This is a genomic window from Streptomyces sp. NPDC044984 (assembly GCF_040646935.1).
Taxonomy (GTDB): domain Bacteria; phylum Actinomycetota; class Actinomycetes; order Streptomycetales; family Streptomycetaceae; genus Streptomyces.
Genome location: NZ_JBEZBE010000010.1, coordinates 57,672 through 233,599, shown reverse-complemented (window position 1 = coordinate 233,599; position 175,928 = coordinate 57,672). Strand labels below are relative to the sequence as shown.

At 73.0% G+C, this 175,928-nt stretch carries 139 protein-coding genes and 8 pseudogenes (1 of these 147 only partly in view); 83 read left to right on the top strand and 64 right to left on the bottom strand.

Features of this window, described 5'->3' with window-relative positions:
• Window positions 1-119 precede the first annotated feature (119 nt).
• The 6 genes from pabB to AB0A94_RS14050 form a co-directional block, all read right to left on the bottom strand.
• Window positions 120-2,405 carry an aminodeoxychorismate synthase component I gene (gene pabB, locus AB0A94_RS14075; protein ID WP_361743698.1) on the bottom strand — a complete coding sequence of 762 codons (2,286 nt, stop codon included), beginning with the start codon at window positions 2,403-2,405 and terminating at the stop codon, window positions 120-122.
• A 160-nt stretch (window positions 2,406-2,565) separates the two neighbouring features.
• The gene (locus tag AB0A94_RS14070; protein WP_361743695.1) at window positions 2,566-3,336 is read right to left on the bottom strand and encodes an alpha/beta fold hydrolase; all 771 of its coding nucleotides are present in this window, start codon (window positions 3,334-3,336) and stop codon (window positions 2,566-2,568) included.
• 377 nt (window positions 3,337-3,713) lie between these two features.
• Window positions 3,714-3,908, bottom strand: coding sequence for a ferredoxin (locus tag AB0A94_RS14065; protein ID WP_361743692.1), 195 nt, complete (start codon window positions 3,906-3,908; stop codon window positions 3,714-3,716).
• 89 nt (window positions 3,909-3,997) lie between these two features.
• On the bottom strand, window positions 3,998-5,179 hold the full coding sequence (locus AB0A94_RS14060; RefSeq protein WP_361743689.1) for a cytochrome P450: 1,182 nt from the start codon (window positions 5,177-5,179) through the stop codon (window positions 3,998-4,000).
• 109 nt (window positions 5,180-5,288) lie between these two features.
• Window positions 5,289-6,347 carry a DegT/DnrJ/EryC1/StrS family aminotransferase gene (locus tag AB0A94_RS14055; RefSeq protein ID WP_361743686.1) on the bottom strand — a complete coding sequence of 353 codons (1,059 nt, stop codon included), beginning with the start codon at window positions 6,345-6,347 and terminating at the stop codon, window positions 5,289-5,291.
• Between the two features lie 79 nt (window positions 6,348-6,426).
• The gene (locus AB0A94_RS14050; RefSeq protein WP_361743683.1) at window positions 6,427-7,803 is read right to left on the bottom strand and encodes a glycosyltransferase; all 1,377 of its coding nucleotides are present in this window, start codon (window positions 7,801-7,803) and stop codon (window positions 6,427-6,429) included.
• A 333-nt stretch (window positions 7,804-8,136) separates the two neighbouring features.
• On the opposite strand from AB0A94_RS14050, the gene AB0A94_RS14045 reads away from it, so the two are divergent.
• From AB0A94_RS14045 to AB0A94_RS14020, 6 genes are all read left to right on the top strand, one after another.
• Window positions 8,137-11,040, top strand: coding sequence for an AAA family ATPase (locus AB0A94_RS14045; RefSeq protein WP_361743680.1), 2,904 nt, complete (start codon window positions 8,137-8,139; stop codon window positions 11,038-11,040).
• 25 nt (window positions 11,041-11,065) lie between these two features.
• Window positions 11,066-13,915 carry an AAA family ATPase gene (locus AB0A94_RS14040; RefSeq protein WP_361743677.1) on the top strand — a complete coding sequence of 950 codons (2,850 nt, stop codon included), beginning with the start codon at window positions 11,066-11,068 and terminating at the stop codon, window positions 13,913-13,915.
• A gap of 4 nt (window positions 13,916-13,919) precedes the next feature.
• Window positions 13,920-16,727 (top strand): AAA family ATPase, encoded by a 2,808-nt coding sequence (locus AB0A94_RS14035; protein ID WP_361743674.1) that lies wholly within the window; start codon window positions 13,920-13,922, stop codon window positions 16,725-16,727.
• 506 nt (window positions 16,728-17,233) lie between these two features.
• Window positions 17,234-17,917 (top strand): PAS domain-containing protein, encoded by a 684-nt coding sequence (locus AB0A94_RS14030; protein WP_361743671.1) that lies wholly within the window; start codon window positions 17,234-17,236, stop codon window positions 17,915-17,917.
• Window positions 17,918-18,002: 85 nt separating this feature from the next.
• Window positions 18,003-18,776 carry an aminotransferase class IV gene (locus AB0A94_RS14025; protein WP_361743668.1) on the top strand — a complete coding sequence of 258 codons (774 nt, stop codon included), beginning with the start codon at window positions 18,003-18,005 and terminating at the stop codon, window positions 18,774-18,776.
• Window positions 18,777-18,900: 124 nt separating this feature from the next.
• The gene (locus tag AB0A94_RS14020) at window positions 18,901-20,106 is read left to right on the top strand and encodes a glycoside hydrolase family 64 protein (RefSeq protein WP_361743665.1); all 1,206 of its coding nucleotides are present in this window, start codon (window positions 18,901-18,903) and stop codon (window positions 20,104-20,106) included.
• 76 nt (window positions 20,107-20,182) lie between these two features.
• Here AB0A94_RS14020 and AB0A94_RS14015 read toward each other — a convergent pair whose 3' ends face one another.
• Window positions 20,183-22,807, bottom strand: a complete 2,625-nt coding sequence (locus AB0A94_RS14015; RefSeq protein WP_361743732.1) for a SpoIIE family protein phosphatase — start codon at window positions 22,805-22,807, stop codon at window positions 20,183-20,185.
• A gap of 123 nt (window positions 22,808-22,930) precedes the next feature.
• Between AB0A94_RS14015 and AB0A94_RS14010 the strand changes: the two genes are divergently transcribed.
• Genes AB0A94_RS14010 through AB0A94_RS14000 form a run of 3 tightly spaced genes read left to right on the top strand, consistent with a single transcriptional unit; the run spans window position 22,931 to window position 25,874 of the window.
• Window positions 22,931-24,028, top strand: a complete 1,098-nt coding sequence (locus AB0A94_RS14010; RefSeq protein WP_361743662.1) for an AI-2E family transporter — start codon at window positions 22,931-22,933, stop codon at window positions 24,026-24,028.
• Between the two features lie 36 nt (window positions 24,029-24,064).
• Window positions 24,065-25,288: a cysteine desulfurase-like protein gene (locus AB0A94_RS14005; RefSeq protein WP_361743659.1), complete on the top strand. Its 1,224-nt coding sequence runs from the start codon at window positions 24,065-24,067 to the stop codon at window positions 25,286-25,288.
• The gene (locus AB0A94_RS14000) at window positions 25,281-25,874 is read left to right on the top strand and encodes a DUF1990 family protein (RefSeq protein ID WP_361743656.1); all 594 of its coding nucleotides are present in this window, start codon (window positions 25,281-25,283) and stop codon (window positions 25,872-25,874) included. The genes AB0A94_RS14005 and AB0A94_RS14000 overlap by 8 nt, the downstream gene beginning before the upstream one ends.
• Here the strand turns inward: AB0A94_RS14000 and AB0A94_RS13995 are convergent.
• Window positions 25,816-27,732, bottom strand: a complete 1,917-nt coding sequence (locus AB0A94_RS13995; protein ID WP_361743653.1) for an AMP-dependent synthetase/ligase — start codon at window positions 27,730-27,732, stop codon at window positions 25,816-25,818. The genes AB0A94_RS14000 and AB0A94_RS13995 overlap by 59 nt on opposite strands.
• Window positions 27,733-27,816: 84 nt before the next feature.
• The gene (locus AB0A94_RS13990) at window positions 27,817-29,391 is read right to left on the bottom strand and encodes a von Willebrand factor type A domain-containing protein (protein ID WP_361743650.1); all 1,575 of its coding nucleotides are present in this window, start codon (window positions 29,389-29,391) and stop codon (window positions 27,817-27,819) included.
• A 334-nt stretch (window positions 29,392-29,725) separates the two neighbouring features.
• Between AB0A94_RS13990 and AB0A94_RS13985 the strand changes: the two genes are divergently transcribed.
• The 4 genes from AB0A94_RS13985 to AB0A94_RS13970 all read left to right on the top strand — a co-directional run bounded on the left by AB0A94_RS13985 (window position 29,726) and on the right by AB0A94_RS13970 (window position 35,069).
• A complete protein-coding gene (locus AB0A94_RS13985; RefSeq protein WP_361743647.1) occupies window positions 29,726-30,490 on the top strand; it encodes an ABC transporter ATP-binding protein in 765 nt (254 codons plus the stop codon).
• 3 nt (window positions 30,491-30,493) lie between these two features.
• The gene (locus tag AB0A94_RS13980; protein ID WP_361743644.1) at window positions 30,494-33,019 is read left to right on the top strand and encodes an FtsX-like permease family protein; all 2,526 of its coding nucleotides are present in this window, start codon (window positions 30,494-30,496) and stop codon (window positions 33,017-33,019) included.
• A 185-nt stretch (window positions 33,020-33,204) separates the two neighbouring features.
• Window positions 33,205-34,422, top strand: a complete 1,218-nt coding sequence (locus AB0A94_RS13975; protein ID WP_361743729.1) for a sensor domain-containing protein — start codon at window positions 33,205-33,207, stop codon at window positions 34,420-34,422.
• Entirely contained in the window at window positions 34,410-35,069 is a 660-nt protein-coding gene (locus tag AB0A94_RS13970) for a response regulator transcription factor (protein WP_361743641.1), read from the top strand. The genes AB0A94_RS13975 and AB0A94_RS13970 overlap by 13 nt, the downstream gene beginning before the upstream one ends.
• A 48-nt stretch (window positions 35,070-35,117) precedes the next feature.
• On the opposite strand, the gene AB0A94_RS13965 is transcribed toward AB0A94_RS13970, so the two are convergent.
• Window positions 35,118-35,768, bottom strand: coding sequence for an NAD(P)H-dependent oxidoreductase (locus AB0A94_RS13965; protein WP_361743638.1), 651 nt, complete (start codon window positions 35,766-35,768; stop codon window positions 35,118-35,120).
• A 130-nt stretch (window positions 35,769-35,898) separates the two neighbouring features.
• Here AB0A94_RS13965 and AB0A94_RS13960 point away from each other — a divergent pair, with 130 nt between their 5' ends.
• Window positions 35,899-36,270, top strand: coding sequence for a helix-turn-helix domain-containing protein (locus tag AB0A94_RS13960; protein WP_361743635.1), 372 nt, complete (start codon window positions 35,899-35,901; stop codon window positions 36,268-36,270).
• 30 nt (window positions 36,271-36,300) lie between these two features.
• Here AB0A94_RS13960 and AB0A94_RS13955 read toward each other — a convergent pair whose 3' ends face one another.
• Window positions 36,301-36,846 (bottom strand): DoxX family membrane protein, encoded by a 546-nt coding sequence (locus AB0A94_RS13955; protein ID WP_361743632.1) that lies wholly within the window; start codon window positions 36,844-36,846, stop codon window positions 36,301-36,303.
• Window positions 36,847-36,973: 127 nt separating this feature from the next.
• Between AB0A94_RS13955 and AB0A94_RS13950 the strand changes: the two genes are divergently transcribed.
• The 9 genes from AB0A94_RS13950 (at window position 36,974) to AB0A94_RS13910 (ending at window position 49,928) form a co-directional block, all read left to right on the top strand.
• On the top strand, window positions 36,974-37,300 hold the full coding sequence (locus tag AB0A94_RS13950; protein ID WP_361743630.1) for a nuclear transport factor 2 family protein: 327 nt from the start codon (window positions 36,974-36,976) through the stop codon (window positions 37,298-37,300).
• A 686-nt stretch (window positions 37,301-37,986) separates the two neighbouring features.
• Window positions 37,987-41,361, top strand: coding sequence for a pyruvate carboxylase (locus AB0A94_RS13945; protein ID WP_361743727.1), 3,375 nt, complete (start codon window positions 37,987-37,989; stop codon window positions 41,359-41,361).
• A gap of 538 nt (window positions 41,362-41,899) precedes the next feature.
• Window positions 41,900-42,712, top strand: a complete 813-nt coding sequence (locus AB0A94_RS13940) for an SAM-dependent methyltransferase (RefSeq protein ID WP_361743627.1) — start codon at window positions 41,900-41,902, stop codon at window positions 42,710-42,712.
• 46 nt (window positions 42,713-42,758) lie between these two features.
• Complete coding sequence (locus AB0A94_RS13935; protein WP_361743624.1) at window positions 42,759-43,502, top strand: class I SAM-dependent methyltransferase; 744 nt, start codon at window positions 42,759-42,761, stop codon at window positions 43,500-43,502.
• Window positions 43,503-43,692: 190 nt separating this feature from the next.
• Window positions 43,693-46,704, top strand: a complete 3,012-nt coding sequence (locus AB0A94_RS13930; protein WP_361743621.1) for a family 16 glycoside hydrolase — start codon at window positions 43,693-43,695, stop codon at window positions 46,702-46,704.
• A 321-nt stretch (window positions 46,705-47,025) separates the two neighbouring features.
• Window positions 47,026-47,175 carry a hypothetical protein gene (locus tag AB0A94_RS13925; protein ID WP_361743618.1) on the top strand — a complete coding sequence of 50 codons (150 nt, stop codon included), beginning with the start codon at window positions 47,026-47,028 and terminating at the stop codon, window positions 47,173-47,175.
• A 117-nt stretch (window positions 47,176-47,292) separates the two neighbouring features.
• A complete protein-coding gene (locus tag AB0A94_RS13920) occupies window positions 47,293-47,700 on the top strand; it encodes a YciI family protein (protein WP_361743724.1) in 408 nt (135 codons plus the stop codon).
• A gap of 8 nt (window positions 47,701-47,708) precedes the next feature.
• On the top strand, window positions 47,709-48,854 hold the full coding sequence (locus AB0A94_RS13915; RefSeq protein WP_361743721.1) for a DUF6596 domain-containing protein: 1,146 nt from the start codon (window positions 47,709-47,711) through the stop codon (window positions 48,852-48,854).
• Between the two features lie 273 nt (window positions 48,855-49,127).
• Window positions 49,128-49,928 carry a VOC family protein gene (locus AB0A94_RS13910; RefSeq protein ID WP_361743615.1) on the top strand — a complete coding sequence of 267 codons (801 nt, stop codon included), beginning with the start codon at window positions 49,128-49,130 and terminating at the stop codon, window positions 49,926-49,928.
• A 24-nt stretch (window positions 49,929-49,952) separates the two neighbouring features.
• On the opposite strand, the gene AB0A94_RS13905 is transcribed toward AB0A94_RS13910, so the two are convergent.
• The gene (locus AB0A94_RS13905; RefSeq protein WP_361743612.1) at window positions 49,953-50,342 is read right to left on the bottom strand and encodes a RidA family protein; all 390 of its coding nucleotides are present in this window, start codon (window positions 50,340-50,342) and stop codon (window positions 49,953-49,955) included.
• A 72-nt stretch (window positions 50,343-50,414) separates the two neighbouring features.
• Here AB0A94_RS13905 and AB0A94_RS13900 point away from each other — a divergent pair, with 72 nt between their 5' ends.
• Entirely contained in the window at window positions 50,415-51,323 is a 909-nt protein-coding gene (locus AB0A94_RS13900) for a LysR family transcriptional regulator (protein WP_361743609.1), read from the top strand.
• Here the strand turns inward: AB0A94_RS13900 and AB0A94_RS13895 are convergent.
• The 3 genes from AB0A94_RS13895 to AB0A94_RS13885 form a co-directional block, all read right to left on the bottom strand.
• The gene (locus AB0A94_RS13895) at window positions 51,320-51,973 is read right to left on the bottom strand and encodes a phosphoribosyltransferase family protein (protein ID WP_361743606.1); all 654 of its coding nucleotides are present in this window, start codon (window positions 51,971-51,973) and stop codon (window positions 51,320-51,322) included. The two genes, AB0A94_RS13900 and AB0A94_RS13895, sit on opposite strands and share 4 nt — an antisense overlap.
• Before the next feature lie 128 nt (window positions 51,974-52,101).
• Window positions 52,102-53,976, bottom strand: a complete 1,875-nt coding sequence (locus tag AB0A94_RS13890) for an ATP-binding cassette domain-containing protein (protein WP_361743603.1) — start codon at window positions 53,974-53,976, stop codon at window positions 52,102-52,104.
• 133 nt (window positions 53,977-54,109) lie between these two features.
• Window positions 54,110-55,018 carry an SMP-30/gluconolactonase/LRE family protein gene (locus tag AB0A94_RS13885; protein ID WP_361743600.1) on the bottom strand — a complete coding sequence of 303 codons (909 nt, stop codon included), beginning with the start codon at window positions 55,016-55,018 and terminating at the stop codon, window positions 54,110-54,112.
• 327 nt (window positions 55,019-55,345) lie between these two features.
• On the opposite strand from AB0A94_RS13885, the gene AB0A94_RS13880 reads away from it, so the two are divergent.
• Window positions 55,346-55,795: a nuclear transport factor 2 family protein gene (locus AB0A94_RS13880; protein ID WP_361743597.1), complete on the top strand. Its 450-nt coding sequence runs from the start codon at window positions 55,346-55,348 to the stop codon at window positions 55,793-55,795.
• A gap of 44 nt (window positions 55,796-55,839) precedes the next feature.
• Here AB0A94_RS13880 and ligA read toward each other — a convergent pair whose 3' ends face one another.
• Window positions 55,840-57,912: an NAD-dependent DNA ligase LigA gene (gene ligA, locus AB0A94_RS13875; RefSeq protein WP_361743594.1), complete on the bottom strand. Its 2,073-nt coding sequence runs from the start codon at window positions 57,910-57,912 to the stop codon at window positions 55,840-55,842.
• 118 nt (window positions 57,913-58,030) lie between these two features.
• Between ligA and AB0A94_RS13870 the strand changes: the two genes are divergently transcribed.
• The gene (locus AB0A94_RS13870) at window positions 58,031-58,603 is read left to right on the top strand and encodes a TetR-like C-terminal domain-containing protein (RefSeq protein ID WP_361743591.1); all 573 of its coding nucleotides are present in this window, start codon (window positions 58,031-58,033) and stop codon (window positions 58,601-58,603) included.
• Window positions 58,604-58,663: 60 nt separating this feature from the next.
• Window positions 58,664-59,869 carry a GDSL-type esterase/lipase family protein gene (locus AB0A94_RS13865; RefSeq protein ID WP_361743588.1) on the top strand — a complete coding sequence of 402 codons (1,206 nt, stop codon included), beginning with the start codon at window positions 58,664-58,666 and terminating at the stop codon, window positions 59,867-59,869.
• Here the strand turns inward: AB0A94_RS13865 and AB0A94_RS13860 are convergent.
• Window positions 59,853-60,923: a glycoside hydrolase family 43 protein gene (locus AB0A94_RS13860; protein ID WP_361743585.1), complete on the bottom strand. Its 1,071-nt coding sequence runs from the start codon at window positions 60,921-60,923 to the stop codon at window positions 59,853-59,855. The genes AB0A94_RS13865 and AB0A94_RS13860 overlap by 17 nt on opposite strands.
• A 329-nt stretch (window positions 60,924-61,252) precedes the next feature.
• On the opposite strand from AB0A94_RS13860, the gene AB0A94_RS13855 reads away from it, so the two are divergent.
• On the top strand, window positions 61,253-64,528 hold the full coding sequence (locus tag AB0A94_RS13855; RefSeq protein WP_361743582.1) for a LamG-like jellyroll fold domain-containing protein: 3,276 nt from the start codon (window positions 61,253-61,255) through the stop codon (window positions 64,526-64,528).
• Between the two features lie 60 nt (window positions 64,529-64,588).
• Here AB0A94_RS13855 and AB0A94_RS13850 read toward each other — a convergent pair whose 3' ends face one another.
• The 8 genes from AB0A94_RS13850 to AB0A94_RS13815 all read right to left on the bottom strand — a co-directional run bounded on the left by AB0A94_RS13850 (window position 64,589) and on the right by AB0A94_RS13815 (window position 76,755).
• The gene (locus AB0A94_RS13850) at window positions 64,589-66,091 is read right to left on the bottom strand and encodes a glycoside hydrolase family 43 protein (protein ID WP_361743579.1); all 1,503 of its coding nucleotides are present in this window, start codon (window positions 66,089-66,091) and stop codon (window positions 64,589-64,591) included.
• Window positions 66,092-66,178: 87 nt separating this feature from the next.
• Window positions 66,179-68,539, bottom strand: a complete 2,361-nt coding sequence (locus AB0A94_RS13845) for an AbfB domain-containing protein (protein WP_361743576.1) — start codon at window positions 68,537-68,539, stop codon at window positions 66,179-66,181.
• 136 nt (window positions 68,540-68,675) lie between these two features.
• Entirely contained in the window at window positions 68,676-69,713 is a 1,038-nt protein-coding gene (locus AB0A94_RS13840; RefSeq protein WP_361743573.1) for an ABC transporter permease, read from the bottom strand.
• Window positions 69,710-70,672 carry an ABC transporter permease gene (locus tag AB0A94_RS13835; RefSeq protein ID WP_361743570.1) on the bottom strand — a complete coding sequence of 321 codons (963 nt, stop codon included), beginning with the start codon at window positions 70,670-70,672 and terminating at the stop codon, window positions 69,710-69,712. Before AB0A94_RS13835 ends, AB0A94_RS13840 begins: the two co-directional genes overlap by 4 nt.
• Entirely contained in the window at window positions 70,665-72,224 is a 1,560-nt protein-coding gene (locus AB0A94_RS13830) for a sugar ABC transporter ATP-binding protein (RefSeq protein WP_361743567.1), read from the bottom strand. The genes AB0A94_RS13835 and AB0A94_RS13830 overlap by 8 nt, the downstream gene beginning before the upstream one ends.
• A gap of 68 nt (window positions 72,225-72,292) precedes the next feature.
• Window positions 72,293-73,390, bottom strand: a complete 1,098-nt coding sequence (locus AB0A94_RS13825) for an ABC transporter substrate-binding protein (protein ID WP_361743564.1) — start codon at window positions 73,388-73,390, stop codon at window positions 72,293-72,295.
• Window positions 73,391-74,398: 1,008 nt separating this feature from the next.
• Window positions 74,399-75,430, bottom strand: a complete 1,032-nt coding sequence (locus AB0A94_RS13820; RefSeq protein ID WP_361743561.1) for a LacI family DNA-binding transcriptional regulator — start codon at window positions 75,428-75,430, stop codon at window positions 74,399-74,401.
• 311 nt (window positions 75,431-75,741) lie between these two features.
• Window positions 75,742-76,755, bottom strand: a complete 1,014-nt coding sequence (locus tag AB0A94_RS13815; protein WP_361743558.1) for a LacI family DNA-binding transcriptional regulator — start codon at window positions 76,753-76,755, stop codon at window positions 75,742-75,744.
• A gap of 176 nt (window positions 76,756-76,931) precedes the next feature.
• On the opposite strand from AB0A94_RS13815, the gene AB0A94_RS13810 reads away from it, so the two are divergent.
• The 5 genes from AB0A94_RS13810 to AB0A94_RS13790 all read left to right on the top strand — a co-directional run bounded on the left by AB0A94_RS13810 (window position 76,932) and on the right by AB0A94_RS13790 (window position 83,389).
• Window positions 76,932-78,758, top strand: a complete 1,827-nt coding sequence (locus AB0A94_RS13810; protein ID WP_361743555.1) for a sugar-binding domain-containing protein — start codon at window positions 76,932-76,934, stop codon at window positions 78,756-78,758.
• Between the two features lie 112 nt (window positions 78,759-78,870).
• The gene (locus tag AB0A94_RS13805; RefSeq protein WP_361743552.1) at window positions 78,871-80,241 is read left to right on the top strand and encodes an extracellular solute-binding protein; all 1,371 of its coding nucleotides are present in this window, start codon (window positions 78,871-78,873) and stop codon (window positions 80,239-80,241) included.
• Window positions 80,242-80,263: 22 nt separating this feature from the next.
• Window positions 80,264-81,196, top strand: a complete 933-nt coding sequence (locus AB0A94_RS13800; protein ID WP_361743549.1) for a sugar ABC transporter permease — start codon at window positions 80,264-80,266, stop codon at window positions 81,194-81,196.
• Between the two features lies 1 nt (window position 81,197).
• A complete protein-coding gene (locus AB0A94_RS13795) occupies window positions 81,198-82,142 on the top strand; it encodes a carbohydrate ABC transporter permease (RefSeq protein WP_361743546.1) in 945 nt (314 codons plus the stop codon).
• A 56-nt stretch (window positions 82,143-82,198) separates the two neighbouring features.
• Entirely contained in the window at window positions 82,199-83,389 is a 1,191-nt protein-coding gene (locus AB0A94_RS13790; protein WP_361743543.1) for an MFS transporter, read from the top strand.
• 62 nt (window positions 83,390-83,451) lie between these two features.
• Here AB0A94_RS13790 and AB0A94_RS13785 read toward each other — a convergent pair whose 3' ends face one another.
• Window positions 83,452-84,282 (bottom strand): alpha/beta hydrolase, encoded by an 831-nt coding sequence (locus AB0A94_RS13785; RefSeq protein WP_361743541.1) that lies wholly within the window; start codon window positions 84,280-84,282, stop codon window positions 83,452-83,454.
• A 114-nt stretch (window positions 84,283-84,396) separates the two neighbouring features.
• Here AB0A94_RS13785 and AB0A94_RS13780 point away from each other — a divergent pair.
• Window positions 84,397-84,962, top strand: a pseudogene (locus tag AB0A94_RS13780) (DUF998 domain-containing protein).
• Window positions 84,963-85,100: 138 nt separating this feature from the next.
• On the opposite strand, the gene AB0A94_RS13775 reads toward AB0A94_RS13780, so the two are convergent.
• Entirely contained in the window at window positions 85,101-85,271 is a 171-nt protein-coding gene (locus tag AB0A94_RS13775) for a hypothetical protein (protein WP_361743538.1), read from the bottom strand.
• Between AB0A94_RS13775 and AB0A94_RS13770 the strand changes: the two genes are divergently transcribed.
• Window positions 85,252-86,196 (top strand): PP2C family protein-serine/threonine phosphatase, encoded by a 945-nt coding sequence (locus AB0A94_RS13770; protein ID WP_361743535.1) that lies wholly within the window; start codon window positions 85,252-85,254, stop codon window positions 86,194-86,196. The two genes, AB0A94_RS13775 and AB0A94_RS13770, sit on opposite strands and share 20 nt — an antisense overlap.
• Window positions 86,096-86,566, top strand: a complete 471-nt coding sequence (locus AB0A94_RS13765) for a DUF4396 domain-containing protein (RefSeq protein ID WP_361743532.1) — start codon at window positions 86,096-86,098, stop codon at window positions 86,564-86,566. Before AB0A94_RS13770 ends, AB0A94_RS13765 begins: the two co-directional genes overlap by 101 nt.
• 12 nt (window positions 86,567-86,578) lie before the next feature.
• Here AB0A94_RS13765 and AB0A94_RS13760 read toward each other — a convergent pair whose 3' ends face one another.
• Window positions 86,579-86,791 (bottom strand): hypothetical protein, encoded by a 213-nt coding sequence (locus AB0A94_RS13760; RefSeq protein ID WP_361743529.1) that lies wholly within the window; start codon window positions 86,789-86,791, stop codon window positions 86,579-86,581.
• A gap of 310 nt (window positions 86,792-87,101) precedes the next feature.
• On the opposite strand from AB0A94_RS13760, the gene AB0A94_RS13755 reads away from it, so the two are divergent.
• The 9 genes and pseudogenes from AB0A94_RS13755 to AB0A94_RS13715 all read left to right on the top strand — a co-directional run.
• Window positions 87,102-87,956, top strand: a complete 855-nt coding sequence (locus AB0A94_RS13755; RefSeq protein WP_217133906.1) for a DUF4132 domain-containing protein — start codon at window positions 87,102-87,104, stop codon at window positions 87,954-87,956.
• Window positions 87,953-93,001, top strand: a complete 5,049-nt coding sequence (locus AB0A94_RS13750; protein WP_361743525.1) for a hypothetical protein — start codon at window positions 87,953-87,955, stop codon at window positions 92,999-93,001. Before AB0A94_RS13755 ends, AB0A94_RS13750 begins: the two co-directional genes overlap by 4 nt.
• A 35-nt stretch (window positions 93,002-93,036) precedes the next feature.
• A complete protein-coding gene (locus tag AB0A94_RS13745) occupies window positions 93,037-94,206 on the top strand; it encodes an AAA family ATPase (protein WP_361743522.1) in 1,170 nt (389 codons plus the stop codon).
• Between the two features lie 5 nt (window positions 94,207-94,211).
• On the top strand, window positions 94,212-97,754 hold the full coding sequence (locus AB0A94_RS13740) for a DUF5682 family protein (RefSeq protein ID WP_361743519.1): 3,543 nt from the start codon (window positions 94,212-94,214) through the stop codon (window positions 97,752-97,754).
• Window positions 97,751-99,505, top strand: coding sequence for a hypothetical protein (locus tag AB0A94_RS13735; RefSeq protein ID WP_361743516.1), 1,755 nt, complete (start codon window positions 97,751-97,753; stop codon window positions 99,503-99,505). The genes AB0A94_RS13740 and AB0A94_RS13735 overlap by 4 nt, the downstream gene beginning before the upstream one ends.
• 116 nt (window positions 99,506-99,621) lie before the next feature.
• The gene (locus AB0A94_RS13730; RefSeq protein WP_361743513.1) at window positions 99,622-100,590 is read left to right on the top strand and encodes a TIGR01777 family oxidoreductase; all 969 of its coding nucleotides are present in this window, start codon (window positions 99,622-99,624) and stop codon (window positions 100,588-100,590) included.
• 142 nt (window positions 100,591-100,732) lie between these two features.
• The gene (locus tag AB0A94_RS13725; RefSeq protein ID WP_361743510.1) at window positions 100,733-101,578 is read left to right on the top strand and encodes an ATP-binding cassette domain-containing protein; all 846 of its coding nucleotides are present in this window, start codon (window positions 100,733-100,735) and stop codon (window positions 101,576-101,578) included.
• A 281-nt stretch (window positions 101,579-101,859) separates the two neighbouring features.
• Complete coding sequence (locus tag AB0A94_RS13720) at window positions 101,860-103,200, top strand: MFS transporter (RefSeq protein ID WP_361743507.1); 1,341 nt, start codon at window positions 101,860-101,862, stop codon at window positions 103,198-103,200.
• A gap of 109 nt (window positions 103,201-103,309) precedes the next feature.
• Window positions 103,310-103,515 (top strand): annotated as a pseudogene (locus AB0A94_RS13715) (pyridoxamine 5'-phosphate oxidase family protein); the annotation flags it as partial.
• Here AB0A94_RS13715 and AB0A94_RS13710 read toward each other — a convergent pair.
• The 3 genes from AB0A94_RS13710 to AB0A94_RS13700 all read right to left on the bottom strand — a co-directional run bounded on the left by AB0A94_RS13710 (window position 103,487) and on the right by AB0A94_RS13700 (window position 106,376).
• Window positions 103,487-103,996 carry a hypothetical protein gene (locus AB0A94_RS13710; RefSeq protein ID WP_361743504.1) on the bottom strand — a complete coding sequence of 170 codons (510 nt, stop codon included), beginning with the start codon at window positions 103,994-103,996 and terminating at the stop codon, window positions 103,487-103,489. The pseudogene AB0A94_RS13715 and the gene AB0A94_RS13710 overlap by 29 nt on opposite strands.
• A 186-nt stretch (window positions 103,997-104,182) precedes the next feature.
• The gene (locus AB0A94_RS13705; protein ID WP_361743501.1) at window positions 104,183-105,274 is read right to left on the bottom strand and encodes a DUF475 domain-containing protein; all 1,092 of its coding nucleotides are present in this window, start codon (window positions 105,272-105,274) and stop codon (window positions 104,183-104,185) included.
• Between the two features lie 139 nt (window positions 105,275-105,413).
• Entirely contained in the window at window positions 105,414-106,376 is a 963-nt protein-coding gene (locus AB0A94_RS13700) for an NADP-dependent oxidoreductase (protein ID WP_361743498.1), read from the bottom strand.
• A gap of 125 nt (window positions 106,377-106,501) precedes the next feature.
• On the opposite strand from AB0A94_RS13700, the gene AB0A94_RS13695 reads away from it, so the two are divergent.
• Window positions 106,502-107,482, top strand: a complete 981-nt coding sequence (locus AB0A94_RS13695) for a helix-turn-helix domain-containing protein (RefSeq protein WP_361743495.1) — start codon at window positions 106,502-106,504, stop codon at window positions 107,480-107,482.
• A gap of 146 nt (window positions 107,483-107,628) precedes the next feature.
• Here AB0A94_RS13695 and AB0A94_RS13690 read toward each other — a convergent pair whose 3' ends face one another.
• From AB0A94_RS13690 to AB0A94_RS13675, 4 genes are all read right to left on the bottom strand, one after another.
• Entirely contained in the window at window positions 107,629-109,155 is a 1,527-nt protein-coding gene (locus tag AB0A94_RS13690) for an FAD-dependent oxidoreductase (protein WP_361743492.1), read from the bottom strand.
• A 47-nt stretch (window positions 109,156-109,202) separates the two neighbouring features.
• A complete protein-coding gene (locus AB0A94_RS13685) occupies window positions 109,203-110,120 on the bottom strand; it encodes a diiron oxygenase (protein ID WP_361743489.1) in 918 nt (305 codons plus the stop codon).
• 131 nt (window positions 110,121-110,251) lie between these two features.
• On the bottom strand, window positions 110,252-110,395 hold the full coding sequence (locus tag AB0A94_RS13680) for a hypothetical protein (RefSeq protein ID WP_361743486.1): 144 nt from the start codon (window positions 110,393-110,395) through the stop codon (window positions 110,252-110,254).
• A gap of 191 nt (window positions 110,396-110,586) precedes the next feature.
• Window positions 110,587-111,483 (bottom strand): hypothetical protein, encoded by an 897-nt coding sequence (locus AB0A94_RS13675; protein ID WP_361743483.1) that lies wholly within the window; start codon window positions 111,481-111,483, stop codon window positions 110,587-110,589.
• 318 nt (window positions 111,484-111,801) lie between these two features.
• On the opposite strand from AB0A94_RS13675, the pseudogene AB0A94_RS13670 reads away from it, so the two are divergent.
• Window positions 111,802-112,506: pseudogene (locus AB0A94_RS13670) on the top strand (MFS transporter); the annotation flags it as partial.
• A gap of 99 nt (window positions 112,507-112,605) precedes the next feature.
• Here the strand turns inward: AB0A94_RS13670 and AB0A94_RS13665 are convergent.
• From AB0A94_RS13665 to AB0A94_RS13655, 3 genes are all read right to left on the bottom strand, one after another.
• Window positions 112,606-114,165 carry a mucoidy inhibitor MuiA family protein gene (locus tag AB0A94_RS13665; RefSeq protein ID WP_361743480.1) on the bottom strand — a complete coding sequence of 520 codons (1,560 nt, stop codon included), beginning with the start codon at window positions 114,163-114,165 and terminating at the stop codon, window positions 112,606-112,608.
• 6 nt (window positions 114,166-114,171) lie between these two features.
• The gene (locus tag AB0A94_RS13660; protein ID WP_361743477.1) at window positions 114,172-116,226 is read right to left on the bottom strand and encodes a DUF4139 domain-containing protein; all 2,055 of its coding nucleotides are present in this window, start codon (window positions 116,224-116,226) and stop codon (window positions 114,172-114,174) included.
• Window positions 116,227-116,409: 183 nt separating this feature from the next.
• The gene (locus AB0A94_RS13655) at window positions 116,410-116,595 is read right to left on the bottom strand and encodes a hypothetical protein (RefSeq protein ID WP_361743474.1); all 186 of its coding nucleotides are present in this window, start codon (window positions 116,593-116,595) and stop codon (window positions 116,410-116,412) included.
• On the opposite strand from AB0A94_RS13655, the gene AB0A94_RS13650 reads away from it, so the two are divergent.
• From AB0A94_RS13650 to AB0A94_RS13635, 4 genes and pseudogenes are all read left to right on the top strand, one after another.
• The gene (locus AB0A94_RS13650) at window positions 116,585-117,175 is read left to right on the top strand and encodes a hypothetical protein (protein WP_361743471.1); all 591 of its coding nucleotides are present in this window, start codon (window positions 116,585-116,587) and stop codon (window positions 117,173-117,175) included. The genes AB0A94_RS13655 and AB0A94_RS13650 overlap by 11 nt on opposite strands.
• Before the next feature lie 1,082 nt (window positions 117,176-118,257).
• Window positions 118,258-118,443 carry a hypothetical protein gene (locus AB0A94_RS13645; protein WP_361743468.1) on the top strand — a complete coding sequence of 62 codons (186 nt, stop codon included), beginning with the start codon at window positions 118,258-118,260 and terminating at the stop codon, window positions 118,441-118,443.
• Window positions 118,444-118,796: 353 nt separating this feature from the next.
• Window positions 118,797-119,027: pseudogene (locus AB0A94_RS13640) on the top strand (peptidoglycan-binding protein); the annotation flags it as partial.
• Between the two features lie 90 nt (window positions 119,028-119,117).
• A complete protein-coding gene (locus AB0A94_RS13635; RefSeq protein ID WP_361743718.1) occupies window positions 119,118-119,429 on the top strand; it encodes a M23 family metallopeptidase in 312 nt (103 codons plus the stop codon).
• Window positions 119,430-119,529: 100 nt separating this feature from the next.
• Here the strand turns inward: AB0A94_RS13635 and AB0A94_RS13630 are convergent, their stop codons facing one another.
• Together AB0A94_RS13630 and AB0A94_RS13625 are read right to left on the bottom strand one after the other, a co-directional pair.
• A complete protein-coding gene (locus AB0A94_RS13630) occupies window positions 119,530-120,087 on the bottom strand; it encodes a DUF2087 domain-containing protein (RefSeq protein WP_361743465.1) in 558 nt (185 codons plus the stop codon).
• Window positions 120,088-120,200: 113 nt separating this feature from the next.
• Complete coding sequence (locus AB0A94_RS13625; RefSeq protein WP_361743462.1) at window positions 120,201-120,593, bottom strand: VOC family protein; 393 nt, start codon at window positions 120,591-120,593, stop codon at window positions 120,201-120,203.
• A 219-nt stretch (window positions 120,594-120,812) separates the two neighbouring features.
• Between AB0A94_RS13625 and AB0A94_RS13620 the strand changes: the two genes are divergently transcribed.
• Window positions 120,813-122,516, top strand: a complete 1,704-nt coding sequence (locus AB0A94_RS13620; RefSeq protein WP_361743459.1) for a SpoIIE family protein phosphatase — start codon at window positions 120,813-120,815, stop codon at window positions 122,514-122,516.
• Window positions 122,517-122,656: 140 nt separating this feature from the next.
• Here the strand turns inward: AB0A94_RS13620 and AB0A94_RS13615 are convergent, their stop codons facing one another.
• Window positions 122,657-123,259, bottom strand: coding sequence for a sugar O-acetyltransferase (locus AB0A94_RS13615; RefSeq protein WP_361743456.1), 603 nt, complete (start codon window positions 123,257-123,259; stop codon window positions 122,657-122,659).
• Window positions 123,260-123,353: 94 nt separating this feature from the next.
• On the opposite strand from AB0A94_RS13615, the gene AB0A94_RS13610 reads away from it, so the two are divergent.
• The 3 genes from AB0A94_RS13610 (at window position 123,354) to AB0A94_RS13600 (ending at window position 128,452) form a co-directional block, all read left to right on the top strand.
• Window positions 123,354-123,548 (top strand): hypothetical protein, encoded by a 195-nt coding sequence (locus tag AB0A94_RS13610; RefSeq protein ID WP_361743735.1) that lies wholly within the window; start codon window positions 123,354-123,356, stop codon window positions 123,546-123,548.
• A 294-nt stretch (window positions 123,549-123,842) separates the two neighbouring features.
• A complete protein-coding gene (locus AB0A94_RS13605) occupies window positions 123,843-126,668 on the top strand; it encodes a lectin (protein WP_361743715.1) in 2,826 nt (941 codons plus the stop codon).
• A 17-nt stretch (window positions 126,669-126,685) separates the two neighbouring features.
• Window positions 126,686-128,452: a lectin gene (locus AB0A94_RS13600; protein WP_361743453.1), complete on the top strand. Its 1,767-nt coding sequence runs from the start codon at window positions 126,686-126,688 to the stop codon at window positions 128,450-128,452.
• A 165-nt stretch (window positions 128,453-128,617) separates the two neighbouring features.
• Here AB0A94_RS13600 and AB0A94_RS13595 read toward each other — a convergent pair whose 3' ends face one another.
• From AB0A94_RS13595 to AB0A94_RS13585, 3 genes are all read right to left on the bottom strand, one after another.
• The gene (locus AB0A94_RS13595; RefSeq protein WP_361743712.1) at window positions 128,618-129,388 is read right to left on the bottom strand and encodes a GNAT family N-acetyltransferase; all 771 of its coding nucleotides are present in this window, start codon (window positions 129,386-129,388) and stop codon (window positions 128,618-128,620) included.
• A 194-nt stretch (window positions 129,389-129,582) separates the two neighbouring features.
• On the bottom strand, window positions 129,583-130,083 hold the full coding sequence (locus tag AB0A94_RS13590; protein ID WP_361743450.1) for an N-acetyltransferase: 501 nt from the start codon (window positions 130,081-130,083) through the stop codon (window positions 129,583-129,585).
• A 62-nt stretch (window positions 130,084-130,145) separates the two neighbouring features.
• On the bottom strand, window positions 130,146-131,354 hold the full coding sequence (locus AB0A94_RS13585) for a DUF2235 domain-containing protein (protein WP_361743447.1): 1,209 nt from the start codon (window positions 131,352-131,354) through the stop codon (window positions 130,146-130,148).
• A 130-nt stretch (window positions 131,355-131,484) separates the two neighbouring features.
• Here AB0A94_RS13585 and AB0A94_RS13580 point away from each other — a divergent pair.
• Window positions 131,485-132,306, top strand: a pseudogene (locus AB0A94_RS13580) (family 43 glycosylhydrolase); the annotation flags it as partial.
• Between the two features lie 56 nt (window positions 132,307-132,362).
• Here AB0A94_RS13580 and AB0A94_RS13575 read toward each other — a convergent pair.
• The 3 genes from AB0A94_RS13575 to AB0A94_RS13565 form a co-directional block, all read right to left on the bottom strand.
• Window positions 132,363-132,971, bottom strand: a complete 609-nt coding sequence (locus AB0A94_RS13575; RefSeq protein ID WP_361743444.1) for a dihydrofolate reductase family protein — start codon at window positions 132,969-132,971, stop codon at window positions 132,363-132,365.
• Window positions 132,972-132,994: 23 nt separating this feature from the next.
• On the bottom strand, window positions 132,995-133,777 hold the full coding sequence (locus tag AB0A94_RS13570) for a DUF899 domain-containing protein (protein ID WP_361743441.1): 783 nt from the start codon (window positions 133,775-133,777) through the stop codon (window positions 132,995-132,997).
• A gap of 278 nt (window positions 133,778-134,055) precedes the next feature.
• Window positions 134,056-134,904: a helix-turn-helix transcriptional regulator gene (locus AB0A94_RS13565; RefSeq protein WP_361743439.1), complete on the bottom strand. Its 849-nt coding sequence runs from the start codon at window positions 134,902-134,904 to the stop codon at window positions 134,056-134,058.
• Between the two features lie 101 nt (window positions 134,905-135,005).
• On the opposite strand from AB0A94_RS13565, the gene AB0A94_RS13560 reads away from it, so the two are divergent.
• Window positions 135,006-135,770 carry an SDR family NAD(P)-dependent oxidoreductase gene (locus AB0A94_RS13560; protein WP_361743436.1) on the top strand — a complete coding sequence of 255 codons (765 nt, stop codon included), beginning with the start codon at window positions 135,006-135,008 and terminating at the stop codon, window positions 135,768-135,770.
• Window positions 135,771-135,966: 196 nt separating this feature from the next.
• On the opposite strand, the gene AB0A94_RS13555 is transcribed toward AB0A94_RS13560, so the two are convergent.
• The gene (locus tag AB0A94_RS13555) at window positions 135,967-136,143 is read right to left on the bottom strand and encodes a hypothetical protein (RefSeq protein WP_361743433.1); all 177 of its coding nucleotides are present in this window, start codon (window positions 136,141-136,143) and stop codon (window positions 135,967-135,969) included.
• A 391-nt stretch (window positions 136,144-136,534) separates the two neighbouring features.
• Between AB0A94_RS13555 and AB0A94_RS13550 the strand changes: the two are divergent.
• Window positions 136,535-136,741: pseudogene (locus AB0A94_RS13550) on the top strand (transposase); the annotation flags it as partial.
• Window positions 136,742-136,871: 130 nt separating this feature from the next.
• Here AB0A94_RS13550 and AB0A94_RS13545 read toward each other — a convergent pair.
• Both AB0A94_RS13545 and AB0A94_RS13540 read right to left on the bottom strand, forming a co-directional pair.
• On the bottom strand, window positions 136,872-138,764 hold the full coding sequence (locus tag AB0A94_RS13545; protein WP_361743430.1) for an SMI1/KNR4 family protein: 1,893 nt from the start codon (window positions 138,762-138,764) through the stop codon (window positions 136,872-136,874).
• A gap of 64 nt (window positions 138,765-138,828) precedes the next feature.
• On the bottom strand, window positions 138,829-139,251 hold the full coding sequence (locus AB0A94_RS13540) for a MerR family transcriptional regulator (protein ID WP_361743427.1): 423 nt from the start codon (window positions 139,249-139,251) through the stop codon (window positions 138,829-138,831).
• Between the two features lie 390 nt (window positions 139,252-139,641).
• Between AB0A94_RS13540 and AB0A94_RS13535 the strand changes: the two genes are divergently transcribed.
• The gene (locus AB0A94_RS13535) at window positions 139,642-141,153 is read left to right on the top strand and encodes a SulP family inorganic anion transporter (protein ID WP_361743424.1); all 1,512 of its coding nucleotides are present in this window, start codon (window positions 139,642-139,644) and stop codon (window positions 141,151-141,153) included.
• Window positions 141,154-141,520: 367 nt separating this feature from the next.
• Here AB0A94_RS13535 and AB0A94_RS13530 read toward each other — a convergent pair whose 3' ends face one another.
• Window positions 141,521-141,694 (bottom strand): hypothetical protein, encoded by a 174-nt coding sequence (locus AB0A94_RS13530; RefSeq protein WP_361743421.1) that lies wholly within the window; start codon window positions 141,692-141,694, stop codon window positions 141,521-141,523.
• A gap of 330 nt (window positions 141,695-142,024) precedes the next feature.
• Here AB0A94_RS13530 and AB0A94_RS13525 point away from each other — a divergent pair, with 330 nt between their 5' ends.
• Entirely contained in the window at window positions 142,025-142,267 is a 243-nt protein-coding gene (locus AB0A94_RS13525; RefSeq protein ID WP_361743418.1) for a hypothetical protein, read from the top strand.
• Between the two features lie 205 nt (window positions 142,268-142,472).
• On the top strand, window positions 142,473-142,640 hold the full coding sequence (locus AB0A94_RS13520; RefSeq protein WP_167353471.1) for a hypothetical protein: 168 nt from the start codon (window positions 142,473-142,475) through the stop codon (window positions 142,638-142,640).
• Window positions 142,641-142,886: 246 nt separating this feature from the next.
• On the opposite strand, the pseudogene AB0A94_RS13515 reads toward AB0A94_RS13520, so the two are convergent.
• Both AB0A94_RS13515 and AB0A94_RS13510 read right to left on the bottom strand, forming a co-directional pair.
• Window positions 142,887-143,615: pseudogene (locus tag AB0A94_RS13515) on the bottom strand (hypothetical protein); the annotation flags it as partial.
• 199 nt (window positions 143,616-143,814) lie between these two features.
• Window positions 143,815-144,690, bottom strand: a complete 876-nt coding sequence (locus tag AB0A94_RS13510; RefSeq protein WP_361743415.1) for a PhzF family phenazine biosynthesis isomerase — start codon at window positions 144,688-144,690, stop codon at window positions 143,815-143,817.
• Window positions 144,691-144,938: 248 nt separating this feature from the next.
• Here AB0A94_RS13510 and AB0A94_RS13505 point away from each other — a divergent pair, with 248 nt between their 5' ends.
• Window positions 144,939-146,042 carry an ABC transporter substrate-binding protein gene (locus AB0A94_RS13505; RefSeq protein ID WP_361743412.1) on the top strand — a complete coding sequence of 368 codons (1,104 nt, stop codon included), beginning with the start codon at window positions 144,939-144,941 and terminating at the stop codon, window positions 146,040-146,042.
• 13 nt (window positions 146,043-146,055) lie between these two features.
• On the opposite strand, the gene AB0A94_RS13500 is transcribed toward AB0A94_RS13505, so the two are convergent.
• Complete coding sequence (locus tag AB0A94_RS13500) at window positions 146,056-146,634, bottom strand: hypothetical protein (RefSeq protein ID WP_361743410.1); 579 nt, start codon at window positions 146,632-146,634, stop codon at window positions 146,056-146,058.
• A 203-nt stretch (window positions 146,635-146,837) separates the two neighbouring features.
• On the opposite strand from AB0A94_RS13500, the gene AB0A94_RS13495 reads away from it, so the two are divergent.
• From AB0A94_RS13495 to AB0A94_RS13485, 3 genes are all read left to right on the top strand, one after another.
• Window positions 146,838-147,635, top strand: coding sequence for an endonuclease/exonuclease/phosphatase family protein (locus AB0A94_RS13495; RefSeq protein WP_361743709.1), 798 nt, complete (start codon window positions 146,838-146,840; stop codon window positions 147,633-147,635).
• Between the two features lie 173 nt (window positions 147,636-147,808).
• Window positions 147,809-149,266, top strand: coding sequence for a cytochrome P450 (locus AB0A94_RS13490; RefSeq protein ID WP_361743407.1), 1,458 nt, complete (start codon window positions 147,809-147,811; stop codon window positions 149,264-149,266).
• 167 nt (window positions 149,267-149,433) lie between these two features.
• Entirely contained in the window at window positions 149,434-150,213 is a 780-nt protein-coding gene (locus AB0A94_RS13485; protein WP_361743404.1) for a class I SAM-dependent methyltransferase, read from the top strand.
• Window positions 150,214-150,360: 147 nt separating this feature from the next.
• Here AB0A94_RS13485 and AB0A94_RS13480 read toward each other — a convergent pair.
• A pseudogene (locus AB0A94_RS13480) lies at window positions 150,361-150,723 on the bottom strand (N-acetyltransferase); the annotation flags it as partial.
• A gap of 112 nt (window positions 150,724-150,835) precedes the next feature.
• Window positions 150,836-151,432 carry an ABATE domain-containing protein gene (locus AB0A94_RS13475; protein ID WP_361743401.1) on the bottom strand — a complete coding sequence of 199 codons (597 nt, stop codon included), beginning with the start codon at window positions 151,430-151,432 and terminating at the stop codon, window positions 150,836-150,838.
• A gap of 96 nt (window positions 151,433-151,528) precedes the next feature.
• Between AB0A94_RS13475 and AB0A94_RS13470 the strand changes: the two genes are divergently transcribed.
• Entirely contained in the window at window positions 151,529-152,317 is a 789-nt protein-coding gene (locus AB0A94_RS13470; RefSeq protein WP_361743398.1) for an MBL fold metallo-hydrolase, read from the top strand.
• A 135-nt stretch (window positions 152,318-152,452) separates the two neighbouring features.
• Here AB0A94_RS13470 and AB0A94_RS13465 read toward each other — a convergent pair whose 3' ends face one another.
• Window positions 152,453-152,749 (bottom strand): GlsB/YeaQ/YmgE family stress response membrane protein, encoded by a 297-nt coding sequence (locus AB0A94_RS13465; RefSeq protein ID WP_361743395.1) that lies wholly within the window; start codon window positions 152,747-152,749, stop codon window positions 152,453-152,455.
• 342 nt (window positions 152,750-153,091) lie between these two features.
• Between AB0A94_RS13465 and AB0A94_RS13460 the strand changes: the two genes are divergently transcribed.
• The 7 genes from AB0A94_RS13460 (at window position 153,092) to AB0A94_RS13430 (ending at window position 158,581) form a co-directional block, all read left to right on the top strand.
• Entirely contained in the window at window positions 153,092-153,214 is a 123-nt protein-coding gene (locus tag AB0A94_RS13460) for a hypothetical protein (protein ID WP_361743392.1), read from the top strand.
• Between the two features lie 190 nt (window positions 153,215-153,404).
• Window positions 153,405-154,346, top strand: coding sequence for a Rieske (2Fe-2S) protein (locus tag AB0A94_RS13455; RefSeq protein ID WP_361743706.1), 942 nt, complete (start codon window positions 153,405-153,407; stop codon window positions 154,344-154,346).
• Window positions 154,330-154,872: a DUF1360 domain-containing protein gene (locus tag AB0A94_RS13450; RefSeq protein WP_361743390.1), complete on the top strand. Its 543-nt coding sequence runs from the start codon at window positions 154,330-154,332 to the stop codon at window positions 154,870-154,872. The genes AB0A94_RS13455 and AB0A94_RS13450 overlap by 17 nt, the downstream gene beginning before the upstream one ends.
• A 490-nt stretch (window positions 154,873-155,362) precedes the next feature.
• Entirely contained in the window at window positions 155,363-156,562 is a 1,200-nt protein-coding gene (locus AB0A94_RS13445) for a hypothetical protein (RefSeq protein WP_361743387.1), read from the top strand.
• Window positions 156,563-156,573: 11 nt separating this feature from the next.
• Complete coding sequence (locus tag AB0A94_RS13440) at window positions 156,574-157,164, top strand: hemerythrin domain-containing protein (protein ID WP_361743384.1); 591 nt, start codon at window positions 156,574-156,576, stop codon at window positions 157,162-157,164.
• A gap of 122 nt (window positions 157,165-157,286) precedes the next feature.
• Window positions 157,287-157,775, top strand: coding sequence for a DUF2243 domain-containing protein (locus AB0A94_RS13435; protein ID WP_361743381.1), 489 nt, complete (start codon window positions 157,287-157,289; stop codon window positions 157,773-157,775).
• On the top strand, window positions 157,772-158,581 hold the full coding sequence (locus AB0A94_RS13430; RefSeq protein WP_361743378.1) for a cytochrome c oxidase assembly protein: 810 nt from the start codon (window positions 157,772-157,774) through the stop codon (window positions 158,579-158,581). Before AB0A94_RS13435 ends, AB0A94_RS13430 begins: the two co-directional genes overlap by 4 nt.
• 16 nt (window positions 158,582-158,597) lie before the next feature.
• Here AB0A94_RS13430 and AB0A94_RS13425 read toward each other — a convergent pair whose 3' ends face one another.
• A complete protein-coding gene (locus AB0A94_RS13425) occupies window positions 158,598-159,131 on the bottom strand; it encodes a hypothetical protein (protein ID WP_361743375.1) in 534 nt (177 codons plus the stop codon).
• Window positions 159,132-159,267: 136 nt separating this feature from the next.
• Here AB0A94_RS13425 and AB0A94_RS13420 point away from each other — a divergent pair, with 136 nt between their 5' ends.
• From AB0A94_RS13420 to AB0A94_RS13410, 3 genes are read left to right on the top strand one after another with little or no spacing between them, the layout of a single operon-like run.
• Window positions 159,268-159,732, top strand: a complete 465-nt coding sequence (locus tag AB0A94_RS13420) for a hypothetical protein (RefSeq protein ID WP_361743373.1) — start codon at window positions 159,268-159,270, stop codon at window positions 159,730-159,732.
• Window positions 159,729-160,904 carry a zinc-dependent alcohol dehydrogenase gene (locus AB0A94_RS13415; protein ID WP_361743370.1) on the top strand — a complete coding sequence of 392 codons (1,176 nt, stop codon included), beginning with the start codon at window positions 159,729-159,731 and terminating at the stop codon, window positions 160,902-160,904. Before AB0A94_RS13420 ends, AB0A94_RS13415 begins: the two co-directional genes overlap by 4 nt.
• A 10-nt stretch (window positions 160,905-160,914) precedes the next feature.
• Window positions 160,915-161,670 (top strand): phosphodiesterase, encoded by a 756-nt coding sequence (locus AB0A94_RS13410; RefSeq protein ID WP_361743367.1) that lies wholly within the window; start codon window positions 160,915-160,917, stop codon window positions 161,668-161,670.
• A gap of 94 nt (window positions 161,671-161,764) precedes the next feature.
• Here AB0A94_RS13410 and AB0A94_RS13405 read toward each other — a convergent pair whose 3' ends face one another.
• A complete protein-coding gene (locus AB0A94_RS13405) occupies window positions 161,765-162,451 on the bottom strand; it encodes a hemerythrin domain-containing protein (protein WP_361743364.1) in 687 nt (228 codons plus the stop codon).
• Window positions 162,452-162,731: 280 nt separating this feature from the next.
• Window positions 162,732-163,334, bottom strand: a complete 603-nt coding sequence (locus AB0A94_RS13400) for a TetR/AcrR family transcriptional regulator (protein WP_361743361.1) — start codon at window positions 163,332-163,334, stop codon at window positions 162,732-162,734.
• Between the two features lie 111 nt (window positions 163,335-163,445).
• On the opposite strand from AB0A94_RS13400, the gene AB0A94_RS13395 reads away from it, so the two are divergent.
• Window positions 163,446-164,357 carry a carbon-nitrogen hydrolase family protein gene (locus tag AB0A94_RS13395; RefSeq protein ID WP_361743358.1) on the top strand — a complete coding sequence of 304 codons (912 nt, stop codon included), beginning with the start codon at window positions 163,446-163,448 and terminating at the stop codon, window positions 164,355-164,357.
• A complete protein-coding gene (locus tag AB0A94_RS13390) occupies window positions 164,354-165,706 on the top strand; it encodes an APC family permease (protein ID WP_361743355.1) in 1,353 nt (450 codons plus the stop codon). Before AB0A94_RS13395 ends, AB0A94_RS13390 begins: the two co-directional genes overlap by 4 nt.
• A gap of 198 nt (window positions 165,707-165,904) precedes the next feature.
• Here AB0A94_RS13390 and AB0A94_RS13385 read toward each other — a convergent pair whose 3' ends face one another.
• Entirely contained in the window at window positions 165,905-166,135 is a 231-nt protein-coding gene (locus AB0A94_RS13385) for a hypothetical protein (RefSeq protein ID WP_361743352.1), read from the bottom strand.
• A gap of 200 nt (window positions 166,136-166,335) precedes the next feature.
• Here AB0A94_RS13385 and AB0A94_RS13380 point away from each other — a divergent pair, with 200 nt between their 5' ends.
• A complete protein-coding gene (locus tag AB0A94_RS13380; protein WP_361743349.1) occupies window positions 166,336-167,304 on the top strand; it encodes a DUF1152 domain-containing protein in 969 nt (322 codons plus the stop codon).
• A gap of 50 nt (window positions 167,305-167,354) precedes the next feature.
• Here the strand turns inward: AB0A94_RS13380 and AB0A94_RS13375 are convergent, their stop codons facing one another.
• The gene (locus tag AB0A94_RS13375; protein WP_361743346.1) at window positions 167,355-168,077 is read right to left on the bottom strand and encodes a hypothetical protein; all 723 of its coding nucleotides are present in this window, start codon (window positions 168,075-168,077) and stop codon (window positions 167,355-167,357) included.
• 440 nt (window positions 168,078-168,517) lie between these two features.
• Between AB0A94_RS13375 and AB0A94_RS13370 the strand changes: the two genes are divergently transcribed.
• Window positions 168,518-169,309, top strand: coding sequence for a hypothetical protein (locus AB0A94_RS13370; protein WP_361743344.1), 792 nt, complete (start codon window positions 168,518-168,520; stop codon window positions 169,307-169,309).
• A 301-nt stretch (window positions 169,310-169,610) separates the two neighbouring features.
• Here AB0A94_RS13370 and AB0A94_RS13365 read toward each other — a convergent pair whose 3' ends face one another.
• The gene (locus AB0A94_RS13365; protein WP_361743341.1) at window positions 169,611-170,333 is read right to left on the bottom strand and encodes an FCD domain-containing protein; all 723 of its coding nucleotides are present in this window, start codon (window positions 170,331-170,333) and stop codon (window positions 169,611-169,613) included.
• A gap of 151 nt (window positions 170,334-170,484) precedes the next feature.
• Between AB0A94_RS13365 and AB0A94_RS13360 the strand changes: the two genes are divergently transcribed.
• The 3 genes from AB0A94_RS13360 (at window position 170,485) to AB0A94_RS13350 (ending at window position 175,777) form a co-directional block, all read left to right on the top strand.
• The gene (locus AB0A94_RS13360; protein WP_361743338.1) at window positions 170,485-172,860 is read left to right on the top strand and encodes a beta-galactosidase; all 2,376 of its coding nucleotides are present in this window, start codon (window positions 170,485-170,487) and stop codon (window positions 172,858-172,860) included.
• A 683-nt stretch (window positions 172,861-173,543) separates the two neighbouring features.
• Window positions 173,544-174,923, top strand: a complete 1,380-nt coding sequence (locus AB0A94_RS13355) for a DEAD/DEAH box helicase (RefSeq protein ID WP_361743703.1) — start codon at window positions 173,544-173,546, stop codon at window positions 174,921-174,923.
• Window positions 174,924-175,441: 518 nt separating this feature from the next.
• The gene (locus AB0A94_RS13350) at window positions 175,442-175,777 is read left to right on the top strand and encodes a hypothetical protein (RefSeq protein ID WP_361743335.1); all 336 of its coding nucleotides are present in this window, start codon (window positions 175,442-175,444) and stop codon (window positions 175,775-175,777) included.
• Here AB0A94_RS13350 and AB0A94_RS13345 read toward each other — a convergent pair.
• Window positions 175,687-175,928: the final stretch of a membrane-associated oxidoreductase gene (locus tag AB0A94_RS13345; RefSeq protein WP_361743332.1), read on the bottom strand. It continues 1,225 nt past the right edge of the window; the window shows 242 of its 1,467 coding nt (coding positions 1,226-1,467); the start codon falls outside the window, past its right edge; its stop codon occupies window positions 175,687-175,689. The two genes, AB0A94_RS13350 and AB0A94_RS13345, sit on opposite strands and share 91 nt — an antisense overlap.

Below are 175,928 nucleotides of genomic sequence, written 5' to 3'. Positions count from 1 at the left end.
GCCCGCCTGCCCGCCTGCCCGCCTGCCCGCCTGCCCGCCTGCCCGCCTGCCCGCCTGCCCGCAGGCACGGCAGCGGCCCGGCGGGGCCACGGGGCTCCGCCGGGCCGCTCGGTCGCGGGTCAGCCGGTCCGGGGGGCCTCCCGTCCGTCCCGCGACGCCCCTCGGACGGTCGGGTCCGTCGGAGCGGACCCGACCGCCGTGCCGTCCGCGTCGTCGTCCGCGAGGTCCACGCGTCCGGGGAACGCGGTGCCGAGCAGCCGCAGCAGCGGCGCCGCCTTCACCGCCGTCTCCTCGAACTCCGCCGCGGGGTCCGACAGCGCGATGACGGCGCCGCCGACCCCGTAGCGCAGCCGGTTCCCGCTGAGCACCACCGTGCGGATGACGATGCTCAGATCCACCGCCCCGGTGAGCGAGAAGTAGCCGATGGCGCCCGAGTACACGCCGCGCGGACCGCCTTCCAGCCGGTCGATGATCTGCATGGTGCGGATCTTCGGCGCCCCCGTCATCGAACCGCCGGGGAAGGCGGCGCGCACGGCGGCGACCGGGCTGAGGTGCGGGCGCAGCCGTGCCCGCACCGTGCTCACCAGTTGGTGCACCGTCTCGTACGTCTCCACCTGGAACACCGGGTCCGCGACGACCGAGCCGACCTCCGCGCAGCGGCCGAGGTCGTGCCGGACCAGGTCGACGATCATCAGGTTCTCGGCGCGGTCCTTCTCGCAGGACGCCAGGTCCTTTGCGAACCACGCGTCCTCCTGCGGGGTGGCGCCGCGCGGCCGGGTGCCCTTGATGGGCTTGGACTCCATCACGCCGTGCCGGTCGATGCGCAGGAACCGCTCGGGCGAAGTGCTGAGCACGGCCATCGGCCCGAAGTGCAGGAACGCGGCGAACGGCGCCCGGCTCACCCGGCGCAGACGACGGTACGCCTGCCACGGGTCCAGGTCGGTGTCCGCCTCGGCCATGTTGGTCAGGCACACCTCGTACGTCTCACCGGCCGCGATCTCCTGCTGGCAGGCGTCGATCAGCTTGAGGTAGGCGTCGCGGTCGTGGCGCAGCACCACCGGCCCGGTGTCGCCGGCCGCGGGGGGGTCGCAGGGCTCCGGTTCCCAGCCCGCGACCGTCTCCAGGGCGGCGGCGGACGAGACGAGCCAGGACCGCGCGGCCTCCTCGTCGCCGTCCTCGGCCAGGGCCAGCAGATAGGTGGTGTCGGTACGGTGGTCGAGCACCAGGGCGCGGTCGGCGAAGACGAGGACGGCGTCGGGGTCGGGGGAACGGTGCGCCGCCTCCCCGTCGCACTCCGCCTTCAGTTCGTAGCCGAGGCAGCCGACCCAGCCGAGGGCGAAGTCGAAGGGCAGCTCGGGCACGTCGGTGCTCAGTCCGGCGAGGTCCCGCTCCAGCCAGGACAGGAAGGCCGACCGTTCGACGCGGGTGGTGCCGCCCCCGGTGACGGTCACGGTGCCGGCCTCCACGTCCGCCGTGGCGACCCGGGCCAGCGGACCGGAGGCGTCCCCCATCACGGACAGCTGTCCGAGGCGTCCGCCCGGGCGGCTGCTGTCCAGCCAGAACGGGTGGTCGCCGGTGCGGAACAGCCAGTCGAAGGCGACCTCCGCGTCCCAGCGGGTGCGCAGCCGCTCGACGAGGACCCGCAGCCGCCGGGGCGAACCGCCGTCTGCGGCCCGGTCACCGGCCTCGGTCCCGGCCGTCACCGCCGCCCGCCCGCCGCCCGCGCCCGTCGTCGTGCGTCCGGCCGCCCCCGTGGCGTCGGGGGACCGCCGCGGTTCCGGAACGCTCCGCGTGACGGTCGGCCCGCTCCCGCCGGGGCGGGAGCGGCCGTGCCGCTCGGTCAGCCGGCGGAAGTTCTCCAGCAGCCGGTGGCCCTCCCGGGTGCCGATGGACTCCGGGTGGAACTGAACACCCCACAGCGGCAGCGTCCGGTGGCGCAACGCCATCAGCACCCCGTCCGGCGACCACGCCGTGGCCTCGAGTTCCGGCGGCAGCTCCGTCACGGCGAGGGAGTGGTAGCGGACCACCTCCAGCGGCTGCGGCAGCCCTTCGAACAGTCCGGTGCCGTCGTGCCGCACGGCGGAGGTCCGGCCGTGACGAGGCTCGGGCGCGCGCCCCACCGAGGCGCCGTGGGCCAGCGCCATGCCCTGGTGGCCCAGGCACACCCCGAGCACGGGCAGCCGGCCCTCCTCGGCGATGCCCGCGCACAGCCCGAAGTCGGCGGGCCGGTGCGGTGTGCCGGGGCCGGGGGAGAGCACCACGTTGTCGAAGGAGTCGAGGAGTCCCCGCCGCCACGCCGGGTCGTCGTTGCGGATCACCTCGGGCTCCCGCCCGTTGACCCGGGACAGGTAGTGGAACAGGTTGTAGGTGAACGAGTCGTAGTTGTCGACGAGCAGTGTGCGCATGAGCGTTTCCTTGTCCAGGAGGCGCGTGAGCGGAAAGTGACGGGGAACGTGACGGACGCGGGTGACGGTCCGGCCGTGTGCGGGCTCTCCGGTGGTGGGTCCACCACGACTCCTGCGCCGGCCCGGGTGGCGCCGTCCGGCGGCACCACCCGGGCGGACGTCAGGACGCCGGGGCGGACCGCGCCAGGTCGAGGGCGTCGGCGATCTCGCCGTTGACCGCGGTCAGGTGCTGGGTGAGGAAGAAGTGGCCGCCGGTGAACACCCGCAGCCGGAACGGACCTTCGGTGTGGTCCTGCCAGCGCTCGGCCTCCTCGACCGTGGTGAGCGGGTCGCCGTCGCCGGTGAGCACGGTGATCCCGCAGCGCACCGTGCGGTCCGGCGGACAGGAGTACGTCTCGATGGCGCGGTAGTCGCCGCGCAGCGCCGGCAGGGCCATGCGCAGGATCTCCTCGTCGCCGAGGACACCCGCCGCGGTGCCGTTCAGCCGCTTCATCTCGGCGACGATCCCGTCGTCGTCCCGCAGGTGCACCTCCTCGGCACGCGTGGTCGACGGGCCGCGCCGGCCGGAGGCGAGGACGGTGAGCGGTCCGGCGTCCTTCTGCTCCAGCCGCCACGCCGTCTCGAAGGCCAGCGCCGCGCCCATGCTGTGTCCGAAGAACACGCAGGGCCGGTCGTCCAGCGCCAGCAACTGCTCGGCGACCAGGTCGGCCAGCCGGCCGAGGTCCTCCACGCAGGGCTCCCTGCGCCGGTCCTGACGGCCGGGGTACTGCAGCGACAGGACCTCGGCGGCCGGGGCGAACCGAGCCGAGACCGGGTGGTAGAAGCTGGCCGAACCGCCCGCGTGCGGGAAGCAGACCAGCCGTACCGCGTCGGCGTCGGCCGGGTGGTAGCGCCGCAGCCACAGGGCCCCGGTGTCGTCAGCGGTGGTCACGGTGTGAGTCCCTTCGGTGATGCCGTGGCCGGCGGTGTTCCGCCGGCCGGGCGGGTCCGCGGCGGTCCGCACGGGCGCACCTCCCGTTCGTGGACCGCCGCGGCCCGCTGTGCCCCCGGCGGGAGGTCCGGGCCTCTGGCCCCGGGCCTCCCGCCGGGAGACCCGTGCAGGGGCCGGCCCCGGGGGCCCGTCCCAGCACGGAAGTCCTTCCGTCCGCCACCGCCGCACGTGTGTCTGCCCCATGCGTGTCTGCCGTACGTGCGGCTGTCACATGTGGGTCCGTCACACGTGCGGCAGACACATGCCGAGCCGTTCGCGCGGCTCGGACCACGGACACCGCGTGTCCCGCCGGGTCGTGCGTGCCCGTCCGGGGGCGGTCAGTCCTCATGGACGGTGATCGAGCCGGACGGACACAGGTCGCCCGCGGCCCGGACCCCGTCCGCGTCCGCCTCCTCGGGCTCCTTCACCAGCAGGGTGACGATCCCGTCCTCGTCCTGGTCGAAGACCTCCGGCGCGTTCAGCGCGCACTGGCCCGCTCCGACGCACCGCTCGCTGTCGACGGTGACGCGCATGCTCGTTGCTCCTCGTGGGGGTGGGTACTCGGGCGACGGTGGGACCGGGTGCCGCCGGGACCGTCCGGCGGCACCCGGGAGCCGGTGGCCTACCAGCGCACCGGCAGCTCGTGGAGTCCGAACAGGATCCCGTCGTACTTGAAGGCCAGCTCGTCCGGCGGAACGGCCAGCTCGAGCGTCGGGATGCGTTCGAACAGCTTGCGGTAGGCGATCTCCATCTCGACCCGGACCAGGTTCTGGCCGAGGCACTGGTGGACGCCGTAGCCGAACGCCACGTGCCGGCGCTCGGAGCGGTCCGGGTTGAAGGCGTGCGGGCAGCCGAACACCTCGGTGTCGTGGTTGGCGGCCGCCAGCAGCGGAACGATGCCCTCGCCCTTGCGGATGAGCTGCCCGGCGATCTCCACGTCGTCGACGGCGACCCGCAGCGCCACCATGTCGGCCACCGAGTGCAGCCGCAGCAGCTCCTCCACCAGCCGCTCGTTGCCGATCCACTGCGGGTTCGTGAGCAGGGTGACCACACCGAGGCCGATGTTGTTGGCGGTGGTCTCGTGCCCCGCGATCAGCAGGAGCAGCAGCACGCCCGACAGCTCCACGCTGGTGAGCTGCCCGGTGGCCAGCAGCCGGCTGATCAGGTCGTCGCCGGGCCACTTCTCCTTGATGGCGATCAACCGGTTGATGTAGCGCAGCAGTTCCCGGGTGGCGGTGGCCCGCTCCTCGTCGGTGGAGGTGCGGATGGCGACCAGGGTGCGGGTGCGGGACTCGAAGAAGTCACGGTCCGCCGACGGCACTCCGAGCAGCGAGGAGATCACCAGGGACGGCACCGGCAGCGCGAAGTCGCCGATCAGGTCGGCACGGTCGCCCGCGGCGAGCATCGCGTCGATGCGCTCGTCCACGGTGCGCTCGATCGCCGGGCGCAACTCGCGGACGCGCCGCACGGTGAACTCCGGGATGAGGACCTTGCGGAACCGGTCGTGCTCGGGGGAGTCCAGCCCGACGAACCAGCCCGGGATCTGGTCCTGCTTGGGCACCCCCATCGTCTCGCCGACGTCGGGGAAGCCCTCGTTCTCCGGGTTGGCGCTGATCTTCGGGTGGGTCAGCACCGCGCGCACGTCCTCGTGCCGCGTCACCAGCCAGATCGGCACCCCGTTCGGCAGGTGGGACCGCACCAGACCGTTCTGCTCGCGGTGGCTCGCGTACTGGGACAGGGGCAGCGGTTCCTCCGGTGTGCGCCGGGGGAAGGCGACCACCGTGGGGCCGGTGCTGGTCGTCATGTCCGTTCCTTCTTCCTCTTCCTGAGGTGTCCAGGTGTCCAGGTGTCCGGGGGTGCCGCGCGATGCCGCGACCCGTAGGGGCGGCCGGTCCGCGGACGCGCCCGGGCGGTCAGTCCGCGGAGTAGAACTCCCGGACGGCACCGGTCACGTACTCCTGGTCGGCGGCGGTCAGTCCGGTGTGGGTGGGCAGGTACAGGCCGTCCTCGCTGAAGCGGTGCGCGTTCAGGGACGGCCACACCGGATCGAGGTAACCGGGCTGCCTGCTCATGGGCTTGAAGAACAGCCGGGTCTCGATGCCCCGTCCGGACAGATGCGCCCGGAGCTCCTCGCGCCGCTCGGCCCGCAGGTCGTACATCCACAGCACGTCCCGCGGCGGCATCAGTGTGATGCCGGGGATGTCCTCGAGCCCCGCGTCGTAGCGTGCCTCGATCTCCCGGCGGGCGGCCAGGATCTCGTCCAGCCGCTCCACCTGGGCCAGTGCCACGGCCGCCTGCATGGCCGTCATGCGGAAGTTGTAGGCCAGCTTCTTGTGCAGGAAGCTGTGGTCGCGGGTGAACGCCATGGCCCGCAGGTGCGCGAGCTGTTCGGCCAGCCGCGGGTCGTCGGTGAGGCAGACGCCGCCCTCGCCCGAGGTGATGATCTTGTTGGCGAAGAGCGAGAAGCACGCGATGTCCCCGACCGGCCGCACCCCGTGCGCCTCCGCCGAGTCCTCGACCACCCGCAGGTTGTACTGGTGCGCGATGTCCATCACCGCGTCCATGTCGCAGCGGCGCCCGTAGACGTGCACCGGCATCAGCGCCTTGGTGCGCGGGGTGATCTTCTCCTCGATGAGGGAGACGTCGATGTTCAGATCGTTCCCGCAGTCCACGAAGACGGGCGTCGCCCCGGTGTACGTCACCGCCCAGGCGGAGGCCACCATGGTGAACTCCGGCACGATCACCTCGTCGCCGGGACCGATGCCCAGCGCGCGCAGCGCCAGGGTCAGCGCGGCCGTGCCGGAGGAACAGGCGACGCCGTGCGCCACGCCGTTCCACTCGGCGAACGCCTCCTCGAAGCGCCGCACGTAGGGGCCCTGAGAGGAGATCCAGCCGCCGGTGACGGCGTCGGTGACGTACTCCAGTTCGCGCCCGTCCAGAGTGGGCCGGGAGACGGGATGGGTGAAAGACATGCGTCCTCGCTGCGGTGGTGCGTGCGATGGCTGGAAGAAGGGGCGGACGGTCCGGCACCGGCCGGCGGGCGGTCCGGCGTCATGGCTTCGGCAGCAGGCCCAGGATCAGGTCGGCCGCCGCCTTGCGCCCGCCGGCCGCCCGCTGGAGCGCGCCCAACCGCTCCGCCCGCTCGCGGAAGGACGGGTCCTCGACGACCCGGGTGAGCTTGTCGACGACGTCGTCCGGGTCGACGGTCTCCGGCCGGTCCAGGGTCAGGCTGATGCCGAAGTCACGGCCGCGCACCGCCTGGTCGAAGCAGTCCACCCACAGCGGCCGCACCACCTGCGGCTTACCGAAGTAGACGCCCTCGTGGTAGGCGTTGCCGCCGCCGTGCGAGAAGAACACCGACACCTTCGGGTGGGCCAGCACGTCCAGTTGGGACGGCACCCAGCTCTCCACCCGCAGATTGCCGGGCAGCGAGCCGGCCGGCGGCAGCAGGTGCTGCTGCTCCTTCGGCAGCTTCCACAGGAACTGGTGGCGGTCCGACATCCGGCGGGCCACCTCCACCAGCGCCGCGACCTCCTCGCGGGTCAGTCGGGTGATGGTGCCGAAGCCCATGTAGACCACCGACGACTGCCGCTCCAGCCAGCCGCTGAGATCCTCGTCCTCCGGGCACTCCGGCAGCGGCGGCAGCAGGGCGCCCACCAGGCGGAGCTTCTCCGGGACGTCGAAGGGGTAGTCCAGCTCCGGGATGGAGGAGCACAGCACCATCTCGGCCGCGTCCACCCGGGTCAGGGCGTTGGGCGGGGCGATGCCGAGCTCCTTGCGGATCGCGGCGTCCTCCTTGAGCACCTTGCCCATCGACGGATGCAGGAACATGAGGAGCGTCCGCCACCTGAACAGTGTGTTCGCCAGCTTCTGCCGGGGGGTCATCTCCAGCGGCAGACCGGAGTTGGGGACCGGGAAGTTCTTCGGGGTGTAGGACGCGCCGAACGGATTGTGCGAGGTCAGCACGTTGCTCGGGACGAACGGTACCGACAGCACGTACGGAATGCGGTGGGTGAGCGCCAGGTCGACACCGAAGCCGCTCACGCAGTCGATCACCATCAGCGCCGGCCTCACCTCCTCGACCACCTTCTCCAGGGCGCGGTACTTGCGCGCCTGGAGCGCCGGCTTGTACGACTGCCGGACCACGGCGCGGTGCGCCTTGAACCGCGAGGACTGCGTGACCTCCCGGTACACGGCGTCGTCCCAGGTCACCGCCGACAGCTCGGACACCACCTCGCCCAGCGAGGCGAACGACACCGCGGAGTCGGCGGCCAGCGCCGCCACGTCGTCCCGCCGGTGCTCGTCGGTGGCGAACCACAGGTCGGGCACACCACGCCGGGCCAGTTCCCCGGCCAGCACCAGCAACGGGTTGAGCAGCCCGCTCTCGGGGAGACCGACGAAGAGGATCGGCCGTGCGGCGGAGTCCATGAGGGCCCTTTCACGAGGTGACTGCCGAAGTCGCCGGCCGGCCGCGCGGGCACGGCCGGCAGACGGACAGGCAGGACGGAGTTGTCCGTGTGCGGCCCGTCGGCCGGGGCCCGAGTCGGGCGGCGCCGACCGCACCCCATCTTGATCTCACGGCCGTAACCAGGAAATCCTTAGACTTGCCCCGCGGGGCCGGGCGGGGGCACGGGTCGCACCTGCGCCGGGGGAGCCGGAGTTACCTGTACGGTGGGCGCACCGAGCGTTCCGTATCTGCCGACCACGGAGGGCTGCCCATCGGAGCGTTGTCCCGGCTCAGCACGACGCAAGGGAGACCACGTGACGAACCGGGCACGGGCCACCGGCCCGTCCCATCCCCTGGTCGGCCGTGAGGCCCACCTGGGGAAGCTCGCCGCCGGAGCCGCCGCCGCCTGTGCCGGGCAGCCCCAGCTGATCGTCCTCGACGGACCGGCGGGAGTCGGCAAGACCTCACTGCTGCGGGCCGCGCTCGACGGCGGGCCCTGCGACGGCATGACCGTGTTGTACGGGGCCTGCAGGGCGATCGACTCCGGCAGCGGGTACAGCGGTGTGCGCGCCCTGTTCGGACCGCTCAACCTCACCACCCGCCGCGGCCGTGCCTCGTCGCTGCTGGCGGGGAACGCCCGCCACGCCCTGCCCGCCCTCGCCCCCGACCGCGTCGACGGGGACACCGCGCCCGGCGCCACCTATCCCGCGCTGAACGGCCTGTACTGGCTCGCCGCCGGTCTCATGGCGGACCGACCCCTGGCGCTGGCCCTCGACGACGTCCACTGGTGCGACGAGCGGTCCCTGCGCTGGCTCGACTTCCTCCTGCGCCGTGCCGACGGGATGCCGCTGCTCGTCGTGCTCGCCCAGCGCACCGCCGCCGAGCGCACGGCCGGCCCGGCGCTGACCGACCTGGTGGCCCACCACCGGTCCCTGGCGCTGCACGTGCCGGTGCTCTCGGCCCGCGACGTCGAGACACTCGTCCGCCGGACCTTCCCCGGGGCTCCGCCGCAGCCGTCGTTCGTCGACGCCCTCACCGCCGTGACCGGTGGCAGCCCCCTGGAACTCCAGCGGATCCTGCACAAGTTGCGCACCACCGGGGTGAGTCCCGACGACACGGGCGCCCGGCGGGTCACCGAGCTCGGCGGGCGGGCCGTCGCCACCGCCGTGCGCGAGGCACTGGACGGCCAGCCGGCCGGAGTGCGCGAGGTGGCCCGGGCCCTGGCCGTGCTCGGTCCGGAACGGCCCGAACACCTCGCCGCCCTCGCCGGGGTGTCCGCCGTGCAGGCCGAGGAGGCCGTGGACGTCCTGCGCCGCTTCGCCCTCGTCCAGCCCGACCGGATCGAACCGGTGCACGACCTGGTGCGTGCCGCGGTGCTCTCCACGGTCGGCCCCGCGGCCCTCGCCGATCTGCGTACCCGGGCCGCCCAACTGCTCAGCGACGTCGGACGGCCCCCCGAGCAGATAGCGGGCCAGCTGCTGCTCCTCCCGCGGGCCGACCAGCCGTGGATGACCGCCGTCCTCCTGGACGCCGCCGCACAGGCGGAGCAGCGAGGGGCCCCGGAGGCCGCCGCGCGCTACCTGGAGCGCGTCATGGAGACCGGGTCCGACACACCGGAGATCCGGATGCGGCTCGCCGGAGTCCTCTGCGAGACGGACCCGGCCCGCTCCCTGACCCTGCTGCACGAGACACTGGCCCTCACCGGCGACGTCCGCATCCGCGCGACGATCGCGGTCCGGCTCGCCCTGATTTGTCTGCGCGTCCAGCGGTCACCCGAAGGCGCCCGCGTACTGACCGAGGCCCTGGACGCCCTCCACGCCGCGCTCGGCACCGATCCCGAACCCGCCGACCGCGAACTCCTCACCCTGGCCGAAGCCACCCTCCTGATCGTCGGCGCCGACGAGAAGAGCACCCTGCCCGCGGTGCGCGAGCGGGCCGCTCTGCTGCCCCCGCCGCCCGGGGACACGCCCGCCCAGCGCCAGCAGCTCGCCATGCTCACTGTGCTCACCGCGACGGACGGTCGCTCCGCCGCCGAGTCGGTCCGCCAGGCCCGGCGTGCCCTGCGCTCCCCGGGCACGGAACTCGGCGCGTGGTCGCTGCTGCCCGCCTCCCTCGCGCTCTCCCTCGCCGACGAGACCGGTGAGGCACTCGACGCGCTGGAGACGGTGCTGCGCGACAGCCGGCGGACCGCGGCGGTGTGGACGTACGTCCTCGCGCTCTCCACCCGCGCCTTCGTCCACCTCGACCAGGGCGGCGTCCCCCAGGCCCTGGCGGACGCCCAGAGCGCCCTCGACCTGCTCGGGGAGGGGAACTGGAGCGAGGGCGCCGTCCTGCCGCAGATCGCCTGCGCGCTCGCCCTCACCGAACACGGTGAGCCCGACCGTGCCGAGGAGGTGCTCGGCACCATCAAACGCCCGCGCATCGAGGACTTCGCGTGGGAGTACCACTGGTACCTCATGGCGCGGGCCCGGGCACGGTACGAGTGCGGCGACCCGGAGAGCGCTCTCGGACTGCTGCGCACCTGCGGGGACTCCCTGGACCGGGCGGGACTCGTCAACCCGGTCCTGGCCCCCTGGTGGCTGGACGCCGCCTGTCTGCTGGCGGAGTCGGGCCGCTTCGACGAGGCCCGGGCGGCGGCCGGCCACGGCGCCGGACCCGCCGAACGCTGGGGAACCCCGCGTGCCCTGGGCTACGCCGCCCTGGCCCGCGGCGTCGCCACGCCCGGCCCGGAGGGAACCGCCGCGCTCCGGGAGGCGGTGCGCCGACTGGCGGCCTCGCCGGCCCGCGCCGACCACGCCCGTTCGCTGCTGCTGCTGGGCCGGGCCCTGCTGGCCGACGGCGCGCCGGGCGAGGCGCGCGAACACCTGCGGGACGCGGTCGCGCTCGCCCGCCGCTGCGGCTGCGTGGCGCTCGCCCGGCGGGCCCGCGAGGAACTGGTCGGGGCCGGCGGCAGGATGCGCGAGGTCACGGTGTCACTGCTGGACATGCTGACCGGTACCGAACGCACGGTGGCCACGCTGGCCGCTTCGGGAATGACCAACAGGGAGGCCGCGGAGTCCTTGTTCGTGACGGTGCGCACGGTGGAGCTCCACCTCACGAGCGTCTACCGCAAACTCGGGATCACCCGCCGTGCCGAACTCGCGGGCGCCCTGCACGTGGACACCCCGCCCGCCCCCGGTCTCCGCGAGGGGCACACCGGACCCGATGCGCTCCGGTGAGGCCACGCCGGCACAAGGCGATCCGATGAACGTCCCGGACCGGGCGGGCGGGGAAGAGCGTGGGCGTCCCCACCGCGGCGGGCCGGCGCTCGCCGACCTCCCCCTCCTGGAACGCGACCGCGAGCAGGCCGTGCTGTCCGCCGTGATCGGAGAGCTGCGGTCGGGCCGCCCGGCCGTGGTCACGGTGACGGGCGAACCCGGTGCCGGGCAGGGCGAGTTGCTGCGATGGGCGGCCCGGCACGCCACCGAGCGGGGACTGCGCGTCCTCACGGCCCGCGCGACACCCGCGGAACGGGATCTGCGCTACGGCGTGGTCGGCCAACTACTGGCAGGGCAGGAGGAGTTCGCCGGCCACCTGCCGCATCTCCTCCTCGGCCAGGACGGGCCCGGCCGGTTCCCGGGACTCACCCGTCTGCTCACCGTGGCCCGCGACCGGCCCGTCCTCCTGGTGGTGGAGGACATCCACCAGCTCGACCCCGACTCGCTGCGCTGGCTGGAGGCCCTGATACGCCGGCTGCCCCGTACGCCGCTGGCCGTGCTCACGAGCAGCATCCGCACGGCGGACCTCGGCCTCGACTGGTGCGCGGGAAGCCCGCTCACCGGCTCGGCCACCACCGTCGAACTGGCACTGCCCGGCCTCACCCGGGCCGGGACGGCCGACGCCGTGCGGGCCGTCTGCGGCACCCTCGGCGACCGCTCCTTCGTCGCCGCCGTCGCCGACGCGACCGGAGGCAACCCTACCGTCGTACGCGACACCCTGCGCCGCTTCGCCCGAGCGGGGTACCCGCCGGACACCGATCACGTGGAGCACGTCCGTGCCATCGCGGCCCACGTGATCGGCGAGCACGCCGCCGCGGCGCTCGACGGGGTGCGGGACCCCGTCGCCCTCGACGTCCTGCGCGCCCTCGCGGTCTGCGACGACCTCCTCGACTTCCCGCTGGTCCTGGCCCTGGCCGGGCCTGGCGCCCTGCCCGAGACCCGGCTCCGCGCCGCCCTGCTGGACAGCGGTCTGGTCACCGCGTGCGACGGCCGGTTCCGGGTGCGCGGTCCGGTGGCGCGCGCCCGCGTCATCGAGGAGATGCCCGCCGCCGAGCGTGCCGACCTGTACGCACGCGCCGCCGAACTGGCCCACCGGGCGGCCGCGGACGACCAGGGCATCGGCGACCTGCTGCTGCCGGCCCGCCCGGTCGGCGCCCCGTGGGCGGTGGACACGCTGTGCCGGGCGGCCGCCGCCGCGCTCCGCGGTGGCCGCCGCGACCGTGCCGCCGCCTATCTCTCCCGGGCCCTGACCGAACCGCTGTCCGAGGAGGCCCGCATCCGTGTCCTGCTCCGACTGGCCCGGGTCGAGCTGGTGATCGCGCCCGTCGCCGCCGGGCGCCGCATGGGCGGCATCATCCGCGAACCCGGAGAGGTGGCCGCGGCCTTCCGGGCACGGGCCGGCGACCTGTGTCTCCTCGGCGGTGACACGGACACCACCTGGCGCGCCCTCGCCGAGTTCCTCGTCGACGGCCGCCCGGACGGGGGCCGGGGGGCACCGTCCGAGCCGGGGCCGGCGGAGGCGGCCACCACCCGGTACGAGGAGATCACCGCCCTGTTCCGGGCGGCGCAGCCGTTGCGCCGGGCGTCCGCCGAGATCTCCTTCCCGCCCGCACCGGACCTGCCCCGCGCGTCGCGGAACCCGGCCGTGAACGGCGTGCTGGCGTGGGAGGCCGTCGTGCGGGGCGCCGATCGCGAGGAGGCCCGCGGACAGGCCCGTGCGGCCCTGGCCCCCGACCCCTCCGGCCGGCCCCCGCTCACCGTGCCCAGGCTGCTGGCCTGCCGCACGCTCCTGCTCACCGAGGACGGGGAGGAGGCCGAGGCACACCTGTGCGCCCTGCTGGCCGAGGCCCACCGCGAACGCTGCTCCGTGACCGTCGCCCAAGTGCTCGGCCTCCGCGCCGAACTCCACCTGAGGCACGGCCGTCCCGACTCCGCCGCCCGCGACCTGGCCGCCGCCGACCTCGAACTGCCCCCGGACAGCAGACACCCGCTGTCCTACCCCTACTGGACGACGCTCGGCATCCTCACCGACCTCGCCAACGGCCGGCCGGACCGGGCCCGCGCCGCCGCCGGACGCCCCGTGCCGTCTCCCGCCGAGGAGTCCGTGAGCGGTGCGCAACTGCTTTTCGCCCGTGGCCTGCTGGCCCGGGCCGACGACGACCCCCACCGGGCCCGGTCGCTCTTCCGGGCCTGCGGGCGCTGGTTCCTGCAGCACGGCTGGACCAATCCGGCGCTCCTTCCCTGGCGCTCCCAGGCCGCCGAGGCGGCCCACGCCCTCGGCGACGCCGCACAGGCCCTGAGGCTGGCGCGCGAGGAACTCGAACTCGCCGAGCGCTGGGGCGCGCCCGGTGCGATCGGCGCGGCCCAGCTCTGCCTCGCCACGATGAACGGTGAGGACCGCCTCCAGCGGCTCCGGTCGGCCGTCGACAGCCTCGGTCGGGCTCCCTCCCGGATCGCCTACACGCGGGCGATCGTGACCCTGGCCTCCGTCAAGAGCGGCGAGCCCGACCGCGCGACGGCCGTCGCCGCACCGGTGACCGGCTGGGCCGGCACCGAAAGCGCGGGACTGCCCGGCGCCGCGGTACGGCGGCCACGCGTTCCCGCGCCCCCGCAGGCCCTCGCCGACATACCGGCGCCCGCGTGGCGGACCCTCTCACCGGGGGAGCGGGCCGCCGCCGCGCTCGCCGCCCGGGGTTTCGCCAACCGTGAGATAGCCGCCGCGCTGTCGGTGACCACCCGCACCGTGGAGCTGCGCCTCAGCGGTGTCTACCGCAAGCTTCGCATCCGGGGGCGCGACGACCTGCGCGCCCTGGTCCAAGGCACGGAGGACGACTGACCGCATGTTGCTGGAGCGCACCACCGAAACGTCCCTGGTCGACGCGGCGCTGGCCGCCGCCGGCCGGGGCAGGCCCTCCCTGATCCTGGTCACCGGCCCGCTCGGCATCGGGAGGTCGGCCCTGCTGCGGTCCCTGCCCGCGCTCGCCGACGGCCACGACGACATCCGGGTGCTGCGGGCCAACGCGGCGCCCATGGAACAGGACTTCGCCTTCGGAGTCGTGAGGCAGCTCTTCGAGAGCCTGCTGTCCGAGTCGTCCGAGGACACCCGCGCCCGCTGGATGGACGCCCACGCCTCCTTCGCCCGGCACGTCTTCGCCGACGACAGCGCCTCACCCGGAGCGGACCAGGCCGCCGCGGCCACCGAGGCGGTCCTGCACGGCCTGTTGTCCCTGCTGGCCAACGTCAGCGCCGACGGCAGGCTCCTCGTCCTCGTCGACGACCTCCAGTGGTCCGACGTGCCTTCCCTGCGCTGGCTCACCTACCTCGCCAAACGGCTGCACGGCCTGCGGGCCGTCGTCGTGTGCGCCCTGCGCGACGGGGACCCCCGCACCCACCACACCCTGGTGCGGGAGGTCAGGGAGGCCGCCACCCAGTCCCTCCGGCCCGCGTCGCTCAGCCTCGACGCCACCCGCGAGCTGGTGCGCGGGCACTTCGGTGAGCCCGGCGACGACACCTTCGTCCGCGCCTGTCACGAGACGGCCGTCGGCAACCCCCTGTTCCTGATGTCCATCCTGCTCGGCATGGAGCACGCCGGCCTGCGGCCGCTCGCCGAGCACGCCGACCGGGCGCGGTCGCTGCGCCCCTCGCAGTTGCGCAAGCGCCTCGCCGGCATCCTGCGCACCCAGGCCCAGCCGGTCCGTGACCTCGCGGCCGCCATCGCGGTGCTCGGCGACCACGTCGACCCTGACAACGTTGCCCATCTGGCGCGCCTGGACTCCGTGGGCTACCCGGCGGCGCTGCGCACCCTGGCGGATCTCGGACTCGTCGCCGCGGACGGCGAGCCGCGCTTCGTCCACCGGGTCGTACGGGACGCCGTCGAGTCGACCCTGACCATGGTCCAGCGCGAGCAGCTCCACGACGAGGCGGCCGCGCTGCTCTACACCTCCGGCCGCCCCGCCGAGCAGGTCGCCGCACAGCTCACGGCCGTCGTCACCCGCCACCAGCCCTGGACCGTGGACGTCCTGCGGTCCGCCGCCGACACCGCCCTGCGCCGGGGCGCCCCCGACGCCGCGGCCCGCTACCTGCGGCGCGCCCTTCTCGACAGCGCCGCGCAGGGCACCGACCGGGCCCGCCTGCTCGTCGAACTCGGCACCGCCGAACGTGTCTTCGACCCACCGGCCTGCGAACGGCACATCGCTCAGGCGATCAGCCTGCTGCCCGAGGCGCGGGACCGTGCCGCGGCGGTGCTGCGCATCGCACCCACCCCCCTCGGCCCCGCCCCGTCCGGTGTGGTCGACCTGCTGCGCCAGGCCGCGGAGGGACTCGGGCCGGCCGCCGCGCTCACCGGAACCGATCGCGACCTCGCCCTGCGCCTGGAGGCCAGGCTGCGCCACTGCGCCTACGAGGATCCCTACGAACTCGCCGACGCCGCCGAACGCCTGCGGCGCCTCGGCCCCCAGCCGCCGTTGGACACCGGCGGCGAGCGTGAACTGACGATCGCCCTGCTCCTCGCGGCCACCTTCGGCGTCGGCCTGCCGGCCGCGGACGTGGTCCGTCTGGCGGAACGCGTCCTGGACCGGGAACCGGCGACCTCCGCCCGCGTCCAGTCCACCCTTCCCCTGGTGGTCATCACCATGGTCGCCGCCGACTCCGTGGAGGCGCTCGACTCCTGGCTCGCCGTCGAGTACCGGGCCCGGGAACAGCACACCACGCCGACCGACGCCCTGGTGCACATCGAACGGGCCCTGATCCACATCGCCCGGGGCCGGCTCGACCAGGCCCGCGAACAGTCCGAGACCGCCCTGCGCATGACCGAGGCCGACCGGCACAGTCTCGGCACGGTCGCCACCCTCGCGCACGCCATGGTGGCGCTGGAGACCCGGGATCCCGCACTGGCCCGACGCGTGGTCCGGCGCGCCGAACGGATCCGTGGCGAGGGTCTGACCGTCACCGCGATGCTGCGTCTGCTGCAGGCCGCCGGTGACGTGGCGGCCGGCGACCTCACCGGAGCGCTGGACTCCCTCCAGTCCTGCGGCCGCCGCCTGGACGCCGCCGGCTGGCAGAACCCGGTGCTGTTCCCCTGGCGTCCCTGGGCCATCGGGGTCCATCGCCGCCTCGGAGACCTCCGTGCCGCGCGTTCCCTCGCGGAGGAGGAGCACGCCCGGGCCGAACGGTGGGGGGCGCCGGTGGGTCTGGGCCGGGCGCTGCGCCTGCTGGGCCGGCTGGAGGAGGGCGGCCGGGGAACGGCTCTGCTGCGTCAGGCGGTCACCGTACTGCGCGGCTCCGCCCATCAGCTGGAACTCGCCCGCGCCCTGCTCGCACTCGCCGAACGTCTGGGCGGGGGAGTGGAGGCGGAGGCCATGGCGCGGGAGGCCGCCACGCTGGCCACCGCGTGCGGTGCGCCGTGGCTGGTGGAGCGCGCAGCCGTCGGCGGCGGGCCGTCGCTCTCCGCCGTCCCCGCCCCGCAGTCCGTCCTCACCCGCACCGAACGCCGGGTCGCCGCCTTCGCGTGCAGGGGTCTGACGAACCAGGAGATCGCCGAGACCATGGGAGTCAGCTCCCGGGCGGTGGAGAAGCACCTCACCCATTCCTATCGGAAACTCGGTATCGCCGGCCGACGAGAACTGATCGCCCTGATTTCCGGCACATAAAAGGTATTCGACCCCGGAGGGTGAGCCCTTCCCGAACGCCCGGAAACGGTGTGCGGAATTCAATCACCGTGCCCGGGCGTTTCCGTGTGCCGGGCCCGCGGTGTGGCGAGGTCCCCGCCCGCGGGCCGCCCGGCCGCCCGCGGCGGGCCCTGCCGCCCCCGCCGGGCCGCTCCCGTCGACCCAGCGTGCCGACCGCACTCCTCTGCGTGTTCCCGCCAGGGGTTTTGTCGTGGTGCGAGCAGTCTGCCCGCTCGCGGTCGCCATGGGCGCACCGAACCCCCGGGCACCGAACCCCTTCGGTACGGGACCGTACCTGCCGAAGGGCCGACCACAGTATTGGCGGGCCGGCCCCGCTTCACATTGACCTGCGGATACCCGTCTCCGTAATCTCCGCATCATTCACTCACCAGCACGGCCTTTCAGAGGCATCGGGCACTTCCGCGTCCTCTCCGAAAGGCGTCCGTGTTCTTGGTTCCCTTGCCACCACGCAGAAGGGTCTGAGTCCCTTGACGCTCTCCCCCCACGACCTCGTCATGGATCGTCCGCACGCCGCCGACGGGCCCGAGGCGCTGGACGCCGCGGCCGCCGGCGTGCACGGGTCCCCCGCCTCGGTGGCCTGTCTGGACCCCACCCTGACCATCCAGCAGGTCAATCAGGAGTTCGACCGCCGGTTCGGCGGTCCCGCGGAGGACCTCTGCGGCCGGCCCTTCTGCGACCTGGTGCACCCCAGCGTCCGTCAGCCCCTGATGCGGCAGTTCTCGCGCGTACTGGAGGGCAAGGGGCACCGGTTCGCCACCGAGGTCATCACCGTGGGCCAGGACACCGCGCACACGCTTCCGATGACCGCGATGGCGGTGCGCGGCGGCCACATCCCGGACGTCGCCGCGATTTTGGTGATGCTGCCCGCGGCGGACGGCGAGAGCGCGGACTCCGGGGTCGTGGTGCCCCGGAAGAAGCTTCTCAGCGAGGTGGACGCCCGCATCCTCGAAGGCATAGCCGCCGGTGTCTCCACCGTGCCGCTCGCCTCCCGCCTCTACCTCAGCCGCCAGGGAGTCGAGTACCACGTCTCCGGTCTGCTCCGAAAGCTCAAGGTGCCGAACCGGGCCGCCCTGGTGTCCCGGGCCTACTCCATGGGCGTGCTCAAGGTCGGCACCTGGCCGCCGAAGGTCGTCGAGGACTTCGTCAAGTGACTCCGGTACCCGCCGGCCGGCGCGCGCTCCGCCGGGGCGGCGACCGGTGCCCCCTCTCTCCCCGGCGGGTGGCACGGTGGACTCCATGACCGAACTGAACGGCTCGCCCGCCGACCCGGAGGCGCTGCGGACCCTGGCCCTGACCAACTACGGTCACTTCACCACCATGGTGGTCGAGGACGGCCGGGTCCGCGGACCGGAACTGCACCTCGACCGTCTGGCCCGCGACTGCCGTGTCCTCTTCGACGCGCCGCTCGACCTCGGACGGGTGCGGGCCTGGGCGCGCCGGGTGGTGCCGGTGACGGGTCGGTGCACCGTGCGGATCACCGTCTTCGATCCGGCCCTCCACCTCGGCGACATCGCCCGGGACGCGGACCCGCAGGTGCTGGTGACGGCCAGGCCCGCGCCCGCCGCCGGGGCGGAGCCACTGCGGGTGAGGTCCGCCGTTCACCTCCGGGACCTGCCGGAGGTGAAGGGTGTCGGTCTGTTCGGCGTGCTGCGGCTGCGGCGCGAGGCACGCAGGGCCGGCTTCGACGACGCCCTGTTCACGGACGGGGACTCGACGGTGCTGGAGGGCAGCACCTGGAACGTCGGCGTGGTCCGCGAGGGTCGGGTGGTCTGGCCCGACGGCCCGGTCCTGGCGGGCACCGCCCGTGAGCTCCTGCGCCGCGCCGGGGCCGGGACGACCGCCCGCGTCGCATTGCCGGAACTGGCCGCGTGCGAGGCCGTGTTCGCGACCAACGCCGCCGTCGGGGTGGTCCCCGTCACCAGGGTGGACGACCTCGTGTTCCCCGCCGATCATCCGGTGGTGACCGGCCTCGCCGAACGCTACGCGTCGCTCCCGGCCGAGAGGCTGTAGTCCGCACGCGCCCCGGCCCGGGGCGCGTGCGCGCCAAACCGTTGACATGTGTACATCAAAGCGAAACGCTTGAGAGCGCTCTCACTTCCTTCCCCCCACCGACGAAGTCGAACGGAGGCAGAGCATGCTCCGATTGCTCGGACGCCGCGTCCTGACCGTGGGGACGGCCATCGCCTCGGTGATCGCCGGCTCACTGCTCACCGCGGGGGCCGCCGCCCCCGCCCACGCCGCGGTCCCGGACACCATCCCCCTGCAGATCACCAACAACTCCGGCCGCGACGAGCCGGTGTACGTCTACAACCTCGGCACCCAGCTGTCGACCGGCAGACAGGGCTGGGCCGACGCGAGCGGCACCTTCCACCCCTGGCCCGCGGGCGGCAACCCGCCCACCCCCGCGCCCGACGCCTCGATGACGGGCCCGGCGGCAGGACGGTCCACGACCATCCGCGTCCCCAAGTTCTCCGGCCGCATCTACTTCTCCTACGGCCAGAAGCTCGTGTTCAAGCTGACCACCGGCGGCCTGGTGCAGCCGGCCGTGCAGAACCCGTCGGACCCCAACCGCGACATCCTGTTCAACTGGTCGGAGTACACGCTCGACGACTCGGGCCTGTGGCTCAACAGCACCCAGGTCGACATGTTCTCCGCGCCCTACTCGGTGGGGGTGCGGCGCGCCGACGGCAGCACGGCGAGCACCGGCCGGCTCAAGTCCGGCGGCTACCACGCGGTCCTCGACACCCTCAGGGGACAGTCCGGAGGCTGGGGCAACCTGATCCAGACCCGCTCCGACGGCACCGTGCTGCGCGCCCTGTCCCCGCTGTACGGACTGGAGACGGGCGCCCTGCCGGCGTCGGTCATGGACGGCTACATCAACCGGGTCTGGCAGAAGTACGCCGGCTCCACCCTGACCGTCACGCCCTTCGCCGACCGGCCGGGCGTCAAGTACTACGGCCGGGTCTCGGGTGACGTCATGAACTTCACCGACAGCGCGGGAGCCGTCGTCACCAGCTTCCAGAAGCCGGACGCCTCCTCCGTCTTCGGCTGCCACCGGAGGCTCGACGCCCCCAACGACCAGGTGCGCGGCCCGATCTCCCGCACCCTGTGTGCCGGATTCAACCGTTCCACGCTCCTGACCAACCCCAGCCAGCCCGACTCCGGCTCCGGCGGCTTCTACCAGGACCCCGTCACCAACCACTACGCCCGCGCCGTCCACGCGCAGATGGCCGACGGCAAGGCGTACGCCTTCGCCTTCGACGACGTGGGCCACCACGAGTCGCTCGTCCACGACGGCAACCCGAGCCAGGCCTCCCTCACCCTCGACTCCTTCAGCTGACCGCCCCCGTGCGGGGACACCGGGCCGGTGGCGGAGCGCGGACGGGCGACGCCACCGGTACGGAGGGGGACGGCGGTCAGCGCGGCGGTACGGGCCGCACGGCCAGGACGGCGATGTCGTCGTCGCTGTCGGCGCCCAGCCCGATCAGCAGCTCGTCGCAGAGCACCTCGAGCGGCTCCCGGGCCAGCGCGGAGGCATGCCGGCGAAGTCGCTCCATGGCGTCGTCCAGGTGCTCCGCGCGGCGCTCGATGAGGCCGTCGGTGTACAGCAGCACCGTCGAGTGCGCCGGGACGGCGTTGCTGCCCTGAGGGCGGACCATGCCGGGTTCCACCCCGAGCAGCAGCCCCGCGCCGTCCTCCAGGTAACGGGTGCGGCCGTCCGGGTGGATGAGCAGCGGCGGCAGATGCCCGGCGGAGGAGTGCACCAGCTCCCAGGGCCCGTCCTCGGGGCCCTTGACCAGCGCGTAGATACAGGTGGCGGTGGACTCGCGGTACAGACCGTGGTTCGCCAGGTCCAGGCGGCGCAGCACGGTCTCGGGCGGCTCCTGACGGTCCATGGCGATGCCCCGCAGCATGCTGCGCAGCTGGCTCATGGCGATGGCCGCGTCCAGGTTGTGTCCGGTGACGTCACCGATGACCAGCGCCGTGTGGCCGTCCGGCAGGACGAAGCTGTCGTACCAGTCGCCGCCGACCTGCGCGGTGGCCGAGGAGGCCGCGTACCGGGCGGCCAGCCGCAGATGGCCGACCTCCGGCAGCCTGGGCAGCAGCGAGCGCTGGAGACGTTCGGCGATGTTGCGCGTCTCCTGGTAGAGGCGGAGGTTGTCCACGCCCAGGGCGAGACTGCGCACCAGGTCGTGGATCAGCGGCAGGTCCTCCTCCGTGAACGGCGTGTCCCGTCCGCGGCGGGCCACCGTCAGGGCACCGATGATCTGCCGGCGGGCCCGGAGCGGGGCGACGACCGCGCTGTCCGCTCCCATGGTCCGGAACAGCCCCAGGTAGTGGGCGTCCAGAGGACTCGCGACCTGACTGGGCGACAGCGGCTCGGTGAGCAGCAGCGGGCCCGCCCCGCGCAGCGCACGGGCCAGGGGCCCCCGGGCGGCGTCGGACACCGGCGGAAGCCGGCCCTCGTACTCCTCGGGCCAGGGGCCACGGGAGGAGCGGTGGGCGATCGACATCCGCTCCACCTGGGCGTTCTCCGTGAACAGGTCCACCGCGCACCAGTCGGCGAGCCGCTGGGTGAGGATCCGGCCCACCTGCTCCAGGCCCTCGTTCAGGTTCGGCGCGTTGCTCAGCGCGGCCGCGGTGTCGGCCAGCAGCGACAACCGCTCCAGCGCGGACCGGTCCGCGTCCCGGCCGGGGGCTCCGGCGGCCGGGACGGGCGGCCGCTCCGGTTCCCGCCGTGCCGTGGACCGGACGCGGCCGGGCGGGTGCGCGGAGGAACCGGAAACCGCCGCCCGCGGGGCGAGCTGGGCGACGAAGACGGTGCGGCCGTCGGCCGTCTCCTGCGGCTGGATGAACAGCCGTACGGGAACCAGGCGGCCGTCGCGGTGCAGCGCGGGGAGCGGCACCGAGCGGCCCAGGATCCGGGGCTGCCCGCTGAGCAGCAGGGACGTGAACGCCGCGATGTGCCGCCTCCGCAGGTGCTCGGGGACCAGCGTGGTGAGCGGCCGCCCGACGAGATCGTCCGCGTGCCAGCCGAGCATGTCCGCCGCCGGCCCGTTCGCCGCGATGATCAGGTTCCGCTCGTCGGCGGCGAGCGTCGGGACCGTGCTGGCCCGCACCTGCCCGGCGTCCCACGCCACCAGTTCCGAGGGACTGGTGGCGGGGTCCCCGGGCACCACCGTCCACGCCGTGGGAAGCGCCCCGGCCAGCTGGCCGACGATCTGGTCGAACAGCCACTGGTGGAAGAGGCGCTGGCGCGGCAGCGCCGGGAGGATCAGCAGGCGCTCCTCCCGGGCGCTCTCCTCGGCCAGGTCGAGCACCGCGCGCAGGATCTGCACCGACGGCTCGGCGTCCGGCGGCACCGTCAGGGGCAGCGAGCGGATGGCCTGCTCGGAGGGCTGCTGCCGCAGCGCGGCCGTCACGGCCGCGGTGATCAGATGGCTCATGTCCAGCGCGACGGCGAGGTCTTCCGGGGGGACGCCGGGATCGTGACCGGTGTGCACGGCCAGGGCGACCTCGCGCAGCAGGGCGTGCCGGTGCTGCTGGGCCGCGGTGTAGAGCGCCGCCGGCACGTCGAGCAGCGTCACCGTGGCTCCCGGGCCGGAGGGCGCCACGACGGGCTCCCAGTCCCCCGGATGCCGGGGCGGTCCCCCGGGCCGCAGCTCGAACCACACCGTCTTGCCGTCGGCGTCCGTCTCGACGCCCCGCCGCGACGACAGCTTCGCCACCAGGGGCAGACCCTGTCCCGAACCGGCGTACGGCGGGCATCCGTGCGGCACGAGCCCGCGGTCCGGCCGGCGGTCGCGGACCCGCACACGGACCGTGCCGCCGTCGACGCGGGCGGCCACCTCGACCTCGGTGCGGGCGTGCAGGACGGCGTTGGTCACCAGCTCACTGACCAGCAGCTGAGCCGTGTCCACCAGGTCCGGCGCGGCGTCGCCGAGGGCGGCCCGCACGAACCGCCGGGCCTCCGCCACACTCTCCGGAGCCTGGGGGAAGCGGCGCGATGACGTCCCGCGGGCCTTGAGGTGGTCGCCCATGACCTCAGTCTGCCTCACCGGACCGGTCGTTCCTCGGCCGACACGGTGCGACCCCCGCCGGACGTCCCGCCCGAGCGGGTACCTGACGATCATCCTGAACGGCGGGCCCCATAAGGTGCCTCCATGTCTGCCACGTTGAACGCGGGGAGAACCCGCGCCGCGCTGCGTACGTCGGCGCGTGTCTCCGGTGAGCTGCTGCTGGTCCTGGTGGGGGCGGCGGTGGTGCTGTGGGTCCTGGGCCGGATGTGGTCGGTGGCCTGGCCGCTGATAGTCGCCCTCCTCCTCACCACGCTCACCTGGCCCCCGACCCGTTTCCTGCGCCGTCGCGGTCTGCCCGCCGCGCTCGCCGCGGCCCTGGTGACCGTGCTGTTCCTGCTGGTGGCCGCGGGCACCGTGGCGCTGATCGCGGTGCCCGTGGCGTCGGAGTCCGGCGAGCTGGCCGACGGCGTCGTCGAGGGCGTCGAGAGGCTGCGCGAATGGGCCGCCGGGCCGCCGCTGAACATCGACGACGCCCAGATCGCCGGTGCCTTCGACACCGCGACCGCTCGCATCCAGGACAGCGCCGGTGCCATCGCCACCACCGCGGTCACGGGCGTGAGCACCGTTTTCAGCGGTGTGGTCACGGCCGTACTGGCGCTCTTCCTGATGTTCTTCTTCCTCAAGGACGGCCCGCGCTTCCTGCCGTGGCTCGGCCGGCAGCTCCCCGGCCGGCTGGCCACCGACGTCCCGGTCGTGGCCGAGCGGTGCTGGCTCACCCTGGGCTCGTTCGTACGGTCCCAGGCGCTCGTCGGCCTGATCGACGCCGTACTGATCGGCCTGGGCCTGTGGATCCTCGACGTCCCCCTGGTGCTGCCGCTGTCGGTGCTGACCTTCGTGTCCGCGTTCGTGCCCATCGTGGGCGCCCTGTTCGCCGGCTTCGTCGCGGTGCTGATCGCGCTGGTCTCCAACGGCCTGACGGACGCGCTGATCGTGCTGGCCATCATCGTCGTGGTGCAGCAGCTCGAGGGCAACGTGCTCCAGCCCATGATCCAGAGCCGCGGTCTCGGACTGCACGCGGCGGTCGTCCTGCTGGCGGTGACGCTCGGCGGCAGTCTGACCGGCATCGTCGGCAGTCTGCTCGCCGTACCGGTCGCCGCCCTGATCGCGGTCGTCTGGAACTACCTGCGCGAGCAGCTCTCCGACCCGCCGCCCGCACCGCGGGCCGACGGCCCGTCCGCCTGACCGGCACCCCCACACCGCATCGACAGGAGGCCTCACGTGACCTACGACCTCACCGCACTGCGCGCCCAGGTGCCCGCGCTGGCCGCCGGCACCGCGCACTTCGACGGCCCCGGCGGCACCCAGACGCCGCTGCCCGTCATCGAGGCGATCGCCGCCGCGCTGTCCCGGCCGCTCTCGATCCGCGGCGACGGACTGCCCGGCGAGCGCAACGCCGAGACCGTCGTCGTCGAGGCCCGGCGCGCCATGGCCGACCTCCTGGGCGCCGACCCGGCGGGCGTCGTCTTCGGCCGCAGCGCCACCCAGCTCACCTACGACTTCTCCCGCACCCTCGCCGACACCTGGTCACCGGGCGACGAGGTGGTCGTCACCACGCTGGACCACGACGCCAACATCCGCCCCTGGACGCAGGCGGCCGAGCGGACCGGCTGCACCGTCCGCCGGGCGGACTTCGACCCGGCCACCGGCGAACTGACCGCCGACGACATCCGCGCCCAGCTCTCCGGGCGCACCCGGCTGGTGGCCGTCACCGCGGCCTCCAACCTGATCGGCACGATGCCCCCGGTCGCCGAGATCGCGCGGATCACGCACGAGGCGGGTGCCCTGCTGTACGTCGACGGCGTGCACTACGCCGCACACGCCCCGGTCGACGTCGAGGCGCTCGGCGCGGACTTCTTCGTCTGCTCCCCGTACAAGTTCCTCGGCCCCCACCACGGCGTCCTGGCCGCCCGGCCCGAGCTCCTGGAGACACTGCGCCCGGACAAACTGCTGCCCTCCACGGACGCGGTGCCCGAGCGCTTCGAACTCGGCACGCTGCCCTACGAGTTCCTCGCGGGCACCCGTGCGGCGGTCGACTTCCTGGCCGGGCTGGCCGCCGAGCGGGGCGGCAGCCGCCGGGAACGGCTCGCCGCGGCGTTCGAGGGGATCGAGGAACACGAGGGCGTCCTGCGCGACCGGCTGGAGCAGGGGCTGGCGGCGCTGGAGCAGGTCACCGTCCACTCCCGGGCGGCCCGGCGCACCCCGACCCTGCTGCTCACCCTCGACGGCCACCGCACCGAGGACGCCTACCGCTTCCTCGCCGGACGCGGCGTCCACGCGCCCTCCGGCAGCTTCTACGCGCTGGAGGCGTCCCGCCGCCTCGGCCTCGGCGACACCGGCGGCCTCCGTGTCGGCCTGGCCCCGTACACCAGCGGCGAGGACGTCGACCGGCTGCTGGCGGGCCTGTCCGCCTTCCTGGAGCGGAGGGCGGACGCACGTGGGTGACGACGGCGGCCTCACCTACGGCCCCCGCGGTGCCACCGCTCCGCGGGTCCCGCTCTGGTCCGCGTCCCCGCCCGGGTTCCGCCGGTTCGAGAGGACCGTGACGATCGGACGGGGAGAGGACGCCTGGACCGCCGCCAGCAAGGCGGTGCTGCGGTGGGAGGTCAAACGGCGCAGCGGCTTCGCCGTCGCCCCGGCCGACGGGGGCGGCCTCGGCGTGCGGGTGCGCGGCCGGTACACCGTCACGGCGGGCCTCGGCCGGTGCGTCGTGCGGGAACCGGTCGAGGTCGTCGCCGTGGTGGAGACCGGGGACCGGTGCGGTTTCGCCTACGGCACCCGCCGGGGCCACCCGGTCAGCGGGGAAGAGGCCTTCATCGTGCACCGGGACGGCGACGGCCGGGTCCTGCTGACCCTGCGTTCCCTGACCCGGGCGGCGCCGGCGGGCCCCTGGCGCCCGCTCTTCCCCGTTCTCCTGCTGGCGCAGCTCCACGTCCGCGGGCGCTACCTCCGTGCCCTGCGGGACACGGGGATCAGGAGTACAGGGCCGCGATCTCGTCCGCGTAGGCCTCCTGCGCCGCCTGCCGCCTGACCTTGAGGGACGGCGTCAGGAGTCCGTTCTCCTCGGTGAACTCGCCCTCGATCAGGGTGAAGGCGCGGATGGACTCCGCGCGGGAGACGGCCTCGTTGGCGTAGTCCACGGCCTTCTGCACGTCGGCGCGCATCCGCGGATCGCGGACGACCTCGGACATCGGGGTGCCGGCGGGCAGCCCGCGGACCGCCAGCCAGTGGGCGACCGTCTCGGGATCGAGGGTGATCAGCGCGGCGACGAAGGGGCGGTTGTCGCCGACGACGAGGCACTGGCCGACGGGCGGGCGGCTGCGCAGCCGGTCCTCCAGGACGGCCGGGGAGACGTTCTTGCCGCCGGAGGTGACGAGGATGTCCTTCTTGCGGCCGGTGATGGTCAGATAGCCGTCCTCGTCGAGGGAGCCGAGGTCGCCGGTGGTGAACCAGCCGTCGTCGAGCGCCTCGTCGGTGGCGGCCGGGTCGTTCCAGTACGACCCGAAGACGATGCCGCCCTTGATCCGCACCTCGCCGTCGTCGGCGATGCGGACCGCGGTGCCGGGGACCGGGAGCCCGACCGTGCCGGGACGGGGGCCCAGCGGCGGGACGATGGTGGCGGCGGCGGTGGTCTCGGTCAGGCCGTAGCCCTCGTAGATCATGATGCCGGCCGCGTAGAAGAAGAGGTTGAGGTCGCGCTCCAGCGGGGAGCCGCCGCTGATGGCGTAGCGCGTCCGGCCGCCGAGTTCCTTGCGGACCCGGCGGTAGACCAGCAGGTCGTACAGGGCCCAGGCGGCGTACAGTCGCAGGCCGGGGCCCTTGCCGCGGCCCAGGAACCTGTCGAGGTGGGCCTCGCCGAAGCGGACGGCGACACGGTGGGCGCGTTCGAAGGAGGCGCCGCGGCCGATCTTCTCGGCGGTGGCCCGGCCGGTGTCGTGGATCTTCTCGAAGAGGTAGGGCACGCCCACCAGGAACGTCGGGCGGAACGACTTGAGGGCGGGCCGGAGTTCGCCGGGCTTGATGCTCGGGAAGTGGCCGATCTCGATGCGGGCGAGCAGGCAGGCGATCTGGATGGTGCGGCCGAGGATGTGGGCGAGCGGGAGGAAGAGCAGGGTCGAGGCGGTCTGGTCCGTGACCTCCTTGAAGACGGGGTGCAGCAGCTCGACCGTGTTGGCGGCCTCGGCGTACAGGTTGGCGTGGGTGAGGACGCAGCCCTTGGGGCGTCCGGTGGTGCCGGAGGTGTAGCAGACGGTCGCGACGCTGTCGGGGGTCAGGGCGGTACGGCGCTCGGTGACCTCCTCGTCGGGGACGTCCCGGCCGAGTGCGACGAGTCCGGTGAGGGCGTCCGTCTCCAGTTCCCATATGCGCGGGGGTTCCGGGTGGGCGGCGGTGCCGGTGGTGACGGCGGCCGTGTTCTGCGCGGTCTCCGTGACGACGTACCGGGCGCCGGAGTCACGGACGATCCACCCCACCTGCTCCGCGGAGGAGGTGGGGTAGACCGGCACGGTCCGGCCGCCGGCGGACCAGACCGCGAAGTCCAGGACCGTCCACTCGTAGCGGGTGCGGGACATCACGGCGACCCGGTCGCCCGGTTCCAGGCCGGCGGCGATCAGCCCCTTGGCCACGGCGGTGACCTCCTCGGCGAAGGCCGCCGCCGTCACCGGGCGCCAGGCGCCGTGCTCCTCGCGCCGCAGCACCACCGCGTCGGGGGCCTCGGCCGCGTTGGTGAACGGGATGTCGGCCGTGCTGCCGGTGGTCCGCCGCGGGGCCAGGGCCGCCGTACGGGCCTCACGCACGACGCCGTGCTCGTCCCTGACGGTCTCGGCCCCGGTCCGGCCGGCCGGACCCGTGCGTCGTGTCGCCCGTTTCAGATCCCTGCGTACGCCCATGACGGCTCCCGGTCGCGGCTGATGCTCTCGTGCTGGTACTGCCGTACTTACTTACTCCGGAGTCAACTTACCGGTGCGTAAGAATCAGTCAATGGGCAGGGGTCGGTCCAGTCGGTTCGCCGCGCGGATCGCCTCCGCCAGCTCGCGGACGTCCTCGTCCTCCGTCCGGTCCGCCAGGTCACCGGCCCGCTCGGAGAGTTCGCCGAGACCGGGGGCGCCCGGCAGCGCGCTGTGGCGGTGGTCGTACGAGCGCAGCGCGTCGGCGAAGTAGGCCGCGGTCGCGGCGACCGTCAGACCGCGCCGCGCGCCCCACACGGAGCCGGCGAGACCGTCGGCCTCGAGGTCGCCCGTCTCCTCGTGCGGGGTGCGGCTGTCGGGGTCGAGCCAGCGCACGGTCGCCGTGGCGAGGTGGCCCTCGGCACCCGGGAGGGTGCGCACGGCGTACAGGGCGGTCACGGTGTGGCCGGGCCCGGCCTCGCCGCCGTCCACCCGGTCGTCACGGAAGTCCTCGTCGGCGACCCGCCGGTTGTCGTAGCCGACGAGCCGGAACTCGGCGACCGTCTCCGGGTCGAAGGCCACCTGCGCCTTGGCGTCACGGGCCGTCAGCTCGATGGTGCGGGGCAGCTGCTCGCAGAACACCTCGCGGGCGTCCTCCTCGCCGGACACGTACACCGTGTGGCCGTCGCCCTTGTCGGCGAGCCGCTCCATGAGCGCGTCGCCGTAGTCGCTGCCGACACCGACGCCGAACAGGGTGATGCCGTGCTCGCGGCGGGACTCCGCGATGCGCTCGAGGATCGCGTCGGCGTCCGTGTCACCGGTGTTCGCGAGCGCGTCCGAGACGAGCACGACCCGGTTGGTGGCGCCCTCGCGCAGCCCCTCGACGGCGGTCTCGTACCCGGTCTCCATGCCCGCCCCGAGGTTGGTGGAGTCGGTCGGCTCCAGACTGTCGACGGCGTCGTGGATCTCGTCCCGGTTGCCGCCGAGCCGGGTCATCGGCAGGACGGTCTCGGCCTCGTCGCTGAAGGTCACGACGGCCACCGAGTCGTCGTCGCGCAGTCGGTCCGTCATGGTCGCTAGGGAATGCCGGGCGAGGTCGAGGCGGCCCGGTTCCGCCATCGACCCCGAGATGTCGATGACGAACGTGAGGGCGGCCGGCGGACGTTCGCCGTCCGGCTCGGCGGCCCGGGTGGCCAGGCCCACCCGGACCAGCGACCAGTCCTCCTCGCCGGTGCGGGCGCCGTCCACGGTGACCGTGAAGCCGTCACCGCCGGGACGCTCGTAGTCCTGCCGGAAGCTGTTGACGAACTCCTCGGGGCGGACGGCCGACGGATCGGGCAGCCTGCCCTCCGCGAGGGTGCGGCGGGCATAGCCGTACGAGGCGGTGTCGACGTCCAGCGCGAAGGTCGACAGGTGGTCGGGATCGGGGGCGGCCTCGCGGGAGTCCTGCTCGCCCTCGTCCCGTTCGCCGTCGTACCGCCCTCCCGAGCCCCGGTCGGGGGAGGGCAGCGGCGCCGATCCGTCGCCCCCGCGGTCGTAGGAGGCGTCGCTCGTCCTGGAGGCGCCGTCGCTCCCCGCGCCGCAGCCGCCGGCCAGCAGGCAGCCCGCCGCCGCGAGCGCGAGCAGCCCGCCGGCCGGCCGCCGTGTCCCGTGCCACTTCATCGTCCTTGTCCCCTCGGTGGGTTGACGCCGACTTCAGTGACTGTGACGGCGCGGCGGGCCGGAACGTGCGGTACGGCGCGTTGCGGGTGGGTCTCGAAGACGACACGGAGAGGGCCCGCCGAGACCGGTAGGTGATCTTCCGTTGACCTGCGGTCCCGCGTCCTCGCCGCCAGAACCGCGCCGGGCCGGGGCGAACGGCGCGACCACGGACGTTATGCCGGGTGGTAGTGCCTGCACCACCATCGTTCGGTCACTGGCTGCATGGGCGGCGGCCCCCGCGCCTCCTACCGTCGTTCAGGTACCGCGACGAACCACGCCCGGAAGGCGCCCCACCATGTCACTGACCCCGGCCGACGTCGCCGTCGGCCTCGACCATGTGCGCAAGGCGTACGGCGGTGAGCAGCCGGTCGTGGCGCTGGACGACGTGAGCGCCGCGTTCACGCGCGGCACGATGACCGCCGTGATGGGACCGTCCGGATCGGGCAAGAGCACCCTGCTGCACTGCGCGGCCGGACTGGACCGGCCGGACTCCGGGACGGTACGGATCGGGTCCACCGACCTGTCGTCGATGTCGGAGAGCCGACTGACCGAACTGCGCCGCGGCCGGGTCGGTTTCGTCTTCCAGGCGTTCAACCTGGTGGGCGCGCTGAACGTGGAGCAGAACATCCTGCTGCCCTCCCGGCTGTCGGGCCACCGGCCGGATCCGGCCTGGGTGGCCGAGGTGATCGGACGGGTCGGACTCGGCGACCGGCTGCGGCACCGGCCCGCGCGGCTCTCCGGCGGCCAGCAGCAGCGCGTCGCCATCGCCCGGGCGCTCGTCACCCGCCCCGAGGTGATCTTCTGCGACGAACCCACCGGGGCCCTGGACACCCGGACCGCCGCCGACGTCCTCGCCCTGCTGCGGTCGGCGGTCGACCAGTTCGGGCAGACCGTCGTCATGGTGACCCACGACCCGGTCGCCGCGTCCTACGCCGACCGCGTGCTGCTCCTCGCCGACGGGCGGATCGTGCGGGACGTGCCGCAGCCCGGGGCCGAGCGGATCGCCGAGCACCTGGCGCTGCTCGGCCGCCGGCAGCCCGTCGCGAGCCGGGAGGGCTGAACCGTGCTCCACCTGGCCGCGCGGATGGTGCGCTTCCGCAAGGGCGGTTTCGCCGCCACGTTCGTCGCGCTCGCCGCCGGCGTCGCCGTCCTGATGACCTGCGCCCTGCTCGTGGAGTCCGGATGGCGTTACAAGGGTCAGCCAGGGCGTTATGACGCCACGCTCGCCGTCGTCGCCGACCGGGACCTGCGGGTGACCACGACGATGTTCGGCGAGACCGAGCACACCACCATCGCGCTTCCCGAACACGGCAGCGTCCCCGAGAAGTTGACCGGCGAACTGGCCGAAGTGCCCGGTGTGGCACGCGCGGTGGGCGACCGTGCGATCCCGGTCATCACGACGGTGGCCCCGGACCTGCCGGTCACGGGGCACGGCTGGGCGAGCGCCGCCCTCGCCCCGTACCGGCTGGTGGCCGGTGAACCCCCGCGCGTCGACGGGGAGATCGCCGTCGACGCCCGGATCGCCGACGGCCGCGGGCTCGGCCCCGGCGACACCACGGACGTCATCACCGGGGGAGAGAGCCGACCGTACCGGGTGAGCGGCGTGGTCGAGACGGACGGCGCGCCGGGGGAGGGGGCGGCGCTGTTCTTCACCGACGCGCGGGCGGCCCGCCTCGACCCCCGCCCGGACCGCTTCGACGCCATCGGCGTCCTCACCGAACCGGACGCCGACCGCTCCGCCGTGCTCGCCGCGGTGCGCCGGGTGGCGGACGGCGCCGACGCGACGGCGTACACCGGTGACGGGCGCGGACTGGCCGCCCAGCCCGAGGCCGCGGCCGCACGGGCCTTCACCCTCCAGGCCGGCGGCGCGTTCGGCGGGTACGCCGCGATGATCATCGTCTTCGCCGTCGCCGGGACCGTCGGCCTGTCGGTACGGCACCGGCGCCGCGACCTCGCCCTGCTGCGCGCCGTCGCGGCCACCCCGGGCCAGGTGCGGCGGATGCTCCTCGCGGAGGTGGGCCTGCTCGCTCCGGTCGCCGCCGCCGTGGGCGTCCCGGCCGGACTGCTCGCCACGCGGTACGTCCGCGACGAACTGGTGTCCCGGGGGTTCGTGCCCGACGGTTTCACCGTCCGGGGCGGACCGCTGTCCGCGGCGGCCGTGACCGTGGCCGTCGCCGCCGTGGCGCTCCTGGCCGCCTGGATCGCCGCGCTGCGCGTCACCCGGATCAAGCCCACCGAGGCGCTCGGAGAAGCGGCCGTCGAGCGCGGCCCGGGCAGCAGGGCGCGCGGGGTGAGCGGCCTGGTGTGCCTTGCCGTCGCGGTGTCCCTGACCGGCCTCACCGGTGCCACCGACGGCCAGACCGCGCTGGGTGCCGCGATGGGCATGCTCTACACGTTCGTCCTCGGGGTCGCGCTCCTCGCCCCCTGGATCAACCAGGCCGCGGCCCGGTTCCTCGGGCCCGTGCTGCGGGCGGTGTGGGGCGACAGCGGCTACCTCGCCGCCGCGAACCTGCGGGCCAACGCACGGGGCACGGTCGCCGTCCTCACCGCGCTGGTGCTCGCCGTCGGCTTCGGCGGCACCGTCTGGTTCCTGCAGGACAACCTCCAGCGGCAGACCGTGGTGCAGAGCCGCGACGGCATCCTCGCCCAGCACGCCCTGACCGGTGCCGCGGGTCTGCCCGCCTCCGCCGCGGCGGAGGCCCGCCGCATCCCCGGCGTGCTCGCCGCGACCGGGGTGCGCCGCACCTCGGTCGTCGTGCCGGGCCGGCTCGAGGCGCAGACCGTGGTCGCCCAGGGCATCGACCCGAAGGGGGTGGAGCGGACGATGGACCTCGGGGTCCGGTCGGGCAGCCTCGCCGAACTGCGTGCGGGGACGGTGGCCGTGTCCACCGCACAGGCGGACGCCGCCGGCTGGCACCTCGGGGACAGGGCCGGACTGTGGCTCGGCGACGGCACGCCCGTCACCCTGCGCGTCGTCGCGCTGTACGAACGCGGCTGGGGCTTCGGCGACGTCACCCTCCACACGAAGACCCTCGCCGGGCACACCGTCACCGGACTCGACGACCAGGTGCTCATCCGCACCGCGCCGGACGCCGACGCCGGCGCCGCCCTGGCCGGCCTCGCCCGCCGGTACCCGGCCGCCGCGCTGGTGGACACCGACCGGCTGACCGGCGAGATCGCCCGGGACCTGGCCGTCAGCGGCTGGCTGAACAGGCTGCTCATCGCCGTCCTGGTCGGATACGCGGTCCTGGCCGCCGCCAACACGCTCGTCATGGCCGCCCTGGCCCGGACCCGGGAACTCGCCCTGCTGCGCCTGGCCGGCGTCACCCGCCGTCAGGTGAAGCGGATGGTGCACGCCGAACAGGCCGGTCTGCTGGGCGTGGCGCTCGTCATCGGCGGCGCGATCGCGGCCGTCACCCTCACCTCGGTCGTCAACGCCGCGGCCGGGCAGCGCGTGCCCCATGTTCCGGCCGCCGGGTGGGCCGTTGTGGCCGGCGGCACCGTCGTCCTGGCGCTCGTCGCCACGGTGCTTCCCGTCGGCCGGCTCCTGCGCACCCCTCCGGTCGAGGGCATCGGCGTCCGCGAGTGAGCACGCCGCGCCGGTCCCGGGCCCGGAGCGCGCCCGGCCGCGTACCGCACGCGGCCCGCGGCGCCGCCGGCCGCGTACCACCGGTCGGATGGCCCGGCGGGCCGGGGACCGGATGTTCTATCCTCCGCGCCTGGGAGGTGCGAACGGTGGTGACTCACGAGGCGACGCCGACGCGTCCACGGGCCGTGCCGGTCCGTGCCCGGGCCGCCCTGGACGCACTGGAACACCTCATCGGCGGCATGGGCACCGGCCTGCTGGCGCTGCTCGCGACGCTGTGGCTGCTCCTGACGGCGGTGACCTGTCTGGTCGGTGTGGGCCTGGTGCTGCTGCCGTCCGCGCTGCACGCGGTGCGGGCCGTCGCCGACCGGGAACGGGCCAGGCTGTCCCGGTGGGGCCCCGAGATCATCGGTCCGCCGGAGCAGCCGGCCGGGCTGCGGGCGGCGGTCGCGGACCGTGCCGTCCGCCGTGAGGTGCGCTGGGTGTGCACGCACGCGACCTTCGGCCTGCTCCTCGGTCTGATCGGGGCGACGCTGCCGCTGAACGCGGCCCACGACACCACCTTCCCGCTGTACTGGCGCCTCCTGCCGGAGAGCGAGGCGACCGCGACCCTGGGCTGGTGGACCGTGCGCGACTGGCCCGGCGCCCTGTTCGTCACCCTCCTCGGCGTGCTGGGCGTCGTCGGCATCGTGCTGTGCACCCCCGTGCTCGCCCGGCTCCAGGCCTGGCCCGGTCGGCGGCTGCTCAGCCCGGACCCCGGGACCGACCTCGTCCTGCGGGTCGCCGAACTCACCGCCACCAGGGCCGCCGCACTCGACGCCCACGCCACCGAACTGCGCCGCGTCGAACGCGCGTTGCACGACGGCACGCAGAACCGGATCGTCGCGGTCACCGTGCTGCTCGGCGCGGCCCGCCGCGCCCTGACCCGCGACCCCGGTGAGGCCGACGCCGTCCTCGAACGGGCCCAGGAGGCCGCCGAACAGGCGCTGGCCGAACTGCGGGCGGTCGTCCGCTCCATCCTCCCGCCGGTCCTCGCCGACCGCAGTCTGCCCGACGCCCTCACCGCCCTGGCGGCCGACTGCCCGGTGCCCTGCCGCGTCGACGCCGACGTGGCAGGCCGGTGCGCGGCGTCCGTGGAGGCGACGGCGTACTTCGTGGTCGCCGAGGCCCTCAGCAACATCGCCAAGCACAGCGGCGCCCGCGACGCCGGTGTCGTCGTGCGCCGCCTGGACGACCGGCTGTACGTGGAGATCCACGACGACGGCCGCGGCGGAGCGGACGAGCGGAACGGATCCGGGCTCACCGGCATCCGCCGACGCACCGAGGCGCACGACGGAACACTGGAACTGGCCAGCCCTCCCGGCGGCCCCACCACCCTGAAGGTGACCCTGCCATGCGGATCGTGATCGCCGAGGACGACGCCCTGCTGCGCGAAGGGCTGGCGCTGCTGCTGCGCGCCGAGTCACTGGACGTGGTGGCCACGGCCGAGGACCCCGACGCCTTCCTGGCCGCGGTGGACGCGGAGAAGCCGGACGTCGCCATCGTCGACGTCCGGATGCCGCCCACCCACACCGACGAGGGGATCACCGCGGCCGTGGAGGCCCGGCGGCGCCGGCCCGAGCTCGCCGTCCTCGTCCTGTCCGCCTACGTCGAGCAGGCCTTCGCCACCGATCTGCTCGCCCAGGGCAGCGCCCGGCTCGGCTACCTGCTGAAGGAACGGGTCGGCCGGGTCGAGGAGTTCCTCGCCGCGCTGCACCGGGTGGCAGAGGGCGGCACCGCCATCGATCCCGAGGTCGTCGCCCAACTGCTCAGCCGCTCCCGGCCCGACGCCCGGCTGCAGCGGCTCAGTCCCCGTGAACGCGAGGTGCTGGCCCTGATGGCCGAAGGGCTCGGCAACGCGGCCGTCGCCGAACGGCTCGTCGTCACCGACGGGGCCGTCCACAAGCACATCCGCAGCATCTTCGCCAAGCTCGACCTGGCGCCGACCGACCGCACGGACCGCCGGGTCGCCGCCGTACTGCACTACCTGGAGGACGCCAGGCGCCGGGCCTGACCCGGCACCCGGCACCCGGCACCCGGCGCCCGGCGCCCGTGACCGGCCCTAGGCCGCCAGCTGCTCGGCGAGGGCCTTGGCCTTGACGGCCGCGTCCTCGTGGGCGCGCTCCCGGGAGCTCTCGAAGAGCGGGACCAGCTCGGCCATCGCCGGGTTCTGCGCGGCCATGGTCAGCTCCGGGACGATGAAGTCGAGGTCGAGGCCCAGGAAGTCGACCAGCACCGCCCGCAGGTAGTTCTGCACGTACTCGTAGCCCTCGCGCGGGGTGCCCGGCGCGTAGGAGCCGCCGCGGCTGGCGATCACGGTGACCGGGGTGCCCTTGGCGGAGGGGTTCTCGCCCGCGGTACGGCCCATCAGGATCACGTTGTCCAGCCACGCCTTGAGCGTGGAGGGGATCGTGAAGTTGTACATCGGGGCGCCGATCAGCAGCGCGTCCGCCCGCTCGAACTCCTCGATCAGCTGCAGGCGCCCGGCGAAGGCGGCGGCCTGCCCGGGAGTGTGTGCGGCGGGGTCCGCGAAGGCCGCCGTGTGGGCGTCGGCGGTGATGTGCGGAACCGGGTTCACGGCGAGGTCGCGGTAGATCACCGTGCCCTCGGGGTGCTGCTCCTCCCAGGTCCTGCGGAAGGTCTCCGCCACGGCGCGGGACGCGGAGGCGGACGCCGGGAACACGGAGGAATCGATGTGCAGAAGGGTGGCCATCGGGGGTTTCTCCCATGGGTGCAGGGGCGGGAGCGCCGGAACGCCACCGCTGAGAATTCGTACTCGACTATGGATAACACAGGTGCTTACTTTTTTTCATCCCCTTGTGGAGGGGTAGTACCCTGGGGGCATGGCAGTCGAGCAGGTGCATGGGTCAGAGGCGTGCAAGAAGGTGGACGGCGGGATCACCCGCGTCTTCCAGCTGCTCGGGAAGCGCTGGACCGGCCCGATCGTGGCCGTGCTGGTGGAACAGCCGGCGTACTTCGCCGACCTGCGCCGGGCGATTCCCGGCATCAGCGAGCGCATGCTCTCCGACCGGCTGACCGAACTGGGCGCCGCGGGACTCCTGGTCCGTGAGGTCGACGAGGGACCGCCGCTGCGGGTCACCTACCGTCTGACGGAGTCGGGCGCCGCGCTGGGCCCCGCGCTCAAGGAGCTCGGCAAGTGGGCCGAGACGCATCTGCCCGAGGGCGGGCCCTGTACCGAGTCGACGGGCTGCTGAGGCCGTCGGCGCGGCGGACCGTTCCTCGGACTACTCCTCGAACAGCGTCTCCTGCTCGCCCTCCTTGGCCCTGCGCAGCCGCCGGACACGCGCCCCCACCGTCATCGTCGTGGCCGCCGCGGTCACCGCGAAGGCCGCCGGGATCATCCAGCTCCGGTTGACCGCGTGGCCGAGGGCGTGGTCCAGGGAGAGCCGGCCGGGACCCGCGACGGCGAGACCGGCGGCCGTCAGGCCCAGGGACGCGGCGTACTCGAAGCCGCCCTCCTGGTTGAAGAAGCCGTTGGGCGCGTGCACGGCGGACGCGCCCGCCATCGCGCCGGCCGCCGCGGCGCCCGCCGCCGGGGTGGCGAGACCGAGTGCGAGCAGCACGCCCCCGCCGGCCTCGGCGAGGCCCGCCGCCATGGCGCTCGCCCTGCCGGGCACATAGCCGATGGACTCCATGAACTGGCCGGTGCCCTCGAGGCCGCCCCCGCCGAACCAGCCGAACAGCTTCTGCGCGCCGTGCGCCGCGAGCACCCCGCCCGTTCCCAGCCGGAGCAGCAGCAGGCCCAGATCACGTCGGTCGTAACAGGTCACGTCGTCTCCCGGGGCAGTGGCTTGGCCCGACCACCGTCGCACCCCCCGCACCGGCCCGGCGCGCCACCGGTCGCCGTTCGGGTGACGCGGGTGGCGGGGTCCGGCGGCCGGTACGACGCTGTCAGGCATGACGATTCAGAGCACCCGTCTGCGCGACCCCGCCGTCCGCGCCTTCGTCACGGCCGTCAACAACCGCGACCGGGACGGTTTCCTGGCTCTGCTGGCGCCCGGTGCCACGATGGCGGACGACGGTTCCGAGCGCGACCTCACCGAGTGGGTCGACCGGGAGATCTTCTCCTCCCACGGGCACCTGGAGGTCGACAACGAGTCCGGCGGCGGCCGCCGGCTCCTCGCCCGCCACAGCAACGACACCTGGGGCGAGATGCGCACCCGGTGGTCCTTCACCGTCGACGACGACGGCCGCATCTCCCGCTTCGAGACCGGCGAGGCCTGACCCGAGGTCCCCGTGCCTGCGGGCGGGACGCCCGTCGTGGGCGTGCCGGGCCTGCTCGGCCTCGTCCAGGTCGGCCGTGGCCCACTCCGGGGGATGCGCGAGGAGATGCGCGAAGAGGGGCGGGAGGCCGGGCCCGGCCCGCTGATCCCGTGCTCGACCCGGGGCGGGACCTCCGGGTGGTACGTGCGCACGGCCGGGCCGTCGCGTTCCGGCCGCCGCAGCCGCTGTGCCGGCACCTCCAGGGCGATCCCGGCCGCCGCCGCAGGACGACGCCCGGTCCGGCTCCTCCGGCTTCGGTGCGGCCGTAGACCTCCACACGCCCGGCTCCGGCACCACCTCGGCCCGGAGCGACGGCGCCGAGGGCGCGGGGACGACGTCCGGCGCCTCGACGGCCTTCCCTCCCGCGTGGCCGGCGCGGCCACCGCGGACAGGACCGGCAAGCCGGGCACCGGCACACCGAACAGGCTGCTCGAGATCACGAAGTAGCGCTCCCCCGGCACGCACGAGGGCCGGGGAGGGCCACGGAGGGGTCATGGAGGGGTCATGGAGGGGTCATGGAGGAAGCGTTTCCTCCATGGCCCCTCACACCGTCGGCGGACCGAAGGTGAGTGGCCCGGTTCACATGGCGTACCGAACCCGCCACCGACACGATGGTCTTCGTCACCGGCAGGCTGGAGGGATCGAGAATGTTCCGCAAGGTGCTGGTCGCCAACCGCGGCGAGATCGCGATTCGGGCGTTCCGTGCGGGCTACGAACTGGGCGCCCGAACCGTCGCCGTCTTCCCGCACGAGGACCGCAACTCGCTGCACCGCCTGAAGGCGGACGAGGCGTACGAGATCGGCGAACCGGGACATCCGGTGCGGGCCTACCTCTCCGTCGAGGAGATCGTCCGCGCCGCGCGCCGCGCGGACGCCGACGCCGTCTACCCGGGCTACGGATTCCTGTCCGAGAACCCCGAACTGGCCAGGGCCTGCGAAGAGGCCGGCATCACCTTCGTCGGACCCGGCGCCCGGATCCTGGAACTGACCGGGAACAAGGCCCGCGCGGTGGCCGCCGCCCGCGAGGCCGGCGTGCCCGTGCTCGGCTCCTCGGCGCCCTCCACCGACGTCGACGAACTCGTCCGCGCCGCCGACGGCATCGGCTTCCCCGTGTTCGTCAAGGCGGTCGCCGGCGGCGGCGGCCGCGGCATGCGCCGCGTCGAGGACCCCGCCCAGCTGCGGGAGGCCGTCGAGGCGGCCTCCCGGGAAGCGGCGTCCGCGTTCGGCGACCCCACGGTCTTCCTGGAGAAGGCCGTCGTCGACCCCCGCCACATCGAGGTGCAGATCCTCGCCGACGGGCAGGGCGACGTCATCCACCTGTTCGAGCGGGACTGCTCGGTGCAGCGCCGCCACCAGAAGGTGATCGAACTCGCGCCCGCGCCCAACCTCGACCCCGCGCTGCGTGACCGCATCTGCGCCGACGCCGTGAACTTCGCCCGGCGGATCGGCTACCGCAACGCCGGCACGGTGGAGTTCCTCCTCGACCGGGACGGCAACCACGTCTTCATCGAGATGAACCCGCGCATCCAGGTCGAGCACACGGTGACCGAGGAGGTCACCGACGTCGACCTGGTGCAGGCGCAGCTGCGCATCGCCGCCGGCGAGACCCTCGCCGACCTCGGTCTGGCCCAGGAGACCGTCACCCTGCGGGGCGCCGCGCTGCAGTGCCGCATCACCACCGAGGACCCGGCCAACGGATTCCGCCCCGACACCGGCCGCATCAGCGCCTACCGCTCGCCCGGCGGCTCCGGCATCCGTCTGGACGGCGGAACCACCCACGCCGGTACGGAGATCAGCGCCCACTTCGACTCGATGCTGGTGAAACTCACCTGTCGGGGACGGGACTTCGCCGCCGCGGTGGGCCGGGCCCGGCGTGCGGTGGCCGAGTTCCGCATCCGCGGCGTCGCCACCAACATCCCCTTCCTGCAGGCGGTCCTGGACGATCCGGACTTCCAGGCCGGACACGTCACGACCTCGTTCATCGAGCGGCGTCCCGAGCTGCTCACCGCCCGCCACTCCGCCGACCGCGGCACCAAGCTGCTGACGTACCTCGCCGACGTCACGGTGAACAAGCCGCACGGCGAGCGGCCCCGGCTGATCGACCCGCTCACCAAGCTGCCGCCGCTGCCGGCCGGTGAGCCGCCGGCCGGCTCGAGGCAGCGGCTCGCCGAACTCGGTCCCGACGGCTTCGCCCGCCGGCTGCGCGACGCGCCGACCATCGGCGTCACCGACACCACGTTCCGCGACGCCCACCAGTCGCTGCTCGCCACCCGGGTCCGCACCAAGGACCTGCTCGCCGTCGCCCCCGTGGTGGCGCGCACCCTGCCCGAGCTGTTCTCGCTGGAGTGCTGGGGCGGCGCCACGTACGACGTCGCCCTGCGCTTCCTCGCCGAGGACCCGTGGGAGCGCCTGGCCGCCCTGCGGGAGGCCGTGCCCAACATCTGCCTCCAGATGCTGCTGCGCGGCCGCAACACCGTGGGCTACACGCCGTACCCGACCGAGGTGACCGACGCCTTCGTCCAGGAGGCGGCGGCCACCGGCATCGACATCTTCCGCATCTTCGACGCGCTCAACGACGTCTCCCGGATGCGGCCCGCGATCGACGCCGTGCGCGAGACCGGCACGGCCGTCGCCGAGGTGGCCCTGTGCTACACCGCCGACCTGTCCGACCCGTCCGAGCGGCTCTACACCCTGGACTACTACCTGCGCCTGGCCGAGCGGATCGTGGCGGCGGGCGCGCACGTCCTGGCCGTCAAGGACATGGCCGGACTGCTGCGGGCCCCCGCGGCGGCGACGCTGGTGTCGGCCCTGCGCCGGGAGTTCGACCTGCCGGTCCACCTGCACACCCACGACACCGCCGGCGGCCAGCTCGCCACCTACCTCGCCGCGATCCAGGCCGGCGCGGACGCGGTCGACGGAGCGGTGGCCTCGATGGCGGGCACCACCTCCCAGCCCTCCCTGTCGGCGATCGTCGCCGCGACCGACCACTCCGAGCGCCCCACCGGACTGGACCTGACGGCCGTCGGCGACCTGGAGCCCTACTGGGAGAGCGTCCGCAAGGTCTACGCACCCTTCGAGGCCGGCCTGGCCTCGCCGACCGGCCGCGTCTACCACCACGAGATCCCCGGCGGGCAGTTGTCCAACCTGCGCACCCAGGCGATCGCGCTGGGCCTCGGCGACCGTTTCGAGGACATCGAGGCGATGTACGCCGCCGCCGACCGGATGCTCGGCCGCCTGGTGAAGGTCACCCCCTCGTCGAAGGTGGTCGGCGACCTGGCCCTGCACCTGGTGGGCGCGGGCGTCTCCCCGCGGGACTTCGAGGAGGAGCCGGACCGGTTCGACATCCCGGACTCCGTCATCGGCTTCCTGCGCGGCGAGTTGGGCACCCCGCCCGGCGGCTGGCCCGAGCCGTTCCGCAGCAAGGCCCTGCGGGGCCGCGCCGAGCCCAAGCCCGTCCAGGAGCTGACCGCCGACGACCACGCGGGCCTGGCGAAGGACCGCAGGGCGACCCTCAACCGCCTCCTCTTCCCCGGCCCCACCCGGGAGTTCGAGACGCACCGGCAGTCCTTCGGTGACACCAGCGTCCTGGACAGCAAGGACTTCTTCTACGGGCTGCGCCCCGGCACGGAGTACAGCGTCGACCTCGACCCCGGCGTGCGGCTCCTCATCGAGCTGCAGGCGGTGGGCGACGCCGACGAGCGGGGCATGCGCACCGTGATGTCCACCCTGAACGGCCAGCTGCGGCCGATCCAGGTCCGCGACCGGGCGGCGGCCTCCGACGTCCCGGTCACCGAGAAGGCCGACCGCGCCAACTCCGGCCATGTCGCGGCCCCCTTCGCCGGTGTGGTGACCCTCGCGGTCGCCGAGGGCGACGAGGTGGCGGCCGGTGCCACGGTGGCCACGATCGAGGCGATGAAGATGGAGGCCGCGATCACCGCCCCGAAGTCCGGCACGGTCGCCCGGCTGGCCATCAACCGCGTTCAGCAGGTGGAGGGCGGCGACCTGCTGGTGGAACTCGGCTGAGCGGGGAGCCGGCCCGGCCGTCGCGGTTCACGGGGAATGGGGCCGTGGACCGACTGCCGCACCTCGACCGCCCTTTTGACCGGCTGGACCCGCCCTGCTGGGCGGCCCGCCTGGTCAGCAGGGCGGCCCGTCGTCCGTCTGCTGCCAGAAGCGGTCATCGCCCCCGCCGCCCCTTCCCTTCCCGTCCCTGGGGGCTCCGCCCCCAGACCCCCGTTCGCGCGGTTCCCCGCGCCCCTGGAGGGGCGCGGAGCTGTGTCGATATGCGGCTCCGCCGCGTGGGCGCGAACAACCCCCACCCGCCCGCGCGTCGGGGTCCAAGGGGCAGCGCCCCTTGAGGACGGGAACGGGAAGGGGCGGCGGGGGCGAGGAACCAGTGGCCACCGGGCCGCGCGGCGCGGCGGGGAACCTCGCCCGTTTTGCAGGCCGGGCCGTCCGAAGTCGCCCCGTGCCCCTGCCGAACAAGCCTGCGCCGACGAGCTGTGGGACCGTAGATTATGCGTTGGCCAAAACAGCCCTCGAACGACTACGGACGGTACACATGACCGACCCTGCCGCGGCGCCAGGATCAGCGCAACAGAAGATCGACACCTCGGTGCCGCACTCGGCCCGGATCTGGAACTACTGGCTGGGCGGGAAGGACAACTACCCCGTCGACGAGGAGGCCGGCGACGCCTACACCGACGTCTTCCCCGGGATCGTCACCATCGCCCGCAGCAGCCGTGCCTTCCTGCGCCGCAACATCACCTACCTGGCGGGCGAGGCCGGCATCCGGCAGTTCCTGGACATCGGGACCGGGCTGCCGACGGCCGACAACACCCACCAGGTCGCCCAGCGGATCGCCCCCGAGTCGCGGATCGTCTACGTCGACAACGACCCGATGGTCCTGGCCCACGCCCGCGCCCTGCTCTACTCCGCCCCGGAAGGGGCGACCGCGTACGTGGACGCCGACGTACTGGAGCCCGACCGCATCCTGGAGGTCGCCGCGCAGACGCTGGACTTCGAGCGTCCCACCGCCCTCATCCTCAGCAACATCCTGGGTCACATAGCCGACTACGACCAGGCGCGTTCCATCGTCACCCGGCTGATGGCCGCGCTGCCGTCCGGCAGCTACCTCTCCGTCAACGACGGCTCGCGGGGCGTCGACCCCGTCTTCGAGCGGGCCCAGGACGCCTACAACGAGAGCGGCGCCGTGCCCTACAACCTGCGCACCGTCGACCAGATCACGGCGTACTTCGAGGGCCTGGACCTCGTCGATCCCGGCGTCGTCTCCGTCCCGCTGTGGCGCCCGGACAGCGACACCCCCACCCCGGAACCCATCGGCGAGCACGGCGGTCTCGCCCGCAAGCCCTGACGTAATTCGCTGGACACCACCGGCTCCGGCGGCGAGCGTTGACGGAATGGAGCAAAAGGACATCTGGGACGCTGACGCCGCCCAGCGCTATGACACGCCCGGCACCGGAATGTTCGCACCCGAGGTGCTGGAACCGACCGTGGACCGCCTCGCCCGGCTCGCCGAGGGCGGGGCGGCCCTCGAGTTCGCCATCGGGACGGGCCGGGTGGCCGTTCCGCTCGCCGGGCGCGGAGTCCCCGTCACCGGCATCGAGTTGTCCCGGCCGATGGTGGAGCAGTTGCGGATCAAGGCCGACGAAGCCACGATCCCCGTGATCATCGGTGACATGGCGACCACCACCGCCCCCGGGGAGTACACCCTCGTCTACCTCGTCTTCAACACGATCTCCAATCTGCTCACCCAGGCCGAGCAGGTCGCGTGCTTCCGCAACGCCGCCCGTCACCTCGGCCCCGGCGGGCGGTTCGTGATCGAGCTCTGGGTGCCCGAGCTGCGCAAACTGCCACCGGGTCAGTCGGCCACGGTCTGGCAGTCCGATTCCGGGTACATCGGCCTGGACACCTACGACACCCTGCGCCAGCACGTCGTGTCGCACCACTTCCACTTCGACGACAGCCGGCAGGCGCAGCTGTTCCGCACCCCTCATCGCTACATCTGGCCGGCCGAACTCGACCTCATGGCCCAACTGGCCGGTTTCGAGCTGGAGTCCAGGCACGCGGACTGGGCCGGCGCCGCGTTCACCGCCGAGTCGCGCTCCCACGTGTCCGTCTACCGCATCCCGCCCTCCTCGTAACCGCACACCCGTCCCGCGGCACACCCATTACATCGATGAATGCTGCCCACTCGAAGGACTTTGAACTCATCGAGTACAAAGTCTGGACGAGTTGAGCAGAAGTCTCCTAGCGTGTCGGCCGCAACCGTTGGCGGTTCGCCATTCGGCACCGAAGTTATCCGGCCCTCCGGTCGACTCAGCAGGAGGAAGCATGGACGCACGGCTGTACCGGCGCGCCCGAAGATCCCTGACGGGACTGCTCGTCGGGGCGTTCGTCGCGGGCGGGCTCTGGGGGGCTCCCCTGGCATCGGCCCGACCGGGCTCCGCACCACAGGCCGACGTGCCGCCGCAGGAGCCCGGTGTCACCCTGCGCGTCTTCGACGTGCAGGTCCCGCTCGAGAAGATCTGCACGCTCAAGCCCGGACAGACCCCCAACGTCGACAAGCTGATGCCGACCGTCGACTGGAGCACGACCGGCGACTTCGGCGGGTTCGGTGACAACTTCGTCACCCAGGTCACCGGCAACCTCCACGTACCGGCCGACGGTTCGTACACCTTCCGGCTGACCAGTGACGACGGCTCGCGGCTGCTGATCGACGACCAGCTGGTCATCGATCACGACGGGCTGCACGGCGCCGAGCCCAAGGACGGCACCGTCCAGCTCACCGAGGGCATGCACGCGTTGCGCATCGACCACTTCGAGCGCGGCGGCGACCAGGTGCTCAACCTCGCCTGGCAGCCCCCGGGCGCCGACGGCTTCGCGACCGTGCCGAACACGGCGCTGAGCACCGACGCCGGAGTGGTCCGGGTCACCGCCCCGGGCCGCAAGGAGTGCGAGGGCTTCCGCGACTCGCCCGGCGACGGCCTCCCGCTCAACTCGGTGCGCCCCGACCACACCCTCACCGACCTGCGCCCCGAGGGCTTCGAACCGCAGGTCACCGGCATGGACTGGCTGCCCGACGGCCGTCTGGTGGTGAGCACCTGGGGCGGCACCGACAACACCGCCGGCGAGGTCTACGTCATGGACGAGGTCACCGGCACCACGGGCCCGGACAAGGTGAAGGCCACGAAGATCGCCGAGGGCCTCAAGGAGCCGATGGGCCTCAAGGTCGTCGACGGCACCGTCTTCGTCTCACAGAAGCACGAGCTGACGGAGCTGGGTGACAGCGACGGCGACGGCTTCATGGACAAGTTCAAGACGATCGCCACCTGGCCCTACGGCGGCAACTTCCACGAGTTCGCCTTCGGACTGCTGTACAGCAAGGGCTACTTCTACCTGAACCTGTCCGTCGCCATCAACTACGGCGGCGCCACCACGGATCCGCAGCCCGCACCCGGCCGCGGCGCGACCATCAAGGTCAACAAGAAGACCGGCAAGGTCAGTTACCTCGCCGGCGGCCTGCGCACCCCCAACGGCATCGGCTGGGGCCCCGGCGGCGACATCTTCGCCACCGACAACCAGGGCGGCTGGCTCCCCTCGTCGAAACTGGTCCACATCAAGCAGGACCGCTTCTTCAACCACTACACCAACCCCGCGGGCCCCTTCGACTCCGAGCCGGTGACCCAGCCGGTGCTCTGGCTCCCGCAGAACGAGATCGCCAACTCGCCCAGCACACCGCTCTACCTGACCAAGGGCAGGTTCAAGGGGCAGATGCTGTTCGGCGACGTCACCTACGGCGGTCTCCAGCGCGCCTACCTGGAGAAGGTCAAGGGCCAGTACCAGGGCGCGGTCTTCCGCTTCACCCAGGGCCTCGAGGCCGGCGTCAACCGGATCACCATGGGCCCCGACGGCGCGATCTACGCGGGCGGTCTGGGAGCGGACGGCAACTGGGGCCAGGAGGGCAAGCTCAGGTACGGCCTCCAGAAGCTGACGCCGAACGGCGGCAACACCTTCGACATCCAGGCCATGCGGGTGAAGAAGGGCGGCTTCGAGCTGGAGTACACCCAGCCCCTGTCGCAGGAGACCGCTGACAACCTTGTCAGCCACTACGAGGCCGAGCAGTGGCGCTACACCCCGACGCGCGACTACGGCGGCCCCAAGATCGCCGAGGAGACCCTGGAGGTGACCTCGGCGAAGCTGTCGGACGACCGCAGGAAGGTGACCCTGGCCGTCGAGGGACTCAAGCCGGGCCGCGTCGTGCACCTGCGCTCCCCGCGTCCGTTCAGCTCGGCGTCGGGCGAGACCCTGTGGAGCACGGAGGCCTGGTACACGCTCAACGCCATGCCGGGCAAGCAGCCCGAACAGGGCCCGCTGTACGAGGCGGAGGAGGCGTCCCTCACCGGCGCGGCCGGCATCAACACGGACCACCGGGGCTACTCCGGCAGCGGATTCGTCGACCGGTACGGCACCCGGGGCGCCACGACGACCTTCGACGTCGACGTGCGCAGGAGCGGAACGTACGACGTGGGGCTGCGCTACTCCAACGGCCCCGACCCCTTCCGGGGCACCAAGTCCCTGTCCCTGTACGTCAACGGACGGAAGGTGAAGCAGACCGAGTTCCGCAGCACCGGCGACTGGGACACCTGGTCGACGCAGACCGAGGCACTGAGGCTGAAGGCCGGGCACAACAGCATCGCCTACCGGTACGACGAGGGCGACACCGGCCACGTCAACCTCGACCTCCTCACCGTCGACCGGCACGGCAGCCCGGTCACCCTGTTCGACGGCGACGGCCTCGACCGGTGGCAGCACACCGACGGGCGCCCTGTGGAGTGGCCCGTCACCGACGGCGCGACGGAGGTCTGCTGCGGGGACATCCGCACCAAGAACAGCTACGACGACTTCAAGCTGCACGTGGAGTACTGGCTGCCCCAGCTGCCCCCGGACGTGACGGGACAGGACCGCGCCAACAGCGGCGTCTACCTCCAGGACCGCTACGAGCTCCAGATCCTGGACTCCTACGGCGACACCACACCCGCCACCAACGAGGCGGGAGCGATCTATCTGAAGAAGGCCCCCGACGTGAACGCCGCGCGGGCGCCCGAGACCTGGCAGTCGTACGACATCGTCTTCCGCGCGGCGCGCTACGACGCCGAAGGGAACAAGACGTCGGACGCGCGGGTCACCGTGGTGTGGAACGGCAAGAAGATCCACGACGACGTGACCGTCGACGGCCCGACGGGCGGCGGGATCGCCGAGGGTCCCGCGGCCGGAGCCATCCGGCTGCAGGACCACGGCAACAAGGTCCGTTACCGCAACATCCGCATCGAACCGCTGAGTTAGCGCGCGACGACCGGGTCCGGTGTCCTGCCGTCCGGCGCGGACGGCAGGACACCGGACGCCCGGTCCGCCGAGGAGCGACGGGCGCGGATCCCGGTCGTGCCGAAGGCGGACAGGGCCGCGGCGACGGCCGCCGCCGCGCCGCACACCAGGTAGGCCCCGTGCCGAAGCCGCTGCCCAGGGCGTCCGGGGCGAGCCCGTGCGCCGCCGATCCGGGGGCGCACGGGCGGGCGGGCCGATCACCGTGATCGGCCCGCCCGCCCGGGCGATCTCGCCCGCAGCGGACGCCTGCCGGGCGTCAGGCCCGCGCCCGGCAGGCTCGCCGTGGACGCCGCCCCCGCGCCGCTGAGGGCGACCGCACCGACGACGACGGGGCCGAGCGCGAACCAGAACGGGGACCACCACGACGGGAAGCTCATCCGCGACCAGGTGCCCGATGAGCTCGCCGCCGGCCGGGTGGGTCCGCTGACCTGACGCGGCCACCGGCACGCGACCGGAAAAATCGCGCGGCGATGTCGAGAACGCGTGTCCGGTTCCGTCCCCGGTGTGAACGCGACCACAATGGATCGCACCGGCACCGAGGAGCACACCATGGCCAAATACCTGCTGCTGAAGCACTACCGGGGCGCTCCCGCCGCGGTCAACGACGTCCCCATGGACCGGTGGACCCCCGAGGAGATCTCCGCCCACGTGCGGTACATGAACGACTTCGCGGCCCGGCTCGAGGAGACCGGCGAGTTCGTCGACAGTCAGGCGCTCTCCCCGGAGGGGATGTTCGTCCGGTACGACGGTGAGGGGCGCCCGCCGGTCACCGACGGCCCGTTCGCCGAGACCAAGGACCTCATCGCCGGCTGGATGGTGATCGACGTCGACAGCCAGGAGCGCGCCGTCGAGCTGGCCGGGGAGCTGTCGGCCGCCCCCGGGGCGGGCGGGAAGCCGATCCACGAGTGGCTCGAGCTGCGTCCGTTCTACGGCGTGTCGCCCACCATCACCGAGTGACCCCACCCATGGACGAGGCCCTGCTTCGCGGCCTCACACCGGGCGTCCTCGCCCTCCTGGTCCGCCGCGGAGCCGACTTCGCGGCGGCCGAGGACGCCGTACAGGACGCGCTGGTCGAGGCGATCCGCCGCTGGCCCGCCGACCCGCCGCGGGACGCGAAGGGCTGGCTGGTCACCGTGGCCTGGCACAAGTTCCTCGACACGGCGCGGGCGGACGCCGCGCGCCGCCGGCGTGAGGACCTCCTCGACGAGGAACCGGCGCCCGGCCCGGCGCCCGCCACGGACGACACGCTCCAGCTGTACTTCCTGTGCGCCCACCCGTCGCTGACGCCGTCCTCCGCCGTCGCGCTCACCCTGCGTGCCGTCGGCGGACTCACCACCCGCCAGATCGCCCGGGCCTACCTGGTGCCCGAGGCGACGATGGCGCAGCGCATCAGCCGGGCCAAGCGCACCCTCTCCGGCGTGCGGTTCGACCGGCCCGGCGACGTCGCCACCGTGCTGCGCGTCCTCTACCTGGTCTTCAACGAGGGCTACTCCGGCGACGTCGACCTCGCCGCCGAGGCCATCCGGCTCACCCGGCGGCTCGCGGCCGCGATCGACCACCCCGAGGTGGCGGGGCTGCTCGCCCTCATGCTGCTCCACCACGCCCGGCGCGCGGCCCGCACCGCGCCCGACGGCAGCCTCGTGCCGCTCGCCGAGCAGGACCGGGGCCGCTGGGACACCGAGGCGATCGCCGAGGGCATCGGGATCCTGCAGGCGGCCCTCGCCCGCGACCGGCTGGGCGAGTTCCAGGCCCAGGCCGCCATCGCCGCCCTCCACGCCGACGCGCCCGCCCCCGAGGAGACCGACTGGGGGCAGATCGTCGAGTGGTACGACGAACTCACGCGCCTGACCGACAACCCCGTCGTCCGGCTCAACCGCGCGGTCGCCGTCGGCGAGGCCGACGGACCGCGCGCCGGGCTGGCGGCGCTCGCGGAGCTGGACGCCTCACTGCCCCGCCACACCGCGGTGGCCGCGTACCTCCACGAGCGCGACGGCGACCCGGCGACGGCGGCACGGCTGTACGCCGAGGCGGCCCACAAGGCACCCGGTCTCGCCGAGCGCGACCACCTGACGCGGCAGGCCGCCCGGCTCAACACCCGCCGGTCCCGCTGACGGTTCGCGCAGGGACCGCGTCAGAGGCGTGCCGTGGCGTCGCACAGCGGCGCCCGGGGCCGTTCGACGAAGTACTGATCACCCAGCCGCGGGTTCTGGACCATGCCGATCCCGAGCCCGGGAAGCGGCGACGGGAACTCCTCGATCCGCAGACCGGCGAGTGGCGGGCCGGGAGCAGCCCGCCCCGGAACGCCCGGACGGCGAAGCCGGAGGGCGAGTGTCAGTGCCCGGTGGCACGCTGAGGCCAAAGGGAATCTGCGAAAGGACATCGCGGTGATCACCACTGACTTCGCCCCCGGCTCCCCCTGCATGCTCGATCTCGGGTCCCCCGACGTCCGGGCCGCCGCCGCCTTCTACGGCGCGGTCCTCGGCTGGGACTACGAACCCATGGAGGGCGGCGGGGAGGACATGGAAGGCGGGATGTTCCGCAAGGACGGCAAGATGGTCGCCGGCCTCGGCAAGCTCACCGAGGAGGGCGCCCGCCCGGCCTGGATGATCTACTACACCGTCGCCGACGCGGACGCCACGACCCAGGCGGTGGAGCGCGCCGGCGGCACCGTGCGGGTGGCGCCGACGGACCTCGAACAATGGGGCCGGATGGCACAGTACAGCGACCCGCTGGGCGGCCAGTTCGCCGTCTGGCAGCCGGGGGAGAGCAAGGGCGTCGACCTGGTGGACCAGCCGGGCTCCCTGTCCTGGACCGAGCTGTACACGAGCGACGCGGCGGCCGCGAAGGAGTTCTACGGCGGTGTCCTCGGCTGGCGGTTCAGTGACATGGAGATGCCGGGCGGCGAGGGCACCTACACCCTGATCACCCCGGCCGGGCTGCCCGAGGAGCGGATGCACGGCGGCCTCATGGAGGTCGGCAAGGAGGACCTCGCCCTGGCGGGCGGCCGGCCGTACTGGCACCCGGTCTTCCAGGTCACCGACTGCGACGCCGCGGTGGCCGAGGTCACCGCGAACGGCGGAAGCGTGCAGATGGGACCGGTCGACGCGGAGGGCGTCGGCCGCATGGCCGTCTGCCTCGACCCCTTCGACGCGGACTTCGTGGTGCTCACCCCGGCCGAGAGCTGAACGCCGAGGGCCCCGGGCCGGCCGTCACCGTGCCGATCGCTGCGCGTACACCTCGATCTCGATCTTCATCCGGGGGTCGGCGAGACCGCACACGAGCATGGTGGCGGCCGGCCGGACGCCGCCGAAACAGCGGCGCAGAACCGGCCAGCAGGGCTCGAAGTCGGCCCGGTCGGGCAGCAGGTAACGCACCCGCACCACATCGGCGAAGGTGCACCCCGCCTCGGTCAGCGCGGCCCCGATGTTGCGCAGGCACTGCTCGGCCTGCTCCACCACGTCCTCGGAGATGGTCATGGTGGTGTAGTCGAACCCGGTCGTCCCGGACACGTGCACCCCGTCGCCGTGGACCACGGCGCGGGCGTAACCGATCTGCTCCTCGAACGTCGAGCCGCTGAGGACCGTACGTCGTTCCGTCATACGCCGCACGCTAGGTGACCAGCTCCGATACGTCCAATACGGCAGCGGTGACGACCTGATATCCCTGGACGTATGACACGCCCGGAGCTTCCCCTGCCGCAGCTGCACGCCTTCCTCGTCCTCGCCGAGGAGCTGCACTTCGGTCACGCGGCCGCCCGGCTCGGCATCGCCCAGCCACCGCTGAGCCAGCAGATCCGCCGCCTAGAGGACAAGGTCGGCCATCCGCTGTTCCACCGCGGACCGGGACGCGTCACCCTCACCCCGGCCGGACGCGAACTGCTTCCGGCCGTCCGGCGGGCCCTGGCCGACCTCACGGACGGCCTGTCCGCCGCCCGGGCCGCCGGGAGCGGCCGGTCCGGCCGCCTGCGGATCGGCTTCGCCGCCTCCCTCGCCCTGACGGTCCTGCCCGGCCTGCTGCGCACCTTCCGGCAGCGGTATCCCGACGTGGAGCTGGACATCCGCGAGATGACCACCGCACCGCAGATCACCGCCCTGCACGAGAAGTCGATCGACATCGGCCTGCTGCGCGAGCCGCCCACGGACGAGACCGGACTCGGCTTCGAGACCGTCCTGACCGAGCCGTTCGTGGCCGTCCTGCCCGCGGCCCACCCGCTCGCCGCCCGGCGGACCGTGGAAGTGGCCCGGCTGGCGGACTCGCCGTTCGTGCTCCTGCCCCGCGCCGTGGGCCCACGGCTCCACGACCGGATCACCGGCCTGTGCGCCGAGGCGGGCTTCACCCCCCGGATCGTCCAGCACGCGGTGGAGTGGCAGACCGTCTGCGCCCTGGTGGAAACCGGCCTCGGTGTCTCCCTGGCCCCGGCGAGCATCCGTCGCATCCGCCTCGAGGGCGTCGCCTTCCGTGCCGTGGCGCCCGGTACCGCCCGCACCCGGGTCGCCGTCGCCTGGCGGACGGACGACCCCAGCCCCCTGGTCGCCAACCTCCTCGCCACGGTCGGCCGGGAGCCGCGGGACGACGTCTAGCCGGCCGGGTGCAGCTCCCTCAGGGCGTCCAGCACTTCCTGGTCGGTGACCCGGGGGAAGTCGTCGTACCACTCACCGACCGACCGCACCTGCTGCGGCTGGTACAGGGAGACCACGTCGTCGGCCTCGTCCCGCAGCGCCGCGGCGGTCCCGTGGCCGCACACCGGCACTGCCAGGATCAGACGCAGGGGATCGCCGCGCCGGAGGTGCCGCAGGGCCGCGCGGGCGGTGATGCCCGTGGCCAGCCCGTCGTCCACGACCACGATGCTGTGACCGCCGACCTCCGGTGCGGGGCGCCCGCCGCGGTAGACCCGCTCCCGCCGGTGCAGCTCGACCCGTGCCCGGGCCACCTCAGGGCCGAGCTTGTCCTCCGAGAGGTCCAAAGCCCGCATTCCCGTACGGTCGAACACCGGGGGGTCGTCCCCGGCGATCGCCCCGATGCCCACCTCGGGGGACCCGGGAACCCCGATCCTGCGGACCACGAGCACATCCAGGGGGACCTGCATCGCCCGGGCGATCTCCGCCCCGACCGGGACGCCACCGCGCGGCAGCGCCAGCACGGTCACATTCGCGAGATCGCCGCTGCTCGCCCACTCCAGCATCCTGACGGCCAGCTCCTGCCCGGCATGCGCACGGCTCTGGAATCGCACGGCTCGCTCCCTTCCTCGGCCACGGATGCCGGGTAACCGTCATCGGCCCCCGCTCACCCGGGGAGACCACGGCGACGGGCCGCGTACCGCTTCGCCGCACGGCGTGGTGCTCGAAGACGCCGGTGTTCTCAGCGGTCCTGGGACAGGCGCAGGAGGTCGGCGAAGGTGCCGGCGGCGTGGACGAGGTCGTCGTAGGTGCCGTGTTCGGTGATCCGCCCCTTCTCCATGACGACGATGTGATCGGCGATCCTGGTGTTCTCCAGACGGTGTGTGACCACGATGGTGATGCGGTCGCCGGAGATCGCCTTGATCCTCTCGAAGATGCCGTGCTCACCACGTGGGTCCATCTGCGAGGTGGGCTCGTCGAGGATCAGCAGGGGCGGGCGCCGGTACAGGGCCCGGGAGCAGGCGAGGCGCTGCCACTGGCCGCCGGAGAGTTCGGCACCGCCGAAGATCTCGCGGGCCAGGAGGGTGTCGAGTCCGGCGGGCAGGTCCTCGACGGCGTCGCGCATCCCGACCGCGTCGACCGCCTCCCACACCTCCCCGTCGTCGAGGCTCCTCGGCTGCCCCAGCGTCACGTTCTCCCGCACCCGCAGGGGCCACTGGGCGAAGATCTGCGGCACCAGGCCGGTGCAGTCCCACACGGTGGCCGGATCGGCGTGGGCGATGTCGGTGCCGTCCCAGGTGACCCGGCCCTTGTCCGCGAGGTAGATGCCGGTGATCAGCCGGGTCAGGGTGCTCTTCCCGGAGCCGTTCACGCCGACCACGGCGAGAATCTCCCCCCGCCGCAGGGTCAGCGAGACACCGTCGACGGCGGGCCTGTCCTTGCCCGGGTACTGGTACGTGACCTCGTCCAGCCGGATCTCCTCCACCGGGGCCTGGACGGTCCTCGGGCCCCGCTTGGGCGCCCGCGCGGCGGCGTCGTCGAAGAACGCCTGCATGTCGCTGAGGTACAGACTGGTGTGGAACACCGCCGCTCCGTTGACGACGACCTGGGACAGCGCCGCCAGGGTCGTCTGGACCGCGACGACGGCCGTGGCGGCGACGGCCGGTACGATCCGCCCGGTGACGGCCAGCCAGGCGAGCATCCCCCAGGTGGCGGCCAGGAACGCCCCACTGGCGACGGAGGACAGCAAGGCGATGCGCAGGGTCCGGGGAGCGGCGGCCAGGGACCGCCGGTCGACCCGCTCCGACAGGGCGCGGTACCAGTACAGGAGGTAGTCGGTCATGCCGTTGGCGCGGACCTCGTCCGCGTACTTCGGCGTGGTCGCCCACCAGCGGGTCATCCCGCGCACGTTGCGGTCGGCGACGTTCGCGTAGTGGATCTCGTAGTCGACGCGCGCGGTGAGGACGGCTCCCACGCCGGCCGGGGCCACGGCCAGCAGGAGCAGCGGCAGCATCAGGGGATTGAGCACGGACAGGACACCGCCGGCCGTGAGCATCCTGATCAGCGCGGCCATGAAGCGCTGGGCGTCCATGACCATCACGTGCGTGCGCATCACGCCCATCTCGGCCGCCTCCTGGCGGTCGGAGAAGCCGTCCGTGGCGTACGCCGCGGCCTCGACCCGGCAGACGGCCTCGACCAGCGCCGAGTCGGTCTCCGTCGTCAGCCGGGGAGTGATCCTCCGCTCGGCGTACATGGCCAGGGCCTCCGACGCGCGGGTGACGGCGCTCGCCGCCGCGACGACGACGAGCGCGGGGAGCGCCCGGTGCAGGCGGTCCGCGACCGTGCCCGCCCCGAGGAGCGGGCCCATGGCCCTCGCCGTGGCCGCCAGCAGCACGGCCGCCGACACGCCCGTGACCAGCTGGCAGGTGAGGAGCAGGACCACGGCCCGACGGTCGGTCCGCCACGCCATGGCGGTGATCCGGCGCAGGACGGAGGGGAGTTGGGAGCACAGGGAGCGGAAACCGACCTGGCCGAGCGGGTTGACGGAGTAGTGGCCGGAGTACGTGATCTCGGCGGGCGGCGGGGGCGGGACGGCACGGGTGTTCTTGTGAGTCAACGGCACTTCTCCCTGCCTGGTCGATGGCGTGAAGACGACGCACGGAACTCAACGAGACAGGGAGCGGTGTCGAAAACAGCCGTTTCGGACGAAGGGCGCGGACCCGGGTGGCCGAAAACCTCGCGCGGCCCGTTCAGAGGCGCGGAACCCCGGTCACCGACATCACCAGGGAGTACAGGGAGGTGGTGGCCGTGATGAACAGGCGGTTGTTCTTCGGGCCGCCGAAGGCGATGTTGGAGACGGGCTCGGGCACGCGCAGCCTCCCGATGAGGGTGCCGTCGGGGTCGTAGCAGTGCACGCCGTCGTCGAGGGCCGCCGCCCACAGGCGGCCCTCGTCGTCGAAGCGGATGTTGTCGAAGTGGACACCGCTTCGGCCCTCGGCGAAGACCTCGCCGCCGGACAGCGTGCCGTCCTCCCGGATGCCGTACACGTGGATCCGGGCGGCCCGCGAGTCGGAGACGTACAACCGGCTCTCGTCGGGGGACAGGACGACCCCGTTGGGCCCCTCGAACCCCTCCGCGGCGAGGTGGACCTCCCCCGACAGCGGGTCGATCCGGTACACGTTGCACGCGCCGATCTCCGACTCGGCGCGATGGCCCTCGTAGTCGCTGGTGATGCCGAAGTCCGGGTCGGAGAACCAGATCGTGCCGTCGGAGCGTACGACGGAGTCGTTCGGGCTGTTGAGCCGCTTGCCGGCGTACCGGTCGGCGAGGACGGTCACGGTCCCGTCCGGTTCGGTGCGGGTGACGCGGCGGTTGCCCTGCTCGCAGGTGACCAGGCGGCCCTGCCGGTCGACGGTGTTGCCGTTGCTGTGACCGGCCGGGGTACGGAAGACGCCGACGGTGCCGGTGGCCTCGTCCCAGCGCAGGATGCGGTCGTTGGGGATGTCGCTCCAGATCACCTGGCGCCAGGCGGGCAGATACAGCGGGCCCTCCGCCCAGCGGCAGCCGTCGTGCAGGACCTCCAGCCTGCTGTCGCCGTTCGCGCAGCGTCCGGTACGGAAGCGCTCGTCCAGGATGTCGTACAGGCTGCTGCTCGGCATTGCGTCCCCTCGCTGAGAATGATCGGAACTGGATTATCGACCGCCGCCCGGTCGCGCCGCCCGAAGGCGTCGCCCGTCAGCGGAGTGACGACCCGTCCTCGGTCGCCACCCGGGGCGCGACGCCGGTGCACCCCTCGGGCGCGGCGCCGGTCCGCCCGGTCGTCACGGTGTCCTCTCGTCGGCGCCGGTCGCGCCCGGCCGCCCCGCCCCGCCTCGCCCCGGGCATGACGCCCGAGGTAATCGACCCGCTCCTTCCCCTCCGGCAGGATCGGGCACATCCACCGAGACCCCGCGCCGGAATCCGGCCGCAGCCCCGAGGAGAGCGTCATGTCCACCCGTTTCCCCGCCACCACCGCGCATGCCGACGCCGACGCCGAGGCCACCCGGGCCGTCGTGCGGGAGTTCCTCGCCGCCAGGTTGGCCGGGGACACCGGACGGCTCGTCGCGCTCTTCGCCGACGAGGTCGACTGGCTGCTCGCCGACAATCCCGCCGTCCCGTGGATCCGCCCCCGCTCCACCGCCGTCGAATGCGCGGCCCAGTTCACGGAGTTGATGGAGCACACCGTGCCCGAGGACGCGCGTGCCTCCGTCGACACCTTCCTCGTCGACGGGAAGGACGCGGTCCTGATGGGGCATCTGTCGGGGACGGTACGGGCGACGGGACGGTCCTTCCAGGGCCCGTTCGCCCTGCGCCTCACCGTGGAGGGCGGCCGGATCACCCGTCACCACCTCTACGAGAACAGCCTGTCCATCGCCGAGGCCTGCGCCGCGCCCTGACGGCCGGGCGCGGGCCGGCGGCCGGCTCAGTCGAGGAGTTCGGCTCAGTCGAGGAGTTCGGCGACCAGGGCGGCGAACTCCTCCGGGGTGGCGAGGCGGACACCGAGCTGTTCGGCCTTCGCGCGCTTGGAACCGGCACCCTCGCCCGCGACCACGAGGGCGGTCTTCTTGGAGACGCTGGAGGAGGAACGGCCACCGGCCCGTTCGACGAGTTCGTTCATCTCGTTGCGGGAGAGCTTCTCCAGCTTCCCGGTCATCGCGCCGGTGACCACCACCGTCATCCCGGCCAGCGGGCCGCCTTCGGCCGGGGCGTCGGCCTCGGCACCCGGGGGCGGTGGCGGAGTGGCCCCGGGCTCCGTCATGTTGACGCCGACGGCGGCGAGCTTGTCGATGAGCGGCGCGAGTTCGGCCAGCTCCGCGACGATCGAGGGCGCCTTCTCCGCTCCGATGCCCTCGACCCGCTGCATCGACTCGGCGTCGGCCGCGCGGATGTGGTCCATGGTGGCGAAGTAGCGGGCGATACGCCGTGACATGGATCTTCCGGTGCCCCGTACGCCCAGCGCGCACAGCACCCGCGACAGCGGCTGCTCCTTGGCCTTGGCGAGCGCGGCGAGCAGGTTGTCGGTGCTGGTCTCGCCCATCCGCTCCAGGGCGAGCAACTGCTCGCGCCGCAGGGTGAACAGATCGGCGAGATCGGCCACCAGGCCCGCCTCGACCAGCTGCACCACGCGGGTGGCGCCGAGGCCCTCGACGTCGAGCTGGTCGCGGCCGGCGGCGTAGGCGAGGGACGCGACGAGGTGGCAGTTGCGGCCCTGGGCGCACCGCCAGCGTTCCTCGCCGGTGTCGATGTCCGAACCGCAGCGCGGACACTGCGCCGGGAACTCGATCGGCCGCTCCTCACCCGTGCGCAGATGGGCGACCGGCGCCTCGATGCGCGGGATGACGTCACCCGCGCGGTGGACCATGACGTGGTCGCCCAGGCGCAGGTCGCGGCGGGTGATGTCGGCCGGGTTGTGCAGGGTGGCGTAGGTGATGGTGGAGCCGTCGATGACGACCGGTTCGAGGACACCGCGCGGCGCGATGATCCCGGTGCGGCCGACGTTCCACTCCACCTCCAGCAGCCGGGTGATCTTCTCCACGGCCGGCAGCTTGTAGGCGATCGCCCAGCGCGGTGCGCGTGAGCCGGACCCGGCGGCCCGTTGGTCGGCGGCGAGGTCGGCCTTGACGACGATCCCGTCGATGCCGAACGGCAGCTCGGCGCGGAGCGCGGCGATCTCCTTCACCCGGGCCAGGACCTCCTCGGGCGTCCCGGCGACGACGTCCGGGACCGCCGTACGGGCGCTGGTGTGCACTCCGAGGTCGCCCGCCAGCGCCATCAGATCGCTGTGCGCGAGCTCGCTCAGCTTCTCGGCGAGGGCGGAGTCGGTGTCCGGCAGCGGCAGCAGTCCGTAGCCGAAGAACGTCATCGGCACCGTGTAGAGCCGCTCCTTCGCCCGCAGGGTGCCCGCGGCCGCGTTGCGCGGGTTGGCGAACGGCTGCCCGCCGTGGCCGGTGCGCACCTCGTTGGCGTACTCGAACTGGGCCGCCGTCATGAGGACTTCGCCGCGCACCTCCACGGTGACCGGCTCGTCCAGCTTCTCGGGCAGCCCTTCGACGGTGCCGATCGCGTGCGAGACGTCCTCCCCGGCCGTCCCGTCCCCGCGGGTGATCAGCCGGGTGAGGCGGCCGTCGCGGTAGCGGGCGGCGATCGCGAGCCCGTCCAGCTTCGGACCCACGCTGAAGCGCGTCGCGTCATGGCCGATGCGGCGGGACAGGGACGCGGTCCAGGCGGTGAACTCCTCCGCGGAGAACACGTTGTCGAGGCTGAGCATCGGCACCGTGTGCGGGACGTCGCCCTCCACCGCTCCACCGGCGACCTTCCCGGTGGGGGAGTCGGGGAGTATCCCGTCGGGATGCTCCGCCTCCCAGTCGGCGATCCCGCGCACCAGCCGGTCGTACGCGTCGTCGTCCAGCGGCGAGGTACCGCCCTCGTAGTAGGCGGCCGCCGCACGCACGGCGTCCTCGACCGCCTGCGCGTAGGCGGCGGCGTCCACGATCACTGCTGCAGGTGTTGTCATGCGTCGCATCTTGCCTCCCACCACTGACAACGGGGTCCGCCGGTGATCACCACCGGGTCCGCTCGCCTAAAGGTTTTAGGTATGTGCGTAATCGATTCAGTTGATTGGGAGGATGGTTATGGCGACGCGTGCAGGACTCACCCCCGAACGCCTGACCCGGGCGGGTGCCGAGCTCGCCGACGAGGTCGGCTTCGACCGGGTGCCCGTCTCGGAGCTCGCCCGGCGCTTCGACGTCAAGGTGGCGAGCCTGTACTCCCACGTGAAGAGCTCCCACGACCTCAAGACGCGGATCGCCCTGCTCGCGCTGGAGGAGCTCGCCGACCGTGCCGCCGACGCCCTGACCGGACGGGCCGGCAAGGACGCCCTGACCGCGCTGGCGAACGTCTACCGCGACTACGCGCGTGAACATCCCGGCCGCTACGCGGCCGCCCAGTTCCGGCTCGGCCCGGAGGAGGCCGCGGGCAGCGCGGGGGTGCGGCACGCGCGGATGACCCGGGCCCTCCTGCGCGGCTACGACCTGACGGAACCGGACCAGACCCACGCGGTCCGCCTGCTGGGCAGCGTCTTCCACGGCTACGTCAGCCTGGAGACGGGCGGCGGGTTCAGCCACAGCGCCCCCGACACGCAGGAGACGTGGACCCGCGTCCTCGACGCGCTGGACGCCCTGCTGCGCAACTGGCCCGCGCCCTGACGGCGGCCCCGGCGCCGTCCACCCCGTTCATCCACCCGCCCCGACCGACGGAACGAAGCGATGCCCCCCACCCCGCACACCTGGACCACCACACCCGTCACCGCGGACCTCGTGCGCGGCGCCCTCGACCTGGAGCGCACCGCGCGGGGGGTGCTGCCCCACCGCCTGCCCTCCTGGGCCCGCGCCCAGAACACCGACGGACAGCTCGCCATGGCCGAGTCCCAGCCCTCCGGCGTGCGGCTGGTCTTCCGCACCCGGGCGACCGCGATCGAACTCGACACCCTGCCCACCAAGCGGGTCTACCTCGGTGCCCCGCCCCGCCCGGACGGCCGCTACGACCTGCTCGTCGACGGACGCCCGGCCGGTCGGGCGACCGCGACCGGCGGCAACACCCTGACCATCGACATGAGCACCGGAACCGCCGAACACGGCACCGGCCCCGCCGGCACCCTCCGCTTCACCGGCCTGCCCGGGCGCGACAAGACCGTCGAGATCTGGCTGCCGCACGACGAGACCACCGAACTCGTCGCCCTGCGCACCGACGCCCCCGTCGAGCCCGCGCCCGCCTCCGGACGCCGCACCTGGCTGCACCACGGCAGTTCCATCAGCCACGGCTCCGACGCCGCGAGTCCCACCACCACATGGCCCGCGCTCGCCGCCGCACAGGGCGGCGTGGAACTGGTCAACCTGGGCTTCGGCGGCAGCGCCCTGCTCGACCCGTTCGTCGCCCGCACCCTGCGTGACACGCCCGCCGACCTGATCAGCGTCAAGATCGGCATCAACCTGGTCAACGCCGACCTGATGCGGCTGCGTGCCTTCACGCCCGCCGTGCACGGCTTCCTCGACACCGTCCGCGAGGGCCACCCCACCACACCGCTGCTGGTCGTCTCGCCGATCCTGTGCCCCATCCACGAGGACACACCCGGACCCACCGCCTACGACTTCAGCCGGCTCGGTGAGGGCCGGCTCCTGTTCACCGCCGCCGGCGACCCCGCGGAACGGGCTGCGGGCAAGCTGACGCTCAACGTCGTCCGCGACGAGCTGAGGCGCATCGTGACGCGACGCGCGGCGGACGACCCGAACCTGCACCACCTCGACGGCCGTGACCTCTACGGCGAGGCTGACCACGCCGAGCTGCCGCTGCCCGACCGGCTCCACCCCGACGCGGCCGCCCACCGGCGCATCGGCGAACGCTTCGCCGCCCACGCCTTCGCGGCCGGCGGCCCGTTCACGGACCGCCGGGACCGGCCTACTCGAAGAACTTGAGGCTCCACCCGGTGTCCGTGTTCGGTCCGGGGACGTCGGCGCGGCTGTACGTGGTGCCGCCCCACCAGCAGAACGTGCCCGTGTACCAGTAGCGGTTCTCCCACGTGTACGGCGTGCCCTTCGGCACCGCGTGGAACATCAGCGGGAACCGCGGCCCGGCGGGCGGGCTGGTGCCGATGTCGCCGTGCAGCAGGACGAAGCTGTGGTGGCCGGGTCCGTCGACGTGCAGCGTCGGATCCCAGCCGGCCATCATCGTGGCCCGGTGGGAGCCGAACAGGCAGCCGTTGGACTTGTACCAGTCCCACACGTGCGTCGGGTCGCCGCCGGCCCGCAGCCGCAGGTCGGCCAGGCAGTACTGGTCGCTCCAGCTGCCGTTGGCGGAGTACACGATGTGCAGCTGCCCGTTCGGGTCCCTGATGGGCTCCGGGCCCTCGTTGATGAACGGGTTGCCGACCACCCGCTCCCAGCTCTCCCGGGGCTGCGAGATGATGTGCCGCGCCCCCGTCGGCGTGGTGGGGCTGCTCATCCGGGCGATGTACAGGTTCTGCTCGACGTCGGTGTCCCCGGCCCAGCCGGACCAGACGAACCAGCGTTGGCCGTTGAAGGTGAACAGGGTTCCGTCGATGGCCCACTTGTCGTCCGGCAGGGCCAGCTTCGTCTCGGCGGAGTAACCGCTGTCGGGGCTGGCGGAGCTGATCACGTACATCCGGTGGGCCGCTCCGCGCCCGGCCGTGAAGTAGATGTAGTAGCGGCCGCCGTCCCGCACGATCTCCGGGGCCCAGACCTCACCGCGACCGCGCGTGTCCGACCAGACCTGCCGCGGGGCCGCCGAGTCCAGGGCGTCCGTCGACGGGGCCTGTCGTACGACGATGCCTCCTCCGGCGGACTGCACGGAGACGTACGTGCCACCGACCCGGAGCACGCTGGGGTCCGCGGCGCGGAGCCCCGTCTGGTCCGCCCGGGCGGGCTCGGCGGACGTCAGGGTCAGGGCGGCGGCGAGGACGCCGGACAGGACGAAGCCGATGACGCCGGCCGGACGGCGAGAGAGCCTCATCGTTGTGTGGGAGAGCCCGACCATCGTGTCCCGTCACCTCCACGCCGAGGTTTACATCGATGAAAGACGCTCCCACAGGATGGTGACTGGCATTGGACATGTCAAGAGAGTCCGTGGGGTCGGGGTCTCGCCGCGCGAACCGCCGTTCCGTTGCGGTGCCCCGCTTCCTGATGGATCGTCAGCTGTGCGCGAAGCCTGGACAGTCGTCGGGCGGCGTGTTGTCATTCCGCTGCACGCCGGATTTCCAACGTTGGAATGAAGGGCCGGTCGAGCCGACGGCCACCCCTGTTTCGTCCTGGTCCCATGCCCTCTGCGCGAGGAAAGGTTCGATGACAAGACAACTCACCCGCCCGAGATCCAGAACGTGGGCCCTGCTGACCGTGACCGCCCTGGCCCTGTCCACGGGCGCCCTGGCGCCCGCCGCGTCGGCCGCCGTGCCGATGGCCGCGGTGTCCGCCGGCGCGACCGCCGCCGACGCCGACGTCGTGGTGCACGGCCTGAAGGGCGAGTACTTCAGCATGTCGGCGCCGGGTGCCCGGGACTTCGCCGAACTCGGCGGCACCCTGCTGGAGCCGCAGATCAACTTCTCCGGACTGACCGGCACCTTCGAGGAGCTGACCGGCCGGACGGAGCACACGACCGCCCGCTGGACCGGGCAGATCGAGGCGCCGGAGACCGGTGAATACACCTTCCACGCCATCGGCGACAACGGTTTCCGGCTCTTCATCGACGACGAACCGGTCATCGACCACTGGGTGGGCGACTGGGACAAGGAGCAGACCAGCGCCCCGGTCAGGCTGACCGCCGGCGAGAAGCACGACTTCCGCATGGAGATGTTCCAGGACGTCGGCGGCGCCAACATGTTCCTGCGCTGGTCGACGCCGACGATGGCCAAGCAGCTGGTGCCGACGACGGCGTTCACCCCGCCCGCCGGCTTCGAGGTCTTCCCGGTGGAGCCGGTCGTCACCGAGGACGGCCGGAAGCTGCGCGCCCGGTTCGAGGACCCGGTGAGCGGCCTCGCCGAGGTGGCCGGCCACCTCAAGATCGAAGCCGACACGACCGCCATGCCCGTCACGTCGGTGGCGGCCGACCCCGGTGACCCCGACTCCCTCCTGATCACGCTCTCCGAGCCGATCCAGAGGAACCAGCAGGTCCGGTTCACCTACGACGGCGAGGGCGGACTCACGGCCGGCGGCAAGGCCGTGCCCCGGATCGTCCGCTACGCCACGAACACGTCCACCCACCGCATCACCACCCCGTGGGGCGACAAGGTCGACAAGAACAACCCGCTGCCGGAGTATCCCCGCCCGCAGCAGGTCCGCTCGAAGTGGAAGAACCTCAACGGACCCTGGCAGTTCAGCGGCGCCGAGGCCGGTGAGCAGCCGGTCTTCGGCAAGGACCTGGACGAGAGGATCATCGTGCCGTTCCCGGTCGAGTCGCAGCTCTCCGGGCTCGAACGGCACGAGGACCACATGTTCTACCGCAAGCTCGTGGACGTGCCGAAGAGCTGGAAGGTCGGCAAGAGCGGCAAGGCCAACCGGCTGAGGCTCAATTTCGGCGCCGTGGACTACCGGGCGACCGTCTGGGTCAACGGCGAGAAGGTCGCCGAACACACCGGCGGCTACAACGCCTTCAGCGCCGACATCACCGACGCGGTCAAGGACCGGGGCAAGCAGGAGATCGTGGTCGCGGTCACCGACACCGGCGGCGCCAACCAGCCGATGGGCAAGCAGTCCACCAACCCCGGCGGCATCTTCTACACCCAGTCGTCCGGCATCTGGCAGACCGTCTGGATGGAACCCGTCGCCGACACCTCCATCGACAACGTCGTCACCACGCCCGACATCGACACCGGCACCCTGGCGGTGACCGTCGAGTCCGAGGGCGCCTCGAAGCACGCCCGTGTCGAGGCCGTGGCCCGTGACGCCCGCGGCAAGGTCGTCGGCAAGGTCAGCGGCCCCGCCAACAGCAGGCTCAGCCTGCGCGTGGCCGGGCAGCACCTGTGGAGCCCGGACGACCCCTACCTCTACGACCTCGACGTCAAGCTGAAGGACGGCAGGTCCACCGACAGGGTCGGCAGCTACTTCGGCATGCGCGAGATCGGCATCGAGGAGGTCGGCGGCTACCGGAAACTGGTCCTCAACGGAAAGCCCGTCTTCTCCCTCGCCACCCTCGACCAGGGCTTCTGGCCCGACGGCCTCTACACCGCGCCCAGCGACGACGCCCTCGCCTTCGACCTCGAGGCGCACAAGAAGCTCGGCTTCAACGCCGTCCGCAAGCACATCAAGGTCGAGTCGCCCCGCTGGTTCTACCACGCGGACAAGCTCGGTCTGCTGGTCTGGCAGGACTTCGTCTCCGGGAACATCACCGACGAGACCGGGCAGAAGGCCTTCGTCGACCAGGGCCGGGAGATGATGCGCCAGCACCACAACTCGCCCTCCGTCATCGGCTGGATCGTCTTCAACGAGGGCTGGGGCGAGTGGGACCGCGAGGAGAGCGGCCGCATCGCCGAGTCGGTGAAGGCCGCCGACCCGTCCCGGATCGTCAACGCCCACAGCGGTGTCAACTGCTGCAACTCCAAGGGCGACTCGGGCAAGGGCGACATCATCGACCACCACGACTACAACAACGAGGACCCGCCCTTCCCCGACCACCGGGCGGCCATGGACGGCGAGCACGGCGGCTTCACCCTGCGCACCCCGGGCCACATGTGGCCGGGCACGCCGACCGTGATCTACAGCGGCGTCGCCGACAAGGAGGCGCTGACCCGCAAGTACGTCGAGAACACCGAGAAGTTCTACCTCGACCAGGCCGGCGCCGAACTCTCCGGCTCGGTGTACACGCAGATCACCGACTTGGAGAACGAACTCAACGGCCTCTACACCTACGACCGCCGGGAGATCAAGGTCGACCCGGTCCGGGTGCGCGAGATCAACCGCAAGGTGATCGCGGCCGGCGCGGCGGCGGGCGACCGCGAGCAGTTGAAGGGCGGCGGCTCCTGGGCCCTCGACGAGGGCACCGGCACCACCGCGAAGGACGACGGCCCGAACGACAAGCCGCTGACGCTCGGCGAGGGCACGACCTGGACCACCGGAGTCAGCGGCAGCGCGCTGAAGTTCGACGGCCGGGGACAGTACGCCCAGACCGGTGGACCGGTGCTCGACACCACCGGCAGCTACACGGTGTCCGCGTGGGTCACCCTGGACTCGCTGCCGGGCAACTACGCCACCGCCGTCAGCCAGGACGCGCCGCGTCGGACGAGCCCCTTCTACCTGCAGTACGGACAGGGGGCCTTCGCCTTCAGCACGCCGGACGGGCAGCGCGCCCGCCTGGAGACCACGCCCGAGACCGGCCGCTGGTACCACCTGGTCGGTGTGCGTGACGACGCGACGGGCGAGATCACGCTCTACGTCGACGGCGAGCGGGCGGCGACCGTCGAGGGCGGCGCGAACTATGTCGCCTCCGGCCCCTTCACGGTGGGCCGCGCCCAGTGGAACGGCCAGAACACCGACTTCTGGGACGGAAGCGTGGACGAGGTCCACGCCTACGACCGGGCGCTCACGGCCGAGGAGGTGAGCGCGCTGTACGGGGCGGAGAAGCCGTAACCGCCGCGACGGCGGAAGGCGCGGGCGTCCTCGGCGTCCGCGCCTTCCGCCGTGTACGGGCTACCGCGCGCGGCTCACCGCCACGTTGTCGAACGTGGCCGCGGTGTCGAAGACCCGCACACCGTTCGCACCGCTGGGGTACGTGGCGTCGGTGACCGAGATCCTGGGCTTCGTCATGTCGTCGACGTACACCTTGAGGGAGGAGCCGACGGCCGTGACCCGCAGCTTGTGCGTGGAACCCGGGACGATCCGCAGATCGGCGGTCCCCAGCGGGGTCCAGGAGTCGTTCGCCCTCCCGAGCACCACCTTGCCGCTCGCGCCGATACCCGCGTAGTAGCCGCTGTAGCCGTCGGTACCGACCGCAGGCCGGGTCACCCGGAACGTGAGGCCGGCGTCACCACCGCGCGAGGCCACCGTGACGTCGGCCTCCTGGGTGAAGTCGGCGAAGTTCGTGTCGAGCAGTGCCTTGCCGCCTGCCGAACGGCCCGCCCGGTAGCGTCCGCCGGTCACCGCCCAGGACCCGCCGTAGGTCTTCCAGCCCAGCGCGTTGCCGTCGGCGAAGTTGTCCCGCACCTTCATCTCGATGCGCTCGATCGTGCCGTCGGGCCGGAAGTGCATCCGGTCGTAGGCCAGTTGACGGTGGTTGCCGTCCGTCTCGCTGAGCGGGCGCCGGTGGTAGAAGATGTACCAGATGTCGGTGCCGGGCACCTGGACGACCGAGTTGTGGCCGGAACCCCTGGCGACCGCGGGGTCCTGGGCGAGCACCTTGTCGAGTTTGACGAAGGGACCGGTCGGCGAGTCGGAGATGGCGTACGACACCGAGTAGTCGGGCCCCGTCCAGCCTCCCTCGGACCACATCAGGTAGTACTTCCCGCCCCGCTTGAACATCTGCGCCCCCTCGACGTAACCCTCCGGGGTGATCTCCTTGTACGTCGATCCGTCGGCGAAGGTGCCGAGGCTGGTCATGTCCGGGTTGAGCTTGACGACGTTGGCGTGGCCCCAGCCGCCGTAGTACATGTACGCCTGACCGTCGTCGTCGATGAAGACGTCCTGGTCGATGGGCTGGGCGCCGTTGTGGAACGCCGGGATCAGCGGCCGTCCGACGGCGTCCTCGTACGGGCCCTCGGGACGGTCGGCTACGGCCACCCCGATCCCGCCGAGCTGGGAGTCGTTCTGGATGTCGTTGGCGGCGAAGTACAGGTAGTACTTGCCGTCGCGCTCGATCGGCGCGGGCGCCCACATCGCGCGCTCGGCCCAGGAGACGTCCGCCTTGGTCAGGACGTCGCTGTGCTTGGTCCAGTGCACCAGGTCGGTGGAGGAGAAGGCATCCAGGTGCGTCTGCTCGTCGTAGGGCCTGGAGGTGGTCGGGAACACCCAGTAGGCGCCTTCGTACAACGCGATGTCCGGGTCGGCGTACCAACCGTCCACGAAGGGGTTGCCCGCCTCGGCGGTCGTGTACGCGGGCACGGCGACGGCGGGGGAGGGCGAGAGCATCGTCAGGAGGCCACCGGCGAGCAGTGAGGCGCAGAATCTGGTGGCGAGTACGGTCGTTCGGGCAGTCATGGCTGGGAACTCCAGTGGGGGAGGAGACGGGGGGCGGTGGCGACCGGGTGGCCGCCGCCGCTTCTCACATGTGCTGCTTCGCCGCGCTCACGGGGCCCACGGCGCTTCCACGGCCCAGGTGGTGTCCTCCGTGAACAGGGCCGGGTTGTCCCAGGTGTGCGTTCCGCCCGGTGTGGCGAGCCACAACTCGGCGTCGTAGTGGCGCAGGTACTGCTCGGGGAAGTTGTAGGCGGACAGTCTCACCCCGCCGTTCGCGCCCCGGACCGGGCAGAAGGTGGCATCCGCGCGGAACAGGTCGCCGCTGCCGCCCTCCTTGTACACGCGGTACTCGCGGTGGCGCAGGTACTCGCCCGGGTAGTTCCGCGACTCGAAGGAGTGACAGCCGCTGCCGGCGAGCCCCGGCACGATCCGCCACGTGGCGTCGTTCTTCAGCAGCGCGTCACTGCCGCCGCCCACGACCTCGGTGAACACGGCACCGTCCCGGTGCCGCGCGTAGCGGTCGGTGTACCCGGGTGTCGTCACGCGGAGGGACGTGTACTGACCGGTGGGCAGGGTCACGGGAGCGGCCGGTCGGCGGGAGGCGTCGATCAGGGCGCGATTGGCGGCCCGGACCCGGGCCTCGTCGACCTTGACCACCTGACGGTCGTAGGTGAGCAGCCCGTTGGCCTCGTTCTCCACGTCGGTGATCTCGGTGTAGACCGAGGCCGACAGACCCCGGGGCATGCGCACCTCACGGATGCCGTCCAGCAGGCCGACGAACCGGTTGTCCAGATGCGCGAGGTCGGGCTGGTCCTCGTAGCTGAAGCCGCCGCCGGGGTACCACTCGTGGCCGGCCACCTCGAAACCGAGGCCCCCGAACTCGCCGAGGACCGCGGCGCGGGTGGCGCTGGGCACCGTGGTGCCGGGACCCACGTAGACATGGTGGTCGACCACGTCACCGTTGCCGCCGTCCACCGCCCCGCAGCAGTTGACCCCGCTCATGTTGTCCACCAGCCGGGACGGGTCGTACGCCTTGACCTCGTCGGCGATGCGCGCCTGGTCGTACTGGCCCCAGCCCTCGTTCTGGTTCACCCACATCACCAGGGACGGTGAGCTGCGGTGCTGGTCGATGATCCGGTCGTACTCGGCCTCCCACTGGGTGCGCGCCGCGGCGTCGGGGGTGCGCTCCATGGACGGCATGTCCTGCCACACCAGCAGACCGAGCCGGTCGGCCCAGTAGAACCAGCGCTGCGGCTCGACCTTGATGTGCTTGCGCACCATGTTGAAGCCGAGGTCCTTGTGCTTCTGCAGGTCGTACCGGAGGGCGGCGTCGGTCGGGGCGGTGTAGATACCGTCCGGCCAGTAGCCCTGGTCCAGGGTGCCCGTCTGGAAGACGAACTCGCCGTTCAGGACCGGGCGCAGGAGGCCGCCGACGCGGGCGAGGCCGATGGAGCGCATGCCGGTGTAGCTGCCGACCGAGTCGACCGCCGTGCCGCCGGAGAGCAGTTCGGCCTTCACGTCGTAGAGGAAGGGATCGTCCGGCGACCACCGCCGCGCGTTCGGCACCGGGACGGTGAACTCACCGCCGGCCGGGCCGGTGGCGGTGCCGACCGTGGTGCCGCCGGTGGAGACGGTGACGCGGGCCTGGTGGCCGCTGGTCCCGGCGCCCCGCACCGTGACCCTCAGGCGGTTGTCGGTGAGGTCGGGCACCATGTCGAGACGGGTGATGTGCGCGGCCGCTGTGGGCTCCAGCCACACCGTCTGCCAGATGCCGGACGCGGCCGTGTAGAAGATGCCACCACCCGGATGCGGGGTCACGTCGTTGATCCGCTGTTTGCCGACCGCCTGACCGCCGGTCTGGGTGGGGTCCCACACGGAGACGACGAGGGTGTTCGTGCCCCCGTTCAGCAGGCCGGTGATGTCGTACGAGAACGAGTCGAAGCCGCCGTTGTGGACGGCACCGGCCTGCCGGTCGTTGACCCACACGGTCGTACGCCAGTCACTCGCGCCGAAGTTGAGCTGGACTCGGCGGCCGTTCCAGCCCGCCGGGACGGTGAAGGTGCGCTTGTACCAGAGCTTGTCGTCCTGCGTGATCCGGCGCTGGATGCCGGAGAGCGCCGACTCGGCGACGAACGGGACGCGGATCTGCTCGGTGAACGACGCGGGTCGGCCGGCGTCCTCCGGGGTGACGGCGAAGTCCCAGATGCCGTTGAGGTTGGCCCAGTCGGGACGGGTGAGCTGCGGCCGCGGGTACTCGGGCAGCGGACGGTCCACGGGGACCTGGTCGGTCCAGGGGGTGGTCATCGGCGCGGGCTTGGGGGCCCACGCCCGGGGCGCCGCGGTCGCGGTGCCGGGGCCGGTGAGGACCGTGCCGGCGAGCAGGGCCAGCACGGCCGACAGGGCGGTGAGCCACCACGATCTCCGTCTGAACCGGGGGAGGGGGAGACGTGGGGTGTGTACTCGACGCATCGTCACTCCTTGGGAAGTGGGGGTGGGAGACGTGCGCGTGCGAGAAACGGCCGGCCCGCGTCGGGGCGTGACCGGCCGCCTGGTACCCGGACGTGGCAGCGGGGGCCCGAGGCGGCCCGCTGCCGCGTCCGGAGCCTCACATCAGCTGCCGTCTGCGGCCCAGCCAGGTCTGGGCGACGACCACGACGGCCAGGAAGGCACCGCTGACGACCTGCTGGTACGAGGAGTCGAGGGAACCGATCTGGTTGATGACGTTCTGGATCACCTTGAGCAGCAGCACACCGACCAGTGCGCCGCTGACGTGGCCGAGCCCGCCGGTGAGCAGGGTGCCGCCGATGACGACGGCGGCGATCGCCTCCAGTTCCATGCCGTTGCCGAGGATGGTCACCCCCGAGGCGAGCCAGGCCGCGTTGAGCGCGCCGGCCAGTCCCGCCAGCACTCCGGACAGGGTGTAGACGAGGATTTTGGTGCGGGCCACCGGAGCGCCCATCAGCGCCGCCGCGTCCTCGTTGCCGCCGACCGCGTACACGTGCTGCCCGAACCGCGTGCGGCGCAGGACGACGGCCCCGGCGACGAACAGCGCCAGGGTGATCCACACGGGATTGCCGAGACCGAGGGTCGTGCCCTGACCGAGCTCGGCCAGGAAGGAGCCCTTGCCGATCAGGTACGTGTCGGCGCCCTCGTCGGTGAGCGCCAGCATCAGGCCGCGCGCACCGAGCATGGCCGCCAGGGTGACGATGAACGGCGCCAGCCGGGAGCGGGCCACCAGCAGCCCGTTGACGACGCCGATCGCCCCGCACACCACCAGCGGCAGCAGCAGCGCCACCAGCGTTCCGTGCCGCGAACCCCAGGCCGCCAGCACCCCGCCCAGCGCGAACAGCGAGCCGACCGACAGGTCGATGCCCCCGGTGATGATCACGAAGGTCATGCCGAGCGCGACGATCGCCAGGAACGCCGAACTCGTCGCCATGTTGCTGACGTTGTCCCCGGTGGCGAAGGAGTCGAAGCCGACCGACGCCACCAGGGAGACGGCCACCAGCACCGCCAGCGCGCCGTGCTGCTGGACCAGCGCGCTCACCCGCTCGGAGCGCGCGGGGCCCACGGGCCCGCCGGCCACCGCCGGCTTCTCGTCGCCGGCCGCGGTCACCGGGGCGTCCGTCTTCGTGGCGGTCATCGCTTCCCCCGTCCCCGTGCCGCGTAGACCGCGGCGACGATCACTACGGCCTGCGCGATCTGGGTCCAGGAGGGCGGCAGATCGTGCTTGATGAGGGTGGCGGTGAGCAGCTGGATGAGGACGGCTCCCGCCACGGTGCCGGCGATGTTCACCCGGCCGCCGGTCAGCGGTGTCCCGCCGACCACGACGGCGGTGATGGCGGACAGCTCCATCAGATTGCCCAGCGACGTCGGGTCGCTGGCCCCCAGCCGCGCGGTGGCCAGGACGCCCGCCACGGCGGCGAGCAGCGCGCAGACGACGTACACGACGATCAGCACGCGCCGTACCGGCAGCCCGGCGAGCTGCGCCGCGGGACGGCTGTCGCCGATGGCGAGGAGCTGCCGTCCGAAGGTGGTGCGGCGGACGACGAAGGCCACCAGCAGCGCCAGGACGGCGGCGATCAGGATCAGATACGGGACGCCCAGCACGTCGCCCGACCCCAGGGAGGCCAGCGACGGGTTGCGCAGGTCCTCCAGCTGGGGGAGCAGCACCAGGGCGAGGCCCCGGCCGCCGACCATGAGCGCCAGCGTCGCCACGATCGGCTGCACCCCGACGAGCGCGACCAGCGCCCCGTTGGCCAGTCCGACGCCCGCGGCGAACACCGCCACCACGAGCAGCGCCGGCACCAGACCGTAGCCGAGGTAGAGGGCCGTCACCGAGGCCGCCAGGGCCATCACCGCGCCGACCGAGAGGTCGACGCCCTCGGTGCCGATGACCAGGGCCATGCCGAGCGCGACGATGATGACGGGGGCGACCTGCACGGCCTGGGTGCGGAAGTTCTCCGCGGACAGGAAGTGCGGGGTGACGGCGACGTTGACGACCAGCAGCAGCGCCACGCCGGCGTAGACGCCGTACGTCTGCAGCCACTGCAGGACGCGGGCCCTGTCCAGCGGGACGGTCCTGAGGGTGGCTTCAGCCATCGGTGGCCGCCTCCTCGACCGCGTCCCGGTCCGGGGCGTGCCCGGCGATGGTCCGCATCAGCTCGTCCTCGGTGACCTCGTCGCCGGTCAGCTCGCCGACGACCGCACCGTCCTTCAGTACGACCACGCGGTCGGACCCTTCGATCAGTTCCTCCAGGTCGGAGGAGATGAGCAGGACGCCCAGGCCGTCCGCGGCCAGTTCGTCCACGAGTTTCTGCACCTCGGCCTTGGCCCCGACGTCGATGCCCCGGGTGGGCTCGTCCAGGAGCAGCACCTTGGGGTTCATCGCCAGCCAGCGGGCGAGCAGCACCTTCTGCTGGTTGCCGCCGGACAGTTCACCGACCTTCTGCTGCGGCGAGGACGCCTTGATGCGCAGCCGCTCGACGAAGGTGTCCACGATGCTGTCGACGCGCGCCTCGGAGACCAGACCGAAGCGGGAGAGCCGGGGCAGGACGGCCAGCGAGATGTTCTCGCGGACCGACAGGCCGGGCACGATGCCCTCGCTCTTGCGGTCCTCGGGCAGCAGGCTGATGCCCGCCCGGACGGCGGCGGGGGTGGAGCCGCCGCGCAGCGGGACCCCGGCCACCACCACACTGCCCGAACTGGTGGACAGCGCACCGGAGATGGCCTTCGCGGTCTCGGTGCGTCCGGAGCCGAGCAGCCCGCCGAGACCGACGACCTCGCCGGGACGGATGCTCACGGACACGTCGTGCAGCCTGTGCGGGACCGTCAGTTCGCGGGCCTCCAGCACCGGCCGGCTGTCGGTGGCGTGGTGGTCGCCGGTGAACTTCGTCAGGCCCTCCTGGCGGACCTCGCCCAGCTCCCGGCCCAGCATGGTGGAGACCAGGGAGAGCCGGTCGAGGTCGGCAAGGCGTCCGTGGTGCACGCGACGGCCGTCGCGCAGCACGGTGACCGTGTCGCACACGGCGTACAGCTCGTCGAGACGGTGGCTGACGTAGACGACGGCGATGCCCTCGTCGCGCAGCCGTCGGATGACCGAGAACAGCGTCTCGACCTCCCGCGGTTCCAGGGACGAGGTCGGCTCGTCCATGATGACGATCCGGGCCTCGCTCGCCACGGCACGGGCCAGGGCGACCATCTGCTGCGCGCCGACACCGAGGGTCCGCAGCGGCCGGCGGACGTCCACCCGGACGCCGTGGGCGCGCAGGGCCTGTTCGGCCTCCCGGTTCATGCGGGCGGAGTCCAGCAGGCCGAAACGGTTCCGCGGCTCGCGGCCCAGGAAGAGGTTGCGGGCCACGCTCAGCAGCGGGATGAGGTTGACCTCCTGGTAGATGGTCGAGATCCCGGCCTTCTGGGCCTCCAGCGGCGTGGCGAAGGAGACTTCACGGCCCTGGAAAACGATGTCACCGGCGTCGGGCCGGTAGACCCCGGTGAGGAGTTTGATGAGGGTCGACTTGCCGGCGCCGTTCTCGCCGATCAGGGCGTGGACCTCACCGGGGTGCAGGGTCAGGTCCACGTCGTCCAGGGCCCGGACGCCGGGGAAGGACTTGCTCAGTCCGCGGACGGCGAGGACTTCGGCGGGGGGAGCCACCTGTGCCTCCAGGAAGAAAGGGGTGACGGACGGACGAGGGCCCGGGCGGGCCGGGCCCCGGAGCGGGATCAGTAGGCCTTGCCGAGGTCCTGCTCGGCGTTGCCGGCGTCGTAGGCGCTGTCCTGGATCACGATGTCCTGGGGGACTTCCTTGCCCTGGGTGAAGGCGTCCAGCGTCTGGAACGCCAGCGGGCCGAACCTCGGGTTGGACTCGATGACGCCGCTGATCCAGCCGTCGACGACGCCCTGGACGGCGTTGCGCGTGCCGTCGACCGTGACGATCTTGACGTCGCCGGCCTTCTTGCCGGCGCCCTTGAGCGCGGCGACCGCGCCCAGGCCCATCTCGTCGTTCTCCGCGTAGATGCCCTTGATGCCGGGCTCGGACTGGATGAGCTGCTCGGTGACCTGCTGGCCCTTCTCACGGGTGAAGTCACCGGTCTGCTCGAAGACGACCTTCAGATCCGGGGCCTTCTCGGCGACGCGCTCCTTGAAGCCCCGGGTGCGCTCGGTGGTGACGTTGTTCCCGGCCGCGCCCAGCAGGATGGCGACCTCGCCCTTGCCGCCGGTGGCCTCGATCATCTGGTCGGCGGCACGGCGGCCCTGCTCGACGAAGTCCGAGGCGATGAAGGAGACGTAGTCCTTGCAGGCCGTGGCGTTGATCTTGCGGTCGATGGTGACGATCGGGACCTTCTTCGCAGCGGCGGCCTGCAGGACCGGGTCCCAGCCGTCGGAGTTGAGTGGGGCGATCACCAGCAGGTCGGCGCCCTTGGCGAGGAGGTCCTGGACGTCACTGATCTGCTTGGAGAACTGCGACTGGGCGTTGGCGGTGAGCAGCTTGACGCCTCTCTTGGCGGCCTCGTCCTTGATGGACCGCGTCTCCGCGATGCGGAACGGGTTGGCCTCCTTCTCCGACTGGGAGAAGCCGATCGTGGCGTCCTTCAGGTCGGTCTTCTCGCCGCCGTAGGCGTCGATGGTGCAGGTCTTGCCGCCCGGCTTCGGTGTGACGACCTTCTGGCCGGCGTCGGCGGCGGCCGCCGTGGACTTCTCGCTGCCCGACGCGTCGTCCTCGGACTTGGCGCAGGAGGTGGCGGTGAGGGCCACGGCGGCGGCCAGGGCCACGACCACGGGACGGGCGAGGAGGAGGGAACGGTGAGTGGTGCGCTGCATGGTGACCCCGATCCGGGTGACGCTGGAAGGGAACTGGGGAGCCGAAGGACGCGCGGATGTGGAGCTGCTCCCCCTGTGCGAAGCGGCGTCCGGAGCGCCGCAAGGAGGTTTTACATCGTTGGAAGAGGGCTGTAAACCCCCTGTGCGCAAGGTGCGAAGTGAACGGAGCGGGGAGGCGACGGCCCGTTCCGGCGCCGCACGGGCCGCCGTCCGACGGGGCAAGCGCTTGCCCGGTGCCTTGCCCGCACACCGCGGATCGCCGCCGGCGCACGGCGTGTGCGCAGGGGGCCGGGCTCCGGTCCCGCGCACACGAAGACCCGCCGGCGCACGGCGCGTGTGCCGACGGAGACCGGGCCCAGGCACTCGGTGGTCCGGGGCGGACCCGGTCCGGGGAACCCGCGGTACCGGTCGCCGACTTGAGTACTCACGGGGGCGACAAGGGAGCCTGGAGGCATCCGCCCACTGCCGCCGACCACGGGCAGTCGTGCTCCTCCCGGCACCTCAAGGGCTTGGGGGACGTCCCGTGGTGCCGGGCTTCGTGAAACCCCTCCCGGCCCGCCGAGAGCATCCGGCAGGCACCGGCCAGCATCCGGCAGGCACCCGGCCCGCCGGCTCCCGGCGCGTCGGCCGCTCATGGACACGGAAAGGCCGCGCGCCGGTTCGCAGGCGTGTCGCGTGTCGACACGGCCACTCGGCCCGACCCCGGTCGACCCGGTGTGCGGCACCATGGGCGCGTTCGAGTGCGGGCCGCCCCGTCTCCGCGAACGCCGTCGCGGTGTTTCCGCCCGGCGTCGGCGTGCCGGAGAGCGCCTCCGCTCAAGGGCTTCGGCGCGTCAGAGGGCGTCTCCACTCAGGGGCGTCGGCGTGTCGGCCGCCCCGACGGCACTGCCGCAGGAGTGTCGCGAGCACTGCCGACGCACAGGCGCACGCCGGGCGCCCCCGGAGCAGGCTCGTTCCGAAGCCGCGGGCACCGAAGCCGCGGGCATCGCCCGCGACCTGCCCGGTACGTCAGCCGTCCGTCGCCTTCCCGGCCGAAGGCCGCCCCAACGTACTCTCCCGCTCGGCGAGTTGGTAATCCGCCCAGATCCGGCGCGGTTCCGGCGCCCGGTCGTTGAGGCGGGCGAGCACCGACTCCACCGCCAGCCGGCCGATGGCGGCCTTGTCCGGCGACACGGAGGTGAGGGTCACCGCCCCGAAGCGTCCCTCGATCACGTCGTCGAAGCCGACGACGGCGATGTCCTCCGGTACCCGCAGCCCCCGTTCGTGCAGCACCCGCATCGCCCCGATCGCCATCGGGTCGTTGTAGGCGAACACCGCGTCGGGCCGCCGTCCGCTGTCGAGGATGTGGTTCATGGCCAGCGCCCCGTCGGCGTGTCCCCAGCCGTCGGTGGCGGCGACGAGTCCTTCGTCGGCCGGCAGTCCGGCCGCGCCGAGCTCCTCGCGCCAGCCGCGCACGCGCAGTTGCGCCGGCTCGCTGCGCCCGCGCCGGGCCCCGATGAACGCCACCTCCCGGCGCCCCAGACCGATCAGGTGCCGGACGGCGGCGCGGGCCGCGGCCACGTTGTCGATGGCGATGTGGTCGTACGGCAGGTCGTAGTCCCGCTCGCCGAGCAGCACCAGCGGCACGTCCTGGGCGCGGTCGCGCAGGTCCTCGGTCTCCAGCTCGATGGGGCTGAGGATGAGTCCGTCGATGACCCGGGCCCGGAAGCCCTGGCTCACCAGCAGTTCCTGCTCGCGCATGCCCCCGGTGTGGTCGAGCAGCACGATGTAGTCGTGCTCGGACGCGGCGTCGATGACGGAGGCGGCCAGCTCGGCGAAGTAGGGGTTCCCGAGCTCGGGCAGGGCGAGCGCGATGATGCCCGTACGCCCCTTCCGCAGATGCCTGGCGGCGAGGTTGGGCCGGTAGCCGAGCGTGTCGATGGACCGCTGGACGCGCTCACGCATGGCCGGGGTGACGTGCTGGTAGTTGTTCACCACGTTGGAGACGGTCTTGATGGAGACCCCCGCGTGCGCGGCGACGTCCTTGAGGCTGACCCGCACGGCAATCCCTTCGTGAGCGGCCCGACCCGGTCGGTCGGTGCGGATGCGCGCCATCACCACGAGCCGTGCGCCGAGCCGCTGGGCTCAAGTTTTACAACGTTATACATGCCGTTCCGCGACACTGACAAGGCGCGCACGGGGACGTGTCGGGAACGGCCCCACAGGCCTCGCCGGGCCGGAGGGCCACCGGGCGCCGGCGACGGTGCCGTCACGGGAAGTGTCGTCCCGCGAGCCGGTCGCCGTCCACCGCCGTGGCCCGCGAGCGCGGTGGCGCGCACGGCCCGAGCGGCCCGGTCCGGGCGGCCCGGCCCTCATCCTCCCGTGCTCTCCCGCACGATCAGCCGGTGCCCCGCCGTCTCGTCGACCGCCGGCCCGCCGGATCCGCCCGCGTCGATGCGGTCCAGCAGCAGCTCCACCGCCCGTCGCGCGATGCCGCGCTTGTCCGGGGCGACCGTGGTGATGGTGGGGATGCTGAACCGGGTGGCCTCGATGTCGTCGAACCCGACCACATCGAGGTCCCCGGGCACCGACCAGCCGTCCTCGTGGAGCGCCCGCACCGCCCCGAGCGCCAGGTGGTCGTTGAGGCAGAGCATCGCGTCCGGCCGCTCCGGCAACCGCATCAGCGCGCGGGCGGCGGCGGCCCCGTCGGCCCAGCGGAACGCGGGTACCGGAAGGACCAGTTCGTCCGGCAGCGCCACCCCGGCCGCGGCCAGGGCCTCCTGGTGGCCGACCGTGCGCAGCCGGCCGGTGTTCCGCGCCCCGTGCAGATCGCCGCCGATCACCGCGATGCGCCGGCGGCCCCGCGACAGCAGGTGCTCGGTCGCCTCGCGCGCCGCCGTCACGTTGTCGATCGCCACGTGGTCGGCGCTGCCGGGCAGGTTGCACTCGCCCAGCAGCACCAGCGGCAGCCGGGTGTCGCGATCGGCCAGGTCGCGGGGGAGCAGGGCGAGCGGCGAGAGGATGACGCCGTCGGTGAACTGGGCGTCGAACCCGCGCACCGCGGCCAGTTCCTTCTCGTGCCGTCCGCCGGTCTCGACCAGCAGCGTGGTGCTGCCCCGGCGTTCGGTCTCCGCCATGACGTGCCGGGCCAGCTCGGCGAAGTAGGCGACGTCCAGGTCCGGTACGGCCAGCGCGATCATGCCCGTACGGCCCCGGCGCAGTTGCCGTCCGGCGATGTTGACCCGGTAGCCGAGGGCGTCGATGGCCTCCCGCACCGCGGCCCGGGTCCGCTCGGAGACGTGCTCGTAGTCGTTGAGGACGTTCGACACCGTCTTCGCCGAGACGCCGGCGTACTCCGCGACGTCCTTGATCCTGGGCCTGCCCATGCTTCCCTTCTCGCCCCTCCCGCTGCCTGGGGGATCGTAACCGCAGCTCCGGCGGGCCCGGTCGCGGGCGGTGCGAACCGTCGTGTCGAAAACTTTCCGTCGCCGCCATTTACATCGATGTAATCGTATGGTCGCATGACCCCGTACGCAGCGCACCTGCACTGATGAGGAGCAGCATGAGCACGCCCCTGCCCCCGGACGTCCCGCGTCCGGAGTACCCCCGGCCCCAGTTCGTCCGCGAGGCATGGCTGAACCTCAACGGCCGCTGGCAGTTCGAGACGGACCGCGGGGACAGCGGACTGGAGCGCGGACTGCGCGACCGCGACCTCGCGGGCGAGATCCTCGTGCCCTTCTGCCCCGAGTCCGAGCTGTCGGGAATCGGCGACACGGACTTCATGGAGGCCGTCTGGTACCGGCGCACGGTGACGATCCCGGCCGAGTGGTCCGGTTCCGACGTACTGCTGCACTTCGGAGCGGTGGACCACGACGCCACCGTCTGGGTCAACGGCACCGAGGTGGCCCGCCACCGCGGCGGCTTCACCCCGTTCACCGCGGAACTGCGCGGGGCGGCCGCGCCCGGCGAGGAGGCCGTGATCGTGGTCCGCGCCCGCGACACCCGGCACGGCCCGCAGGCCCGCGGGAAGCAGGCCACCTGGTACGCCAACACCCACTGCCACTACACCCGCACCACCGGGATCTGGCAGACGGTGTGGCTCGAACCGGTGCCGGCCGCGGTCCGCCTCAAGCGCCCGCGGATCACCCCGGACCTGGGCTCGGGCTCCTTCCACGTCGACCTCCCGGTCACCGGCAACCTGCCGGGCCACCGGGTGCGCGCGGTCCTCGCGGACGAGCGCGGCGAGGTCGTGTCCGCCTCCGCCCGCGCCGACCTCGACCTGTGCCCCCGGCTGGTGCTGACCGTGCCCGAGGACCGGCTGCGCACCTGGTCGCCGGCCGACCCGCACCTGTACGACCTGCGCCTCCAGCTCCTCGACGCGGCGGGCGGGGTCGTCGACGAGGCGACGTCGTACGCGGGCCTGCGGTCGGTCGCCCTCCACGGCAAACGGGTGCTGATCAACGGCGAGCCCGTCTTCCAGCGGCTGGTGCTCGACCAGGGGTACTACCCGGACGGGCTGATGACCGCCCCCACCGACGCCGACCTCGTGCGCGACATCGAACTCGGCCTGAAGGCCGGCTTCAACGGGGCCCGGCTGCACCAGAAGGTGTTCGAGGAGCGCTACCTCCACCACGCCGACCGCCTCGGCTACCTGGTGTGGGGCGAGTTCGGCGACTGGGGCTGCGAGACGGGCGTCCGCGACGACAACCAGCGCCCCGACGCCGGCTACGTCGCCCAGTGGCTGGAAGCCCTGGAACGCGACCACTCCCACCCGTCGATCATCGGCTGGTGCCCGCTGAACGAGACGTACCAGAACCTGCACGACCGGATCACCCAGCTCGACGACGTGACCCGGGCGATGTTCCTGGCCACCAAGCAGGCCGACCCCAGCCGCCCGGTGATCGACGCCTCCGGCTACGCCCACCGCGTGCCCGAGACCGACGTCTACGACTCGCACTGCTACGAGCAGGACCCGGAGGTCTTCGCCAGGACCATGGCCGGACTCGCCGAGGGCCGCCCGTACGTCAACACCGCACCCGACGGCCGCGACTGGTCCGTGCCCTACCGCGGACAGCCCTACTTCTGCAGCGAGTTCGGCGGCATCTGGTGGGACGCGGCCGTCGCCGCGACCGCGGCGGGCGACGAGCGGGGAACGTCCTGGGGGTACGGCGAACGGCCGCGCACCGCCGAGGAGTTCCTGGCCCGCTTCACCGGCCTGGTGGACGTCCTGCTCGACGACCCGGACATGTTCGGCTACTGCTACACGCAGCTCACCGACGTCTTCCAGGAGCGCAACGGCGTCTACGGCTTCGACCGCGGCGAGAAGTTCGACACCGCCGTACTGCGCCGCGTCCAACAGCGCACGGCCGCCTGCGAGTCCGCCGGCTGACAGCACCGGGCCCGGCCGTCCGGCGGACGACCGTGACCGGGCTCCCTCCCCAGACCATGTCGTCCGCAGCGTCCGGCGGCGATGTACATCGATGTAGAAGAAAGGTAGTGCCATGGTCGACCTGCCTGGCCCACGGGCCGCCTCCGCCGGGCCGGAAGGCAACCGCGCCGCGCCGTCCCGCCGCGGCCTGCTCCGCGCCTCGCTGGCCTCCGCCGCCGCGCTCCTCGGCGGCGGATCCCTCGCCGGCTGCGGCTTCGCCGCAGCCTCGTCGGACCCGCGCACCGTGCGCATGTGGGACCTGTTCAGCGGCGCCGACGGCGCGCTGCTCGACGAACTGATCGACCTCGCACGGCCGGGCATGTCCGGCACCCGCGTCGAGCGGACCGTGCTGGAGTGGGGCACGCCCTACTACACCAAGCTCGCCATGGCCTCGGCCGGCGGGCGCGGCCCGGACGTCGCCGTCTCCCACATGTCGCGCCTGGCGGGGTACGCGCCGCTCGGACTGCTCGACTCCTGGGACACCGGCCTGCTGGCCGAGTTCGGCGTCCGCGAGCAGGACTTCGCCGAAGCGGTGTGGGGCCGCACCCAGTACCGGGGCCGGACGTTCGCCGTACCGCTGGACACCCACCCGTTCATCGTCTTCTTCCACCCGGACCCCGCCCGCGAGGCCGGACTGCTGACCGGTGACGGAGCCCTCGACCAGGAGGCCTTCTCCACACCCGAGCGGTTCCTCGAAGCCGGCCGGGAACTCGCCAGGGCCTCCGGGAAACAGGGGATCTCCTTCGGCTACGTCAACGACACGGCGCAGGGCTGGCGGCTGTTCTACGGGCTCTACCGGCAGACCGGGAACGACCTCGACCTGCCCGTGGGCGGCACGGTCACGGCGAACGTCGACGCGATGACCGAGGTCATCGCCTTCATGCGGAAACTGGTCGACGGACGCGCCAACCCGCGCCGCCTCGACTACCCGGCGGCCCTCGCCAACTTCACCAACGGACAGACCGCGATGATCCTCTCTGGCGAATGGGAGCTCGGCACCTTCCGGGCCGCCGACCCGAAGGTCGGGGCGGCACCCTTCCCCACGGTGTTCGGCACCCCGGCGGTCTACGCCGACTCCCACTCCTTCGTCCTGCCGCGCCGCCCCGAGCCGGACGAGGCGCACCGCAGGCGCACCCACCGGGCGGTGGCCGCGATCCTCAAGGCGGGCCAGACCTGGGCGAAGGCCGGTCACATCCCCGCGTACCAGCCGGTGACCCGCACGCCGGACTACGCGCGGCTGAAGCCCCAGTCGCGGTACGCACAGGCCGCCGACCACGTCGTGCTCGACCCGCCCGTCTGGTTCGCGGGCGCCGGTTCCGACTTCCAGAACTCCATGTCGCAGGTGCTCCAGCAGTCCATGCTCGACGGCCTGGCGCCCGACCGGGCGGCCCGCGCCATGGTCGAGCGGATCAACACCGCCCTGTCCCAGCCCAGTCCGGCCTGAGCCGCCGCGAAGGAGGCAGCAGATGTCCACCCCACTCGCTTCCCCCGGCCGGCCACCGGCCGGCCGGACCGCCACCGGACCCGTCGCGACCCTGCGCCGCGCCTTCCCGCCGGGGCTGCTCCTCGCCCTGCCCTTCCTCGTCCTGTTCGCCCTCTTCATGCTCTGGCCGCTGGTCCAGGGCGCCTGGATGAGCCTCACCGACACCTCCCTCTCCGCCCACGACCCCTCCTTCGTCGGGCTGGACAACTACACGGAGGCCCTCGGCGACGCCGAGATGTGGCGCGCGATGTGGCACACGGTGTGGTTCACCGTCGTCTCCACCGTGCCCCTGGTGGCCGTCGCCCTCGTCATGGCCCTGCTGGTGTACACCGGGCTGCCCGGACAGTGGGTGTGGCGGCTCGCGTTCTTCGCCCCGTACCTGCTGCCGGTCGGGGTGATCGGACTGCTGTGGCTCTGGCTGTACCAGCCGGACCTCGGCCTCTACAACCACCTGCTGCAGGCGGTCGGGCTGGACGGCCTCGCGTGGCTGAGCGACGAGTCCGTCGCCCTGTACGCCGTCGTGATCGCCACCCTGTGGTGGACCGTCGGCTTCAACTTCCTGCTGTTCCTCGCGGCGCTGCAAGCCGTGCCCGACCACCTGTACGAGGCGGCGGCCCTGGACGGAGCGGGCGCCTGGCGGCGGCTGTGGCACGTGACGCTCCCGCAACTGCGGCGCATCACCGGCGTGATCACGGTGCTGCAGGTACTCGCCTCGCTGAAGGTCTTCGACCAGGTGTACCTGCTCACCAAGGGCGGGCCCAACGGCTCCACCCGCCCCGTCGTCGAGTACCTCTACGACATGGGCTTCACCGGCTACCGCCTCGGCTACGCCTCCGCCATCGCCTACGTCTTCTTCGCCCTCGTCGTCCTCGCCTCCGCCGTGCAGCTCGTCGCCCTTCGCCGCAGGGAGAAGTGACATGACCTCCATCGACGTCCCCACACGGCCCGCGCGCCGCACGGCCTCCCCGCTCCCGGCCGCGCGCCGGGCCCACCGGAACCGGCCGGTCCCGCAGCGCGGACCCCACCTCACCCTCGGCGCGAGCCGGCTCTCCCGCACCCTGGCCCTGGCGGCCCTCGCGGTGCTGGCGCTGCTCTGGCTGCTGCCGATGGCCTGGGCGGTGCTCACCGCCTTCAAGTCCGAGCAGGACGCCAGCGACCCGGTCCACTGGATCTGGCCGCGGGGCGGTTTCACCCTGGACGCCTTCCGCACCGTGATCGAGCGCGGCGACCTGCCGCTGTGGATGCTGAACAGCTTCCTTGTCGCCGCGGCCGTCACCGCCGTCACCGTGGCCGTGTCCGCGACGGCCGGCTACGCCTTCTCCCGTACGGTCTTCCGCGGCCGCCGGTGGCTGTTCGCCCTCACCGTCGCATCGGTCCTCGTCCCGCCGCAGATGCTGATCGTCCCCTGGTTCCAGCAGATGCTCACCCTGGGCCTCGTGGACACCTACGCGGCGGTGATCCTGCCGCAGACGGTGGCGCCGGTGATGGTGTTCATCCTGAAGAAGCACTTCGACGCCGTCCCGCGCGAGCTGGAGGAGGCCGCCCGCATCGACGGCGCGGGCCACGCGCGGATCTTCTGGTCGGTGCTGCTGCCGCTGTCCCGCCCCATGCTCGCCGCGGTGTCGATCTTCGTGTTCATCGGGGCGTGGAACAACTTCCTGTGGCCGTTCGTGTCCACGTCCGACCCGGCGCTGATGACCCTGCCGGTCGGCATCACCGCGGTGAAGGACGCCTACGGCGTCAACTACGCCCAGACGATGGCGTCCTCGGTGCTGGCCGCACTGCCCCTGGTCCTGGTCTTCGTCTTCTTCCAGCGGCACATCGTGAAGTCGGTGGCGACGACCGGCCTGGGCGGCCAGTGACTCCCGGTGGCGTGCCGCGAGGGGGCCGCGGCCGGGTGGGGCGTTAGCGTCGGGACATGGCCGGTGATCGCCGCGGATGGCGGGTGTGTCTGCTCGGCGGCGCGGTGTTCGCGGTGTGCATGACCGGCACCACGCTGCCGACCCCGCTCTACCCCCTGTACCAGGAGAAGTTCGGCTTCTCCGAGCTCACGGTCACCGTCGTGTACGCCGTGTACGCCTTCGCGGTCGTCGGAGCACTGCTGCTGGTGGGCGACGCCTCGGACGCCGTGGGCAGGCGTCCGGTGCTGTGGTGGGGCCTGGGCTGCGCGGCCGCGAGCGCCGTCTGCTTCCTGTGCGCCACCGGTCAGGGCCTGCTGTACTCCGGGCGGCTGCTGTCCGGGCTCTCCGCCGGGCTGTTCACCGGGGCCGCCACGGCGTACGTCATGGAGTCGGCGCCGCCCGGCGGAACCTCCCGGGCCACGTTCGTCGCCACCGCCGCCAACATGGGTGGCCTCGGCTGCGGTCCGCTGCTCGCCGGCCTCCTCGCCCGGTACGCGCCCCGGCCGCTGCATCTGCCGTTCGCCGTGCACCTCGCCCTGGTCGCCTGCTCGGCCGCCGTCCTGCTGTGGCTTCCGGAGACCGTGGCGGAGCGCCGCCCGCCGGCCACCGTACGACCGCGGCGGCCGGGGGTGCCGGTGCGGGTGCGGCCGGTGTTCGGCCCGGCGGCGGTCGCCTCGTTCGCGGGTTTCGCGTTGTTCGGTGTGTTCACCTCCGTCGGTCCGGCCTTCCTCGCGCGGTCCCTGGACGTGACCGATCACGCCGTGAGCGGGCTGGTCGTGGCGCTGGCCTTCTTCTCCTCGACCGGCGGTCAGCTGGCCGCCGGGCGGGCCGGCCCGGTCCGGTCACTGCCGCTGGGATGTGCCGGACTCCTCGCCGGGCTGGCGCTGCTCGCGGGCGCGTTGTACGGGGACCTGCTGGCGCTGGTGGTGCTCAGCGCGGTCACCGGGGGGTTCGGGCAGGGGCTCGCGTTCCGCGGCGCGCTGTCCGCCGTGAGCGGGGCGTCCCCGCCGGACCGGCGCGCGGCGGTGATCTCGACGCTGTTCGTGGTGGCGTACCTGGGCATCTCGGTGCCGGTCATCGGTGTGGGGCTGCTGACCGGCCCGATGGGCCTGGAGGGCGCGGGACTGGTGTTCATCGCCTGCATGGGAGCCCTCGTCGTGGCGGCGGCCGGCTACCTCCTGCGCCGGCCGGTGCCGGCGGGGACCTGACCACCGGCCGTGCGCCTGGCCGGCGAAGGTGCTTCCGGCGCCGTCCGGGTGACCGGGCCGCGCTACGACTCGATGAATTCCAGGATGTCGCGGTTGAGGACGTCCGGATGGGTCGCCAGCATGCCGTGGGGGTACCCCTCGTAGGTCTTCAGAGTGCCGTTCTCGAGCAGCTCGACCGTCAACGGCGCGGAGTTCTCGTAGGGGACGACCTGGTCGTCGGTGCCGTGCGCGACGAGGACCGGGACGCCGATCTTCTTCAGGTCCTCGGTGAAGTCGGTCTCCGAGAACGCCTTGATGCACTCGTAGTGGGCGTTGGCCGCCCCCATCATGCCCTGTCGCCACCAGTTGTCGATCAGGCCCTGGGAGACCTCCGCGCCGGGCCGGTTGAATCCGTAGAACGGACCCGACGGCACGTCGATGTAGAACTGCGCGCGGTTGGCGGCCAGGGCCGCGCGGAACCCGTCGAAGACGTCGATCGGCAGACCGCCGGGGTTGCTCTCGGACTTGACCATGACCGGGGGCACCGCGCCCACCAGCACCGCCTTGGCGACCCGGCCCGGCTCGGCCCGCGCGACGTACCGCGCGACCTCTCCGCCGCCGGTCGAGTGCCCGACGTGCACGGCCTCCCGGAGATCGAGGGCGCCGGTCAGCACCGCCACGTCCGCGGCGTAGGTGTCCATCTCGTGGCCGGCCGAGGCCTGACCGGAGCGGCCGTGACCACGCCGGTCGTGAGCGATCACGCGGTAGCCCCGGGACAGGAAGAACAGCATCTGGTTGTCCCAGTCGTCGGCGCTGAGCGGCCAGCCGTGGTGGAAGACGACCGGCTGTCCGTCGCGCGGACCCCAGTCCTTGTAGAAGATGGTCGTGCCGTCGGGGGTGGTGACCGTGCCCATGGTGATCCCTCCGCGTGATCCGGATCGACGGCACTCACCCTACGCGCCGGCCTGGCGCGCCTCACCTCCTGAATGTCCACCGGAGGGCGGTCGGGTGCGCCTTATGGTGTTTCGATGCCGCTTGTTCCCAGATGGGTCCTCTTCTCCTCGGGGTGTGCGCCCCTCCTGCTGATCGGGGGCTGGACGATCGCGGCGTCACTGGAGGGGCCCGCCTACGACCCCGCCACTCAGACGATCAGCGTCCTGGCGGCCTACGGAGCCGCGGGGTCCTGGGTGATGACCGCCGCGCTGCTGGCGCTGGGCGCCTGCCATCTGCTCACCGCCTGGGGGCTGCGGGCGGCGGCGACGGCCGGACGCGTGGCGCTGGCCGGCGGGGGAGTGGCGGCGCTGGTGGTGGCGCTGCTGCCGGCGCCGAGCAGCGGGGGTCCCTGCGCCACGGTTCGGTGGCCGCGGTCGGATTCGCGCTGCTGGCCCTGTGGCCGCTGCTGGCCACCGGTGGCGGTGTCGCTCCGTGGGCGCTGCGGCCGGCGGCCTCGGCCGCGGCGACCGCCTTGATGGTCGTCGGCGCCGTGTGGTTCCTCGTGGTGACGGCCCTTCAGTCCCTGTGGCCCTTCGTGGTCGTCGTCTCCTGCCTCCGTCATGTCGGGGGCGACGGACGGCCCGCGGTTCGGGCGGACTGACGGGGTCGGTGAGGCGCGGGCCGCGGCGACCGCTGCCCGGCCGCGTTCATGGCCTCCCTCGGCGTGGGCGACCGAGCCCGGCTCCCCGGCGGCCCCCGCCCGGACAGCCTGCCCGGAAAGCCGGCGGCGGGGACGGCGTCAGCAGCCGTCGCGGTACGGCGTGCCGGGAGCGATGCGTTCCCGGTACGCCCGGGTCGGCGGCGGAATCCGCCCGCAGACATGTGCCGCCACCCGGTGCGGGTCCAGGTCCCAGGTGCGCCGGGTGCCGTCCCGGCTGACCGTGTGCAGGGTGTCGTCGCCGTCGAACACGGCGTCCTGGACCCGCCCGGTGTGCCCGCGCAGCGTCGCCTTCGGGGCCCGGCCCGGGACGTCCGGCGGGGACCTGTACGCGGTCCGGGCCACCCGTTTCGGGACGCGGGTACTGCTGGGCGACGTCCGCGGCAAGGGCCTGGACGCCGTCTCCACCGTGCCCGTCCTCCCGGGCGCGTTCCGGGAGGCGGCGGAACGGGCTCCCGACCTCGCCGTCCTCGCCCGGCGACCGGACACCGCTCTGGAGCGTGAGGCGCCCGGCCGCGAGACCGACGTGCTCGAGACCGTCTTCGCCACGGCACTGCCGCTCGAGGTCCCCGCGAGCACCCACGCGATGCGCCTGCTCAACCTCGGACACCCCCCTCCCCACCTGGTCCGCGGCACCGGCACGGGCACGGTGGGCGACACGGAGCCGGGGCTGCCCCTCGGTCTGGAGCACCTGTACCGCAGCCGCCCGGCCGTCACCGAGGTGGCCTTCGAGCGGGACTCGGTTCTGATCATGGTCACGGACGGTGTCACCGAGGCCCGCAACCGCACCGGCGACTTCTACGACCCCCAGCGGCACCTGCCGCGTCTGGTCCCCTTCCCCGCCGCGCACACCGCGGCCGGTGCGGTGCCGGCCGACGTGAAGCGGTGGGCCGACGGGCCCCAGGCGGACGACCGGGCGATCCTCGCCGTCCGGCGCGACACCTCCGGCCCGCAGGAGGAACAAGCCGTTCGGGCCATCCCGGAACCCTTGGGAATATACCCCTGGGGGGTATATGTTGCTCCCGGTGGGCCGACACGGCCCCCGAGACGCCGAATGCCGAATGGGGATGAAGGCCATGGACCACAGCACGCATCACGCCACCGGGCACGGACACGCGTCCTGGGCGACGGCGGTGAAGGCGACGCTGCACTGCCTGACCGGCTGCGCCATCGGTGAGATCCTCGGCATGGTCATCGGCACGGCCCTGCTGTGGGGCAACGTACCGACCATGATCCTCGCGATCTTCCTCGCCTTCGTCTTCGGCTACTCCTTCACCCTCTTCGCGGTGATGCGGGCGGGCCTGTCCCTGGGGGCCGCGGTCAAGGTGGCGCTGGCCGCCGACACGGTCTCCATCGCGGTGATGGAACTGGTCGACAACGCGATCATCGCCCTGACGCCGGGCGCGATGGACGCGCACCTGTCGGACGGGCTGTTCTGGTCGGCGCTGCTCGGCGGCTTCGCCGTGGCGTTCGTGATCACCACGCCGGTCAACAAGTGGATGATCGGCCGCGGCAAGGGCCACGCCGTCGTCCACGCCCACCACTGACCGCGGAACGCCTCAGCGCTCGCGGTCCAGGACGCGGCGGGCCGCCTCGGCCTCCGCCGCCGACGGGGACAGCTCGTCGAGGGAGTCGAGCTCGGTGTCGGACTCCAGTTCCCGCTCCCAGGCCGCCGCCAGCCGTTCCTGTTCCTCGCGCGGTCTGCCGCTGACGTCCTCCCGGTGGCGGGGGTCCAGAGCCGTGAGGAATCGTCCGACCGGGTCCGTGGGCATGCCGTGCTCCTTGTCGTTCCGTCGTTCGGAAGGGGCCGCGCTACCGACCCAGGATGGCCAGCCGGCCCCGGAGCGGCCGCCCGACACGGCCTGCGACCACCCTGATGGCCCCGCCCCGCCGGCGGCGGCCCGCACGGGACCGCCGATGCCGGGCCGGTCGGGCCCCGCGGGGCGTCCCGCTCGCCGAGCGCCCGCTCCATCGCCCCGCGCCACGGCGGTGCCCGCCCCGGGACGAGGCCCTCGGGACCCGTTGTCAGAGCCCTGCCCTACAGTTCCCGTCACTTGATCACTGCGGGTGCGGGAGGCACGCATGGGGTGGGTGTCGGCAGGCGACTACGAGGTCGCCCTCGACGACGGCAAGGTGGTGTGCCGCAACGCGGCCGGACGGCGGCTGAAGTCCGTACCGCCCAAGATCGCCGACGATCCGGCGGTGGTGGGGCTGCGTCAGCTCACCGAGTGGCTGGAGCGGCACGAACGGCAGTGCCTGGCCGATGTGGAGCGGTGGATGGTGCGCTCGCTGCCGGTGCCGTTCGCGGTCCTGGCGCGGGTGTGGCCGGACCCCGCCTGGCAGGCCGCCCTCCGCGACGTGGTGGTCACGGGCACGGACGGCGCGGTGGCCGGATTCCTGCGGGACGCCGACCCCGAGCGCGGCCTCGGCCTGGTCGACCTCGACGGTGACACCGTCCGTCTCACCCCCGGCCTGGTCCGCCTGCCGCACCCCGTGCTCCTCGACGACCTGGAGGAGCTGCGGGAGTTCGCCGTCGAACTCGGCGTCGAACAGCGCGCCCAGCAGCTGTTCCGCGAGGTGTGGCACCGGCCCGCGGCACTCGACGCCGAAGCCGCCTCCGTCGAGGACTACGCGGGCGGAGCCTTCAAGGAACTGCGGTTCCTGCACGGCCGCGCGACCCAGCTGGGCTACCGCGTGCGCGGCGGCCACGCCGTGTGCTCCGTGGTGGAGGACGGCCACGCCGTCGAGGCCCGGGTGTGGGTCGGCGACTACGACGGCTACGAGGAGACGGAGACCGGCCCCCTGGTCTTCACCGACCCGGCCGGCCGGGTGCTGAAGCTCGGCCGGGTCGGGCCGGTGGCCTGGTCGGAGGGCATGCGCATGGCGGCCGCGCTGTACGCCGGACGCGACATCGAGGACGAGGAGCGTGCGGCATGACGACGTACGACGGATTCACGTACGACGAGACCACCTCCGCCGCGCTGCTCGACGCCGGCGCCGTACTGCCCCCGGGCACCACGGACCGGGAGGACGCCGACGTCCTCACCGTCCGCACGTACACGCACGCCGCGCTGGACGAGCGGAAGGTCGTGCGGCTGGTGCCGGGCACGCTGGGCGAGGCGGAGGACCTCGCCCTGGACTTCCTCGGACTGGTCCGCGAGCCGGAGACCCGCGAGGTCGGGCAGGTGCGCCGGGAGACCCTCGGCTTCCCCGCGTGGGCGCTGGTCAACGACCCGGCGAACGGGCACCACGCGCTGGCGCTGGTCAAGGACGTCGAGCGGCTCGCCCGGCAGGCCAAGTCCCGCCCCGGCACCGCGAAGGAGGGCTTCGAGGCGCTCGGCGAGCGGCTCGGCCGGGCGGTGCCGCACTTCCTGCCCACCTTCTACGAGCAGGCCGCCCGCGTCTTCCTCCAGCATGAGAACACCACCTACGCGGCGGCGTTCTTCGGCAAGGCCCGTGACGCGGAGCGGGTGCACGCGCTGACCGTGGACGAGGAGCGGCAGCGGGCCGTGTTCCTGGAGTTCGCCTTCGCCGGGGCACTGACGGTCAAGGCCCTCAAGGAGCACGTGAAGGCCCTCGCGGCGCGGCTCACCCCGGCCGAGGCCTGGGCCCAGTTCCGGCAGCTGACCGTGGAACGCTGCGCGGCCGGCATGCCGCCGTACGCGTCGCTGCCCCAGGACGCCCGAGCCCTGATCAAGGCCGCCGACCTGGACCGGGTCACCGAGGAGTGCGCCCTGGTCGCGGACCTGCTCGCGTCGCCCGCGGCGGTCCGGGCCCCCGCGTCCTTCTGGAACACCTACCGGGCGACCCTCGTCGTCCTGGCCGAACGGCGGCCCGCCGTACGCGGCCGGCTGCTGGAGATCATGCCGGCCGGGCTCGGCCGCTCCACCGAGGACGACGAGTTCTGGCTGGCGCTGCTCGCCGAGACCGGCGCCGACCGGCTGCTCACGGGCGAGGACGGGGCGGCGGACGCGGCCGACCCGGCGGACTGGCTCAGCCGCTGGGCCCTGCACCGCAAGCACGGCGGCACCGTCAGCGACCGCTCGCCCGCCACCCTCGCGCTCGTGGAGCGCATGGCTCCGCGCCTGCGGGAGCAGGGCCGTCCCGTCGACCTCTTCACCGGCCGCTGGCACGCCGGCGCCGACCTCGACCTGCTGGACCTGTGCGTGGCGCGGGACGTGCCGCTGGCCCCGCCCGGGGCCGGCACGGAGGTCCACCTCGCCCTCGGCCAGTGGCTGAAGGACACCCGGCCCGGGCGGCGCGACCTGACGGCCGTCGCGGCGGACCGGCACGGCCGCCGCATGCTCCACGACGCCGTCGGCAACCAGCACCGCCGGCACACCGGCCAAGGGCTGCCGGAGGGAATCGCCGGCCACCCCGTGCTCGCCGACGTGCTCCGCGAGTGGCTGGACGACGCCGCCGGCGAGCTGGACGGCGCGGCCGGTCTGGCGGCCGCCCGCGCGGCACTCGGGCGGCTGAGCCCGTTCCGCAGGATCGCCGCACGGATCAGCCCGGGGGCCGTCGCCCGGGCCGCCGCACTCGACATCGCCCCGCTGCTCGGCAACACCCTGCGCGCCGGCATCCCGGACGAACTGGGCTGGCCCGCCCTCGACGAGGCGCTGCGCCGGCTCGACGCCGAGACCCGGCGCGACGGCGAGGACACCCTCGCCGTCCACGAGGCGTGGCCTGCCCTGATCCTCTCCCGCCGGCACAAGGTGATCGTCGTGGGACCGCAGGACGTCCTGCTGGAACACGACCTGCGGCTGCCCGTCGAACTGGACCGCTGGCAGCGCCCGTCGTTCCGCTACACCGACGGCGAACTGCTGGTGATGTGGCGGCAGGACAACAAGCAGTACGGCTACTGGTCGGCCCGCCCGGCAGAGGTGTTCCCGCTGGGCGGCGAGAAGCTCCCGCACTGGTACGGCAGCGGTGACGCCGGCGAGACCTCGATCCCGCTGCCGGACGGCGGCCGCGCCACCGGCGGGCGCGCCCTGCACGCCGGAGACACGGTCCTGCCGCCCGCGCGCCGCATCCTCGGGGACGGCACCTCGTACTGGCGCCAGGGACGGCAGGGGCCGCGGCAGGTGTGGCTCGAGTACGACCCGGCCACCGGCACGCACGGCCGGGCCTCGCTGCCCGCGTTCCTGCGGTCCGGCATCCGCGACGACGCCACCCTGCTCCAGCAGCACTGCTCGGTGCTGCCCCTGCAGCCCGGTCTGGAGGACAGCCCGTTCGGCACGGACGGCACGGTCCTCGGCCGCTGGGTGCGCACCGAGGGCGAGGGCGACGAGGCCCGCACCACCGTCGGCACGCCGGACGGCCGGACCGTCACCCTGCCGGCGGCGCGCGGAGGGACACCGGGCGTTCCGGTCGGCGCGCTGCGGCTGCCCGGCGGCGTCGAGCCCCTGGTCGTCGCCCACCACCGTCAGGTCACCCTGTACACGACGGACGACACCACCGGTGTGCGGGAACTGGGCCGGCTGACACCGCTGGAGCGCGGCGGCGAGTTCGCCGCCGGCACGCGGCTCGTACCGCCGGTCGACTTCTGGCACGCGCTGCGGCCGCGCGACGAGAACGCCTCGGCGCTCCTGCGGGCGCTGAGCGACGAGCAGGCCGGGGAACTGCTGCGCGCCGGGGCCCGTGTCCTGGCGGAGCGGCAGGCCGAGATCGCGGCGGCCAACCGGGCGGACGCGGCCTCCGAGGCCGAGGACAGCCGGGCGGCGGACACCGGCAAGCCCGTCGTCCCGAGCGCCCAGGAGGTCCTGCGCGAGGTCGTCTCCCGCTGTCTGCCCGCCCTCACCGAACCCCGGATACTCACCGGCGTCACCGCTCTGGTGCACGCGGTGCTGCGCATCGGGGAGTCCGTCACCGCGTTCGTGGCACCTCCGGTGGAACGGACCGGGACGGATACCCGGCACATCGTGGGCATGTTCGCCGACTACAGCCCCGAGGACGGCGACGACCAGACGCTGCGCGAGGCGACCGCCGGCCTCGCCGAACAGCACGGCTGGTGGGGCGGCGAGCAGCGGTGGAGCGTGCTGCGCCAGATCCGCGCCGTCAACCACGTCCTGACCGGGAAGCCCGCCGACGGCAAGGCCCTGCCCGGCAACGCCCGGCTCACCGGCCCCGCCGACGGATGGCACAGCGACGCGCGCACCGTCCCGGCCGAGGGCCCGGCATGGCCGTCCCTGCTGGCCGCGCTGCGCCCGCTCGCCTACCGCGCCGCCTCACCCACCCTGACGGAGACGCACCGCCGGGCGCTGCTCCTGCTGTTCGAGGCGATCACGGAGGGCCCGCTGGCCACGCCCGGGGGCGCGCTGCGCGAAGTCGTGCTGAGCGAGCCGCGCGGCAAGCAGGACCGCGCCGGCCAGGTGTTGCGCCGCGACGGCCGCACCGTCGTCGTCCTCGGCTGCCGGAACGTCGACCACCGGCATCAGCGCGTCAACTGGCTGGCCCTGGACCACGACCCGGCCGGCGCGTTCGGCGCGATCGCGCACTTCACCCTGGAGCGGGAGACCGCACACCCGCCGGTGTTCCCGGCCGACGCGCTCGCCGAGGTGACCGCGCTCGTCCGGGACAAGGGCGCGGCGCCCTGGCAGCCGGAGGCCCCCGCCGCCCTGACCGCGGCCACGCGCGGCAACCTGGGTCCCGTCCAGGCGGCCCTGCTGCTCGCCGGGAAACCGCCGCAGCTCACCGACGAGGTGATCGCCGCCACCGGTCTGAAGCCGCGCCAGAAGCAGCTCGGCGACGCACTGCTGGGCTCGCTGGAGCCCGGCGACCGCCTGGCGCTCATCGGCGCGCTGCTCCCCGGCGACCCCGCCGACCTGTGGACCGCCGGACCGGACACGGAAGCGGCGGGCCGCGTGTGGGCCGAGCGCCTCGACGGGGTCGTCCGCCTGCCCGAGGACCTCGCCGCGGAACTCTCCCCGGCCGGTGTGCCCACCGACTCCGTCGAGGAAGTGCTCAACCCGCACCGCACCCCCTGGATCAGCCGCACCACCGTGCAGCGACCCGACAAGGACGGCGACCTCGTGGCGGAGGACCCCCGGGCCCTGCCCGGCCGGTACCACCTGACGCGCGCCGTGGCCGCCCTGGCCGGGCTCGCCTACTCCCTGCCGTACGGGCACCCCCTGCGCGCCGCCCTGCCCGAAGGACTCACCGCGCTGCGCCGCCGCGTCGCGGACCCCGCACTGCTGCTCGACCTCGACCTGGAGTGGACCGAGAAGGGCACGCCGACCGCCGCCGAACTGCGCAAGGCGTACGGACTGCCCGCCACCGGCGGCGCCGACGCGCACGGCCTCACCCCCGTCGGCGAGGCGCTGGTGCTGCGCCCCTGGTACGGGAACCAGGAGACCGTCCTGGTCCGCACGAGCGCCCTCAGCACGGTGGACGACCCCCTGTTCGGACTGATCGAGGGAATCGTCGGACCCGGACGGCGCGACGGCATGCACGCCCTGCGGACGATCCTGGGCGACGAACTCGCCCGCGCCCTCGCGGCCGGAACGGATCCCGAAGGGCCCACCGGTTACGCCCAGGACCCCACCCTGAGCGTCCCCGCCCTGGTCACCGAGGTCGCCGAAACCCACGGCCTGGGCGAGGACGCGGCGGCGCTCTACCTGCAACTGCTGGCCCTGCCCGACCCGACGGACCGCAACCGCGCCCGCTGGACGGGCTGGAAGCCCGCCCGCACGAAGAAGGCCCGCACCGAACTGGCCGCCACCGGCCTGGTCGTCGAGGCGAAGCGGGCCCGCGCCGGACGCACCCTCTTCCTGCCGTGCGGCTGGCTCGACCTGAAGTCCCCCGCCCTGCCGGTGGAGGTCTGGAAGCAGGACCTCTACCCGGTCCACGACCACTCCCACGCGGTGCCGCTGATACCGGTGCCCGAGCTGTTCACGCGCGCCTGGGACCGCGTCCGCGCCGGCGACGCACCCGCCTACGAGGAACTCACCACCCGCGCCACCCGCAAGGGCCGCCGCCGATGACCACCGTCCACCCGCACCCGGAAGAACCCGCACCGATGACCACCACCCCGTCCCCCTCCCCGGCCCGCCAGATCGTCCCGCCCGAGGACCGGTACGCCACCGAACTCGCCTTCCTCGCCGCGTACGACGACGGGCCGCGCCCGCCCGCCTGGCGGCTCAGTCCGCGCGCGGTCGTCACGTTCGTCATGGGCAGCGGGGGCCGGGCCCTGAAGCTGCCCGAGGGTGCCGGGGCACCCGACGGAGTCCCGAGCCGCCTGGTGATCGAGGACAAGTTCGTCGGCGACCGGGCCCTGGTCGAGCGGTGCGTGGTGACCCTCGCCGGCGAGCGCGGCCTGCTGCTCGTCGGCGAGCCCGGCACCGCCAAGTCGATGCTGTCGGAGCTGCTCTCCGCCGCCGTGTGCGGCACCAGCGGCCTGGTCGTGCAGGGCACCGCCGGCACCACCGAGGACCAGCTCAAGTACGGCTGGAACTACGCGCTGCTGCTGGCACAGGGCCCCACCCGGCAGGCGCTCGTGCCGTCCCCCGTCCTGACCGCCATGTCCCGGGGCGCGATCGCCCGCGTCGAGGAGGTCACCCGCTGCCTGCCCGAAGTGCAGGACTCGCTGGTGTCGCTGCTCTCCGAGCGGCGGATCGCCGTGCCCGAGCTGGCCGGCACCGAGGACGCGCTGGCGCACGCGGCACCCGGCTTCAACCTCATCGCCACCGCCAACCTCCGCGACAAGGGCGTCTCCGAGATGTCCGCGGCCCTCAAGCGCCGCTTCAACTTCGAGACCGTCGGCCCCATCGGCGACCTCGACGCGGAGACCGCGCTGGTGCGCGGCCAGGCGCGGGCGTCCGTGGAGCGCGCCGGGGCGCCGTTCCAGGTCGACGACGCCGTGCTGGAGGCCCTGGTCACCGCGTTCCGGGACCTGCGCGAGGGCCGGTCGGCGGAGGGCTGGGAGGTGGAACGTCCGTCGACGGTGATGAGCACCGCCGAGGCGGTGTCCGTCGCCGGCGCGCTCGCGCTCGCGGCGGCCTACTTCCCGGGCGACCGCGACGTCCTCGGACTGCTGCCCGGGCACCTGCTCGGCGTGGTCCGCAAGGACGACCCCGCCGACGCCGCCCGGCTGCGCGGCTACTGGGACGGTCCCGTCCGGCGCCGCGCCGAGCAGGGCTCCGCCACCTGGCGCACCCTGTGGGACCTGCGTACGGTCCTGGAGGGCTGACGGCCGTGTCCCTCTCCCACGGGGCCGCCGCCCCGGACGGCCCGCCCGTCCCGCCCGACGAGGCGCTCGCCGCCCTCACCGGCCCGTCGGCGCCCTACCTCGTCGGCGTACGGCACCACGCGCCCTCCCTGGCCGCCGCCGTGCCCGCGCTGCTGGACGAGGCGGAGCCGGAGGTGCTGCTCGTCGAACTGCCCGCGGAGATGCAGCAGTGGCTGCCCTGGCTGGGGCACGAGGAGACCCGGGCCCCCGTGGCGCTCGCCGCCGCCCCCGGCGAGGGCGGCGACGGCGGACCGGCGTTCTACCCGTTCGCCGACTTCTCGCCCGAACTGGCCGCCGTGCGCTGGGCCGCCCGGCACGGCGTGCCCGTGGTCGCCTGCGACCTGCCGCTCGCCGACCGGGCCTGGTCCGGAGGACGCCGGGAAGCGGGGCCGCGGGCCGGCGGCCCCGGTATCGCCACCGCGCTGCGGACCCGGCTGACGGGCCGCCCCGGGGACGACCTCTGGGACCGGCTCGTCGAGGCGACCGCCCCCGGCTCCCCGCCCGAGGCCCTGCGCCGGGCCGCCCTGCTCACCGGGTGGGCCCTGCGCGAGGACGCGGTCGCCTCGGGCGGCGTCCCGGAGCTGGACCTGCGGCGCGAACGCTGGATGCGGGCCAAGCTGGCCGAGGCCACCGCACGGGGCGAGCGGGCCGCCGTGGTGGTCGGCGCCTTCCACGCCCCGGCGCTGCTGCGGCAGGACACGGCGGGGGAGGAGGACGGAACGACGCCCGAGGACCCGCAGCGACCCGTGTGGAACACCTCGTTGATCCCGTACACCTACGCCCTCCTCGACGAGCGGTCCGGCTACCCGGCGGGCATCCGGGACCCGGAGTGGCAGGACATGGTCCTGCGCGCGGCGGGCGACCCGGCCGCGCTGGAGGAGGCGCTGACCCGGGCGGCCGTACACGTCTGCGCCGAGCTCCGGAGCCTCGGCCACCCCTCGGGACCCGCCGACGCCCGGGAGATCAGCCGGCTCGCCTCGGACCTCGCCCGGCTGCGGGGCCTGCCCGCGGCGGGCCGCGGCGAACTGGTCGAAGCGGTCCAGACGGTGCTCGCGCAGGGCGAGCCGTACGGGCGCGGCCGGGCCGTGGCGCGGGCGATGGAGCGGGTGCTCGTCGGCACCCGCACCGGGCGCCCCGCCCCCGGGGCGCCGCGCAGCGGACTCGTCCCCGCGGTCGAGGCCGAACTGGCCCGGCTCGGCCTGCCCGGCCCCGAGGAGGACGGCCCCGGCCCCGCCCGGGACCTGCGGCTCGACCCGCTGCGGTCCGACCTCGACCGGCGCCGTGAACTGCTGCTGCGCCGGCTCACGGTGTGCGGCGTGCCCTACGGGGAGGTCAGGGAGGTCGTTGGCGCGGGCGGCGCCGAGGCCCTCACCTCCCGATGGGAGGTGCGCTGGACCCCCGCCACGGCGGCCGTGCTGACCACGGCCGGAGTGCGCGGGGTCACCCCCGCGCAGGCCGCCGAAGGAGTCCTGCGCGAACGGCGGCGCCAGGAGCGCGACGAGGGCGGGCCGACTGCCGCACAGGCCCTCGAAGGGCTCGAACGGGCGGCGGAGTGCGGCCTGACCGGGCTCGCGGACGAACGGCTCGGCGACGTCGCCGACGTCCTGCCCCGGGCCGGCACCCTGCCGGAACTCCTCGCCGGGCTGGCCCTGCTCGACCGCCTGCGGGCCGGTCACGTCCCGGGACTCCCCGTCGGACCGGACCGCGAGACCCGGGCGGCCGCCGCCGCGGAGCTGCTCACGGCGGCGGCGGTGCGGCAGGTCGACGGACTGACCGGGTCCGAGGACCCCGCCGACGCCCACGCCCTGCTCGAACTCTCCCACCGGGCCGACCCGCTGGGCGGCATCCGGCTCGCCGACGCCCTGGAGCGCCTGTCCGCCGGTGGCTCCCCGCTGATGCGCGGCGCCGCCGGGGCCGTACGCGTCCTGCTCGGGCACGAGGAGGCGCGGGTCTTCGGCGACCGCGTGGCCTCCTGGGTCGACGGGGCCACCGACCCCGACTCCCGCGCCGCCCTCACCGCCCGGCTCGGCGGACTGCTGACCGCCGCCGGCCCCCTGCTGGAGGCGGCGGCCCCCGCGCTGGAGCCCTTGCTCACCCGGGTGACCGAGCTGCCCGACCGGGCGTTCCTCGACCGGCTCCCCGCGCTGCGCGGCGGCTTCGACACCCTGAGCCCCGCGGCCCGCGACCGCCTCCTCGCGGCCGTCGAGGAACGCCTCGGCACCGGGCACGTCGCCGACACGGACGACGTCGCCCCGGCCGCCCTCGCCACCTGGACCGCAGCGGACTTCGCGGCCCGCGAGACCCTGCGGTCGCTGGGCCTGCTGCCCCCACCGGGCGGCGGTCCGTCGAAGGGCGCGCCACAGCGCCCGGAGCGCGGTGCCCCGGAGGCCGCCGGGGAGCACACCCTCGCCCCCGCCGACCGCTGGCGCCTCCTCCTCGGCCGCCGCGCCGACCGGCTGCCGCCGTCCGCGTCACCGCTCGCCACCGCGCTGGACGAGCTGTACGGCAGCGGACGCGGCGAAGGCAGCCGGGGGGACCTCACGGGCCCGGGAACCGGCGGGGGACGGCAGGCGCCGTACCCCGGGGTGCGGGAGTGGTCCGAGGAACTGGCCGCGCTGTTCGGGCCCGGTATCCGGGAGGAAGTGCTGGCGGCGGCCGCCGCCTCGGGCCGCAGGGACGTCCTCGCCGAGCTGGACGCGGACGGCGTGCGGCCCTCGGTGGACCTGCTGCGCACCGTCCTGCGGCACGCGGGCGGACTGCCCGAGGCCCGGCTGGCCGCACTGCGCCCGCTCGTACGGCGGCTGGTCGACGCGCTGACCCGGCAGCTGGCCACCCGCCTGCGCCCCGCCCTGCACGGCACCGCCCTGCCCCGCCCCGGCAGACGGCCCGGCGGCGGCCTTGACCTGCCCCGCACCCTGCGGGCCAACCTGGCGACCGCGCGCCGCGCCCCGGACGGCACGGTCCGGGTGATCCCCGAGCACCCGGTGTTCCGCACCCGGGGGCGCCGGGCCGCCGACTGGCGGCTGATCCTGGTCACGGACGTGTCGGGCTCCATGGAGGCGTCCACGGTGTGGGCCGCGCTGACCGCCTCCGTCCTGGCGGGGGTGCCGACCCTCTCCACCCACTTCCTGGCCTTCTCCACGGAGGTCATCGACCTCACCGGGCACGTGGACGACCCGCTGTCGCTGCTGCTGGAGGTCAGCGTCGGCGGCGGCACCCACATCGCCGCGGGACTGCGGCACGCGCGCGAGCTCGTCACCGTGCCGTCGCGCACCCTCGTCGTGGTCGTCAGCGACTTCGAGGAGGGCTACCCGCTCGGCGGTCTGCTCGCCGAGGTCCGCGCACTGGTGTCGGCCGGCTGCCACGTCCTGGGCTGCGCGAGCCTCGACGACACCGGCCGGCCCCGCTACTCCACGGGAGTCGCCGGTCAGCTGGTCGCGGCCGGCATGCCCGTCGCCGCCCTCAGCCCGCTCGAACTCGCCCGCTGGGTAGGGGAGAAGATCGCATGAGCCCGGACCTGCCTCCGGTCGTCCCGTCCGTCACCGCCGAACTCGTCGCGGCGCTCTCACCCCGGCTCCGCAAGCGGCTGGACGCGGGCGTGGCCAAGCTCCTGGCACGTCCGGCCGTCCGGGAGGGCGACACCGTGCGGATCGCCGTCGACGACGACGGGACCGACGTCGTCCTGCGGGCGCCCGGCGGGACGGTGACCGGCGCGGACGCGATCCACTGCGGGTGCCTGCTGGCCCCCGGCTGCCTGCACCGCGCGGCGGCGGCCTCGGCCGCACCGGTCGCCGAGGAGGCCCCGGCCCCCGCCGGGGTCACGGAGGCGGAGGAAGGGACGGGGACGGCGCGGCCGGAGCCCGACGCCGCCACCGCGGAACAACGTGCCGCGGCCCGGGCGGTGTTCGACGCGGCCGCGGCCGTCCTGGAGGCCGGCACGGACGGTGCCGGCGCCGTGCTCCAGGCGGAGCTCCTGCACGCCGCGCACACCGCCCGCCTCGCCGGCCTCCCGCGGGCCTCGGCCGCGGCGGTCTCCGTGGTGACCGGGGTGCGCGCGGCCCGCTCCGCCGACCCCGGACACCGCCTCACCGACCTCGCCGGCGCGCTGGCCGGTGTCCTGGGCGTCGCCCACCGCCTCCCGCACGCCACCGGCCCGGACCTGACCGAACTGCGCGGCACGGTCCGGCAGCCGTACCGCCCGGACGGCTCCCTGCGGCTGTACGGACTCTTCTCCGAGCCCGTTCTCACCGCGACCGGATACGCGGGCGCGGTCACCTGGACCGCCGACGCCGACGGACGCCTGTACACGGTGTCGGACGTGGCGCCGGGCGGGCCCGCCCGGGCGACCGGCGCCGCCGACCGGGCCGTACGGATCGGCGACACCGCCCTGACCCACCGCGAACTGTCGCGCGCGGGACTCGCCGTGTCCGGGGCCACCGTCTCCCCGACGGGCCGGCTCGGCGCGGGGGCGGGGGTGCGGGCGGTCCGCGCCTCCGGCGCCGCCTGGCGCGCCGAGCCGCTGGACCGGTTGTGGGCGGTACCCGCCGCCGAGCAGGTGGCCCGGGCGCTGAGCGGCGGGCAGGACCTGCTGTTCCTGGAGGTGACCCTCGCGGGCACGGTGCGGGAGGCGACGGGCGACTGCCTGCTGGCCGACTGCGCGGGCCTGCCCCTGCGGCTGGCCACCGCCCACGACGATCCCGCACTCCCTCACCGTGACAACCTCCGTCTGCTCGCCGCCGCCGGAGGCATCCGGCTGCGGATCGTCGCGCGCCTGGCACCGGGGCCGTGTCCCCGCGCCCTGCTGCTCGCCACCGAGCACCCCACCGATCCCGGCGCCCGGGTGGACCTCGGTCTGGACCGCCTCCGGCGCGCGGACCTGCCCGCCGGCGCGGTCGCGCCACCCGCCCGGGCCATGGCCACCGGCGACGAGGCCCCGCTGCACCTGCTGCGCCGCCGGGTCCACCAGGCGGTACCGGGGGGCCGCCGTGTCCTCGCCCTCGCCGGGAACCGGCCGGGCGACGGCGCCCGGCTGCGCCGTCTCGGCCTCGCCACGGCGGGCGACCTCCTCGACGACCTCCACGCCGCCGCCGCGGACCGCTCCCGCGACACCTTCGGCCGCCTGCTCCCGGCCGACACCGGCCACTTCGCCCGGGCCTGGCTCGCCGCCGCCGTCTACACCGACGAGGTCGAACGGGCCCTGTGCGCGGCCGCCTGGGGAGCCGCCGTGAACGAGGTCTCCCCACCGGGCCGGACCCCCTGAGTCGGCACGGTCCTCGGACGGAGCCGGGACCCCGCCGTGGGCGCCCACCGGAACCGGTTTTTTGAACGTGTTCAATTCGACGGTAGGGTTGCCCTCACACGGATCGGGAGGGCTGGATGAAGATCGTGATTCCCGGCGGGACCGGGCAGGTGGGCACCGTCCTGAAGCGCGCGTTGACCACGGTCGGGCATGAGGTCGTGGTGCTGACCAGACGGCCGACGGGGCCCGGTGAAGTCCACTGGGACGGTGAGACCCCGGGGCCGTGGACCGAGGTGATCGACGGCAGCGATGTCGTGGTCAACCTGGCCGGCCGCAGTGTGAACTGCCGCTACACCCCCGCCAACCTCCGGGCCATGAGGGACTCGCGGGTGTTCTCCACCCGTGCCGTGGGCGAGGCGATCGGCGCCGCGGCGCACCCTCCGCGGGTCTGGCTCCAGATGAGCACCGCCACCGTCTACGCGCACCGCTTCGACGCGCCCAACGACGAGGACACCGGTGTGATCGGCGGGGCGGAGCCCACCGTGCCGGGCTACTGGTCCTACAGCGTCGACATCGCCAGGGCCTGGGAGCGGGAACAGGAACGGGCGGCCACCCCGCACACCCGCAAGGTGGCCCTGCGCACCGCCATGGTGATGAGCCCCGACCGGGGCGGCGTCTTCGACGTCCTGTCGTGGATGGCCCGCCTCGGGCTCGGCGGACCGGTCGCGGGGGGCGCCCAGTACGTGTCGTGGATCCACGACCACGACTTCGTCCGCGCGGTCGAGTTCCTGGCCGACCGGGACGATCTCGCCGGCCCGGTGAACCTGGCCGCCCCCGATCCCCTGCCGCAGCGCGCCTTCATGCGCGCCCTGCGCACCGCGTGGCACATGCCGCTGGGTCTGCCCGCGACGCGAGGGATGGCCGAAGTGGGCGCGTTCGTACTGCGCTCGGACACGGAGCTCCTGCTCAAGAGCCGGAGGGTGGTCCCCGGCCGCCTGCTCGAGGCGGGCTTCGGATTCGCGTACCCGACGTGGCCGGAGGCGGCCCGCGACCTGACACGGCGCCGACGCGGCGCGAGCGGTCCGGTGCGCGCCGCGACGCGCTGACCTGCCGGTGCCATGTGTGCCGGCCGGCCCTCGGTGCCGGGCCGGCACGACATCCACGATCCGAACGGCCCGGCGACAACATGCCCCGTACATCTACCGTCGTGGGGGGGCGACGACGCCCGGGGGCGAGAGGAGTTGCCGGATGGCCGGGCCGACGGTGGAGGGCACGGAGGGCGGGCCGGGGACGGCTGTGGTCCTCCTGCGGGACGTGCGCGTGGGCCGCCACACGAGCGACCGCCTGATCCTCGACGGAATCGACTGGACCGTCCGGCCCGGAGAGCACTGGGCGCTCCTGGGGGCCAACGGCGCGGGGAAGACCACCCTGCTGCGGCTGCTCGGTGCCCTGACGCACCCCACGACCGGCAGTGTCGAGGTGCTCGGCAGCAGGCTGGGCCGGGTGGACGTCCGCGACCTGCGCGCCCGTATCGGGCATGTCACCGCTGCCCAGCGGGTGCCCGGCGAACTCACCGCCCACGCCGTGGTGCTGACCGGGCACACCGGTACCGTCCAGCCGCTGTGGCGGATGTACGACGACGAGGTCCGGCGGCGGGCCCACCGGCTCCTGGCCGAACTGGACGTCGAAGACCTGACCGACCGGCCGTACGGAGTGTGCTCGGGCGGTCAGCGGGCCCGCGTCCTGATCGCCAGGGCGCTGATGGCCGACCCGGCGCTGCTGCTCCTGGACGAGCCGTTCAACGCGCTGGACCTGCCGTCCCGGGAAGACCTCGTCGAGGCCCTCCACCGACTGGCCGAGGGACGCCCGCGACTGGCCACCGTGACGGTCACCCACCACGTGGAGGAGCTCTCCCCGGCGGTCGGCCACGCCCTGCTGCTGCGGGAGGGCCGGATCCTCGCCCGGGGGCCCGTCGCCGAGGTGCTGACCGACGCACGGGTGACGGCCTGCTACGGCCGCGACATCACGGTGACCCGGCGCGACGGACGCTGGACGGCGTACTCGCGACGACGGACCGAGCACCCGGCCGTCTGACCCCCGCGCCGGGTCCCGGGCCGTGTGCGTGCGAGAAGCGTGTGAGGCCGCCTTTCGCGCCGGGTCGCCGACGGCTAGGGTCCCGGTGGAGCGAGTCACCCACGAGGAGCTGAGACATGGTCGGTTTCCCGAGCGCGCGTTGACGCTGTCGGCCGTCCGGCCTGTCATCGCGTGCTGCCCTCGACGTTGCGGCACAGCGAGCCTTTCCCTGCCCGAACCGCCGGTGCGCCTTTCGCCCGCCCCGGTGGCGGGCCTCGTTGTCGGCAACCCGAGGGATCCCCGTGCCGTCCGCTTCCCGTGCCGTATCCGATTCCGGCCGCTCCGTTCCGTCGAGCCTGTGGCGGGACGCCGACTTCCGCAGACTCTGGACGGGCCAGACCGTCTCCCAACTCGGTGAACACGCGAGTCTGGTGGTCCTGCCGCTCTTCGCCGTCCTGACGCTGAACGCCGGTGCCGACCAACTGGGCGTCCTTCGCGCGGTGGGGCAGGCACCGGTCCTGCTGCTCTCGCTCTTCGCCGGCGCGTGGGTGGACGGGTGGCGCACCCGTACGACGATGGTGCTCACGGACGCCGGCCGGGCCATGGCCCTGGGCGCCGCCGCCACGGCCGGCTTCTTCGGCCTGCTCGGCCTGCCCGTCCTGCTCGCGGTCGCCTTCACGGTCGGGGCCCTGTCCGTGTTCTTCGACGTGGCATACCAGGCTTCTCTCGTCCGGCTGGTGGAACGCGACCGACTGGTGCGGGGCAACAGTGCGCTGGAGGGCAGCCGGTCCGCGGCGCAGATCGGCGGTCCCGCTCTCGGCGGTGCGTTGGTGTCCCTGCTGTCGGCGCCGGTCGCCGCCGCCTCCAGCGCGCTGTTCTTCGCGCTGTCCTTCCTGTCGGTCCGGCGGATCCGCCGGACCGAATCGATCCCCGGGCGCGCGGAACACCTCCCTCGGGTCTGGCGGCGGATTCACGAGGGCCTGCGTTTCGTCGCCGGCGACGCCCTGCTTCGGAGCGTGTGCCTGGCCTCGGCCGTCTTCCAGTTCTCCTTCGCGGCCGTGATGACCGTCCATCTGCTCTTCCTGTCACGGGAGCTGCACCTGCCGGGCACCGTCATCGGGCTGGCGCTCGCGGCGGCGGGACCGGGCGCGCTCCTGGGCTCGCTGCTCGCCGCCCGCCTGCCCGGCCGCTTCGGTCACGGCCCGGTGCTCGTGTGCGCGGCGGTACTCGGCGACGGCGCCTTCCTGTGCGTGCCCGCGCTGCACGGCTCCTCCGCGGTGACGGTCGCCGCCCTCCTCGCGATCGGCTTCGTGTCCGGGCTCGGCGGCCAGTTGGTGAACGTCACGGTCATGGCCGTCCGGCAGGCCGTCACCCCGGACGGGATGCAGGGCCGCGCGGCCGCGACCATCACGTTCGTCGGCATGGGACTGGCCCCGCTCGGCTCCCTGGCCGGCGGGTTCCTCGCGCAGGAACGGGGGCTGCGCACCAGCCTCCTGGTGACGGCCGCGGGCATGATGCTGTCCCCCGTGGTGATGGCTTCGTCCCCACTCCGACGCCTGGGACGGGAGCTGCCGGCCCCGCACGACGCGCCACCGACGGCCGTCCGCCCCGGATCCGCACGGGAGGCCCCTCCGCGACGCTGACGCGGCTCATGCCTGCCCCCGGCCCCGGTGCCGCGGCCGGCATGGGGACGGCCCTCGGCCACGACCGCGGCCGAGGGCCGTCCGGGCATCCCGCCGCCACACGTACAGGCAGCGGGTGCTCCGCGTCAACGGCCGCGCCCGCGTCCTCACCGGCGCGCCCTCTTCGACGCGATGACACATGACGGCCGGCGCCCTCGGCCGGCGCTCGTCCTGGACATCGACGAGATCCACCCGCACTGTCCGCAGTCCCTGAACCGCTCAGGACTGCGGACCACCGGACGAGCCGTCAGGCGGCCCGGTGGACGACGAGCTTGAACTCCGCCAGGACGACGCTCCGCGCCACACCGTCGTCATGGGTGACCCGTAAGGCGAGCGGGACGGCCGGGTCGACGAAGACGCCCCAGTGCTTCGTCCAGCACTGCATGCCGGGACTCGGCGGCCGGTGCTCCGTCGCCGTGGTGTCGCGGGGCGCCGGAGTGAGGCCGAGCGGATCCCGGACGAACTGGTCCCGCAGTTCGCCGTAATCCCCGGCCTCCCACTGGACCATCGCGTACAGGGCGCCCCAGCCGGCCGTGCTGGGCCATATCAGCCCGGACCGGTCGTCCGCGTCCCAGTCCGTGACCACGTACCCGTCCGGCTGGTTCACCTGGTGCATGGAGAACCGGTCGGTGGACTCCGCGGACCCGAACGGGAACCGTACGACCGTGTAGGGACTGCCGGCCGGGACCGGCTGCGGAGTGTCCCGCTTCAGGGAACACACCTGTACTCCGGGCGAATCCGTCACGTCGATGGACATGGTGCGAATCTGCCCGTTCCCGGGCGGTTCGATGCGGATCGGCCGTCCGGGCGTCAGGCCGTCCGGGCGCAGACCGGGTACATCGGGTGACCCGCGTCGCCTCGCCCGTGCGGGAGGTGCGGCGTGACCCTGTGCCGGCGCCGCCCGCGCACTCCGGGGTTCCCCGGGCCGAACCCGCTGAGGAGTTCACCGGCGTGCGGCGCGGTTGTGGCGTACGGAGGAGCAGAACGACGCGCCGATGAACGTGACGCCGATGAGGCCGGTGACGATGTCGTCGATCTCGTACCGGATGCTGACGAGGAGGACGAGGGCGAGGGCGCCGATGGCGTAGTGGGCGCCGTGTTCGAGGTAGACGTACTCGTCGAGGGTGCCCTGGCGGACCAGGTAGACGGTGAGCGACCGGACGTACATGGCGCCGATGCCCAGGCCCAGGGCCATCAGGACGATGTCGTTGGTGACGGCGAAGGCGCCGATCACGCCGTCGAAGGAGAAGGAGGCGTCCAGGACCTCCAGGTAGAGGAAGGTGAAGAAGGCGGCTCTGCCCGCCAGGGCGACCGCCGGCCGTCCCGCCCCGGCGTCCTCGGTCCCTCGCCCGGTGTGCTCCCCGGCCTCCTCGGCGGCCAGCCTGCCCTCGAAGAAGCCGGAGAGCCCGCCCACGATCAAGTAGGTGATCAGGCCCGCGATGCCCGAGAGGAGAACCGTCTGGGCCTTGTCGGCATGACCGCCGCCGTGCTGGTGGGCGTGGACGGCGAACGTCACGGAGGTGACGAGGAGGACCCCGAGGGAGACGCAGACCGACAGCATGTCGATCCGGCCGAGCCGGGCCAACGGCCGTTCCACCGGGCCGAGCCACTTGACCTCGCGGTCCTCCAGGACGAAGTCGAGGAAGATCATCAACAGGAACATCCCGCCGAACGCGGCGATCGACGGATGCGCGTCGGTGACGAGCTCCTGATAGCGGTCCTTGTCGGTGAGCGCGAGATGGACGGCCCGGGGCGGTGAGAGCCGGGCACTGACGGAGACGATGACGACGGGGAAGAGCAGCCGCATGCCGAAGACGGCGATCAGGATGCCGATGGTGAGGAAGACCTTCTGCCAGAAGGCGTTGAGCCTCCTGAGGATGCCGGCGTTGATCACCGCGTTGTCGAAGGACAGCGACACCTCCAGAACGGCGAGGACGGCGACCAGTCCCAGCGCCGTCCAGCCGTCGTAGAGCACTCCGGCGACCAGACCGAGGCCCGTGACGGCGAAGGCCCAGCGGAACGTCCTCAGCAGCACACGGCGCCCCCTTCTCTCTCGTCGCGCCCGTCGCCGGACGACGGGCCCCGTTCCAGTGCCCCTCCCGGGGAGGTCTACTACGCCGGTGCCGCGGAAGAGCGGCCGACACCGCGCCGGCGGTCCGCCGGCCGCATGCGCGTCACCGCGTGACGTCCAGGACGAGCTTGCCGCGGGTGCGGTTGGTCTCGCCCCGGCGGTGCGCCTCGGCGGCCTGCTCCAGCGCGAACACGTGCTCGACCTCCACCCGGACCGCTCCGGAGTCGACCAGACCGGCGATGGTGGTCAGGGCGGCGCCGTCCGGCTCGACCAGGAGCGGGCTGGTGCGCACTCCGGCCTGCCCGGCCGCGGCGGCGAGCGCCGGGGAGACGCCGCTCGGGACGGAGACCACCAGGCCGCCGGGCCGGGTCACTGCCACCGACCGCACGTCGGTGGCGTCCGTGCCGCCGATCAGGTCGACGACGACATCGACCGCACCGGCCACGTCCTCGAACCGCTGCCGGGTGTAGTCGATCGTCTCGTCGGCGCCCAGCTCCTTGAGCCAGGCGTGCCGGGACTCACGGGCGGTGGCGACCACTTCGGCACCCAGATGCCTGGCCATCTGTACCGCCAGGTGCCCGACGCCGCCGGCCGCGGCGTGCACCAGTACCCGCTGACCGGCCTTGACACCCGCCGTGTCGACCAGCGCGTGCCACGCGGTGAGCGCCGCGAGGGGCAGGGCGGCGGCCTCGGCGTGCCCGACCGAGGCGGGCTTGCGCGCGAACTGGCGGGACGGCGCCGTCACGTACTCGGCGTAACCACCGGCCGGGCGCGGGAACCAGGGCATCCCGTACACCTCGTCACCGGGCGCGAGCGCGGTGACGCCGAACCCCACCTCCTCGACGACTCCGGAGACGTCCCAGCCGAGGACCAGCGGCAACGTCTGCAGTCCCGCCATGCCGTGTCCCGCGCGGGTCTTCCAGTCCACCGGGTTGACCCCGGCGGCGTGCACCCGCACCAGCACCTCGGTCGGCAGCGGTTCGGGACGTGCGACCCGCCCGACGGTCAGCACCTCCGGCCCGCCGAACCCGCTGATGGTGACGGCACGCATGGTGTGCTCGCTCATGCTCTCCTCGTTCCTGTCCGTTCCGCCTGTGCGAAGACCGGGCCGAGCCCGGTGATCACCAGCTTCGTCGCATCGCCCCGGACGGAGTGAGTGGCTGGAGGGCCACCTGTCGTACCATTCCGGCCATGGCGCACCGCATTGCCGTTCTCGCTCTCGAAGGTGTCCTCGCGATGGACCTCGGTATCGCCGCGCGCGTGTTCGGCGCGGCGCGCGATCCGGCCGGCGCACCGCTGTACTCCGTGACGACCTGCTCGCTCGGCGGTCGGCCGGTCCGCACCCACGAGGGCTTCCGGATCGTCGTCGACGACGACGAGTCCCTCCTGGAGCGCGTGGACACCGTGGTGATCGCCACCCAGGAACCCGAGAGACATCTGCTCGCCACCGGCGAGCTGCCCGCGGAGGTCGCCGGGGCGTTCGCCCGGATCGGTCCGCGCACCCGCGTCGTCAGCCTGTGCACCTCGGCGTTCCTGCTCGCGGCGGCCGGGCTGCTGGACGGTCTGCGGGCCACCACTCACTGGGTGCTCTGCGACGCGTTCGCCCGGCTGTTTCCCCGGGTCGAGGTCGATCCGGACGTCCTGTTCGTCGACAACGGACGCATCCTGACCTCGGCGGGCGGGGCCGCCGGCATCGACGTGTGCCTGCACCTGATCCGCCGGGACCACGGAGCGGCGGTGGCCGGCGCGGCGGCGCGCCGGTGCGTGGTCGCGCCGTGGCGCGAGGGCGGGCAGGCGCAGTTCATCGAGCACCCGGTGCCGAAGGACATCGACCGTTCCACGTCGGCCACCCGGCAGTGGGCCCTGAACCGGCTGGCCGAACCCCTCACGCTGGAGGACCTGGCCCGGCACGCGCACATGAGCGTACGCACCTTCACCCGGCGGTTCCGCGACGAGGTGGGCACCAGCCCCCTCCAGTGGCTGCTGCAGTGCCGGCTGAACCAGGCGCGCCGGCTGCTGGAGTCGACCGATCTGACCGTCGCGCGCGTGGCCACGGCGAGCGGCTTCGGCGACGCCGTGGCCCTGCGCAAGCACTTCTCCACCCACCTGGGCCTGTCCCCGCTGGCCTACCGCCGTGCCCACAACGCCCCGGACCTGACGGCGACGGGATGAACGCCCTCGAGTGGCGTCCGGGGTGCCTGCGGTGCGTCCCGGGTGAGGGCGTCAGGACCATGCGCAGGTGCTCGAGGAGGCCCTCCCACGGCCGTCCACGGGCGGGGACATGACGGCCCGTCCGGCCCTCGGCCGGAAGGCGGACCTCAACGGCGCCGACGGCGTACGAGGCGGCGGAACGCCTTCGGCCCGCCGGCCGGTGCGGGCAGCGCGCCCGCCACCGCGTCGGCCAGCAGCGAGCCGACGGTCTCGGCCGCGCAGGCGCGGTTGGCGCCGATGCCCCCCGAAGGACCGCGCTTGATCCAGCCGACGACGTACGTCCCGGGCCTGCCGGTCACCCGGCCGCGCTCGTGCGGCACGGTCCCGGTGGCCTCGTCGAACGGCAGCCCCGCCTGGGCCACCCCGCGGTAGCCGACCGCCCTCAGCGCCAGGCCGGCCGGAATCTCCAGCTCGGCGGTACCGCCGGTGACCCGCACGGCACGCGTGTCCTCGCCCCCGCACACCGCCACCGGGGAGGAGCGGAAGCGGAACACGATGCGCCGCCGCCCGCCTGCCGCACCCGGCGGCAGGGACCAGTCGACGGTCTCCCGCGCCACCCCCCGCAGCACCGCCGCCTTGTCCTCCGGGCCGGCGGCGTCGATCGCCGCACCGATGCGGGGGTCGTGGTCGTCGACGAGCAGATCCATCCCGGGAAGGTGCTTCAGGGCGAGCAGCTCGGGTCTGGTGCACGCCGCGTGCTCGGGTCCGCGGCGCCCGAGCAGCACGACCTCGCGCACCTTGCTGCGGCGCAGTTCCGCCAGCGCGTGGCCGGCGATCCCGGTGCCGGCCAGCGTCTCCGGGTCGGAGACCAGGATCCGCGCGACGTCGAGGGCGACGTTGCCGTTGCCGATCACGACGACACGCTCGCACGACAGGTCGACGGCGTCCGCGGCGACCTCCGGATGCGCGTTGTACCAGGCGACGAAGGTGGTCGCGGAGACGCTGCCCGGCCGGTCCTCGCCCGGAACGCCCAGTCGCCGGTCCGTGGCGGCGCCCACCGCGTAGATCACCGCGTCGTGGTGGGCGGCGAGTTCCTCCGCGGTGACGTGGGTGCCCACGTCGAGGCCCAGGTAGGTCCGCGCGCGCGGATGGGTGAGGAAGCGGGCGAAGGACTCGCCCACCTTCTTGGTGGCCGGGTGGTCCGGTGCCACGCCGTACCGGACGAGCCCGCCGGCGACCGGAAGCCGGTCGACGAGCGTCACCTCGGCCCGGGTGTGCAGCAGCAGGTCCTTGGCGGCGTACATGCCGGCCGGGCCGGTGCCGACGATCGCGACCCGCAGCGGCCCGAAGTCCGAGGGCAGCACCCGGTCGAAGGACGGCTCGCCCCAGGCGTGGAAGTTCGGGCCCGAACGCGCCGGTGACCCCGTGTCCTCGGGGGAGTCCTGCTCGAAGTAGGCCGCGTTGATCCGCGCGTACTCCCGCTGCCCGCCGGTCAGCCGGTCGAGCGGGAGGACGGCGTCCACCGGGCAGGCGTCGGCGCAGGCACCGCAGTCGATGCAGCTCTTCGGGTCGATGTACAGCATCTCCGTGCTGCCGAAGGCCCGTTCCCCGGGCGTGGGGTGAATGCAGTTGACCGGGCAGACGGACACACAGGTGGCGTCGTTGCAGCAGGTCTGGGTGATCGCGAAGGCCATGGTCGTCCACTCCGCCGTGGGTCGGGGCAGGTGCAGGGTGCGGGTCGTCAGACGAGGTGGGCGCGCTGGTAGAAGAAGAGCGCGGGCCGGGTGAGCAGCCCCACCGAGTCCAGGAACTCCATCAGGCCCGAACAGCTCGCCCGCATCATCGACTTGTGGTGCTCGTTGGTCTTTGCCTCGCGCAACGCGCGTGCCTCGTCCAGGCCGGCGTTCGCGTAGACCTTCCGGTTCACCATGCTGGTGACGATGACGTAGGCCGCGACGGCGATCAGCAGGGCGTGGATCCGGCGGCGCAGCCGTCCGGCACGCGCGAGGTGCCTGCGCGTCTCCTCGCGGGCGAACTTCATGTGCCGGGACTCCTCGACGACATGGATGTTGTTGATGGTGCGGACGAAGGGCACGACCCGCTCGTCGCGCATCCAGTCGCGCTGCATGACGTCGAGGACCTCCTCGGCGACCAGGATCGCCGCGTACGCGGCCTCGCCGAAGGCGACGGTCTTGAAGAACCGGCCGAGTTCGAGCGCGACCCGGTGCGGCCGGTAGGCCGGCGCCCGGAGCTTCTTCGCCCCGCGGGCGAACATGATCGAGTGCCGGCACTCGTCGGCGATCTCGGTGAGCGCCCACTGGACGGTGTCGTCCGTCGGGTCCTTGGCGTAGATGTCCCGCAGCACCATCTGCTGCAGGATCATCTCGAACCAGATGCCGGTGCTGGCGACGGACGCCGCCTCCTGGCGCGTCAGCTCCTTGCGCTGCGCGTCGGTCATCTCGTCCCAGTACGCCGTTCCGTAGAGCGTGCTCCACTCCGGGCTGGCGCCGTGGAAACTCGTGTCGAGCGGCGTGTCCCAGTCGACCTCGGTGAGCGGGTCGTAGGAGAGCTGAGCGGACGAGTCCAGCAGCCGCCGGGCTGTGCCGTCGTCGGAGGGCCGGTTCCCGGCGGCCTCCGACGGGGAGGTGTGGATGGCCATGCTGAGGGCTCCTCGAATCGAGTCCGGGCGCTATTACCACGGGTAACGATCCCGTCTTGCTGACGAACTGTATAGCAAGAGGAGCCGCGTTCCTACCCCCGAGTAGCGAAGGGTGGCCACGGGAGTACCGCTCAGTACGGTCCGGCGTGCTCACCGCAGCCGGAACCGCCGCCGTTCGCGGAGGCCGTGGACGGGCCGGCGGCCATGAGGGCCGCGGCGGGGACGAGGACGGCCGGGGGCAGTGCCCGCCGGGCGGCGTGCGGTGTTCGCCTCACGGCCACGCTTTCCGTGAGGGGAACGACTGCTGTGACGGCACCGCACGCCGCCGATCGGCCCGGCACCGCCGGACGATCCGGGCGAGTGAAGACCACCGGGCTTGCCGCCCGTCGCCGGCGCGGCCGGACGTGCCCCGCGGTCACACCGGTCCCGTGGTCACACCGGTCCCGTAGTCACACCGGTCCCGCGGTCACTCGACTCCGCTGGGAGTGGGCTGCGGTGTACGGCCGGCGAGGACCTCCTGCAGCCGCTGCGTGCCCTGCTCGACGGCCGCGGAGGTGGTGTCGTGGTCGGCGCCGCCGGTTCCGCCGTTGGTGACCGTGATCGCGTTCGCGCCGATCTGGACGGCGGCCACGTCCAGGGTGAGGGTCACGGGCTCGTTCCCGCTCGTGCCTTTCACCGTCACGGTCAGCCCCTGCCTCGCGTCACCTTCCTCGGGCAAGGACATCTCGGTGACCTGGACGGTGCGTTCACCGGTGTCACCACCGGTCAGGGTGAACTGGTCGCAGGCGTCGGGAAGCGACCGCAGCCACTTCATCGACTCGTCGAGGTCGGCCTTCTGATAGGCCGCGACCTGGTAGAGCAGCCGGGAGTCACCCTCCTGGAACCCGTTGAGCGCCGACGCCCCGGAGGGGCGGCCCAACAGGGTCTCGTCGTACAGCGAGTCGATCAGCCTCTGGCACTTCGAGGCGTCACTCCTCCCCTCGAGGAACGCGACCACGTCGACCTGTCCGATGAGCAGGGAGTCCCGCCAGCCCCGCGGGTCATCGACCTGCGTCCAGTTGTCCTCGATGTCCGCCTCGGTGATCAGCGCGTTCCGCGCGCCGGTCTCGCCGAGCTCCGAGGTGGGCGACGAGGTGGGCGACGAGGTCGGCGACGGGGACGTGGGGGACGGGGACGTCGGCGTGGACGTGGGTGACTCGGTCTGCGCTGCGAGGGCCCGCTCGACGGCCGCGCCGGCGGTCTCCGACCCGGCCGACGCGCTGTTGTCCGCGTCGGAACAGGCCGCCGTGGTGAGCAGTGTCCCGGTGGCCAGTACGGCGGCCAGGACACGGGACGAGCAGACGATCGGGCGAGGGGTGGTCACGAGTGCCTCCTGAGGATGGGACGAGCGCCCCGGCGCCGACCTGCCCCGGGCGCTTTCCGCCCTTGTCCTCCCACCGCATCACCGGTCCGCCCGGGCGACCAGCGCAGCGGAGGCACACGGGTGAGAACGGGCCCCGCGTCGCGCCCGAGTATCCGGGGAGCCACCGGGAGGAAGCGACCCCGAGCGCGCTTCCCGGCGTCCCCTCACGGACGCTGGTACGTTCCGTCTGCCACGGCACGTACCGGAAAGGGACCCGTCACGTCCCCCACCGACAGCGGGCCCGCGCCCCCTTCCGCGGCGGCCGGGCGCCACCCCACCCTGTTCCGTGCCGCCCGGCGCCGGCGGAACCCGCCGCTGCGCCGGTCGGACATCACGGTGACGGACGAACGGGCGGTCAAGCGGGCGGTGAGGGCCGCCTCGCTCGGCAACGCCATGGAGTGGTTCGACTTCGGCATCTACGCGTATCCGGCCGGCACCATCGGCCGCGTCTTCTTCCCCTCCGGCAGCGACACCGCGCAGTTGCTGTCGTCCTTCGCCGCCTTCGCCGTCGCCTTCCTGGTGCGCCCGCTCGGCGGCATGGTGTTCGGGCCGATGGGCGGCAAGATCGGCCGCAAGAAGGTCCTCGTGCTGACGATGATCCTGAGGGCGATCGGCACCGCCGCGATCGGCATGCTCCCGACGTACGCGGCCGTCGGCTTCTGGTCACCCCTGCTGCTGATCCTCTTCCGGTTGCTGCAGGGATTCTCCACCGGCGGCGAGTACGGCGGTGCCTCCACCTTCATCGCGGAGTACGCCCCGGACAAGCGGCGCGGCTACTTCGGCAGCTTCCTGGAACTGGGCACGCTGGCCGGGTACACCGGCGCGGCGGGCCTGGTGACGGCCCTCACCGCCTGGCTCGGCACCGACACGATGGACGCCTGGGGCTGGCGCATCCCGTTCCTGCTCGCCGGGCCGCTGGGCGTCGTCGGCATCTACCTGCGGCTGAAGCCGGACGACACACCGGCCTACCTGAAGCTGGAGGAGGGCGCGGAGCTGCTGCGGTCGCAGGCACCGACACCGAAGTTCTGACGGCGGCGGGCCGAGGGCGCGGCGGCGGTGGCGGTGGTGGTGGCTTCGCCGGGGTCACAGGCCGGTGACCTTGCCGCTCGCCGAGACTTCGTAGACAAGGGTGACGGTGCGGCGGCCGCCCGGGGGCAGGGGGACGTTCCAGCGGACGATGCCGTCCGCGTCGATCGCGTCGGGCGCGGGAGAGCAGTCGTCCCGGCGCAGGCGCACCTCCACCGCCGAGACCTCGGAGACCGGGACGCGCTCCTGGACGACGACCGTCCTGTCGTCGTGCTCGCCGGGGGCGGAGAACCGGGAGAGGTGCAGCCGGACGGTCCGGGTGAGGACGGTCCGCTGGGTGATTCCGGCGGTCTCGCGGGTCTCCTCGGTGTGCCGCAGCACCCGGTGGTCGTCCCGGCTGCCGAAGGCGAGCTCGAGGGGGGAGCCGGGGGCGGTGAAGCCCAGGGTGCCGCGCCCGCTGAATCCACTGCCGCGGACGAGGTCGACGGGCCCGGCGAGCAGGGCGTGGCCGGACAGGTTGTCGCACCGCACCACCTGGCTGACCAGGGGCGACAGCTCGGGCGAACAGGCGTACTCACTTCTCGCCGGTGAGGTGAAGGAGGAGAGCGGCACACGGTGGGCGCGGCCGTCCGCCGGCACGGAGACCGGTGCGGGGGAGTGGAGCACGCGCACCTCGCCGCCGTCGTCCACACCCGGCAGCCCCAGCACGGGGGCGGGACCGAGGTCCGTGATCTCCTCCTCGCGCAGGTCGACGTGGACGGCGCGGCGCTCAGCGGGGGAGCGGTCCTCAAGCGTCAGCCGGTCCTCGCTGAGCCGGGGCGGTTCCGCGGCCCGCGCGGAGCGGGCCGTCGACAGGGTCAGCCGTACGTCCGACCAGTCCTCGCCGGTGCGCTGCCAGACGATCGCGTCCGTGTCCAGCGTGAGGGAGTCCCCGTCGAGCACGGCCCGGTAGGCGGGCCGCCACACCGCGCACGGCGTGAGGTGGCCCAGCCGCAGCACGGCCTGCCCGGCGGCCGGGGCCCGCACGGTCAGCTCGATGTGGCCGACCAGCTCGGCGGGTTCCGTCTCGGAGAGCTGCAGGGCCCGCTGGGTCTCGGAGAGTTCGGCGGCCACGTCGGCCAACTCGGCCTCCGCTACGCGCAGTCGCTCGCCGTGGGAGTCGCGTTCGCCATCCACCCGGTCCAGTACCCGGGCCCAGCGGTCCCGTTCCGCTTCCCCGAAGCCGGCGCCCTCGCCGATCTCCCGCAGCAGATCGGTGGCGAGCCGGCCGAGCAGATCGACGCGGATGCGCAGCCGGTCACACCGCTGCTCCAGGTCCGTCCGCTCCTCCTCCAGGGCCGTCACCCGCCGGCGCAGCGCGGAGTCGTCGTCGGTGGGCCGCGGCCCGCGCGGCGTCCAGCTGCGGACGATCCGCGCGTCGAGCACGGTCGCCGGGTGGCCTGCGGTCAGCTCGGCATGGAGGGTACGGTCGACGGCCAGCGCGCTGACCGGTCCGAGACGCAGTCGCTGCGTACCGGCCCGCAGATCGAGTACGGCCGTACGCTCCACGTGAGCGCGGTCCTCCGTACAGGTGACGGCGGTGACGGGGAGGGGGATGAGCCCCGGTGACGTAGGCATGCTGTGTCAGCTCCTGCGGTTGCCGCCGGTGAGGGCCTTGCCGGCCGGGATCCGGATTTCGTAGCCGCCGTCGAGGGCGGCGGTGCCGCCGGCGGGCAGCTCGATCCGCCACAGGCGTGTGCCCGGTGCGTGGCGCTCGAGGCCGGCGTCGCCCCCGGGCGCCGTCCAGTCGGCTCGTTCCTCGATCCGTACGTCCGCGTCAGAGGTGACGGGCACGCGCTCGCGCACCTCCACGGAGACGGGCACCGGAAGGCGGTTGGCCAGCTCCACATGGACGTGGTGGTCGAGCACCGTGACGTTGTTGCGCAGCCCCGCGGTCGACTCGCGCAGATTCACCCGGCGGGTGACCCCGATGGCCTCGGCCGGTCCGAGCCCCACCCGGCACGCACCGCCCGGGGCGAGTGTGGGCAGGGCGGCGGTCAGCAGGAAGTCCTCGTCCGCGGTGACCTCCACCGGACCGGCCAGCAGGGCCTGACCGGTGGCGTTGGAGAGCACCAGCGTCGTGTACACGGTCTGCTCCACGGACGGGACACAGAGGTACTCGGTGCGCAGGCCGACCGGGATCTCGCCGACGGTGACGGTGTGCCAGTTGCCGTCCGAGGGGATGTCGGCGGGGGCGGCGGCATCGAACCGGTGGTCGAAGGAACCCGCCGACTCGCGGGGCCGCACGGCGTGTCCGGGAAGGGGCAGCGCGCCCACCGTCTCGGCGCGGCGGCGGTACTCGGCGGCCACCGGGTCGAAGCCGGAACCGGGGAACAGCCTGCCCCGGCGGCCGCCCTGTTCGTCCGGGCCGCACAGGACGAGCGCGGAGTAGTCGAGCTCGGCGCCGTCCGGCTGCGGCGGACCGGCCACGGGCACGGGCGGTACGGGCACGGGCGGCGCGGACGCGGCGGGCGGTGGCGGCGCGGCCCCGGGAGCCGCGGGAACAGCAGGGGCGGCGCCGGGTGCGGCGGGCCGCGCGGCGGTACGCGCGGCGGTACGCGGCCTGCCGCCCGGCCGGGCCGAGGCAGGGGCCGGCGCCATGGCACCGCCGAAGGCCGGAGGGGAGGCGCCCTCCGGCAGCGGAAGGGGCGGCGGCGGAGGAACGGGACCGGGCGCGGCACCCACCATGACCGCGGGCGCGGGTCCCGTGTCGGGGCGGGGGCCGGCCGCGTCGTAACCGGCGAAAAGATCGGTCAGCCCTGCCGGGTGCTCACGCCAGCCCGAAGGCGCGGGGGCGGACTGACTGCGTCCGATGCGGACCGAGCGGAGCCGGGGCAGGTCGGTGCGACGGCGCAGATCGGCGGTGGCCAGGGCGATGCGGACACCGGTCCAGTCCTCACCCGTGCGCTGGGCGACCGAGGCCCGCAGCACCAGGGACCCGTCGCTCTCGCCCGCACGGTGGGTGAGCCGGTAGGCGGGCACCCAGACGGCGCCGGGCACCCCGTACTCCACCTCCAGCTCCACCTCCGCGCCGCCCGCGCCGTCCAGCGTCAGGACCGCGCACACCGAGCCGGCCACCGGTGCCGAGGGCACATCGGTGGAGGCACGGGAGATCCTGTCCACGACGATCGCGAGCTCGTGCTCGGCCCGGCGCAGCTCCTCCTCCAGCTCGCGGAGCCTGCTGTGCAGCCCGGTCAGGCGCTCGTCGACGAACTCGGAGAGCTCCAGCCACGCGTCGACCGGGGTACGGCGGTGCGGGTCGTCCCGCTTGCGGGCCGGCGGCACCGGACGGAGCGCCGCGACCTCCTGGACCAGTCCCAGTTGCCGGTCCCGGCGACCCCGTGCCGCCGCACAGGCGTCGCGCAGCCGTTCCTCTTCGCGCCGCAACTCGTCGGACGGCTCGGTGCCGAGGAGTTCGGCCTCCACCTCGACCCGGGCCTCGGTGACACGTACCCCGGACGCTCCGACGACGCGGGCCCGCAACGAGCCCGGGTCCAGCGAGCGGGGCAGTCCCGCCACCCGCACGCGTCCGCCCGCCGGCACCGTGCCCCGGGCCAGGCGGCGGCAGAGCGCGCCCTGCGCGTACACCACCACCGAATCGAGAGCCGACGCCCACCTCGGGGCCGTCCCAGCCGTCATGCGTTCCCCCACCCAGCCGTGTCCGTGCCGAGGGCAGCCTACGCGGTGATCCGTCGCCGGTCCTGCCAGGTCCCGATGCCGGCACGGACCACGCGCGCCGGGCCGCCCGTTCCGGGGCCCGGGGAAGGTTCGGTCCGTGCGACGGCCGGCTCACCGGGTGACTGCCCGCCGCCGGGTGCCGCCTCACCAGATCAGGCACCAGTACGCGCCGTGGTGCCCGATGCCGATACGGCTGTTCCGCGGAACCAGGCCGGGGTCCGGCTGGCCCACGGACGCCATCGAGCAGGCGGGGTCGCCGACCGCGTCGGCGTTCGCCATGCGGTGGGCGGCGGCCGTCGCGGCCGGGGAGGTGTACCACGTGGTGGTCACCCGTTCGTCGCCACCGGCCGTCGGCGTCGGCCCGTGCGTCCTGGCGGACGGCGTCGGTACGTGCTTCGAGGGCGCCGGCCGCGTCGCCGGTGTCCGTGTCGGCGCCGGGCGGGCGGATGACGGCGAGGGCTTCGGCGTCGCGGACTTCGGCGGTGGTTCGGGGGTGGCGGACCGCTGTGGTGGTTCGGGGGTGGCGGGCTTCGGCGGTGGTTCGGACAGGGTGGACTTCGGCGGTGGTTCGGACAGGGTGGACTTCGGCGGTGGTTCGGGCAGGGTGGACCGTGGCGTGGGCGTGGGCGTGGGTGCCGGGGAGCCCGGTGAGAGCCGGGGGGTCGCGGACCGCGTCGGTGGCTGTGGTGTCGCCGGTCCCGTCTTCGGAGTGCGCATGGCCGAAGCACCGGTCGGGGTCCGGTGGGGCACCGGCTGGCGGCTGGGCGGCGCCGGCCGGGTCGTGGGCCTCTGTTCCGGCGGTGCCGGCTCGGTTGCCGTCCGCCGTGCCGGCGGTGCCGGCTCGCTGGTCGGTCTCTGCGCCGGCGGAGTCGGTCGGGTCGTCGGCCGCCGGCCCGGCGAGGTCGGCTGACGGGGCGGGGACGTCGTCGGCCCGGGCGACAGCGTGGGCGTCGGCGTCCGCCGTGCCGTGCTCGACGGCTCTGTCGCGAACGTCCAGGACGGCAACGGGTTCAGCGTCGGAAGGGACAGGTCGTTCGAGGCCGAGGGCGTGGGACCGGGCGTGCCGCCGTCCTGCGCCACCCACGCCCACACGCCGATGCCACCGAGGACGAGCACAGCGGCGCCGCCTGCGATCCACGGGGCACGCCGGGGCGGGCGTCGGTGACGGTTCATGGTCTTACTGTGCTATGCGACCTGGCGGGGCGCCTGTCGCGTCGCCAGGACGTCGTGCTTTCCGCCCGTCCGAGTGATACGGAGATCTCTCCGGCCTCCTTCCGAACGGGGTGGCTCCGGGTGCGCCACGCCGACTCGGGTTCGGACCCGGGGTCGTGCGAATCCGTCCATGGGCCCGCCCAAGGGCCTGGGACGCTGCCGTCGATCGTCCTGCCCCGTCTGCCGCGGATCCCCGGCAGACGCATCGTGGGAAGTGGGGGAGGGCCTGCCGCGGAGCCTCTTGTCCGCCGCGGCGCCCGCTTCCCCGTCTCACCCCTGCCGCGCCCCACAGGCCCGGGCGAGGCGAAGAGGGAAGGACCTCGTCCTGCCCCGTCCATGGATGCCCCGAGCTCTCAAGGCGGACGTCGGGGACCACGCGCCCTGTGACCCCGGGTTCCCGGCACGGGCGATCGCGCACATCACGGCGGACAGGGAGGCCACCGCCGGGTCGACGGCAAGGTGTTCGCAAGGCTGGTCGACACCCCTTGCAGGGGCTGGGACGATCTTCACGCGTGGATCAGCTCCTGGGGCGTACCGGACGTCTGGCCCGTGGGCCCTCCGGCCTCCCTGTCCCGCCGTACACGCCCGGCCGACACGTGGAGGTCGCGGGGCGGGTGGTACGCCCGTGCCCATGTCCCGGAGAACGGCCACGTCGACCCCGGTTCCTGGTCGGCGTTCGGGTCACGGCCGCCCGGACCACCCCCTGAGGAGTCCCGGTTCGAGCCGTTTCCCGGGGCGGCGTTCTTCCGGGCGGGGCGCACCTCGCCCGTCATCGCGGAGATGCACGACCGGCTCGTCGCCGAGGACTGCGACCGCTGCACGTCCGGCACCGACCCCGATGTGTGGGGCCCGGACGACGTGAGGTCCTACACCGCCCGGCAGCGGAAACCGGGTCTCGAGGGCAGCTCCGCCGACGGCGTTCCCGGCCGGTTCAGCTGGGACGGGCCGGCCGTCCCCAACGTCTGAGGTGGTGCGGGCGTCGCGCCGGAAGGGCCCGGGTCGGGAACCGGCGGACGGGTCGTCAGAAGACCCGTGCGTCAGCGTATTTCCAGGGTTTGCGCGCCACTTCCATCAGGCGCATGGTGGAAGGGGAGCGACTGTGACAGCCGGCGGCGCATGGTCCCGGAAAGACCGTGGCTCCCCGGCAGGGGCGCCGCCGGGCCTGCCGGCAGGGTCACTCCTTGCCGGCTTCCACGCCGATCGGCCGCTTCCCCGGCGTCGGTACGGTGACATCTCGCGCATGCGGCGGACGAACCCGCACCGTCATCCGGCGCCTTGCCGAGCTCTGTGGAAAGGAGAGGGCCATGCCCGCGACGGCGCCGTTCCCAGGAGCGGGCTTCTTCCACAAGGGACAACGCAGCCCTGTGATCGCCTCGATGGGCAAGCGCCTGGTGGCGGAAGGGTGCGGGAAGTACCGGACAGGTCCGGGCCCCGAGTGGACCGACGTCGACCAGCAGTCGTACGCCGCCTGGCAGCACAAGATCGGGTTTAAGGGAGCCGATGCCAACGGCATCCCGGGCAGGACGAGCTGGGACCGGCTCCGCGTTCCGCCGGCCCCGGCGCCCGGTGGTGCCCGCGCCGCGTCTCCCGTACCGGGGCACGGCGTCACGACCCCCCACGGGAAGAAGGGGCCCCACTGGATCCTGGGCCGTCACACCGGCGCGGACTACGCCGCTCCGGAGGGGAAGCCCTGTGTGGCGGTGCGCAACGGTTCCATCGTCCGCAGTGGACACGAAGACCGCGGTTTCGGTGACTTCCTCGTGTTGCGCGTCGGCGCGTTCGACTTCTTCTACTGCCACCTCTCCGAGAAAACGGTGACAGGGGGTCCGGTCAAGGCCGGTCAGAAAATCGGGGAAGTCGGCTCCACCGGGAACGCCACCGGCCCTCATCTCCACTTCGAGAAGCGCCCGGCCCGCGGCGGCTTCGGCTCCGACGTGCCCCCCGTCTGGTGACCGGGAGAGCCCGCCGGTTCGCCGGCGGTTCTCACGGCTCCTCGCCCGGGACCGGACGGAGGGGCGCGTCGACAGACGGCACCGGTGTCACCGGCGCACCTCAGCCGACCCGGACCGGGTCCTCGGCCGGACGGCGGTAGACGCCGTCGCTCCGGTGCAGATGGCGCAGGTCGACGAGGTAGCGACGCAGGGTCACGTGGTCGGATCGGCCCTCTTCGCACCAGGCGCGGAGCCTCTCGTCGACCTCGCTCTCCGCGTACTCCCGGCCCGGCTCGAACGTGCGCTCGGCGATGTGGCGCAGTACGAGCTCCTTCCGGTTCCACCGCGCGGGAAGCTTCACCAGCCGTCCGTCCCGTACGAACGTGCGGAGCAGCGTCTCGACCCGCTCGTCCCCGGTGCCGTGGTCCTGCGCGGGCCGGCGCCCGGCCGCCTCGCGCGCCAGGCGGCGGAACGAGTCGTAGGACACCACGAGTCCGTCGGCGTTCGCCGCGACGGCCTTCCGTTCCTCGAGCCGGCGCAGCGCGAGGAGGGCCTCCCGGGCCGGCAACCCGGTCCGCTCGACGACCTCGGCGGCGCTCGTCGCGCCCAGCGCCACGGCGGCGAAGACCCGCACCCGGGTCTCGTCGGTGAACAGCCCGGCCACGTCCTCGCCCGTCATGCCCCGTCTCCGTTCCTCCGGGAGCGGCCTCCCGGACACTGCTCCGGGACGCTACCTTTGCGGCCCGGCGACGCGCCCGTGGTTTTCCGCGTGCGCAGCGCCGGCCCGGCCCGTCAGCCGCCGGGGCCGGAGCGCACGAAGAGGCAGAACGGGTGGCCCGCCGGGTCGCACAGGACGCGCACCTCGGCCTGGGGCTGGAAGTCGGCCAGGGCCGCCCCCGAGGCGAGGGCATGCTCGACGGCCGACGACAGGTCGTCCACCTCGATGTCCAGATGCGCCATCATCTGCTGTCCGGTCCGGCCGGAGGGCCACCGCGGGCGGGAGAAGAGCGGCTCCGTCTGGAACGACAGCCCGGCGCCGCCGTCGGACGGTCCGATCTCGACCCAGCCCGGCTCCTCCTTCCGCACCGGCCAGCCGAGCAGACCCTGGTAGAACCGCGCGAGCTCCCGGGCGTCGGGCGCGTCGAGTGTGGTCGCGGCCAGCGTGAAACGCGGTAGGGAATCCATGAGGTGCTCCTGCCCGGCTTCAGCGGAGCGAACTTCATCGGAGCCGTCGGACGACGTGGGATCTTCACCCGCATGGGCATGACGTGGGATCTTCACCCGCATGGGCATGACGTGGGATCTTCACCCGCATGGGCATACGGGGAAGGCAGGAAAGCGGGCGAAGGCACAGGCGGCTGGGCACCCGGGCGGGGCGCCGACCCGGCCGGCAAGGAGGTCACGATGACAGGACCGGAGCGCACGGAGGTCCACGGGCTGTCCGTGCCGACCGCTTCCGCCGCGCTGGAAGCCATCGGCGCGGGCGCCTACGTCGTCGACGAGCAGGGCTGCATCATCGCCGTCAACGCCCGCGCCGAGGAACTGCTGGGCCGGCCCGCCGCGGAGCTCCTCGGCCAGGACGCGCACGACCTGCTGCACCGCGGTCCGCAGGGGCAGCACCTGCCGAGGACCCAATGCGCGATGCGACAGGCGTTCCACGCCGGACACCCCGCCCAGGCCGACGAGGACTACTTCGTACACGCCGACGGTTCGGTGCTGCCGATCTCCTGGCTGATCACCCCGTACGGCATCGGCGACCACCGAGTCACCACGCTCGTCGTCTTCCACATCCCCGAACGCCCACGGGGCACCGACCCGCGACCGGAGTCGACGGGCCGGTCGCTGCCGGAACTGCAACGGCTGGCCCTGCTGGCCGAGACCACCACGCAGCTGACCTCCACCCTCGACGTCGACGAGGCGCTGCAGCGGCTGGTGGCCCTGGTCGTGCCCCGGCTGGCGGACTGGGCGGTCGTCGACCTGATCACCGAACGCGACGAGGTGTGGCGTACCGTCGTGGTCCACGCCGAGGGCGACACGCTGGTGCAGCGCGAGGACCTGCAGGGACCGATGCCGCCGATTCCCGAGGAATCCCCGATGCCCCTGTCCAGGGCCCTGCGCGGCGTCTCCTCCACCCTGGCCGGTCCGCGGACCTACCAGGGGACACCGGATTCCGGCATCGCGGTCGAGCAGGGCCGCCTGTTCCACGCCACGGGGATGCACTCCGCGGCCATCGCACCCATCCGCAGCACGCGCGCGGTCCTGGGCGCGCTGACCCTGGGCCGTACCGAGACTCCGGCGGCCTTCGCCCCCACGGACCTGCCGCTGATCGAGGACATCGCGCGCCGGGCCGGCCTCGCCCTGGACAACGCCCGCCTCTACCAGCGCCAGCGCAAGGTGGCCGAGACCATGCAGAACCACCTGCTGCCCCAGATGCCGGGCGTCTCGGGCCTGGAGATGACCGTCCGCTACCTGCCCGCACCCGACGCCTCACATGTCGGCGGCGACTGGTACGACGCCTTCCCCTTGTCCGACGCGTCCACCGCCCTGGCCATCGGTGACGTCGTCGGTCACGACCTGGAGGCGGCGGCCGGCATGGCACAGGTCCGCAACATGCTCCGCGCCTACGCCTGGTCCCAGCACGAACCCCCCAGCCGCATCGTCGAACGGCTCGACGAGGCGATCCAGCACATCACCGACGTCGCCATGGCCACCATGATCTTCGGCCGGATCGAAACGGCCCACGACGGCCACTGGCAGCTGTCCTGGACCAACGCGGGCCACCCTCCGCCGCTGCTGATCAGCCGGGACGGCCTGACGAGCTACCTCACCGACGGCCACGGCATCCTCCTGGGCACCCAGGCGGGCCTCCGGCGCCCCGACGCCACAGTGCTGCTCCCGCCGGGATCCACCCTGGTGCTGTACACGGACGGCCTCATCGAAGCGCCCGGCCAGAGCCTCGACACGGGTCTGGACCGGCTGCGCCGGCACGCCGCCGCCCTCGCCCACCGCCCCCTCACCCCGTTCACCGACCAGCTGCTCCACCGTGTCCGCCCCGCCGACAACGACGACGACGTCGCCCTCCTGGCCCTGCGAGTCCCCAAAGGCTGAGCCCGCAGGAGAGCTCCGGAGGACCGGTCGGCTCGGGCGCGGCGCGCCCCGCCCGGGCGGACGGGCGCCGGCGCGGGGGAGGCCCCGGCACGGGCCGCCCGTGACGCTCGAGGCCCCGGCGCACGGCAGGACGACGCCACTCACCGGTCGGCGGTGCGTGTGGCGAGGTCCTCGTCGGTGATGGCGCGGACCACGCGGCAAGGGGTGCCGAGCGCGACGGTCATCGGGGGGATGCTGCGGCTGACGACGCTGCCGGCGCCGATGACCGACCCGTATCCGATGCGGACGCCGGGCAGCACCACCGCGTTGCTGCCGATCCACACCTTGTCCTCGATCACGATCGGCTCCGAGAACCGCCCGAAGTCGGTACGCCGTGCGGGATGCACCGGGTGTCCCGTCGTGGTCAGTGTCACGCTGGGAGCGATCATCACCCCGTCACCTATGCGGATGTCGACATCGTCGACGAAGGTGAGGTTCACGTTCCCGAAGAAGTCGTCGCCGATGTGGACGTTGCTGCCGAACCCGGCGTGGAACGGCGGCAGCAGCACCGTGCGTTCACCGACCGACCCGAAGATCGCGGCGAGCAGCGACCGGCGCTTCTCCGTCTCACCCGGTGGGGTGTGGTTGTACTCGAAGATCTCCTCGGTGCGGCGCCGGGGAGCCTGGAAGGCCGCTTCCGACTCGGTGTAGACGAGCCCCTCGGCGATCCGGGCCAGGACCTCTTCCTCGTACGCATGCGTCACAGCGGAACGACTCCGTTCGTCCAACTCCCGGGCCAGGACCCGACGCGCCCTCAGCCGGCCGCGCGCACCGAGCCTATGCCTTCGGATCCGGACCATGGCGGCTCCGTCCCGCATCGTGGCGCTCGCACGACACACGATGCGTCGCGATGACGACCGGGACGGCGACTTCGCGCACGGCCACCACAAGGGCCGGTGCGCGGACGGCGAGTACGCCGCCGGCGTCGCCTCCACCGGCCGTATCGGCTCCTCACGGACCCCGGACGCCCTGTACTGCCGCGAGCTCGGCTGACACGTTCTCAGCGAAACCGCACTCCCCGGGCCATGGCGCGGCACCGGCACTTTGTCCCATGCGAGGAAGAAGGCGCGGGACTGTGTGCGAAAGGGGTTACGCGTTCACGCGAGGCCCGCTAACTTCCTTGAAATGGACCGGTCATAACTCCGTCCGGGGTGACGGGCCGGTGTTCGACGGCGCGACGGCGCGCGCCCGTACTCCTTCACGGCAGGCCCCCGCGGCCTGCCGCCACCCCCCATATTCCTGGAGACTTCCGTGCGCACGAAACCGCTCGGACACAGACGCGTCCGCATGCTGCTGACGGCCGTGGCGTGTGCCATGGGCCTGGCGCTGCCCGTGGGCCCGGCCGCCGGGGCCCCCACCGCCGCCGCCCCGGCCGGACCCGGCGGCGCAGCCGCGGCGGCCGAGGACTTCCAGCAGGTCACCCTCGCCAAAGGAGTGGCCGAAACGGGCGAGCCCATGACACTGGCCGTCCTGCCGGACCGCTCGGTGCTGCACACCTCGCGCGACGGCACCCTGCGACGGACCGACGCGGCCGGCACCACCACCGTGGCGGGCAGACTGGACGTCTACAGCCACGACGAGGAGGGCCTGCAGGGCGTCGCGGCCGACCCGGGCTTCGCCACCAACCGCTTCGTCTACCTGTACTACGCCCCCGAGCTGAGCACCCCGGCCGGCGACGCCCCCGCCGACGGCACGGCATCCGACTTCACCCCGTTCGACGGCGTCAACCGGCTGTCCCGGTTCGTCCTGCGGACCGACGGCACCCTCGACGTGGGGAGCGAGAGGAAGATCCTCGACGTGCCCGCCTCCCGCGGCCTGTGCTGTCACGTCGGCGGCGACATCGACTTCGACGCGGCGGGCAACCTGTACCTGTCGACGGGCGACGACACCAACCCCTTCGCCTCGGACGGCTACACCCCCATCGACGAACGCGCCTCCCGCAACCCCGCCTACGACGCCCAGCGTTCCTCGGGCAACACCAACGACCTGCGCGGCAAGATCCTGCGCATCAAGGTGAACGCCGACGCCACGTACGGCATCCCGGCGGGCAACCTCTTCGCACCCGGCACCGCCAGGACCCGGCCCGAGATCTACGCCATGGGCTTCCGCAACCCCTTCCGGATGAGCGTCGACAAGGCCACGGGCACCGTCTACGTCGGTGACTACGGACCCGACGCCGGAACCGCCAACGCCTCCCGCGGCCCGGGCGGACAGGTCGAGTTCAACCGGATCACCAAGGCCGGCAACTTCGGCTGGCCCTACTGCACCGGCAGGAACAACGCCTACGTCGACCACGACTTCGGCTCCGGCACCTCGGGTTCCGCCTTCAACTGCGCCGCTCCGAGGAACACTTCGCCGCGCAACACCGGGCTGACCGACCTGCCGCCCGCCCAGCCCGCCTGGATCCCCTACGACGGCGCCTCCGTCCCCGAGTTCGGCAACGGATCCGAGTCGCCCATGGGCGGACCCGTCTACCGGTACGACGCGAACTCCGCCTCCGAGGTGAAGTTCCCCGCCGAGTACGACGGCGACTTCTTCGCCGGCGAGTTCGGCCGCCGCTGGATCAAGCGGATCGAGGCAGGCGGCGACGGGACCGTGCAGTCCATCAACGCCTTCCCCTGGAGCGGCACCCAGGTGATGGACATGGCCTTCGGTCCGGACGGCGCCCTCTACGTCCTCGACTACGGCACCGGCTACTTCAACGGCGACGCCAACTCGGCCCTGTACCGCATCGAGCACGTGACCGGCGGGCTCGCCCCGGTGGCCCAGGCCAAGGCGAACACCACCTCCGGCACAGCACCCCTCACCGTCGGCTTCTCCTCGGCCGGCAGCTCCGACCCGGACGGGGGCGCGCTCACCCACGCCTGGACCTTCGGCGACGGCGCCACCTCCACCGCGGCCGACCCGTCCCACACCTACACCGCCAACGGCCAGTACACCGCGACGCTGAAGGTCACCGACCCCACCGGCAAGTCCGCCACGGCCTCCGTCCAGATCACCGTCGGCAACACCGCCCCCACCGTGCGGCTCGACACACCCGCCGACGGGCGGATCTACGACTTCGGCGCCGCCATCCCGTTCAAGGTGACGGTCACCGACCCGGAGGACGGCACGATCGACTGCACCAGGGTGAAGGTCACCTTCATCGTCGGTCACGACAGCCACGGACACCCCCAGACCTCGGCCACCGGCTGCACCGGCACCCTGCAGACCCTGGCGGACGGCGAACACGATCCCAACGCCAACATCTTCGGCGTCATCGACGCCGAGTACACCGACAAGGGCGCCGGCGGCCAGCCCGCGCTCACCGCGCACGACCAGCACATCACCCAGCCCAGCCACCGGCAGGCCGAGCACTACGGCGACTCCGCCGGCGTCCAGGTCATGAACCACGCACCCGCCCACGGCGGCAGGACGGTCGGCAACATCGAGAACGGCGACTGGATCTCCTTCACGCCCTACAGCCTCGACAACGCCACCGGCTTCACCGCCCGTGTCTCCTCGGCGGGCAGCGGCGGCACCCTCGAAGTCCGCGCGGGCTCCCCGACCGGCACCCTGCTCGGCACGGCCACCGTGCCGGTCACCGGCGGCTGGGAGACCTTCCAGGACGTCACGGCGTCCCTGACCGGCCAGCCGGCCGGCCCCACCACCCTGTACCTCGTCTTCAAGGGCGGCAGCGGCGCCCTGTTCGACGTGGACGAGTTCTCCTTCACCACCTCCACCGGCGGGACCCGCACGGGTGAGGTGAAGGGGGTCGGCGGCAAGTGTCTGGACGTGGACAACGCGGGTACGGCGGACGGTACGGAGGTGCAGATCTGGACGTGCAACACGTCGGCGGCGCAGCGGTGGACGGTGGCCGGTGACGGCACGCTGAGGGCGCTGGGCAAGTGTCTGGACGTGTCCGGTGGCGGGAGTGCGGACGGTACGAGGGTCCAGTTGTGGACGTGCAACGGGACGGGGGCGCAGAGGTGGGCGGCCCAGCCGGACGGCACGGTCCGCAATCCGCAGTCGGGCAAGTGCCTGGACGCCTCGGGCGGTACGTGGAACGACGGTACGCCGGTCCACCTGTGGACCTGCCACACCGGACCCAACCAGAAGTGGACCCTGCCGTAGAGAGGAGGCGACCCACGATGCGCACCCTGTTCAAGACAGCGATCGGCCTGTGTGCCGGCGCCGTGCTCTGCCTGACACCCCAGACCGCGGCCCTGCCCGGCGCCGCACCGGCGGCCCTCGGCGCCCCCGGCACCGCGGACCGCACGGCCACCGCGGCGGCCGACCCGGCGTACGAGATCCTCGTCTTCTCCCGGACGGCGGGCTTCCGCCATTCCTCGATCGACGAGGGCGTCACGGCCCTGCGCGACCTCGGAGCGGCGAACAACTTCACCGTCACCGCCACCGAGGACCCGGCGGCCTTCACCACCGCCAACCTGGCGCGGTACCGGACCGTGGTCTTCCTGTCGACCACGGGCGACGTCCTGGGCCCCGCCCAGCAGACCGCCTTCGAGCAGTACCTCGGCACCGGCGGCGGCTACGTCGGCATCCACGCCGCCGCCGACACCGAGTACGACTGGCCCTTCTACGAGGGACTGGCCGGCGCCCTCTTCCAGTCCCACCCCGCCATCCAGCCCGCGACCGTCGAGATCGAGGACCGGGCGCACGACGCCACCGCGCACCTCGCCGGCACCTGGCAGCGCACCGACGAGTGGTACAACTACCGCACCAACCCCCGCGCCACCGCCCACGTCCTGGCCTCGCTGGACGAGTCCAGCTACTCCGGCGGCTCCATGTCCGGCGACCACCCGATCGCCTGGTGCAAGGAGTACGCCGGCGGCCGCGCCTTCTACACCGGCGGCGGCCACACCGAGGAGTCCTACGCGGACCCCGCCTTCCGCCGTCACCTGCTCGGCGGCATCCGCTGGGCCGCCGGCACCACCCGGGCCGACTGCCGCCCGGAGACCGGCTACACGCCCCTGTTCGACGGCACCGGCACGACCGGCTGGAAACAGGCGGGACCGGGCGGCTTCACCCTGGCCGACGGCACCCTCACCGCGCACGGCGGACTGGGCCTGCTCTGGTACGACGCCGAGGAGTTCACCGGCGACTACTCGCTGAAGCTCGACTGGAAGCTGAACGGCGACGACAACTCCGGTGTCTTCGTGGGCTTCCCGGCCTCCGACGACCCCTGGTCGGCGGTGGACAACGGCTACGAGATCCAGATCGACGCCACCGACGCGGCCGACCGCACCACGGGAGCCGTGTACGGATTCCGGTCCGCCGACCTCGCCGCGCGCGACGCGGCGCTGAATCCGCCGGGGGAGTGGAACACGTACGAGATCCGCGTCACCGGAGAGCGGCTGGAGGTCTTCCTCAACGGCCGGAAGATCAACGACTTCACCAACACCGACCCGGCGCGCAGCCTGGCCCGGGGCCACATCGGCCTCCAGAACCACGGCGACGGCGACGACGCGGCCTTCCGCAACATCCGGATCAAACAGGCCGGAACTCCGTCCGACCCGCGCACGGGTGAGGTGAAGGGGGTCGGCGGCAAGTGTCTGGACGTGGACAACGCGGGTACGGCGGACGGTACGGAGGTGCAGATCTGGACGTGCAACACGTCGGCGGCGCAGCGGTGGACGGTGGCCGGTGACGGCACGCTGAGGGCGCTGGGCAAGTGTCTGGACGTGTCCGGTGGCGGGAGTGCGGACGGTACGAGGGTCCAGTTGTGGACGTGCAACGGGACGGGGGCGCAGAGGTGGGCGGCCCAGCCGGACGGCACGGTCCGCAATCCGCAGTCGGGCAAGTGCCTGGACGCCTCGGGCGGTACGTGGAACGACGGTACGCCGGTCCACCTGTGGACCTGCCACACCGGACCCAACCAGAAGTGGACCCTGCCCTGATCCCTGATCCCTGATCCCTGATCCCGCCCGGCTGGGGAGTGCGCCACGAGGCGGGCGGACGGGAACCCGGCGACCTCGAGCCGGGCACGCGTCGGCGCGCCCGGCTCGAGGTCGCCCCGGCGGCCCGCTGTCCACCCGGTGACAGGGGCCTCCCGGCACGGCCCGTCAGCTTCCCGGGGCGAAGAAGTGCAGCGGGCTGTTCGGCTCGAAGCCGATCCGCGGATACACGGGAGCCCCGGCGGCGGTCGCGTGCAGCGTGGCGCGGGTCAGTCCGGTGGCCCGGGCGCCCTCGTACAGGGCCTTGCGGGTCACCGCCTCCCCGTACCCCCTGCGCTCCCATCGCGGGTCCGTGGCCACCAGCACGACGAAGAGGCGGCCGTCCGCCTCCACGGTCCCGGCGCACGTCACCGGCACGCCGTCCCGCAGGCCCAGGTAGGCGTGCACCCCCGTCCGCCACAGCCCCGAGCCCGCGAGGCCGTCGCGGCCGGCCTCCAGCGGCATGCCGTAGGCGCGCGAGTTGAGGTCGGCGTAGGCCCGCAGGTGTTCGTCCGTGGCGACCCGCACGAACGTCAGGTCCGGGTGCGCCGGCTCGGGGACCGGCAGCAGGTCACCGGCCATGCCGACGCCCGAGAAGGCGTGCACCAGACCGGCCCGCCCGGCCGCTTCCGCCAGGCGCGGGCGCGCCTCGGCGTCGAGGAGGTCCTCGAAGACCCACAGGAAGCCGGCGTGCCTCTTCGACCGCATGATGTCCGCCGCCTGCCCCAGCCGCTTCTCCATGAGGTCCGCGTCCGTCCCCGTCTCGGTGAGCGTGACGCAGTTCCAGAAACCGAACCGGCACTCCGCCCAGCGCACCGCGATGCCCGGCAGGTCCCGTACGTCCGCGCCCGGATTCCGGTCGAGGACCAGCACCCGCCAGACCGTGGCGAGCTGCTCCATCGATTCCACCGCGTCAGCGAAGCTCCGTGTCACCTTGTCCCCTTTGCTCGATCGCCGGCAAGGGCATGTCTGCCCACCGGAACCGACGGAGCACGCGCGGACCGGCCGGATCCGGCGTCATGGGTGACGCGGGACACCGGCAGGGCACCGGCGGCCGGCCTGGAGCGGACGACGCGCCGGCCGGGCGGCCCCGCTCACGGATGGTCCGGCAGCCGGAGCCACTCCTCCCAGGTCACGTCCCGGCCGATGAAACGCGGCCGCTCGAAGGGCCAGTCCTCGGCGATCCAGCGCGGCACGAACGCGTCCAGCGCCCGCTCCAGCGCACCGCCCACCTCGTCGTCCACCACCCACCAGGAGATCTCGGCGTCCGCCCCCTGCTTCTCGGGCGGGTCGATGTAGACGCAGCCGCGCAGGGCGGTGCGGTCCGCGTTCTCGATCGTGTAGTTGAACGATTTGTGCGCCTCGATCTCCGCGGCGTGCCGCTCCAGATCGGCGAGGTTCGCCTCGTACGACATCGTGGCGGACGGCCAGCCCCACGCGGGGCCGAAGATCGACCACAGCCGCTCCCGCGAACCCATCACCGTCGGGTAGTCCAGCGCCGCGTCCGCGCCGCTGATCGGGCGCAGCCGGTGGCCTCCGCCGTCGGGTATGCCGACGTGGAGGGGGTGGACGAAGTCATGCGGAAGCCAGGTCATGGGCGTGAGCCAACCAGGCCGGGAAGCGCCGCGCAAAGGGATATCGCCGCGGCCGACCGGTGTCACGTGGCACGGTGGAGTCCGTCCCGCGCGTCGGCCGCCGCTCCCGGACCGGACGCGGCGGGAGGCATGGGCGGCAGGCTCGCGGCGATGCCCGGCAGCAGGACGGGCTCCAGCCGGACCCGCTCCTGCCTGCCCAGGTAACCCTCCAGTTCCGGCGGCCGGTAGCCCGGGTCCCGGTCGTAGCGCTCCTTGGCGGGCACCGCCAGGAACTCGTTGCCGTCGGGTTCGCCGCGGTCGTCCACCGCCTTCCCGAGCGGCCGGTGCAGCGGCCCGGCCAGTCGGTACAGGCCCGTCCGTGAGGCGTGGAGAGGGCCCGACGCGTCCGGCCGTACACGGAAGTCGACGCATTCCGCGGGCCTCATCACCCGGGGCCCCTCCGCGCTGAGCACGTCGGCGTCGAATTCCAGCCCGTGCCTGCGGGCGTGGTCGACCATCCACAGCAGGGCGATGTCGGACAGCCCCGTCTCCTTGTAGCCGCCACCGACATCGCTGTGCACCCCGGCGAACCACACCTGCTTCAGCTCCTGGCCCCGCGCGGCGGAGCCGGGACGCTGGTGCCACAGGGCCGGCCGGAACGCCGGGCGCTGCTCGTCGACGGCCAGCGCGTGGAAGGCCGCCCTGACCCAGTCGCTCAGCTCGGTGTCGTGGAACGCCCAGCGGTGGTTGAACCGGTTCGCCGCCGGCTGCAGCCACGGGGTGTCCGGGACGGGGATGCCCAGGGCGCCGACCGTGTCCCACACCCCGACGAACCCGATCTCCGTCTCGTGCGCGTACGAGCGGCGGAACAGCGTGGCGGCCGCGCCGTTCGGCTGCTCGATGCGGTCGCGGTACAGAGCCCAGGCCTCCGGGATCCGGTGGGCGTGGTCCCGGCGCAGGACGCCGCTGTTGCGCACCAGCCCCGCCAGGCTGCGGGCGGTGAACGCACCTCGGCTGAAACCGAAGAGGAACAACTCGTCGTCGGGCTCGTACGTCTCGACGAGGAACCGGTAGGCGTCCACGATGTTCCGGGACAGCCCCACGCCGAACGCGCCGCCACGCAGACGCTCCCACCGGTGGGTGCCGACCCCGCTGTGGTAGTAGACCCGCTGTTCCTTCCCGGCGGCGGATCCGGGGCGCACGGACAGGGCGACCTTGGCGACGTTGGTCTTGCTCGGCTGGTCCGCGAAATTCCATGTGCCGTCGCAGCAGACGACCAGACGCTTGGCCATGACCATCCCTCCTCGCGAGAGCGTGGAGCGGCGCACAGCACCATTTCCAGGGTCCCACCGTCCGGCGCTCCTCGCCATGCGGGGCAGTCCTGCGGCGTTCCGTCGATCAGGGATCGACGCGGAGGGCGCGGCGGGTGGGGGGTGCCCCGAGGTGCGGGAGGGCCCGGAGTTCCTGTACCGCAACGGCCGGGTGCGGATGACCTGCTCCGCGTGCGACACCGGCAAGCCGGACCACCAGGTCTGGACGATGTCGATGCCGCTGAGCGCCGACCCGCTCGTGCCGGGCAACCGGCGGCGGCACCAGGGCGCGGTGTTCTCCCGGGCCGACGACCGGGGCGTGTTCGGACCGGGCCACCAGGCATTCTTCCGCTCTCCCGACGGCACCGGGGACTGGATCGTCCACCACGCCAGGACCACGTCGCAGAACACGTACGGCAACCGCACGACCCGGGCGCAGAAGTTCACCTGGCGGGCCGACGGCAGCCCCGGCTTCGGCCGCCCGTCGGCCATGGGCGCCACCCAGGACCTGCCGTCCGACGACCCCGGATCCGGCGACTACTGGATCAACGACGACGGCCGCTCCAGCGGCCCCGGCGGCGTCGCCTACAGCGGCTCCTGGAACTCGGGCACGGGCTGCGCCACGCAGTGCTTCTGGAGCGGTGACCACGGGAGCGACCGGACCGGCGCCACGGCGACCTTCTCCTTCACCGGCACCCGCATCGTCCTGCTCTCCGTCAAGGACACCGGCAACGGCTACGCGGCCGTCAGCGTCGACGGCGGCCCCGAACAGCGGGTGGACTTCCACGGCCCGATCCGCGTCGGCGAGGCGGCGCGGTACACCAGCCCACGTCTCGTACACGGCAGCCACACCCTCCGGATCCGGGTGACGGGACAGCGCAACTCCCAGTCCGGAGCGTCCTTCGTGAGCGTCGACCGCGCCGAGGTCTACGTAACTGACCCCCCCCGCCGGCCGTCGGTGAGTCGGTCCACCGGCGGCCGGTCTTCGGCTCACGACAGCACGCGGTACGTCACGTGCGTGACCAGACTCGCCGACCGCGACGTCACCTGCTCCAGGTCCAGCGGCGGAACGCCTTCGAACAGCCGCGTGCCGGCGCCGAGGGTGAGCGGCACGATGTGCAGCCTCAGCCCGTCGATCAGGCCGGCGGCGAGGTACTGGTTCACGGTGGTCGCGCCGCCCTGCACCGCGACATCGCCGTCACCGGCCGCCGCGCGCGCCTGTGCCAGTGCCGACGCGATTCCGTCGGTGACGAAGTGGAACGTGGTGCCGCCGTCCATCGGCTGCGGCTCTCGCGCGTGGTGGGTGAGCACGAACACCGGCGCGTGGAACGGCGGATCTTCGCCCCACCAGCCGTTCCACCGCCGGTCCCACGCGCCGCGCACCGGGCCGAACATGTTGCGCCCCATGATGAACGCGCCGGCCGCGCTCATCCGGTCGACCTCGGCCCTGTTCTCCTCGGGCGTGTCGAACATCCAGGCGTGCAGCCGGCCGCCCGAGCCGTCCCCGCCGTCGTCACCGAACGGGCGTTCCTCGGTCTGGCCGAGCCCCGCCGAGTAACCGTCGGCCGAGATCGTGAGATCACAGATCACCCTGCTCATGCGTGTGGTCCTCCCGGTACGTGTCAGTGGTGGTGACCGCGGCGGCCGAGGGTCTCCACGGGGGTCGCGCCGGGGCGGGTCCACTGCGGTACGGGGCGGCTGGTCGGGCCCCAGGTGGCGGTCCCGTCCGCGTCCGTGCGCCAGTACCAGCACGGCTGGTCCCCCTCGGGCCAGCCCTCGGGGGTGTCCTCCCACGCCTCGCCACGGCCGTAGGGGGTCATGTCGAGCAGGCTGAAGGAGCCGTTGGCCGGCTCGATGCCACGGCCCGTCGTGGAGTAGGTGAGGAATACGCGGTCGCCGTCGCGCAGGAAGCAGGCGAGGTATCCCATTTCCCCGCCGACCGGCTCGTCCAGGTCGCGCACCGAGTACCAGGGCTGGGTGTAGCCCATGAACTCGACGTAGGAGGCCACCTCGTCCCAGGCGCCCGTGGTCAGGACGGCGAAGGAGACGCCGCGGGCGTTGAGGTAGACGGCGTCCTTCAGGTGCCAGGCCGCGGTGGTGCAGCCCTCGCACTGTCCCTGGTGCGGCGCGCCGTCGTACCACATGTGCTTGTAGACCACGAGCTCGTCGCGGCCCTGGAACAGGTCCAGGAAGGGGACCGGGCCGTCGGGTCCGACGACCTCGACCGTGCCGTCGAACTCCACCATCGGCAGCCGGCGGCGGGCCGCGGCGATGGCGTCGCCCTCGTGGGTGTGGGCCTTCTCGCGGACCAGCAGCTCGTCACGTGCGGCCTGCCAGGTGGCCAGGTCGACCACGGGCGGGCGTCCGGACGGCGAGGCGGTCGGGTTTTCCGGTGTGGTCGTCATGGGGTCCTCCGTGGTGTCTCGTGCCGGACAGCGCCGTACGGCGACGCTCTACGGCGGTCACCAGAAGAGACTCGCGCCGGGGCCGGAACTCATCGCGGCGGTGAGCACCGTTTCCGGCGTACGGAAGCGGCGACGCCCGCGCGACCACCGAGCCACGGCACGGGGGAGCGACCGGACGCCCCGCGGTCGCGCCCTCCGGGGAAACGCGTCCGGATACGGAACGTGCTCGAGGTGCGGCTGTGCGCCCTCGCCGGCGACGGCTCGTCGGACCGGCCGATCTAGCCCTCCGCCTCGGCGAATCGGTCCAGGCCGAGCACGGCGAGCAGTTGCAGCTTCTCGTGGCCCTCGGTGCGCGGCGGAGCCGTGAGCACGAGCAGCGTCTGGGACTGGTCCTCGGTGAACAGCGCCTGGCAGTCCAGCTCGATCGCGCCGAGTTCCGGGTGGATGAGCGTCTTGTGGTCCTCGAAGCGCTGCGCGACCTCATGCCGCTCCCACAGCTCGGCGAACTCCTCGTTCGCCCTCTGGAGGGCGCGCACGAGTTCACCGGCCCGCGAACGCGGGCCCCGCAGCCCGTGGGCGGCGCGCAGGTTCGCGACCTGGGCCCGGCTCTGCCGGTCGCGGTCGGACTCGGGGTAGCGCGCTCGTTCCGCGGGATCGGTGAACCAGCGGTAGATCGCGCTGCGGGCGAGACCCGTGTGCTGCGACGCGTCCCCGAGCAGGGCGGCGGCCATCCTGTTCTGCACCAGCGTCTCGCCCAGGTCGGTCAGCACGAGCGCCGGGGTGTCGTCGAGCCGGTCCAGCACCCGCAGCAGCGCGGGAGCGACATGGGGCGAGGCCGACAGCGGCACCGGTGCGTTGTGCCCGGCTATCCGGTACAGATAGGTGCGCTCGTCGCCCGTCAGCCGCAGCGCCCGGGCGAGCGAGGCCAGCATGTGCTCGCTGGGCTGCGGCCCGCGCCGCTGCTCCAGCCGCGTGTAGTAGTCGGCCGACATCACGGCCAGGGACGCGACCTCCTCACGCCGCAGACCCCGGGTCCGTCGGCGTGCGCCGGTGGGAAGGCCGACGTCCTCCGGCTGGAGCGCCTCGCGGCGGCGGCGCAGGAAGTCGGCCAGTGCTGCACGGTCCATGGGGCCGATTATCGTCCGGCACCGGTGGGCGAGCCAGGGATCGCCGATCCCCCGACAACCGGTCTCTGCCCCCGCGGCGGCGGACCGGCGACGATCGGGGCATGAACATCTCCGGAAACACCGTCTTCATCCCCGGCTCCACCAGCGGCATCGGTCTCGCCCTCGCCCTCGAGCTGAAGGCCAGGGGGAACACCGTCATCGTCGGCGGTCGGCGCGCCGAGCTGCTGGAAAGGATCGCGGCCGAGCACCCCGGCATCGACACCGTGCAGATCGACACCACGGACGCCGAGAGCATCACCTCCGCCGCGAAGCAGGTGCTGGGCCGGCACCCGGACCTCAACGTCCTCGTCACCATGGCCGGCGTGATGCGCGTCGAGGACTGGCGCGACCCCGCGTCGTTCCTCGCCTCCGCGGAGTCCACGGTGACGACGAACGTGCTCGGTCCGATCCGTCTGATCGCCGCGTTCGTCGAGCACCTGCAGGCGCAGCCGGACGCCACGATCATGACCGTCTCCTCGGGTCTGGCCTTCACGCCGCTCAGGGCCACGCCGAGCTACAACGCCTCGAAGGCGGCGATCCACATGCTCAGCGAGTCCGTCCGGCTGCAGCTCGCCGGCACCTCGGTGAAGGTCGTGGAACTCGTACCGCCGTCCGTGCGCACCGCACTGCTGCCCGGACACGAGGACAACGAACACGCCATGCCGCTCGACGAGTTCGTCACCGAGGCGGTGGGCCTGCTCGAGGCCCGGCCCGACGCGAAGGAGATCCAGGTCGAGCGCGTGAAGTTCCTGCGCTACGGCGAGGCCCGCGGCGACTACGACCAGGTCGTCGAGACACTCAACGGCACCGACCCGCACGGGAAGTGAGCCGGAGCCGCTCGCGACCGCGCACCCGCCCCGGTCCACGCCGTCGACGCCGCCTGTCCGGTCGTCGTGGTCCGTGACGGACGGTGAGTGCGTGCTTCTCATCCCATGGTCCGTGACGGGCCTGATGGGGGGCTCGTCCGGGTGCCCTGGCGGTGCCGGTCGGGTTGAGAACACACGGTGCCCGGCAGAGTCGAGCTCAGCCCATGTTGGCGAATGTGAGCTCGGCCATGACCCAAAGGCCGAACAGCTGGAGCCCCAGAGCGCCAACCGTCACTCCCAACGCGGCGCCGATGGTCAGTCGGCGTTGCACGAACCTGTATACAAAAAGCGTGACGGCTGTGACAAAGAAGAGCAGGATTACGGAAAGGGACATGTTTACCTCTATGGAAGGGCTGCGGCTTGACGGTACGGGCGCACCCGGATAACAGCGTCTACGAATCTCAACCGTCTAGACGAAGTCGGCCGTGAATCGGTTCACCGGGTTTTGAGCGCATCGGGATCTGCGGAAGACCCGCTACGAGGTCACGTCCGCTGGAGTTGAGTGAGAAGCCGTATCTCAACCGATCATGGAATCTGCAAGTCGAACAGGGTTCCTGGTCGGGTGATCTTCCGGCCGTACGTGCATGAGGGCAGGGCCTCCTGGTAGCTCGGGGGTGCGATCCCATTCCGAGCGGTTCCCGGAGGCCCTGTTGTCGTTGTTGTACGCGCCCGAGCCCGCCCGCTTCAACTCTCCCGCCGTGTCGTGCGATTGCCTCGCCCACGGACACGGCATGCGCCACTGCCGCTACCGGGGACAGCCGAAGACCCATCTGCAACACGTACTCACGGCCATCGCCGTGAACATCGAACGCCTCAGCGGCCTGCCACCGACTGAGGAAACCCCCTCACCACGGCCACCGACCGCCTTCCAGACACTCCTGGACCAGCACGGCATCCCACGGTCGAAGTCCTGGAGAACGCTCGGCAGTTGACCTCGACCGTTCCAAGGTCCCCGACAGGGTCAAGCTGAGAGCGAAAGGCCGGCCCGGTGGCCCCGGCCGGCCTCCACCTGCTTTCCGGACCGTCGTCCGTCCGCCCGCTGTCCGTCAGAGGCACGGCTCCTCAACCCATGCGGATCACCGCGTACGTCTCGCCGTCCCTCGGTGGCCGTGTCCAGGAGCGGGTGGTGAACGTGTGCAGCCGCCCGCTGACGATCGCGTGGCGCGGCAGATGCGCGCCGAACTCCCCGGCCACCGCTTCCAGCAGCGGCCGTTCCACCTCGGCGGCGTCCTCCGAGGCGCCGAAGAACCGGCTCGGGTCCAGCGCCCGCGGTATGTCCCCGCTGCGCCGGACCTCTCCGTCCGCGTAGGTGAACGCGTACTGCTCGGCGCCGTCGCGCGCCACCGAGAGATGGAAGAACGGCTCCCCGTGCCATGCCCTGAGGCCGCTCCACACCACCACCGCGCGGGTGCCCGCGCCGGCGGCCGGGGCGGGGGAGACGAACCGCCGACGGTCGAACGCGGCAGGGTCGCCTTCGAAGGCGAAACTCCAGCCGGGGCCGGCCCGGCCGACCGCCATGAGGGCCTTGTCGTCGTAGGAGGAGAACTCCCTCCGGTGGTGCAGCAACCTGTGGCGCGCCTCCCAGAGGGTCATGGGTTCGTTCAGCACCGTGTCGTCCCCGTCCGCCAGGCGAGCGGGCAGTTCCTCCGGCTCCACCCCTTCCACCAGGACGAACCGGTAGGACGTACGGTTGTTGCCGGGGTCGGGCTCCGCGAGCCAGGCCAGGCCGCCCGGGTCGAGCCCGGTCGTCGGCCCCGGTGCCTCGCCCGTCTGCCCGCCTCTCGGAGCGGACAGCAGCTCGCGGCCCCGCTCCGGGGCCAGCAGCGGCCCGAGCAGGGGGTCGGCCACCCACCCCAGCGGCGCCAGGTGGTCCGGTCCCAGCGGCTTCCACAGGGGCAGGGCGCCCATCAGGGTCCGCCATGCCCCGTCGGTGTCCCCCCACCGCGCCAGCTCCCGGGCCCGCTCCACCGCCTCCCCGAACGGTCCGTCCGCCGTGTATCGGTACGTGCCGCCGCGCACCTGCTCCAGCGTCGCGTGAGCCAGTGACAGCAGGTCCTCATCGGCGCCCCGCAGATGGAACTTCAGCGTGGAGTCGTCCCGGTACGAGTGCGCCGCGTGCTCGGCGACCAGGGGCGGCAGCAGTTCGGGCGCGTACCGCGGGTCCGTCACCAGGCCGTCGAAGTAGACCAGGGAGGTCTGTCCGAGCAGCCGGCGTATCTGGTCGCCCAGCCCGGCGGCGCGGGGTCTGCCGTACTCCTTGGCCTCGTCCAAAGCCTCCACGGCCCGTTCCCAACCGCCGCGCAGCGCCTCCAGCCGGGCCTCCTCCACGAGGGCGTCCAGCTTCCGCGTCGTGTCGTTGACGAACTCCGGCTCCCCGTCGCCCGGCCGGGCCCGCAGGCTGTGGAACTCCCGGTGCATGTCCCGCATGAACGCGAGGAAGCTCGCGTACCGCCTGGGCGGCTCGGCCCGCCAGCTCGCCCACGTGTACACGGCCCACTCGCCGTCCTCAGCCACGTCCTCAGGATCCAACAGGACGTAGGTGACGTCGGACTCGACGTCGAGCTGCAGCCCGCGCCGCCAGATGTCCACCTCCCACCGCTCCTCGGGCCCGGCGTCCTCGTCCAGGTACTCCTCGAACATGACCGCGAGTCCCGACTCGTCGTTGTGCCAGTCCGCGTCCGCGGTCCCCGCCAGCAGCGACACGAACCCGCCCGCGTGCCGCCACCCGTCGCTGACCTTCAGGAACTCCCGGTACGAGGGCGGCATCCGCCGGCCGAGGCGCTTCTCCAGGGCCGTGATCCGCTCCTCGGACGCGGGCGGGAACCCCAGCCACCGCGCCTGCCGGGCGGCCTCGTCCTCTTCACTCCGCGCCTCGCCGTCCGGCAGGGAATCCGCCCACTCCCCGCTCCACTCGAGCAGGAAGGACCGCCAATCGAAAGGTAAGTTCTCCGTCATGCTCCGATGCTGTCACCCACCACTGACAGTTCCGCGGGAGTCAGGAACTGCCCGACCGCCCGGCTCAGGCGCGGGCCGCGGGAGAGTCCTGCTCCAGGCGGGTGCGCAGTGTGGTGGCGAAGTCCTCGGCACGGGCGAGCTGGACGCGGAGCTTGGCGACCTGTTCGTCGGCGGCCCGTTCGTAACCGCGGACGCGCTCCAGCAGCATCTCCCGCTCCTCGGCGCCGAGTTCCGTGCCGGCGTCGAGGCGGTCGGTGGCGTCCAGCAGGTCGCGCATCTGCTCGAGGGAGAAGCCGAGCGGCTTCATGCGACGGATCACCATGAGCCGCTGCACGTCGTTGTCGGTGTAGAGGCGGAAGCCGCCCTGGGAGCGGGCGGAGGGGATGACCAGCCCGGCCTCCTCGTAGTGCCGGATCGTGCGCAGGGACAGCTCCGTACGTGCGGCGACCTCGCCGATCTGCATGTGCCTGCCGTCCGCGCCCGTCATTCCGGTCCTTCCCGCGCCGTGGCGAGCCGCCCCTGCACGCCTCACCGATCTCTACTCTAACGTTAGGGTAGAGTCGCGGGTGGCGGGGACGGCCTTGTCGCGGTCCCGCCGTTGCCGTGTCGGGGCCGATGGCGCCTCCGGCGAAGACGTGATTCCCGGCAGGAGACGAGTGTGCGCGAGCCCATGACGCCCAGCGCTGCCGCCTGCCCGCCGTGACGCTCCGCCCCCGGATCTGAGCCCGGCCGCGTCCTGACAGGCCCTCGCCGGATCCCTCTTCGACTTCGGCTCCGTCTCCCACGGGCCGCCTGCGGGGTGCCGGCCGGCACCACCGTGTTCCTCCCGCGCGCCCGCCGAGAAGGGCGTGCCCGAGCACGACAGGTACCTGTTTCGTTGTCCTCCTCTGTTTCCGTCCCGTCCCCGGCCGCGCGTCTGCGCGGCCTGAAGCCCGACTGGCTGCGCGATCCGAAGGTCTGGCGCACCGAGGTGCTGGCCGGTCTGGTGGTCGCGCTCGCGCTGATCCCCGAGGCGATCTCGTTCTCGATCATCGCCGGTGTCGATCCGGCCATCGGCCTGTTCGCCTCCTTCACGATGGCCGTCGTCATCTCCGTCGTCGGCGGCCGGCGGGCGATGATCTCCGCGGCCACCGGCGCCGTCGCCCTCGTCATCGCTCCGCTCAATCGCGAGCACGGCCTCGGTCACCTGATCGCCGCGGTCATCCTCGCCGGCGTCTTCCAGATCGTCCTGGGCGTGCTGGGGGTGGCCAAGCTGATGCGGTTCGTGCCGCGCTCGGTCATGGTCGGCTTCGTCAACGCCCTGGCCGTTCTGATCTTCATGGCCCAGGTGCCGGAAATGCGCGATGTGCCCTGGGCGGTCTACCCGCTGATCATCGGCGGCCTGGCCCTGATGGTGTTCTTCCCGAAGGTCACCAAGGTGATCCCGGCGCCGCTGGTCTCCATCGTCGTCCTGACCGTCATCACGGTGGCCGCCGGCATCGCGGTGCCCACCGTGGGCGACAAGGGCGACCTGCCGTCCTCCCTGCCCGTCCCGGGCCTGCCCGACGTGCCGTTCACGATGGACACCCTGACCACCGTCGCCCCCTACGCGCTGGCCATGGCGCTGGTCGGCCTGATGGAGTCGCTGATGACGGCCAAGCTGGTGGACGACATCACCGACACCCACTCCTCCAAGACCCGCGAGTCGATCGGCCAGGGCGTCGCGAACATCGTCACCGGCTTCTTCGGCGGCATGGGCGGCTGCGCCATGATCGGCCAGACCATGATCAACGTGAAGGTCTCCGGAGCCCGCACCCGTCTGTCGACGTTCCTGGCCGGGTCCTTCCTGATGGTGCTGTGCATCGTCTTCGGCCCCGTCGTCTCCGACATCCCCATGGCCGCCCTGGTCGCCGTCATGGTCATGGTGTCGTTCGCGACGTTCGACTGGCACTCCATCGCCCCGAGGACACTCCGGCGGATGCCCGCGGGGGAGATCACCGTCATGGTGGTCACCGTGGCCTGCGTCGTGGCCACCCACAACCTCGCCGTCGGTGTCGTCGCCGGCTCGATCACCGCCATGGTCGTCTTCGCCAAGCGCGTCGCCCACCTCGCCGAGGTCTCCGCCGTCACCGACCCCGACGGCACCACCGTGGTCTACCGGGTCACCGGCGAGCTGTTCTTCGCCTCCGTGGGCGACCTCGTCGGCAGGTTCGACTACGCGGGCGATCCGGCGAAGGTCGTCATCGACCTGAGCTCGGCGCACATCTGGGACGCCTCCTCCGTCGCGGCCCTGGACGCCGTCGAGACCAAGTACGCCCAGCGCGGCAAGGCCGTCGAGATCACCGGTCTCAACGACCCGAGCGCCCGACTCCACGGCAAGCTCAGCGGCGAACTGACCGCCGGCCACTGACCGCACACGACCGACGCGTCGGCGCCCTTCACCGGGCGGGCGCCGGCCCGTCGGCCGTGACCGCCGCCTGTTCACCCCCGGGTGCGGGTGAACTTCCGCCGCCGGGCCGGGGAGACGTGACGAGACCGCCGTGGGCGTCGCCTGCCGGCCGCGTCCCGGCGTCGGTCCCGAACCTGCCGATCAGCTCGGTCGGGAGCAGGGAGGCATGTCATGGATAGGTGACGACCGCCACGGAAGCGGGCCGGGGGAACGGCGTCATCTCCCATCCCAGGGGCCAGTCCGGATCCCGTTGCTCCGAGGCCTCGACCTCAAGGATCCGGGGAACACGCCATGTCCACCATCGAGCGCCCTGCTCCGGACGGCCGGGTCACGGAATCGTCGCGCGGCGATAGCGGTCGTCGATGCCGTCGAGTTCCGGTTGCCTGATCGTGCGGACACGCGGGGACAGCAGCGGCCGGACTCTCGCGAGCGCGTCTCGGCACGAGAGGTCGTTGCTGAGCTCCGGCGCGCACCACGAGTAGCCCTCTTCCACATCGTTCACCAGAGCACTCCACTGCGCGAGAAGGGAGTTGAGGGAAGGGACTTGTTCTCCGCTGTGGCCGGTTGCCGGGTTCATACGGAGACTGTCCACCAGTGCACCGGCCTTGTGCCACCGGATCCGCGGGAACGTCCGCTCGCCGTGGACGGCACGGTCGACGTGCGGGCGATGCGGGCGATCACATCCCTGCCGTGAACCACCGTCCACGGCGGACGAGTCGGATCGACGGCCGACCGCGGGATCGACCACGATCGTGTGCGGTGAAGTGGCGCGACGGGGGTACCGGCTGGGTGACGCGTGACGGTACGGCTCAGGAGGGCGATGGTGGAATCGATGAGTCAGTTGCGACAGCTCAGAGCCGTGTATGCGGGCGGCGTGGTCGCCTGGACTCTCTGTCTGTTGCTGACCCTGGTGCAGGAGAACGGGTCGGCACGGCAGATCGTGGTGCTGTTGGGCCTGCTCGCGGTCTTCCTCGTCCTGCTGCTGTGGTCGACCTGGTGCCTCTGGGAAGCCGGGACGCGCCGTCCGGCGGGCAGGATGGCGGGCCCGGCGAACACGCGTTTCGAGCAGCCCTGACGGCCGTTCCGGGCGGGCGGCCGCCGGGCCCGCGGCCGCCCGCCCGGAACGGCCCGGTGGACCCCGTACGCCCCGGTCGGGGCGGACCACCGTGTGCCCTGCGGCCGTCAGCGAACGGGCCACGCGGTACCAGGTCGCGTGTGTCCGCGTCTGTGAGCGCGACGGCCGGGCATACGGGCTTCATCCCTATGAGAGGAGTTCGTTCATGCTCGGTATGGTCGCGGCGGTGCTTTTCTTCATCGCGTTTCTGATCAACGCGGCGGAGATCGGCACCAACGACGTGTTCTCTTCGGTGAACGTCATGCTGCTGGGGCTGACCGCCCTGGCCCTGCACGTGGCGGGAATCGGGACCGGCTGGTCCCGCCGACGCTGACCCGGGCCCGCGCGGGCCCGGCACAGGTGTCCCGGGCCCGCGCGAGCCCGTCCGCCGCCGCCCCGTCGTGGACGGCGATCGCTGTCGCACGGTGATCGCCGCAGCCCTCGGCCGCATCGGACGGCACCTCGACGGCGTGAGCGGGCCTACCGGGAGAACCTGCCCGAACGGGTCCGACATCACCCGGACCGCCAGGTCGACGACGTGCCGGAGCCGGGACACGGAAGCACACCGTCGAGTTCCTGGTCACGGGTGAGGCCCGAGCGGTCGCACGGCTGGACGGCGTGCCGTATCGGCCCCATGGCCGCGCGGCTCCGGCACCACCTCCGACATCACGGACGGTGGCAGCGATGGGTTGGCGGCGGTGGCTTCCACGACGTACCGGTCGTCGGCGGGGAGCAGTTCGGCCACGACCGACGGCGGGAGGGACGGATGCCCGGCGGCCACGGGCCGTGCCTGCTCGTCCGCCAGGCAGGCGAGGAGCGCCGGGCCCGTCGCGTTGCGGTGCCGGGCGATTTCACGGAACGCCTTCCGCACCGGCGGCACATGTGCGGCCGGGTCCTCCAGCAGCGCCGGCGGTGCGTCCGGATTGGCCGCCACTTCGGCGAGGGCCCGAACCCCGTACCGTTCGACCGTACGGCGCAGCTGCGCCTCGGAGAGGCCCGGGTGGGGCGCGATGGACTTGACCACCTTCGCGTCGGGATCATCGGCCAGGACGTCGCGGATCCCGGCCGGCAGATCGCGTCGTTCGGCCAGGAGCATCCGCACGGCCGGATTCGGCGACCTGGACAGTTCCCCGACCTCGAGGGGAGAGGCGGCCGCGATCCTCGGCAGCAGCGTCGGGCCGATCCTGACGACGCCGGCCAGGCGGGAGAGCACGCCGAGCGGCACGCGGGGGTTGTGCGCGAGACCGCGCCGCACGTCGGGGCCACGGTCGGTCCCCAGCGTACGCATCAGGGCACCGTCGATCGCCGGTCGTCTCCCGCCCGAAGCCGCACGGGCCGCCACCATGCGCCTCGGCGTCGGCCGCGACGCCCGCGCGATCTCCGGCGCACACGCGGACAGTTCGCGCGGCGCCAACGACGGGCGGGACGAAGGCGACCGGCTTCGGGTGGTGGCACGGGGACGGCGGAGCCGGTCGGGCGGCGAGCGCGCACCGCGGGAGAACGGCCCCTCAGCCGATGCGGGCTCCCGCGCCGCCGACCCGGACGCGCGGGTCACCCGCGCGCAGCGTCACCGTGAGCCGGCCCGGGCGGCCCAGGTCCTCGCCCTGGTGCAGGGTGAGGACGGCGTCCTCGGGGACCAGCCCGAGCTCACGGGCGTACGCTCCGAACGCCGCCGCCGCGGCGCCGGTCGCCGGGTCCTCGACGACGCCGCCGACGGGGAACGGGTCACGGACGTGGAAGACGGTGGCCGACTCCCGCCACACCAGCTGGACGGTGGTCAGATCCAGGCGGTGCATGAGGGCTTCGAGGCGCGCGAAGTCGTACGAGAGATCCGCGAGACGGGCCCGCGTCGCCGCCGCGAGCACGAGATGACGGGCGCCGGCGAACGCGATACGGGGCGGGAAGGCCGGATCGAGATCGGCGGCCGGCCAGCCCAGCGCGGCGAGCGCCTCCGTGAGGTCGGCGTCGGCGATCTCCGCGACGTGCGGCTCGACGCTGGTGAGCGTGGCGCTGAGCGTCCCGCCCTCCTCGGTCACCTCCACCGGCACGGTGCCGGCCCGCGTCGCGAACACCAGCTCCCCAGGGCCCGTCCGCTCGGCGAGGGCGACGGCGGTCGCGACGGTGGCGTGCCCGCAGAACGGCACCTCGGCCTTGGGACTGAAGTAACGGATGCCGTACACCCGCCCCTCGGGACCGTCGAGGCCCTCCGGGGGCGCGGTGAGGAACGCGGACTCCGAGTACCCGAGATCGGCGGCGACGGCCAGCATGTCCCCGTCGTCCAGAGCGGTGGCGTCCAGCACGACACCGGCGGGGTTTCCGCCGTCGGGGCTGCTGGAGAAGGCGGTGTAGCGCAGTACCTCGGGCCGCGGCGCATTCGTCGTCATGCTCGCGGCAACACGGCGCGGGACCGCGGCTATTCCCGGACGGGCCGCGGGGAGACGGCCGCTCGCGAAGGGCCCGCGCGACGGAGTGAACGGGCGAGTGGTGGGGAAGGGAGCAGCGCGCGCATAATCGGTTGCCCGCCGGCGGCGGTGGTGGATGCGATGTCCGGCATGACGATCCGGGCGCGCCCCTCACCCTTCCGCGATCCGGGCGGCACGCGACCGAACCGCCCCACAGGAGACGCCGACGCATGAACGCGCCGTCAGCACCGCCGTCCGAAGCCGAACGGGCCGTCCGGATCGGCGCTCTCGTACCGCTGACCCGGCCCGGCTGGACCGAGGCGGGCCGGCACCTGCTCGCCGGACTCGAGCTGGCCGTTCGCGACGTCAACGACGGCGGCGGGATCGCCGGAAGGCCACTCGAGCTGGTGGTCCGGGACACCGCGGCCGATCCGCACAGGGCGGCGGCGGCCGTGGACGAACTGGCCCGCCTGGGCGTGGCCGCCTTGGCGGGGGAGTACCACAGCGTCGCCGCCCGCGCCGTCGCCGCCCGGGCCGACGCCCTCGGCCTGCCGTTCCTCTGCTCGTCGGCGGTGCTCGACGCGCTCACCGAGCAGCCGACGCGATGGGTCGCGCGCCTCGCCCCGGCACAGTCCCACGGCTGGCGGATCTACGCGGACTTCCTCCTCGGCGCGGGCCACAGCCGCATCGCCGTGGCCACCGAACCGAGTGCCTACTGGGCATCCGGATCCCGCATCCTGCGGGACCACCTCGCACCACGCGGCGGCACCGTGACCGGACTCGACATGAGTGCGCTCACCCCCACGGCCGTGTGCGACGCACTCGTCGACCACCGCGCGACAGCCCTCCTCCTTCTGGTCGGCCACCCGGAGCCGGCCGTGTCGATCGTCAGGTCCGTCCGCCGGGACCGGCGCCTCGCCGAGGTCATGGTCGGTGCTCCGGCCGGGCAACCGGAGTTCACCCGATGGGCGACGCTGCTGGGCGACGACGGCGCCGCGGTCCCGTTCCTGCGCTACCTGCCCGAGCGCCTCGGCCCGCTCGGCGCACGGGTCGAGGCGGTGCTGCGCGAGCGGCTGGCCGAAGCACCCTCCTTCGTCGCCTTCGAGGGCTACGACACGGTCGCCGTCCTCGCCGACGCACTGCGTTCTCACGGCGGGGGACGGGCGCGCACGGCCGAACCCTGGCCGTGCGCCGCAGTCGAAGGCACCCGCGGGCGGATCCGGTTCTCCCGCCCGCCGGGCAGCAGCGTCCGGCAGTGGGCCTGGCCGCCGGTCCAGGTCGTCGACCGGGACCCGGCGAACCCCGACCGTTTTCGGATCCTCCACACCGGCTGAGGATCCAAAGGATTCACAGGGGGAGGTGAACCTCCGTCACGACTGCCGTGCCGGCCACCGTCCGGTCCTCGTGCATGCTGATCCGCCGGCCGGCTTCGACGTGCCTCCAGTGCGAGGGGGTGAGGGGAACGAGACGAACAGCGGCCCGGCCGCCGGGTTCCAGGAAGGGCACGTCCTCGACCCGGAGCCGGGCGATGCTCACCGTGACACCACCGGTGGGTGAGAGGTTCCCGATGTCCCACATGGGCCGCAGCTCACCATGACCGGAGATCGGCGTCCTGCGCCGTGACTCGGCAACCGGACGAAGCGTCAGATCGGCCCGGATCACCCCGTTCCGGATCTCGGAGCACCGCCGGTGGCACCAGGCCGCGCTCCGCTCGAGGTGAAGCCGCTCGGCCGCCCCGGCAAGCCGCTCCCAGAACGTCAGGGGCAGCGGATGTCCGTCCCCGAGCTCCTCCAGCAGGTTCAGCGCGATCTGCCACTCGTCGTGGGCGAGGTGGTCCCAGACGTCCCCCACCGTGATGTCGTTCCCCGTGGCGATCTCCTCCGGAACCAGGAGCGAAGCCGACTCGAGCAACTCGATGACATCCATGGCGCAATGATCGGTCACGTGCCGGGTCGCGTCGTTCCTGCTCCCGGGACCGGGCGGACGGTCCCACCGGCCGGACGCGCCCGTGTCGCCGACGACACCGTCCCATAAGCTCGTGCGGGGAAGCACCGGATGCCAGGTGTCCGCACATCGAGGAGGCGACAGTGCTCGGAAGGGGCGCGCGGTTGCTCACGGGCGCCGTGATCATGGCCTGCATGGTGCTCCTCGGCTCCAGCGCACCGAGCGGAGCCCCCTTCGCCAGGCCCCTGCCCGTCGGTGCCGCCGAGGACGTCGTACCGAACCGGGTCATGACGTGGAACATCTGCAACCCCTGCGAGACGAGCAACGTCGACCGGGCGGCGGAGATCGCCACGTACGCGCCCCAGGTCATCGGCCTGCAAGAAGCGTGCGTGCGGGACGTCGAGAGGATCCGGGACTATCTGCGGCGCCTCTACGGACTGGTCTACCACGTCGAGTACGGAACGGTCCTGCGGAACTGGGGCCGCTGCGGGGGAGCGCCGTGGAGTCCGGGAGCCTACGGCCAGGCGATCCTCTCGGCGGCACCGATGACGGACCGGGTCAACGTGGAGTACCCCGACGGAGGATCCGAGGACCGTGGGTACATGGCGGTCACCACCGTGGTGGGCGGCCGGTCCGTACGGGTCTTCAACACGCACCTCGCCGAACGGCGTCAGGAAGCGGTGAGGGCGGACCAGGCCGGCGTACTCGCCGCGGTCGTCGCCCGGCACGACCGCGCGATCGTTCTCGGAGACTTCAACGCCGTGCCGGACGCTCCCGAACTGACCCCGATCTGGGCACTGGCCGAGGACACGGATCCCCGGTGCCGTCCCTCGTACGCCGGCACCTGCGAACCGACCACCGACTGGCACAGCAAGTTCGACTACGTCTTCCTGCGAGGCGTCACCCCGCTCGAGCACCGCGTGGAACCCACCCCGTACTCGGACCACGACATGCTGCACACCGACGTGGACCCGGTCCGCTAGGTTCCCGCCACCGTCGGTACAGGCGATCCGGCCGGCTCCGGGCCCGGGTACAGACCGAGCGGGGGCGAGCGGGCGGGATGTGACGCACACGTCATGGAGTCGCCGCATCCCGCACCGCGGTCCTGGGCAGACATCGGCCGCCCCGACGGACTCACACGAGGAGCACCACGGCTGTGACCGCCCCACCCGTCATACCCGTCCCCACCCGGACCGCACCCGGGGCCCTGCCCCTGCTGGGCCATGCCCACCGCCTCGCACGTGACCCCCTGCCCTTCGTCACGTCGCTTCGCCGGCACGGCAGCGTCGTACGCATACGCATCGGACCGACCGCCGCCTACGTCGTCACCGATCCCGACCTGACCCGCAGAGTTCTGGTCACCGAGGCCGCCCACTACGCCAAGGGCGGAAAGATCATCGACGCGTTGCGCGTCTTCTTCGGCGACGGCCTGGCCACCGTCGCCGACGGCGACACGCACCTGCGCAACCGGCGCCTCATGCAGCCCATGTTCAACAAGGCGCACATCGCCACACGCGGCAGCGCCATGATCGACCAGGTCCGGTCGATGGTCGGGGCATGGCGGGAGAACGAGAAGCGCGACGTCTTCGCCGACATGAACGACCTCACCCTGGCCGCGTTCCTCGTCGCCCTCTTCGGCACCGACCTGCCCGAGCACCTGCGGACCGAGTTCACCGCCCTGATGCCGGCCATCATGCGAGGCACCATCCGGCAGACCGTCCTGCCGCCCTGGGCCACCCGTCTGCCGCTGCCCGCCAACCGCGCGCACGCCGCACGCGTCGCGCGACTCCGCGATCTCGTCGACCGGGCCATCGACCACCACCGCACGTCCCTGCCGAGCGAGCCGCCCCACGACGCGGACACCGGCCCGGCGTGCCCGCACGCACCATCGGCCCAGGGTGGTCTGTTCGCCGCACTCCTCACCGCGGACCGGCCCTTGACGCGCCGGCACCTGCAGGACGAGGCCATCACCCTGCTGACCGGCGCCATCGAGACCACCGGCACGACCCTGGCGTGGACTCTCTACGAGGTCAGCCGGCACCCTGACGTCGAGCAGCGCCTGCGCACCGAACTGGCGGACGCCTGCGGCAACCGCCCACTGCGCTACACGGACCTCGAGAACCTTCCGTACGCCCGTCAGGTGCTGCGGGAAGCCATCCGCAAGTACGGGCCGGCCTGGATGGTCACCCGCACCGCCACCCGCGACGTGGAGCTCGGAGGCCACCGCATCCCCGAAGGAGCCGACGTGGTCTGGAGTCCGTACCTCCACCAGCACGATCCGTCCCGCTTTCCCGCCCCGGACGTCTTCGACCCCGACCGCTGGGCCCCACATCGTCCTCCGGCCGCCCGCGGCTCCTTCCTCGCCTTCGGCGACGGCCGCCGCAAATGCATCGGCGAGAACTTCGCATGGGCCGAGCTCCAGATCATCCTGGCGGCGATCCTCCAGCGCTGGCCGCGCATCGAGCTCGTGTCCCGCGACCCGCGGCCTCAGGCGGTGGTGACGGTCAAACCCGACACGATTTCCATGCGGTACGGCCACCGTGATGCCGCCACTGCGGCCGTGGACGGTCACCCGCTCTCCCCTCGGGAGTCTCCCGGCTCGGCGGGGGACTGATGTACAGGGAGCAGCGGATGAGTGCGTCCTCGCCGGCCTCGCGTCCCGGGGCCCGCACGACGTCGGGAAGACGAAGCGGTACCCGGGCGAGGAGCGCCGCAGGGGTGGCCGTCCCCAAAGCGGTGAGGCGGATGGCCGAGCGCCGCCGGCACCGCTAGCGTAACGGTGTGGACCAGGAGCAACGGCTGCTGCACGCCTCGTCGTTCGGGCCGGCGGCGGCCGAGTACGCCGAGCACCGTCCGGACTACGCGCAGGATGCGGTGCGCTGGGCGCTCGAACCCGCGCCCGGCCCGCGCGTGCTCGACCTCGGCGCCGGAACCGGCAAGCTGACCGCCACGCTGCTCGCACTGGGTGCCCGGGTCGTCGCGGTCGAGCCCGACCCGGCGATGCTCGCCGAGCTGCGCCGCTCGCTGCCCGCTGTCCGTGCCCTGCGGGGCAGTGCCGAGGCGATACCGCTTCCGGACGCGTCCGTCGACGCCGTGCTGGCCGGCAACGCCATGCACTGGTTCGACATGACCGTCGCCGGCCCCGAGATCGCCAGGGTCCTCGCGCCCAGCGGCATCCTGGCCGGCCTGTGGAACGTCATGGACGACCGGGCCGAGTGGGTTGCCGGGCTCGCACGGGTCAGCGGGAGCGCGGCCGTCGGCCCGCGTGACACGCCCACCGCCTGGCGTGCCGAGACGGCCGGCGCACACCTTCCGGAGAACGGCGCCGCCGCCCGGTTCGGCTCTCCGGAGCAGGCCGAGTTCCCGCACGGGCAGCGCCGCACCGCCGGCTCTCTCGTCGCGACCCTCGCGACGCGCGCGGGGGTGCTGGTCATGCCGGAACACGAACGAGAGGCCACGCTGGACCGGATCCGCGCCTTCCTCGCGAACAGACCGGAGACCGCCCGCGGCGAGTTCACCCTCCCGATGCTGACCGGCGTGCTGCGCGTCCGTCGGCTGTGAAGCCCCACGACGAAGACCCGGGCGGTCATGCACGGCCGCATCGTCACGTCACGGGCGACGGCCCGGACACGCCGTACCGGCTCGGCGGTTGCCGCCGTGGCCGCCACCCGGCGAGTCCGCTCCCGCGCCGTCACGTGGGCCGGCCCGGCCCTTCGGCTCCGGCTTCCGGTCCTGGCCGAGGAGCCCGAGCAGCACCTCGTCCAGGAACTCGCCCGTCACCCAGGCCGGGGAGCGCGGCACACCCTCGCGGACGAAGCCGTTGCGCTCGGCGGAGCGCAGCGTCGCGGTGCCGACCAGTGTGCCGCCGTCCAGTTCGATCACGGAGAACGGGACGTGTCCCTGCTCCTCGTCGTCCACCACGAGCCGCGGATCCCTCGAGCCGGACGTGATCGGCCGCCACGGCCCGCTCTCGGCCCGCGAGGCGTCGACGTCGTCGTCGTGGAGCCCGGTCCGCAGAACCGGGATGTCGTCCTGGTGCCGGGCCCTGAGCCCGACCTTGGCCCCCTTCAGCGTGCGGGCTTCCCACCGGACCGGGTCGACCCGCGGCGAACGACACAGGAGGCGAAGGCCGGGAAGCGCTCGGCCTCGCGTTCGCGGTGACGGTGGGTGCGGGCGTCGCCGGTCACTCCGAGGTCCGCCGGGCGCGGGCGGCGCGGGCGCGGTCGCCGCAGCGGGTGGAGCACCAGTGGCGCCGGCCGTGAGTGCGTACGAGGAAGCGGTCGCAGGGTGTGGAGCCGCAGGCTGCGAGCAGGTCGGCGTCCCGGCCGGTGAGCAGGTCGGCGGCGTCGGCGGCGAGGGTCGCCAGCGCGTGGCTGACGGCCTGGTCGGTGGGGTGCGCCTGGACGCGGCGCGGTCCCCGCGGTCCGTCCCAGGCGAGCAGGGGAGCGGTGGGCACGGCGGTGAGTGCCTCGTTGACGGCCCGCAGGGACGGCTCGGGCGGGGCGGTGCCCTCGACGCGGGCTTCGAACAGGGCCCGCACATGGCCGCGCAGCGTGCGCATCCGCCGCGCGCACACTTCGTACAGCCTGACGTCCGGAGCGGTCAGGTCGTGGGCGGCGAGCCAGCGCATGGCGGATTCGGGGGAGGCGAGGAGGTCGTAACTCTGGTCGGCGGGGAGGGTCGCGACGGTGTCGGCGAAGTCGAGCGAGCGGTACCGGTCGGCGCCCGGAGCCGGGGGCAGCGCGGTGGGGGTGACGTCGGCGAGCACGATCTCTTCCACGTTCTCATGGTAACGCTTGTGTTTTTCCGTGACGCCTCCCTATCGTGAGTCATGGAAAAAGAGACTCTCATCCGTGACTAGTCGGGAGTGGTCCGCATGTCCCAGCACGACGCCGAGCAGATCCAGGTCCGCACGTTGGGCGGTCCCACCGCCCTCTTCGAGTACGGCGGCCTGCGCTTTCTGACGGACCCGACCTTCGACGGGCCCGGCGACCACGCCTCCCGGGGCCCGACCCTGACCAAGACCGCCGCCTCCCGCGCCACCCCCGCCGAACTCGGCCCCGTCGACGTGGTCCTGCTCTCGCACGACGAACATGCCGACAACCTCGACACGTCCGGACGCGCCATGCTCGCCGACGTCCCGCTCACCCTCACCACCCCCGGCGGCGGACAGCGGCTGGGAGGCACGGCCAGAGGCCTGGCCGACTGGGAGTCGATCGTCCTGGACCGGCCCGACGGGGGCACGGTCACCGTCACCGGTGTCCCCGCCGTCCACGGCCCGGGCCCGCGCGAAGAGATCGAGCCGATCACCGGCCAGGTCGTCGGCTTCGTGCTCACCGGAGACGGCCTGCCCACGGTCTACGTCAGCGGCGACAACGCCTCGCTCGACGCGGTCAGGGAAATCGCGGGGCGTTTCGGCCCGTTGGACACCGCCGTCCTCTTCGCCGGAGCCCCTCGCTTCCCCATGCTCTTCGACGGTGGGCTGCTCGTCCTCGACAGCGCCCGGGCGGCGGAAGCCGCCCGGATCCTCGGCGCCCGCCGCGTCGTCCCCGTCCACCACGACAGCTGGGCCCACTTCACCGAGGGCCGCGACGACCTGGAGGCCGCCTTCACCGCCGCCGGCCTGGCCGACCGCCTGGACCGGAGTTGGGTCCAGCGCGCCTGAGTCCACCGAACCGCGCGGCGGGGGCGTCCGCCGGATCGCGCCCTGGCACACGTGGGTGCCCCCGTCCGAAGACGGGGGCACCCACGTGGACATGGCTGGTTCGTCCTGCGCCAGGTCGCGTCGACCGTCGGGCCGTTACGCGTGGACGTGGCCGCGGCGATGGCCGCGCCCGTGTCCGCGGCCGGTGAACAGCCGGTACAGCGCCAGCAGAATGACGGATCCGACGATCGCCGCGATCCAGGTGGACAGGTCGAAGAAGCCGTCGATCGAGTCGACTCCGAAGATCACCTTGCCGAGGAATCCCCCGAGGAGCCCTCCGGCGATACCGATGAGCATGGTGATGATGATTCCGCCCGGGTCCTTGCCCGGCATGAGCGCCTTGGCAATGGCTCCGGCGAGCAGGCCGATGAATATCCACGCGATGATGCCCATCACAGACTCTCCTTGCTGTCGGTTCGCCGTACGTGTGTCCCCGGATCACATTTCCTAACTGAACTGACTCGTGTGCGGTCGGCTTGGGGTGTCTCATGCTGGTGCCCGGTCGGTGGGAGAGCGCCGTTCCGTGTCGTCGGCGCGACCCGTCCGAAGCAAGCCCTGCCTCCTCAACCCCCCCTGAGGAGGGGCGTTCTCACGCTTCTCCGAGGGGCACGGGGGTCACCGGCGCGCCGTCGTTCCATGGACGAGCGGTGGTCGTCGAGGAGATCTCGCCGCGGGGGCGGAACGGTCGCGTCGGACGGTAGGGGCGTCCTCGATCCGGCAGCGGGCGACGGCGTCATGACCATCACCGCGCAGGGCGAGAACCTCGAGCAGCGCGTGGCCGGCACCGGGGTCGATGCCGAGGCTCCGCCGGCCGGGGAGATGGCCGGCACGACGGACAAGGCCCTCCGGCAGAGCTGAGCGGCAGAACCCCGGCCGGCGTCGGCTGCCTCCGCCGTGCGTCCGGCGACCGGACGGCGGACGCGGCGCCCCTGCACGCCACAGGCAGGCCCTTGCACGCCACAGGCAGGCAGGACCGCCGGAGCCGCTGTTTGCCCCCCGGCCCTCGGGGGACCCTGCGCTCATGAGCAAGAAGCGAGGTCGCCGCCCCATGCGGCAGAACCGAGTGCTGTGGCTGCTGGACGCCCTGGAGCGCGAGCCCAGGGCGGACGCGGTGATCGACGCGCTCGGCAGGGGAGTGCGGGCGCTGCCGCTCGGCCGCGCACGGGACGTGTTGCACGGCAGATGGCTCGGCCATCCGGTGCACCCCTTGATGGTGCAGGTGCCGATCGGCACCTGGATGTCCGCCGCGGTGCTCGACCTGCGGCCCGGCCGGTCCCGGGAGGCCGGCCTCCTGGTGGCCGTCGGGCTGGCGGCGGCCGGCCCCGCGGCCCTGGCGGGCGCGGTCGACTGGGCGGAACTCCACCGTCAGCAGAAGCGTGTGGGGCTGGTGCACGCGCTGGCCAACACGACGGCCGTGGGCCTGTACGGTGCCTCACTCCTCCTTCGTCTCTCCGGGCGGGCCGGGGCAGGTCGCGCGTGCGGCTTCCTCGGTCTGACCGCGGTCGGTCTGGGGGGCGTGCTCGGCGGCCACATGGCGTATCGGCAGGCTTCCGGTGCCAACCACGCCGAGGAGGTGCCGCACGTCGTCGGACGGGGCTGGCACCGGATCGGCACGGTGGACGAGTTCCCCGTCGGCCGTCCCGTACGGCGCACCGTGGACGATGTGCCGGTCCTGGTGGTGCGCGAGACCGGTGGAGCGATCCACGTGCTGGCCGAGCGGTGCAGTCATCTGGCGGGACCGCTGTCCGAGGGCACGGTCGCCGACGGGTGCGTCCGGTGCCCCTGGCACGGCAGCGTCTTCCGGCTCTCGGACGGCTGGAACGTCCGCGGCCCCGCCACGGCGCCCCAGCCCGCCTTCGACAGCCGCGTCGTCGCCGGGCATGTCGAGGTCAGCCTGCGCGGGGCGGGGCGGGACGCGGCGGGCGGCGGCGAAACGGACGAGCCGGTGACGGGGGCAGGACGGGGCAGGGGCCATGGGCGCAGTGACTGACGGCCGTTTCGCACCCCGTCTCAGGGAACTGCTGCGCCGCACCGAGCACGCCTACGCGGCGGGGGACGAGCGCCCGCTGCGTGGCTATCTGGCCGCCATGGCGGCTTTCGGGGCGTACACAGCCGGTTGGGCGACGGTGGTGAAGATGCGTGGGCGTCCCCTGCCGGACCGGCCCGTGCCCTGGGACGTGGCCCTGACCGCTGTGGCGACGTTCCGGCTGAGCCGGCTGCTGAGCAAGGCGTCGGTGACCAGTCCGCTGAGAGCCCCCTTCACCACGTTCGTCGGCCCGCAGGGGCCGGCCGAACTGCACGAGGAGGCTCGATCCGACGACGGCAACGCCACGGTCGGAGAGCTGGTGACCTGCCCGTTCTGCATGAGCGTCTGGGTGGCCTCGACCCTCACGGCCGGACAGTTGCTCTGGCCGCGCGCGACCCGCACCACCATGGGGGCGCTCACCGCGCTGGCCGGCGCGGACGCGCTGCAGCTGGCGTACGCCGCCCTGGTGAACAGGACGACCGGCGAGTGATCCCGGCGCGGACGCGAGCTCTGTGGTGTACAGGGCGGGGAAGGCGCGTGGCGTGGACCGGAACCCGCGCCTTCTCCGGCGTACCCGCGCACCCGGTGCGCCACTGACGCCTGCGGCAACGGCTCCGCCACGGACGCCTCCGCCCCGGCGACCTCGGCGGCAAGGACGAACACGGCGACGTACCCGGTCCCCGTTCGAGGCACCCGTGCGGCCGTGAGCTTCCGTCTGTCGGGACCGGTAGTTCCTCTCGAAGGAGGAACAGGGGGTTCGAGGGTTTCCGACGGGACGCCGACACGCTTCACCGGCGAGCGCGGACCTCCCTTCTCGTTGACCCGTTCAGGGGAACAACGAGGCCTGCACGCGTGAGCGGTGGCTCAAAAGCACCTGTGATGAACAGACTGGTGAGCGGATCTGTGCTCGTTGCCTGCACCGGGGTACCTAGGCGACGCGGCGCGCGCCCCTCAACCCACGCCCGCAGGAGGCACTCCCCATGACGTTCAATCCGTTGGAGCAGCGGGGCATCCCGCTGGACCGCCAGCTGCGCAGCTGGCGTGAGCTGAACGTGGAGCCGATCGACCCGGACCGGTGTGATCCGTACACCCGGTGCCGGATCATCACGATGAACGGGATCGAGGTGGAGGCCATCCTGTTCAGCCACCAGCTCGCCCGGCACACGGCCGACCCCGAGATCAAGCGGCAGCTGGCCCGCGTGCGGTACATCGAGGCGCAGCAGCAGAAGGCGGTCAACTGGCTGCTCCCCGGCGTGTCGTCGGTGCTGGAGACGACGATCGCCTACGAGCAGGTCGCGGTCGACCTGACGGCGTGGGTGGCGCGGATGGAGCCGGACCCGTACCTGAAGCAGGCGTACCAGTTCGGTGTGCTGGAGGACTTCGACCACCTGTACCGGTACGCGAACCTGTACGAGATGATCGAGCACCGCAAGGCGGAGTCGATCGTCGACAACCTGAACGAGGTCATGCCGGGCCGCCCCACGCGGTTCCACCACCGTGATCCGGTCGACAACGTCCGCGACCCCTACGCCAAGGACGAGACGAACCCGCTCTCCAAGCTGCACGCACTGACGATCATGTCGGCGGAGCAGCAGACGATGAACTTCTACATGAACACCGGCCCCACCTACATGGAGCCGATCGCCCGCCAGCTCTACCAGGAGATCGGGCTGATCGAGGAGGAGCACGTCACCCACTACGAGTCCCTCGTCGACCCCGGTGAGACGTGGTGGGAGCAGCTGGTCAACCACGAGTACAACGAGTGCTACCTGTACCACTCCTTCATGGAGCAGGAGAGCGACCCCAAGGTGAAGGCGATCTGGGAGCTGCACCTGAACATGGAGCTGGAGCACCTGCACGCCGCCTGCGACCTGATGCGCCGGCACGACGGCCGCGATCCCGCCTCGGTGCTGGCGCCGGAGCTGCCGAACGTGCTGACCTTCGAGCCGAACAAGGGCTACCTGCGGGAGCTGCTGGAGACCCAGATGGACCTGACCACGCTGGGCGCCGGCTACGTGCGCGAGGCGCACGAGCGGTTCGAACGGATGCAGGAGGCCATCCACGGCGGGGAGGCGCCGCCGAGCGACCGGGTCATGACCGAGCACGACGAGATGTTCGGCCGTGAGTACCGCGTCCAGACCGAGGGCGAGCACCCCGACCCCGCCATGCGCGAGAAGTAGGGGAGACCTGAATGTCCGACCTGCACACCCCGCACGCCGGCGACGATCGTGCCCGGGACGACGACGTGGTCGCCCTGCTGATGCGTCAGCACGGCGACATCCGGAATCTCTTCGACGAGGTCGAGGCCACCACCGGCGATGAGCGGCGCGACGCCTTCCGGCGCCTGGTACGCCTGCTCGCCGTCCACGAGACCGCCGAGGAGGAGGTCGTCCACCCCTTCGTACGGCGGGCGGTGCCGGGCGGTGAGCAGGTCGTCGAGGACCGGCTCACCGAGGAACGCGAGGCCAAGGAGACCCTCGCCGCCCTCGACGAGATGGACACCGACGACCCGGAGTTCCTCCCGCGGCTGATGCGGCTGCGCACAGACGTGCAGACGCACGCCCGGGCGGAGGAACGCTACGAGTTCACCCACATCCGCCGCAATGCCGGTGCGACCAACCTGGCCGCCATGGCCAAGGCCATCAAGGCCGCGGAGGCCATGGCACCCACCCGTCCCCACCCGGGAGTCGAATCCGGTGCGGCCAACGTGGCCCTCGGACCGGTCGCCGCCCTGATGGACCGCACGAAGGACACCGTCCGCAAAGCCATGGGGAAAGACTGATTCCCCGATGAGCCCGGGTCGGCCGGACGTCGTCCACGGCACCGGCCGACCCCGGGCTCACGACGCTCCGCGGGCGGACGGAGAGCGGCAGACGATTCCCTTCGGAAAGGCGGACGCACACCGTGAGGCCCCGTGACCACTGGGCGGACGGAGGCGACACGGGACGGCCCGGGCCGCGGCGGTCGCTGCTGGTGTGCGCGGTGATCGGTGCGGCCGTGATGGCGGCCGTGGACGAGATCGTCTTCCACCAGATCCTGCACTGGCATCACTTCTACGACCGTTCCACCTCCGGTGCGGGTCTGGTGTCCGACGGTCTGCTGCACACCGCGGAGCTGCTGGCGCTGGTCGCCGGCTTCTTCCTCTTCGCGGACCTGCGGCGCCGTCACGCACTGTTCCCCGCGTACGCCTGGGGCGGGTTCTTCCTCGGCCTCGGCGCCTTTCAGATATTCGACGGCGTCGTCGACCACAAACTGCTGCGCCTGCACCAGATCCGTTACGGCGTGGACGTCACCCCGTACGACTGGGCGTGGAACCTGACGGGCCTCGCCCTGCTCCTGATCGGCCTGGGGATCGTCGCCCGGGCCGCGCGACGAGGACGACGGTCACCGTGACGGACCGTCCGCTTCCGGCCGTCGTTCCCCTGGCCGTCCTCGCGTGCGTCCTGGCCTGTGTCGCGTATGCCACGTCCGCAGCCGGGCTGAGACGCCGCGGCGACGCCTGGCCGTGGCGACGGGACTGCGCCTTCGTCGCCGGGGGCGCGGCCCTGATCTGGGGACTGTGCGGGTGGCTGCCGGGCGGGCCGTTCACCGCCCACTCGGCGCGTCACCTGCTCGTGGCCATGGCCGGCCCTGTCCTGCTCGTCGTCGCGCGCCCGCTCACCCTCGCCCTGCGCGTGCTGCCGCCGGGCACGCTCCGCCGAGGGCTGTTGCGCGTGGCGCACTCTCCCTTCGCCGCGTGGTCGCTGTTTCCTCCGACGGCCGCGGCCGTCGACATGGGCGGGCTGTGGGTGCTGTACCGCACCGAGCTGCTGTCCGCGGCGCATCACCGCCCCGCCCTGGGCGCGGTCCTCGAACTGCACATGCTGCTCGCGGGCCTGCTCTTCTCCGCGGCCGTCTGCCAGCTCGATCCCGTACGCCGGCGGTGGAGCCTGCCGCTGCGGGCGACGACGCTGCTTCTGGCGGGGACGGCCCACGCCGTCCTCGCCAAGAGCCTCCATGCCACCGGCCCGCCGGGCACCTCCTTCGCGACACACGACCTGAGCCTCGGGGCACAGGTCATGTACTACGGCGGTGACGCGGTCGACGTCGTGCTGGCGCTGGTTCTCGCCGTCCAGTGGTACACGGCCACCGGCCGGCGCCGGGCGAGGAACGCCGACCGGGAACGCCGGGCAGGCGGTCCCCACTTCGTGACCCGCTGATGTCCTCGTGCGGCGTTCACCGTCCCAGGGCCCGACCACGGGGCAAGGGCCCCACGTCCGCGTGACGGCCGGGACGCACCGCGGCGTGGCGCTGCCCCGGGCCGGGGCCCGTACGGGCGGCCAGGGCGTCGGCGACGGCTCCCGTGGCGAAGGCGTACACCGTCTTGTGCACCAGGTCGATCACGAGTTCGCCGCGGGGCCAGGTGGAGGGAGGAGCGCCGACGCCGGTGGTGTTCTCCAGGATCTGGTCGCTGGTGAGGCGCACGACGGCGAACTGCGCCGACGGCCACCCTCCGCGCAGCCCGGCGTGCGACATCACCGACCTCAGGACGCCGAGGAGGGCGCCCTGCCCCACGTGCATGGCCAGGTTGACCGGCAGGGACTGACGGCCCGGGTGCTCCGGCAGGCCGCTCAGACGTTCCAGGGTGCGTGCGGGCACATGGGAGTCGGGACGACCGGTGAACCGCTGCTCCGCCTTCTCTCCCAGCGTCATCACCAGCACCCCGGCCGTACCGGCGACCAACCCCTGCCACAGTGCGCTCTTCACCATGCGGCCCCGGGTACCCGCACCTCCCGTCCTCACCTCGGCGGGTGAGTTCCGGCGTTCCCGGGCGTCGCCGTTTCGCTTCGACGGCCGAGGAAACCCGACGCACGGCCGTCACGGCCGGTTCGAGTGGGAGGCAGCCATGAAGAGGGCGTTGTGGATGGTTCCGGTCGTCGCTGCCGGCGTCGCGGCGGCGCGGAAGGCCGGGGCGGCGCGGCACGGCGATGACGGGGCGGGCGACCGATGGCTCACGGTGACGGTCAACCGCCCGACGGCGGATGTGCGGCAGGACGGGAAGCTGCCCGATGCCCTGCAGCGCCTCGCGGACGGGATCGACGTGCGGATACGTCCGGCACCGGGCGACCGCGGCACGGAGCTGGCCGTCCGGCCCAAGGAGCCGACGCCCGCCCGGTCCTCCTCCGTACCCGCGCGTCTGGCCGGGCAGGATCCACGACAGGAGATCCGGCTCGCCCTGCGCGAGGCCAAGGCCGTTCTGGAAGCCGGGGAGGTACTGCGCCCGGACGCACCACCGACGACCCGAGACACACCGGGCGGCAGGCTGGTGGGACTGCTCGGCCGCCGGTCCGGCGGGGAGGGAGTGCTGTGAAGGCCCTGTGCTGGGAAGGCGTGAACAAACTGTCCGTCGAGCAGGTCCCGGACCCGGAACTGCGCAACGACCAGGACGTCATCGTGCGGTTGATCGCGGGTACGACCTGCGGTTCCGACCTGCATCTCATCGGCGGCTACATCCCGGCGATGCGCGCCGGGGACGTGATCGGCCACGAGTTCGTCGGGGAGGTCGTGGAGACCGGCTCCGGTGTGCGCCGGCACAAGGTGGGCGACCGGGTGGTCGTCTGCTCGTTCGTCGGCTGCGGGCGGTGCTGGTACTGCGCGAACGACCTGTGGTCCCTGTGCGACAACACCAACACCAACCCCGGCATCGCTCAGGCGCTGTTCGGCTACGAGACCGCCGGCATCTTCGGCTACTCGCACGCCATGGGCGGCCTGCGCGGCAGCCACGCCGAATACGTGCGTGTCCCCTTCGCCGACTACGGCGCCTTCCCCGTCCCCGAAGGCATCGACGACACCAGCGCCCTGTTCGTCTCGGACTCCGTGCCCACCGGGTGGATGGGCGCCGACCTCGCCGGTGTCAAACCCGGTGACGTGGTGGCGGTCTGGGGTTGCGGGGCCGTCGGGCAGATGGCCGCGAGGGCGGCGATCCTGCTCGGCGCGGAGCGGGTCGTCTCCATCGACCGCATCTCCGAGCGGCTGGCGATGACCGAGCGGTACGTCGGTTCGGAGACCATCGACTACACCACCACGGACGTCGCCGCCGAGCTGCGCGAACGCACCGGTGGGCGGGGCCCCGACGTATGCATCGAAGCCGTCGGCATGGAAGCACACAGCGACGGCCCGATGCACCTGTACGACCAGGCCAAGCAGCAGCTCCGGCTGCAGACCGACCGGCCGACCGCCGTACGCCAGGCCATCCACGCATGCCGCAAAGGCGGCACGGTGTTCGTCCTGGGGGTGTTCGCGGGCGCCGTCGACAAGTTTCCGCTCGGTGCCGTCATCAACAAGGGGCTCACCGTACGCGGCGCCCAGATGCACGGGCAGCGCTACATCCCCATGCTCCTGGAACGGCTCGCCGCCGGCGAGATCGAGACGGCCCACCTGGCGACCCACACCCTCTCACTCGACCAGGCCCCGACGGCGTACGACATGTTCAAGCACAAGACCGACGGCTGCGTGCGCGCGGTCATCCGTCCCGAGCACTGAGGTGCCCCTCGTGATCCTCGACGCGGCAGCGCACCGCGCCGCCGACCGGCTGGCCCGCCTGCGTGCGGCACCGGCCCTGCACCCCCACGGAGTGCTGTGCTCGGGCACCCTGGACGTGAGCGGCCGCACCGGCGCGGAGTGGGGCGTGCCGTGGCTGGACCGGCCCCGCTCCTACGCGGCGACCGTGCGCTGGTCCCGCGCGCTCGGCCTGCCCCGACGCCTGCCGGACGCCCTGGGGCTGGCCCTCCGGGTCGAGGACGCCGATGCCCCGGGCGACGAGCTCGACCTGCTGTTCACGTCGAGCGGCGCCGGCCGGTTCGGCCGCCATCTGCCCCTCCCGCGGCCCGACGCCCTGAGCGGACCGTACTCCACCCTGCTCTCCTACCGGGTGGGTGATCGCGAGCGCGTGCTGGCGGCCTTTCCCGTCCCGGACCCGAGCGGTCCGCCGGAGGCCGCCCTGCCGACACTGTGGCAGGAGCTGGCTCGCCGGCCCGTCCGCTTCGACCTGCGCGCGGCAGCGTCCGACGAACCCTGGCGCACCTTCGCCTCGCTGTCCCTCGAAGGGGTACACGCCGCCTCCGCCACCACCACGATCTCCTACGACCCCTACGCCCACAGCCTGCCCGGCCTGCGCCCCACCCGACGCCTGAGCCGTCTGCGCGAGGCCGCGTACGCCGGCTCCCGTCACGGACGCGGCGCGGGCGGGCGCGACGGGCGGTCGGTGTCGCCCCGGACGGGTGAGCCGGGACCGTCGCTCCGGGTGTGAGCGGGGACGACGGCCGGCACTTCGGCAGCCCTGCGGAACGTGCGCCCGGGAGTCCCTTCGGGGTCTCCCGGACCCGCGGACGCCTGCTTCACGCTCAGGTGCATGTCCGACGACGTGCAGAGCGGACCAGCAGAACGACGGCGCCCACGGAGACAACCGCGCCGGTGATCGTCAGGGAAACGCGGCGAGCGAGAGGGCCGGTGCCCGGCGCGAGGTCGCGCAGGCGGTCGAAGACGCTGAGGGGGACTCCTCGCAGGGCGTTGCCCGGCGGGCGCCGGGGGACGCCGGGATGAGGGCGGGTCGGAGCGGTCGCCCGCACGGCTTCCCACGCGGCGCCGATGCGCCGCAGCGTGCGGTCGTCGAAGGCGTCCCGCAGGTGGGGCAGCAGTTCGTCCTCCTCATCGCGGATGTCCTGGCGGATGAGGGCGAACGCCTGCCGGATCCATGCGGCGCGGCGGGGATCGCCCGGGGATCGCTCGACCCGTGCGATCAGCTCGTTGATCGCCTGGTGCTCCTCTTCGACCCGGCGGGTGAGAGCTTCGCCGCCGGGGGCCACACGTCGAAGGATCGGCCACAGAACGGTCTCCTCGGCGAAGGCGTGGCTGAACACCAGCTGGACGATGTCCTGCCAGAGGTCGTCCAGCTCGTCCTCCCCGACGTCTTCGGCCCGGCAGCGGCTGATCATCGTGTCGAGCCGAGCGTGGTCCCGGCGCTGGCGCATCAGGACGCTGTCACTTCCCCCGAGCGCGTCAGCGTCCTGCTGAGTGATCGAGACGGTCATGGTTGCTCACGCCCCGCGGACCGGTCCTCGGCGCCGGGGACCGCGTCGTCGCCCCGCGCACCGGCATCGCTGAGCACATCGTTGTCGTGAAGGCTGTCCATGGTGTCTCCTCGTACGGCTCTGACGGCCGGGTTCCCCGGAAGCACGTGATCCCTCGGCCCGGCCCGTGGCGTTTGCGGAGCTGAAGGGCGCCCTCGGACCACCGGCACCGGTGAGCGTGCACGAGAGGCGCACGCCGTCAGCCGGGTGCGGTGAGTCGTGGGGGGCGGGCGGCTGCGGGTCAGGTGAAGGCGGGGTTGCCGGTCACCGTGCGGGCGTGGGCCAGGAGCCGTGTCTCGATCTCGGCCGCTGTCGCGGTGCCGATCAGCAGGTCCATGGCGTAGCCGTCCTCCAGGGCGACGAAGGACCGGCCCAGCGTGCGGGGAGCCGCGGTGAGCGTGAAGTGTCCGTCGTCCTCACCGTGCGCGAGGACCTGGCGGTACAGGTCGGTCTGCTGGTCGACGAAGACCCGGTGTGCCCGGCCGACCGCCTCGTTGCGCAGGGCGACGGGGAAGAGTTCGAACAGCAGCCGGGTGCTCCGCTCGCCCGCTCCCGGCCACGGCACCCCGCTGCGGATGCACGCCCGCAGCTGTTCCACCGGCCCCTCGGCCGCCGCGATCGCCTCCTTGCGGGTGCCGAAGTAGGTCGCGGCAGCGTGCTCGAAGACCGCTGAGAAGAGTTCCTGCAGGTCGGAGTAGTAATAGAGCACGGAGGCCGGAGTGACTTGGGCTTCCGCGGCCACGTCCCGCAGCTTGAGGGCGGTCGCCCCCGTGCTGATGACTGCCCGCGAGGCCGCGTCGATCAGCTGGGCACGCCGTTCCACCTGGTTCCTCGGTCGGGGCATGGTCCACATGCTCGCACACGCGGCCTGTCTTTCCGGCGCCCGCCCATTGACCCCCGGAGGATTCGTTAACTAAATTTCGTTTAACTAATCCACTCACACACCTGGTGCTCCATGTCGCGTCCCCTTCCCCTTGTGATGGCCCAGGCCGCCCGGCGTCCCGCCGACGACCTGGACGGCTTCGCCGCCGACGTCGCCCGGCGCACGCGGGGCCTGCCCGCGCAGCCGCTGGTCGTCTATCCCGAGCTGCACCTGTGCGGCGCGCCGAGCGGCTCCCCGCTGGACCCCGCGGACCTGCCGGAGGCCACCGCCGAACCGCTGGACGGCCCCCGTGACACCGCGCTCGCGCGGATCGCCGCCGACCTCGGGGTGTGGCTGGCCCCGGGCAGCGTCTACGAACGTGGTGACGACGGCCGCGTCCACAACACAGCCGCGGTGTACTCCCCGCGCGGCGAGCGCGTCGCCGCCTACCGCAAGATCTTCCCCTGGCGGCCCTACGAGACCACGGTCCCCGGCGCCGAGTTCACCGTCTTCGACATGCCCGGCGTCGGCCGTGTCGGCCTGTCGATCTGCTACGACGCGTGGTTCCCCGAGACGACCCGCCACCTCGCGTGGATGGGGGCGGAGCTGGTGCTCAACTTCGTCGAGACCGGAACCAGCGACCGGGCCCAGGAGATCGTCCTCGCCCGGGCCAACTCCATCGTCAACCAGGTCTTCACCGCCAGCGTGAACTGCGCCGCCCCCGTGGGCACCGGGCGCAGCCTGCTGGTCGACCCCTCCGGCACGGTCCGCTCGCAGGCTCCGGGCGACGGTGACACGTCCCTCACCGACGTCATCGACCTCGACGAGGTGAGTAACATCCGGCAGTTCGGCACCGCCGCCCTGAACCGCCCCTGGCAGCAGTTCCGGCCCGACGACAGCCCGCTCGCCCTGCCCCTCTACCAGGGCCGCATCGACCCCGCCACCTGGAGCGGCCGTACCGCCCGCCCCGGCTCCGCCCCCGTCCCCGCAGAGAGCACACCATGACCGGTCAGCCCACCCGGATGAGAGGCGACCTCGGTCTCCTGTCCATCGTCCTGTTCGGCCTCGCCTACATGGCCCCGGCCGTCGTCACCTCCACCTTCGGCGTCATCGCCGCGACCAGCGACGGCGCCGCCCCCACCGCGTACCTCGTCGCGACCGGTGCGATGCTGCTGACCGGCCTCAGCTACGCCAGGATGGCCCGGATCATCCCGTCCTCGGGGTCCGTCTACACCTACGCGCGGCGCATGCTCGACTCGCGGTTCGGCTTCCTGGCCGGCTGGGCCATGCTCCTGGACTACCTGTTCCTGCCCATGGTGGCCTTCCTGGTGCAGTCGATCTACCTGCACGCGCAGTACCCGGCGGTGCCGCAGTGGCTCTGGCTGGTGATCAACATCGTGGCGGCCACCGCCGTCAACGTCATCGGCCTCAAGGTCGCCGACAAGGTCAACAGGACGCTGCTGATCGCCGTCACCGGCTGCCTGCTGGTCCTGGCCGTGCTCTGCGTCCGCCACGGTTTCGGCCATGGTGGAACCGCGGCGGCCGGACACGCGCTCTGGAACGACGCCACCAGCGTCTCGGCGGTCACCGCGGCCGCGGCCGTCGCCGCCTACGCCTTCCTCGGCTTCGACGCCGTCAGCACCCTCAGCGAGGAGGCACGGGATCCCCGGCGGACCATCCCGCGCGGCATCGTCCTCACCGTGCTGGCAGGAGGCGTGATCTTCGTGGCGCTCTCGTTCGTGATGCAGTGGGCCCGTCCCGGGGGGACCTTCGCCGACGAGTCCTCGGCCGGCTACGCCGTCTCCACCCTCGTCGGCGGCCAGGGCTTCGCCGACGTGGCGAACACCGTCACCATGCTCGGCGGCTTCGCCTCCTGCGTGGCCATCCAGGCCAGCACCAGCCGCCTGATGTTCGTCATGGGCCGTGACAACGTCCTTCCCCGCCCCGTCTTCGGACGCCTCCACGCCAAGCTGCTCACCCCGGTGCCGAACGTCCTCATCGTGGCCGCGGTCGCGCTGCCGGCGATGAGCCTGTCCCTGGCCGACGCCACCTCGTTCATCAACTTCGGCGCGTTCCTCGGCTTCACCCTGGTCAACGTCTGCGTCATCGCCCACGCCGTACGGCAATGGCGGTCCGGAAGCCGCCCCGCACTGCTCGGCTACCTGATCCTCCCCCTGGCCGGCGCGGCCGTCGACGTCTACCTGATCACCCAGCTCGGCTCCACCGCGATCGAGCTGGGACTCGTCTGGCTCGCCATCGGCGTCGTCCACCTCGCCGTCATCACCAAGGGCTTCCGCCGTCCCGCACCCGAACTGCGGCTCAGCACCCAGGACCCGGCCACGACCTCGCACTGAAAGGACGCTCCTCGCGCGGCACCCATGGCCGCGCGAGGACGCACGGAGCCCCTTCGCGTACCTGCCCCTGCCCGGCCGGAGAGCCGTCCGGGCGGGGGCCTCGCCGGCTCGGTCCGTCCGCCCCGGGGCACCCGGCCACGGCGTGCGGTGGCCGTGAGCGCCCGGTCGGCGGCCCTTCCTCCGGCGCCCGGGTCCTCCTCATCCGTGCAGGTGCCGGCCGACCCTTTCCCGTACCTGGTGCCACAGCCGCGGGTGACGGCCGGGGTCCATCCCCTCGGCGGCGAACACGGCGTCGGCGAAGCCGTCCGCGTCGGCGGGCGGTGCCTCCCGCAGACGCCGCTGCGCGTGGGGCGGGAGACAGAAGCCGAGGTCGACGCAGAGTTCGTGGAGGAGCTCCTGTATCCCGGCCTCCGGGTCGCGTGGGGTCATGGGACGGTAGGGTCGCACGCCCGGTCCGCGCGCCTCACGGAATGTGAGCCAACGCCCGTCGTCCGAGGACCTGCCGCCGGTTCGCGGCAGGTGCCCGGGCCCCGTCCGGCCCTTCCGCCACCGGGCCGCGGGATTCCCGCAACACCTCCGCGCACCTGTGCACCGCACCGTGCGGCACGACCGAAGGGCGCCGGACGACAATGACCGTCGTGACATCCCTCCACAGCAACCCGCTCTTCACCCGGCTCGCCGATTCCCGACGGATCCTCGTCGCGGGCGCGGGCGGCGGTTTCGACATCTACTCCGGCCTGCCGTTGGCCCTCTCCCTCCTGCACCAGGAGAAGGAGGTGTACCTCGCGAACCTCTCCTTCAGCGCACTCGCCGGTCTTCCCGCCGACCACTGGGCCGCCGACGACCTCGCCGCCGTCACTCCCGACTCCGCCCCGCACCAGAGCTACTTCCCGGAGCGGACCCTCGCCCGGTGGCTGCGCCGGCACGGCTACCCGCCCACCGTGTACGCCTTCCCGCAGACCGGCGTACGCCCGCTGCGCGCCGCTTACCGGGCACTGATCGAACTGCACGGCATCGACGCCGTGGTGCTGGTCGACGGCGGCACCGACATCCTGTTGCGCGGTGACGAAGCCGGCCTCGGCACACCGGAGGAGGACCTGACCAGCGTGGCGGCGCTCGCCGCGCTGGACGGCATACCGAACCGGCTCGTAGTGTCGGTCGGGTTCGGCGTGGACGCCCACCACGGCGTGAACCACGTACAGGTCCTGGAGAACATCGCCGCACTGGAGCGCGACGGCGCGTACCTCGGCGCGTTCTCGATACCGCGCGCCACCCGCGAAGGCGCCCTGTACCTGGACGCGGTGGCGCACGCCCAGCACCACACCCCCGAGCACCCCAGCATCGTGAACGGCTCGATCGCGGCAGCCGTACGCGGCTCGTTCGGCGACGTCCGGTTCACCGACCGCACTCGGGGCAGCGAGTTGTTCGTGAACCCGCTGATGTCCCTGTACTTCGCCTTCGACCTGCCGGGCCTGGCCGCCCGGTGCCTCTACCTGGACCGCATCGAGGACACCCATCTGATGCGGCAAGTCCATTCCCGGATCGCCGAGTTCCGCGAATCCACGGTGACCCGGCCGCCCCGCACCTTCCCTCACTGAGAGCTCCCGACGGACCCGGGACGGGTGAACGCGCGTCCGGGCGGCAGCGGTCAGGACCGCGGATCCGTACGCCGCTCCGGGTGGAGGTACGCCTCGAACCGCTCCACCCGGTACCGGACCACCTGGTTCCCTCCGTCGGCCCACGCGGGAGCGTGCCCGTCGCGCACACCGTTCAGCAGATCGCCCAGGAGGCGCTGCAGGGAGGAGTCCCGGGCCTCGGGCGTGTGCTTGACGCCCTCCTGCGCCAGCCGGGAGAGGTCCTGGGGGCGGTCGGTGACGACGGCCAGGAAGGTGCCCGGTCGTGGGGAGCCCTCGGGCAGGCCGTCCGGCCGGAAGAGGGTGACGCCGGCCAGTTCGTGCGTCCGCGGATGCCGGTAGAGCTCGTGGCACTCGCCGGGACCGGCGCCGACCCCGGACCGTTCGCTGGTGGTCAGCAACGAGATCGTGCCCCGCAGGCCGATGTCGAAGACGGAGACGAACCTGCGGGCCGTTCTCCGGTTGCGGATTCGGACGACCACCTGGTCGCCGCGGAAGAGGTGCTCGCCGGAGCGCTCCAGCGGCCGCTCGGAGCCGTCGGGCGCCGAGTCCATGAGGGCCCGGACCGTGTGTGCGCGGTCCGGGTGACCCGCCGGTACGACGGCGACCGCCCTGCGTCCGAGGGACACCCGCAGGGGATGGGCCTCGGTCCCCTCGGGCAGCGGAGGAAACGCCGCCGCCCGCGGCGTACTCGTCGCCCCGGCCGGGTCCGGGCTGCGGAACCCGGTCCGGCGCAAGCCGGTCACCCGCCCGCCGGGACCGGTGTCGAGGCCGATGGCCGCCGAAGGCGGCGGGCACGACCGTGCTCCGTGCGTTGAGTACGCAGTACGAGTGAATGAACCGACGGTTCCGTTCGGAGCCGGTGCCCAGGTCTTTACGGTTGCGGAAAGGAACCGGAGGGCTGTGGGGGAGGCCCTGCGGGCGGGAGACCGGTGGGAAGGCGCGCCTGATGTCGGGGTTGGGGAAGGCGCCGGGCGTGCTCGGGCCCCGGGCGGGCCGCTGCCGTCGGACCTGGGGCGCGGTCGGCGTGGCATGTCTCGTGGGGACGGTGCTGATGTTCGGCGGGGCGTGGGCCGCCGGTGGCGGGGCGGCGCGGACGGTGGCTTTCGGGCCGTCCGCCGGTTGCTGGGGGCTGGCGGCTTCCTTGATGCTCCGCGCGAGGGGAACGAGCGGACGGGTGCGGACGCGTCTGCTGCTGTTGGGGGGTTCCGCGGTGACCGCGGGTGTGTACCGGGGAGCGGTCGTCGCGCTGTCGGTCCAGCCTCCGGTTTCGGGAGGGGACGCGCGGTCGTTGCCGGGTTCGCTGGTGATCGCCGGAGTGACGCTGACGGTCGGTCTGGGGATGGCCGGTCTGGTGGTCGCGGCCGACGCCGGCGCGGGTCGGCACGTGTTGCTGCGGCGCGTGCTCGACGGGGTCGTCACCGCCGGGGCCGTGTTCATGACGGGATGGGTACTGCTGCGGGGGGCCGGTGACGGCTGGCGGCTGGGGACGGGAATGGTCGGTGTCCTGTGGACCGCCGAAGTCGTGTTCCTGAGTTTCCTGTTCGCCCTGCGCCGTCTCGTACGGAGCGACCAGAGAGCCACCTTGTGGATCGGGATCGCCGGGTTGTCCCTCATACTGGCCGGCGACACCCTGCGACTGTGGGCGGCCGGTCCGCACGACCCCGGGCTGATGTCCTGTGAGCCGGCCGACGCCTGCGCCACCGCGGGACTGCTGGTGCTCGCTGTCGCCCCTTGGGTGCCCGGCGGGGCGAGCGCCCTGGGCATCGCTCAGCCCGCGCTGCGGTGGGGGATGGAGGGCGCGGCGGCATTCGTCCCCCTGACGGTCTGCACGGTCACGGCGCTGGGATATGTGCTGGCTCCGCTCGACCGGGACCCGGTGCCGCTGTTGGCCGGCGGAACGGCGCTGCTGAGCCTCTGGGCTCGCCAGAGGTTCCTGCCGAGCGAGAACACCAGGAGCGACGACTGAGTCCTCGTGGAGGTGAGTCCCGGCGGCACGGTGAGCGTGCGCCGGACACGCCCGCCGGAAGCGGTGCCACAGGGACGCCGTTCGGTGTCGGGTCGCCCGGAGCGCGGTGAACCTCCGGACAGGGGAGGGGCGAAGCCGGTCCGCTCCTGGTCCGGACGCCTCGGGACGATCCGCACAGGCAGGTCACGCCGTCGTTCCTCGGCTGGGCGGCACGGCCGGGGAAAGCCCGCGGCGCCCCGCCGGAAGCGCCCTCCGCCACGAGCGCGGGCTCGCCGGGACGAGCCGGTCACGGGCCCGGCGGTCAGGGCCGCCGGGCCGAGTCCGGAGCGCGCGTCACCTGGTCGAGGTCGTGGACGGCCTTGGCCAGCAGGTCGAGCATGGCGAGTTCGGCACGGGCCGGGTCCTGGTCCCGGACGGCGTCCAGAACGGCCTGGTGGCTGGGGACCGGGTCGTCGGTCCGGGCGTGGGAGTGCACGACGCGGTCGCGTTCGCGCAGTCCCGGTTCGAGCAGCAGGTCCATGCGCGCCAGCATCTCGTTCCCGGTGGCGTTGAGGAGGGCGCGGTGGAACGCCGCGTCGGCCTCGGCGGCGTCCGCGGACGAGTCCGTGTGGGCGCGGGCCATCTCGTCCAGGGCGGCCTGCAGGGCGTGCAGGTCCTGTTCGGTGCGGTGCAGCGCGGCGCGGTGGGCCGCGGCGGGCTCGACGATGGAGCGGACGTCGGCCAGGTCGCGCATGAGGCGCTGCCCGGCGCCGCTGTCGACCTGCCAGCGGATGATGTCGGCGTCGAGCAGGTTCCAGTGCTTGCGTTCGCGGACGAAGGTGCCGCGCTTCTGGCGCGCGTCGATCAGGCCCTTGCCGGCCAGCACCTTCATGGACTCGCGCATCACGGTGAGGCTGACCTCGAGCTCTTCGCCCAGTGCGCGCAGGTCGAGCGTCGCGCCCTCGGCGAGCTCGCCGCCGACGATGCGGGCACCCAGGGCATGGACGACCTGCCCGTGCACACCTCGGCCGGTGTAGGACGCCATGCGGGTACTCCTCGGGTTCGCGGGGGCTGCTCGTTGTGGTTGCTGTGCCATGCTAGCGGTAGTTATTAAATATGAATACATCTTGACAGGCTTTCCGGCCCCACCCACGATGAACCCACTTCACCGAGCCGTCCCGCAGGAGCCGCCTGTCATGTTGTCCCTGCACGCCCACGACCCCTCCGAGCCCTTGGCCGGACACCTCCCCATGGGCAGCCCTCCTGCCGTCCCCCTCCCGGTGGACGTCGACAGCCGGAGCCTGTCGCGGGACGGCCGCAGGTGGATCCCGGTCATGGGGGAGTTCCACTTCAGCCGCTACCCCGCCGCCGAGTGGCGCGAGGAACTCCTCAAGATCAAAGCGGGCGGCATCGACCTGGTGGCCACCTACCTGTTCTGGAACCAGCACGAGAACGACCGCGGCGCCTACCGCTTCGACGGCGACCTGGACGTGCGCCGTTTCGTGACGCTGTGCGCGGAGCTCGGCCTGGCCGTGGCCGTGCGCATCGGCCCCTGGTCCCACGGTGAGTGCCGCAACGGCGGCTTCCCCGACTGGCTGGAGGACGTCGACTGCGCCCCGCGCACCGACGACCCCGCCTACCTCGCCCTGGTCGACCCCTATTACCGGCACATCTCCCACCAGCTCCGCGGCCTCTTCCACGAGGAGGGCGGCCCGATCGTGGCCGTCCAGGTGGAGAACGAGCTGTACGACCGGCCCGGGCACCTGGCCACGCTGCGGCGCATGGCCGAGGACGCCGGGATCCGCGCGCCGCTGTGGACGGCGACCGCCTGGGGAGCCGCGGACCTCCCCGCCGACATCCTGCTGCCGCTGTACGGCGGCTACCCGGAGGCGTTCTGGGAGGACGCGCACGACGGGTGGACCCGCGAGATGCGCCGGCACTACTTCTTCACGCCGATCCGCGACGACCACGCCATCGGCGCCGACCTGCGCTCGAGCGCCCCGACCGGCACCGGCCCCGACGCGCGCCGCTACCCGTACGCCACCTGCGAGCTGGGCGGCGGCATGGCGATCGCCTACCACCGCAGGCCGATCGTGCCGGCCGCGGACATCACCTCGCTGGCGCTGGCCAAGCTCGGCAGCGGTTCGGTCTGGCAGGGCTACTACCTCTACCACGGCTGCTCGCAGCGCGTGGACCTCAAGGAGCCCAACCAGGAGAGCCACGACACCGGTTACCCCAACGACCTGCCGACGGTCACCTACGACTTCCAGGCCCCGCTGGGCGAGTACGGACAGGTCCGGCCGTCCTTCCACGCGCTGCGCCAACAGCACCTGTTCCTGCACGCCTACGGCGCGGACCTGGCCCGGATGCCGCTGCAACTGCCCGACCGGCAGCCGGCCTCGCTGGACGACCGCTCCACGCTGCGCTGGGCCGTCCGCTCGGCGGGTGACCAGGGCTTCCTCTTCGTCAACAACCACCAGCCGCACGAGACACTGCCCGACCACGACGGCGTCCGGTTCGACGTCACCCTCCCCAGCGGCCGCACCGTCACCCTGCCCGCCCAGCCGGTGCGCGTCCCCTCCGGCGCCCACTTCGTCTGGCCGATCGGCCTGGACCTCGGCGCCGGCCTGCGCCTGGAGTGGGCCGTCGCCCAGCCGGTCACCCGGCTCGAGGCCGACGGCCTTCCGCTGACCGTGCTCGCGGCGACCGACCGCATCCCGGTGTCGCTGGCGCTGCCCGCCGACGTGGAGGTCCGGGGCCCGGCCCGGGTGGACACCGCCGACGGGACCACACTGGTCACCGTCACCGAACCGGGCACCTCGGCGCTGCTGACCCTCACCGGCCCGTCCGGCCGGGCCCGCGTCCTGGTGCTCGCCCCCGAGCAGGCGCTCCGGCTCAACCGGGTTCACGTCTTCGGGCAGGACCGGCTCGTCCTCAGCGACGACGTGGTCCTCGCGGACGGCGACGAACTGCGCCTGCACATCGCCTCCACCGCGCCGTCGGTCGCCCTGCTGCCGGCCCCCGCATCCCTCGACGGAAGCGGCGCCGGGGAGCCGGTGGCCGACGGCGTCTTCACCCGCTGGCCGCTGGCTGAGGCCCCCCGGCTGCCGCAGCCGGTCCTGGAGACCGTGCGGGAGCGGGCCGTCGCCGCGCCCGCACGCACCGGCGGATCCCACGACCGGGCCTCCGCACCCCGCGAGGCGGACTGGGACAAGGCCGCCGTCTTCCGCCTCACCGTCCCCGCCCCCGCGCTGGACGGCGACGGCGAGGTGCTGCTGAGACTGCGCTACACCGGCGACGCCGCCCGCGCCTACCTCGACGGGCGGCTCGTCGCCGACCACTTCTGGTACGGGCCCGACTGGGAGATCGGGCTGCGCCGCTTCGCCGGCGCGGCCGTCCGGCACGGTCTGGAGATCCGCGTCCTGCCCCTCGACCCCGCCGCCCGCGTCCACGTCGACGCCTCGGTGCGCCCCGGGTTCGACGCCGCCCGCACCCGCGCCGCCGTCGAGTCGGCCGAACTGGTGGCCGTACCGCGGGTGCGCCTGACCGGCGGGGGAGAGGGACGTGCCTGATCCCGGCCGCAGAAGCGTGCTGCGCGCCGGGATCGGGGCGGGAACGGGTCTGCTGGCCGCCCCGGCGCCCGCCGCATGCGGCGGCTCCTCGGCCGCGCCGCTGCGCGCCGGCCGCGTCCGCATCAGCCTGTGGCAGAAAGCTCCAGTGGGAGAGACGGCGAAGACCCCAACGTTAAATATGAATTATTTCGCCGTGCCAAGAGGATGCCATGCGGGATGCTGTGGGTGGGCGCGCTCGCCGGATCGGGTCGCCCGGAGCGCGACGATGCCTGCGGGCGATCCGGCTTCGGACTCCGGAAGACCCCGGGCTTCTTCGGGCTGCAGGAACAAAGGATGTTCTTCGCCTGTTCGCGGTGCACGGCCCATTCCGCCGCTGACCTGCGGAAATGAGGAAAATCGCCGGAGGGGCGGCGAAGCCGGTCCGCTCCTGGTCCGGATCTTGGTGGGTGGGGGCGCGCCGGGAGGATCCGCGCAGGCGGGCCCGGTTGCTGTTCCTCGGCTGAGCGGCGCGGCCGGGGGAGGCCCACGGCGTGCTCCGTGCTAGCGTTGGCTGTTTGCGGTGTCGCTGTGTTGGTGTCCCGGCCGGTGACCGCGTCCCTGCCGGGCCTTCCTCGGTACGGTCCCTCGGAGGAAGGCTTTCTGTGAGCGAATCAGCACGTACCGATGCCCGGCGGCAGGACCGTGTGTCCGAGGCGTCAGGGGCCGCTCCGGCGCTGCCCGCGGTGGCGTCCTTCGCGCAACTGGGGCTGCCGGCCGAGGTTCTGCGGGTGCTCGACGAGCACGGTGTGACGGTGCCCTTTCCCATCCAGGCCGCTGCGCTGCCGGACGCGCTCGCGGGACGGGACGTCCTGGGCCGGGGCCGTACGGGATCCGGCAAGACGCTCGCCTTCGGCCTGGGGATGCTCGCCCGGACGGCAGGGCGGCGCGCGCGGCCGAAAGAGCCGCTGGCGCTCGTTCTGGTGCCCACCAGGGAGCTGGCGCAGCAGGTCGGTGAGGCGCTCACTCCGTACGCCGAGGCGCTGCGACTGCGGCTCGCGACCGTGGTGGGTGGAGTGTCCGTCGGACGGCAGACCGCCGCGCTGCGGGACGGCGCCGAGATCGTCGTCGCCACGCCCGGACGGCTGCACGACCTCGTCGAGCGCGGGGACTGCCGGCTGGGGCGTGTGCGCATCGTCGTCCTGGACGAGGCCGACCAGATGTGTGACATGGGGTTCCTGCCGCAGGTCACCGAGATCCTGGACCAGGTGCGTTCCGACGGGCAGCGGATGCTGTTCTCCGCCACCCTCGACCGTGACGTCGACCAGCTGGTGCAGCGCTACCTGCGCGACCCCGCCGTCCACTCCGTGGACCCCTCGTCCGGCGTGGTCTCCGCGATCGAGCACCACGTCCTCGTCGTGCACGGCCCGGACCGGTACGCCGTGACCACGGAGATCGCCGCCCGGGACGGCCGCGTCCTGCTGTTCCTGGACACCAAGCACGGCGTCGACCAGCTCACGCGGCATCTGCGGGCCAGCGGCGTGGCCGCCGCCGCCCTGCACAGCGGGAAGTCCCAGCCGCAACGCACCCGGACCCTGGACCGGTTCAGGAACGGGCAGGTCACCTCGCTGGTGGCGACGAACGTCGCCGCACGCGGCCTGCACGTCGACGACCTCGACCTCGTGGTCAACGTCGACCCGGCCACCGACCCGAAGGACTATCTGCACCGCGCGGGCCGCACGGCGCGGGCCGGCCGCTCCGGCACCGTCGTGACGCTCGTCCTGTCGGGACAGCGCCGCGAGACGAGCCAGGTCATGGCGGACGCCGGCGTCGCCCCCAAGGTCACCAGAGTGCGGTCCGGCGAGGCGGAGCTGAGTCGGATCACCGGCGCGAGGGCCCCCTCCGGAGAGTCCCTCGACGGCGGGTCGGCCGTGGCGCGCCCCAAGAACCACAACGTCCCGTTCCGCGGCCTGGGCAGCGCCAAGGACGCGAAGAGCGGCTCCGGCGGCAGGTCGTCCCGCAAGAGCAGTGAGGCCCGCAAGCTCGCGGAGGCCCGCAAGGCGGCCCGGGTACGGCGCGGCGGCTGAACCCGGCTTCCCGGACTGCCGGGCGGTGTCCTCGGCCACGCCGTCGGACGGTCACGCGGGACCGGAGATCCACCGGGATGCACCGGGCGGCGTCACGTACGGGTGATCGTGCGCGGGGGAGGCGTGCAGGTGATGGGGAACGGCACGGACCTGCCGCGGCGGACCGGTGTCCACACCGTCGAGCAAGAGCTGGGCGCGGGCGGCACGGGGACGGTCCGCCCCGTCCGGTCGCGACCTCGGCCCCGGCCTGCTCACGATCACGTGGATGGTCCGGTCGCGGTCCACGGCGGCGATGTTCCCGGCCCGGGTACGGCTCGCCGTCACGCGGCAGTGGAGCGTCAGGAGCCGGCTCGTGCAGCCGGAGGGCGTGCTGGAACAGTGTCGTCCTGGAGCCGGGAAGCCCGGTCCCGGGGGTCTCGCTCACCGGTGGGCGGAGGACTCGATTCTCTTGATCATGCCCCGGAGTCTGCCGACACGCGCTCGCCGGGGCGAGCCCTTCGGCGCAGAGCACTTGTTCCGTGGCTGTCGTCCTCCTGAGCGAGAAGGCCCGTCAGGCCCCGCACGTGGACGCGCCGCGCGGCCCGCGCGACCGCGCCGTCCCGCAACCGGGACCGCTCGGCATCGGCGAGTGCGGCGGAGAGCCGAGGCGGGACAGCGAGGACGACGCATCCGTCATCGTCCCGGCCGGCGAAGCAGCCGCGCGGGTGGGGGTCTTCGCGGGGAGCTCGGGACTTGTGGGTGCCGCGGGCGACCAGCAGGGGGGTCATTGGCGGCTGACCGTACGGGACACGCCCGCGACGATCGTCGTCGCCAGGATCCAGCCGGTGATGATCAGGGCGTACGACAGCCACTGATACCAGCCGTCGGGGGCGAACGCCGGCTCCTGGCCGAAGTTGACGACCGGCAGGAGCAGGTCGAGGGTGTAGAAGACAGGGTTGAAGTCAGGAGCCTCGTCCGCCTTGACGGGACGTGGGTGGTCCAGGCCGTACGCGATCGATCCCATGG

What these genes read in the sequence shown, in the direction of transcription:
- pabB (WP_361743698.1), bottom strand. Translation starts at nt 2,405, where the DNA reads ATGCGCACACTGCTCGTCGACAACTACGACTCGTTCACCTACAACCTG.
- AB0A94_RS14065 (WP_361743692.1), bottom strand. Translation starts at nt 3,908, where the DNA reads ATGCGCGTCACCGTCGACAGCGAGCGGTGCGTCGGAGCGGGCCAGTGC.
- AB0A94_RS14060 (WP_361743689.1), bottom strand. Translation starts at nt 5,179, where the DNA reads ATGACGACCAGCACCGGCCCCACGGTGGTCGCCTTCCCCCGGCGCACA.
- AB0A94_RS14055 (WP_361743686.1), bottom strand. Translation starts at nt 6,347, where the DNA reads ATGTCTTTCACCCATCCCGTCTCCCGGCCCACTCTGGACGGGCGCGAA.
- AB0A94_RS14050 (WP_361743683.1), bottom strand. Translation starts at nt 7,803, where the DNA reads ATGGACTCCGCCGCACGGCCGATCCTCTTCGTCGGTCTCCCCGAGAGC.
- AB0A94_RS14040 (WP_361743677.1), top strand. Translation starts at nt 11,066, where the DNA reads ATGAACGTCCCGGACCGGGCGGGCGGGGAAGAGCGTGGGCGTCCCCAC.
- AB0A94_RS14035 (WP_361743674.1), top strand. Translation starts at nt 13,920, where the DNA reads ATGTTGCTGGAGCGCACCACCGAAACGTCCCTGGTCGACGCGGCGCTG.
- AB0A94_RS14025 (WP_361743668.1), top strand. Translation starts at nt 18,003, where the DNA reads ATGACCGAACTGAACGGCTCGCCCGCCGACCCGGAGGCGCTGCGGACC.
- AB0A94_RS14020 (WP_361743665.1), top strand. Translation starts at nt 18,901, where the DNA reads ATGCTCCGATTGCTCGGACGCCGCGTCCTGACCGTGGGGACGGCCATC.
- AB0A94_RS14015 (WP_361743732.1), bottom strand. Translation starts at nt 22,807, where the DNA reads ATGGGCGACCACCTCAAGGCCCGCGGGACGTCATCGCGCCGCTTCCCC.
- AB0A94_RS14010 (WP_361743662.1), top strand. Translation starts at nt 22,931, where the DNA reads ATGTCTGCCACGTTGAACGCGGGGAGAACCCGCGCCGCGCTGCGTACG.
- AB0A94_RS13995 (WP_361743653.1), bottom strand. Translation starts at nt 27,732, where the DNA reads ATGGGCGTACGCAGGGATCTGAAACGGGCGACACGACGCACGGGTCCG.
- AB0A94_RS13990 (WP_361743650.1), bottom strand. Translation starts at nt 29,391, where the DNA reads ATGAAGTGGCACGGGACACGGCGGCCGGCCGGCGGGCTGCTCGCGCTC.
- AB0A94_RS13985 (WP_361743647.1), top strand. Translation starts at nt 29,726, where the DNA reads ATGTCACTGACCCCGGCCGACGTCGCCGTCGGCCTCGACCATGTGCGC.
- AB0A94_RS13970 (WP_361743641.1), top strand. Translation starts at nt 34,410, where the DNA reads ATGCGGATCGTGATCGCCGAGGACGACGCCCTGCTGCGCGAAGGGCTG.
- AB0A94_RS13965 (WP_361743638.1), bottom strand. Translation starts at nt 35,768, where the DNA reads ATGGCCACCCTTCTGCACATCGATTCCTCCGTGTTCCCGGCGTCCGCC.
- AB0A94_RS13960 (WP_361743635.1), top strand. Translation starts at nt 35,899, where the DNA reads ATGGCAGTCGAGCAGGTGCATGGGTCAGAGGCGTGCAAGAAGGTGGAC.
- AB0A94_RS13950 (WP_361743630.1), top strand. Translation starts at nt 36,974, where the DNA reads ATGACGATTCAGAGCACCCGTCTGCGCGACCCCGCCGTCCGCGCCTTC.
- AB0A94_RS13945 (WP_361743727.1), top strand. Translation starts at nt 37,987, where the DNA reads ATGTTCCGCAAGGTGCTGGTCGCCAACCGCGGCGAGATCGCGATTCGG.
- AB0A94_RS13940 (WP_361743627.1), top strand. Translation starts at nt 41,900, where the DNA reads ATGACCGACCCTGCCGCGGCGCCAGGATCAGCGCAACAGAAGATCGAC.
- AB0A94_RS13935 (WP_361743624.1), top strand. Translation starts at nt 42,759, where the DNA reads ATGGAGCAAAAGGACATCTGGGACGCTGACGCCGCCCAGCGCTATGAC.
- AB0A94_RS13930 (WP_361743621.1), top strand. Translation starts at nt 43,693, where the DNA reads ATGGACGCACGGCTGTACCGGCGCGCCCGAAGATCCCTGACGGGACTG.
- AB0A94_RS13920 (WP_361743724.1), top strand. Translation starts at nt 47,293, where the DNA reads ATGGCCAAATACCTGCTGCTGAAGCACTACCGGGGCGCTCCCGCCGCG.
- AB0A94_RS13915 (WP_361743721.1), top strand. Translation starts at nt 47,709, where the DNA reads ATGGACGAGGCCCTGCTTCGCGGCCTCACACCGGGCGTCCTCGCCCTC.
- AB0A94_RS13905 (WP_361743612.1), bottom strand. Translation starts at nt 50,342, where the DNA reads ATGACGGAACGACGTACGGTCCTCAGCGGCTCGACGTTCGAGGAGCAG.
- AB0A94_RS13900 (WP_361743609.1), top strand. Translation starts at nt 50,415, where the DNA reads ATGACACGCCCGGAGCTTCCCCTGCCGCAGCTGCACGCCTTCCTCGTC.
- AB0A94_RS13885 (WP_361743600.1), bottom strand. Translation starts at nt 55,018, where the DNA reads ATGCCGAGCAGCAGCCTGTACGACATCCTGGACGAGCGCTTCCGTACC.
- AB0A94_RS13880 (WP_361743597.1), top strand. Translation starts at nt 55,346, where the DNA reads ATGTCCACCCGTTTCCCCGCCACCACCGCGCATGCCGACGCCGACGCC.
- ligA (WP_361743594.1), bottom strand. Translation starts at nt 57,912, where the DNA reads ATGACAACACCTGCAGCAGTGATCGTGGACGCCGCCGCCTACGCGCAG.
- AB0A94_RS13870 (WP_361743591.1), top strand. Translation starts at nt 58,031, where the DNA reads ATGGCGACGCGTGCAGGACTCACCCCCGAACGCCTGACCCGGGCGGGT.
- AB0A94_RS13865 (WP_361743588.1), top strand. Translation starts at nt 58,664, where the DNA reads ATGCCCCCCACCCCGCACACCTGGACCACCACACCCGTCACCGCGGAC.
- AB0A94_RS13860 (WP_361743585.1), bottom strand. Translation starts at nt 60,923, where the DNA reads ATGAGGCTCTCTCGCCGTCCGGCCGGCGTCATCGGCTTCGTCCTGTCC.
- AB0A94_RS13855 (WP_361743582.1), top strand. Translation starts at nt 61,253, where the DNA reads ATGACAAGACAACTCACCCGCCCGAGATCCAGAACGTGGGCCCTGCTG.
- AB0A94_RS13850 (WP_361743579.1), bottom strand. Translation starts at nt 66,091, where the DNA reads ATGACTGCCCGAACGACCGTACTCGCCACCAGATTCTGCGCCTCACTG.
- AB0A94_RS13845 (WP_361743576.1), bottom strand. Translation starts at nt 68,539, where the DNA reads ATGCGTCGAGTACACACCCCACGTCTCCCCCTCCCCCGGTTCAGACGG.
- AB0A94_RS13840 (WP_361743573.1), bottom strand. Translation starts at nt 69,713, where the DNA reads ATGACCGCCACGAAGACGGACGCCCCGGTGACCGCGGCCGGCGACGAG.
- AB0A94_RS13835 (WP_361743570.1), bottom strand. Translation starts at nt 70,672, where the DNA reads ATGGCTGAAGCCACCCTCAGGACCGTCCCGCTGGACAGGGCCCGCGTC.
- AB0A94_RS13825 (WP_361743564.1), bottom strand. Translation starts at nt 73,390, where the DNA reads ATGCAGCGCACCACTCACCGTTCCCTCCTCCTCGCCCGTCCCGTGGTC.
- AB0A94_RS13815 (WP_361743558.1), bottom strand. Translation starts at nt 76,755, where the DNA reads ATGGGCAGGCCCAGGATCAAGGACGTCGCGGAGTACGCCGGCGTCTCG.
- AB0A94_RS13810 (WP_361743555.1), top strand. Translation starts at nt 76,932, where the DNA reads ATGAGCACGCCCCTGCCCCCGGACGTCCCGCGTCCGGAGTACCCCCGG.
- AB0A94_RS13805 (WP_361743552.1), top strand. Translation starts at nt 78,871, where the DNA reads ATGGTCGACCTGCCTGGCCCACGGGCCGCCTCCGCCGGGCCGGAAGGC.
- AB0A94_RS13800 (WP_361743549.1), top strand. Translation starts at nt 80,264, where the DNA reads ATGTCCACCCCACTCGCTTCCCCCGGCCGGCCACCGGCCGGCCGGACC.
- AB0A94_RS13795 (WP_361743546.1), top strand. Translation starts at nt 81,198, where the DNA reads ATGACCTCCATCGACGTCCCCACACGGCCCGCGCGCCGCACGGCCTCC.
- AB0A94_RS13790 (WP_361743543.1), top strand. Translation starts at nt 82,199, where the DNA reads ATGGCCGGTGATCGCCGCGGATGGCGGGTGTGTCTGCTCGGCGGCGCG.
- AB0A94_RS13785 (WP_361743541.1), bottom strand. Translation starts at nt 84,282, where the DNA reads ATGGGCACGGTCACCACCCCCGACGGCACGACCATCTTCTACAAGGAC.
- AB0A94_RS13765 (WP_361743532.1), top strand. Translation starts at nt 86,096, where the DNA reads ATGGACCACAGCACGCATCACGCCACCGGGCACGGACACGCGTCCTGG.
- AB0A94_RS13760 (WP_361743529.1), bottom strand. Translation starts at nt 86,791, where the DNA reads ATGCCCACGGACCCGGTCGGACGATTCCTCACGGCTCTGGACCCCCGC.
- AB0A94_RS13755 (WP_217133906.1), top strand. Translation starts at nt 87,102, where the DNA reads ATGGGGTGGGTGTCGGCAGGCGACTACGAGGTCGCCCTCGACGACGGC.
- AB0A94_RS13750 (WP_361743525.1), top strand. Translation starts at nt 87,953, where the DNA reads ATGACGACGTACGACGGATTCACGTACGACGAGACCACCTCCGCCGCG.
- AB0A94_RS13745 (WP_361743522.1), top strand. Translation starts at nt 93,037, where the DNA reads ATGACCACCACCCCGTCCCCCTCCCCGGCCCGCCAGATCGTCCCGCCC.
- AB0A94_RS13735 (WP_361743516.1), top strand. Translation starts at nt 97,751, where the DNA reads ATGAGCCCGGACCTGCCTCCGGTCGTCCCGTCCGTCACCGCCGAACTC.
- AB0A94_RS13730 (WP_361743513.1), top strand. Translation starts at nt 99,622, where the DNA reads ATGAAGATCGTGATTCCCGGCGGGACCGGGCAGGTGGGCACCGTCCTG.
- AB0A94_RS13725 (WP_361743510.1), top strand. Translation starts at nt 100,733, where the DNA reads ATGGCCGGGCCGACGGTGGAGGGCACGGAGGGCGGGCCGGGGACGGCT.
- AB0A94_RS13710 (WP_361743504.1), bottom strand. Translation starts at nt 103,996, where the DNA reads ATGTCCATCGACGTGACGGATTCGCCCGGAGTACAGGTGTGTTCCCTG.
- AB0A94_RS13700 (WP_361743498.1), bottom strand. Translation starts at nt 106,376, where the DNA reads ATGAGCGAGCACACCATGCGTGCCGTCACCATCAGCGGGTTCGGCGGG.
- AB0A94_RS13695 (WP_361743495.1), top strand. Translation starts at nt 106,502, where the DNA reads ATGGCGCACCGCATTGCCGTTCTCGCTCTCGAAGGTGTCCTCGCGATG.
- AB0A94_RS13690 (WP_361743492.1), bottom strand. Translation starts at nt 109,155, where the DNA reads ATGGCCTTCGCGATCACCCAGACCTGCTGCAACGACGCCACCTGTGTG.
- AB0A94_RS13685 (WP_361743489.1), bottom strand. Translation starts at nt 110,120, where the DNA reads ATGGCCATCCACACCTCCCCGTCGGAGGCCGCCGGGAACCGGCCCTCC.
- AB0A94_RS13665 (WP_361743480.1), bottom strand. Translation starts at nt 114,165, where the DNA reads ATGCCTACGTCACCGGGGCTCATCCCCCTCCCCGTCACCGCCGTCACC.
- AB0A94_RS13660 (WP_361743477.1), bottom strand. Translation starts at nt 116,226, where the DNA reads ATGACGGCTGGGACGGCCCCGAGGTGGGCGTCGGCTCTCGATTCGGTG.
- AB0A94_RS13645 (WP_361743468.1), top strand. Translation starts at nt 118,258, where the DNA reads ATGCACGACCGGCTCGTCGCCGAGGACTGCGACCGCTGCACGTCCGGC.
- AB0A94_RS13630 (WP_361743465.1), bottom strand. Translation starts at nt 120,087, where the DNA reads ATGACGGGCGAGGACGTGGCCGGGCTGTTCACCGACGAGACCCGGGTG.
- AB0A94_RS13625 (WP_361743462.1), bottom strand. Translation starts at nt 120,593, where the DNA reads ATGGATTCCCTACCGCGTTTCACGCTGGCCGCGACCACACTCGACGCG.
- AB0A94_RS13620 (WP_361743459.1), top strand. Translation starts at nt 120,813, where the DNA reads ATGACAGGACCGGAGCGCACGGAGGTCCACGGGCTGTCCGTGCCGACC.
- AB0A94_RS13610 (WP_361743735.1), top strand. Translation starts at nt 123,354, where the DNA reads ATGGCGGCTCCGTCCCGCATCGTGGCGCTCGCACGACACACGATGCGT.
- AB0A94_RS13605 (WP_361743715.1), top strand. Translation starts at nt 123,843, where the DNA reads ATGCTGCTGACGGCCGTGGCGTGTGCCATGGGCCTGGCGCTGCCCGTG.
- AB0A94_RS13600 (WP_361743453.1), top strand. Translation starts at nt 126,686, where the DNA reads ATGCGCACCCTGTTCAAGACAGCGATCGGCCTGTGTGCCGGCGCCGTG.
- AB0A94_RS13595 (WP_361743712.1), bottom strand. Translation starts at nt 129,388, where the DNA reads ATGGAGCAGCTCGCCACGGTCTGGCGGGTGCTGGTCCTCGACCGGAAT.
- AB0A94_RS13590 (WP_361743450.1), bottom strand. Translation starts at nt 130,083, where the DNA reads ATGACCTGGCTTCCGCATGACTTCGTCCACCCCCTCCACGTCGGCATA.
- AB0A94_RS13585 (WP_361743447.1), bottom strand. Translation starts at nt 131,354, where the DNA reads ATGGCCAAGCGTCTGGTCGTCTGCTGCGACGGCACATGGAATTTCGCG.
- AB0A94_RS13575 (WP_361743444.1), bottom strand. Translation starts at nt 132,971, where the DNA reads ATGAGCAGGGTGATCTGTGATCTCACGATCTCGGCCGACGGTTACTCG.
- AB0A94_RS13570 (WP_361743441.1), bottom strand. Translation starts at nt 133,777, where the DNA reads ATGACGACCACACCGGAAAACCCGACCGCCTCGCCGTCCGGACGCCCG.
- AB0A94_RS13565 (WP_361743439.1), bottom strand. Translation starts at nt 134,904, where the DNA reads ATGGACCGTGCAGCACTGGCCGACTTCCTGCGCCGCCGCCGCGAGGCG.
- AB0A94_RS13560 (WP_361743436.1), top strand. Translation starts at nt 135,006, where the DNA reads ATGAACATCTCCGGAAACACCGTCTTCATCCCCGGCTCCACCAGCGGC.
- AB0A94_RS13555 (WP_361743433.1), bottom strand. Translation starts at nt 136,143, where the DNA reads ATGTCCCTTTCCGTAATCCTGCTCTTCTTTGTCACAGCCGTCACGCTT.
- AB0A94_RS13545 (WP_361743430.1), bottom strand. Translation starts at nt 138,764, where the DNA reads ATGACGGAGAACTTACCTTTCGATTGGCGGTCCTTCCTGCTCGAGTGG.
- AB0A94_RS13540 (WP_361743427.1), bottom strand. Translation starts at nt 139,251, where the DNA reads ATGACGGGCGCGGACGGCAGGCACATGCAGATCGGCGAGGTCGCCGCA.
- AB0A94_RS13525 (WP_361743418.1), top strand. Translation starts at nt 142,025, where the DNA reads ATGAGTCAGTTGCGACAGCTCAGAGCCGTGTATGCGGGCGGCGTGGTC.
- AB0A94_RS13520 (WP_167353471.1), top strand. Translation starts at nt 142,473, where the DNA reads ATGCTCGGTATGGTCGCGGCGGTGCTTTTCTTCATCGCGTTTCTGATC.
- AB0A94_RS13510 (WP_361743415.1), bottom strand. Translation starts at nt 144,690, where the DNA reads ATGACGACGAATGCGCCGCGGCCCGAGGTACTGCGCTACACCGCCTTC.
- AB0A94_RS13505 (WP_361743412.1), top strand. Translation starts at nt 144,939, where the DNA reads ATGAACGCGCCGTCAGCACCGCCGTCCGAAGCCGAACGGGCCGTCCGG.
- AB0A94_RS13500 (WP_361743410.1), bottom strand. Translation starts at nt 146,634, where the DNA reads ATGGATGTCATCGAGTTGCTCGAGTCGGCTTCGCTCCTGGTTCCGGAG.
- AB0A94_RS13495 (WP_361743709.1), top strand. Translation starts at nt 146,838, where the DNA reads ATGGCCTGCATGGTGCTCCTCGGCTCCAGCGCACCGAGCGGAGCCCCC.
- AB0A94_RS13470 (WP_361743398.1), top strand. Translation starts at nt 151,529, where the DNA reads ATGTCCCAGCACGACGCCGAGCAGATCCAGGTCCGCACGTTGGGCGGT.
- AB0A94_RS13465 (WP_361743395.1), bottom strand. Translation starts at nt 152,749, where the DNA reads ATGGGCATCATCGCGTGGATATTCATCGGCCTGCTCGCCGGAGCCATT.
- AB0A94_RS13460 (WP_361743392.1), top strand. Translation starts at nt 153,092, where the DNA reads ATGACCATCACCGCGCAGGGCGAGAACCTCGAGCAGCGCGTGGCCGGC.
- AB0A94_RS13455 (WP_361743706.1), top strand. Translation starts at nt 153,405, where the DNA reads ATGCGGCAGAACCGAGTGCTGTGGCTGCTGGACGCCCTGGAGCGCGAG.
- AB0A94_RS13450 (WP_361743390.1), top strand. Translation starts at nt 154,330, where the DNA reads ATGGGCGCAGTGACTGACGGCCGTTTCGCACCCCGTCTCAGGGAACTG.
- AB0A94_RS13445 (WP_361743387.1), top strand. Translation starts at nt 155,363, where the DNA reads ATGACGTTCAATCCGTTGGAGCAGCGGGGCATCCCGCTGGACCGCCAG.
- AB0A94_RS13440 (WP_361743384.1), top strand. Translation starts at nt 156,574, where the DNA reads ATGTCCGACCTGCACACCCCGCACGCCGGCGACGATCGTGCCCGGGAC.
- AB0A94_RS13425 (WP_361743375.1), bottom strand. Translation starts at nt 159,131, where the DNA reads ATGGTGAAGAGCGCACTGTGGCAGGGGTTGGTCGCCGGTACGGCCGGG.
- AB0A94_RS13420 (WP_361743373.1), top strand. Translation starts at nt 159,268, where the DNA reads ATGAAGAGGGCGTTGTGGATGGTTCCGGTCGTCGCTGCCGGCGTCGCG.
- AB0A94_RS13405 (WP_361743364.1), bottom strand. Translation starts at nt 162,451, where the DNA reads ATGACCGTCTCGATCACTCAGCAGGACGCTGACGCGCTCGGGGGAAGT.
- AB0A94_RS13400 (WP_361743361.1), bottom strand. Translation starts at nt 163,334, where the DNA reads ATGCCCCGACCGAGGAACCAGGTGGAACGGCGTGCCCAGCTGATCGAC.
- AB0A94_RS13395 (WP_361743358.1), top strand. Translation starts at nt 163,446, where the DNA reads ATGTCGCGTCCCCTTCCCCTTGTGATGGCCCAGGCCGCCCGGCGTCCC.
- AB0A94_RS13390 (WP_361743355.1), top strand. Translation starts at nt 164,354, where the DNA reads ATGACCGGTCAGCCCACCCGGATGAGAGGCGACCTCGGTCTCCTGTCC.
- AB0A94_RS13385 (WP_361743352.1), bottom strand. Translation starts at nt 166,135, where the DNA reads ATGACCCCACGCGACCCGGAGGCCGGGATACAGGAGCTCCTCCACGAA.
- AB0A94_RS13380 (WP_361743349.1), top strand. Translation starts at nt 166,336, where the DNA reads ATGACCGTCGTGACATCCCTCCACAGCAACCCGCTCTTCACCCGGCTC.
- AB0A94_RS13365 (WP_361743341.1), bottom strand. Translation starts at nt 170,333, where the DNA reads ATGGCGTCCTACACCGGCCGAGGTGTGCACGGGCAGGTCGTCCATGCC.
- AB0A94_RS13360 (WP_361743338.1), top strand. Translation starts at nt 170,485, where the DNA reads ATGTTGTCCCTGCACGCCCACGACCCCTCCGAGCCCTTGGCCGGACAC.